The organism is Pseudomonas sp. A1230, assembly GCF_044218825.1.
In the GTDB taxonomy this organism is placed as follows: Bacteria; Pseudomonadota; Gammaproteobacteria; order Pseudomonadales; family Pseudomonadaceae; genus Aquipseudomonas; species Aquipseudomonas iridis.
In genome coordinates this window covers 1,141,644-1,365,373 of the sequence record NZ_CP162582.1, presented here as the reverse complement: position 1 = coordinate 1,365,373, position 223,730 = coordinate 1,141,644, and the positions used below count along the sequence as shown (strand labels likewise).

Here is a 223,730-nt window from a genome sequence, read left to right as displayed (position 1 = left end):
CAGGGCGTATGCCCAGCGCCTGCTCGACGATCTGGAAAAACATCCGCTGATAGTTGCAGGCAATCAGCCGTACAGGATTGACCCGCTGGGCGACATGACAGTACCGGTACACGGCGATGCCCGCGGCCTGGATTCGGTGTTGATCGAGGTGCGCAACGACTTGCTGCGCAGCCCCGAAGCGGTGTCGCGCTGGGCCGGATACCTCGCGCCGTTGCTGTAACGAAAGCATTGCTGAAGCTGTAAACGATGGACCGATATAACAACTAAAAAACGACTGATTGGCTTACAAGGAGTTGCGCTTCATGGAAATTGAAGAATTCGGCTACAAGCAAGAGTTGAAACGTAGCCTGACGCTCACCGACCTGGTGGTGTACGGGATGATCTTCATGATCCCCATCGCCCCGTTTGGCGTGTATGGCTACGTCAACGCAGAGGCACCGGGGATGGTGCCGCTGGCGTACATCATCGGCATGGTGGCCATGGTGTTTACCGCGTTGAGCTACGGCAGCATGGCCCGCGCTTTCCCGGTTGCAGGCTCGGTGTATTCCTACGCACAACGCGGCCTCAACCAACACGTCGGCTTCATCGCCGGGTGGCTGATGCTGCTTGACTACCTGCTGATCCCACCGCTGCTGTACGTGTACGCGGCGATGGCGCTCAACCACTTGTACCCGGACATTCCGAAAGTCGGCTTCATTCTGGCATTCCTTGTCAGCGCTACTTTCGTCAACTTGCGCGGTATCACGTTTACCGCACGGATGAACATTATCTTCCTGCTGGCGCAACTGGTCGTGCTGGGCATCTTCCTGTTCTATGCCTGGACCGCCCTGCACAACGGTGGCGGCAACGGCGAGCTGACGTTGGCGCCGCTGTACAACCCGCAAACCTTTAACTTCGCCCTGCTGATGCAAGCCGTGTCGATTGCCGTGCTGTCGTTCCTGGGCTTCGATGCGATTTCCACCCTCGCTGAAGAAATCAAGGGCGATCCGGGTCGCAGTGTTGGCAAAGCTGCGTTGATCACGCTGGTGGTGATGGGCACGATTTTCGTCGTGCAAACCTGGATCGCTACCGATCTGGCCGCCGGTCTGGGCTTCAAGTCCGCCGACACCGCGTTCTATGAAATCGCCGAACTCGCCGCCGGTAGCTGGCTGGCGACCCTCACGGCCGTCGCCACGGCGCTGTCCTGGGGTATCGCTGTGGCGGTCACTTCGCAATCTGCGGTGTCGCGCCTGCTGTTCGGCATGGCCCGTGACGGCAAGCTGCCAAAAATACTGGCCAGGGTTCATCCGAAACACAACACGCCGTACATGAGCATTTATCTGGTGGCGGTGCTGTCGCTATTGATCTGCTACCTGTTCATCAACTCGGTCGACACCCTGACCTCGCTGGTCAACTTCGGCGCGCTCAGCGGTTTCATGCTGCTGCACCTGACAGTGATCAACTACTACTGGCGTCGGCAAAAGTCCGGTCAGGTTGTGCGCCACCTGATCTGCCCGGTGATCGGCTTCATCATCGTTGCGGCCATCATGGTCAACATGGGTGTCGATGCGCAGAAACTCGGCCTGATCTGGATCGCTCTGGGCCTGGTGTACCTGTTCTTCCTCAACAAGTTCAGCGCCACGACCGCGTTGCCTGACCCGAGCAACGGCTGACAAGAAAAAGAGCGGCGTCTGACAACAAATCAGGCGACCGCCGATTTAACGCGTGGAAACCGACAGTGATAGTCAGGTTCGGCAAATTTGCCGAACCTTTTGATACAGGAGTACATCCATGCTGGTCTTACGCCCAGTCGAGCAGACTGACCTGACCCAGCTCCAACAATTGGCCCGTGACAGTCTGGTGGGGGTAACCTCCCTGCCGGACGACAGCGAGCGACTGCGCGAGAAAATCGCCTGCTCCTGTGCCTCGTTTGCCAGTGACGCCACGGCCCACGGCCCAGAGAACTACTTCTTCGTGCTGGAAGACCTCGACAGTCAACGTCTGGTCGGCTGCTCGGAGATTCTCGCCACCGCCGGCTTCGACGAACCCTTCTACAGCCTGCGCAACCGTCACTTCACCAGTGCCTCGCGGGAATTGAACATCGAGCACGGCGTGCCTGCGCTGTCGTTGTGTCACGACCTGAACGACCACACGCTGCTGCGCGGTTTCCATATCGACGCCGCGCTGGTGCGAACGCCATTTTCCGAATTGCTCTCGCGGGCACGATTGCTGTTCATCGCGGCTCACGCGCCACGCTTCGCCGAAGCAGTGATCACCGAAATCGTCGGCTACAGCGACGAAAACGGGCAGTCGCCGTTCTGGGACGCCCTGGGCAAGCATTTCTTTGACCTGCCTTACGTCGAAGCCGAGCGGCTGTGCGGAATGCAGAGCCGCGCGTTTCTCGCCGAATTGTTTCCGCAATACCCGATCTATGTACCGATGCTGCCGCAAGCGGCTCGGGACTGTATTGGCCGTATTCATCCGGACGGCCAGGAAGCCTTCGACATTCTTGAGCGTGAAGGCTTTGAAACCAACAGCTACATCGACCTGTTCGACGCCGGCCCGACGCTGTATGCGCGTACGACGAACATCCACTCGATCGTCCGCAGCCAGATCGCGCCTGTGCAGCAACAGCCACACATTGATGCCCGTGGCCGTTACCTGTTGAGCAATGACGCGCTGCACGGTTTCCGCGCCATCGTCGCCGAACTGGATTACCAACCCGATCAACCCCTGTCCCTCACCCCTGCGATGTGTGCGGCGCTGAACGTGACCAATGGCAGCCCGATTCGGCTGATTGCCCTGTGAACCACGCCCGGTTCTGCACCCAACGACAGTGCCCGAACAGGCGCGCAGAAGGAGTTACAGCATGATTGTCCGCCCGGTTAAAGTCAGCGACCTGCGAGCCTTGATGGCGTTGGTAGAACAGGCCGGCCCGGGGTTCACCACCCTGCCGGTCAATGAAGATCGCCTGTCCCACCGGGTGCGCTGGGCACAACGCGCGTTCGCCGAGCAGGTCGAGCGTGCCGACGCCGATTATCTGTTCGTGCTCGAAGACGATGACATGCGTGTGGTCGGTGTCAGTGCATTGGCCGGGGCGGTCGGCCTGCGTGAACCCTGGTACAACTATCGGGTCGGGTTGACCGTGAGTTCGGCGCCGAATCTGGGCATTCAACGGCAGATCCCGACATTGTTCCTCAACAACGAACTGACCGGGCAATCGGAACTGTGCTCATTGTTCCTGAGCCATGACCATCGTCACGGCAGCAACGGCCGCTTGCTGTCGCTGGGGCGCCTGTTGTTCGTTGCCGAGTTTCCGCATCTGTTTGGCGAGAAGATGATCGCCGAACTGCGGGGCAGCGCAGATGAAACGGGCTGTTCGCCGTTCTGGGACAGCCTTGGCCGACACTTCTTCCAGATGGATTTCTGCCATGCCGATCACCTGTCGGGGCTGGGCAACAAGTCGTTCATCGCCGAACTGATGCCGCGCCAACCGCTGTACACCTGCCTGCTCACCGAACAGGCGCAGGCGGCCATCGGCCAGGCGCACCCGAACACGGAGCCGGCGCTGAAAATCCTTCAGGCCGAGGGTTTCGCCCACAAGGGCTACATCGATATTTTCGACGGTGGGCCGGTGATTGAAGCGCCGATCCGCAACATCCGCACGGTACGTGACAGCCTGGAGCTGTCCTTGAGTCTTGGCAGCCCGGACGAACAGGCACCGCTGTGGCTGATCCACAACCGGCGCCTGGAAAACTGTCGTATCACCGTTGCTCGGGCGCGCCGGGTCGGCAGCAGCCTGGTCATCGACCGTCTCACGGCCAAACGCCTGCAACTGCAGCCGGGGAATTCGGTGCGGGCGGTGATGCTGCCCAACCAACAGCAGCAGGCCGCTGCGGCTTGAAGGCTTGCCAATGCCCGCAAAGCCACCGACAAACCGCTTCACTGAAGTGAATCCTTTCAGCACTGGAACCACTGTTAGCAGCAACCTCGAAAATTCGTCATGATCCTTGACCCATTCGCGTGATAGCCTTTTCATTCTTCGGCGTTGACACCTTTGCTCAAGCCGTTCCATTCCTTTGGTATTGGTGGAACTCGTATGACCAGGCTTTCTCATCAAGATTTGCGTCGTAATTTCCGTCAGCTGCTGGCCTCCGACACCTGCTACCACACGGCTTCGGTGTTCGACCCGATGTCCGCCCGGATTGCCGCTGACCTGGGTTTTGAAGTGGGGATTCTCGGTGGCTCCGTGGCCTCGTTGCAGGTGCTGGGCGCACCGGACTTTGCCCTGATCACCCTCAGCGAGTTCGCCGAACAAGCCACCCGCATCGGCCGCGTCGCCCAATTACCGGTGATTGCCGACGCCGACCACGGCTATGGCAACGCCCTCAACGTGATGCGCACCATCGTCGAACTGGAACGCGCCGGCGTCGCCGCCCTGACCATCGAAGACACCTTGCTGCCCGCGCAATTCGGGCGCAAATCCACCGACCTGATCACCGTGGCCGAAGGCGTTGGCAAAATTCGCGCGGCGCTTGAAGCCCGTGTTGATACAGAAATGGCGATCATCGCCCGCACCAATGCCGGGATCCTGCCGATTCAGGAAATAATCAGCCGCACCCGCCAGTACCAGGGCGCGGGCGCCGATGGCATCTGTATGGTCGGGGTGCAGGATTTTGATCAACTTGAACAGATCGCCGAACATCTGACCGTGCCACTGATGCTGGTCACCTACGGCAACCCGGCGCTGCGCGACGACAAGCGTCTGGCCGAACTGGGCGTGCGCGTGACCATCGACGGCCACGGCGCTTACTTTGCGGCGATCAAGGCGACTTACGACAGCTTGCGCGAACAGCGACAGATCTTTACCCAGGCTTCAGACTTGAGCGCCACCGAGCTGACGCACACCTATACCCAGCCGGAGGAATACATTCTCTGGGCCAAGGAATATATGAGCGTCAAAGAGTGATGTGCTGGCCGCACTGGCCTCTTCGCGAGCAGGCTCGCTCCCACATTTGATCCGTGTCGAACACAAATTCTGTGCTCACTACAAATCCACTGTGGGAGCGAGCCTGCTCGCGAAGGCATCTGCCGCTACACCGCTAAACCGGGGTTTTGTAAGCCTCCTCCCGCTGCGCCGCCCGCGCCTGAATCACATCCAGAATGGCACACCCTTCGCGCATCAGCAGATGCACCGCGCTGGTGACCCGCGTCAGGTCAAAGTCTGAAATACCTTTGAGGTTGAGGCTGGACAAGGTGTCCGCCAAATCGCGCACGACCACAAACCGATGCATCGCGCAGGCCGCCATGTCGCTGAGTTCTTTGTGGGTATTGATGAAGAGCACCGGAGATTCGGCGTCGTAGGTGTCGATGGGGAGGTAGCGTGGCATTACTTGGTCGGTCATAAAGTTCACTCCAGATGGGTCAGGTGCTGTATTCGACCGGCCAAGATCGTCGCGGAGGTTTTCGCGAACAGGGACTATAAGTGTGTCGATAGAGTGTCGCAACGAGAGCCTCTGTCAGACTTTTCGCTAATTTTCGTGCGTAGTTGAACCACTGTGGCGAGTGGACTAATTGGGAAATGCCCGGGACCAGCGCCGACGTGATACACCGCGCTGAATAGGATCTTGAATTCAAGTAGATCTTGCACCTTGGCGCATTAGCCACAAACAACGCGACCAGTCCCCTCTCCCCCGGGAGAGGGCTAGGGTGAGGGGCGGCCACACCGCAAATCCGCTGTGGTGCCAGCGGGGGGATTTATCTCACGCCGAGTCCCAGCAATGGCTGCTTGGGCAAACTGTCGCAATTGCAGATCACCCGGTTCCTTCCACTCGCCTTGGCCTCATACAGCGCCTGATCCGCATCACTGAGCCAACGGGTCGCATCGGGGTGCGCCGGATCGTACGCCGCCAGGCCAATACTCAAACTGACCTTCAACGCCGGATTCTGCTCATAACCCAGTGTCGCGAAACGCTCGCGCAACGCTTCCATGGCCTGGGCGGCATTGAACAGCGGCAACTCCGGGAGAATCACGCAGAACTCATCGCCGCCGTAACGCCCGGCAACGTCAGTCGCGCGCAGGTTCTGCTTGAGCATCTTGCTCAATTGTCGCAACACGATATCGCCGGCCACATGCCCGTAGGTGTCGTTGATTGCCTTGAAATGGTCGATGTCGATCAATGCAATGGCCGCGCCCTGCTTCTGCCGTATGCAACGCTGAAAGGCGATTTCCAGTTGATCCTTCCACGCACCGTGATTGAGCAGACCAGTGAGGCTGTCGGTGCGACTCAGCGCCAGCAATTCACGTTTATGCACACCCAGCGTGTAGGCCTGCCGAAAGCAGATCCAGCCCAACGCCAGCGGGTACAACAGCAGTAGCGGGAAACAGGCGTACATCTGCGCCGGCGTGGTTTGCGGGATGAACGCCGGGGCAAACACCACCAACCCTACGCCAACCCCAAGCAACTGCGCCGCAGAGCCGGCCAGCAGAAAACGCAACCCACCGATGGCGACGTTGTTCATTGCCATCATCGAGATGGTCGTGGCAGCGGGTAATGGATTGAAATGCATGGCAGCAACCCAGAAGCCGCCGAAAAAGGCGTCAATCAACAGGTTGCGATGTTCGGCATGAAAAGGCACCCGAGCGCGGCGCGCCAGCTGATAGGCCAGGTGGGGCCAGACCAGACCATTGAACAACATCAGCGCCCAGACCCATAACGGCGGATCGAGCGAGTACATCGACACAGACACACACAAAAGCCCAAGCACCAGCCCGAGGACTCTCGAGGTGTACAGCCTCCTTGCCAATGAAAGTCCCTTTCGTCCCGTATTTCCCATAAGGGCCTCGACCACGACGGAACCTGCAAAGTGCAGGACAGATGTGCTCAAAGTCTAACAGGGTAACGTTAAATAGCCATCACCGGTCAGCGGCCTGAAAGACGCATGCTTTCCATGGATTTGGGCTCCCACAGTGCAAATCTTTGGCTATACATGAAGGGAGCAAAACGGAAAAACGACTATAAGAAGGAGGCCCATGCAGACTTATCAAGTGTTGATCATCGGCAGTGGATTTGGCGGTCAGTGCGCGGCGATCAACCTGCTCAAGGCCGGGATCGACGATTTTCGCCTGCTGGAACGGCGCGATTTCTTTGGTGGCACCTGGTGCCAGAACACCTACCCCGGCGCGGCGGTGGATGTGCCCTCACCGCTTTATTCGCTGTCATTCGCGCCGTACCGCTGGTCACAGATGTTTGCCGAACAAGCGGAATTGCATCGCTATACCGAGCACGTGATCGATACGTTCGGCCTGCGTGAACGCGTGGAGCTGCAAGCCAACGTCGAACACGTCGAATGGGACGACACGGAAAAACGCTGGGACGTCCACACCACCAAGGGCACGTACCATGCGCAGTTCCTGATCAATGCGAGCGGGCCGTTGAGCCAACCGGTCATCCCGCACTTCCCTGGGCAGGATCGCTTTCAGGGCAAGACATTTCATACAAACAATTGGGATCACAGCTACGACTATCGCGGTAAACGCGTGGCCATTGTCGGCAGCGGTGCCAGCGCCGCGCAGATAATTCCCGTTATTGCCCCGCAGGTCGAGCAACTGCATGTATTCCAGCGCACGCCGCATTGGGTGCTGCCGCGCGCCGATCGAGTGTTCGGGCCGTTTCAGCGCTGGTTACTCGGTTTGAAACCGGCCTACAAACTGCTGCGCTGGCTGATTTACTGGCAGTTCGAAACCCGCGTGATCGCCTTCAAGTACTCGAAACCGGCGATTAACATGGTGCAAAAGCAAGCGCTGCGTTTTCTCAAGCGTCAGGTGCACGATCCGCTGCTCCAGCAAAAACTCACGCCGGATTTCACCATCGGCTGTAAACGAGTGCTGGTTTCCAGCACCTATTACCCGGCTCTGACCCGGCCCAATGTCACCCTGCACAGCCGCGAGCAGGGCATCTCGTCAATCGATGAAAACGGAATCAACACCCAGGACGGCGAGCACATCGATGTTGATCTGATCGTCTGGTCGACGGGTTATGACGCTACCGACGGCGTTATTTCCTACCCCGTCAGCGGAAAGAACGCCGTGCAGCTCAGAGATGTCTGGGCCGAATATCCTCGCGCCTACCTCGGCACCAGCCTGCCGGACTTTCCCAACCTGTTTATCGTCACGGGGCCCAATACCGGCATTGGCCACACTTCGGCGCTGTTCATCATCGAATCGCAGATGAACTACATCATCGACTGCATCCGCACCGTACAAACCAAAGGTCTGCGCAGCATCGAAGTGCGCCCCGAGGCAGAACGTACCTACACTGCAATGATTCACCGGGAGATGGAGCGTACGGTCTGGAAGTCCGGCGGCTGCCACAGTTGGTATCAAAGCAAGAGCGGTCATGTGACCGCGATGTTTCCCGGCTTCAGTTTCAGCTATCACCGTTTGACCCGGGCGCTGAAACCGGCCGATCACATTTTGTCCTGACTACGTATAAGGAAGACGTCGATGCTTTTGCTGTTTGTCGCCCTCGCGGTGTTCGTGGCCTGGAGCTGGTTGAGTTATCCGGCGGTCGGCCATTGGCTGTATGACCTGAACATGGCCATCGAGGCCAAGTTGTACAAACTGCACAAGATCGAAGTGCCGATCGCCGAGATGACCGTCTCGACCTGGCAGGGTGGGCCGTATGAAGCGGCCAGTGCGATCCTGATGCTGCACGGCTATAGCGGCGACAAAAACCTGTGGCTGCGCTTCTCCCGGCATTTCGTCCGCGAGTATCGGGTGATCATTCCGGATCTGGCCGGCCATGGTGAAACCGGCTTCAAGGCGGGTGGCGGCTATGACATTGCGGTTCAGGCCAAGCGCATGATCCAGTTACTCGACGTCTGCGGCGTGGAGAAAGTCCACGTGATCGGCAACTCCATGGGCGGTTACATCGCGGCCTGGCTGGCGGCAACGTATCCGGAGCGGATCGCTTCGCTGGCGTTGATCGACCCGGCCGGCGTCACCGCCCCCGAGGTCAGCGACATGGAGCGTCACCTGGCCCGTGGGCACAACCCGTTTCTGATCAACTCCCGGGAAGAATTCCAGCAGTTTTATGCGATGACCATGGCCTCACCGCCGTGGGTGCCTAAGCCCGTGCTGGATGCGATCGCCCAGCGTTATGAAAACCAGCGCGATGAACTGGAAGAGATCTTCCGCGATTTCCGCGCCAGCCCGCCGATGGAGCCGAAACTGCCGGACATCAAATGCCCGGCGCTGCTGCTGTGGGGCCGCAAGGACCGCCTGATCGATGTCAGCAGCGTGCCGATCTGGAGCAAAGGCATCGCCAATTTGCAGGTGGATGTCTGGGACCACGTCGGGCATATGCCGATGGTCGAACAGCCGGGGGACACCGCGCGGTTGTATCGGGAGTTTTTGGGCAAGCAAAAATGAACATTCTTTACGACGAACGCCTCGACGGTCGGCTGCCTGATGTCAACAAGGCCGATCTGCTCAAGGCCTTGCAACACGCCATCCCTGACCTCGACATTCTCTGGCGCGAGGAGGAACTCAAACCCTACGAATGCGATGGACTCTCCGCCTACCGCACCACCCCGATGCTGGTCGCCCTGCCCCGGCGTCTCGAGCAGGTGCAAACCCTGCTTGAACTCTGCCATAAACAAAACGTTCCGGTGGTCGCCCGCGGCGCCGGCACTGGTCTTTCCGGCGGCGCATTGCCCCTGGAAAAAGGCCTGTTGCTGGTGATGGCGCGCTTCAACACCATCCTCCACATCGACCCGGCCGCCCGCACTGCACGGGTCCAGCCAGGCGTGCGCAATCTGGCGATTTCCCAGGCCGCCGCGCCGTTCGGGCTGTATTACGCGCCGGATCCCTCGTCGCAGATCGCCTGTTCGATTGGCGGCAACGTCGCTGAAAACGCTGGTGGTGTGCATTGCCTCAAGTACGGCCTGACCGTGCACAACCTGCTGAAAATCGAAGTGCTGACGATTGAAGGCGAACGCCTGACCCTGGGCTCCGAAGCCTACGATTCGCCCGGTTTCGACTTGCTTGCGCTGTTCACCGGTTCTGAAGGCTTGCTGGGGATCATCACCGAAGTCACGGTCAAACTGCTGCCCAAACCGCAGGTCGCCAAAGTGCTGCTGGCCAGTTTCGATTCCGTGGAAAAGGCCGGACGCGCCGTGGCCGAAATCATCGCCGCGGGGATCATTCCCGGCGGTTTGGAGATGATGGATAACCTCGCCATTCGCGCCGCCGAAGACTTTATCCACGCCGGTTATCCGGTCGACGCCGAAGCCATTCTGTTGTGCGAACTCGATGGCGTCGAAGCGGATGTCCACGACGACTGCCAGCGGGTTCGCGACGTGATGACCGAGGCCGGCGCCACTGAGGTGCGTCAGGCGCGTGACGAAGCCGAACGCGTGCGTTTCTGGGCCGGGCGCAAAAACGCCTTTCCGGCCATCGGCCGCTTGTCGCCGGACTATTACTGCATGGACGGCACCATTCCGCGGCGCGAATTGCCCGGCGTCCTGCAAGGCATCGCCCGCCTCGGCGAGGAATACGGTTTGCGCGTGGCGAATGTCTTCCATGCCGGCGACGGCAACATGCATCCACTGATTCTGTTCGACGCCAACCAACCCGGTGAACTGCACCGCGCAGAAGCCCTGGGCGGCAAAATTCTGGAACTGTGCGTGCAGGTCGGCGGCAGCATCACCGGCGAACACGGGGTCGGCCGCGAAAAAATCAATCAGATGTGCGCGCAATTCAACAGCGAAGAATTGACCCTGTTTCACGCCGTCAAAACCGCGTTCGACCCGCTAGGCCTGCTCAACCCCGGCAAGAACATCCCGACGCTGCACCGCTGCGCCGAGTTTGGCGCGATGCACATTCATGCCGGGCAATTGCCATTTCCCGAACTGGAGCGCTTCTGATGGCTGACGTCGACGGCGCCAGCGCCCTGCTCGATCAGGTCAATGAAGCGCGGGCCAATGCCACGCCGCTGAAAATTCAGGGCGGCAACAGCAAGGCGTTTCTCGGCCGCGAAGTGGCCGGTGAGGTGCTCGACACTCGCGTGCATCGCGGCATCGTGCGCTATGAGCCGACCGAACTGGTGGTCAGCGTGCGCGCCGGAACGCCATTGTCCGAGTTGCTTGCGGCACTGGATGCCGCCGGGCAAATGTTACCGTGCGAGCCGCCAGCATTCGGTGAAAGCGCCACGGTCGGCGGCATGATTGCGACGGGTTTGTCCGGGCCTCGGCGGCCATGGTCTGGCTCGGTGCGCGATTTCGTTCTTGGTACACGAGTGATTACCGGTCTGGGCCAACACCTGCGTTTCGGCGGCGAAGTGATGAAAAACGTTGCCGGTTATGACCTCTCGCGGCTGATGGCCGGCAGTTACGGTTGCCTCGGCGTGCTCACCGAAGTCTCGCTGAAAGTCCTGCCCAAACCCCGGCAATGCCTGAGTATTCGCCTGGATATCGACTGCGCCAGGGCACTGGCCAATCTCGCCGAATGGGGCCAGCAACCGCTGCCGATCAGCGCTGCGTGCCACGATGGCGACAGTTTGTATCTGCGCCTTGAGGGTGGCGAGGGCTCGGTGACGGCGGCGCATCAACGCCTGGGTGGTGAACCGCTGGACTCGCTGTTCTGGCGTGATTTGAACGAGCAACGTTCGCCATTCTTTGACGAAGGCCTGCCGTTATGGCGCCTGTCGCTGCCGAACAATCTCGGCGTGCTGGATCTGCCCGGCGCGCAACTGATCGACTGGGCCGGCGCGCAACGCTGGTTGAAATCCGACAGCCAACACATTCATAGCCTTGCCCAGGAACTCGGCGGCCACGCCACCTGCTTCACCCATGGCGCCACCTCGTCACCGTTCCAGCCGTTGCCGACGACACTGCTGCGCTATCACCGGCAACTCAAGGCGCAACTCGACCCGCAAGGGCTGTTCAACACCGGCCGGATGTACGCGGAGTTTTAGCCATGCAAACAACCCTCAGCGAGCAATCCCGACAATTGCCCCGCGCCGCCGAGGCGGAAAAGATTCTCCGTAGCTGCGTGCATTGCGGCTTTTGCAACGCGACGTGTCCGACGTATCAGTTGCTCGGCGATGAGCTTGATGGCCCGCGCGGGCGCATCTATCTGATCAAGCAAGTGCTCGAAGGCGCGCCGGCGACCGCACAGACGCAACTGCATCTGGACCGCTGCCTGTCGTGCCGCAATTGCGAAACCACCTGTCCGTCCGGCGTCGACTATCACAACTTGCTCGATATCGGGCGGGCGGTGGTTGATCAGGCAGTGCCGCGTCCGGCGGCGCAACGCTTGTTGCGTGAAGGCCTGCGCGCACTGGCGCCGAATCCGCGATTGTTCAAAGGTTTGCTGCGGGTGGGCGCCACGTTTCGGCCGCTGTTGCCGCGAATGTTTGAAAGCAAACTGCCGCAGCCCATGCTGACGTCGGGGTTGCGTCCCGTCCCTCGGCATGCGCGCCGCGTCATGTTGCTGGAAGGCTGCGTGCAGCCGGGTTTGTCGCCGAACACCAATGACGCCACGGCGCGGGTGCTCGACCGACTCGGCATCAGCGTCATCCCGGTAGCCGAGGCCGGTTGCTGTGGGGCGCTGGATTATCACCTCGACGCCCAGGCCAAAGGGCTCGACCGCGCCCGGCAGAACATCGACGCCTGGTGGCCACACCTGCAAAACGGCGCCGAAGCCATCGTGCAGACCGCCAGCGGCTGCGGCGCGTTCATCAAGGATTACGGGCATCTGCTCGAGGCCGATCCGGTCTATGCCGACAAGGCACGGCGGATCAGCGAAATGACGATCGATCTGGTGCAGATTCTCGCGCAAGAACCGCTGGAGCAGATCTGCGCCGCCAGCGAACAGCGGATCGCTGTGCATTGCCCGTGCACCTTGCAGCACGCGCTGAAACTCGGCGGTGCGGTGGAAGCGGTGCTGACCCGCCTCGGCTTCAACCTGACGGCGGTGCCGGACGGCCACTTGTGCTGCGGCTCGGCGGGCACCTATTCCCTGACCCAACCGACACTGGCGCGGCAACTGCGCGACAACCGCCTCAATGCCTTGGAAAGCGGCCGCCCGCAGTTGATCGTCACCTCCAACATCGGTTGCCAGAGCCACTTGGCCAGCGCCGGACGCACGCCGGTTATGCACTGGATCGAACGGGTGGATCAGTCGTTGGCAGAATGAAGTTCGTAGGATTCTTCGTTTGCCCGCGCAGGAGAAGGCTGCGATCTTTTCTCCTATCCATTACGTGACCGTGGCAGGAATTTATTTCATGACCGTGCAGCCTTTCGTCAGCCCCGACCTGATCCGCCAACGCTTCTCCAAAGCGATGTCCGATATGTACCGCGAAGAAGTGCCGCTGTACGGCACACTGATGGAACTGGTGGAACAGACCAACCGTGACGTGCTTTCCCGTGAGCCAGGCATCGCCGGGCAGCTAGACAGCACCGGCGAAATCGAACGCCTGCACATGGAACGCCATGGCGCCATCCGCATCGGCACCGCAACGGAACTGGCCACCCTCGCCCGCTTGTTTGCGGTCATGGGCATGCAACCGGTGGGGTATTACGACCTGACGCCAGCGGGCGTGCCGGTGCATTCGACGGCGTTTCGCGCGGTGCATGAAGATGCGCTGCAAATCAGTCCGTTTCGAGTGTTCACGTCGTTGTTGCGGCTGGAGTTGATTGAAGACCCTGAGCTGCGCGCTTTCGCCGAGTCAATCCTGGCCAAACGTTCGATCTTTACCGACGCGGCGCTGCGTTTGATCGCCCAGGCTGAAACGGCTGGCGGACTCAATGAAACCGAATCGCAGGAATTCGTCCTGCAGGCATTGGAAACCTTTCGTTGGCATCACAGCGCAACCGTTACCGCTGCGCAGTATCAGACGTTGAGCGCCCAACACCGGTTGATCGCCGATGTCGTGGCGTTCAAAGGCCCACATATCAATCACCTGACCCCGCGCACGCTGGACATCGATATCGTCCAGGAACAGATGCCGGCCCATGGCATCACGCCCAAAGCGGTGATCGAAGGCCCACCTCGCCGGCAATGCCCGATCCTGCTGCGCCAGACCAGTTTCAAAGCGCTGGATGAGCCAGTCGCATTCACCGATCAGAGCGAAACCCGTGGCAGCCACAGTGCGCGTTTTGGCGAAATCGAACAACGCGGCGCCGCGCTGACACCCAAGGGTCGGGCGCTGTATGACCGATTACTGAATGCGGCTCGCGATGAGCTCGGTGATTTCCCCAACGAAGGCAATGCCTCACGCTACAACACGCTGATGACTCAACACTTTGGCGAATTTCCCGACAGCGTCGACGGCATGCGCGAACATGAGTTGGCGTACTTTCGCTACTTCGCTACGGAAAAAGGCATGGCGTCGGGTAGCCTCGGTGACGCCTCGCTAGAGGATTTGTTGCGCAATGGTTATGTGAAAGCTGAGCCGCTGGTGTACGAAGATTTCCTGCCGGTCAGTGCAGCGGGAATTTTTCAGTCGAACCTTGGGGATGCCGCCCAGGCGCATTATGGCGAGCACTCCAATAGACAGGCGTTCGAACAGGCGCTGGGGCGCTCGACCATTGATGAGTTGGGGTTGTATGCCGAGACGCAGAGGCGTTCGATTGAAGAGTGCGCGAAAGTGTTGGGGCTGAAAATAATCTAACGGCAGGTCGTCGATCGTTTGCTTTTGACTCATTGCACGGCCAATGATGGCCTTCGGCCGTACTGCGCAAGAAGTTGCGCAGTTTGCGCCAGCCCTATCCGATCAACTCGTCCGCCACCGCATACTTGACCACCACACGATTGCGATAAAGCCTTTCGCGCATCACCAATGCCCCCACCTGCCCCTTTTCCCGAACTTCCCGCCAGATCTCATTCTCCCGATATACCCGTTCCCCTTCGCGCACAAACCGATGCCCTTCCTGGAAAACGTGATACCGATACGCCCGCACCTGGTCACATAACAACTCACCTTCCAGTTGCGTCTGCCCGACATTCAACTTCAACTGAAAACACCGGTCTGTCGGGTTATGCAGCACCAGGTCAATGTAGTTATAGAAAATCGCCGCACCGGAGCCAAACGGCAGTACTCGTCCCTCATCCGGAAACGGATCGAAGCTGTGATTGGAGCGCTCAACCACCACCAACGGTGAATGTATGGCCATCCAATGAATCAGATTGCTCAATTGGCATATCCCGCCACCGACGCCGGTACGGGCCTCGCCGAAGGACAATTCCATCCCTTCAACGTAACCACGTTTACGCGTTGGGCGGCCGACGAGACGGCAGAAGGAGAAATGTTCGCCAGGCGCAATGATGACGCCGTCGATGGCAGCGACGGCGAGTTTGAGGTTGATGACTTTGTTGTGTTGCAGGGCGAGGTCGGAGTCGCCGAGTTTACGGATGAGTTTCGAGGTGTGTTTGAGGTAGCGAAATGGCAGGCGTTCGGTCGACACAACGGGTCGAGCGTAACGCTTGCTGGAGCAGTGCCAGGCGATGTGCCGGAACAGTCTTTTTTGCCACACGCGCAGCCAGTACAACGCCGGGTGGTAGAGGGAAAGTGGTTTCATCCGTGACGCAACGGCGATCGCCGCTTCTTCCTTGGATCGTGAATTGAGCGGGCATTCTAGCCTTTAACCCGAGCGCGCCAAGCAAATACAGCGGCTTTCTCTCGACTCACTTCGACACATTCTGAAGCGCTGCCAGACCTGCATATTAAGGTTCGGCTAAGGTTGCATCGCTACTATCCCGGTCCATGAGCCCCCTGTCGTCATTGAACCGTGGATGAGTCTTTCTGTTATGAGTGCGTTTAATCTGCCAACCCAACCACAGCCGAACTTCAGCCTTGTCCTGGTCAATTACAAGACCGCCGACATTACTCGGATGTGCCTGGAACTATTGCACCAGCACGCCCAGGAAAAGCGCATTCCAGTGTGGGTGGTGGACAACGATTCCGCGGATGAGAGTCTGGATTATTTGCGTTCGCTCGACTGGATCAACTTGATCGAGCGGCCTTCTCCGGGCAAAGAAGCGGGCCATATTGCCCATGGCAAGGCACTTGATCTGGCGCTGGAACAGGTTGAAACCGATTACTTGTTTTTGCTCCACACCGACACCTTCGTCTATGACAAAGAAGTGTTTGAAATGATGCTGCGCGAGTGCACAAAAAGTGCGGACATCGCCGCAGTTGGTTGTGTCGAGCAAATCAATCGGGGGATTGTCCGGGACACCTGGCGTTTAACTTCACGCTTTTGCAAGCATTATGTTCGTCAGGCAAAAGTTCGTCTGGGGATGAAATCCAAACCGCCAAGACCTTATAAGGAAACTCACCTGAAAAGTTTCTGTACGTTGTGGAACGTGCGATTGATGAAGTCTCATGGCCTGCACTTCTGCATGGATGACCGCGTACCCGGTTACACCCTGCAGGATCGAATGGTGAGCCTTGGATACGGCATCAAACTGCTGTCGCCGCGCAAGATCTTCCGTTATCTCGATCACATCCAGGCAGGAACGGTCGCCGCTGCAGGCACCTACGGGAAAAATCACCGTCGGACGAAAATGTACCAGGCGACTATCGAGCGTTTCCAGGGACAGCGAGACAAACGCGGGATACAAACATCGGTTTAACTCACGGCAATAAAAAGGGTGACTTTAAAAGTCACCCTTTTTTTTAACTGAAATTGTATACATTTGCTCCGATGGAGGTGTTCGCCCAGTGTAATGGCCTGGCAATCCATGCACCGGTAAAGAGCCCTGACACTGGGCGAACGCGAAGGATTTTAATAGAAGTTGGCGGATATGTCGCCATACTTCAATGTAAATATTATGTACAAGAAAGTTAATAGATATTTATCGATGAAACCCCACATAAACCTTTCACGAAACTTTCAGAGCCCCCACAACCAACTAATAGTATGACTACTCTAATACAAAGACTGTACAAGAGCAGTCATCCTGTAGAGCTATAACTCAATTTTCGTGCTGACTGGTCACTTTTAATACATCGGTATAAGTGACTACAACGCTCTGCCCGACTTTGAGATTTTTCAGTTTGTCCTGAATTTCAGGCCGTTCGACGTTGAGGGTTTTCGATACGCCGGCAGGGTTCTGCAGCGTCACCTGATTTGTCTTCAAATCAATTTTGGTGATTTTCAATTGCACCTGACGGTAAGCCTCGCCGCCGGGATTGCTGCTGCCCGGGGCATTGCGCAACTCGCCGGTTCGCTCGGCGGTGCCAGGCAGACCTTTATCCACATCGGTATCGAGATAGGCCGCAACGGAGCGCATGACCTCCACGGTAACCTGGTCGCCAACCTTCAGATTGGCGAGGTTTTTCGCCTTCTCCGTGAGCTGTACGTGAACCTGCTTGCCTTCGGCGCCTTCCAGCACAACCTGATGATTCTGCGCATCAACCGCTAATACTTTGGTGGTGACTTTGTCGGCTTCAACCGTTGCCGACAGCGGTATGTCGGCGGCAAACGCAGAGAGACTGGAGGCGGACAGCAGCGTTGCGAGGGCGATGGACCTGGCGAGTGCATGAAGCTTCATAAGCGTACTTTCCCTGTCGTTGAGTGGTAGCACCCGACGCCGGAATCATTTCTGGCGCGGGGTGTGTCACTGAGCATAGACGCTGGTCAGGGCTTGGCTTTGGTTTGTGGCGCGGCGGTTTCCTGTGCGGTCGATTCGCCACTGGCCGTGCCTTTAGCGCTCTCTTCACGCTGCTTCGGATCGGTAGGACGCAGAGCGTCGTTGTCGCGCTCGGTTTCCCCCGCTGGCCGGGGTTCGTCAGGATGCTGGTTTTCAGATTCAGGTTTCATCGGTGTTGTCCTCAGGCTTCAGGGTCGTCAAGTTCGCGGGCGACGTTTACGGCGGGAGAATCCTTGTGCAGGTCGTCGCTCATCTCTGGTCCTCAACAGGAAGTACCTTTTGTAGAGGTTCGACGGCCAAATGGAGTTCAACCGGATCCACGCAGGAGTCACATCAGTACCCGGTCATTTCCAGATACCCCTTGCCGCCGTGGCTGCCGCTGACACGCACCGGGCCTTCCCAATAGGGAATGCGCAGGTCCATCCATGCGTTGGGGTTGAGCGCCGAAAGGCTGATGTCGAGGTGCTTGTCTGGAATGCTGATCGTCCAGCGCACCGGCATCGCGCGGCCGGCGACCTTGGCGGTGTCTTGCGGGACAAGTTTGATCTGCTCGCTATGCAGCGTTTGCGTCTGGCCGTCAGCGCCGATCCAGGTGCCGGTCAGGTACGGCGCGCCCTCCTTCTGGCGCATGCGATAAAGCATCAGGTGTTCGCCGCTGTCCAGGTGCAAAGAGAACCAGTCCCAGCCAGTCTGGCTGGCTGTCAGCGGCTGGCTGCTCCACTCGCGGTCGAGCCAGGCAGGGCCGCTGACGGTGTAAGTCTGGCCATCGATCTGCAACGTGCCACTGGCCTGAAAAAACGGTTGGCTGTAGTAATACGACGCCTGCCCTTGTTCGGATTTCTGGCTGAACCCCTTGTCGCCCTGCAGCACCAACGGACGGCTGGAGGTGAGATGCAGTTGATAGGCAAATGATCTATCGCGCGCACTGAGTTGCAAGTCACTCAAAGGATCGACCGCCTGACTGCTGAACTGCCAATCATCGATCCACGCCTCGAACGGCGCCAAACGCACGCCGGCCTGACCAACGCCACCGCGGGCATAACGCTCGGCGGCATGATGCGCCGTTGCCGAAGTCACTGCCGCATGGCCCAGCCAGATCGTTTGACTGCCCCAACCTGCCTGCTCCGGCACCGGTTTGAGGGCGCTGCGAAACAGCGTCCATTGCACGCCGAAATCATTGCCCTGCTGATCCTTGAGATTGGCGGTGACGTACCACCACTCAATGCGAAAACCCTCATGGGCACCGTGATCCGCCGGAAAGCTGAACACCCGCCCCGGCACCACCGGCGTAAATGCCTGTGCCTGATTGCCCATCCCGGCAAAGCCCTTTTGCTCGGGCACTGACTGATCGCAGCCGCCGAGCAACAGCAGAACCATCAGCACAACGAAGTTAGTCCTCATGGGCAAACGTCCTCAGCAGATCCGCCGGTTGCGTGCGGTACAGCGAATACAACGGCCACGCCGACGCCAGCAATGTGGCCAGCAACGCCAGCCCCATCAGTTGCAAAAGCTGCCAAGGGAACACGCGCAACGGCAGACGCCAGCCAAACGCCTGTACGTTGATCACCGCGTCCAGACACCACGCCAGCGCAATCCCCAGTGGCAGCGCCAACACCAGCGTCAGCACCGCCAGCAGCCAGGTCTGGCCGAGGTTGAGCAGCATCAATTGGCGCCGTGTCACGCCCAGCGCCCACAGCGGCGCGAGTTGGCCGAGGCGGCTTTGGCTCTGGGTCAACAGGCTGATAAACAGTGCCACGCCCGCGACCGCCAGGGTCAAGGTGTTCAAAGCCGCCGTGGCGGCGAAGGTGCGTTCGAACACTTCAACCGACCAGCCCTTGAGCCGCGCCTGATCGACGATGCGGCTGTCATCGAGTTGAAAACGCGCCTGTAATGCACTCAGAAATGGCGGAATGTTTTGTGGGTCGATACGCAGATTGAAACGGTTCGGCGTCAACTGCGGCCATCCGCGCAGCAGATGGTTGCTGTTGACCAGCAAGTGCCCCTTGGGATTGCCGTAATCGGCGTAGATGCCGACCACGCGCGGCGACCACGCGCCATTCGGTGCAGGAATTGTCAGGCGATCACCGGCGCGCACCTGCAGGCGGCGGGCGAGTTGCTCGCTGAGCATCACTGCATCATCCGTCGCCAGATGCGCCCATGGATCACCGCCACTGGCATCGAGCAATGGCCAGTGCTGGCGATAATAAGGATGATCAATCACTCCGTAGACATCCGCCGGCCAGCCTTGCAAGGTGACCGCGACTTGCCAGTTGGGCAGCACCGCCGTCACCAGTGGCTGCTGTTTCAGCCAAGTGGACATCTCGCGGGCCTGGGCCGGGTTGCTCGGATTGATGTAAAGCTCGGCGCTCAGGCGTTGTTCGAGCCAGTCGTTGAAAGTCTGGCGAAAACCGGCAGTCATGCTGCCAGCGCCGATGTTGGCCGCCAGCGCCAGAAGCAACGCCATCAGCGCCAGGCTCAGTGCCGGCAATTGCTGGCGGCAGTCGGCGAGAAACCATTGCCCGAGCACCGAACGACTGCGCCCGAGCAGTTGATTCAACACGCCACTCAACAGCACCGGCAAGGCCAGCGCAGCGCCGAGCAGCAACCCCGCCATCAGCACAAACCCGCTGGCCAGGCTGTCGCCCCAAAGCAACGCCACCAGCGCAATCACGCCCAACACCAGGGCCAGCCAGCCCTGACGCCGCAACCAGCGCGTGTATTGCTCATGCCAGGCTTGCGGATCCGCCACCGCCAGCAGCGGCAAACGCGCTGCGCGAAGCAGGCTGTTGGCACCGGCCAGCAAGGCGCCGAGCAGGCTCAAACCGATCCCGCTGAACCACCACCAAGGGCTCAGACGCAACTGCCCCGCCACTTCTGCGCCGTACAACCCGCGCAGGCTGGCGGCGACATCCGGCAGCAATACACTGGCCAGCCAGTAACCGCTGATCACCCCGAACACTCCGCCGACCAGCGCCAGCACACCCAATTCGAAAATCAGGCAACCCATCAACATCCGCGCACTGACCCCGCAGGCACGCAATGTGCGCAGCAAGCCGCGCCGTTGCTCCAGCGCCAGGCCGATGGCCGCATGCACGATGAATAAGCCGACAACAAACGACAGAAAACCCAAAGCATCCAGATTGAGGTGAAAGCTCTCGGTCAGGCGCGCCAGATTGTTTTCCTCGCCGCTGCTTTTGAGCTGCAACAGGCCTTTGAGCGTGGCCGGCAACTCGCCGTGAAAATCCTTGGGCAACAGCAAACGCGAGAGTTGTCCGGGTTGTTCGAGCAGGGTTTGCGCGACGCCGATGTCGACCAATAACACGCCCGGCGCCATGTCCTTTTGCGCCAGCAACGGCGGCAACGTCTGGCCACTGACCGTTTGCGGCGTAGCGCCTTCGCGCAGGTTCAGGGCCTGCAGGGTTTCCGGGGAAATCCACGTACTGCCCGGCGGCGTGAAGAATTCGACGACACGCTCGATCGGCATCGCCTGCCCGGCCACAGCGGAATCGGCAGGCAGCGACACCGGTTCGATGCCCATCAGTTGCAGGCGTTGATTGTCGTGATCCTTGAGGCTCAAGCGTCCATTCAACAGTGGCGACACCGGCCAGCCCTGGCGCCGCAGGTCGATGAACCATTGTTGGGGGAACGTCGCACCGCTCGGTGTACTGAGGCTGGCTTGCGGTTCGCCGCCGATCAATTGGCTGGCGCGAGCGTAACTGTCGCGAGCCTGACTGTTCAGCGCCTCGACGCCAGTCAACAGGCTGGTGGCCAGCCACAACCCGGTCAGCACACTGAAAAACTGCACCGGGTGCCGTCGCCAATGGCTGAGCAGCGCACGCAGGGTTTGCCGGAAGACAATCACGTCAAACGTCCGCTGGACAGCACCACCCGCTGCGCCAACCGCGCCGCCACCCGAGGGCTGTGAGTGACCATCAGCAAGGTCGTCGGCGTGTCGTCGAGCAGTTCCAGCAACAATCGCAGCACTTCGTCACTGGTCGCTTCATCGAGGCTGCCGGTCGGTTCGTCGGCCAACAGCAGTTTCGGCTGCGAGGCCAGCGCCCGGCCCAACGCGACACGCTGCTGCTGGCCGCCCGAGAGCTGCTCGGGATAGCGTTTGAGCAAATCGCCCAGGCCCAGACGTTGCACCAGATGCGCTTGCCAACGCGGATCGTGACGCCCGGCCAGGCGTGCCTGAAACGCCAGATTGTCTTCGACGCGCAAGCTTCCGATCAGGTTGAACTGCTGGAACACCAAGCCGATTTCCGTGCGCCGCCAGTTGGCCAGTTGCGCTTCGTTCATGCTTTCGAGCCGCTGCTCGCCGCTGCGAATGCTGCCGCTGTCGACCTTGTCCAGACCGGCGATCAAGTGCAGCAAGGTGCTTTTGCCACTGCCGGATTCGCCCATCAACGCCAGACTGCTCCCGGGTTCCAGCGTCAGGTCGACGCCTTGCAGCACGGGTAACGGGCCTTGGGGGGTAAGGTAACTTTTGCAAACGTTTTGGATCTGGAGCATGCCGCCACCTGATGAGTCAGTGTGGGGCAAGAATAGCGGATGACGGTGACAGACCTGAATCCTGCGTTGAATCACACGGCCTCATCGCTGGCAAGCCAGCTCCCACAGGGTGCGAGGGTGAACGCCATAGTGTGAACACCCTCAATTACTCTGGGAGCTGGCTTGCCAGCGACGAGGCCAGTTCTGCCCATACAAAACCTACTGCCCCGCTGCCACACTCGCCGGCGCCTGCGTCGGCGTCACAATGCGGCCCAGATCAATATGTTTCCACTCCGGCTTGGCCCCCAACCGCGCATTGAAGCGATAGTTGAAGGTGAACTCATCCACCGTCGGCACCGTCAGCGGCTTGCCGTACACCGATTCGATGCCCGCCAGGTCATAACCCATCAACTGCAACAGTGTCGGGAAGATGTTGTAGTGACTGGAGCGATCCTTGTTCCCCGCCAACTGCGCCGACCAGTCGAAGGTTTTCAGATCGCGGCCCTGAATCACCACCAGCGGCACCAGGCCCTCCTCCTCCACCGGATCCCCGCCGCAATGGGTATTGAGCCCCGGGTTACCGCGTTCGTGCAGATCCTGCCCGTGATCGGAGGTATAGATCAGCAGTGCATTGTTCAGATTACCCTTGGCCAATACCCGCGCGAAAAACTCGCCGACGTTCCATAAAACCGTGTTTTTGTAGGCGTTGCGATAAAGCATCCAGTCATCCACCTGACCATTGAAACCATCGCGCTCACCGGTATCGGCGACTTCCGTGAACTGCCCGCGCGGCAGGGTCGGGCGGTAGGCCATGAAGGCATCCGGGTATTTGTCGTGCACCGGAAAATGCGCGCCGACCTTGTTGATCAGGATCAGCTCGGGCTTGTCGTCGTTGAGCAGTTCGATCAGCTTCGCGGCGGCGGCCATATCGCGGTCGCGCACGCTGGTGCGGTCGAATTGGACAAACTCGTCGATGTCCTTTTTCTCGGCCTCGTTCATCAGGTTCTGCAGGTTGCCACCGGTACGTTGGGCGTCGATGTACACCGTGCGCAGGCCGGCCTTTTTTGCGTACTGCCAGATCGACGGCAGGGTGCTGTTGATGCGCATGTAGTCGGCGCGGGTGCCACCGTAGCGCAGGGTGATGTTGGTGTCGGCGCTGCAATTGGCAATGGACGCGGCATAACCGTAATTGAAGATGTCGACGCCTGCGTGGGGCTGTTTGAGATTGCTGTGCACGCCAAATGGCGCGTTGATATCCAGATAATTGCCGGAGATGCTTTCGTCGATGATCAGCACGATGTCATGCCCCACCGCTTGCGAACTGCGCGCCAGCGTGACCGGCTCACGCGGGCCGACGGTGTTGTGCAGCGCTTCATAGGCAAACAGGTTCAGATAGGCCAACGGTGTGTACATGATCGGCAAACCCCGGGCACCCTCGCCCGCGCGCAAAAACAGCACCGCGCTGAGCAGCAGCACGCCACACAACGGCGCCGCCACGCGCAACGCGTTCGGCACCATGAGCGAATGGCGCGGCTTGAGACCGATGGCAAACAACAGCAGCAGGCCATTGAGCGCGCTACGGATGATTGCGTCCCGGTACTGGTACGCCGCTTCCTGAATGAAGCCGCCGGAATACACCAGCGAGACGAAATTGCTGTAGCTCAGGTAATCCGCGGTGACACGGGTATAGATGTCGAAAAACACCGCCGAACCAAACATCACCAATGCGAATAGATGTCGAATGAGTGTCTGACGTATATACGCCGTTAGATATAACGCCAAAGTTAGCGCCAAAAACATCGCGCCAAAAAGAAGTATAGAAAAACCCAGGCCGATAGCATTTACCCGCTCAATGTAATAAGCGGAGTAAAACAACAAATAGATAATTAAAAGCAGTTCTTTCGCATATCTGAACATGGCGATACCGGTCGTGCAAAAAAGCGGGGAGTCAAAGGTTTGTCGGGTAGAAACTGACACTAGCACCCAGCCATCAAAGCGCAAGAATTGACTGATTCTCCGGTAAAGCGTCAAAAAAACGTTGACTCAAATCTGACACACCTTCAGCGCCAGGAGCCTTGAAATGTAAGGCTTACAACCGTTTATCGCTTATTCTGAATCTGAACAAATCTGCAAAAAATCAACAAATCCAATCGCAGCAATGACTTGATGGCCAATCGCCAAAAAACCCTCAAGTGTTATACAGGTGCAACATGTCATTTTGCTGACACGCTTTTCAAACACTGCGCTATACCCCTTCTACGGTCTTCTAAAAACTTCTTCTTTTCGCTCTATCGAGGGTGCGCAGATGGACGTGAGCGTATTTGGCACGGGCTATGTTGGACTTATACAAGCTGCTGCACTTGCAGATGTCGGACATCGGGTTTTATGTGTTGACATAGACCCGAAGAAGATTAAACAACTGCAACAAGCCGTGCCGCCCATTAGCGAACCAGGGCTGTCCAGCGCACTTGAAGAAAACATCAAGGCTGCGCGCCTTCTGTTCAGCACTCAGGCCAGCGACGCGGTCGAACACGCCGAGCTGATTTTCATCGCGGTCGGCACCCCGGCTGATGAAGACGGCTCCGCGGACCTCAGCCATGTGCTCAACGTTGCCCGTCAGATCGCCGGTTTAATGGAGGCCGATCGTACCCTGATCATCAAATCCACGGTGCCGGTCGGTACCGCCGATCAAGTCCTCGCCACCGCCAACAGCGAATTGCTGCGCCGCGGCAGGACCGATTTGAACGTGCGCGTGGTCTCCAACCCCGAATTCCTCAAAGAAGGCAGCGCCCTCGCCGATTGCATGCGCCCCGACCGGATCATCGTCGGCACCCGCGATGAAGAGGCCCGCGAGCAAATGAGCGAGCTGTACGCGCCCTTCTGCCGCAACCACGAAAAACTCATGTTCATGGATAACCGCAGCGCCGAGCTGACCAAATACGCGGCCAACGCGATGCTCGCCACGCGCATCAGCTTCATGAACGAGCTGGCCAACCTCACCGAGTTGCTGGGCGCTGACATCGAATCAGTACGCAAGGGCATCGGTTCCGACCCACGCATCGGTTATCACTTTATCTATCCGGGCTGCGGCTTCGGTGGCTCGTGTTTTCCCAAGGATCTGCGCGCCCTGCTGCACACCGCCGAACACAACGGCATGCCGTTGAAACTGCTGCGCAGCGTCACTGACGTCAACGACAGTCAGCGGCACATCCTTTTCAGCAAACTGAAAGCGCAGTTCCCCCAGGGCCTGGCCGGCAAGTCCATCGCGATCTGGGGCCTGGCGTTCAAGCCCAATACCGACGACATGCGTGAAGCCCCCAGCCGTTACTTGATGGATGCGCTGTGGGCCGAAGGTGCCAGCGTGCAGGCGTACGACCCGGAAGCCATGTCCGAGTGCCGGCGCCTCTATGGCTACCGCAACGACTTGCACCTGTGCGCCACCCGCGACGACACGCTGGAGGATGCCGATGCGCTGGTGATCTGCACCGAGTGGAAAAACTTCCGCGTGGTGGATTTCGAATGGCTGGCCAGCAAGCTGCGAGCGCGGGTGGTGATTGACGGTCGCAACCTCTACAACCCGGAACATCTGGCCGCTGCAGGCCTGCATTACAGCGGCATCGGCCTGCGCCACATCGCCCCCGAAGGGCTGCGCCCATGAAAATCCTGGTCACCGGCGCGGCCGGCTTCATTGGTGCCCATTGCGTTTTGCGGCTGATGCGCGACGGACACACAGTGGTCGGTCTGGATAATTTCAACGCCTACTACGATCCGCAGCTCAAGCACGATCGCGTGCAATGGGTGCGCGAGCAGGTCGGCGATTTCCAGCTCGCTACGGTTGACCTGGCCGATGCGTCGGCCATCGAAGCGCTGTTCGTCCGGGAATGTCCGCAAGTGGTAATCCACCTCGCCGCGCAAGCCGGGGTGCGTTATTCGCTGGAGAATCCGCGGGCGTACCTGGACAGCAATCTGCAGGGTTTCCTCAACATTCTGGAGAGCTGCCGGCAGCATCCGGTCGAGCACCTGATCTACGCCTCGTCGAGCTCGGTGTATGGCGCCAATCAGACCACGCCGTATTCGGTGAAGGACGGCGTCAATCATCCGCTGTCGCTGTACGCAGCGACCAAGAAAGCCAACGAACTGATGGCCCACAGCTACAGCCACCTGTTTGGCATTCCCTGCACCGGGCTGCGCTTTTTTACCGTGTACGGGCCGTGGGGCCGGCCGGACATGTCGCCGATCCAGTTCGCCAAGGCGATCAGCGAGGGGCAACCGCTGAAGCTGTTCAACTACGGCGAGCATCAGCGCGATTTCACCTACATCGACGACATCATCGAAAGCATCGCCCGCCTCATCCCGCAACCGCCACAAGCCAACCCTGAATGGAACCGCGAACAGCCCGATCCCGCCAGCAGCATGGCGCCGTGGCGGCTGTTCAACATCGGCGGCCAGCACCCGGTGGAACTGAAAACCTACCTGGCGCTGATCGAAAAACACCTCGGTCAAAAAGCCGTGGTCGAGCTGCTGCCCTTGCAGCCGGGCGACGTCCTCAACACTTGTGCCGAAGCCAGCGATCTGGCCCAGGCCACCGGTTTTCAGCCCCGGATAGCGCTGGATGAAGGACTCGGGCGCTTCATCGCCTGGTTCCGCGACTACTACCCAACTGCCTATCGCCCACGCGCCGCACGCGGCTGACCATCAGTGGAGAACGTTATGACTGGACATGAGAAAGCGATGCCGATGCAGGAACTGCGTCGTGACAAGCGCATAGACCCCGAGCACCGCATGCGCCTCGATGCCGCAATTCATCGCCAGGGTCGCGGTTGGGTGACTGGCCGTGACGGTGGCCGGCCATGGCAGGTGTCGCGGACCAATCGGATTGTGGCTTGTCTCGGCGCCCTGGCGATTCTGTTGGTGTTTTCGCCGCTGTTGATCGGCCTGGCGCTGGCCGTCAAGTTCACCAGCCCGGGGCCGGTGATGTTCGTGCAGAAACGCACCGGTTATCGCGGGCGCAAATTCGGCATGTACAAATTCCGCACCATGGTCGCCAACGCCGAAGACCTCAAGGAATCGTTGCGCCACCTGAACAAGCACGGGGCCGACGCGATTGATTTCAAGATCGACAAGGACCCGAGAATCACCGGCATCGGCGGCTTTCTGCGCCGCACCAGCCTCGACGAACTGCCCAACCTGATCAACGTGATCAGCGGCGACATGCGTCTGGTCGGCCCCCGTCCGACCTCCTTCAATGCTTACCGCTACAAGGACAATCACCTCGCTCGCTTGAGCATCTATCCCGGAATGACCGGCCTGTGGCAGATCTCCGGACGCAGCAACATCGACTTCGACCAGCGCGTTGAGTTGGACCTCAGCTATATCGCCGAGCAGAGCCTTCTGCTTGATCTGAAGATCCTGTTGAAAACCCCCTTCAAAGTATTCAGCGGCCACGGAGCAAGCTAATGGACGGTTCAACCAATAAAAGCCTGAGCATCGCCAACCCCAGCGAATCGAACCTGACCTCGACCGTGCTGGATCTGGATCTGCGGATTCTGTTCCTGACCGCCGCCAACCCCGGCGCCGGTACCACCACCAGCGCGCTGGCACTGGCCAGTCAACTGGCGCAGATGAGCAGCGGCCAGGTGCTGCTGGTCGACGCCAGCCAATCGGCGAGCAACCTGACCCAGCAGATGAACCTGAGCAAGGAGCGCGGCCTGCGCGACCTGCTGTTCAACCCGGACAACCCGCCGCTGTTGCAGGACTGCGTGGTGCAGATTTCGAGCCTGCCATTCGACGTGCTGCCCAACGGCCGGCCGATCCGCACCATGGAACACCTGACCGCCGAGCGCCTGAGCCCGTTGCTCGATCAGTTGGGCAGCCGGTACCGCTTCGTGGTGATCGATGGCGACGCGGTGTATTCCGCCGCCGACACGCTGGTCATCAGCACTCAGGTCGATGGCGTGGTGTTCGTGGTTCGCGCTGAAGACACCCGCTGGGAAGTCGCCCAGGCCGCCGTGCAACGCCTTACCCAGGCCGGGGCGAAAGTGGTCGGCAGCGTGTTCAACCGGCGCAAGTACTACATGCCCAAGTGGCTTTACAAAAATCTGTAAGCAACCGCAAAGGATGACGCCATGAACGCCAAAATGCTTGTCTTGCTGTTGCTGCCGCTTGCGGGCTGCTCCAGCAATTCCGATACCCGCAACATGCCGGTGAATATCCTCACCGCCACCCCGGCCAACGCCCAGGCAACCGATATGCCCAAGATCGAGCAGACCCTGCGCCCGCAGGATGTGCTGGACGTGATCTTCCGCATCAGCACCAGCGGCTCGGAGGCCTACCGCGTGCAGTCGGGTGATCAGATCGGCCTGAATTTCACCGCTGCCAGCCAGCTCAACGGCAACCAACTGGTGCTGCCCGACGGCACCATCGAACTGCCGGGCGCCAACACCTCGGTGAAAATCGCCGGGCTGACCAGCGATGAGGCGCGGCAGGAAATCCAGCGGGTCTATCAGCGCAAACAACTGTTCCAGCCCAACCGCAATCAGCTGACGGTGCAGATCATCAGCCCGTTGACCAACGAACAGAACCTGAAAAATGCACTGAACCACCCGGCCACCGGCATGAGCCGCGAGATCACCGTCGGCACTGACGGCTACGCCAGTTTTCCGGAAATCGGCGCCGTGCCGCTACAAGGCATGACCATCAATCAGCTGGAAACCTTCCTTAATCAGAAGTACGCGCAACTGCCGGGCCGTATGACGGTGGACGTGCTGCTCAAGTCCACCGCCGGCAATGAGATTTACGTGCTCGGCGAAGTCGGCCAACCGGGTTCCTACCCGATCCGTCGACCCGTCTCGGTGCTTGAGGCGCTGACCCTGGCGCGCGGCACCAACGTCAAGGCGCGGCTGGACTCGGTGGTGATCATGCGCCGCAACGGCAATCAGGTGCAGGCAGTGCACTACGACGTCGAAAAAGCCTTGTCCGGCGATGCTTCGCAAATCGCTTATCTGCAACCCGACGACATGCTTTTCGTGCCGAAAACCAAACTGGCCAGCGCCGGTGAGCTGGCTCGGCAACTGGCCGACGTGGTGCTGTTCCAGGGCGTCGGGTTCAGCTTCGGCTACCGCGTCGACAACAAAGACAGCAACAACAACTGACTCTCAGGTGACCGACCATGAATCCAAAGGAAAACTACCTGCATGAGTTCTTCAGGATCTTCTTCGCCAACAAGCGTCTGGTGAAACGGGTCTTCCTGATCTTTGCAGTCATCGCCCTGCTGCTGCCATTGGTGCTCAAACAGAGCTTCGATATCACCGCGCAGGTGATCGTGCAGTCGAAAAAACTCTCCCAGGGTGACGCCACCACGTCGCTGACGGTGGACAACGCCACGTTCATTCCGCCGTCGCTGGCGGACATGGAAACCGAGAGCAACATCCTCCGGTCGCCGGCGCTGATCCGCCAGACCATCAGCGAGTTGCGCGACAAGGGCGAATACACGCCTTCGCCGGGCATCTTCAGCAAACTGGTGAGCGAGCCGTTCAAGCGCTACGTCAGTTCGCCGCTGCGCGAATACGTGATCAACCCGACGCGCAACATGCTCGGGCTGGAGACCGATCCGGTGCGTGACACCACGCTCGATGCGCTGACCCAACAGGCCATCGATAGCCTGAAGATCGAGACCCTGCCCGGCTCCAACGTGATCTCGATCATCTACAGCTTCCCGGACCCGCATCAAGGCACGACGTTTGTCAGTGCCCTGCTGCAGAACTATCTGGTCAGCCGTCAGGCGCTGCAATCGATCGACCTGCCGCAGTCTTTCTACGAATCGAAGAAGCACCTCTATCAAGTGCGCCTCGATGGTCTGGAAGGCAACCGTCAGGCCTTGCTGGAAAGTGTCGGCGCCTCGGATCCGAAGGAAGAGATTACCTTCCGCCTGAACGCGATCAACACCGAAGAGCAGGCGCTGAACCTGTATCAGGATCGCCTGTTGCAGAGCCAGCGCTGGCTCGAATACCTGAAAACCGCTATGGCCGCCGCCAGTAGCAGCAAGCTCAACGATTACACCTTCCCCTTCACCTTCACCACCACCGTCGACAACGTGGCGTTCGAGGACCGGGAGATCAAACAGATGGGCGAACAACTGACCACGCAGGTCAGCCGTTACATGAACGATCTGGCGGTCTTCCAGCCTGGCAGTGAACCGATGCTGCTGACCCGCGAGCAAATCGCCCGCACCCGTCAGCAGTTCCTCAAAGTGGTGAGCAACCGCATCCAGGAACGCACCGCCGATCTGGCCGTGGTCAAGCAGGTGATCGACCAGAAAACCGCGCGCATCACCGAGTTCAAAAACCGCATCCACGAGTTGCAGCAAACCCAGAGCAAGCTGCGGCAGATGGACACCGAGATTGATGCGATGCACGCCGCTTTTTCGACCTACGCCCAGCGCTTTGCCGAAAGCAGCACCACGCGCTCGCTCAACGACGACCTGTCCAACGCCCGCGTACTCAGCCCGCCGTTCGAACCGACCGAGGCGGCCTTCCCGAAACCGGGGCTGATTATCCCGTTCGGCCTGCTCACCGGTCTGTTGCTGGCGATCGCGCTGGTCTACGTGCGTGAGTTCTTCGATCACCGCTTCAAACACCCGGCGCAAATCAGCCACGAACTGGGCTTGCCGGTGCTGTTGGTGATCAACGACCAGAATGTACTGCCAAGCAATCCGCACAAGAGCTGGACGGTGCCAAGCTTCCTGCACTGGGTGCGCAATTGAACACCGCGCCCGCCCCGAACGCCGCCCTGCCGATCATTCATTTGCTCAGCAGCGGCGGTTTCTATGGGGCTGAACGGATGTTGCTGGATCATTGCCTGGCGACGCCGGGGCAGCATCAGGTGCTGTTCCTCGACGCCCCAGCAGAGCTGATCGCGCGGTTTCGTGAGGCCGGGGTGGACTGCCGCGGCTGTGCCGGGCTGGGGGAGTTGCTGCGGCACTTGCGGCAGCGGCAAAGCGAGCAGCCGCTGATCAACACCCACAACTTCAAAGGCCTGTTGTTTGGCTGGGTCGGCGCAACGTTGTTGCGCCTGCCGCTGGTGATCACCCAACACGGCTTCACCCCGCGTAGCCGCAAGCAAAAGTTCTACACCTGGTTGAGCCTGCAACTGTGCCGCACCGCCTCGGTAGATCGGGTGGTCTGCGTCGCGGAAAGCATCGCGCTGCTGCACCGTCAGGCCAGCGTACGGGCGGAGAAGCTGCAGGTAATTCCCAATGGTTTGCCAGCCGCGGCGGCGCTGGTGCATGACGTCGGCCGGCAGCGCTGGCTCGCGGGTTATGTCGGACGTCTGAGCAGCGAGAAAGGCCCGGATCTGTTTCTCGATGCGCTGATCCCGCTGTGTCATCAATATGCGCAACTGGATGCGGTGATGCTCGGCGACGGCCCGGAACGCGAGGTATTGCAGGCGCGAATCGATGCCGCTGGCTTGCAGCAACGGATTCGTCTGCCGGGTTACCAGATCGCCATGCAACCGTGGTGGCAGCAACTCGATGCGCTGGTGATCAGCTCGCGCACCGAGGGTACGCCGATGATTTTGCTGGAGGCGATGCAGGCCGGTGTGCCGGTGGTGGCGTTTGGCGTTGGCGGGATTCCCGATGTGCTGGAACACCGACACAACGGTTTGCTCGTCGAACCCGTCGACAGCGCGGCCCTCGCCCGTCAGCTCGACACGCTGTTGACCGAGCCGAAACTGGCGCGGCAACTGCGTGATAACGCAAAACGCACGCAACTGGATCGCTACGACCTCAAGGCTCTCGCCGAGCGCTGGTCGCAGCTGTACATCCGCACGGCACGGGAGGCACGCGCATGATTTTCCCGCTCTCGATCGTCAGTCTGCTCAGTCTGGTCTGCATTGCTTTGCTGGCCAGCCCTTATCCGTATCTGGCGCCGGGGGCAGTCCTGGGTCTGGTGGGGTTTGCCGTGTTGTATCGCAAGCCGTCCTGGGGCTTGCTCGGCATCGCCGCCCTGGTGCCGTTCGAAGGTTTTTTCAAGGACAACATGCTGTCCGGAAGCAAGCTGATCGGCGCATCACTGGCGGTGATCCTGATGCTGCAACTGGCGCTGCACCAGATTCCCTCGGAGCGCCTGCGCAGTAATATCTGGCGCTACCTGATCTGGTTCATGGTTCTGTACTTTCTGAGCCTGTTCAACACCGATGACATGGGCATGTCGCTGGGGCACCTGCGCGAACTCGGTGTCGGTCTGATCCTGTTTGTCATCACCCTGCTGATCGGCCGCGAGCTTAACCTCGACCTGTTCGCCCGATTGGTGACCCTGGCGGTCAGCACCACCTGCGCCATGGCGATGTTCTCAAGCAAATTCCAGGACCAGGGCCGCGCCGCCGGGCTGCTTGAAGACCCCAACGCGTTCGCCCTGCTGATCGCCTTCGCCATTCCGCTGGGCCTGCTGCTGGTGATCCGCAGCCCGAACCTGTGGCATCGGTTGTTCTGGGGCGGTTGCTGCCTGCTGCTGTTGGGCGGCATGACCAAAACCGAGTCGCGTTCCGGGCTGGTGGTGCTGGCGTTGAGTCTGTTGATCGGCTGCTGGCACTACCGCGCGCAACTGAAGCGGATTCGCCCACGGCATTTGGGTTTTGCCATGCTTGGCGCGGCCATCGTGATTCCGTTGGCGATCTATGCGATGCCTGCCGGTTACCTCGCGCGCATTCAATCGCTGAGCGTGCTGAGCGCGGGCGCCAAGGGCCACAACGACGAATCCCTGGGTCGCCGCGCCTCGTACATCGTGGTCGGCAGCCAGATGATCCGCGAGAACCCGCTGCTCGGCTCCGGCCCCGGGACTTTCCCGTTGCACTACGCGACCACCGGATACGCCAAGGCGTTTTCCGCCAACCGCAAGATCGGCGACCTGTACCGCCGTGCACACAACACCTACCTGGAAATCTTCAGCGAACTCGGGGTCCCTGCCGGACTGCTGTTTGTCGGCATGCTGGGCCTTGGGTTGTACAACCTGATTCGTGCGCGGGCCGCCTGGATGCTGCGCCGCGACTGGCAGCAGGCGGATCTGATGACGCATCTGGGTGTGAGTTTTCTGTCGCTGACGCTGTTTCTGATGTTCCTCAGCGCACCGAACCAGAAATACCTGTGGATCATGCTCGCCATGACGAGCGTGCTGCGCCTGAAAGCCGAACAAGCGCCATTGACGAAGGAGGCCCGCGCATGAGCCGGATCAGTATCGTCATTCCGATGTACAACGAGGCTCGGCACATTGGCCGCACGCTGCTCGCTGCGCAAAAAGCCGCGCACGCCGCCAATGTCGAGTGCGAATTGATCGTGGTCGACAACGGTTCAAGCGATCAGGGCCCGCAGATTGCCCGCCAGTTCGGCGCTCAGGTGCTGGTGATGCCGGGCCTGTTGATCGGCGCGTTGCGCAATCGCGGCACGGCGATCGCCAGCGGTGAATGGCTGGCGTTCATCGACGCAGACGTCGAGATGCCGGAAGACTGGCTCACCCCACTGCTGGACATCGAAGCCAGCGGCCAGGCCGATGTTTTTGGCCTCGATCTGCACACGCCCGCCGCCGCGCCGTGGTACGCCACCGCATGGCAGCGCCGCACGTTGCGCCCAACCAGCCACGCCAGCCATGTCGTCGATTGGCTGCCCAGTTCCAACCTGTTGATGCGCCGGCACTGGTTCGACAAGGTCGGCGGTTTCAACGAAAGCCTGCGTACCGGCGAAGACAAGGAATTCACCTTGCGCCTGCGCGAGCACGGTGCACGCCTGCTGTCGGTCAATGAGCAGGTCGCGTTGCATTGGGGCTACGAAATGAACTGGCGCGAGTGGATGGGCAAGGAGATGTGGCGTCAGGGCAGTCATCTACAACTGCTGCGTACCCATGGCTTGAGCCTGCGCCTGCTGCGCTTCCCCCTGCTGTCGATCGCGGTGTGGGTTCTGGATTTTCTGGCCATTTCGGCACTGCTCGACGGCTTCCCGCATCACGCGACACTGATGGTCGCCTTGACCCTGGTGCCCGGCCTGGTACTGAGCATTCGCCAGAGCATCAAACACCGAAACATCGGCCTGACCCTGCAATTGTGGGGCTTGCACTGGATGCGCCTGCACCTGGCCGGTGCCGCGTTCATTCTGAGTCTGTGTCATTGGAACGCCAGGAGGCCTGCCCGTGGCTGAGTTCATTTTCTGGATGTGCCTGTTATTGCCGGTCTACGCCTATCTCGGCTATCCGCTGCTGCTGACGCTGCTGGCGCCGCTGTTCCCGGCCTGTCGCCATACTCCGGCGCCGCCGCTGAACATCAGCATCGTGATCGCCGCGCACAACGAGGCGCGGCACATCGAGCACAAGTTGCGCACGCTGCTGGCTCAGGATTATCAGCCGGCAACGTTGCAGATCATCCTCGCCAGCGATGGCTCGACAGATGACACCGTGGCTTGCGCGCGCAAAGTGGTCGACCCGCGCATCACCGTGCTCGACCTGCCCCGCCAGGGCAAGGCCGCGACCCTGAATGCCGGCGCCGCGCTGAGTACCGGCGATATTCTGGTGTTCACCGATGCCGACAATCAATGGTCACGCGACACCCTCGGCCACTTGCTCGCGCCGTTGAGCGATCCGCAAGTCGGCGCCTGTGCCGGGCACATGGTGATTCCGGTCACCGGCGGGGGCCTGAGCGTCGGTGACAGCCTGTATCGGCATTACGAAGGCTGGTTGCGCCGTATGGAGAATCGCACCGGTTGCATGGTCTCCGCCGATGGCGCCCTGCTCGCCCTGCGCCGCGAGTTGTTCCAGAACGTACCAGCGGAGGTCAACGACGATTTCTTCATCAGCACCTGCGCTCCGGTGGCACGCAAACGCATCGTCTACGTGCCCGAAGCGCAAGTGATCGACCATGGCGTCGACGAGGCGGGCAAGCAATTTCGCCGGCGTCAGCGCGTTACCGTCGGCGGCTTGCAGAGCCTGGCGCAACGCAGCGAGCTGCTCAATCCGTTCAAGCATGGCCTGTATTCGATCGCCTTGATCAGCCACAAATTGATCCGCCGACTGGCGCCCGTGCTGTTGCTGCCTTTGCTGCTGAGCAACTTCTGGTTGTGGCAAGAACACGGCTTTTATCGCTTAAGCCTGATCGCGCAATTGATCGGCTACACGATCGCCATCGCCGGCCTGCTCGATTCGCAACACCGCTTGCCCAAACCCTTCCGTCTGGCGGCGTTTTTGCTGATCACTCTGGCGGGCATGAGCCTCGGCCTGTGGCAGTTCCTGCGCGGCCAGCGGTATGCCCAGTGGAATCCGGAACAGAACCGATAAAAAAGGACTGAGGCCATGGCGATCAAACAACTACTCAAACGCACCAGTGGCTGGCTCTATCTCAATTCGTCCGTGGGCCGCAATCAGCTGCACGGCGCCGGGGTGATCCTCATGCTGCATCGGGTGCTGGCCAATGACCGCGCCGCCGACCTGCCGCACCGCAACGAATTGTGTGTCGGCCCAAAAGCGTTCGAGCACCTGCTGGTGTGGCTGCGCAGGCATTTCGATTGCGTGCCGTTGATGGAGATTCTGCAGCCCAATTCGCTGCGCACCGAACGGCCGCGCGTTGCACTGACCTTCGACGACGGCTGGCGTGACAACGCGGTCAACGCCTTCCCGCTGCTGCAAAAACACCAGGTGCCGGCGAGCATTTTCCTCTCCACCGACTTCATCGGCAGCCACCAGCGCTTCTGGTGGGAAAGCCTGGGCGAAACACTGTGGGGCAGCCATGGCGACAAGGCGCGGATGCATTTGATTGAATGCCTGCGCGTCTGCGGTCATCCCTTACCGGTGCTGGTCGATGACATCGATGTCGACCGCCGAAGCCTGGCGCTGCTGCATTACCTGCAAAGCCTCAAGAGCCTTGCACCGCACGAGCTGGATCGCCTGACCGACGAATGCCCGCAGGACTCGCAACCGCAAGCGCTGGACTGGCATCAAGTGCGCGCACTCGAAGCTTCGGGGCTGGTGCGGTTCGGCCCGCACGGCGCCAGTCACGCGATCCTCACGGGTCTGGATGATGTGCGCCTGGACGAAGAAATCAAGCGCAGCCGCGATGCCCTGTACAACGGCTGCAATCGGCCATTACCGGTGTATTGCTACCCCAATGGCGACAACGATAAACGCGTGCGCCAACAGATTGCCGATCACGATTACCCGTTTGCGCTGGGCACCGGCACCGGCATTTATCGCGGTGAAGGCGACCCGCTGAACCTGCCGCGTTTCGGCGTCAGTCAACGCAGCGCGCGCAATCCGGAACTGCTGTCGTGGCGGATTTATCGCGGGGCACGGCCATGAGCCGCAACCACTATCTCAAACATTTGGCGCTGAGCATGGGCACCAAACTGGCGATGATCGCCCTGCGCCTGCTGCGCAACGTGTTGCTGGCGCGGATCCTCGGGCCCAGTGAGCGTGGTTTGTTTGCGCTACTGAGTACCTTGCCCGACCTGATCAGCGCGGCCACCAGTGGCGGGCTGAATTCGGCGGTCGGTTATCAAGCCGCCAAGCAACGGCCGATGGGCTTGCTGCTCGCTCAGGTGCTGGTGTTCGGCTGTCTGCTGGCGGGACTGCTGACCTTGCTGGTGGTGGCGCTGGTACGTGAGTTCGGTACTGAACTCGACATCACGATGCAACTCGGTCTGCTCGCCTGGCTGTTGCTGCTGGCAGTGCCGTTGACGGTGCTGAAAAGCGGCTTGCTGACCCTGCACAACGCTTCCGGCGGCGTGGTCGCGTTCAACGTCTTGCGCCTGACAGAATCGCTGGCGCCGCTGCTGCTGTTTCTTGCGCTGTTCTGGATGTGGAAAAGTGCTGCGCTGGAAGCGGCGCTGATCAGTTGGCTGGCCGGGATCAGTCTGGTGGTCCTGGCCGGTTGGGTCTGGCTCAAACGTGCGCAACCGATGCAGCTGCAATGGGACCGCGCCAGCCAGAACGAGCTGCTGCGCTTCAGCGCCCGCAGCCATCCGGACCTGTTGTTCCAGCAAGTGATTCTGCGCTCGGATTACCTGTTCATCGGCGCCCTGCTGGGCAGCACCGCGCTCGGCCATTACGCCATGGCCAGCGCCGCCGCCGAACTGCTGCTGATCGTTCCCGAGGCGGTGACGACGCCGCTGATGAAGCGCCTGCTGCAACAGGACGCAGGCATGGACAAAGTCACCCCGCTGGCCCTGCGCCTGACCGCCACGGTGATGCTGGGCGCCTGCCTGACCATGGCCGTGATCGGCGAATGGTTGATCATCACGCTGTTCGGCGTGGCGTATCAACCGGCCTATCCGGCGCTGCTGGCCTTGCTGCCGGGCCTGCTGGGTCTGTGCTACGCGAGCATTCTGCGCCTGGATCTGATTGGCAAGGATCGCCCCGGCACGGTGTCGTTGCTGATGGGCCTCGGCGCCCTGCTCAATCTGGCGCTGAACCTGGTGTTGATTCCGGCTTACGGCATCGTCGGCGCCGCAGCGGCATCGTCGATTGCCTATCTGGCGGTGACCGTGGCGATGCTGGTGCTCTATTGCCGTTTGAGCGGCGTTGCGTTCTGGCACACCCTGATCATCCTGCCCCGTGACGTGCTGCCGATGCTGCAGATCCTGCAACGGAAGGCCGCATGAAAGGCCTGGCCCTGCTGTTCGGCGTCAGCCTGTCGCTCGACGCCTTCGCCGCGTCGATGCGCTGGGGCGAGATTCGCGACGGCAGTCTGTACCTGCAAGCGGATCGCCCGGACACCGTGACAGTGCGCTGGGTGCCGGCATGGCAGGCCGAGGCCAATGAAGAACATCTGTATCTGCTCGACGGTCAGGGCAAGCTGCAGGGCGAACGGCTGATCAAAGCCAGCGAAACTCGCGGTTCGCAGACCTGGACTTTGCTGCCCGGGGCTGCAAGCAGTCGACTGGAAATTCCCGGCTATAGCTTTCGTGGTTATCGGATTGAACATGACGAAAAAACCGTGGCGCTGTTCGCCCCGGCCAAAGTGCATTTCAGCGCCGAAACGCGTAACGGCGACGAGTTGTATTTCAAAGTAGCCGCCGGCGAGCGCGCGGTGCTGGCCGGCAAGTTTCATGGCGGCGTCAGCGGTATGCAGGCACAGCGGGTGGGCGATAAGCAAACGCTGACGCTGGCACTGAAACCCTATCGCGCCTATTGGCAGTTCGATCAGGTCGCACTGCCGGTCAGCCAACAAGAACAAGTCTGGCGCTTGCGTTTGCAAGGGAGCGGCAAAGCGGCGTTCTGGCTCGACGGCACCGCCAACCTGTTTGCGCAAACTGCGCAGCAGCTCAAACCGCTACGCGAAGACGTCGGCCAGATTCACCTGGTTCTGCACGACAAAGTCCTCGGCCGAACGCCCGATCTGGGCATTGCCCTGCCTTATTTGATGCCGCCGCCGGCCAGTCATGCCGCGCTCGATGCGCTGAAACCGACGGCGGCGAGTTACTACAGCTTCGTCGACGTCACGGCGAAGAACCCGCATTTCGAAGACGCGTTCCGTCAGGTGTATCAGGAGCGTTTCGGCATCCGACAGGACATCACCCTGCTCGCCGGCAGCCAGCGTCAGGCCGATCTGCGCGCCGATGTACAAAGCAACAGCGGCCTCGATGCGTGGCTGGCCGGTACTCGGGCACTGGGTGGCAAAGGCACGCATTACATCGGTTTCGCCGATGAGCCGAACCTCAATTATTCGAGCTATGCGCAGTACCAGGCGATTTTCACCAGCATGGCCCGGCAAGTGCGCAGTGATCCGGCGAATGCCCGGGCCGGCGTGCGCATCGCCATGCCGGCCAGTTCACGGCTGGTCAACGGGCCGTTCGCCGACAACGCGGCGGACATGCGCGGCATCGATTGGGCGCGGCGTTTACTGAGTGAGTCCGCCGATCAGGTCGATGCGCTCGCGTGGCACGAATGGATGATCCGCGACCTGCTCGCCACCCGCGTCTACCGCGACAGCGTGCGCCGCGCTGCCGAACTGGTCGGCCTCGATGGCAATGGCCAGCCGCGCAAAGCCTTGCTGCTCGATCAGACCAATATGTCCAGCGGCTCCAGCCTCAGCCCCTACGATCAGGACACCCATTACGCATCGCTGTGGTGGGCATCAGTGGTGATCAACGCCTCGCAGGATGGTTTGCTGACGATGCTCAACTGGTTCCAGGCCGCCGATGAGCCGCAGTACCCCAAGGGCATGTTGCGAGTGCTCGGCGACGATCATTTCGAACTGAAACCGGTGGGGCTGGCCCAGCAATTCATCGCGCAGCATTGGCTGCAGCAAGTGCTGCAGCTGGACAACGATGGTTTTGAAGTCGATGTACTGGCGATGGCCGACGGCGAGCAGCGTGGCTTGCTTGGGGTGAACAAAGGCACGCGATTGCAGCGTGTGGAACTGAGCGGTGCCAGGTGCCCGTCGAACAAAGGCGCGTTGCGTTACTTCGGCGCCGACAACCGCAGCCGCGACGCACCGTTTCACTGCGAGGACGGTCGCGTGCGCTTCGCGTTGCCAGGACAAACCCTGTTCGCCCTGCACTGGAGCGCCTCATGACCGCCCTTTTGATGTTCTGCCGCGCGAGCCTTGAGCCGCGCGATGCGTCGTCATCAGGAGTGAACACCATGAAACTGCTGCGTAACCTCACTGAACATCTACGGCAGAAAGGACTCACTGCCACCGTAAAAAAAGCCTGGAACCATTACGTCTTTGCCCACCAGGAACTGCTGTGGATGGAGCGCGATCTGGCCAGCCCGGTACCGTCGCACAGCCTCAAACCTTATCCGCCATTGCGGGTGGTGAAGATCACGGCAGACAACGCCAGCGCCTTCGCCCGTTATTTCGGCGACCGCGTCGGCACCATGGCCGAACTGGCCAAGGAAGGGCATACCGGGCACATGCACCTGGACGATCAGGGCGATGCCGTGGCGTTCATCTGGGGCACCGTGCGGGACTATTTCGACCGGCATTACTACGGCTGCCTGTTCCCGGTGAATGCCGGCGAGTTCTTCGAGTTCGGCGGCGAACTGACCCGTGCCTACTGGGGCACCGAACTGTCAGTGGATGTGCAGTTGGCGCTATGGAAAGCCATGGCCGCGCAAGGCTGCGACAAAGTCGTCGACGTCTGCGAATTCCATAACATCCCGGCGCTCAAGCTGCACCTGCGCATGGGCTATACCGAACAGCAGCGGATCATGAATGTGTACATGCTGTTCGGCCGCTGGCGCTTCTACCGCGAGACCCGCTACAGCGGCTCGCGCCTGGCAGCGCTGCGCAAACCTTCCCGCCCACCCGTAACGGCCACGGTGAACTGAGCTTATGGTGATGCGATTCGAATGGCGCACTTCATTGTGCGCCGCCGATTTTCCGGCAGCGGCGTATGAAGCATTGCGCCTGCAGGTGACGGACCACACACCGTTCAACCACCTCGGTTGGTTGTGCGCGGCCGAGCAGACACTTGGCGAGCGTGAGCGCTTGCACATTCTGCTGGGTTGGGACGCGGACGAGTTGCGGCTGTGCCTGCCGTTGGTGGCGAGTCGCGAGCGCTACTTTGGCGTGCCGTTTCGGGTGCTGCATCATTTGGGCTATCCGTTGGCCGATCGACTGGCGCTGCTGTCATTGCTGGGCAGTGAGGACATGTGCAACGCCTTGGCGTTGATCCATCAGCGAGTGCCCCATGCGTTGCTGCAACTCAACGAACTGTCCGAACCTGCCGGTGAAGAAAGCGCCCTCACCGAATGGATGGCCCGCAGCTCCACGGATGAACGACGCCTGAGTTGTCGAGTGCCGGTGCACTTGATCAGTGAGGCCGATCATCAGGAAGTCTCCGGCGATCCACGCTATAAACTGCGGCGGGCGCGCAAGCGGATTGCGGCGTGTGGCGCCGAGGTACGGCGCATCGTTCCGGACGCGATGTCGATGGGCCCATTGCTGCACGCCATCAGCGAAGTTGAAGCGGTGAGCTGGAAAGGTGACGAAGGTGTCGGCATTTTTGCCAGTGATCGAAGTCGGCAACTGATCGAGCGCGCCTTCATCGCCCTCGCCGGCCAAGGCCTGGTGCGGCTGGTCACGCTGGAGCTGAACGGGCGTTGCATCAGCTATCGCCTCGGCCTGCTCGAACAGGGCCGGCTCTACGATTACAACCTCGCCTTCCTGCCGCAATACGCTGATCTGGGCAGTGGCCGGGTGTTGCTGGAGGAATGGATTCGCTGGGGTCTGGACGAGCATTGGCGCTGGATCGATGCCTCGCGCGTGAGCCTGGAAAACTCCAGCCATCAACTGCATGAACGCATGACCGGGCAACTGGAGCACTGGCGCTGGAGTTTCTATTCCTGGCGGCCCAGTGGCCTGACGCTGGGCCTGGCGTTGCGCCTGTGGCATCGACTCAAACCGACCGTGCAACAGTGGCGAGCCCGACGCGCGGCCAAACCCGTTGCACCCACCGTCAAACCTGTCGCGATCACCCCGGAGGGCGAACATGCCTCGCCAAGTCATAGTCAACGCTGACGATTTCGGCCTCAGCGCGAACGAGAACGCGGTGATCTTCGCGGCGTTTCAGGCCGGGATCATCAGTTCCGCCACCGCCATGGCCAACATGCCGGCGTTCGAAGCGGCCTGCGCCATGGCCCGGCATCCCGCGCTGGCGGGCCGGATCGGCTTGCACTTCAACCTGACTTACGGGCGCCCCCTGAGCCAGAGGATTGTCACGCGCCAAACGTTTTGCGACAGCCACGGCGTGTTCGACCTCAGCCTCGCGCGTCACAGCCTGCGGCTCAGTCGTGAGGATCGCGACGCGGTGCACGATGAGTTGCAGGCGCAATGGCAACGTTGTGTCGACCACGGCATGCGGCCGAGCCATATCGATTCGCACCAGCATGTGCACAACATCTGGCCAATCGGCGAGATCGTCGCCCGCTTCGCCGCGCATCAAGGTGTACCGATTCGCCTGGCGCGCAATCTGGGGCAAAACCTCAACCTGGCCAAACGCGTGTTCAAAGGTTTGCTCAATTGGCGCTTGCACAGTCTGACCGGGATCACCGCCGATTACGTCTGCACGCCGGTGGATCTGCGCAGCGACAGCGTGCCGACCGATGGCGTGCTGGAGATCGTCGCGCATCCCACACAACTCGGGGCTGATTTCGGCGATGCCTATCTCGCCCCCCAGGAGTCTCTGAGCCTTGTGCTAGAGCATCGGTTGACCGGCATTGCGCGGGTTTCCTATGCCGATCTGAACAAGGAGTTTGCACGCGGTACGGCAGCACTCGATTGAGTTACATAACTTGCAATCCTTCGAAAATGGCACTTTGAAATGAATTGAAAGGCTTGATCTATACCCATCCAAGCATCATCCACAACACCCTGGCTCCGGCCTCGGAGGGCATCATGAGCGTGATCGAAAAACTACAAGAACGCATCCGGCAAAAAGGCCTCGGGCGCACCTTCAGCACGTTGTGGAAACGTTACGTGTTCTTTCACTGGGAATTGTTGTGGATGGAGCGCGACCTGGTCAGCCCGGTGCCGCCGCACAAGCTGCGGCCCTATGAAGGCCTGCGCAAGGTCGACATCACGCCGCAGAACGCCGGGGCGTTCGCCAAGCACTTTGGTGATCGCGTGGAAACCATGGCCGAACTGGCCGCCGAAGGTCACACCGGGCACATGTACCTCGATGCGGACGGCCATGCGGTGGGCTTCATCTGGGGGAGCATTCGCGATTATCACGACCGCCACTATTACGGCTGCGTGTTCAAGGTTTTACCCGGCGAGTTCTTCGAATTCGGTGGCGAAATGATCCGCGCCTATTTCGGCAGCAGCCTGTCGGTGGACGTGCAAGTCGCCCTCTGGGAAGCCATGGCTGCGCAGGGCTGCAACAAAGTGGTCGACGTTTGCGAAACCCACAACATCCCGGCGCTGAAGCTGCACATCCGCATGGGCTACCACGAGCAGGGACGCGTCACTCACGTTTACTGCTTGTTCGGCCGCTGGAAATTCTTCCGCGAAACCCGTTATGAGGGCTCACGGCTTGACCCATTGCGCAAACCGGGGCGGCCGACCGTGAGCGCGGCGGCGGGGGCTTGATTCAGCTCTGAAATATTGTGGCGATCATGAGGCCGCCTTCGCGAGCGGGCTCGCTCCCACACTGGATGTGCGTCATGCACGCATTCAATGTGGGAGCGAGCCTGCTCGCGAAGAGGCCATTTGTCACAATGGAAAACTTCAGGCCTTGGTGGCAACCAGGGTGAAACACATCGGCAACTGCGCTTGCTGGTTCAGGTATTGGTCGTACAACTCTTCCCGATTCGAATGCGCATATTCCTTGAAGTGCGCAATGTTCAGCCCTACCCCGATGGCTCCGCTGAAGATCGCGCCGAGGTTGTGCACGAACCAGTAGGATTTCGCCGCCTGCTGTTCGACCTTGCCGACATAGACGATCGGCTCTTCCTGCACGAACGGCTCTGCGCGGAAGTACGAAGTCGCGAGGCGATACGGGTCTTCGCCGTCAGGATCGACCATTTCCAGAAACGGATGGGTTTCGTAGATCACCAGTTGTCCGCCCGGTTTCAGAACCTGCGCGACGTGGCGGAAAAATTCGCCAATGTCGGGCATCCAGTTCAGCACGCCGATAGTGATCAGCGCGACGTCGAAGCGGTTGTGCAACGTCGCCGGCAGGTGATGGATATCGCTTTCGATGAATTCAGCACTGTGCGGTGAACGCTTGTTCAGCTCACGCGCCTGTTCGAGGAACGCCGCCGATTGATCGACACCGACCACACTGCGCGCACCCAGAGCGAACAGCGACAGGCTTTCGCGGCCGTTGTTGCAGCCCAGTTGAATCACGTCTTTACCGTCGACCGCCAGCAATCCGCTCAAAGTCTCATCAAGACAGGAGAAGTCCGCCTGAGCGACTTCGCTGAGCAGCGCCTGCCAGTCAGGCGAATCCTGATGGTGACGGGCGGAATCGTTCCACGCCTGCCGATTGCTTTCGATGGCGGTTTTATTGTTTGGCACTTCCATGGCGCACTCCGGACGATGCTCGTGATTGAGCGGATCCGAGTCTAGATCAGCCCGCCAGTTGCGGTTGTTGCAAACTTGTAAGCCAACGCTGTAGGACCTGCCGCAGGGCAGCTATAGTTAATAGCCTTGGGGAAAACCGCACTCGCAGGTGCCGCCATGCAAATGTTCGAACGGCTGTTGTTGACCGGTTGTCTGCTCGCCGCCACACAGGCGCACGCGCTGGACAGCAATTTCATCTACTACGGGCCGAACCAGCCCTTCGCCCACCCCGCTCCGCCGTCGTTGTCCGCGCAGCCGCCACGGCCGTTTGATGACACCGCGCCGCAGGATTTCGTGGTCATCCCGGATCGCCACGTGTTTCGCGATTCGCAACTGCCGACCGTGGCGGATGCGACGGTGCGGGTGTTTGTCCGCACGTACGATGCCGAGCGTGGGATTTATGTGAATGATGAGGTGCTGGATCCGACGTGCCTGTTGGCTTGCCTCGCCCCACCGAATCAACACTAAACCCTGTGGGAGCCGGGCTTGCCCGCGATGACGGAGTGTCAGTCGCCATATCAGTTGACTGACAGGACGCCTTCGCGGGCAAGCCCGCTCCCACAGGGTTTTGTGGTGCCCAAAGCTCACCGGTTACCACTGGCGTTTGTCCGGTCGGGCCAGGCCTAACTTTTCAATGCGATAACGCAGCATGTCGCGGCTCAGGCCCAGCAAGCGGGCGGACTTGGTGACGTTCCAGTCGGTCTTGTCGAGCATTTTGCGCACCATGTCGCGCTCGACTTCCGGCAGGTTCATCGACTCCATGTTGCTGGCCGGACGCGGCTCGTAATGCGGCGCCGGTTCGTAATGCTGATGCTGATGCTGATGCTGCGGCGGCAACTCGTCGCACAGGCTCATACAGACATTCAACTGATGCGCGGCGATGGTGTCGTTCGGCGCCAGTAGCACGGTTTGCTCAAGCATGTTGCGCAACTCGCGCACGTTGCCCGGCCAGGTGTAACTGAGCAGCAACTCTTCGGCCTGATCACTGAAATGCAGATGCGGTTTGCCATAGCGCTTGCCATGGCTGGCGAGGAAGTGCCGGGCCAGCAGCAAGATGTCTTCGCCACGAGCGTGCAGACGCGGGACCTTGATCGAAATGATCCGCAACCGGAAGAACAGATCCCGCCGGAATTTACCCTGCTGCACCATTTGCTCAAGGTTGCAGTTGGTCGCGCTGATCACCCGCAAATTGACTTTGCGCTCCTTCACCGAACCCACACGACGAATGGTGCGATCTTCCAGCAGCTTCAAGAGCTTGGCCTGCAACAGCAGGTCCATTTCGCCGACTTCATCGAGAAACAGCGTGCCGCCGTCCGCCGCTTCCACCAGCCCGACCCGCCGATCCTTGGCGTCGGTGAACGCGCCTTTCTCGTGACCGAACAGTTCCGACTCGACCAGATTCGACGGGATCGACGCGCAGTTGAATTCAATAAACGGGCCTTTGCTGCGCGGGCCGTCGAAGTGCAATGCACGGGCCACCAATTCTTTGCCGGTGCCGGTTTCGCCTTCAACCAGTACCGGCGGCAGATCGGTGTTGGCCATGCGACGTTCGGCGTCGAGCAACTGCCCGATGGTGTTCTTCAAGTACTGCATCGGCGCTGATTCGCCGATCAACGCCTGCACTCCGGATTTCTGTGCCTCGCGGTCCTGATAGAACGATAGCGTACGCTCCATCCGCTCGGTGGCCAGGGCCTTGTCGAGCAGCAGTTTGAGTTCCGGCAACGCCACCGGTTTGGTGACGTAATGAAAGGCGCCCTCCTTCATCGCCACCACGGCATCTTCGACGTTGCCGTAGCCGGTCATCATGATCACTTTGAGATCCGGCGCGCTGATGCGCAGCTTCTGGATCAGGTCGTGTCCACTCATGCCCGGCAGCGAGTTGTCGGTCAGCACGATGTCGGGCATAAAGGTTTCAATTTGCCCCAGCGCGTCTTCAGCCGAATGGCAGACAGTCACCTCGAAGTCTTTGCGCTCCAGGTAGGTCTGAATATTGTCGGCCAACAGTTCGTCATCCTCGACCAGCAGAATGCTGTGTTCCATATTCCCCTCCCGATGCCACTTTAAAGTTGAGACTGACGCGGGTTCCCTCCTGCTCGCGGCTGGTCAAGACGACCGAACCCTGAAAGCGCTCCATGATTCTTCTGACCAATGCAAGACCGACGCCAAGTCCGCCCTGCTTGGTGGTAAAAAACGGTTTGAACACCAACAGTTGCTGTTGCGCGCTCATGCCTTTGCCAGTGTCGCTCAGGGTCATGCGCACCTGATGGGGCTGGGGCGTTTCGATTTCGACCGTTAACACCCCGCCCTTGGGCATCGCCTCCAGGGCATTGGCAAACAGGCTGTTGAGAATTTGCGTGAGCAGCACCTGCTGACTGACGATGGGCGGGCAATCTTGCGGGGCGAATCGCACGACAACCCCGTTGCGTCGAATCAGCGCCTCGAACGCGCCGAGGGTGTCTTCGACCGTCGCGAGCAAATCCACCGCTTCACCGTCGTCACTCATCGGCCGTAACGACACCAGCAACTCGCGCACCCAGCGTGACATGCGATCAACCTGGCTGATGATGTCGCCGATATTGCGCTGGGCGCCGTCGCTGGCGACTTCCTGAGCCAGTTCGGCGCTGGAGCGAATGGTCGCCAACGGGTTACGCAAACTGTGCGCCACCGCCGAGGACATTTCCCCCAGCGCGACAAAGGTTTCGTTGCTGATCAGTTGCTGCTGCTGGCTCTGCAGCAGCGTGGCGGCGCGGCGGACGATCCAGAACAGCGCGAGATAAATCGCTGCGCCGCCGAGCAGCGTCGCCACCCAGATCGAGGCGAATCCACGGTCGATCCGGTCGACCAGATCCGACGGTTCCTTGTAGATCTCGACCATGGCGACGACTTTGCTTTGGTCGGCATTGAACATCGGGATGTAGTTCTCGATGAACAGGTATTTCGGCTCGCGCGACATCCGCTGCTCAGGCTTCTCGTCGTCGATTTTGTGGTAGCTGGAGGCTACCGGGACTTTCATTTCGAACGACTCGTCCAGCTCTTCATCGTCTTCAATCCTGACGTTGATCAGCTCCGGGTTGGTTGACCAGATGATCGTGCGATCGAGTGCATAAACGGTGGCCAGCAGAACGTCGGGCAAATGTTCGACATGATCGAGAAACTCAATGCGCGCCGCAGCTTGCACCCCCGGATTGACGTCGGGGTAACTGTTGTCTTCGCGTGGGTCGAGCATTTCGCCCATGGTGCGGTTCGGATTGATTTTGGCGTGACGCATCTCGGCTGCGCCGATGGCCTGGACGAATTGCGCGGTGAGCAGCGCATCACGCTCAACGCTTTCGGTGACCACGAAACGCGTGGAGATATAGCCCAACCCCAGCGCTACGGCCGCGATGATCAGAAAACTGCCAAGCGAAAACCAGCGCAGCAAATTGAACTGCCCGCGCCAGCCTCTGCTGGCCTCTGCCGTTGCGCTCGGAGTCGATATTTTTTGTGATTCCAGTCGCTGCATGGACGTGCCCTGGAGTGCATGTATCAAATAGGTTGCGGCCGCCGGTACGTGTGAGTGTAGGTGGCAATGACCGCAACACACGGTTCAATGATGCTAATTTGCCGCTATTGCATACGGCTCACCGTTGCGCCTGAGGAACCTGGCTTTACAGGCGTTGACACACCGTCGGCGATCGGATGAACGGTGGAGTGCTGACGCTCGGTTTCGTCGTCCAGATAATCAATGATCGACTGCGCCGACAGCTCGTCCAGGCGCAGGTTAGGCATCGAAATACGCTGGTATTGTTCGAACAGTTGCAGGACTATCGGGTCTTTCTCCGCCAGCATCCGATCCGGTTCGCGGATCCAGCGATTGAGCCAGACCGGGTCACGCTGACGGGTCACGCCGAGCAGATCCGGGCCGATATTGCGCATGCCGATGCCCTCGCCATCCTGTGGGCCGAGGCTATGACAGGAAGCGCAGCGGGTGCGGAACAGTTCTTCGCCGCTGCTCGGCGGGCGGATTTGTGGCGCATCGGCGTAACTTTGTTCGACGCTGGCCTGCTTCCAGTTCTGCAAGGTGTTGGCCAGTTGATCGGCGAGAATCCACGGGTTTTCAAAAGGCGAGGCTTTCATCCAGCGCCCGGTGGTCTGGTTGCCGACGATCAGACTCAGGTTGTGATCCTTGGCACGGCCGTTGTCGACGCCGTCGATGAACAGCCCGAGTTTTTTGCGCAATTGGGTGACATCGGTGAACTCGCCGGTGAGAAACTTCCAGCCAGGCCCGACCTTGAATCGTTGAGCGTAGGCCTTGAGCACTTCGGGCGTATCGCTGAGCGGGTCGATGCTGATCGAGTAAAAGAAGATGTCCTGTCCGACCCGCTCTCCCAGCAGTTGCTGCACTTGGCGCAAACGTGCGGTTTCCAGTGGGCAGGAGTCGCTGCACGAGGTGAAGATAAAATTGATCACCACCACTTTGTCTTTGATCAGGTCATCGAAAAAATGCACCTGCTGACCGTCCTGATCGGTCAGCAGGGTATTGGGGAAATAGTCGCCACCCCATGGGGTGGCGGATTCGCTGGTCGCTGCCATTGCGTCGACGCTGGCCTGATGCGCGAGCAGCACGCGGCTGCCGAGCACGCAGGCCACCAGCACCAGCACCAGGTGCATGCCCAGCGCCCGGGAGCGCGGGATATGCACCGGTTGGCTGTCACCGTGCCGACGGTTCATGGCTTGACCACCACTTGCGGGCCGAAGCCGTCGCCAGTACGGAAGGTCGGCAGCGCGGCGGAGTTGACGTAGCGCACGCCATCCCAGCTCGGCAGTGGGGTCGGCATCAGTTGCAGTTGACCGGGTTTTTCCAGGTCCCAACGCAGCAGCATCGAGTTGTCCTCGTGTTGCGTGTTGTGACAGTGCTCCATGTACGTCCCGGCAAATTCGCGGAAGTTGATCGCCATCTCCACGCTGTCCAGCCCGTCGTTTTCCGAACCGATGCGATAGACGTCCTTGCGTGCCCATTTTTCCCATTCCGGCGGGGCTTTACCGCCCCGACTGAGGATGATCCCCTCCTCGAAATGCACGTGCACCGGATGGCTCCAGCCCTTGCCGCCAGCCTTGATGTTCCACACCTCGAGGGTGCCGAACCCGGCTATACCGGCATCGGTCGGGCCGCTGGCCAGTTTGGTCGAGGCGTTGAGTCGGCGCGGGTCCATGTGGAAGCCGAAACCGCCATCGGTCTTGACCGTCCACGGCGCCAGATCGGTGCCATCGGTACGGCCGAACGTGAAGGTGCGGTGACGGGCATTGGCCAGCAGCGCCTTGTCGGCCGCGTTGTCGCGGTGGATCTTCAGCGGGATCATCACCATGCCTTCGGCCTTGCCCGGTTTGGCCGGTTCGTAAGCTGCCGGGTCCATGGCCAGATCCTGACCAGTGAACGCCTTGACGTTGAACTGCAAGACTTTGCCCACCGCCGGATCGCCTTTGTCCCACTGCGGGCCTTTGCTGGTCTGCTTGATCACTGCCAGATATTTCTCGGAGAGCACGTCGGCCAGCGGGACCACTTCTTTGGGACCTTTGCCGTCGTCGTGCGCCTGCAGGTTGACGAAGAACAGCTTGTCGCCGGGCTTGATGCCGTTTTTGCCGAAGTTGACGATGATGTCGAAGCGCTCGGCGATGCCCTGGGTCGGCAGAATCGCGTTGTGGTTCTGTTTGTCGCCATCGGCGTCCAGATCCATCGAGCCGTCGAACGGCACGCTGTGCTCCATGATGTTGCCGTCGTTGGCGATCATGTGAAACGGCACGCGGCTATAGGAAACACCGGTGTTTTTCGGCCCTGGGTATTCGCCGCTGGTGCCCTTGATTTCGCGCACCAGCGCGAGTTTGAAGTAGCGCGACACCGAGCCGTTGAGGATGCGCAGGCGATAGCTGCGCGCACGCACGTCGAGGGCCGGTTTCCACTGCCAGTTGACCAGCATCTGATCACCGATGAAGCCGTCAGTGTTGAACGGGTTGAACCACAACTGACCTTGCTGATCCCAGGCCTTGTCGGCGAACACCAGGTTGACGTCGTAGTCGCGGTTGCCCCACGGCAAGGCGCTGCCGCTGGGCAGGCGCAGGTTGACCCCATCGTTCACCGATTCGTTGCCGCGATCGAGCGCGCTGTAGTAGTTCATCATCGCCGCGTTGCCCTTGTAGACGTTCTGCGCGGTGAAATCGAGCATGTGATCGTGGAACCAGTGGGTGCTCATGGTTTCGCGCCAGTCACCACGGATCTTGATGGTGCCGTGGTCGCAGGTCTTTTTCCCTGGTTGCAGGTCGTTGACCCACAGGGTTTCGCCCGGTGCGCAGGGGAACGCTGCGCGCGGGTCTTCAGCCTTGGTGTTGATGCTGTCGTAACCGGCGAGCTGGATCGGCCAGCGATAGTCGTAGAACTGGCCGGGAAAGAAAAACGCGTTGGCATAGCCGTCGCTTTCCGCTGGTGCATGGCCGTTGTGTTCGTGGGTGCTGATGGTGTGCAGACCAAAACCACGGTTCGCCGAAGGGTCGATCGGCAAGCCGTTGTAGTGACGCATCAGCACCGGTTGGCCGTAACGCACCATCAACAGTTTGGGCGGCAGCGTGCCGTCGAACGTCCAGACCGAGTTGTGGTTTTGCGCGGGCATGGCCGGGTGGAAACGCGGGTCGACGCCTTTGGCGGTGCCATCGGTCAGCGCTACGCCGGCGACGTTGTGATACAGGCCACCGGGGCCGAATTCGCCCACGGCGTAACCGTGCATTTGTCGACTGTCACGCAGGCCGCCGTTGAGGCGCGCACCGGTCTGCACGGTTTTGTAGGCGACTTGCGGGTAGAACTCGTTCCAGCGCTGGTGGGACCAGCCTTTGCCCGGTGGCCGGCCTTCGGCGGACGAACCGATATGGCGGTTGAGGAATACTTCGATCTGCGCCTGCCACGGATTGCGGTCGATCACGTTGGCGAACTGGCTGGGAAACGGTGTCAGCCCCGGTTGGCGCAAGAACGCGTCGAGTGCGATGCCGGGTGGCGCACTGCGCGCGATGTTGTTCGGATCCTGCGCCGGTGCCGGGCCAATCGCTGCCGGCGGAAAGCCGAGCGGCGCAGCCGGGGTGGTCGGATCGAGTTTTTCCGGGCCGAACTCTTCGAACAACACCAGTTGCTGAGTAAACGGCTGCGCACCGTAAAGCGGGCTCGGCTTGCCGTTGGTGGGGTAGTTGAAACTGGTTTGCACGGTGGGCGGCAGGATGTTTTCCGCGCGCGGCGTTTCCCGTGAACCTTTGACGCCGTCGGGCAGATCGAAGGAGTCTTCGTTGGCCTCGGGCAGGGTCAGCAGATTGTTGAGGGCGCCGGCGCGGTCTTCAGGCTCGTCATAATAAGACGAAGGGTCGGAAGGCTCGGGCTGGTTTTCGTCATCAATCGGACTCGCTCCAAGTCCACCGACATGGCCCAGGGTCAACATCAGGAAGACGCTCAACGGCGTCAGCAGGAACAGCTTGTCGGGGTAGCGCGTCGTTCTGTCCATCACCAGCCGCCTCATTCGGGAAGGGGTGATGGTGTTTTGCAACTACTGCGCCAATAAATTATTTCCAGTTGTAACAGGCATTTGGAAGCGCTGGGGTATTCCCCACTCCCCGGCGACTGGGGCTTGACACCCATTGATGGGGGAAGTTCATAAATTTTTGCGGCGTCTATAAACCTGTGCAGCCGCTGCCGAACACGGCCCGAGCCTTAGGCAGCCCCTCTACGGGAAAGTTGTCGTCAGGGGACGCGTTGAAAGGCCAGACGCACGGTGGTGCCCTCGCCTTCGCGGCTGTCGAGGGTCACACCACCGCCATAGCGCTCCATGATCCGTTTGACCAGCACCAGGCCGACGCCGAGCCCGCCCTGTTTGGTAGTGAAAAACGGCCGGAACGCCAGGCTGCGTTGTTCTTCGTTCATGTCTTTGCCCGTGTCGCTGAGCACCACGCTGACGCTGCGGTTGTCGACCGGCTCAAGGCTGATGGTCAACGTGCCGCCCTTGTCCATCGCTTCCAGAGCATTGGCCAGCAGGCTGTTGAGGATCTGCGTCAGTTGCACCGGCTGGCTGAGGACCATCGGCGTGTTCTGCGGACGAAACGCCACCTGTACCTGGTTTTTGGCAATTTGCTGCTCGAAGGCGACCAGACTTTCATGCAGGGCCGCCACCAGGTTTACCGGCTCCGGATCATCGTTGAGTGGCCGCAGGGATTGCAGCAGCTCCCTCACCCATTTCGACATGCGGTCAACCTGGCCGATGATGTCCTTGATGTTTTTCTCCGCCGGCCCGGCATCGAACTCCAGCGCCAGCTCGGCACTCGAGCGGATGGTCGCCAAGGGGTTTCGCAGACTGTGCGCCACTGCCGAGGACATCTCGCCCAGCGCAACAAATGTTTCGTTGGCAATCAGTTGCTTTTGCTGCGCCGCCAACAATATCGCCGCGCGCCGCACGATCCAGTACAAGCCCAGATAAATCAGCCCGCCGCCAAGGGCCGTGGCCAGCCAGATCAGGACCATGCCGCGCTCCATGCGCGCGATCAGGTCTTTGGGTTCCTTGTAGATCTCGACCATCGCCGTGACGTTCTTGCCTTCGGCGTCGAACAACGGGATGTAGTTCTCGATGAAGATGTATTGCGGCGGCACGACGAATTTCTGCTCGGCGCGGTCCTCTTCGACGCCGTGATAGCTGGCCGACACCGGAATCTTTTGATTGAAGGCCCGATCGAGGTCTTCGTCGGCGTGAATGCTGGTGCCGATCAGCTCGGGGTTGGTTGACCAGATCACTCGCCGGTCGAGCGAGTAGATATTGGCGAGGATCACGTCAGGCAAATGCTCGATGTGATCAAGAAACTCGCCTCGCGCATCAGCCCGCGCTTGCGGGTTGACGTCGGGAAAATCCTTGTCCTGTAGCGGATCAAGCAGCTCGCCCATGGTCCGCACATTGGGAATCGAAACATGGCGTACCTCGGCCGAAGCGATGGCCTGAATAAACTGCGCCGTGAGCAACGCATCGCGCTGCACGCTTTCCTCAATCACAAATCGTGTCGACACCGCACCGAGCGCCACGGCGACCGTACCGATCACCGCCATGCTGATCAACGAAAACCAGCGCAACAGATTGAACGGCTTCGTTCGCGGGCCTGGCCGCAGGCTGCTCTCATCGACTGGAAGTGATTTCGACTGCATGTTCATGGCGCGACTTCCCGAAACTTCCCTATAGGGTTATAGCCCACGGTTGGGTGTTTGCCCGAATGCGGGGGGCCTCAATTTCCCGATCAACCAAAAACCTTCTGTAGGAGCTGTCGAGTGAAACGAGGCTGCGATCCTTTGATCTTAACAATCAAAAGATCGCAGCCTTCGGCAGCTCCTACAGGGGTGCCCCACCGGCCCCAATGCTGGGGACTGATGCCCTATCCCCCGAATGCTGTATCGCCCGACCGCTTATTGAAAGCCCCCTCTAAACCGGGCCTTTCAAGCCCATTCGACAGACCTTGGCATGGAAGGTGTACAGGCCCTCTGCAACTGACCCACCCCCAAGGGACAGGTACTTTGATAGAGGGCTTAACTCATGCACCCTTTACTGTCCAAAACCGCGACCGTCCTGGTCGTGAGCGCCTTGGCTCAGGGCATCGCCCAGGCCGCGTTGTTTGCTGTTGACCCCGGCCCCTACACCCCGGCCAACGGTGGTTTCGCCAGCTGGTATCAGGACTCCCACGGTCGCACGCTCGATTTGTGCCTGTCCAAAGCGCTTAGCTCGCGAGTGCCCAGCGCACCTGGCGCGCCTTCGTACATGTGCTCGCTGCTGCCGACCCCCGGTGTGTTCGACGACGCGCAGCCAATCGTTTTCCCCACCAACTTCCCCGATGAAGCGTTCTGGTTCACTGGCGAAACTGCACTGGTCGATGCGGCACGCGGGATCGACCTCGGTTACGTGAGCGCCATCGAAGCCGCGTTTGCCGCCGAAGAGCCGGTCGAAGGCGATCAGGTCAGCTTCGCGCGCGTGCGCATTCGGGTCGATGTGCCGACCGCCGGCACCTACGTGATCACCCACCCCTACGGCGTCGAAGTGTTCAACATCGACACACCCGGCCGGCGCGCGATCAACATGACCCGCGACATCGGCATCGGCACCCCTCAAACCTACGACGGCGCCCTCAAGGGTGACATCGGGCCGTTCCTGCGCAGCGTCAACGGGCCGTACACCGAGACCAATCCGCTGACCGGCGCCGCCGAACAATTCATTGGCGACCCGAACCTCAGCGAGCCGGTCACCGGCAGTCCGTTCAACACCAACTACGTACGGATCGAAGGCCCTAACGGTCTGGATTTGCGCACGACCACGTTTGCGGTCTCCGGCAAGTTGTCGACCGTCGTGCGACCAACGCCAATGATCACGCAGCGCAGCACCTACTCGCGCAAGGCCGGTGAAAGCACGCCTGTGGCCCAGCAAGACGTGTTCGTCCTCGCGCCGCCTGCGCCCGGCACCGCAGCAATCACCAGCAGCACCCCAGTGCTGAACATGACCGAAGCCAACAGCACCGGCAGTTGGTACGCGCAGTCCTCGGTCAACCCGACCTTGCCGACCACGTTGCAAGTGACCGCCGACAACCATCTGGCGATCGCCAGCAGCACGCCGACCACCCTGCCGATGGTCCTGACCGATCTGGTGATTATCCAGAGCGCCCAGTACAGCCTGAGCTCCGGGCAACTGACCGTGGTGGCCTCGACCAGTGACGAAACCTCGCCCCCCGTACTCACCGCCTCCTCCGGCAGTGGCGCCGCCATCGGTGCGCTGGGCGGCGACGGCGCGGTGAAAACCCTGGCCACCGGGATCTCGCCGATACCACCGGCCAAGGTTTTGGTGACGTCGTCCAACGGCGGCAGCGATACCGAAGAAGTGGTCATAGTGCAATGAACGCTCACATGCCCAGATCCGTATCAGGAGGCATCATGAACAAGTGGCCACGCTTCGCGCTCAACGCGCTCGGGCTGACTCTCTCGCTGACCGGCAGTGCCTACGCGCAACTCGCCGCCGTCGACCCCGGCCCCTACACCTTCGCCACCGGGAAATTCCCGATGTGGTATCAGGACAACAATCAACTGTCGATGGAACTCTGTCAGTCGCGCGCCGCCAGTTCGAGGGTGCCGGCCAGCGTGCCACCGGCCTACATGTGCATTCTGCTGGCCGAGGCGGGCATCTACGACGACGCCCAGCCGATGATTTTCCCTGACAACTGGCCGCCGGAAGCATTCTGGTTCCTGGCGGAAACGACGATCCCGCAGATCGGCAACAGCGGCTATGAACTGGAAGCGTACGTTGCCGGGATAGAAGCGGCGTTTGCCTCGGAGAATCCGATTGACGGTGATCAGGCAAGCTTCGCGCGGATCCGCATTCGGGTCTCGGTGCCCAGCGCCGGTACCTACACCATCACCCACCCGTATGGCGTGGAAACGGTCAACGTCACCACACCCGGTCGACGTGCGATCAACATCACCCGTGACATCGGCATTGGTGCGCCGGGCAACTTCAGCGGTGCACTCACCGGCGCGATCGGGCCGTTCCTGCGCAGCGTCAACGGCCCTTACACCGAGGTCAACCCGGACACCGGCGCCACCGAAACCTACGTCGGCGACCCGAACCTCAATGAAGCGGTGACCGGCAGCCCGTTCAACACCAACTTCGTGCGCATCACCGGGCCGGCCGGGACCATCCAGTCCAGTGTGTTCAGCCTGTCTGGCAAGGTGCTCGACAACCGCCAGCAAACCCAGGTCGAAATCGACCGCGCCACCTATCGCCGCACCGCCGCTGGCGTGCGTGCCGAAGTATTCGCCAAGGCGGATAACAGTTCGACTCTGTGTTTTCGCGAAAGCGTTGCGCTGCTGCCCGGCCCACCGCAGACACCGTGCCAGACCGATATGCTGGGCGACAACAATGGACTGTTCTTCGGCCAACGTCTGGGCAGCGGGACTGTGCCGCCAGTCATCGTCGTGACCGCGACCAACCCGACCGGCACCACACGTCCAACCGCCGTATCGGCCAAGCTCACCGACGTGGTGAAAATACAGACCGCGCGCTACAACTGGGCCAACCAAAGCCTGCTGATCGAAGCCACTTCGACCGATGAAGTCGCAGTGCCAGACATGGTTGCCCAGGGTTACGGACGCCTGTCGAAAACCGGCACCCTGCAACGGATCACCGTCGCCGACCTGACTCAGCCACCGGCTACCGTGACGGTAAAATCCGCCGCCGGCGGCAGCGATAGCGAGGCGGTTGTTGTCGTCGGCACCGCGCCGGACACCGGTGAAAACCAGGCGCCGATCACCAACGCCGACACCGGCAGCACCACCTTCGGTGTACCGATTACCCTCAGCCTGTTGACCAACGACAGCGATCCTGACGGCGACACGCCACTGGGTATCACCGCGTTGACCCAACCCGCCGCAGGCCAAGGCACCGTCGCCCTCAGCGGTTCTGCCGCCGTGGTCTACACCCCGCCAGCCGTGGTGAACGTGCCACTGACCACAACCTTCACCTACAAAGCACAGGACGCCAAAGGCCTGGCTTCGGCCAACCCGGCAACCGTGACGATTACCGTCGCGCCAAACCGGGCACCGACCGCCGTCGCCGACAGCGTCGCAACACTGGGCGTAGCGATCCCGATCAACGTGCTGGCCAACGACACCGATCCGGAAGGCAACGTACCGCTTGCGGTCAACAGCCTGACCCAACCGGCTATCGGCCGCGGCACGGTCAACACCGACGGCACGGTGATCAACTACACCCCACCGGCCACCGTGACCACAGCCTTCACCACGACGTTCACCTACATCGCCCGGGACAGCTTCGGCGCCCTGTCGACCCCGGCGACCGTCACCGTGCAAGTGTCGCCACGACCAGCGACAGAGACCTTCGCGGTCACCGCATCGACGGTGCAGGCGCGGTCCGGCGGTCGCTTCAACTGGGACTTCACCGGCACCTCATCGGTGACCACCGGCAACACCATCACCGTGCAGGTCACCACCCCGACCGGGCTGGTAACGCTGGGCACGACCACGGTACCGGTGACCGGACGCTGGCGGCTGACGCTGGCCAACACGTTGATAGTGCCATCGGCTAACCCGACGGCGACCATCCGTTCATCCCAGGGCACCGTGCGCACGGTCTCGGTGAACACGCTCTAGCTCCGTTAATACCGGCATGCGCCCCACCCACTTTCGGGTGGGTGGGGCAAAAGCTCGGCCACATCCACACAGGACAACGCCATGAATACGCCGACCGCCGCCCTGCTTTGCCTGCTCGCCTTGTGCGCCAGTGCGGGTGTACGCGCCGACGATTTAATGGAGAACGATGACCTCGCGCCCACCAGCATCGACCTCGGCGAACTACCCCCCCCCGTGGGACAGCAAGCCCTGATCGAGCAGATCGGCCAGGCCAACGTCGCCCTGCTGCAACAGAACGGTCAGTCGCTGCTCGGGCGGATCGTGCAATCGGGCAGCAATCAGGAGGCGTACATCCTGCAACAAGGCAGCGACCTGATGGCTTTGATCACTCAGAACGGTTACGGCAATGCCGCCTCAATCACGCAAAACGGCAACCACAACCGCGCGCAGATTTCGCAAAACGGCAACAACAACGACGCCAGCATCGAGCAGGCCGGCGCGGGGCTGCAAAGCGCCGTGACCCAGTCGGGCAACGGCATGAGCGTCTCGGTCAAGCAATACCGCTAAAGCACTGCAACCCTTTGGAGATTCCATCATGTTCAAATTGACGCCCCTCACCGCCGCGATCCTGGTCATGATCAGTGCCCAGGCCATGGCCGACGACAGCCTCTCCACTCAAAACCAGTCCGGTACCGCCAACATCGCCGATGTGAAGCAGACCGGCGCCCCGTTCAGCAGCGCTACCCAGACCCAACTCGGTCAGGGCAACGACGCTGCTGCCGTGCAAGACACCGCCACCAGTGTCATCACTCAGGACGCGGCCGGTGACTACAACGCTGGTTACGCCGAGCAACTGTTCGAAAACAACAGTGTGATCACCCAGCAACAGGTCGGCGCGTTCAACACCAGCCACGCCAGCCAGTCGCTCGGCTTCGGCGCCGGCAACCAGGCGCTGCAACAGCAGCAAGGCACCGGCAACTTCTCGTTCGTCTATCAGGACTCGCAGAACGGCAGCGAAGGCAAAACCTTGCAGTTCGGCGACAGCAACGAAGCCAACATCGAACAACTCTATGAAGGCAGTGGCAACAGTTCGGTGATCACCCAATACGGCACAGCCAACTACGGCACCGCCGAGCAGGTCCTCCACAACGGCGGGCAGATCGGCATCAACCAGGCCGGCGAAAGTAACTACGTCTACGCCGACCAGCGCAACGGCACTGGCGGCAACATCACCGTCAACCAGTTGGGCAACATGAACGGCAGCGAAGTCTGGCAAGACTCGCAACTGGCCAGCCAAGCCACCATCAACCAATACGGCGACAGCAACGAAACCGTGGTCGACCAAAGCTTCGGCGAAAACAACAACGCCGCCGTCACCCAGATCGGCAACACCAACGCGATCTATGCCGACCAGTTCGAGTCAGTCAACTCGACCCTGGCGCTGTATCAAGTTGGCAACGGCAACGTGCACTTCACCTACCAGAACGGCGACAGCCACGTGCTCAATGCCACCTCCGCGGGCAACGACAACAAGGTCTACGCCAGCAACTGGAAAGGCCCGCAATCCGGCGGCCAATTCGGCAGCAACCAGCGCGCCACCGTCACCCAGGCCGGCACTGGCAACATCGCCAACTTCACCCAGGATGGCGTCGGCCAGATCATGACCACCAGCCAGACCGGCACTGGCAACAAAACCACGGTCAAACAGGCTGATTCCTACAACGAGCTGTACTTCGATCAGAACGGCAGCGACAACATCCTGATCTCCGATCAGCGCGGCACCACCAACCTGATCCAGGGCTCGTCGAACGGCACTGGCAACAGTGCAGAATTCGATCAGTCCGGGACCGGCAACCAGGCGTACACCGCGCAGCTGTATGGCAGCGACAACATGATCACGGTCAAACAGGCTGACACCATGAACGTGGCGTATGTAACGCAAGGCGGGATGGGCAACATTGCCAATGTCGATCAGAGTGGCGTAACGCAAACGGCGAATATTCAGCAGTTTGGGTCGGCTAACCAGGCGAGTGTGTTGCAGCAGTAGGGGTTGGGTGTTGATGAGCCGCGATTCTCTGGTGAAGGGGGTCGCGGTTTTTTTTGCGCTGACGTTTGAGTTGCGTCCTACGGAAAACGGAACGTTTTCAGAAATTCGGGGAGTTTTCTGACAAGTTCTGGCGGTTGGCCGTCGGAAGTGCAGGCTCTAGGATTTGCCGGGACAACTTGATCCTCATGGAGCTTGGCCTACATGCAATTCATCCAGATAGCGACGACAGCGATACCATTAACGAATAGACTTCGAGGTACCAAACCCGGAGGTTCTATGATCGACCCGCCCTTGATCGACCCACTGTGCCCGGTTGTTTCGGATCTTGATCCCGAGGAGCAGGCTGCGAGTTATGACCGTTGGTTTCGGGCCGAAGTACAAGCCTCTCTCGATGATCCGCGTCCGAGTATTCCCCATGAGCAAGTGATGGAGGAAATGAATGCCTTGATGGAATCAATGCGCAAAAGCGCTGATGCAGATTAAGTGGCGACCCAAGGCCCGGGTCGAACTCTCGAAAATCCTGAAGTACATTGGCGAGCGAAATTTTGTAGCGGCGACTGCACTTCACAAGTCCGTCGTAAAAACTACGTCTGCGCTTTGTTGGCATCCACACCTGTATCGCAAAGGCCGCTCTCCCGGCACTCGAGAGATTGTGGTAAGCCCGAACTATCTCGTCGTTTATCAAGTGGCGGAGCAAATTGAGATTGTGAGCATCTTGCATGCGCGTCAGGAGTACCCTCGACGCGACCCCGGTTAAGATCGCATCCTCGTCTCAACACAAGAAACCTTGCTTCCCGTGGAGGTACGGTTTTTTGATCGTTCCCACGCTCTGCGTGGGAATGCCTCTCGGGACGCTCCGCGTTCCAAATTGCGAATTTGACGCAGAGCCTCAGGAGCTGCATTCCCAAGTGGAGCGTGGGAACGATCTAATTAGCCATCCTTCAACTCGACGTGATCCAGCGCTTGATTCACCGCCAGCTCACCCAGCATCACGACTTGTGCGATACCGAGGGCCGTTTTTCGGTGTGAAGCAGGCAGCGAGGCGGCGAAGTTGTTGAGCATTTCAGTGGCCGAGCCGAGGGTTTCGCTGGCGTTGGCGAGCAAGGATTCGGTGTTGTACCTGGGATTGGCGAGGTACATGGGTTCCGGCTCGTTGGCGCTGGACATGATGTGGGCGGTGGGATTGAGGTAGAAATCGAGGGCACGGTCGGCGGCTTCATGGAGTTTTTTGCTGTCGACTGAGGCGTAGGGGGAAGTGGTGTAGGGGGTGGCTTCGGATTCTGGCGGGTTGGGGGTTGGTTTTTTCATGGTGAATCTCCGATCCTGAAGTGGAGCTGGCCCATTCGGTTTCCGAACGAATAGGTGGCAGCTGTACGCAGGCTGGAAACCCGGGGAACGGAGAACCCGGTTGACCCGAAGGTCTCCCGCGCACAGCCGCCATAACGGAGTGCACACAATAAAGGTGCGCAAGCATACGTCATGAAAAGCGCTAATGCGCTCGGTTCACGTCGGGGTTTCCAATCCCGGTCGCTGATTTGGCAGCGACGAACACAGGCTAGAGACCGTACGTCCGACGGACAACCTGAAAACATTGTGGGAAGCTTCCGCGAATTCGAAACACCGTTAAACATCCAGAATTGAAATACGCAAAGGCAGGAGCTGCCGCAGGCTGCGATCTTTTGATTTTTCAAAAGCAAGATCAAAAGATCGCAGCCTGCGGCAGCTCCTACAGGGATGCGTACAACCCAAAGAAATTGGTCGGCTCTGAGGCCGCCATCGCTGGCAAGCCAGCTCCCACAGAAAAACAAAAACAGAACGCACACCGCTACCGCTCCTCACCACTCAACAGGATGAGCGTTAGCTCGGCTGCAGCTTTTGATCTTGATCCACCGGCCCCGTCGGCAGGCTGAGTGGAGGGATTTATCCGGGGGGTGGAAGCGCAGCGACCGTTTGGCGGAGCCAAACACATCGAGAGGAGGTGCAGCGAAGCAAACCGGAGACGATGCGCCCGGATCGATCCCGGAACGAAGGAACCCCGAGCCCCAGCGAGCGGGACGAACGTTGGGGCAAGCGTTTTTTTGCTTACTTTTTTAGGCGTTTGTAAAAAAAGTGAGTCGCCGTAAGGGCGAAACCCTGGGTGGCCGTTACCGCAGGAATGGATATGTACTCAGTCAGAAAGAACCCCACCACCTGACAAAAAGCCTTCGCGAGCAGGCTCGCTCCCACAGTTGGAACTGGGTACATCTGCCAGAGATTGGTCGGCTATAAGGCCGCCATCGCTGGCAAGCCAGCTCCCACAGGTTTTGGGGACATTGCCCCGCCAACCTCTGCAAGAACCTGGTCGGCCCGAAGGCCGCCACGTTCACTCGGCCTCAGCCTCCGGATCAACCTTGTTCTGACTCAAATACCGATTCAAAACATCATCCTGCGAAGGCGAAGAACTATCCCCCGCCACCTGCCACAACCGCCGCTCAATCCCCTGGGCCACCATATGCCCCACCGCCGCCTCAATCGCCGACAACACACAAAGCTGCGCCGGCTCGTTAGTCGTGTAACCCACCTCGGCCTCAAGCAACTTCTTGAACTCGATAAACTTGAACACCCCGGCACTGCGCGCCACCGAATAAATCGTCTTGCTGGTCATCACATTCGACAACACCTGCCCGCTACGCACATCCACCGCGCGCAGATTCACGGTCACCTGATCCACCCGATACTCCCGGGAAATATCGATCCCCAGATACCGCGCCCCTTCCCCACCGCTACGCACGTTCGTGTCATAAGCGATGATCCCGCCCTCAAGCATCATGTTCGCCGCCTGCAACGGTGGCAGCTCACCCTGAATATTCACCGGGGTATTGGGCTTTTTCTGCGACGCGCGAATGATCTTGCGTTCAGTCAGCAGGTTCTGCAGCCCTTCACGCTCCAGCACAACAAACCAGCCACTGGCCTGCATCGCGTCCATCAACATCGACGCCGCCCCCTGAGTCACGCTGGTGGAAAACGAACTGGCAGGCGTCGGTTTGTACTGCCCGGTCTGATCACGGAAACCGTACACCACCGCCATCAAGCGACCCTTTGGCCGCGGCATCTTCAGCAAGTCATAGTAGGTTGACGCCCGTGGTGTCAGGGTCGGGGTTTCGGTGTCCTGCTCGGCCGACATCGGCTCGCGCAGACTGCACCCTTGCAATGTCGCCAACATCAGCCCTAGCGCGATTATTTTTTTCATGTCCAGCACTCCCCGGAACCGTCATCCCGTCATGGGTTGAGGCCGTTCACCTGAATTTCCGAAATTTCACCGGTCACTCGATCGGTCACTTCAATGCTCAGTGCCCCGGAGTCGTCGATGACGTTGACGATAAAAGAGTCAGTGGACAGGCTCCCCGTGTTGCCGGTGGAGATGTTGTCCAGCAACTGCCCTAGCAGTCGCGATTGCAATTGACTGGTGAAGCGCTCCAGCGCAGAAGTGCCGGCCACGCTCGAACGGCTCTTGAGGTCCGGATCGTCGTAATCGTTTTGTGCCTGGGCGTTGTTGAGCAGCCAGGTGCCGTTGAGCGGATTGCCGCCGAACGACGGATTGACCGGCGTGTAGACAAGCTCGGTGGCCTGGGCGGCGGCAACGCTGGCAAGGCCGACCAACAACCCCGAGATCCAGAATCCGCTGCGCCGTGAGAACGTTGTGGTTTTCATAATTCGTCCTTCTCAAGGTCGGTGGTGTCCTGCAACAGTGCCTCCAGCTTGCGCTGGACAACCTGGCGTCGAACCCAGTCGGCGGCCGCATAGGCCTCCTCCTTCAGTTCCACGGTGTTCGGCGGCAGGAAGCGCCGATACACCAGGCGTTGCTGATATTCCACGGTCACCAGGCTGCCCCAGCGCGCGTCGGGGCGCTCGCGCACCACCAGGTTGAAATCCATCGGGCTGGTGTCGCGCAGGCGTTCACTGAACGAGTAATAAAAGTCGTGGCCGATGTGCGAGATCGTGTCGTCGACGATGAAACCCATCAATTCGTCTTCTTCACTACCCTGGGCGCAGCACGCCACCACGGTGAGGGTCAGCGCGCACCACCATTGACGAGTCATGGCTGCAACGCCTGCGGCAGGTTCGACTGCCCCTTGGCCGGGCCACTGGTGCCGTTGAGGAAGGCTTTTTCAGCGACGAACTGCCAGTCCGAATAACGCTGCATGCCTTCGAAATCCGACCACTGCGTGGGGAAGCCCGATTGCTTCATCGGCACCTCGGTCGAAGGGCTGTTGAGACCGGTGATGCGCCCGTCAAAACCGCGTTGCAATGCCCATTCGCCCTGGCCGATCGGATCCGGATAGAGCTGACGCAGGTGATGCCTGGCTTCGGGAAAACGCTGATCGTCGAGCAGGTCAGCAAGCTCTTTCGGGTACTGCGCCAGCCCCGGCGAACTGCGGTAGTAGCTGCGCAGCGCTTGGGCGTATTGGGTGCCGACCCAGAGCAATTGCTTCTCGCGATCGCGGCGCGAAGCGGTCGACCACAATTCGCCGGCACTGGCCAGGCCCATGCCCATCACGACGATCAGAAACAGCACGCCCAGATAGGTGAATCCGCCCTGCTGCGCGTGTTTACCACTCGGAATACTGGCTGCCATCACGCGCCCTCCCGGTAGCACCGCTCTTGATGTCGGCCACGCCGCCCGCCACACCGTCCGGTGGCGCGATCAGCACCCACTGGTCTTTGCGTTCGGTGATCGGATCCAGTGGTGCGTTGCGCAGGTAACGTTGTTCGATCAACTGCTCGATGGAGTCGGGATAGCGACCGGTGTCGCCATAGAAGTGATCCAGCGCTTCGCGCATCGCCGACAGGCTCTGACGCAAGGTGGTCTCTTTCGACGCTTCAAGGCTGTTGAAGTAGCGCGGCAGCGCAATGGTCATCAGCGTGGCGATAATCGCCATCACCACCATCAGCTCCAGCAAGGTAAAACCTTTTTCGCGGCGCATGAGGTTCACCACTCGCGGTAGGCGATGCCGTTGAGGCCCTTGCCGCGAGCGTGGGAATAGACGTCGAAAACGTCCTCGCCATCGCGCGGATTTTGAGCCGAACTGTTGTAGGCACGTATGCCCCAACCCCCTTCGTCATCACGTTTGGCCGGCACCAGCGGATCGCGCGGGATACGGCGCAGAAAGTAGAACTTGGCGCCTTTGGCACTGCGCACATCGCGCACGCCTTCGACCAGTACTTTCAGGTTCGGCGGGTAGCCGCTGCTGTTCAGCGACTTCTCGATGTAACCGGCATCGAATGCGCGTTTGTAGGCGTCGATACCGTCGCGAATCTGATACAGCGCGGTGCGCAATTCCTGCTCCTTGCCACGCCGCACCAGGGTCTCGGTCAGCGGTGCGGCCATGCTCGCCAGCAAGCCAATCAGGGCCAGCGTCACCACGACTTCGATCAGGGTGAAACCGCGCTGGGAGGCGTTCATGATCAAGGCTTCTCGACGGTGACACGGGTGGTGGCCACGGCCGACTCACCGACTGCACGCGGCTGTCCGGCAGGCGACGGCATCACGTAGCTCTGCGAACGATCAGGGGCCTGAATGTGCATGCTGGTTTCGGTGCCGGTGGAGAACTCCATGTCCGACGGGCTCTGGTATGGCAGGTTGCGCACGATCCGTGGGGTGATCGATAGCACCAGTTCCGACTTGCCGACGGTGTCCTTGTTGCTGCCGAACAAACGGCCCAGCCCCGGAATATCACCCAGACCCGGAATTTTGTTGCCGGTCGCGCCGTGGTCGTTGCGCATCAGCCCCGCGAGGATCTGTGTTTCGCCGTCGTGCAGGCGCAGCGTGGTCTGCGCGTTGCGGGTGTCGACCTGCACCGGAATCGTGCCCTGGCGGGTCGGTTCCAGCGGCGTGGCGTTACTCACTTCGAGGGCAATCTTGATCGCCACTTCGTTATTCAGGTGCACGGTTGGCTGTACTTCAAGCTTGAGACCGACATCCAGATAAGTGACGCTTTCGGTGATCACCGGGCCCTGAGTCGAGGGTACCGAGGTGGCGCTGATGATCGGCACGCGCTGACCGATGTGGATACGCGCCTGCTCACGGTTGCTGACGCGGATCACCGGGCTTGCCAGGGTATTGATGTCGTTGTCCTGCGCGTTGATCTTGGCTTGCGGCGATGGCGAGATGCTGATGCGGCTGGAGTTGATGCCCTTGAGCTGATCGAGCAGGGTCACCGCCGAGCCGTCGCTGTTGACCACACCAAAAGTGTTGGGCCATTGCAGGCCAAGGTCGAGAATGCGCTGGGTGGCGACTTCCATCACCTCCACTTCGAGCACCACTTCGGGGTTGGACTGGTCTTGTGATTGCAGAAGCTTTTCGGCCATGCGCACGGCATCTTCGCTATCGCGCATGGTCAGGGTGTTGAGGCGTTCGTCGATGAACACGTCGCGGGTCTTGAGCATGGTCTTGACCATGTTTAGCGCGGTGTTGGCATCAATGCTGGTCAGGTAGAAGGTGCGCATTACCAGTTCCTGGTAATCCTTCACTTTCTGCGGCGAGTCCGGGTAGATCAGCAAGGTGTTTTCGTTGACCACTTTCTGGTGCAACTGGTTTTGCTGCAGCAGCAGCGTCACCGCGTCTTCGATGCGTACGTCACGCACGAAGATCGTGGCTTTCATGTCCGGACGCAGGTCTTTGTCGAAGATGAAATTCAGCCCCGCGACCTGCGACAGCACTTCGAAAATGGTCTTGAGGTTGGCGTCGCGAAACTCCAGGGTCACCGGCCGGTCGAGCTTGGTGCGCAGTTGCGGATAGGCAATCACGTTGCGGCTCTGCACCAGACGAATGTTGCCTTGCAGCTCCAGCGCGCCGTCGTTTTTCGGGTCGAGTTCGAGGATCTGTTTGACCTGGCGGTCGGCGCCGTAGATGTCGCCGCGACGCAGGTCACCCCGGGCCAGTTCGAGCTTCTCGTCCATGCTGCGCAGGTACTCGAGCTGACGCAGCGCATCCTGGGCGCGGCGGTTGTTCGGCTCGATGGTCAGCACGCGGCTGTAAGCCGTGCGGGCCGAGACGAAATCGCGGCGTGAGCGGTCGGTGTCGCCCGAGGTCAGCAGTGCGGTGATTGCCTTGGCTCGGCCGCTGTTGAGTAGCAGGTGCAGTTCGGTATCCCGCGGGTTCTCGCGCAAGCCTTCCTCGACCCGCGCCAGACCCGCTTCGTACTGCCCCTGATCAATCAGGTCGGCGGCTTCCTTGTTGGCCACTTGCGCGGAGCTGCACGCGGTCAGCCCCGCACACAGGCCAAGGCTCATCAGCAAACGGGATCGGTTCATTGCGTACTCCCCACAGACAAGGTCTGCGACAAATGCAAAGGCAGGTAGACCAGACTCAGTTCCAGATCGGAAATGCCGGTGATCTTCCAGGTGTCGTCGATCACATCCCCGTTGCGCACGACGTAGATTTTTTCGCCGTTCTGCAAAAACACCTGCAGGTCGCTGCGGTCATGCAGCTTGCCAACGAACTGAAACGGCACCGGTGGCAGGCTCGGGGCTTGCACCACGGGTGTAAGGTTGACGGCTGTTTCGGTGACCGTGGCCAGGGTTGGCGCGGCCTTCCACGATTTCCCGGCGAACAGATCGCCCGCTGGGGTGAGGTCTTTGATGGCCGCTGTTTTGGCCTTTGTGGTGCTGGCCGGCAAGGCGCCACGGGCGGCGGTTTTCGCTGGGGTGGCCATGGCAATATCAGTCGAATCCGCGTCGTCGCTCGGCGAGAAATATTCCGGCAACCAGGCCAGCGCGGCCGTCACGCCGAAGAACGCCACCCAACCCGTCACGCGCTTGGTATTCATCACGACCTCGACAGATAAAGGGTCATACGGATCCGGCCGTTGAGGTCGGTGTCGCCAATCTTCTTGCGTTGAAACTCGACGTCTTCCACCACCACCGCCGGCAACTGGCCGAGCAAGGCATGCAGGAAGCGGCGCAGTTGCGGGTAACTGCCGCGCACCGGCAAGAGGATCTGATAGCGCGCCAGATGGGTTTTCGGATCGATGCCGAGGGCGTACTCACCGCGCGCCAGGGTGATGTGTTCTTGCGCCGCAAGGGCGTAGATGCGGTCGATGGCCACGGTGGCCTGGGGCTGCGCCGGCAGTTTGTTGCGAAAATCATCGAGTTGGCGTTGCGGCACCACCGGCGGCGCGATGCTGCCGTCCTCGACCTTGGCCAGGTAGGCACTGGCTTCCTGCGTCTGTTGGCTGAGGTGCTGCAACGATTGCCAGCCCGGCAGCAAGCCGCCCAGTGCCCAGGCCAGTGCGATCAATACCAGCGCCAGCCCGGCCAGGCCCGGCAGGCCGAGGCCTTGCAGATACTCGTGAACGATCAGTCTAGGGATTCGCATCGCCAATCTCCCAAGTCGCCGACAGGTTGAACTGCACCGGTTGTTCCGGCGATTTGACGACGATTTCATGGCTGAGCAACGACACGTCGGACAGCTCGTCACTGGCCTCCAGGCGCTTGTGGAAATCCAGCATCGCCGGCAGATCACGCGCTTCAGCGCTGATCCGCACTTGCCCCTTGCGTGCATCCGGGGTCAGTGTCAGCAAGGCAATGTCGTCGCGCGGCATGCTTTCGAGCATCGCAAACAGACGCTCCCAAGGGCGGCGCAACTGCTGCGAGACCTTGCGCATTTCAGCGAGATTCTGCGCTTGCTCGCGGGTTTCGGCCGGAGTGAGACGGGTCTTGGCGACGCTGTCGCCGGTGAGCTGGCGCTGGGTGGTTTGCAGGTGCCCCTGCTGCTGTTCGGCTTGTGCATCGAGATGCTGTTGCACGCCCAGACACAGCAGCGCCAACAACACACCGCCGCCGAGCAGGCTCCAGCCCAACGGGCCGGAACGTGGGCGTGGCTGAAAGTCGAGATTCAGGGCGCGCATGTCAGGCCACCGCCCGGGACATGACGTACAAGCCGTCACGCACGGTCATCGAGTTGTCTTCAAGGGTGCGCAATTGCACGCCCGCCACTTGCGGCTGCGCATCAAGGCGCGCCGGTGCATGCAGATAAACGTTGAAGGCGCGTTCGCTGGTCGACGCCTGCAATTGCCGTTCGCGGCCGATCAAGGCATTGAGCGCTGCGTCGCTGTCGCTGCCACCCACCGAACGCACACCGGCCCAGCGCCCTTCCCGCGCCAGCAGCAGGACGCTGCGTTGCGGTTCGGCGACGACGAACAAAAAGTCGCCGGCCTCAAGGCTTTTGTCGAAACGATTGAACGCCGTCATCAGATACGGCTGCACCGAATGCAGGCGCAGACGGCGACCGCTGACCAAGGCCCGCAGGCGATCAAGCAAGTCTTGCGGCAAGGCGCTGGCGATGCGGTCGCACCCTGCCGGTTCGGCGGACAGCACTAACCCCCAGGTTTGCGTCGGCGCGCCGAACAGGTCTTCGAAACACAGTTGTGCGAAGCCGCGCAGTTCCTCAGGGCTGCTGATATGCGCGCTCCACGGCACCAGGCAGAACCGGCAGAAGTGGCTGGAAATCACCACGCTCAACTCGGCACCGGCGCGGGCATGTTCACCGAGCAGACGGTCAAGGGTATCCAGCGCCACCGCGTAGCTCTGGAAGCCTTCGTCGATGTAACCGACGCTGCCCAGCCACAGGGTGTCGCTGCCCCGCCGCTGCCCCAGGCCGACACCGCTGGCGCCGAGCACGGCGACAAATTGATCACGCGATAAAAGTGACACGATTGATCTCCTCCAGCGTGGTCCGACCTTGCTCCACCAGCTCCAGCGCCGATTCGCGCAACAGGCGCAAACCACGGGCACACGCCAGGGCTTTGATTTTGGTAATCGGTTGACGCTCGACGATCATCTGGCGCAGTTCGTCATCCAGGTGCAGCAGCTCGGCAATCGCCGTGCGCCCGCGGTAACCGCTGCCCCGGCAGTGACCGCAGCCTTTGCCGTGAACGAAGTGGTAGTGATCGACTTTTTGTGGATCAAGGCCCGAAGCGCGCAGTTCTTCATCGCTGGGGTTGACCGGCGTGCTGCAACTGGCGCACACCAGTCGAATCAGGCGTTGCGCGAGAATCGCGTTGAGCGCCGAAACCAGGCTGTAGGGGTCGATTTCCATTTGGGTGAAGCGACCAATCACGTCGAACACGTTGTTGGCGTGGATGGTGGTGAACACCAGGTGACCGGTGAGTGCCGATTGCACGGCAATCTGTGCGGTGTCCGGATCGCGGATCTCACCGACCATGATCTTGTCGGGGTCGTGACGCAGGATCGAGCGCAGACCACGGGCGAAGGTCAGGCCTTTTTTCTCGTTGACCGGAATCTGCAGGACGCCGGGCAACTGGTATTCGACCGGGTCTTCGATGGTGATGATCTTGTCCACACCGTGGTTGATCTCGGTGATCATCGCGTACAGCGTGGTGGTCTTGCCGCTGCCGGTGGGGCCGGTCACCAGCACCATGCCGTAGGGTTCGGCGGCGAGACGACGGAGCTGGCGCAGCGTTTCGTCTTCAAAGCCCAGCGCCTGCAATTGCACGCCGCAGACCTTGTCGGCCAGATCCTGTTTGTCGAGCACCCGCAACACCGCGTCTTCGCCAAAGATGCTCGGCATGATCGACACGCGAAAGTCGATCTGCCGGCCACTGATGCCGATCTTGAAACGGCCGTCCTGCGGTACGCGCTTCTCGCCAATATCCAGTTCGGCCATGACTTTGACCCGCGAGATCACCTGCTCGGCGAACTCGGCACCCTGAACCTTACTGATGTTGTTGAGCACGCCGTCGATGCGGTACTTGATCACCAGACCGTGGCCGGTGGTGCCGAGATGGATGTCACTGGCGTGCATTTTCAGCGCGTCGTAGAGGGTCGAGTTGACCAGTTTCACCACGCTGCTGGCGTCTTCGCTGATGCTGGTCAGGGACAGGCTTTGCAGGGTGTCGATTTCGTTGTGGGTGTCGCCCTGGGCGTTCAGCGATTCGACGGCGTGGAAGCTTTCTTCGTGACGGGCCAGATAGGCCTTGAGGTCGTCGGCGTGCACCAGATACAGCGGCGCGCCGTGCAGGCAGTCGTCGATCCAGGCCAGCCGCGCCGGGTCGAAGGGATCGGCGAACACACCGATCACTTCGTCGTTGTGGCGCAGCAGGATGAATTCACGCTTGAGGCATTGTGCGAGGGTGACCCGGTCAAATACCGGTGTCGCGGCGAACAGGCTGTCGGTGTCGAGCACCGGGTAATGCAGGGTCGCGCCGAGGCAATCAATGAACGGCATCGGCGCCAGTTCGCAGAGCACGCCGAGCGCATCCAGCACCCGTTCGCCGGAACCGGCGGCCCGCGCCCGGGCCTGGGACAGTTGTTCACTTGAAAAACTGGATGCAACGCTTTGCGCAACCTGCGGTTCGACGACAACGGACAGACGATCCATGGCTTGCTCTCCAACACCCGGGGCTTGAGGCCCTGACGGCGCGGGAGGCTATTGCGGCGAGTGCCGGAACGTCTATCGCGCCATTACTCCCCGGTGAGCATTTGATCGTCGTCCGGTGCCAGGGTCGCCAACCTGTTTCTTCGGCGATCCGCCAGCACCCAACTGCCATCGTACAACTGCAACGGGAAGCTCTCGGTCCTGCTCTGGCGTCGTTCGACGAAGCCCTCCGAAGGGCTCGCACCGGGTTTCGCTTCGCGCTGGATGCCCAGAAGGTCGCAGACAGCTCGGGCCAGTTCCGCCAATGGAAACGGTTTGAACAGGATGTGGCTGACGTCCAGTTGCCGCGCCCGCTCACAGACTTCAGCGGTCGGGTGACCCGTTATCAGCACAAAATGGCACGTCCTGTTCTGGCGGACCGCGTCGAGCACCTCAAAGCCTTCCATATCGGGCAAGCGGTAATCGAACACCAACACTTGGGGAGCGAACGTCTCGGCCAGGCCGATACCCGTCGCGCCGTCATGTGCAATCCGGACATCCAGCCCTTGCGCCGACAGATAATCCTGCAGGTTCTGTGCAAGCAGCTGTTCGTCTTCGACAACCAGTACTTTGTTAACCAAGGTCGACTCCTTGAAACCTGCAAGTCCGAAAACTGAACCCGCTGAAGTGCGCCTTACAATGGCTAACGCACAGTTCATGCCAGGCTGAGTGCCGGTAAATTTAAGTCTTCATGTCCTTGAATTTAATGACAATGCCCGCTCGTCCCGGTACCCCGTTCCCCAGAAACGGGGAAGCACCTGAATGGGCATCGAAGCCATTCCCCACTATTGGGGGGGAACCTTCAATCGTCGTCAGTTCGTTCAATCCTGTTCTGCGCCCGTAATTGCGCGAGCACCTGGCGACGAGCCTGGGCCTGTTGCTGCCGGGCGAGCTGCGCCCGAGCCGAATCAAGTCCCTGCAAATCTGGGACATCGCCCACCTCCAAGTGGTTCGCCACATAGATCAAATGCCAGCCGAATGGTGAACGTACCGCATCACTGGCGAAGATCGCGCCATCAATGATGGAAGCGCGCATCTTCATCAAGCGTAGACGCGCCGCAGCATCCGTCGCGGCATCCGCTTGCGGCTCGACCCGAACCAGCAGGTGCCGCGGCTGCAAAGTGTTGGCGCGGATCAGTTGGGCGAACATTTGCTGCGCGGCCAGCTCACGGCGGGTGTACTCGGTGAACGAGGCTTCATCGAAACCGGCATCCTGCAAGCGCCGCACGAATCGCTCGTTACCGCCGATGGCCTGGCGGGTTTGCTCGACTTGCTGCTGCACCCTTTGGTCATCGATTGTCAGGCCGCGCTTGCGCGATTCCTGCCAGAGCAGTTCCTTGTCGATCAGCGCATCGAGTGCGGCCTGACGCAGCTGTTTATAGGCCCTGGGGCTGCGAATGCTCGCCACCGCGCGGCCCTGATCCTCGAGGTATTCGGCAAAAAATCGCTCAAGACGAAACTCGGAAATCTCTTCGCCATTGACCCGCGCAGCCGCCGGACCATTACTGGCGAACGCCATCGGCAACCAGCATGTCAGCACTAATAACAGCATCTTGAGCTTCATGAGCAGAGCCTCCATTCAGGGGCTGGCGACAATCGGTTTGTAGGGTGCAACCAGATAGAAACGCTGATCGGGCAGGTCCACGGTGACCACATGTGCGCCGCTCAAGCCCAGACGTCGTCCGGGGCCGAAGCTGATGCGTGGGGTCAGGCCGGTGTCGAAGTCGTGCAGGCCTTCCAGCGCTGCCACCAGTTTCTCGCGGCTGGCGTCACGTCCGGCCTGCTTCATGCCTTCGCCGAGCAGCAGCATCGAGGCGTAAGCACCGACTTGCAGCACCGCATGCTGGGCGCCGAGGCCTTGATGCTCGCGCAGCAGCGTCAGGGCCATGCGTCCGGTCTGGGTCCAGTCGCTGGGAACGAAGGGATAGGCGAGGAACACCCGCCGTGAAAATCCTTCCGGCACTTGCAGCAGATCCCCGGCCACCTGGCTCGACGCCGCGAACAGATACGGCACCTGCCCGGCACGCTGCAAACCCGCCGCCAAATGGCTGAAGCCGCCGCCGCTGCCCAGGTAGAACACCGAGCGCGAGCCCAGCGGCAACCTGTCACCTGCCGGGTCGTAGGCCTGAATCTGGACGTTCTGCCAGCCGTTCCTGTGCAGATACTCGCCAAGCACTTTGGCTGTCTGCGCCTGCGCAGGGTCGTCGGGATAAGCGATGAGTGTCGGCCCTTGCAACACGCGCAGGCTGGCGGTCGCGTAATCGGCCAGAGCGATCAGCTGTTCACGCAAGCCCGGCAACGGCTCGAAAATTTGTGGGCTGGCCTGCACCGCTCCGAGCAACGACAACGTGCCGATCAGCGGCACGCCAGCCTGTTCCAGCCGCTGGGCCAGTTCGCTGCCCAATGCCGGGGCCATCGGCGCGATCAGAGCGAACACTTGTTCATCGTCGATCAGCCGTTCAAGCGCTTGTTCGGCACTGGCGCGATCAGCGCCAGGATCGGCGATGGTCAGGCGCAATTGCCGGCCATGAATTCCGCCAGCCTCATTGATCCGCGCCACACTGCCGTTGAGCACCGCTGCGACCGTCGCGCCCTCCTCGGCCAAGGGCCCCTGGCTGGGCAGCAAAGTGCCCAGATGCAGGGTCTCGGCATCGAGTCCGGGGTCGCGTTCATCGGCAAGGCGTTTGAGGTAGGCGGTGAGATTGCGCTGATCCTTCATCGACAGCACAAAGCGCGGCATGCTCGGGTCGAGGCGGTTGTTGCCGGGGTCGCGGCCCTGCTGAATGACTGTCGCAAGGCTTGCATCGTTGTAGGCCGGATAGTTGCGGCCGTTGACCTGTTGCTGGCCGTAAGTGCTGGTCAGCCGCGACCAACTCAACTCAGGCGGACGCACCCCGCCTTCGGGCCGGCCGAGGCCATCGGCGCCATGACAATTGGCGCACGGCAGACTGGTGGCCGGCAGCAACATATCCGCCGCGCCGACCCGCGCCATGATCGCTTCACCGCTGGCCGACAGGCCTTCACGGTACAGGCGCTTGCCGGCCGCCTCCTCCGGCGTCAGCGGCAACGCCGCCGCGCCGAGGCTGACGCTCGCGAGCAGGATCAGGGCGAGGACATGGGCGCTGTTCATGGCGCGGGCTCAGCGACCGGCCACGGGCATTGTCAGCAACTGCAGGCGCTGGGCAATGGCGGCGGCCGGAGCATCGGGGCGAATCTTGCTCCAGCGTTTGTTGGCGACATCGCCGACGATCAACTGTGTGGAATGTTGCTCAGGCGTCGGCACGATCTGGCCGATACGGCTCAGCACCAGGTCCATCTGCGCCTTGTCGCCGGTGAGAAAAAGCCAATGAGGGTCATCGCAACCCTGCTTCAAGGTGTAAGCCTTGAGCACCGCCGGCGTGTCGCGCAGCGGATCACTGGTAAGGGAAATGAAGGTAATGTCGTCGGCCTTGTCCCCGAGCAGCTCGCGGACTTCCTTGAGCTTGCGCGTGATCAAAGGGCAGGCGTCGTTGCAACTGGTGAAAATCACGTTGAGCAGCACCACGCGGTTTTGCAGTGCATCACTGTAAAAACGCAGGGTTTCGCCGTGCTGATTTTGCAGCGGCGTATCGGTAAACCAGGCTTGCGCGTCGTGGGTCCCCTTGGCGGGTGCGGCGGCAACCGCGGCTGGCGGCTCGGTTGCATGCTCCTCGTGGGCGAAAGCGACATTGCTGAACACCCAGAAACACACGGTCAGAGAGATCCAGTCGAGCATCCTCATGGCTGTTGCTCCATGGCGATAGCGGTGTGTTTGGCATGAGTGCGCTGGCCGCTGAGTTTTTCGACTTCCTTGGCCAGCACTGTCGGGTCGGTGAAGCCGTAGTAGCGCATCCAGTGACGGCTGTTGCCGTCGCCGACGAGGATCAGCGGCTGATGGTTCTTCAGGTCGCCGCTGAAACTGCCCAAACCCTTGAGGGTTTCATTGATCGATTGTGGCGAACCGGTCAGCCAGCTCCAGCCCGGGCCTTTCTGGAACGCGCGGGCGTAATCCTGCAAGCGCTTGGGGTCGTCGCGTTGCGGGTCGATGCTGATCGACACCAACTGCACTTCATTGCCAACCCGTGCGCCGAGCTGTTTCTGCACCTTGCCCATAATCGACGAGACCACCGGGCAGACTGTGGTGCAACTGGTGTAGATGAAGCTGATGACGACGATTTTGTCCTGCACCAGATCTTGCTCCAGACGCACGGTTTTGCCGTTTTGATCGAGCAGTGGCACGTTGGCGAATTTCACCTGGGCGTGTTCCTGCGTGTTGCTGGCGGGCGCGGTGTGGCCGGCGTGTTCATCCGCCGAATGCGCCTGGACTTGCTGGACGCTGACGGCCAGCAGACACAGGCTGAGCAAGCCACGGGAAGTGATGTGTTTCATGGCGATGTCCTCTTCACTGATTCTGGCCGGGGGTTACCCGAACACTGGCAAATGTTTTGTCATCGAACCCGGCACCGAGCGATGCGGCGCGCACATGCAGATACCAGGCGCCGCTGCGGTCGAGGGTCACCGGCGCTTCGTACACGCCATCGGCGACTTCCTGCGCGGCCACTTCGCGGGGGTGTGAAGTCGGCGCGAGGAAGTAGCGCAACTGCACATCCTTGACGCCGCTGCGCTGGATTTTCTGCTTGCCCTGGACGATGCGAAACCGCACCACGTAGGGGTCGTTGAGCGCTACGGCGGTCTTGTCCAGAAGGAACTCGACCTTGGGCGCGCCGACATGTTTTTCCGGCGTACCGTCTGGCTCGATCTGCGCGGTGAAGCAATGGATGATGTTCGGTTGATTGAGCAGGAATGCCACGTCGAAACGCCCCGTCGCCGGCAGTTTCACTCGCGCGCTGTACAGCCCCGGCGAGACCTCGCGCAGGCTGCGGTCGATGACCATGGCGGCACGGGCGATCTGCCCGCGATTGGGATAACCGGACATCGGCGCGTTCATGCCTTCGGCGTAGAAATAGGTGGTGTTGTCCACCGGGTTGACCACAAACACCGCGTTGTCATCGCGCGACACTGCAAGGCTTGAGGCGAGCGGCAAGTCCCCGGCCATGCGCGGCGGTTGCGGGCCGGCTTCGAAGCTTTGGCTGATCGGCTGGCGGCCCTCACCGAGCGAGGCCAGGTTGATCATGGTGACTTTTGGCGAGGCCAATCCGCGCACGTAGGCGTAGGCCTTGGTGAACACCACTTGGTAGGGTTCGGCGGACACGTCCAGGTCATGGATCGCTGCATCGGTGGAGGCATCAATCACCGTCGCGCGGTTTTCCACGGTGTTGAGCACCACACCGAAACGCCCGTCGGCGCTGAAGCCCATCGGGCCGAGGCCTTGCTGCAATTTGATCACGCGGCGCACGCTGTGGCTGGCACTGTCGACTACCGTCACCGTGCCGTCCTTGCCATCGGCCACATACACCGCGCCGGACAATGGCGAGTACGCGACCGACAGTGGGCCGGAGCCGGTCTTGATTTGCCCGACAATACTCAGGCTGGCGACATCGACCACGCTCAGGGTGCCGTCGTCGCGGTTGCTGACAAAGGCAAAACGGCTGTCCTTGCTGAAGGTTATTTCGTGGTGACCGAGGCCGGTCGCCAGATGCTTGAGCGGTTTCAGGCTTTGCGCATCGATCACGGTGACGCCGGATTCGTCGGGTTTGGCGGCATTGTTGCCGACCCACAACAGGCGCTCATCCGGTTGCAGCGCCACGCGCACCGGTTGGCTGCCGGCGCTGATCGAGTCGACGACCTTGAATTGTTCGCTGTCGATCACCGCCACTTCGCCCGCCGCTGGCATCGAGACGAATACGCGTTTGTTGTCTTTGGGCGTGACCCAATCCATCGGCGATTGCTTGAGTTCAATGCGCGCCAGGGTGCTGGTGATCCCGCCGACCGATACCGAAGGATCGACCACCGCCACACTGGCATCGCGGTTCATCACCAGCAGGAAATAGCTGTTGAGGTCCAGTAGTGGCCGCGCGCCGATGTTCGATTTGAGATACACCCCGACCCGCGCTTTGCAACTTTTGTCGCGGCCCTGGGCCTGATCAGCGGCCAGCGCCTGCGCATCGATCCACGCCCCCGGTGCAACACCGGACAACGGCTGGCCCGATGCGCTGTCGCGGATGCGGAACTGCACGTCGGCAAACTCGCCTTCACGCAACTTGCCGTCGCTGGCCAGCGGCTTGAGGTTGAACGCAATCGACACGCCGTCGCGGGCCAGGGTCTGGCCGGGTTCGATCTGCGCCAGCGCAACCTCGCCAAGCGTCAGCAAAGCGCCTGCGATGGCCAGCACACAAACACCGATGAAATTGATGATCCCGCTCATATCCTCTCCCCTGACTCTACTTGCAAAACACCGCCGTCCCCTGTGGGAGCTGGCTTGCCAGCGATGGCGGCAGTTGCTCCACCATCCAAAACCGCGTCGATCCCAATCGCTGGCAAGCCAGCTCCCACAATGAATGCGTTCATCCCGCATTCCCCCTGCATCCACCGAACCTGTGGGAGCTGGCTTGCCAGCGATGGCGGCAGTTGCTCCACCATCCAAAACCGCGTCGATCCCAATCGCTGGCAAGCCAGCTCCCACAATGAATGCGTTCATCCCGCACTCCCTCTGCATCCACCGAACCTATGGGAGCTGGCTTGCCAGCGATGGCGGCAGTTGCTCCACCATCCAAAACCGCATCGATCCCAATCGCTGGCAAGCCAGCTCCCACAATGAATGCGTTCATCCCGCATTCCCCCTGCATCCATCGAACCTGTGGGAGCTGGCTTGCCAGCGATGGCGGCAGTTGCTCCAACATCCAAAGCCGCATCGATCCCAATCGCTGGCAAGCCAGCTCCCACAATGAATGCGTTCATCCCGCATTCCCCCTGCATCCACCGAACCTGTGGGAGCTGGCTTGCCAGTGATGGCGTCAGTTGCTTCACCATCCAAAACCGCGTCGATCCCAATCGCTGGCAAGCCAGCTCCCACAATGAATGCGTTCATCCCGCATTCCCCCTGCATCCATCGAACCTGTGGGAGCTGGCTTGCCAGCGATGGCGGCAGTTGCTCCACCATCCAAAACCGCGGCGATCCCAATCGCTGGCAAGCCAGCTCCCACAATGAAAGCGTTCATCCCGCACTCCCTGGGAGCTGGCTTGCCAGCGATGGCGGCATCTACCTCACCATCCAGCTACTGCGCAGGCGGTGCCGGTTCTGGCTCGTTGGTCACCCGCAATAGTCCCCAGAGGCCCGAGGTGTTGCCGTAGGCGCCGTAGTCGCGGAACAGGTAGTCACCCGGTATCGCGTTGCTGCCCCCGGCGCTCGGGATCATCGAGCTGAAGTGCGCCGCCGGCAGAACGCTCTCACGGGCGCCGATGTACATCGACATCGGGTTGTAACCGAACCGCACCGACCCCACGCCCGGCGTCACCGTCGGATAGCCGCCGACATCACTCTTCTCGGCCAGGAACGGGTTGACCGACCACACGTGCCCATCCATCTGGAAGGTGCTGCCGCGGCTGCCACCGGTTGGCATCAGAATGTGTGTACGGAACGGTTGCCCCGGTTTGGCGTAAAGCACCGGCGTTTGCGGATCACCGCCGACCAGCGCGTTGCTGTAGGCCATGTGCGCGTTGAGCATGTCGCCATAACCGGCACCATCGGCATGTCCGAACGGTGCATCCGGGGCGAGGCCAAAGCGATACCACATCGGCTCGGTCTTGTAGTTGATGGCCATGCTCGAGTTGTCCTGCGGATCGGTCGGCACACCGAAGCCCTCGGCAGCAATGCCCTCCACCGGCCTGCCATTGGCCCAGCGAGTGTTCAACGCCTTGTGCCAGACCATCGCAAAATCGCGGTAGACGGCTTGCCCAGGCGCGGTGACCGTGGCATTGGCCTTGCGCGCATCGTCGACCCAGGTAGAGCCGATCGGCAGGATGCTCATCGCGCCGCCCAAGCCTTTTTGCGATTGCTTGATCACGTCCGCCGGCGTGATATTCAGACCACCAAACTCGATGGCCGTGGCGTTGATGTTGTCGACACTGCGGCCCAACTGCGTCACTGGTTTGCCTTCACGCTCCAGGTGCCCGGCGTAGTACTGATAAGTACGAGTCGGGTACGCGCCGCTGTTGCCGACCCGCGGTGGCACGGTCTGGATCGGGTTGGCGCCGACGTTGACGCCGTCGGATTTGGTGATGTCATAGGCCAGCAGTTGCGCATGCAGACCAACGTGGCTGGACGGCCGCATCAGGTTGTTGCTGAAGGTGGTCGAGCCGAGGCCGCTGTTGCGGTCGCGTTTGACCATGCCTTGCATCACCGCGGTCTGGGCCAGGTCGGGCATCATGCTCGGCAGACGGTTTTCCAGGGTGATGTTGATGCAGTCACCGGCGGCGGCGCGCAGCACCAGCGGTTCGACCGGGATACCGGGTTTGAGCTTGCCGGTGGTCGCGTCGAGGTCGGATTTGCGCACATACAGAATCGCGGTCGGATCATGCAACGGCCCGCTCTGGCCGCCGATGGTGATGGTTTCGCCATCCTCCGGATCGGTCACCGTGACCTGCGGAATGCTCACGGTGCGCGAGTTCAGGACCAGAGTGCCGCCCGCCGCTTTCAATGGCCCGCCAACATGCTGGCCGAGACCTTCAGGGTCGCCGATGGTCAGGCCCAGCGAGTTGCCGAGGATGTCGTTGGCGAGTGCCGCGACCACTTCATAGTTGCGCTGCACGGTCGGCCGGGTGCCGATGCCGTTCGGGTTGGCGCTGATGCGTGGGCAACTGCCGTCGAACGCCACGGTGTTACGCATCCCCGTCGGCTTGGCGTTGTTCGGCAAGGCGAACAGGTCACTGCGCTGCGCAGTGTAGTTGCGCATCACGCCCCAGATGCCGCTCCAATAGCCTTCGATCGAGGCGTCCATCGAGTACAGATAATCCCCGGTGGTGGCCGCCGAACTGGACAGCATCGACACGGGCGCAATGAAGCCCATCTGCTCGGAGATCCCGATCATCTGCGAGGCGCGCCAGCCCGAGTTGGAGCTGCTGCCGAAGCCGGAACCGCTTTGCAGCCATTTCACGCCGTGCAAGGTGACGTTGTGTTCCTCTTCGTGACCGCCGGCATGCACCCGCAGCCGCACGTTGTCGCCGGTGTAAGTGCGCAGCATCGGCGTGAACGGATCGCCAGGTTCCGCGCCGCCCTTGTTGATGTGCGGCGGGAACAGCGTGGTGCCGCCGGTTGGGCCGGTGGCGGAAGTGATCAGGTTCGGCGCCAGGTTCATCGCCGGAATCGCCCGATCAGTGCGGCTGTGCATGGCGAACGAAAGATCACCGCCGAGGCCGTCAGCCTGCATGCCGCGATTGCCGTCCGGGCCGAGTTTGTTCGGGTCGTAGACGCGCAGGGCCAGCGGCTCGTTGCGATAGTTGACGACGAACATGCCTGGGTCATCCACCGAGATTGCCTGTGGGCACGGCCGGCTCGGGCAGCCCGGGACCTGACCGCCCTGCACTTCCACTATGCCGTCGAGCAAGGTGCTGGCGTTGTTGCGCACCGGCGGGTTGATCGCGTAGCGGAAGCTGTCGGCCGTGGCCGGGAAACTTTGCGCGTTCGGCACGCCGTTCGGCCCGGCGCCCACATACACGCCGGCTTCATAGGCGTGCTGGAAGTCGCTGTATTCGAGGAAGAACTCGCGGAAGCTGTCGTTCTTGCCGTCGCCGTCGAGGTCGCCGGTGTTGATCACCGCTTGCCACGAAGTCGGCCCGCCGTCCTGACGCGCGCCGCTGTACAGGGGCTCGCCGGTTTCGGCGTGGAACCAGGTAGAACCGGCAGGTTCAGCGAGCACGGTGGCATACAGCCCGATCTGTTGGTGCGTCGATGGGCCGAGGTGGTCGTGGGTGAAGATGGTACCGAGACCGCGATCGACACCTTTGGCATTGACCACCGGGTCGACGAACCAGCGTTGCATCGCCGTGCGTGCGCCCATCCAGTCGCTGCGCCCGTACTGACCGAAGAACGGGTGCGCCTTGGCTTTCGGGCACGCCTGTGTGCCATCGCGCGGGTCGGTGCCTTCGCACTGGTTGAACTCGCGGATCGCGTGGATGCGCTCCTGCACGGCACCCGGCGAGAGCACGCCATCCTCGTAGTTCCAGCCATTGGACGAGCCGTCGGCCGAGGTCAGGTCCCATTTGGGCAGGTGAATGTGCTGGCCGATCACGTCGGTTGGCGTGCGCACCTGATAGTCGTCCATCTCATAAGTGGCCGGCACCAGGTTGGTTTGCTGGTATTGCACGCAGTCGAAGGTGTTCATGCGCATCACCAGTGGCTCTGGCGGACGCTGCTTGGTGATCACCGGCCACGCGTCTTCCCAAAGCGCCAGAATGCGCGCCTGCGGGAAGTGATAGCCAACCTTGTTGTACACCGCGTCGAACTGAATATTCGCCGCTTTGTAGATGCGCGGACGGTCGGCGGTGAAGGTCGAGGCGCCGGTGAAAGACATGCCGTCGATGCGTTCGCCGCTGTTGAATTCACCGGTGCCGGCGCTGCTGGTCAGGCGTTTGGCCCGATCATCCATGCACGGTTCGTAGTACGGCGCACCCGCCATCGGCAAGGCACCGTTGGTACGGAAAGCCTTGGCCACCACCTGGTTGCCGGGCAGCAAGGCAAAGCTTGGGTGATCTTTTTGTGCGTGGAAGGCCATCGCCGACTGCTCGACTTCGGTGCCTTCTTCCGGCAGATAAATCGGCTTGGCGCGGGTGACTTCCTTGGAGAAATCCAGCGAGGTGGTCACGGTGTTCGCCTCGCCACCGGCAGCTACGCCGTCCAGCGTATGGCGCTGCAAACCGCCATCCCAGCCGCCCGATTGCGCAGGGTCGAGGTTGGCCCACAGCGCTTTGCCGCTGGCCTTGAGTGCTTGTGCGGTGGCGGCGTCGAGCATGTCAAGCGGTGGAGTGGGTGGGCGTTGGCCGACCGAACTTTCCATGCCGCCGATCCAGAATGGGTAGCCAGGGTTTTTCAATGTGCCGTCAGCGTTGCGGTTGGCTTCGCTGCGATCCACCAGCGCCAGCGAACCGATGGCTTGGCCAGCCGCGTTGCCGCCGTGATGTTCGCCGTCGTCATCGGTTTCTTCTTCGTCATCGTCGTTGCCGGCAACCAGGGTTTCGCCGATTTTCGGCACCACCACCACTTTGCCGGGCATCGGGGCCATGGCTTTGCCGGGCAGCGGCACAATGGCCGGGATCGGCGTGCCGGCAATGATTTCACCGTCCGGCAAGGCGCGTGCACCCGCTGCCGGTTTGCCGCTGCGCAAGGCGAACGGTTCGCTGTGATAGCCGTCTTCACCTTGCTGCGAAACTTCCAGGCGAGTGCCTTCTTCGAACACGTCGTGCACGCGCCACATGGCCCACATGCCCTGGGCGAAATGCGGGTAGAAGTGGCAGTGATAGATCGCATCACCGGCTACCCGATTGCGATTGCCCGAACCGCCGTTGGCGATTTCATAGGTGTAACCGGCGCCCGGGCCGATGCCTTGGGCGTCGACGTAATCGGAGTTGTCGTCATTGGGATTGAACAGCCACTGGTGGCCATGCAGGTGGAAGATGTGCTGTTCGTGACCGTTATGGGTGTTGCGGAATTTGACGAAGTCACCGATGTAGCTGTGGTTGACGTTGGACGGTTCGGACGGATACAGCGCCATGGTTGCCTTGACGCCAATCTGATCGGCGCGCGGGATCTGCCCCGGCGCGATGTTCTCAAGCCCGGCGTTGGCCGGTACGTCGACCAGCATCGCCACGTCACCGACGGTGTGCGAGCTGAGGAAGAACTCTTCGTAGGCGCAGGACAGGCAGTCGTGCATCGGTCCCACGCCCAACCGGTTGGCGACCACTTCGGCGCCCATGCCGCCGGAGCCGTAGTTGATCATGAACGAGTCGCGGGTCGGCTCCAGCACATGCGCCATCACCGGGTCGGCCCAGTAGGCAGGAAAGGCTTGAGTCGCCGCCGTTTCGTCCTGGAACTGCGAGGCAAAATCGCGGAACGGCTCCAGTCGATTGGGGATCGCCGGATTGCGTTTGCCCATCGACTCCAGCGGATAGGTACTGGCCGGAAAGCTGCCGTCAGTGTTGCTGCCCATCACGATGGCATCGCTTTCGCTGGAGATGATTTCGTTGCCATCGACCATATTGATGATCGGTGTGCCGGCCTTGCCTTCGCGCAGCCACGGTTCGCGCTGCGGGTAGCGCGCCTGGTAATCGACGATCGGATGACCGGCCGGCGTGCGCCCCGAAGTCGCCAGACGCATTTCTTCTTCAGTCAGCGTGTTGCGGTAAGTGCGGCCGCCCTTCGGCACCACGACCACCTGGCCAAACAGGCCATTGGCAACGTTACCCGCCGCGCCCTCGCCACCGAAGGTGGCACCACGGCTGCTGACGGCAAACGCGCCTTCGCGCTCGGCATACAACGTATAGGAACGGCTGGCTCCCGGCACCACCAGGCTATTGGCGTTGCGGCCGGTGTACGAAGAAATGTCGTCGATGCTGTTCACCGCTTGCAGGCCGTTGACCTGGAACCCGACGTGGCGGTCGGCGACCTGCTCATCGACCTTGAACTGTTCGCCGGCATTGGCGTTCGGCGCGCCCTCTGCGCCTTCCTCGCCCTCGTTTTCGAAGTGCTTGTTCGGGTTGGCCTGATAGTCGAGCAGGTTCTGCAGATTGATCGTCAGGCAATCCCCGGCGGCTACGCGCAACACCAGTGGCCGTGGGCGCTTGTCGGCGCGCAACGAGACTTTGCCCGGCACTGCCGCGCCGCCGAAGGCCAGCGATACATCATGGTCATCGACCACGTCGCGGCGCAGCGCGTACATCATGCCGTTGGCGTTTTGCGCGCCGAGGCGGTTGAACATCAGCGGCTGATCGAACGCCACGACGTTGGCCACCAGGTTGCGCTCGCAGCGCACCGCCGCGCTGACCATTTCGACGCCAAGCATCGAGGCCAGCAACAGCAGCAGTTTGATGAGGGACGGAGCGGGATGAAGGCCGGCCATGATCAGAAACCTCGAAAGGGATGCTCGCAGGGAACGATTCTCGACAAAACCCTTGGAGCAATCCGCGTGCCACAAAAAAATCCGTTGTTTTTCAATGAGCTACTCAAATCATTTAAGAGCCCGGGGGATATTCCCCACCCGATTCCCCACTTTTCGCGCCTGCCGGGATTGCCCCGATAGTGGGGGAAACCGGGGACTTCCTTTACAACGGCGCGTCCACTGCCAGCCCCTGCAAGCGCCGGTACTGGCGCAAAACGCTGGGCACGTAACGCTGGGTTTCGGCGAACGGCGGGATCACCCGGCCACGGCTGAGCACCGCATCAGGCCCGGCGTTGTAAGCCGCCACGGCGAGGGTGATGTCGTTGTCGAACAGGGTCATCAGGCGCTTGAGGTATTTGGCCCCGCCCTGGATGTTGGCCTTGGGGTCGTAGACGTCGGTCACACCCATTTCCCGCGCGGTGGCCGGCATCAATTGCATGAGCCCGCCCGCGCCTTTGGGTGAGGTGGCGCCGGGGTTGTAACGCGACTCGGCGTTGATCACCGCGTGCAGCAGCGCTTCAGGTAATTGATTGACCTTGGCCGCCGCCGAGACCAGCTCCGCGTAAGGCTGATTGGCGATCATCTGCGGCTGCTGATCAAGGCTGGCCAGCGGCGCTTGCGCCTCGTGAATCACCCGTTCGTAAGTGCGTCCGGGGCGATGCACATTGGACAGAACGTAGCTGCCCTTGGCGTCCACGGAGATGAATACATCGGCTTGCGCGGCACCGCTCAGCAGTACACAACCGAGCAATCCGCCAGTGAGAAATTTCATGTCGGGCCTCCCCGGACCGACCCCGGAAAATTGGGGGAAATGCCCCAATGGCCGATCACGCTTGAGCCATACGCAAGCACTGTGCCGACTCGCGAGAGGCCCGTAATGCAAGGACTTGCGGCCATCAACCGAGTTTTTTTCGAGCCTGAGCATGGCAATTGCATAGGCCCTTCAGGCGACTCGACTGACACTCACGGGAGGTCATCATGAAGCTGCATTTTCGTCCGCGTGCCCAACGCGGTTTCACCCTGCTCGAATTGCTCGTGGTGCTGGTGGTGCTCGGCCTGTTGGCCGGGATCGTCGCGCCTAAATACTTCGCTCAACTTGGTCGCTCGGAAGTGAAAGTGGCCAAGGCGCAGATCGAAGGCCTGAGCAAGGCACTGGATCTGTATCGCCTGGAAGTCGGCCACTACCCGTCCACCGAACAAGGCTTGCAGGCCTTGGTGACTGCGCCGAGTGACGAGGCAAAATGGACGGGCCCGTACCTGCAGAAAAAACTTCCGCAGGATCCATGGGGCCGCAGCTACGCCTACCGCTACCCCGGCGAAAACAGCGAGTACGACTTGCTGTCGATGGGCAAGGACGGCCAACCCGGCGGTGAAGGCGAAAACGCCGAAGTGACCAACTGGCAGTGAGTGGAGCGCGGCCCATGCGATTTCATCTGAAAGCCGTCGGCAAGGCGGGCGTGGTCTCCTTGAGTATCGAGGCGCCGGGGCATAGCGAAGCGCGGCACATTGCCGAGGATCAGGGCTTGCGCGTGCTCAGCCTGCATGCCGAAAAACACTGGCGTTCGTTGCGCCTGCGTCAGCGCGAAACGTTCAATCTGGTGCTTTTCAGCCAGGAGTTGACCACCCTGCTCAATGCCGGCCTGCCGTTGATCGATGCGCTGGAAAGCCTCGCTGAAAAAGAAACCGCCCCCGCTGCGCGCAAAACCCTGAGTGAACTGGTACGCCTGCTGTATGAAGGCAAATCCTTCTCGCAGGCCCTAGGTCAGTTGTCAGCAGTGTTTCCACCGCTGTACGTAGCGCTGGTGCAGTCCAGCGAGAAGACCGGTGCGGTCGGCGAGGCTTTGGGCCGTTACGTCAGTTACCGCCAACGCATGGACGAGGTGCGGCAGAAGATAGTCAGCGCTTCAATCTACCCATTGCTGTTGCTGGTGGTCGGCGGTGGCGTGGTGTTGTTTTTGATGGGCTACGTGGTGCCGCGCTTCAGTCTGGTGTTCGAAGGACTGGGCTCGAACCTGCCGTGGCTGTCGCAGATTCTGATGAGCGGCGGCATGTTTCTGCACGCGCATCAACTAGAATTTTTCGGCGGGTTGGCGGCGATCGTCGTCGCCCTCGCCGTGGTGCAGAAACAACCGGCGTTTCGCCGTGGGCTGGATCGGCTGGTGGAGAAGCTGCCCGCCGTGCATCAACGGATTTTCCTGTATGAACTGGCGCGTTTTTACCGTTCGCTGGGGATTCTGCTGCAAGGCGGGATTCCGCTGGTGACCGCCATGGGCATGGTGCGCGGCTTGCTCACTGTAGCGTCACGGGCGCGGCTGGATCAGGCGTGCGAACGCGTGCGCGAGGGACAGTCGCTTTCCACCGCGCTGGAACTCAATCGCCTGGTGACGCCGGTGTCCCTGCGCCTGCTGCGCGCCGGCGAACAGTCCGGCAATCTCGGGCAAATGATGGAGCGCAGCGCCGACTTCTACGACGAAGAAATCAGCCGCTGGATCGAATGGTTCGTGAGGTTGTTCGAACCGTTATTGATGACGTTCATCGGCCTGCTGATCGGGGTGATCGTGATCCTGATGTACATCCCGATTTTCGAACTGGCTTCGAGTATTCACTGACCGCGGGAACGGGTCGGATCAATCGCAACAACGCACATCCACGTTCCCACCCCAGGCAACAAGACGGAGAACGACATGCACATTAAAAAGCTCATGCTCGCAATGGCCATCGGCGCAGTTCTGTCGGCGTCTACCGTAATGATTCCAGACAGTCTGTCGGGAATTTCCAGTGTTCAGGCGAAGGACGGAGGGAGTGGCGGCGGTGGCGGAGGCCATGGAGGAAGCGGTGGCGGCGGAAGTGGCGGCGGCCATGGCGGTGGAGGCGGAAGTGGAGGCGGCGGCCATGGCGGGAGCGGTGGTGGCGGTGGCGGAAGTGGAGGTGGTAACGGTGGTGGACATGGCGGCAGTGGAGGCGGCGGCAATGGCGGTGGCAGTGGAGGCAGCGGCCATGGCGACGGCGGTGGTCACAGTGGCAGCGGTGGTCAGGGCGCCGGACACTCAGGCAGTTCCGCATCCTCCTCGGGACGCAGCGGCACCCACTCGGAGCCAGGCGACGATCACGGTGTACACCGTGCCGGCGAAGTCGGTGACGATCGCGGCTTGCATGCAGCGGGCGAACCCGGCGACGATCGCGGCGTGCATGTCGGCGGCGAACCAGGCGATGACAAACGCACTAACTGAACCATTCTGAAAACACCGCAATCCCTGTAGGAGCTGCCGCAGGCTGCGATCTTTTGATCTGGTCTTTAAAAACAAGATCAAAAGATCGCAGCCTGCGGCAGCTCCTACAGTTGATTTGCATACTGCTTAAAGGGCGACGCTGCTCTGATTCAACCGTTCACGCAGAAACTCGACCAGCGCCTGCACCGGGCGTGAGGCCTGACGATGTTGCGGATACACCGCCGACAAAGTCAGCGGCTCTGGCCGCAGATCATCCAGCACCGGCACCAATCGTCCCTCCTCCAACGCCGCGCCAACAATAAACGTCGGCAGATAGGTAATCCCCATCCCCTGCACCGCCGCATCCCTGAGCAATTCACCGTTGTTGACGCGCATGCGCCCGGTGACATTCACCAGCAGCGGTTTGCCCTGCCCCGCGTTGAACCGCCACTGCACTGAACGCCCATGGCCATACGGCAAACAGTCATGCCCGAGCAGATCTTCCGGTTTGAGCGGCGTGCCGCGTTCGGCCAGGTACGCAGGGCTGGCGCAGTACACCCGCTCGATGCTGGCGATGCGCCGAGCGATCAGCGTCGAGTCTTCCAGCACACCGATGCGCAGCGCCAGGTCGTAACCTTCGCCGAGCAGATCCACGGGGCGGTCGCTCAAATCCACTTCCACCGTGACCTCGCGGTAGCGCTGTAAAAACACCGGCAGCAGACAACCCAGGTGCGCCACGGCAAACGACAGCGGCGCGCTCAGACGGATCGTGCCGCGAGGCTCGGCAGTCTGGCCGGCGATGCCTTGTTCGACCTGTTCGACTTCGCCGAGCAGGCGCAGCGCCGATTCGTAATAGCTCTGGCCCAGCGGCGTAACGTCGAGGCGCCGGGTCGAGCGATTGAGCAAGCGCACGCCGAGGCGTTCTTCGAGCTGCATCAGTCGGCGGCTGACAAACTGCTTGGACAGGCCCAATTGATCGGCCGCTGCGGTGAAGCTGCCGGAGTCCATGACCTGGCAAAAAATACGCATGTCTTCGAACGGGTTCATTGTCACTCTCTGGTGGACAGTTAAACGCTTTATAGCCGCTTTTTCACTTCACGGCACCCTATTAATCTGTGTTCACGGTGTTGAAACCAACCCACAAACCAACCGCGAACACAGTTGAAAAAGGAATTGAACATGATCATTAAAAAGACCCTGACCGCCACCCTCCTCGCCCTGTCCATCGGCAACGCTTTCGCCGCCGAGACCAGCGGTGTCGAGCACAACACCCAAGCCTTCCTCGACGCCCTCGCCGCGGGTGGTGGCAAACCGCTGGAGCAACTCAGTCCGAAGGACGCCCGTGCAGTGCTGACCGGCGCTCAGGCTTCGGTGAAAGTTGATTTGTCCGGTGTTGAAGTCAGCGACAAGGCGATCAAGGTCGACGGCCAGACCATCAACCTGAAAGTGGTGCGTCCGGCCAAGGTCAAAGGTGAACTGCCGGTGTTCATGTTCTTCCACGGCGGCGGCTGGGTGCTGGGCGATTACCCGACTCACCAACGCCTGATCCGTGATCTGGTGGTGGGTTCTGGCGCGGTAGCGGTGTACGTCGATTACACGCCGTCGCCAGAAGCTCAGTACCCGACCGCGATCAACCAGGCTTACGCCGCAACAAAATGGGTGGCCGAGCACGGCAAGGACATCAACGTCGACGGCAAGCGTCTGGCAGTGGCCGGCAACAGCGTCGGCGGCAACATGGCGGCGGTCGTCGCGCTGATGGCTAAAGAACAGAAAACCCCGGCCCTGCGCTTTCAATTGTTGATGTGGCCGGTGACCAACGCGCAATTCGACGACGGCTCGTACCAGCAATTTGCCGAGGGCCACTTCCTCACCAAAGGCATGATGCAGTGGTTCTGGGACAACTACACCACGAACCCGGCCGAGCGCGCGCATATCCATGCCTCGCCGCTCAACGCCAGCGCCGAACAGCTCAAAGGCCTGCCTGCCGCACTGGTGCAGACCGCCGAGTTCGACGTGCTGCGTGACGAAGGCGAAGGTTATGCGCGGCACCTCGACGCGGCCGGCGTGCCGGTGACCTCGGTGCGCTACAACGGGATGATTCATGACTTTGGTCTGCTCAATCCGCTGAGTCAGATTCCGGAAGTGAAAGCGGCCGTGCGTCAGGCAGCGGCTGAGCTCAAGACGCATCTGAACTGAGTCCAGACCCTCGCCACACCTCTGGGTGTGGCGAGTTTTTTTGTGCCCATGGGAGTGCACTTCATGAGTTTTTTCTTCGCCCACCTGTTGTCCTGGAGTGCCCTGCTGCTGGTGGCTGACGCGGTGTTGTGGCACTTCACGCCATTTACCCACCGTGCGCCACGGGTCGGGGTGCGGCTGGCGCTGTTTCTGGCGTTTAGCGCGCTGGTCATCAATGCCGGTGTCAGCCCTTTGCAGGCGCCGGTATTCGTCGATGACCGGGTGGCGCAGCTCGGTGCGACGGCGTTGGGCATTCTCTGGTGGCTGTACGCGGCGCGAGTGCTGACGGAGGTGATCGGCCTGGTGCTGATGCGCCGCATCGGTCACAGCGGTCGCCTGTTGCAGGACGTGATCGGTGCGCTGGTGTTTCTGGTCGCGACTGTCGCGGCGGCCGGTTACGTGCTGGAGCTGCCGGTCAAAGGCTTGCTCGCAACGTCCGGCGTGGTCGCCATCGTCGTCGGTCTGGCGCTGCAAAGCACCTTGGCTGATGTGTTCAGCGGGATCGTGCTCAACACCACAAAACCCTATCAAGTCGACGACTTCGTGGTGATCGATGGCGTCGAAGGCAAAGTGCTCGACATCGACTGGCGCGCCACCCACTTGCTGACCAGTGCCGGCACCATGGCCGTGGTGCCGAATTCGGTGGCGGCCAAGGCCAAGATCGTCAACCTCAGTCGCCCGGACAACATGCATGGCGTGTCGATCAGCATCAAAGTGCCCAACCACATCCGCCCGCGCCGCGTACTCGATGCCCTCGACCGCACGCTGCAAGGCAGCAGCAGCCTGCTGTTGTCGCCCGCGCCGAAAGTGGTGTTGAAAGAGGCCGGTGAGGAAATGTCCGAATACGTGGCCAGCGGTTTTATCGCCGAGCTGGGCAAGAAAAGCGAAGTGCGCAATCAACTGTTCGACCTTGCTCATCGGCATCTTGAGGCTGCCGGGATTTCCCGACACCCGGACGGCGTGATCGAGCCGACGACCCGCGCCCGCGCATTGCTCGATGAAGTGAAGATCTTCCGTTCGCTGAGTCCTGATGAACGCGACCGACTGGCAGCATCGATGGTCGCGCAGCAGTACAGCGCCGGCCAAGTCGTGCTGGGTCTGAATGAAGTGCCGGACAGTCTGTTTGTGATTGCTACCGGCGTGGTCAGCGCGACAGTGCCCGATGGCGATCGGCAAACCGAGGCCGGACGTATGGGGCCGAGCGAAGTGATGGGTGAGCAAAGCATTCTGGCGGACACGCCGTCGCAGGCGACGTTTACGGCGCTGACGTCTTCGATTATCTACCGTCTCGACAAGACCCTCACGCGCGAATGCATGGAGCAGCGCACTGAGGTCGGTCGTGCGTTGAACAAGTTGCAGGCGGTGCGGCAGCAGAACAGTCGCCTCGCGTTGATGGCTGAACCGGTGGCGGTGAGGAAAGGTGGGTTTTTGGGGTGGTTGCAGAAGCGGTGAAAGCAAAAGATCGCAGCCTGCGGCAGCTCCTGCATTGGACTGCGTTCCCCCTGTAGGAGCTGCCGCAGGCTGCGATCCTTTGATCTTACTTAGCGGTGAACTTGGTATAGCTGTTGATCAGGTTGCGATAGTTCGGCAGGCGATTCGACAGCAGATTCGCCAGACCTTCCATGTCGTTGCGCCAGTCACCCTGCAACTCGCACGCTACGGAGAACCAGTTCATCAGTTGCGCACCGGCCGCCGACATTCGCGCCCAAGCCGCTTGCTGCACGGTGGTGTTGAAGGTGCCGGAAGAGTCAGTCACCACGAACACTTCAAAACCTTCAGCAATCGCCGACAGCGTCGGGAATGCCACGCACACGTCAGTCACCACACCGGCAATGATCAATTGCTTGCGACCCGTTGCCTTGATCGCCTTGACGAAGTCTTCGTTGTCCCAGGCATTGATCTGGCCTGGACGCTGAATGAACGGCGCGTCCGGGAATTGCTCCAGCAGTTCCGGCACGATCGGGCCGTTGGGACCGGCGTCGAAACTGGTGGTGAGGATGGTCGGCAGTTTGAAGAACTTGGCGATGTCGCCCAGCGCCAGCACGTTGTTCTTGAACTCGTTCGGCGAGAAATCCTGCACCAACGAGATCAGGCCGGTCTGATGATCGACCAACAACACAACCGCATCGTCTTTGTTCAAACGTGTGTAAGGAACGCTCATGGGGAAACTCCTTGCTGGACCGATGGATGTTGCGTGAAGCGCCGACCGCGTGGCCGACGCATTTAAAAGAGATCAGAAGGCGAAACAGGAACAACCGAACGCGCCCCAGAACCCGGCAAAGTCACTGACCGGCGCATTCGACAAACGCGCTTTTTCATGGCTGTGCGAGTGCACGCCACATGGGCCGCTGCACTGGTGCACTTGCGCCTGCAACGGCGAATTCGGCCGCCAGTGGCCAGGGACTTTGACCACGGGCGACCAGTCCGGCAGCACCGGCACGCTGGCCGGCCCGAGGTCCTGGAAGTCGCCGGCGGCGTAGACAATCTTGCCGCCGACCACGGTCAGTACCGATTCGATCCACTTGATCGCTTCTTCCTCGACATGGAAGAAGTCCGCGCTCAGCGCCGCCAGATCCGCCAGTTGCCCGACCTTGATCTGGCCCTTCTTGCCCTGCTCCGAGGAGAACCAGGAGCTGCCGTGGGTGAACAATTCCAGCGCGGTGGTGCGTGGCAAACCTTCTTCGTAAAGTGCCAGCCCACCGACGGTGCGACCGCTGACCATCCAGTACAGCGAGGTCCACGGGTTGTAGCTGGAAACGCGCGTGGCATCGGTACCGGCGCCGACCGGCACACCTTCAGCGAGCATGCGCTTGATCGGAGGAGTCGCCTCGGCGGCTTGCTTGCCGTAACGGTCGACAAAGTATTCGCCCTGGAACGCCATGCGATCCTGAATCGCGATGCCGCCGCCCAGCGCTTTTACCCGTTCGATGTTCTGCGGGGTGATGGTTTCCGCATGGTCGAAGAACCACGGCAAACCGTTGAACGGAATGTCACGGTTGACCTTCTCGAACACGTCGAGCATGCGGCTGATCGATTCGTTATAAGTGGCGTGCAAACGGAATGGCCAACGCTGTTCGACGAGGTGGCGCACCACTGGCTCCAATTCCTGCTCCATGGTCTGTGGCAGGTCCGGGCGCGGCTCAAGGAAGTCTTCGAAATCCGCCGCCGAGAACACCAGCATTTCGCCGGCGCCGTTGTGCCGCAGGAAGTCGTCGCCCTGATGCAATTTCACGCTGCCGGTCCAGTTCTGGAAATCGGTCAGTTCTTCTTTCGGTTTTTGGGTGAACAGGTTGTAGGCGATACGCACGGTCAACTGATCATCCTTGGCCAGTTGTTCGATCACCTGATAATCGTCGGGGTAGTTCTGGAAACCGCCGCCGGCATCGATCGCACTGGTCAGGCCGAGGCGATTGAGTTCGCGCATGAACTGGCGGGTCGAATTGACCTGATATTCCAGCGGCAGCTTCGGCCCCTTGGCCAGCGTCGAGTAAAGGATCATCGCGTTGGGCCGTGCGACCAGCATGCCAGTCGGATTGCCGTTGGCATCGCGGACGATCTCACCGCCCGGCGGGTTCGGCGTGTCGCGGGTGTAGCCGGCCACGCGCAATGCGGCGCGGTTGAGCAGCGCGCGGTCGTACAAATGCAGAATGAACACCGGGGTGTCCGGCGCGGCCTGGTTGATTTCGTCGAGGGTCGGCATGCGTTTTTCGGCGAACTGGAATTCGTTCCAGCCCCCCACCACGCGCACCCATTGCGGGGTCGGTGTGCGGTCGGCTTGCTCCTTGAGCATGCGCAACGCATCGGCCAGCGATGGGACGCCTTCCCAGCGCAGTTCGAGGTTGTAGTTCAAACCGCCACGGATCAGGTGCAAGTGCGAGTCGTTGAGGCCGGGAATGACGCAGCGGCCGTGCAGATCGACGACTTGCGTGCCCGGACCGCGCAGGGCCATGGCCTGGGTGTCGTTGCCGACGACCACGAAGCGGCCGTCCTTGATCGCCACCGCGCTGGCCAGCGGTTTAGTGCGGTCTACGGTATGAAATTGGCCATTGAACAGAATCAGATCGGCGCTCATCGCAGTTCCTTCGACAAAAAGTGAATGGGCTTCAGCGTGACGGGTGTTCTGTGGGATCGACGTGGGCATGGGCCTGACCGGCTTCCAGCCAGGGCGCGAACAAACGGGTCACGCGGGGCATGAATACGTACACCACCGACAGCACGATGGTCAGGGTGATCAGGAACGTGGCGACCACGTAGTTGGCAAGTAAGGGATGCAGCTTGAGCAGCGGCCCCCAGATCAGTGGCACCAGCAAAGTGTGCGGCAGAATCACCAACAGCGTGATCACCGCCTGCTTCCAGCGCGGCGGCGGCGAGGCGGCATCGGCCAGCGGGGCGAACCAGAATTCGTTGATCGGGGCGACTTCGGTCTGGTCGCCATCGGCCAGCATTGGTGTGGCTTCGTCGATCAGCGCCTGGCGCTGTGGCGACTCCAGCCACAGCTGCATTGCCTGGGTCGAAGAGAACCGCAAAACGCAGGTATACGCGTCGAGTCCCGCAAGCTTGCCGCGCACAACGTCCACGCCCAGGTGCCCTTGCCGCTGCCCCGCCACACGAACGATATTGCGCAGCCAGGCTTCATAGGGCTGTTCAAACCCGGCCTTGACCCGGTGCTTGACGATCAGCGTGACGGTCTCACCGGACCCCGGTGCTGTTGAACTCAGGACTTCAGGCATGACGCAGCACTCCGGGCAGACGCGTATTGAGCGCCAGCCGTCCGGGGCCGGCGATGAATACAGTGGCAAAGAGGATTAACAGCAGCCAGCCGAACTGCCCTTCGGCCACAGTCCATTGCGGATGCACGAGCAGTAACGCCACCAGCAGCACAAATAGAATAGGCAAGCAGGCCAATCGCGCCAGCACCCCGGCGACGACCAGTAGTGGACAGAGGACTTCGGCGAAGATTGCCAGGATCAGGGTAAGGTGGGATCCAAGGTGGAAAGGGTCTTCGATCAGCTGCAGTTGCGCGGTGAAGTCGAGCAGCTTGGGCATGCCGTGCACGCAAAGCAGAAACAACCCGCCGCTGACCCGCAGGAACAGCAAACCGACGTCGCCCGACCGTTCATCGCATTGTGAAGCGTTCATGACCCGACCCTTGAAATGTCATTGGCCTGAATGATGCCGATGCCGGGCACGAGGAAATTGGATGGGTGTGCTCACTTAGTCGTTCGAGCCAAATCTCAAGTGCACTAAAGATCTCTGTGGGAGCGAGCCTGCTCGCGAAAGCGGTGCGTCAGTCGGTCAATATGCCGCTTGGCACACCGCTTTCGTGAGCAGGCTCGCTCCCACAGTTCTCACGGTCGTTTCGTCAGACCGGGGGGATATCCAGCGCTGCCGACATGAACTGGCTGATCTGCGCTCTGAGCCATCTCTCGGCCGGATCATTGTCATGCACACCGCTCCAGGCCATCGACAATTGCGCGGCATCAATCGGGAACGGCGGGTCTTCGGCGCGCAGGCCACATCCTTCAACCAGCGCACACGCGGCGTAATCCGGCACGGTGGCGATCATTTCGGTGCCGGCGAGCAAGGCGCGCAAGCCACTGAACTGCGGCACGCCAAGAACTACGCGGCGCGAGCGGCCAAGCTTGGCCAGGTCGAGGTCGATGTTGCCGCTCAAGTCGCCCGAGAACGACACCATTGCGTGCGGACGCTCGCAGTATTCGTCGAGTGTCAGCGGCCCCGGGCGATCATCGCCGCGCAGGACTTTGCAGGGAATGTCGCGCAGTTTCTTGCGTTTGGCATTGGCAGGCAGATCCGTGGTGTAGCTGACGCCGACGGAGATTTCCCCGGAGGCCAGCAATGCCGGCATCAGCAAGTAGTTGGCACGGCGCACCACCACGACAATGCCCGGCGCCTCTTGCTGCAAATGGCGCAACAGCGTTGGAAACAGACCGAACTCGGCATCGTCCGACAGGCCGATACGAAACACATCGCAACTGCTCGCCGGTTCAAACTCCTTGGCGCGACTGACGGCCCCGGAAATGACGTCCATCGCCGGTTGCAACTCCTTGAGGATCGCCAGGGCGCGGGCGGTCGGTTCCATGCCGCGACCGTTGCGCAGCAGCAACGGATCATCGAACAGGTCACGCAGACGCCCGAGCGCTGCACTCACCGCCGGTTGGCCCATGAACAGTTTCTCGGCGACGCGGGTCAGGTTCTTTTCGAACATCAGCGCTTCGAAAATCACCAACAGGTTCATGTCGACGCGACGCAGATCATTACGGTTCATCGGCTCGGTTTCCTTCTATGGCCAGCCACACGCACGTGCTACGCACTTTAGCCGATCAATGACGCTGTAAACGCCGTGCCAGCGCGAAATTAACAACGATTAACTCGTCAGCCACAGCACCGCATTCAACAATGAATGCCTCTGCGCAGCGTTGTTTTTTTGATTGAGGGAGAGCGCTGACCGTGCCTTCCCCACCGACACGGATATTGGCCATGGCTCAATTACACCCCACCGTCGCCCTCGCCCCTGCCTGCGAACCGCGCAAAAGCGGGATCGGCGGACTCAGCCCGCAACGCGAACGACGCGTCAAACAACTCATCCTCGAACGCCTCGGTGAAAGCCTGGAAGTCACCGAACTGGCCCACGCCTGTTCACTGTCACGCAGCCACTTCTCCCGGGCATTCAAGTGCAGCACCGGGCTCTCGCCGCAAGACTGGATCCGCACCCAACGCATCGCTCGCGCCAAACTGCTGATCCAGCACACCGACCTGAGCCTGACGCAAATCAGCCTGGAATGCGGTTTCTGCGATCAGGCGCATTTCTGCCACATGTTCACCCGCAGCGAAGGCATCAACCCGTTCGCCTGGCGCTGCCAGATCATGGGTGAACCCAAAAGACAACGCTCACCCTGCGCCGTGTTTTGACCGTTGCTCCTGCGTCACCCGTTGCACTGATCGCAAAACCTGAGGATTATGCCCGGACACCTCAGAATAGACGGCCTGCGCTTGCGCCCAGCGCTGTTTCGCTCTGTCCGCCGCAGCATCCCAGGAGTGAGCTGTTGAGTCTTCCCCCGAATCAGGCCCTCGGTTTCGGTCCCTATCGGATTCATCCCGGGCAACGGCTGGTGCTTGAGGGCGATCAGCCGTTGCGACTGGGTCGGCGAGCGATGGACATTCTCCTGACTCTGCTGGGCCACGCCGGCGAGGTGGTGAGCAAGCAGCAATTGATGGCCGCAGTCTGGCCGGACAGCGTCGTCGAAGACATCAACCTACGGGTGCACATGGCAGCGCTGCGCAAGGCTTTGGGCGACGGTCAGGCTGGCCAGCGCTATATCGTCACCGTGGCGCAACGTGGTTACAGTTTTGTTGCGCCGATCCTGCACGAGACTATCGAACAGCGACCGGCGGGCGATGCCGACAGTCGGCACAATCTGCCCCTGCGGCGCACGCGGATGATTGGCCGTCAGCCGCTGGTCGACCGGTTGATGACGCAGCTGCCACGCCGGCGCTGCATTACCCTGGTCGGCCCCGGCGGCATCGGTAAAACCACTGTGGCTTTGCGCGTGGCTGAACAGTTGATCGGGCATTACCGCGACGGCATTCGACTGGTGGATCTGGCGCCGCTCAACGACCCACAACTGATTTGCTCGCACTTGGCGGCCCTGCTCGAGCTGTCGCTGCTCGACGGCGATCCGCTGGCGTGTCTGGTCAATGGTTTGCGCCAGCGCCAGATGCTGCTGGTACTCGACAACTGCGAGCACCTGATCGACGCCGTTGCAGCGCTCAGTGAAAGCATTCTGCGCGGCGCGGCGCAGGTGCATATTCTTGCCACCAGTCGCGAAAGCCTGCGAGCGGAAGGCGAATTTGTGCAACGTCTGGAAACCCTCGACTACCCACCGTTGCCTGTCGAACTGGACCGGGCCCAGGCGCTGGGTTTTTCCGCGTTGCAGCTGTTTGTCGAACGGGCGACCGAGGCGCAGGAAAGCTTTGAATTGAGCGATGCCCAGTTGCCGCAAGCCATCGAGATTTGCCACCGACTGGACGGTATTCCACTGGCGCTGGAACTGGCGGCGGCACAAGTCGCCGAACTGGGGCTGGACGGCTTGCTGACGCACTTGCAGGGCCGTTTGCCACCCTTGACGGCGGGTGACCAGAGTAGCGCCGAGCGCCACCTGACGTTGCGTGCCACGCTGGACTGGAGTTTCAACCTGCTCGATCGCTGCGAGCAAACCTGCTTGCGTCGACTCGGTGTGTTTCGCGGCGGGTTTACTCTGGAGTCGGCGGCGGCCGTCATCGTCGGGCAGCAGATCGACCCCGCTGCGGTGTTCGCCTCGATCACGCAATTGGTGGCCAAATCCTTGCTCAGTGTCGAGGTGGGTGATGAAGAGGTGTTCTATCGCCTGCTCGATACGACACGCCGCTATGCCCTGGAAAAACTCGATGTCGCGGCTGAACTCGATGAGACTCGTCAGCGCCACGCCGAACGCTGCCTGGCCCTGATGCATCAGGCGCAATCGCACTGGCAAAACACCCCCACGGCGTTGTGGATCGAGCGCTATGCCCGAGGTCTGGAGGATTTGCGCGCAGCGCTGGAGTGGAGCCTGAACAGAGCCGGGCCGGATAATCTGGCCATTGAGCTGACCGCAGCCTCGGCGCCGTTGTGGCAAGAATTGTCGCTACTCAAGGAGTACGGCGATTACGTGCGGCGGGCGTTGCGCCTGCTGGATGAAATTGGCGCCCCCTGCCCGCATCTGAAAATCGCCCTGAAACTGGCCTTGGGCAGTGCCTGTTATCACACCTGGGGCGCCACCCCGGAGACTATCGGCGCTTTTGTCGACGCCCGCCAACTGGCCCACACACACGCTGATATCTCCGGCCAACTGCGCGCGATATCCGGGCATCTGGCGGTCGACCTCAGTTGTGGGCGCTACCGGATGGCGCTGGAGCAGAGCGAACAATTCGACCGCCTAGGCCCGCAGGGCGACCCGTTGCTGTCGCTCAGCACGCACCGCTTGCGGGTGCTGGCCCTGCATTACGCCGGCGACCAGCCACAGGCGCGCATTCATGCCGAGCAAGTGCTCGAACGCATGGCGCACAGCGGCCACCTCAACCGCTTTACCCACGGTTTTGGCGTGCAATACGACCAGAGTGTTGCCTCACTGACCGTGCTCGCCCGGGTGCTGTGGCTGCAAGGATTTCCCGAGCAAGCGTGGCGCACGGCGCGACAGGCATTGGACATTGCCGTGCAGATCAATCACGGCACCTCGATTTGCTACACCCTGGCACTGGCCAGTTGCCTGATCGCCCATTACAACGGTGACAAGCAGAACGCCCGGGTACTGTTGCATCTTTTGCTTGAGCAATCGCAGAAGCATTCGGTGCTGTTGTTTTATCGCTGGGCGCTGCACTACGCACAGGTGATCGACGCTGAAACGACTATGCCGGTGCCGACGGATGGCAGCGGGCTGGTGCGGGAAATCATGGTGACGCTGGATGAGCGATTTGTTGATGATGATTTGCTGACACGGGCGCTGGCCGGTGATGCGGGTTGGAGTACGGCGGAGATCTTGCGGGCTCGGGCGAATGCGTTAATGGTTGATGACTCAGGGCGTCCGAGCGGACGGCTTCGCGAGCAGGCTCGCTCCCACAATGGTTTCGTGTTAAACGCAAATTCTGCGTACCCCCCAAATCCCTGTGGGAGCGAGCCTGCTCGCGAAGAGGCCAGCTCAGTCACCGCAAATGTTCAGGAGGCAGAAGCCATCCTGCATCAAGCCCTGTCCATCGCCCGCACCCAAGGTGCCCTGGCCTGGGAATTGCGCAGCGCCACCTCGCTCGCCCAGCTCTGGCAACGTCAATCCCGTCATCGCGAAGCGCTGGATCTGCTGACGCCGATCTATCAACGTTTCACCGAAGGCTATGCCACGCCGGACCTGCGGAAAGTGCGCCAGTTACTCGACGAATTGCGCGATCCCGTACTCGCCTGACGCATGACGCACACGACTGATAAAGCGTGCATGTCGACGCTCCAGTTCAATGCCTTCACCACTGCGCTCAAGTTGCTCGCGGGCATAACGCCGGGTGGTATTGAGCATCCGGTATCTACCCGCGCCAGCGTCCTGCTCCACCGCCAACAATGACGTATGCACCAACCGTTCGATGATCGCCGCCAGCTGCGACGCAGCCAGCAGTGGGCAACTGATCACGCGCTGAGCGGCCTCTAAAGTGAAGACCCGTTTGAACACCGACAAGCGTTGCAGCACGCGCTGTTCCTGCTCGTTCAAGCGTTGATAACTCCAGTCGAGTGCGGCCTGCATGGATTGATGACGAGGCACTGCCGTGCGCCGGCCATGGTTGAGCAATTGCAGGCCGTTGGCCAACTGCGCGTGCAATCCGACCAACGCCAGTGCGCCGATCTGCGCAGCCGCCAGTTCGATCGCCAACGGCAGGCCATCGAGCTGACGACAGATCTCGCGTACGGTGGGCAGATCCTGTTCGCGCAAACTGAAATCATGCTGTCGAGCCCGGGCGCGGCTGACAAATAGCTGCACCGCCGGATAGCCCATGGCCTGCGCAACACAATCGACTGCCGAACTGTTAGGAAAAGTCAGCGGTAATAACGGTTGAACGGTTTCCAGACTGGCCTGCAAGACTTCACGACTGGTCGCGAGAATCGTCAGTTGCGGCGCGGCGTCCAGCAGCGTCTCGACCATTGCCTTGCAGACCTCGCGCCGGTGTTCGCAATTGTCCAGCACCAGCAATGCATGACGCACGCACAGCGTGGCGAAATCGCAATCGAGGGTGCGTAACAGGTGTTCCAGCAAGGGGATTTCGACATCGATCTGCGCCAGATCGACCAACCACACGCCATCACGAAAATGTTGCAGCAGTAACTCCGCCACGCGTAGCGCCACGGTGGTCTTGCCGACACCGGCAGGCCCGGTGACAGTCATCAGTCGACACAGCGGCAGACGCCGCAACATGCCGCCAACCAGAGCATCGCGGCCGGTGACCGGGGTCAGCCGCGCGGGCAAGTTGTGCTGCGGTGATTGCAGCCCTTCGAAGACTGCTTGCGGCACGCTGTCGTAATGCACCGGGGCGATAAAGCTGTACCCGCGCTGCGGCACAGTGACGATATAACGCTGACCATCCTGACCATCGCCCAACGCCCGCCGCAGTGCAGCAATGTGCACGCGTAAGTTGATCTCTTCGACCACCGATGTTGGCCAGATCCGAGCAATCAATTGCTCCTTGCTGACCACCTGCCCCGCCCGCTCGACCAGCAACTGAAGAATGTCCAGCGCGCGACCGCCCATGCGCAATTGCCGATCCCCGTCGAGGATCAGCCGCTGGCGCAAATGAAACGCGTAAGGGCCGAAACGCAGCACTGCCGCCGTGTTCACATCGTTGAAATTGTCCATGCCAACTATCTTGGCAGCCTCAGATGACGGCACAACCGCCACACAGGACGTCGCACGGACATCCGGGTGCCCTGGACGGACAGAACCGCTCTAGCTGAACTGTTCGCGGTACTGCGCAGGCGTCAGGCCGAGCTTTTCAGCGAATAGCGAACGCATGTGCCGCACGCTGCCGAAACCGCTTTTATAGGCCACGGTTTTCAGCGGCAGATCGCTGGTTTCGAGCAAATGACGTGCACAGTCGATGCGCGCACTTTGCAGAAACTCCATCGGCGTCATGTTGACGTCACGGGCGAACACCCTGGCGAAATGCCGCGCGCTCATGTTCGCCAGCCCCGCCATGCGCTCGACGGTAAACGCCTCGTCGAGGTGTTCCAGCACATAGTGCTGCACCCGGGTGACGGGGGTTTCCTGCGGAGCCACAGCAGCCATCAACGGGCTGAACTGGGCTTGACCGCCCTGGCGCTTCATCACCACCAGCAACACTTTGGCCACATCCTGAGCGATTTTCTTGCCATGATCCCGGGCGACCACGGCCAACGCCAGATCGATACCCGCAGTGACGCCGCCCGAGGTAATCAGATTGCGGTCTTCGACGTAAATCTGATCGGTCGTCACATTGGCTTTCGGGAATCCCTTGATCAGGCGTTCGGTATAGTTCCAGTGCGTGGTCACGCGATAACCGTCGAGCAATCCGGCATGGCCCAGCACGAAAGCGCCGGTGCAGATCGAGCCAAAACGCTCGGCCCGCTGCACGGCCCCGGGTAACCAGGCGAACAGCGTCGGGAATTTTTCGTTATAGGCCCCCGGGCCACCCGGCACCAGCAGCAAGTCATAGCGCTCGTCGCTTTCACCGATAAGCAGGTCAGCGTGCACGCAAACGCCATTGGAGGCGCGCAGCGGGCCGCGTTCTGTCCCAAGTGTAATCAGTTGATAGTGTGATTCTGCTTCCAGAAAACGATTGGCAACCGAAAACACTTCCATCGGGCCGGCCATATCGAGCAGCAGAAAGTCGGGGAACAACACCATTGCCACGGTTTTCATGGTTTTACATCACTGATCGAAAAAGAATAAACGCGAAAGTCAGGGTGAGCATTATGGCCAAGCGCGCTCTGAACGTTGGAAAAGAATGCGTGAACTGGCGAGCAGAACTGTCAACCTGATCGCGACAGTCTTTCAATTTTCATCTACTTATTGCTTCAAACGGTTAACAGTAAGCTTCTCCTCACTCGGACGAATTCACGTCCCGCCAGGAGATTTCATTATGCTGACTCTTCGCAAAGCCTCCGATCGTGGCCTCGCCAATCATGGCTGGTTGAAGTCGTTCCACACCTTTTCCTTTGCCAGCTATCGCGATCCGCGTGAACAGGGCTTTTCCGACCTGCTGGTAATCAACGATGACCGCGTTGCCGCCGGTAAAGGTTTCGGCCAGCATCCGCATCGCGACATGGAGATCTTCTCCTACGTGCTCGAAGGCGCACTGGAACATAAAGACACTTTGGGCACCGGTTCCGTGATCCGCCCCGGCGACGTGCAACTGATGAGCGCTGGCAGTGGCGTGGCGCACAGTGAGTTCAACCATTCGGCAACCAAACCTGTGCACTTCCTGCAAATCTGGATCGTGCCGGAAGTCAGCGGCGCCAAACCGCGCTATCAGCAGGAGCACTTCAGCACCCAGAAAAAACGCGGTCGGCTGCAATTGATCATTTCGCCTGACGGCAGCAACGGTTCGCTGAAAGTACGCCAGGATGCGCGAGTGTTTGCCGGACTATTCGATGGCAAAGAGAGCGCTACCCTGGAACTGCCCGCCAATCGTTACGCCTACGTGCATGTGGCGCGCGGCAGTGTTGAACTGAACGGCCAGCGATTGCAGGAAGGTGACGGCGTGCGGGTTCGCGAAGAACAGGCGCTGACATTGAGCAATGGCGTGGATGCCGAGGTGCTGGTGTTTGACTTGCGGCCGCACGAGTTGCCGCGGATGCCATGAGGTTGCTTGACCACCACAAAAAACGGCCTTCTCATGAAGGCCGTTTTTATGGCGATGGTGTAAGTGAGGGTAATGCCAGCGGTGACGGTGCGTGGATATCCTTGCCCGCTTGAACCGCTGCCAGTGTGGTTTGTATCGCGACATACATGTTGGCTTGGTTCGCGTAATAGGCACCTGCGACGATGGCAACGATTCCAAGCAACTGGACGACAGTGGCTGCCCAGACATTAGCCTTGACGGTAGCCCCTTGCCTCGCGGCTTCCTCAGCTCCCCGGGAAATTTTTCGCATATCCTGCGAAATCAGGTCGTAACGCTTGTCTCTTTCAACTTGAGTCTTGTCTCGTTCAAATTGAGTCTGATCTCGCGTCTTGTCCCGCTCGCTCTGAATCGCAAGGAACTCGCGAATTTCTGCGCGTACACCATCGATTCGAGCGTCCATTCTGCTTTCAATGGTCTCGATCCTCGCATTGAATTCTTCGCGGCTTACCGTGCTCATGACTTGAGTATTCCGACCTTTGCTCGATGTCTCACTGACTGGATATTGATGTAACTCACTGGCTTTCAATCCGATCCGCTTCCTTGGTTACCGATACCCGTCCCTGGTTGATCACTCACAAGCGTGATTTCTATCGCTACGAGTTGCAGCAACAATAGAGCCCATCAACCAAGCCCGCAAGCCAGCGGATTCTGCCTAAGTTGTAGGCCGTTTCGTCGAGCAACGTAGCTTCTCCAAAACACGCCAGCCACTCACCCATTCTCCAGCGCAAACCCTTCGACAATCTGCTCGATCACCGCCCGAACCCGTGCGGTGTGGCGCAAATCCGCATGGGTCACCAGCCATACTTCATACGGCTGCGGACGATTACGCTCTGGCCAGAGCCTGACCAAACCATCGTGTTCGCCCATGTACACCGGGATTTCTCCTACACCCAGACCCGCCGCAATCGAGCGGCGCACCAACAGGCTGGAACTGAGACTGGCGACGATACGCCCGCGATGCAGCGGCTCGGCAACCAGCGTCATGTCCTTGTTGCTCTGCAGATACGGCTGGTAAACCACCAGGTCATGCCCCTCGAAAGCCGCGCCCGGAACAGGAACGCCATGAGTGTCGATATAGGCCTGTGAAGCGAACAACCCCACCGGCCATCGGGCAATCCGCCGTGCGATCAGGTCCGGATTGTCAGGTCGGGTATTACGCACGGCGATGTCCGCCTCGCGCTTGGCCAGGCTGAGGATCTGCGTCGAGGCATCAAGTTGCACGCGTACGTCCGGATGCTGCTGGTGCAGACGGGCGATGGCCGGGATCAGAAAGTCGATGGCCAGCGAGTCGGTGGTGCTGACCCGCACGTTACCGGTCAGGCGATCATCCAGCCCCTGAATCTGCCGCTCCAGCTCCAGCGCCGAGTGCTCCATTTTCTCTACGTTCTTGAGCGCTGCCTCGCCGACAGCCGTCAGCGCGTAACCCTCAGAAGTACGCAAGAACAGCGTCGCGCTGAGGGACTTTTCCAGCGCCGTGATTCGCCGCCCGACGGTGGCCTGATCCACGCCCAGAACCCGCGCCGCGCCACGCAATGTCGATTCACGACAAACCGCGAGAAATACCCGTGCATCGTCCCAATTCATCCTGCCCCCTTGTGATGCAGATTTGCATCGCTGCGCAGCCAATTCGCTGCGCGAATGCAGCAAACATAGCCGATATGCTGGGCGCCATAAACCTTCTTGAGATCGCGCTCATGCGTACGTCATCCTCAGCATCGGCAATCTTCGCCGGACTCTGCGCCAGTCTGGTCAGCATCGGTCTGGCACGCTTTGCTTACACTCCGCTGATTCCCGCGCTGATTCAGGCGCAGTGGTTTTCCGCCAACGATGTGGTTTACCTCGGCGCGGCCAATCTGGTCGGCTACCTGATCGGCGCCCTGCTCGGGCGGCCAATCGCACGCTACCTCGGCAATAAAAATGCGTTACGGCTGATGATGCTGTTGGTCACCGCTGCATTTTTCGCCTGTGCGTTTCCGTTGTCGGTGAGTTGGTTTTTTGGTTGGCGGTTGCTATCGGGAATTACCGGTGGCGCGATCATGGTGTTGGTGGCAGCGACGGTGTTGCCGCATGTACCGGCAGCCCGAAAAGGACTGGCCAGCGGCGCGATCTTCCTTGGCATCGGCCTGGGGATTGCCGGCTCCGGGACGATTGTCCCGCCACTGTTGAGCCTGGGCCTTCAATCAACCTGGCTAGGGCTCGGCGCATTGTCGTTGCTGTTGACCGTGGTGAGCTGGTTCGGCTGGCCTGCTGACTTGCCGCATCCGGTTGCGACCCAAGAGCGCGCGGCGGTTAAGCCAACCCCACCGGGCGTGTATTTGCTGTTCGCGCAATACGCCTTCATGGCCGCAGGTCTGGTGCCAGCCATGGTGTTTCTGGTGGATTACGTGGCGCGCGGGCTCGGAGCCGGAGCGCACGTCGGCGCGCTGATATGGGTGATGTACGGGTTGGGCGCGATTGTCGGACCGGTGACTTATGGCTTTCTGGCGGACAAGTTGGGGGCGCGGACGAGCATTCGTGTGGTCCTGGTGGTGCAGGCGATTACGCTCGGGCTGCTGGCGACTTCCCACTCATTTGTAGCGCTGGCAGTGCTGGCGGTGATTCTCGGTTCATTCCCGCCCGGCATCGTGCCACTGGCTCTGGCCCGCTTGCACGAATTGATTCCTGAACATCATCGCCAGCAAATCGCCTGGAGCCGGGCCACCGTATCGTTTGCCACGTTCCAGGCACTGGCCGGGTTTGCCTATTCGGCGATGTTCAATGCCTCGGGTGGACATCACACGTTGTTGTTCGCGATTGCCGCAGGCGCGATTGCAGTGGCGTTGTTGCTGGAGCAGGCAATGAGGTGGCTGCCCTCTTCCATTGAATCGCGTGTTTGCACTCACTGAAGGGAATCATTGCCCTTAAACCACGCTCCCATCTACAGAACCTTTAATCACAGGAGTCGACATGACGTTACCCAATGAAATGACCCGAATCGAAATTACTCAACCCGGTGGCCCTGAAGTTCTGCAACCCAAGCGCGTGCCGTTGCCGGTGGCTGCCGAAGGCGAGGTGCTGATCCGCGTGCACGCTGCCGGCATTAACCGACCGGATGCCTTGCAGCGCGCCGGGGAGTACCCGATGAAGCCCGGGATGAACCCGATCCCAGGCCTGGAAGTGGCCGGCGAAGTCGTGGCACTCGGCGCTGGTGTCAACCAGTTTGCCCTCGGCGACCGCGTGTGTGCGCTGACTAATGGTGGCGGCTACGCCGAATATTGCTGCGTTCCGGCCGGCCAGACCCTGCCCATTCCCGACGGACTCGACTGGGTGCAGGCCGCCGCGATTCCGGAAACCTTCTTTACCGTGTGGGCCAACCTGTTCGGTCTCGGCGGCGCCAGCCGAGGGCAACGCGCGCTCATCCATGGCGGTACCAGCGGCATCGGCACCACGGCGCTGATGCTTTGTCGCGAATTCGCCATCGAAGCCTTCGCCACGGCCGGTAGCCCGGCAAAATGCGCGGCGATCAGCAAGTTCGGCGGCCAACCGATCAACTACCGCGAAGAGGATTTCGCTGCGGTGATCGCCGAGAAAACCGCTGGCCAGGGCGTGAATGTGATTCTCGACATCATGGGCGGCTCCTACTTCAACAGTAACGTCAGCGCTCTGGCGATGGATGGGCGATTGGTGATGCTGGGCTTCCTTGGTGGCGGCAAGGCAAACGACGTCGATCTGCTGGCGATCCTGGGAAAACGCGCAGTGGTCACCGGGTCGCTGTTGCGCGCGCGCACTGCGGCGGAGAAATCGGCCATTGCCGATCAGTTGCGCGAGCACGTTTGGCCGGTGCTGAGTGCCGGTCGCTGCCTGCCGATCATCGACAAGGTCTATGCACTTGAAGAGGCGGCACAGGCCCATGCGCACATGGAGGCCGGCGATCATATCGGCAAGATCGTGCTGAAGGTGAATTGAGCCGTTGCAGCATTTTGTAATTGTTGCGTACGGGCGGTGGTCGAAAATATCGCGCGCAGACCGAGGCATCTGGTAAAAAGCGTTCTTTGTCTGCGCCGTGGTGAAACGTTTAATGTTCCTGTCCTTCATGACTCGTCTGCGCCGTCGCCGCTTGGCGTTCGCCTGCATGGCCGCTTTGATTATCGGCGTGCCGACGAGTTGTGCCGTGCTGGAACATACCGAGCGCAAACTGCTGTTTCGCATCGAGCCGGGGACTGCCGGCTGGTATCGCGGTTTGCCGGGCAGCGTGCAGGAACTCGATCTGCAACCCAAGAGCTTCAAGGCCGGGGAAAACATTCATGCCTGGTGGTGGCCGGCGGAAAAAGCCAACGCCCCGGCGATCCTCTATCTGCATGGCGTGCGCTGGAACCTCACCGGGCAGTTGTTCCGCATCGAGCAATTGCGCGCGGCGGGCTACTCGGTACTGGCCATCGATTACCGCGGATTCGGCCAGAGCAAGGGGGATTTGCCGTCCGAAGGCAGCGTTTACGAAGATGCGCGGGTGGCGTGGGAGCGCTTCAAACTGCTGCAACCGGATCCGAACAAACGCCTGATCTACGGCCACTCCCTGGGTGGTGCGGTGGCGGTTGATCTGGCCGCCGAACTTGGCCAGGACGCCGCGCGCGACAAGACGCCGCTTCCGGTGCGCGGCTTGGTGATCGAATCCACCTTCACCTCCCTGGCGGATGTGGCTGCCGCCGTGGCCAACACCTCGCTGCCGGTGCGCTGGCTGCTGTCGCAGAAATTCGATTCCATCGACAAGATCGCTGACATTCACATGCCGTTGCTGGTTGTACATGGCATGGCCGATGCGTTCGTGCCGCCGCGTTTCAGCGAGCAACTGTTCAACGCTGCTCAACAACCCAAACGCTTGTTGTTGGTACCCGGCGCTACGCACAACAACAGCATGGCGCTGGGCGGGCAGAATTATCGCAAGGCGCTCGACTCCTTGATGCAGACCAAACCGTTGCCACGTGTCGCGGGGCCGGCGCCACTGCGCAGCGCGCGCGACTCCTAACGGTAACCGCGAGCCTGTAAATCGAAGAGCTGCGCGTAATGCCCGGCAGTCTCAATCAAATCATCGTGGTCGCCCTGCTCCAGAATCCGTCCCTGTTCCAGCACAATGATGTGATCAGCATTGCGCACACTGGAAAATCGGTGCGAGATCAGCAACGTCATGCGACCTTCGGTGTGCTGGCTGAAATGCTCAAACACCGCCGCCTCCGCTGCCGGATCGAGGGCCGAGGTCGGCTCGTCGAGGATCAGGATATCGGCCTCACGGCGCATGTACGCCCGCGACAAGGCGATCTTTTGCCACTGCCCACCCGACAACTCCTGACCGCCGGCAAACCAGCGGCCGAGTTGTGTGGCGTAACCGCGCTCGAGCCCCTCAATGAAGCGCGCAGCCATGCCTTCGGCAGCAGCGTCTTTCCAGCGCTGTTCATCACTGAATGCCGAAGTGTCGCCAACCCCAATGTTTTCACCGACGGTGAACTGGTAACGGATGTAATCCTGGAAGATCACCCCGATGCGCCTACGCAACGTGGTCTCCTCCCAATCCTGCAAATCGCTGCCATCGAGCAGAATGCGCCCCTGATCAGGCCGATAGAGTCGCGTCAGCAATTTGATCAGTGTGGTCTTGCCTGAGCCATTTTCACCCACCAGCGCCATGCTTTTGCCGGGTACCAGATGCAGGTCGATGCCCTCCAGTGCCGCGCGGGTAGCCCCCGGATAATGGAAGCCGACGTTTTCAAAACGCAGACCATCGCCCGGTCGCACGCCAGCGGTGAGATGACCACTATCGGCCAACACCGGCTCAGCGAGATATTCGTAAAGGTTCGACAGGTAGAGGCCGTCTTCGTACAGCCCACTGATCGCACTCAAGCTGCTGCTGACCGCGCCCTGCCCCTGCTTGAACAGCACCAGATACATGGTCATCTGGCCCAGACTGATATTGCCGTGCACGGCATCGATCACAACCCAGGCATACGCCACGTAAAACGCCGCCGTGCCGAGCAATCCAAGACCAAAGCCCCAGCCATCGCGACGCAACGTCAATTGCCGGTCTTCGGCGTACAGTCTGGCGAACGTGTCTCGGTACCGTTGTAAAAGCAACGGCGCGAGCCCGAACAGTTTGACCTCTTTGATGTACGCCTCGTGGGACAGCAAGGTTTCGATGTAACTTTGCTGGCGGCTCTCCGGCGCTCGACGGGTGAACAGCCGAAAGGCATCGCCGGAAAAGTGCGCCTCCGCAAAGAACACCGGTAGCGCGCCAATCACCAGCAAGACCAGTGCCCACGGTGAAAAATGCACCAGCAGCACACCGAAGCTGATCAACATGATCAGGTTCTGGACCAGCCCCAGTGACTTCATGACCAATGCCAGGGGCCGGGTCGAGGCTTCGCGGCGTACGCGCACCAGCTTGTCGTAGAACTCGGAGTTCTCGAACTGCACCAGTGACAGGGTCTGCGCCTTCTCCAGAATCAACGTATTGACCTTCTGCCCCAGCTGCACCCGCAACAACGACTGCTGCACCGACAGCGCCCGTTGCGTTGCGGACATCAACGCCAACACCCCGGCCTCCATCAGCACGTAACGCAATACCGGCCACAACGGCGCATCGCCCTGCTGCGCATGCAACTGCATCGCCGTCACCACCGCATCAACAATCCGTTGGCCCAGCCACGCCGCCAGCGCCGGCAACACACCGGCAACCAACGTCGCCAGCACCAGTCCCAGAAACAAACTGCGCGACGTGCCCCAAACCAGGCGCAAGGCACGCTGCGCCTGGTCGAGTAACGAAATGACGCGCGATAAAACAGGCATAGGGCATTGAGCTCGGCAAGGGATGAGAGTGCGTCATGGTACTCCAGCGCCGACGTTACAAATCTTCGAGGCAAGAAAAAGCCCGACCTGAAAAAGTCGGGCTCGATGCTGCAAGCGCTTACTCGAACGCGCCGTTGAGGACTTCATAGATGAGGCCAGTGGCGAGGGCGACCAGTATCAGATCCGTACCGGCTTGCTGCCATTGGTAACCGTCGTAGTGCGGAAGGTGGCCGAGCAGACGATTGTCGAGTTTTTTCGCAATACCCGGAGGCAGCGGTTTGCCACGCGCGAGATTTTTCTGGACTCCCGGGGGCAATGCAGGGCCGGGTTGCCAATAATCACGGTATCCACCGACCAAGCCGATGACCTGGCTGCGGTCGATGGCCGGGCCATGGCTGCGATCCCCATGGTCAGCGTTTTTGCCTTTGTTTCCTGCCCCTTGTGCACTGTGCGGGTTGCCTTTGCTATTGCCCTGCCCCTTACCGTTGCCGGGATCCGCGAGCGCGGCCATCGGGCCCGCGACCAGAACCAGCGACATCACACCTGCAATGCATCGAGTTGATCTGAACATATCCGTACTCTCAGACAATGGCGTGATTCACAGGATAGTAGATCGGGATCCCACAGTCGTTGGCAGTGCTGATTTGTCCCTAACGCTGAGCCAGTTCGTGGCGCACACATTGCTCGTAGTAGGTCTGCTTGACCGCCGCCGGCTTGAGTTTAGAGGTGCTGTTATAGGTTTGTTCGGTAATCCCCATTGCGGTCATGCGCATCCACGGCTGCTGGAATTTGCGCACCTGCAACTGCTTGCGTGCGCCATACAAAGAGATGCCTGACAGCTTGGATTGCTGCGCGCCTGCAGCGATATCCGCCCCCCAGTTACAGGCAAAACGATGGCCTTTGCTTAACTCTTTCGCTTGGAGTCCTGAAGCAAAGACAGCCAGGGAAAGCGTTGCAACGGTCATGACAATCGTCCGCATATAGCCAACCTAACCTTATGAAAAAAGGAGAGTTTGACGATGAAAATAGCACTCGGGGGCCAGCAATTTGCCCTACCACTCGTCCAGCACCCTGCACCTTTGCCTCTCTCGCACCTCCAAACCAGTACATCCCCTCGCGTGAAGGCTTAGATGATGAACAAGAAAATTGCGCTGCTATCGCTTGCCAGCCTGCTCATGATTGGTCCGATGAGCGCCTCGGCAACAGAGAAAAACACTGCTGAATCTGCCGCCCCACCGAATGCCCTGCCGGGCGTCAATCACTCGAAAAGTTCGAGCGCACATGATGATAAGGCGAACAAAAAGGGCGAGGAGTCTTCAGGAGGTAATGCCGGCGCGCAGGCGCATGAAACGGAAAAGGATGCTGCGACTTCAAGTGATTCAGAGGACATGAAGAAAGAGCCGAAACAGTAGCGTCTGTTGAATGGGCTGTTCGCGATTGCCCACCCAAGGCTCGACGATCCTTGCATCAAGCTTCACCTAAGCTTGAAGAGCAGCTGTCTGCTGTTATTAAATCCGCCTCTGATGTCATCAGAGGGGCCTATTGATGCGCCCTGCGGGCCTACGCATATAACTTAAATGCTCACCTCGAAGCCCCCTTCATCAAGGAAGACCCATTGCACGACTCTAAATATCTCGAAGACCTGCGCTCCCGATTCAATTGCGGAGAGCACATGCAATTTACTTTTTTCTGGGGGCACCAACCCGGCAAGAAAGGCGTTACCGCTTCATGCTTCAGCCAATGGTATATCGCCGAATTCATTGTTGATGGGCAACGCTACCCAACCGCCGAACACTACATGATGGCCGAGAAGGCAGTTTTGTTTGGTGATCAGGAAACTCGCGCCCAAATACTTCAGGCCCCCACCCCCAATGCAGCCAAAGCACTGGGCCGCAAGATCTCCGGATTTAACGAGCAGGATTGGCTGCAACATCGATATGAGATTGTTGTGCGCGCGAACAAAGCCAAGTTTTCGCAAAACCCGCAATTGAACAATTTCCTCAAGGACACCGGTTCTTGCATCATCGTTGAAGCGAGCCCGGTTGATAACATTTGGGGCATTGGACTCGCCCAGGATCACGCGGACGCTAATAATCCAAACCTGTGGCAGGGCTTGAATCTCTTGGGGTTTGCGTTAATGCAGGTACGCGATGGGCAATGATTCCACCCTGCCAGAACTCATCTGGAGGCGGACGAGTCAGGCAGCTCACAGGTTGCAGCTGTATTGATATTCGAAGGGGAAAAATTCCGTATCCCGAAATCGGCCAGATGAACCAGTGAAGGCGGGGGGCATGGCCTGTCCATTATTCACCTCTTAAACTTGAAATAGTGGCCCATAGCCGGTATTTGTGTGCGCCTCGAAAAGTAAGGACGCCCAACTAATGCGCTTTGAACAAATTTCCCTCGTCGCCGCTGCTCTCGCCGCTATCTCCCTTTCTGGCTGTGTGACCGCTCCAACATGGACCAACAGAGGGCCGTCGACGATCGTTACCGCCAAAGGAATGATCTCTTGCTACGAAGACGCAAACATCATCGATGGGGAGCGGATGCAAGGCACTATTTGCGCCACTCCTGAATCTGGCTTCTTCGGCGGCGGCGAACCAGAGATCTACTTTGGTCCATGGAATCGGAAATTCATGAAGGAACCGGCAAGTACAACAACGGCAGGTGTGACACGAGATTATCAAGGGAAGAAGGTGTTTCTGCAGTGTGATCCGGTTCTTGCTCCTGGCACTAAGACTGAAACCGGGCGAGCGTGCAAAGTCACCGTCAACGGCCAGCTCCTAGTCACAGCCAATGTTGAATTCAAAAAATAGAACGTTCTGTGCCGCACTCTGCGGCATATCTACCCCTCCCCTCCATCGAGTGCTCGCCAGGGCGCATCGCACCCAGGCACTGCCGGTCGTCGCACGTTGGCCCCAGCCCGAATACCGTCACCTCGCCTTACGTTGGTCACGATTCACTCCACTCGGCGAGTTGGCTTTTTTGGGAAAGTGCATCACGCGAATCGGATATCATCGGTTTTCCTAGAATTTTCGAGAAAGCAACGCTCATGCATGGAAGCCTTTTGTTGGCCGCGCTGGTTATGTCCCCTTCTCTCGCTACCGCAGCCCCCTCTTACTACGCCTACGACGAAGCCCCTACAGATGGCTTCATGTATGCCATGAGGTATCAACAGGCGAAATTGGCTTGTAGCTCGCTTCCTGACGACCTTGAAACCGACTATGCGAAGGCGATGCGATTGACCGCAGAAGCCAGCTCTGAATTTGAGAAGACCTACACGAAAGGTCTGGCAGCAAACCCGCGGTGGCGTAAACCTGCAACGGCTGAAGAACAGGAAGCAGAGTGCAATCAAGGGCAGGTGGCGCTTCGTGTGACGGTCAGACTTTCACGCCAATGGTTTCCTGGCGGTTGGTAAATTCGGCAGCGTTCGTAAAGTGCGATCGGACTTAGTCGACCTTCCGGCCCGGTAACCTGATGTCAATCACTCGGTCGGCGATGTTCCGGATCTTCTCTACTCCCAGGAAGCCAACTCAGCCACTGGCGAAGGTGGCTATTCTCTGTGGAAAACCTTTATCAGCCGGTGCCGGGACGACATCGTGTCGCCTTACCTGATCCATCGCCGGCCAGACCGTAAAAAGCAGAAGCAGACACAGACGAAAGACCACTGGACGTCGAAGAGCGATTTTTGACGCGAGCCTTCAAGGAGGCCCGGGATGCGGCGGGTTGTTACAAGGGGGGGAAGGAAGAGGAAATGCCAGGCTTCCATGAAGTGCGAGCGCTGTCACTGCACCTGTACCAGAAAGCCGGAAAGGACGGCCAGAAGATCGCCGGACACGCAAGCGAAACCATGACCAAGAACTACCAGAAGGACCACGCCGAGATCGTCTGGTCGGAGGCAATCCCTGACCTAAATATCAGTGAAATCACCGGGTAGTTTTGCGCAAGTTTTGCGCGGGTTTTGCGCAGGCACAAAAAAGCCGATCTGGTTGATCGGCTTAAGTGTCTGATTTTACTCAGGAATAATGGTCGGGACGGAGTGATTCGAACACTCGACCCCTAGCACCCCATGCAAGCGGACTGATCTGCAGCCCGCCAAACCAGAGGCTTCGCGCCGGGCGCTCGCTGCAACGATGCCTAACCGTGCGCAACCGCGTTTTACAAAGTCACTCGGAAACTCACTGAGCCTTTTTTGGCACCCTCCCGGCATTCTGCCAACAATCAATCTCCCTGCTACTCTGGTTTCGTCCACGGAGGAAACCAAAATGCCGAACTCTGATCTGCTCCCTTCCCTACTCTTCAAGATCAACGAAAACCAGCTCGCGCTCGAAGCCGCCATCATGGAGCTGTCCAATTGGGTCGAGCAGCGCGGATCGGCCGATGTGGCTGAGAATGTTCGCGGCGCGCTCTGGGCAATCGACAAGAACGAAGAGTTCATCAAGATGACGCTCGCTGTTTTGATGACGCCCGACTGACAGTTCGTCGCCTCCCCCTCGCCCGCTCCCTGCGCCTCGATTACTGTATATGCAACCAGTATAAAGCAAGGCATGCCCGTGGATCCCCTCTATATAGAAGACACCGACGACTGGCTCGGAACCCCTGAGCCGCTCGAAACCTGCCGTCACCAACTCAGAATGTACGAGAACGAATTCGAGGCGCTCACCCTTCAACTGGCGCGAGCACTCGAAAACGTCCAGGGATTGGTGCAGGAAAACGACCAGCTCAAGGCTGAATTGAAGAAAGCCAAATCCGACGTTGCCCGGCTCCACTGCCAAACAAGTGAGCAAGCTGGCCAGCTCAGTAGATTTGCCAACATCGCCCATCAGGCCGACGTCTTGTTTCAGGAAAATCAACGCCTGCTCAGGGAGCGGCGCGATAGCGAGGAAGAATGATCGCCCTTACGGGACATCCTTGAAGAAGATGTGGTTCCCGAGCCTCAAGGTCTGCTTGGCCTTCGCCGACCAGGCCGGCGCCCTGATGCTGGTGGCGTAGTAGTGCGTGGCGCCGCCGGTAGGGTCTGGCACCTTGCCGTCGATCACTTGGTCAGCAGCGATACGACATTGCGCCAGCTCGCGGAACGGGATCTGTTTCACACCGATCAGGAACTGATAGTTCGGGTCGGACTTGTTCCAGCAACTGAACTGCCATGGCTTTTGGCAGACGCCGGCGTAGCCTTCTCCCCACCACGACTTTTCCTTGCCGTCGAACACGCGATTGCGGATCGTCCAGGCCACCGCCACTTGTCCGGCCGCTCCTTCGCCGCGCGCCTCGCCCCAAATCGTGCGGGCAAGGATGTCGCGGTCTTTTTCGGTTACAGGCATCACTTTTCTCCAGGCAAAAAAATACCCGCTCGATGGCGGGTTGACTTGATCGGTTCACTCGCTTGTCAGGCTGGCAGCAGAGGCCAGTCGATCGACGCCGGATAATCCGGCTGGGCCTCGACCTTACTGAGTGCGATACGGTATTTCTTCCAAAGCTTCCATGCGGCCAAGACTTCAGCGTCCGCTTCGTCGATGTCGACGGCGTCCTGCAGCGGCTTGATGGCGTAATCCGCAATTGCCCGTAGACGGGATATCTCGATCGAAGCTTCCGCAAGCTTCTGGGCGTACAGCTCTTCCTCGCTGAACCTTGGATCAGGTGAATTGCCTTCAGTCAGCCAATGCTGATATGCCTGCCAGTCCGTATTTTCTGGATCTGCCGGAATCCAGAGGCCAGTGTCCGTGGTGACGCTGTCACCCTCCGATTGTTTGTATTTCATAGCTCCGCCGACGCCTCCCAATGACAAAAGAATGTATCCCCAGCGTTTCTGGCGCAGTGTCCCCAGATATAGGAGGAGCTCGCCTGAACGGTTCGAAATGAGTCGCCGGTGAATCCATTCGTTTGGATAGTGCCGTCGAAGTTGCCCGCGGAGAACGAACTTGGATTCCCCGCCTGATCCCAATACCGAACGCTGGGAACGGCTCGCTTCTCAACCGAAAATTTGGTTCGCCCCATTGCCCTCGTACCAGTGCCAGAGCAAGAAAACGTCATACCGTTTGACGCGTTCGGGCTGGCGACTCCTGAAATCGTTCCTGGCTTCGCATCAAAGGGATACGACTTTTCGTAATACCGCTGGCAAAGAATCAACTCTTCGCCATAGCTGCGATCTTCATAACCCGTTGCAATCGATCCCATCTCAAGCTTTGGATAAAACATATACCCACCTGAAAAGCGGATGGTCACGTTGGCTCCGGCGGTCAGCGTGACTTGAGCACCATTGGCTACTGCTGACCCGTTGATCGTCGCTGCCGTCGTACCGCTCCAAGACAGAGTGTAATCACCCCCGCTTATAAAGCTGCCTTCCACAACCTGCTCAAGGCCACCCACAGGGACAACAATCGTAAATCCGTTTTTGTTGGCCTGGCCGCCAGCAGTTTGACCCGACACCACCACCCGCCATCTGTCATACACATATTGATTGGCTGAAGTCGTTGCTTCACCGCCATATCGTCTCTGGTTGACGTTGAAAAGCGGATTGAAGATCAGGTTTCGACGCGGGCCAACCTGAAGAGCCGCACGTGCGCCCGCGACATCAGCAGCCCCGGTACCGCCCTTATTCAGCGGCAGAATGTCGTAGTTGCCAGTGGTACCGAGCGCGGCCATTTTTGGGCCGTAACTGTTCACCCACTCTCTGACCTGGTCGGCAAGGAGTTTCTGATAACCCTGAACTGGCATCACTGCGTAAGTCGCGCCGGAGGCTGTCGCCCCCAGATAAGGCGGATTGATCGAGATAACGGTATCGCTCGCGACGTTCGATAGCTCGTATTGGCGCCCGTCCGGGCCGACAAAGGCGTCACCGACCCGGGTATTAGCAGCAAAAGCAGTGCTTACACCGGTGACGACATTCGAATTTTGGATAACCGAAACCGTTCCCAATCTGTGCCAGGGCATTGAATATCTCCTAAGGAAAAACTGTCAGGCCAGCAATTTGGCGCAGAGAAATGGGCGGTGGCCTTGGTCGGTCCACGCAGTTGTAGCGAGGCTGTACATCAGGATTCGCCCGCCGGCGTAATCCACGCCAAGGGCGCAGCCGCCCCCAGAAGCATTGTTGTGGCAGTTCATTGCGAAGGGATTCAGTGAGATATATTCCCCCACCCCAAGAGCCTTGCTTATTGACCAGATGTAGCGCCGCCCAACCTGCAGCTGCTCGTCCCCGAAATAGGTCCAGTTTCCAGCGGCAAACGTAACAACCACCGCGGGCGCTCCACTGTCATAAACAAGCGTGCTATTGCCATCCCAAAGACGCAAACCATAAGACGCCGTGCCCATCGATACCCATGCTGCGACGAAGTACAGCCCGCTTAGATTCCCATCCACCACAGAGGCCTTCATCGAAAAGCCTGTCCAGTTCCCAGGGCCACCATTGAACCAGACCGATATCGGAACCTGAATCGAGCCGGTCTGGTTTGGACGAATGAAAACAAGGGGCGGATCCTGGCTGGTTACCGCCCGCGCGAAAGTGCCGGTTACGTTGGTGCTGCCCGAATACGAACCCTTGGTAAGAACGCAAAGCCTAGGCGCTTCCGAGTCGATCTGAACAAACGAGTTGTCATTGATGCTTTGAAAGCCATAGCTCATGTCGAATACCTGATTGCGTACGCCTTTGCGACAATCCTTGATTGAATCGTGGAAGCACTGGATGAAGGGTTTTTCGGGCGCACGACCACCTGCCCCACAGAAGTAGTGACATACGGGTAGGACTTTAGATTGCCGCTGCCGTCGGTCTCCGAAGATTGCACGTCCTGCGCTCTTGTTGGGATGATCATGAACACGCAGTTGGCTGGGTTGAAGCCGGCGATATTCAGCGTGTAGCTGGGCACGGTTCCACTGAAATCGATCACGCCCTGCCAGATCACCTGATAGGTGAAGCTATTGGTGTCCATAGCGAGCTGGCCGCTCTCGTTGAAAACACGAAGGCCAAATTGAGCCATTGATTACCCCAGATATCCGAGACGGACACGCAGCACATTGTTAGCGTCGTAGACCGATACGTTCAGTGAATTGATCACCAAGCGCCCTTGGCCGGGAACGATGCCGTTAATTTCGAGTGTGCCGTCTTTGTTCAGGATCCAGCCTTGCTGGCCGGCGATGTAGTTGGTCGAACTGATGTAGTTACCGATCTTGGCGTTAGTGATCGCACCGTCCATGATGAAGGCCGAATTCATAAACACCTGCCCGCCCTGCACCGCAAACGGCACCGCAATGGCGCCGCCGGCAATGGTGTTGACGATGGCGAATCGGTCGGCACTCACAAGGAACTGGCTTTGCAAGCCCGCCGGTCCGTTCTCGATACCAAGACCGACACCCGCAGCGATGTACTGCCCAGTACCAGAGTTGTACTGCATCTTCACCGACCAACTCGCCGTGACCTTTCCGTTCACGTCATTGATGATTGAGGTGTTTTGCTGGATCGCAGTCTGTTGCTCCCCGACCGTCGTACCTAGCTGGCTCATTTGCTGGGCCGTTGCCTGCTGATTGGTAACAACCACTTGCTCAAGCAGAGTAACGCTCGCCGAATTTTCGGCTAGCGCCGCCGTCAATTCGGTCTGACGGCGAGCGAATGCCTCACTTTCAGAGGCTCTGACTTTGCTTTCGGTAGCAATCGCTACTGTGCTGGTCCAGCCATTCATTAAATCCGCCAGATCACCGCTTCCATCATCCTCGCGAGATGCCGCGCGCAGGGTTTGTGTGGCCGTAGCCTGGGCGGCGACCTCGCCGTCGAGTTCGATTATCTCGGCGGTGTTCGTTGCAACCTGCTGCGCCAAGCCATTGGCTGTCTCCACCGACTGCCCGACGTCGAGCCAGTAGAGCGGGTTCGGCGGCGGCATGTTGAGCGGTACCGGTCCGGTGGCCTGATAGATCCGCTTGCCCTGCACCACCAGGTCGTATTCCTCGTAGGTCTCGTCAGGTTTGTAGCCCTCCAGCCCATCCAGCGCATCGATCTGCTCCTGCAGGCCCGGGATTTTCTCGATCTCCTCAGCGAGCTCCTGCCCTAGTTCTGTCTTAGTAATTTTCCCTGCGAGTGCAGCCAGGTAGGCCGAAACATCGTTTGATGTCTGAGCGGGCACGTACAAAAACGAGCTTTTCCCATAAGCGTTCGATGAGCGGATGAAGTAGTAGTAGTTCGTCCAGAAGCCCAGCCCCGTATGAGTGAAGGAGAGCCCCCGCCCCAGATACTCGGCATTAGCAGAGGTGGCTGTCGGCGACGTGCTGAAGAAGTACTCGTAGGTGCCTCCGTTAAGTCCGTTTTGCGAGTTGCTCGGAATCAGCACGATGCTGTCGATAGAAGACTGCACCACGCAGCTTTCCGGGATGGGTGGGCCATTGATGCTGACGGTAATCGTCACCTCGCCCGATCGCGCCATCGGTCCCACGGCAGCCACGCTCATGGTGTAGTTACCGGACGGCAAGCCATTGATTGCACACTCTGTCGATGTCGACGGCACGTTGTGCGATTGAATCGCTGTCGTACCCTGGCGCACGATCACGATGTATTCCTTCACGATGCCGCTCGGCGGCAGCCAGGACAGAACGCCCTGAATGACTTCCGCAGTGGTGTCCTGTGTCCACGTGAGATTGGTAGGGCTGCCAATGCCGCCGGAAGGCAGGTTGATAAACCCGATCGGGTTATACGGCTGCCCCACCGCATCATCAAAGATTGCCGGCTCGTATTGCTTGACCTGAACGGTGCAGCCTTCGCGATCGCCCATCGACCAATCAGAGACGATGAACTCGCCGAGAATGTTCAAAGATGGCAGGTTCACGCGCACAACTCGGCCAGGCCGGCAGTTGTAACCCGCAAAGTTCATCGGGATGCTGATAGCGCCACCAGCACGGCGCCGACGTAGCTCCATGTTCGCCAGCCGCTGGGCCTGATAGGGGTCAGTGACATAGGAGTAGGTCAGCGTTTCCGCTGCCTCGCCACCGTCTTCGACAATCCATTCGGCAACACTGACCTCGGGGTAATCGGTCTCTGTCCACGATTGGGACGGGTCGATGAACGTGCCGCGAACGGTGTTGATTGCTGAGTCGTTGGTTGGCTCGGTGCTGCCGGTGACGGTGCCGATCACCATGTCTTCGGTGATTTCGAAGTCGTACGGCCCGTAGTACGCGCCGGCCTGGAACATCCAGCGACCACCAACTCGGATCAGGTGGCCACCAGCAGCGGCCTCTAGCTTCTGCAAGACGCCAGTGCGCTGCTCGTCTGCGCCGATAACACAGCCGCTGCGGTAGCGCTGGCTGGTAGAGCCGTCCGCATTGGTGACGGCCTCGTCGCAGACGTTCGCAGCACTCGCGAAAGTTTCGAAAACGATTTCATCGTCAGGCACGCCGCACCGGGCGCGGAGGTACCACAGCAGATGCAGCGCGGTGTTTGCGCTGTAGCCCGCCGTGTTGCTACGCGGGTCGTAAATATCGTTGCGACCGCGCACGACGAAACGAGTGTCGGGGATGCCGGACGGGAATTTCTCAGCACTGTAAAACAGGGAAATGCGGACGAAGGACAGCCCGCGACCGATCTGAGAGTCCTTCCAGTCCGGGCAGTTTTCCTTGAGGAATGCATTCACCTGAGTCGGATCGACGACCAGTTCATAGGTGGCATAGGCGCCGAACGAGCCGATTTCTTCCTCGCCGAGGTAGATGTTTTCGAGGGCATCGATCGCCCCTTCGCAAAGCACGTACACCAGGTGCAGCCATTCACCCTCCCCCTGAGCGCCTGCCTGCTCCTGCGCCCACACCAGCACGCCGCCGGTAGAGACACGGCCGATGATAAAGCGCACCGGCGCCTTCGAGGACCGCACCGTCTGGGCGGAGGGTTCGTTGTCACGCAGCGGCGACTTGGTGTTGAGCTTTTCCTGTTGCTCCGCCGCGTAAAAGGCAAGCGCTGCGCCAGCAACAGCACCCCATGGGCCGCCTTGGAATGCGCCAATTACCGCGCCGATGACGACTGAAGCGAGTTTCTTAACGCCGCCGCTCATTCAATTCTCCACGCGGCCAATGGCTCGCACTCAACCCGAGCCGCACCGTCATCGGTTGCAGCCCAGTAATCTCCAGCCCAGAAAACGGCCATGCTTCGGCCGCCGGGTGCGTCGTACAGCACGACGTCGCCGCGCTGGATGAAACCCAACGGCACCCGGGCGAAGTGGACATCCCACGCCGCCTCAAGGCTGCCGTGCTGCTTCTTCAGTTGCCGCTTCGCACCGGTTTCCGTCGTGTACTTGCCGCGGTAGTTCTCCGCCGGATCGACACCACACACCGAGGCCGTGCAGTCTGCAGCGAACAGGCAGCAGTCAAATTCGCCCCATGAAAAAGGCCGCTCTTGGGCGGCCTTGATCGTTTCGTTCAGGCGGGTTGTCCAGTCTCGGTAGCGCATGGCTAGCTTCCATAGGTGAATGTCGGTGCGTCCTTCTTCGAGCCCCAGTAAATGGGCCACTCGGACATTTGGGCGATAGCGTAGAAAAACCGGTCACCCTGATGCCGCGCGCGGTGGTTTTCGTCGGTGAATCGTTCGGTGCCGGTACGGCTCCACTCGGCCATGCGATCGATGACCGGGACGGTGATGCTGTTGCCGTCCTCGCCATTGCCGGCAAAGGAGAACTTCGCCGCGTCCATGCGACCAGAGAACAGAATGTCCGCCGCGTAGTTGCCGACCTCGTCGAACACCACGAATATGACTTTTGCCATTCGCCCGCGACAGCCTCGGACGTTCGTCTCGGAGAGGATGTAGGCATCCAACCCGCTGAGCGTCAGCTCGACCGACATTGGCGAGCCGGAGTTGTCGCTCTCCTGCGACTGGCTGACCTGGCCGAAATTGCCGACCCCGAGGTAGGTGATGCCATCGACCACCAGATCACCGGTACCGGTGTGCGCGAAGACCATGCCGTCGACGAAGTCGAGCTGGACCGCGTAGACCGGCATAAAGCGGCCGGTAGCAATGATGTTCACCACATTCTGGCTGAACGGAAATGCTGATGGCATCAGAAAGCCTCCCTGAATTGATAGCTGCCGTTTGCGATAACCGGCTTGATGGACATCGCCCAGGTGTCGGTGGTCATGCGCATTTCCGAATACGGATTGAGGTACTCGACGGCGGTGCCGGCGGTTAGCGTCTTGCGGATGCGCTTGTTGACTGACACCGTCACCCTGCCCTGCGCGTTCGCCGATGCAGGATCGGTAACCTCGAACATCTCGCCCGAGATGGTGATGTAGTCGCCTTCAGCGAACACGGCGGCATTCGCCGGCGCGCCACCGATGACCATCGATCGCGCCTGAGCGTTTCCGGTGACGACCGTGAGAGCGCCGACGCTGTTGGTGCGCCGGCGGGTGAACGCCGGCAGGTTGAAGGTACCCATCATGCCGTCGAGCTTCCCGAGGAAAGACGTCAGCTGTCGCTCCTGCTCTCTGGTCAGCAATCCGAAGGTCAAGGTGCACTGCCAATAGGCGCCCGGGTAGCCGACGATCTGCTGGGCGTTCGAGAGCGTCGAGGTGAACGCCCTGCTGTTGTTGACGATGCCCCACGTCATTTCTGACGGGCGCAGCGAAGCCGGCCACGTGAGAGCCATGCAGTACTCCTTCGAAAATAAGCGGGGTTAGGTCTTGTTAAGTTGGCTCAGCGTTCCGCCAGGCCCGAGCAACTCGCCGAATGACTGACCGTAACTCGCCTTCATCCGCGCAACGTCGAGGTCGATCAGGTCGAAAATTTCCTGACCTACCTCATCGCCACACCTGAGAACAGCCATGATGCGCCCCATGATCTCGGCATTCAGATTAGCCATGGCGCGCAGTTCGCTAGGCGCGGTTCCCTCTCCGATGCCAGCGAAGACAACGGAATACGTCGCCTCGCCGATCGCTTGCACCAGTCTTTCCATATCCATGTCGGAAATTTTCACCTGTTTCTCCTTATGAGCTGCATAGCCGGCCCGTTACGCTTTAGGTCACCGAGCATCAGTTGATACGCCCTATTCGATGCGCGCGTCATTGAGTCCTCCATCCTGGCGAGCTGGTCTTGATCCGGGTTGCCGTTGACCGTCAGGTTATTCACGATTGGAGGCAGAGACGCGGGGGTCGCCTGCGTGCCGCCCTGCGCGACAGATGAGCCCGCGGCCGTCGCACCAACATACCCGCCGTCAGCATAGCCCTTGGTGTTCGCGTTCATGCGTTCGAGGAACTCCCGAGCACCTAGCTGGCTCACCGCCTCCTTGCGGACAACGAACTCGCCGCCGTGCACAACGCCCTTCGGCTCGAACTTGCCGCCGTCACCGGTATAGCCGCCGTCGGAGAAACCGAACTTCGAGCTGTATCCGGCTGCAGATGCTCCGAGACTGGAGGACGTCGCGCCTGCAGATCCGGCGGCGAGGCCGTTGCCGGCAGCAGCGCCACCGGCGGTCAGCCCGCTGAAGATCGTGCCGAAGATGCCCACCGCGGCCTGTCGCACCTGGATGCGGATCAGGTCGGCGATGATGCCGTCCGCCAGATCTTTGAACGACAACTTCCCGGTCTTCACGAACTGGATGATGCCGTCCTCCATGTTGCTGAAGGCGTTGGTGAACAGGTTGCGGGTTTGGCCGGCAACATCGCGCGCCTGCTCTGAGTAGGTCTGAAACGCCGACGAAGCACCGAGCGCCCAGTCCGATTGGGCCTTGTCCACGTCCGTGTAGTACTGCTGCTGCATGCCGAGACGGGTTTGCAGGGCCGAACGCAGGGCCTCGGTCTCCTGGTTGTACAGCTCGGTCTTGCTCGCCGACTTGTCGCCCTTGTTGTAGTCATAGGTCAGACGATCCATCTGCGACTGATACGACTGTTGGATTTGCTGCTGCTCCTGCAACCGCTGAAGAGCTTTATCCCCTAACCCTGCGCCGGCCAACTTATCGTTCAGCCCGCTTTGCGCAAGCTTGAGCTGTGAATTCAGATTCTCCTGGAATGCCAGCAGCTTCTGCGTCTGGTCAGTCGAGATCTTTTTGAGTTCGTTCTCTTTTTCCAGACCCGCGTTGCGCTTGAGTTGTGCCGTGATCAACTGCTGATTTGCTAAGAGCGACTGCTGATCCGCAGTCAGAGTTTTCTTTCCTTTGATATCAGCGAGTTCCTGCTCCCACTTGATCAGGGCTTGCTGTGCGGCCCCGAGCTTTTGAACGCCATCTCCTTGCGCCCCGATCAGCGAATTTTGCTGAAGCAATACCGCGTATTGCTGCTTGGCCTGATCGAGCGCCTTTATTCCAGCGTTTTCGGTATAGGCCTTTGCCTTCGGCTGGCTCTTGTCAAACTTGGCCTGGATGTCGGCTACTTCCTTGTCGATCGCCGCTTGCGACTTGCCGGCCTCGATACCGACTTTCCTCGCTTCGGCAATTTCCAGCGCCAACTTCTTCTCATCCGACATGTTCTTTCTGGTGATCGAGCTCCACTTGCTTTCCGCGTCGATACGCTCTTGGTTTTTACGAGTGGCCTCTCCCTCGGCCAGGGCATTTTGCTGTGTTACCCATAAACCAAGCTTCATCAGAGAAAGTCTTTTTTCCAACGCCTCTGTTGAATCATCATTCTCACCATCGGCCAGCCCGAGCATTCCATTGAGCTTGCTCAGCCCAGTGGATAAAGCGCCAGATACGCCCCCCTCCTGTCGGGTTTTCAGAATGCGCTCAATAATTTCGATCTGCTTGGCACTGTCCGGAAAAAGCTCACCCTTTAGCTGGCTGTAGGCACTGCTTATTGCTGTGCCGATGCTATTCCATCCCTTCTCAACAGCCGATAAAGACTCCTGATAGCGCTTAAGTCTTGCCTGGGCATTTTGATTGAGCGACTCACTTAGAACGTCGAGGGCTTCCTGCTTTTTCCCTTGGACGTCCAAACTGGTGATCAGCTCGTACTGTGCCGCCGTGAGAAGCCCGTACTGGGCGCTAATTTTCTCGGCAGCCTTGGTCGCATTCGAGCCCAGATCGCCTAGAGATTTAGCAACTTCAGCCGCGCTTTTGCCTGTGAATTCGCTTATCGAAGTCGCCGCCTCGGCGAGATTTCTGAATTGAACCTGGCTCAATCCACTGCTGGCGGCTAGCGCTATCACTGCCTCCTTCGCCTGAGAGAGGCTTCCCGTTAAGCTCGACGCGTCCTTTGCTATCGACGATAGGCTAGATGCCGTCTGCCCCGAGCTGGCGGAGCCCGAAAATAATGCTTTGTTGAAGGCGCTTACTTCCTTCTCTGCATCGTAATAAATGGCTGCGAACCCACCGACAGCTGCAGCGGCGACAGTAAACGGGTTTACAAGCCCGACAATATAGCCGCCAAGAGCTTTCGCAGCAGGGCCAATACCACCGAACATATCTTTAAGCTGCCCCCCCTGCTGAAGCAGAACGGTTAACGGCGCCTGGCCTGCCTGAAGGGAGACCGCGATGTCAGTGAATTGGGCAGGCACGCCCCTGAGCGCTGCGGCGGTGGCCTTGGCTGACATTCCCGTCTTGCCCAAATCACCATTGAGGTTTTTCAAGGCCGAACGCTGCGCTGATATGGCAGTGGACTGTTCCCGAATGATTGCTGAAAACTCCTTGTAGCCCGCCTCCCCAATATCGCCTCGCTTGAACGCCGAAGCCAATTCAGCTTGGCTTCTGGCAAGCTCTTGCTGCTTCCTCCGCAGAGGATCCAGCCGACCCAGGAGTTGCTCAACTTCGTCCCGGTAGTAGCCGTAAGACTTGCGGGCGCCATCAGCGCTTTTTCCTGCATCGCCTATACCAGCAGCGGCCTTTGCCATCGATCGCTGCGTGGGAATCCCGAGAGATTCAAGCTCTTCCAAAGCCTGACGAGTGTCCGCTGCCTTTTTCTCTGCGTCCCGACTATCGATCTCCAAAACGAGGCGTGACGTTTGGGTCATGACTTTCTCCAGGCATAAAAAAACCCGCCGAAGCGGGTTATTGAAATTATTGAATCAAGACTGCAAAAGCTTCGCTTTCTCGGCTTCAAACTCAGCCTCCGTCAAAACACCCTTTTCCTTTAAGGCTGCAAGTGTCTGTAACTGGCTGATACGAATATTCGGCTCGACAGCAGTAGCCGGCGCTAATTTTTCCGGTTGCTTGAAAGCTGATACCGACCAAATCAAGGCTGCCAGCCATCCAATGAAGGTCCATCCCAAGAACAGATTCAGTAAAAAGATTCCCGTTCCGTTCGGATGATCCCGTTTTGCAGCGATGAAAGTGGGGAGGAAATAAGCGATGAAGGCGATCGCTAATAGGATAAATCCAGTTATCGGGCTCGACGCGTCGGACATGGTGAATCTCCCTGTAGATGGCAGCAATCTACCACCATCCGCAGGAAGCACCAAAACCCCGCAGGTGCGGGGTCGTGGCTCAGTTGAGATCAAGCAACAATTGCATAACCACCGGGTGAGCAGCCATTTGCGCGGTAGATGCTGTAAATTTCCGACCTCCGAGCATCAAGCGCGGCGAACGAACTTCGCCCCTCGTTGATCTGGTCGAAAACCCTCATCAGCACTCGCGAATCTAGAGTGCGCGCCGAAGCCAGAATCGCCTCGCGATCATCCATGAGACAGAAGTGGCGACTCATCAGCAGGTAGATGTGCGCGACTTCCTGATTGTTGAAGAACAGGCCGTCGATGTCGGGCCGACCGATCCACTCGCCTTCCAGCGCGTAGGCTGCGACGAAGTTACACGCGTCGGCCAAGCACTCAGCCGGGATGAGCGCGGTGCGGTGCACATTGAAGCGAGAACGCAAACGGCTTTTCATAGTCTGCTTGAAGCTGCGCTGGAGCGAATGAGGGACGGGGGAGGCCTTCTGATCAATCACGCGATCAAGGACATTTTCGCCGCTGGTGCCGATCACAGCGCCGACGAGATCGCCCATGGCGCCATGGTGATCTACGTAATGTCCGTGCTTGCGAATGGAGGGTAGGACTTTGTCACACACCCATGCCTCAAAGCGAAGAGCCTCTACTTTCCTGCTCTTGATGATTAGCCGGTAAAGATTTCCTTCATCGATGAAGGCTAGGCTGCGCTTCTGGCCCGAAGAGCTGATGTCGCGTTTCGCGATACCAGCTTCTCGGCAGTGCTTGGAAATGGCGTCGGGAGCATTACGATAACCAAGTATTGAGCAAACATCAGTAGCGCAAAACCAAGGCGCCCCACCTACCTCTTGTACACGAACACTCTTCGCTTCGAAGGCGAAAGGGATGACATTGTTAGCCTCTGTGCTAATATCCGACATGACGTTTTTCCTGATAGATTGACGTTTTGCTTCATGAGCCTCAAGCGTTGGCGCGCTTGGGGCTTTTTCATGCCTGCTGTTTTTCATTCTCCACCTCTTGCTCGAGGGATTTTCGAAGCCGGAAAACGATTTCGCCGCTCAGACTTCGGCCGTTTTCCGCGGCGCGCAGTTCAAGCTTCTCCCTCATCTCACACAGCATTCGGACAGCGGTGGTGATCTTTAAAGCCTTCATAACGCCTCCTTTTTTGCGTTTTGTGAGTTTAGTGCGTTTTGTGCGTTCGTCAAACAAATTTTGCTTTTTGTGCGTTTGTAGTACGCTTCTAGAGGGGTACACGAGGAGATGAAATGTCGACCGATTTTGCATCACGCCTAATCCGGCTGCGCGGAGACAAAAACTTAACTCAGCAAGAGCTTGGGGATGCTGTAGGGATCTCTCATTCACAGATTTCCAGATATGAGGCGGGCCAGGCAATGCCTCGCAAAACAGTGCTCAGGAAGCTAGCTGTGGTGCTGGGGGTGCCGGTGGAAGAATTCCAAAAGACAGACGACGACTCTCTAATAAGTGTTGGACTAATCACCCCAGAGGGTGAGGTTGATCGGTTCGATGTTGCCAAAGAATCAATCGATCGCTTGAGAGAAATTGCAGAGTCAGAAGGAATATCTATGGATTTAGCGTTCACATCCCTGCTTGAGTGGTACATGTCGAACCAAGATGGTGAAAAAATTTCTTTTGAAGAGACAATTACCAAGATGAGAAAGCAGCTCAAGAAAAGCTGGGGAAAGGATATATAGCGGTATTGCTTGGTAGGCCACTACCAGCACTACCCATCCTCACATCGCTCCACCTCACCAGCCAAAGACACCGCGTCTAACACATACATCACCTCGTCCACTTCGTCGCGAGGAAGTGAGTACATACATGAGATCCAACACTAAACCAGCAAAAAAATTATTCAAAATCCCCACACACTACTTAGCATCTGGCTACCTTTTAACAGTACTTATTCTAGCTTTGGGAATCTCCTTGAGCTTATATCTCAACGATTGGATGTGGCTCGGTAGATTCGGTGCTTTTCTCGTTTGCCTCGCTTTGATGTTCGAAGTCACCGGGCTTCCTGAGAAATTCGTTAACAAAGCGGTAGAAATGGCTGAGGAAATCACGATTGAGACGGTTTTTCATCAGATGATGAAGCACAACTATCTATACGGAATCAGCCCCGAAACAACTGATGAACAGTTGGCCGTGATTTTCGATCGAGAACACCGGCGCCGCTTGATCCTCACAAGTGACTTGATGATTAATACCATTAAGCAAAAAATTCAAAAACACGAGTTTTTTGTAGCATCGGTAGGAACCATACTTTGGGCCTTCGCCGATCTTCTGAACAAGGTGTAATTCATGGAGTACTCAGCACCAGGCCGCACTAGAACCTCCACATGCTTAATTCAACCCGAAGGGTTACTTATTCAAGCGAAGAACAATAACTTATTGCAACTTGCAAACTTATAAGAGCAGCCATTATGACATTTAAAGACACTGGAAAATTTATTGCGCTTATTTTGAGCATAGCCTTAACAACACAACAACTTTACGACTCAGGCTACAACAAGGGAAAAAGTGAAGCTCAAACTCTGATAGATGGATACAAACTTCGTCAGGAAGAGGCCGAAAAAGCGACCAAGGTGGTAGAGCAACAGGTCTCGTCCTTGAAGCTCGAGTTGCAGCGTGCGGTTGAGTTATCTACGCCGAGAGAGCAATCAGTTCCTGACATAGCTTTCATTGAAAAAAGCCTAGACATAAATACTAAACAAGGAATTAGCATTGCACTCGAACAAGGAGAAACAAAGTCTCCTTTTGACGATGGCTTTTATGTTTCCCTGCAAAACATTACCTATACCGGATCGCCCTCTAACCATGTTGCAACTTTGGTACTAGGCCGGAAGGGCAGTGAGAGCCGTCGCGTCGAAAATGCGACCGTAGGCGACGTTACGGTTTACGAAGGTTATGAAGTGAGAGTCATGAAAACGAGCACTTTCTCGGTAGGCGTACAAGTCGAGAAAATCTAAAAAATAGCGCACAAAAAACTTAAATTTATTTTCTTTTTTTGACTGTACCGACTTAAAAGTAGCACCTGTGAGCATGGGGTACAAAAAAGCCCGGCAGGCGCCCGGGCCCTGCTTATTCACAGAAATTGAAATATCCCCCTAAAGCGCCGGAAGCCAAGCCCGCATAGCGCCAGCCACCCCAGCGAAAACCTGATAAGCGCGGATAGGCACGGCAAGATAAGCAGATCCGATGATAGTGAGAACCCCCGCAAGGATAATTGCTCCAGTTCCCCGTCCGAGGATCTTTGGCAATGTCACCTCCTCATGAAACCTGATCAGCGCAAGACAGATATCGACACGTCGATCTGTAGATGCACTGAGCGCCTTAAAGGTACGTTCGTCTTGAGCGGCTACTTGTTTAATTTCGTCAATCTGCTTCTGAAGATGCTCATAGGGGTTTTGAGTATCGACCCCCATCATTCCAGCTGTAAATTTGAATGAGTGCGATCTGCCCTCATCAGAGGGTGGAATATACATTTCAAACTCTTCTTTCTTTGCTTCAGCTGCTTTCCGCCCGCTCATGAACGCTAAAATCATTGAGGTTCCGGCGGAAATCACCACGATCGCCAAGCCGAATTCAATGAACCAGTTGTCCTTGGAGAATCCGAGTCCAATGGACATTGCGATAATAAAAATCGGGGTCAGTGCTGCGATGTAGGCCAAGTGCTTTCTTCCTTAAATTTAGTCGCGCCATTGTATGTCAAGCGCACAGACTCGCCTGTACGAATCCTCAGTAGCGCCATTCCGATCACCGATAGTAGCCTCTTGCCTTCACGCAACGGATAACCCCAGTCCTTTGCCTGCAAGCCCAAGGACTGGGAGAGCGCCAATCTCGGCGCGTTTATGACCTGGAGGTCGGTATGAGCAGCTTTGAGGGAGCCCTGATTAACCATAGGGGCGTCACGTTTGCAGTCGTTATCGTAAAGCACCACTACACGTCGTCATCTAGCGCAGCGCAGCCGGTCCGCGAATCGTTCCAGCCGCACTTTCCAGGAGTGCCCGTTGTTCTGGCGTCACAAGATTCGCGGGGAACCTTCCGGTATCACGGTCGGCAAGATCTGGCCAAACTCCTTGCAGGACTTCAGCCTTCGCAGATTCCGTGGCGCAAATACCACACGTAACTGAGACCATTTCGAACTCGGCTCCTGCAGGCGTGAACATGTTCATTTTTGCTCCTGCGGGAGGTCCCGCGCTATGGTTGATCTTCATCACCAGCCAAACACACCGCATCCAGCGCAAACATCACATCATCAATCTCATCGCGCGGCAGCGGCGACGGATGCGAATCCAACCAGTCGGATATCTCCCGCGCCGAGAGCGGCAGCGGGAACGCCCCGGCCATGCCGGCGATGTACCGGCGCCCGCGAGACACGTTCCGGTACAGGTTGAGCAGGTAGGCGGTCAGTGGGTCATTCTCGGGCTCGTCGGGGATGGCCATCTTCAGGCGCGAGTAGACCGCCCGGCGCTTTTCGCTTTCGCCGCCCCACTCTTGCTCCCACTCGAATCGGGCAAGGGCTTTCCCACCGACTCAGCTCGCTCTTCGGCGGCATTGTTGGCAGCCAGCGCGCCTTCGCGCAGCACGAAGATGAAGAACTCGATGTTGTTTTCCAGCAGTTCAGCAGCTACGGGCGGGCTGTACTTGATCGGATTGCCGTCGGCATCCAGCACGCCTTCCCAGTCCTTCACGATGAAATGACTGAGCAGCATCGCGTGGTTCTGGTGCTCGGTCATTTCGCCGGCGACCACGCCCACCTGGCCCTCTTCAAACCGCGCGTCATTGCGCTGGATCCGGCGGCGCATGCGCTCAAGGGCGACTTGATATTCAGGGTTGTCGATGCTGGCGAGCAGGATCTTGGTGTCTTTGTCGAACTTCGCCCAGCGCTCACCGGCAGTGGCCGGCTTCTTCTTGCCCAGTTGCAGAGCCATTTCAATTCCTCAACGCCACGCCAATAAAAGAGCTCCCCCGGCCGGCGTTTGAACCGAGGGAGCCAAAGGGGTTTACGGGGTTGGATCAGCAGCTTCGCGGGTGATGGTCGGGCTGAGCTTGGCGACGGTGTAGTTCAGCGTGACCTCGATCAGATCGCGCTTACCGCCATTCGGCAGCTCGCCGTCCACTTCCACGGCTGGGAAGTTGAAGGTGTACTTGTTGCCCAGCGAGTCGGTGATCGGGAACACAACTGCGATTGGCGTCCGCGTGAAAGTGTTCTTCCAGATCTCCCAAGCCCGCTTCGACCAGGCCAGCGTGATGCTGCCAGTGATGGCGGCCTCGGTAGCGATGTGCGCGCCCGGGCCCAGGCTGTCAGAGCCAAGGCAACGCTGAGTCTGGAGGCTGTTGTCGAGGTTGACGGTCATTGCCGAGACGCACGCCACGCCTTCCAGCGACTGGCCATTGACCAGAATCGTGCCGACGTTGTTGTTCGACAGGAACGGCGTGGTGGTCGGCGCATTCGGCGAAACGACAATCGCGGTGTCGCCATCGGTGTAGTCCAGGCACGCCATGTTGAACGTGGCGGTCACCTTGCCTTCGGACGGGATGTCCAGCGCAAAGGTCGAGACGTGCGCGCCCTTGAACACGCCATAGACGCCGACGTCGTTGTAGCCCTTGGCGATGCTGAAGGTATGGCGGGTATCGCCTACGCGGAGCACGTCAGCCGTCCACACGCCGTAGAAGGCGGCTTCGAGCAGTTGGTCGAACGAGCCGAACGAGAACTCGGCCGTCAGATCGCCGCCGATATCGATGCTGGTAGCCACCGATCCCTGGCTCAGGCGGGTGTCGGTGATTTCGTCGCTGACTTCGGTGTTGACGGTTGGGGTCAACGCGTTGCCCGTGAGGCGCAGCGTGTCCCAGGTGCCGACGGGGGTAACGCCGGGCGTCACCTCCGCAATGATGTGGCTTACAACTTTTGCGCCAGAGCTCATTGGAGCCTCCTATTCGCGGGCATAAAAAAACCCGCAGGCGCGGGCGTGGCGGTTGCTTTGCTGTCAGCCGGCGCGAAACCGGATATTGACGTTGATTTGGTAAAAGCCCTCGAACTCGCCGGCGACCACCTGACTGGCTTCCATGCACTCAAGGTCGCCGGACATCCAGTAGGAGAAGTGCGCTTCAAGCGCGTCGGCCAGTTCGTTGATTGCTTTGGTTCCGGTTCGCTCGCGGGCGAAGCACTGAATGCTGATTTGCCCGGGCTTGCGCGTGTGCGGCCGGTCGGCCATGCCAGCCATGAATGCCGAGGCATACTGGATATTCAGGCGGCACCAGAGGCCGGTAGCCGGCGGCGTGAACACTTCCGGCTGGTTCGGGTAATCGATCCGCGCCTGGTCAATGCCGGTGAAGGCCACCATACGGCCGGTGATGAGCGCCCTGATTTGCTCGAAGGTCATTTGTAGGCCTCGGATACGCCGATAAACGCGAGGTCATAAACCCCGCCGGGCGCCTGCGTGGAATGCCCCAGTTCCAGCATCTCGCCGTAGGGGCTGTTGGTCTGGATGTATATGACGGGAAACTGGCCTGATGCCTTGATGAGCATGCTGCCCTTGCTGATCGTTTCGCGGCCGGATGGGTCGACGTTGTCGGTCACAGTCATGTCGGGCGTGCCGATCGATACCAGGTGACTGCCTCGGAACGTGCCGCCGATGTAGCCCTTCCCCGCTGCCTGTGCTTTGACGAAGTAGTTCTCTTCGCGCTCGCGCTTGGTCAGCTTCTTGAAGGCACGGCCACCGGTGCGCGCCGCGTTGCGTGCGTCGACGTTCGCGTCGTACGCATCAGCCAGCGCCACGTTCTTCGTGCGCAGCGCCACGTTGGACTGCCACAGGTCGGGGTTGCCGACCGGCGAGCGGTTCACCACCTCCGTGAGCATCGCTGTCGCGATGACGCGCGCCATCTGGGTGATGTCCTCGCCAGCCTGATCGGCGAAGTCCGTGAGGCTGTGGCTCCACCCCGCCTTGTTCGTCATCAGACTTTCCTCAGCTGGATCTCGTAGTGGGCGCCGGCCGGGTCGGTCTGGACGTTGACCACGTCGAAATCGTTGATCTTGTGGCCGATGTCCGGAACCCCGCCAATCGTTTCGTTGGTCAGCGCGATCAGCAGTTGGTCGGTGGCGCGGATGTTCACGCCGTCGACCTGTGCGATCTTGAATGCGTCGAACACACCTCGGCCGGTGTAGGCGATGACAACGGGGTCGCCCGCCGCCTCAGTGACCGGTTCCCACGTTCCCGGCAGCGTCACGCCACCGCTGAATGGCTTCACGGCGTCCGCCAGGTCAGTGTCGAAGGCTTCGGCCAGATCCGCCTGAATCTCTTCACGTAGGCCCATGCGTCACCTGTACACGTTGAAGCTGAAGCCGCTGACACGCCATGGCGCGAGCAGCCCCAGCGCGAACTGGACCCCATCGGGCAGCGCAGTGGATTTGCTGGTGTCGATCGATGCGAACGTCTTGCTGGTGGTCACCGATCCGGCCTTCACTGTCTTGGCCTCCAGCGATCCCTCGGTCTGCTGCTGGTACAGCTTGCCCTCAGAAGCGACAACCGCCAGCTCGGCGCCGGCCTGTTTCACCTCGTCCGGAATGGCGTCCATGTCGATGCCGACCAGGTTGAGCGAGGTCAGATAGGCGTTCGCCTGCAGCACGGCGCGGGTTTTCTTGTCGTCTGGTGCCCATGAAGGCCCGAGCTCGGCGTCCACGTCCGCCACGGTGATGTAGGTAGCCATCAGGCCTCCGCTTGAATGAGTGGGGCCGAAGCCCCGGGTGTTACTGGCTGGCCTTCAACAGAGCGAGCAACTCAGGCTTCGAGTCGTTGACCTTGTAGGTCACGCCCTTGGCGTCGAGCTGTTCCTTGATCTGCACGACGGTCAGATCATCGAGAGCTGAGCCGTTGTTCTGCGGTCCAGGAGTCAGCCGCGCGACTTCTGCGCGGAGCGAATCAACTTCACCCAGCAGTTCATCGCGCTTGCTCTTCAGTGAGACGATGCCTTCGTGAATAGAGATCAATGCATCGAACAGGCGAATCGGCAGTTCGCCGGCGCCAGGATGCTCCAGTGGCGCGACACCCTCGGCCGCTTCGATCAGCAGCACGATGCCGTCGCGCTCTGCATTCAACTTGTCGATCAGCTCCTGCAGCGCTGCGCCATCAACACCGCCTTGGCCGTCGATCACCAGGACCGGCACCGGAGCTGCCTGTCGCAGTGTCACTTCAGGCACATCAACAGCCTCACCCTCGCGGTCTTCGGTGACGTTCGCGTCGACGATGCGCAAACCGTATTCCTTAGCCAGCTCTTTCACGTTTTCCCGATACTGGTGGAACGGGCCGGGCAGATACCAGATTTTGTTGCTCATGATCATGTCCTCGCGGAACCGGGCACGCAGCCCGGCTCAGCAATTAGGGGTTACTTGGAAGCGTCACCGATCAGAGCAACACCGGCGGTGTGCTTGATGCTGGTGGCGGTCTTGTCCCAGTTGGTGCCGGTCGCCAGTTCGGCGTCGGTCGGAGACTTGCCGCCGGCGGTGGTGTCCCAGGTGTAACCCTTCAGACCCAGGCCGAAGGTGTAATCGGTCTGCAGCGTGGTCTCGATGCGTTCCTTGCCGTTGCTGATGATGTCGCGGCCGTCGTGCACCATCGCTGCGCCCTGCACCAGGGACAGAACGATTTCCTTGTTCGGCGTACCGGTCTGCATCAGCGCCGGCGCGTCAGTGACCACCGAGATCTTGCCGAGGATGTCCACGACGCGGACGTTGCCCGCTTGGAACAGCTGCTCGCTGTTGGTGAGCGCCTGACCGACCAGCTTGTGGTAGGTGGTGCCCTGCATGATCTGGGTGACCAGCGACTGGCTCGCATCGCCGAACTTCGCGTGAGCGTTGTTCAGTGCAGCCTGGCTGATGCCGGCAGTTGCAGACACGTCGTTGACGGCCGCGGCCTGAGCGGTGATAGCGGCCACCAGAGCAGCGATAGCGGTGTTCAACTGATCCTTCAGCAGGATCTCAGCGAACGCGCGCGATGCAACTTCGATGCCCTGCGCGGTTGGACGCTCCAGCCAGGTCATCTGCGATGGCTCGTAGCGGATCGGGCCAAAGCCGCCAGCCACTTTCACCGAGGAGTTTTTCAGCTCGGTCAGGTCAGTGATCGGTGCGGCGCCGTTGGCCGCGTAGCGATCAACGCGACGCTGGGCGGCAGCCAGGGTCTGGAAGAAAGACTCCTGAAGGAAGTCGCCGGTGAAGCCGTCAGGCGAAAGCAGGATGGCGCCACGGCTGGCAGCGTTGAACGCCACCAGCATCTGATCCAGCGTTTCGATGGTCGCCGGCATTACGTATTCGTTGAAGACCTGCATTTGCGACAGGGACATGAGTGATTTTCCTTATTTCTGAGGGAGGTCTGGGAACCGGCTCGCGATTGCGGCCTGTCGTTCCTCTTTGGTGCCGCCGATGTTTCCTTTTGCGGCCCCGCCGCCTTTCCCAGCACCGCCGGCCCCGCCGCCCGATGCCTTGCTGCCAGCGATCAGCGGACCGAAGGCCGGATCGTTGGTGAATTCTGCTTTCAGCTCGTCCAGCGTTGCCGCCGAGAGCTTGCCGGCCGCGTCCAGCACGACAACGGTTGGTTTCCCGTCGCGCTGTTCGACGCTGAGCCGGCGTTCGATGTGTGGAAGCAATGCCTTGGCGCTGCCAGGGATGGCCAGAGTGGTCGCGATCTCGGTAGCTGTGCGGCCCACGGTCAGATCCCGGATCTGGCCTTGAAGGGTGCTGTTGGTGCTTTCGAGTTGGCCGGTCAGCTCAGCTTCGCGGCGTGCGTACTTTTCGGACCAGGACTTTTCGAGCTCTTCGACGTTGCCGGACTTGCGCAGCGCTTCTTCTCGATCCAGTCGAGCCTGCTCTTCAGCAGCCTTGCGCTTGTCGGCCTCGGCCTTCTTCTCGTCCAGGAGCTCCTGAACTTTGGATTTCAGGCCGGAAACATCTTCCGGCTGTGGCAGTCCTTCAATGCCGAGGACGAACTTGCCGTCCTTCTCGACGTACAGGGCTGCTACCGATTCATCGACGCCTTCGAGGCTGTCCAGTTGGAATTTCAAGGTCATTGCTGTCTCCCAGAGACGTGGTGCAGGCCCGGCCTGCGAGCATAAAAAAGCCCCGTCATTGACGAGGCTTGTGTAAATCGTGGGAATAAAAAAACCCCGGCGACTGCCAGGGCTTTGGGGTCAGAAATCGCGAATTCGTGTAGCCGTTTTCCAATGAATCTAGTTACAGAAGGTCGAGTTACCAACTTGAGTACAAGAGTGCCCGTCAGAACCGTAAATCGTATTTCCGATCCGCGTTGCACTAGAGCCGTCGGAGTTGTACATCGTGTTACCTATCTGCGTACTCGTTCCGCCACTGGAGTCGTACGTGCTGTTTCCGATGCGAGTGGACGTCGAACCGTCTGAACCGTAGGTTGTATTCCCTATTTGGTTATAGGAACTTCCATCAGATCCGTACACCGTATTACCGATGCTATTGTAGTTTGTGCTTGGCTGTCCGTAGATGTAGCCCTGAGCACTGGCGCTAGCAGTGACAGTTGCTATGAGCAGTGAAGCGCCGATAAGAGGCCATTTCATGGCAGAGCTCCTTAATTGATATCAAGAAGCTATCAGATGAGCTTGACGCGTACAATCAGAGCTAGACCAACAGTACCCTCTTCGCTTCTATAATCAGTAGATGCAGTTGCGCCCTCCATCCCCGAGCTCCTTATCTTATGCCTGCCCGCTCAAAAGCCAGCGGCTCTAGGTCTTTCAACTGCTGGAGGGTGAGCGTCTTGCCGTTGTCGTCGATGAACCTGTCGAGGGTTAGCTCACCTTTGCTGAACAGCGCATACCGGTTCGGCCCGAGAATGTCTCGCTGAAACGCCGCAGGCTGCCGAGCCAGCCATTCCTGATAACTGGTCTTGCTCGACACCTGCGTCACCCCGTCAGGGCCTATTGATGGCCGCGTCGAGCCTTTGATCTCGCGTGCAAACTCGTCCTTCAGCACCGGAATCAGCGTGGTGCGGCAGCCCCAGTGATACGGCGGCTTCGGTCCATCCAGCGGGATAACCGTCTGGTCGACGCTCATGCAGAAGAGCGTGGTCTTCGAGTCCAGGGTCGCCACCCTGCGCATTCCCGCGAGGATGTCGTCGTTCGCCTTCAGCGTCTCCACCCGCGCCGTACTGGCGATGTGGTTGGTCATGGTGCGCACCAGTGCTCCAGCCTGATCTTGCTGAAGCTGGTGAATGCTCGTCAGCCGTCGGCTGATCTGCTGGCTCGTCTCACCCAAGCTGGAACCAATCTGAATCTCGCCGATGATCTCGGCCGCCTTCTTCGTGCCGAACTGGTCGAGCGCGCCGCTGATGCTGATGCGCTGGATGCCCTTGCGCGCTTCGAGCTGCAGCGGATCTGCCAGCGCCGCGGCGGAGATCATCTCGGCCGATGGCACATTGAGCTGAACCACCGCACGGACAACCTTGCCCAGCATCGTCGTGTTGAACTGGGCCTCGTAGGTGGCGAACTCGCCGAGATCCAGCTGAGCGCGCCCTTTGAGGTCGTCGTAGATGCCCCGCAAGTCGCCCTGAAGCGTTTCGATCTGAGTGTTGTACCGACGCGTACCGTAAGCGCTCAGGCCGTCCGAAACACGCTGCTTGGCGGTCTTGATTGCCTTGCTGATGAACGACGCCACGCGCTTTAGGTTTCCGCCGGCATACCGCTGGACGTAAATCTGGTGCCGCGTGGCGGCATCCTCAAGAAAGCCTTCATTGCTCATCGTTCCCGCCTACCGGTGGCGCGCTGGCCAGCTCTTCGTCAATCTTCTCGTCGGTGCGATCAGCCTCAAGCACGCCGCCCTGACGCAGGTTCACCCGGACATCGGACTTCGCAATGAAGCCCTGCTGCCACAGCTGCACCTGGGCAAGGATGTCTTGCGCGGTCATGGTTTCGTCGAAGAACGACTGGTTGAGCCAGAACACGGTGCCCTTTTCGTCCGGCGCATCCATCATGAAGCGCTCGGCGTCGAGAATGGCCCGCTTCAGGGCCTCGGATACGTTGCCAGCGATGGTGCCCAACACGCTGTTGTCCGAGCTGTACCGGATTCGAACAGCCTCTGCCGTCTCGGCGCCGCTGCCCTTCTGGACGACACGGGCGCCGATCATCAGCATCTGCTCTTCCTTGTCCTTCATCAGGGTTCGGGCGAGCTGGGTTTCGGTGGCCTGCAGCATGACTGCAGAACCGGATTTGCCGAGGTTATGCCCACGCCGTGAGCCAATGTGCATACCGCTCGGGTTCAGTTTCGCGAACTCGTCGGTGTCGATGCTGGTGGTGATGAACAGCGTCGGCTGGCTACTGATGAAGCCACTCTCCTCCACCGTGGCGCTGTTGCCGTAGTGCAGGATGTTGACGTCGGCCAGGTCTTCCAGAGGCGACTTGTCGATACTGGCGTCGTTGTTCTGGGCGCCGTAGAAGCTGAACGGGATGTGATCGAATGGCTGCCCAGATTTGTCGGTAGGCTGCGTCTCCTCGACACTTGCTTCGCCTTCCTTGTAGACGCGCTGTACGTATTTCCCATCGACCAGCAACAGGACTCGGTTCTGCGTATACGTCTCGCGGGACAGATCGGTAACTTTGAACTCGGAAACGCACTCCCGCAGGTTCACGTACACCAGGCGCTTTACGCCGTCGATCACCTGCTCATCCCAGTCGATGATCGACAGAGCGTCGTAGTGGTGGATCAAGGCGCGCTTGGTGGCCAGATCAGCCATGGAGCTGACACCGCTCTCGGTGGCGACGGTCGGGAAGTCAACAAGAAAGCCGCCTCGCCCGCTGTCCAAGCACTCGCCGACCGATTCCTTCGACAACTGCTCAAGGCTGGTGCCGTCGCCGCTGGCGTTCTCCTTCAAGTACCCCACCGCAGTCGGCAGGGATAGTTCGGCCGTCTTGCGAAAAACCGCCCCCATGAGACCGGTGCGCGTGCGACCGGTGATGTTGAGGAACATCGCCCGCTTCTTGTACTGCTTGTATCGAGCCAGATTTTCCGGTGATTTGTTTTCCGGGTCTGGCATTGGCAGGTATTCGTCGTGCTTGCGCACCTCTCGCGCACCGGCTACGCAGCGTTTCACCAACTGCCAGCCAGGCAGGGCTTGTGCGTACTCTGCCCGGGGAGTGCTGAAATTCGCCATGGATGGCCTCAGAAGCTGAATGTGACAGGAATGTGCGTGACTGCTACGCGCTTGCTCTTCGCGACTGCGAAGTATCGCCATGCGTCGGCAGGGTGAGACGCCCAGTCGTGAAGCGGCCGGTCTTTCCAGCACCCCTTCTTGTCGTCCCACTCTTTGCGGTAGTTCTCGAGCGCGGTGATGCCCTCTTCGCACTTCGCCTCGTCAAAGGCGCAGTGAGCGAGGATCTCGCGCGCTTGGTCGATGCCGTCGTCCACGCCGATCTTCGGAACGACCTGAAATGTCATGCGGTAGTGCTGGCCGTCGATCTCGTAGCCTTCGCGCGCCATTTCCCGACGGGTCTTGGCATCGCTGCCGAACTCGCGGTTGTCGATGTCGTGCGGACCCCAGTGCTCGGAGTAGGTGTAACCCTTGTCCTTCAACACCTTCATGTAGTGCCGCAGGCCTTCCCCGCTGTTCTGGTAGAAGTCGATGACGTGGTACTCGTTGCCGACCTGACGCACGAACCAGATGGCCGTGGAGTCGCCGACGCCGATGTCCCAGAAGGTCATCACTGGCAGGTGGCTGTTGTCTGGCAGCGTGCCGATGCGCTGAGCGGCGTAAAGCTTGGTGAACTGCTGGGCGTAGTAGGCGCCTTCAATCGACTGCTGGAAGGCTTCGGCCGGGATCGACGGGTATTCCCGCTTCATGTCGTCGCCGAGGGTCTTTTCCTTGGCGGCGTACCAGGCGCGCTGGCCGGGGTTCGTGTCGATGCCGTGCTTTGCGAACAGTTCGTTGAAGTAGTCGGTCAGCCGCTGCGGGATGATCGCCTCGGCCGGATCGAGCCAGTAGGCCTTGTTCTTCCACCAACTGAAGAAGAAAAACTTCCAGTCCAGCTTGCCCAGCGGCGTGCCGGAGAGCAGTTGCTTCTCCGCGCTCTGCGAGTACTCGAAGAAGTAGCCTGCCCGCCCCTCCGCCGTCGATTCAATCGTGACAAAGCAATCGGTGGCGACAGCCTCGAAGGCTCCGGTGACGATCTCGCGCGCCTTGTGGGGAAACTTGGCGCAGATCTTCCCGAACTCGGAGACGTGCAGGTAACGCAGCGTGCCGCCCCGGAACGAGGTACTGACGTAGAGCGAACCGCCCTTGCTGAATACCAGCTCACCGGCAGCATCGTTGCTCGCAGGGTTCGCGGCGCGGATCTCTTTCGGCAAGTTGTCGTAGGCGTACTTGACCTTCTCCCGAAACAGACGCTTGGCGTCGTTCAGGGTGTGGGCGATCAGCGCGCACTTGGCCGACTCGAACAGAGCGGCGTCGAGCTGGATGATGCAGCACTCAGTGGTGAAGCCGAGCTGACGAGCCTTAAGGATGATGTTGCGGGTATGCATCCCGTCGAAGTATTCAATCTGCTCGTCCGTCATCCGGAAGCGAGTCTTCTTCCCCTGCTTGTCGGTGATGAAGTAGAGATTGTTCAACCGCCAACGCTTATCCCGGAGCAGCTTCAAGTGCTCGGGCTTCATGTCAGGCGTCCTTCGATAGATCGTCCATCATTTTGGACAGCTCGTCAGCGTCATTGCCGCCGGATTTGGTGTCAAGGTCGTAGGCTTGGCGCTCCAGCGAGATCAGGGTCTTCAGCGTCTCCGCCATTTCTTTCATCGTCTTGGAGCGGCCAGGTAGGTCGATGATCTTCTGATAAAGGTCGTTGCGCTTGTCCTGCCCGTTGTCATCCTCGGAGCGCATCAGCTCGCCGAGCTCTTCGAACAGGTGGCGGTTGTCGGTCAGGCCTTCCAGCTCATCCAGCAACTTGTTGGTCAGTCGCCGACCCCGCGAGATGTCGCCGCGATGAGCCATGCGGATGTTCGCAATGACCTCAGCGTTGACCTCGATGATCTCTCTTTCGGTATCCGCCTGTTTGCTGGATACCTCAGTGGATACCGTGCGTTTGGATACCAACGCATCAGCCTTGGCTTGGATCTTTGCCTTGAGGTTTCGCTCCCATCCATCCCGCTTGGCGCGCTTGTTGATTGCGCCGTGGGTGATGCCTTGGGTTGATGCGATCTCTCGGATGGAAAGCAGACCAGCCCGGTAGGCTCGTTCGATCGCCTCCCAGTCGGGTTGCTTGGTTGTCATGGGACTCTCTGATACTTGTAATAGTGGCTGGTTGCCGGTATTGGTGGGGTTCAACTCACAGCAAGGAAAGCAACATGTCCGAAAACTTCAAAAATCTACGCCGGCATTCCGGGATGAGCGAGGGCTCCGCCGAGGCAAAACGTGAGGCTGCAGTCGCAGCTGCACTTACCCTGATCCAGTCCAAGGTCTCGAACTCTCCCACCAATGGAGCCGCGCTCGATTATGAGATGAGCAGCCTGAGCAAGTATGCCGACCAGATCCAAGAGGCATTGAAAGTGACGTGATTCATCCGTGCCGCACTAACCTGCGGCACATCCTTCGTGTCGCGACACAATTTGCACTCTCGCGAACCGTGTCGCGACCTACTTGCTCTGACTGCGTTTGATCTGCGCGTCCACCTGGTCTGCGCAGGTGTCGAGCAGGTTGATGGCTTGGTTCTTCAGCTCCCACAGCTGGCCGTTGTCGGCGAGGTCTTCATCAGCTACTCGCTCGCATGGCACCAGTTCAGGGGGCTCGACTCTTACCGCCGCTGTCTTTGTTACCACCGCCGGCTTTCCCACGCAGGCCGTCAGGCAGAGGCTGAGCAGCCCAATCACGAACAGGCTTGCTGTTGCGCTTGAGTTCTTCAAAGTTCTTCTCCGCCTTTCTGGCTTTGGCCTGACTGGCCTGTAACCGCTTGTTCAGGTCTTTCTGGTAATCGGCGTTGCGCTGAGCTTCGGCGCGCAGCGTGGTGATCGTGGCCTGGCTTTCGAGGTTGGCGTCCACCGCCTTCTTCTTCTCGCTGGCTTCGAATGCCACCTCCCCGCGAAGGGCGATGACGCGCGACTGCTGAATCCCAACGAGGAGCAGGCCGACCAGGGCGATGATGATTGCAGCAGCGAAGGCCTTCATGCGGCATCCGCCTTGCGACCGAGGAAGCGGGTCACCAGCTCGCGAATGGCTGTCACTCCGAGGAACCCAATAGTCCCTCCGGCAGCAACCGACAGACTGGGCGGCCAGGTCATCCACTCGATCACGCTGGACGCAACAAGGCTCAGCGATCCACAGATCAGCGATTCGAAAAGGATCCGACGCTTACTGGTTTCCTTCGCGTCGTACATCACGCGAAGCAACGATACGGTGATGGCCATGATTGCGCCCTGCCAGAGCGGATTGCTCAACGCCAGCCAGATCTTGGCCCAGGTGTCTGGCTTATCAGGCATGGTAGGCATCCGAGTTGCCTCCCCCATGGGGAGATTGATAAATCCGGCGTCCGCTGCACTCCCAGCTCGGAGCAATGGGTGTGGGGAGCCGAAAACGAAAAAGCCCCAGCAGTTGCCGAGGCAATGGATAAGCTAGGCGTTTATGTCATCACCACTACGCCAGATAACTGCAGCGGTTCAAAACGTAGCGACTCGCCTCATCCGGGAAATCTAGATAGCTTAAATGTGGGAACGGCTGTCAAAGCCCCCCCACACACTCTCAGATCAAGCCAAGACATCCCAGGTCAGCGCAACCGCCGCACTTGGAACACTTGCCGCAACCCACAAACCTTGACCAGCAGGGAGAAACAGCGGGTATGGCAACGCAAGCTGAGAGCCGGTGTTAACAGCCGAGCCCGCGTTTGCGGAGAAAATAATTGGCTTGGATTGGTCGACAATGCTCGAAGGAGCAGAGGTGCCAGTGAAAACCCCCGCCCCGCCATTGGTCGTGCTGATGAGGCAAGTGCTAAGAATCACACCGGAGGTGTTTAGCGCAGGAGCCACAACCTGAACCACATTGCTGCCTGGATTTACTGTTAGGTAATTTTTGCCAACTTTTACTGCGTTCATATTTTTACCTTTTGAGTCAAATGATTGTTCGCGGACGATTCCGCTTTCATGTCGCTCAAAGGCGATCGCTCGAGGCTCGTGGCCTTCTCATGATTCAACGTCCCGCATCGGGAACATTTGATCTGGAGCTCGGTAAACTCACCCACGCGGGCGAGAAGTCTGTTGCATTTTCCGCATCTGCATTCTTTTAACATCTGCAAGTCCATTTGTTTTTCTGCTAGGCTCCGCCCCGCTCGCGCGAGCAGTGAGGGCCTTGGCTGGCTTGCAGGCTCTATCTGCGATCTGGCGTCCTCGTTGGGTGTTACAGCACCCTCCGGGGTCGCCCTCTCTTTTTTCCGCGCCTGAACGTAAAGCCCCGAATCTGTCGGGGCTTTTTTGTTTCTGTCGGGTATAAAAAAACCCCTGCAAATGCAGAGGCCCTGAATAGGTGCGCTCGTCTTTCCGAGCTGTCGGCCAAAGTCCTTCTCAACGTCGACGCCCCTTTGCATCGATCTCGCTGATCCAGTCTCGCGCCACCCTGCAGCATTGTGAGGTCAGGGTGCGCGGGCTGCCGGCGTTGATTCCGTACGTCGCACTATCCGGCTATCGACGTCCAGGCCTTCCCGAGGGCTGCCCTGGCTACAGGTAAATTCGAGGCATAAAAAAACCCACGCGTGGTGGGCTTTAAACTAAATTGGCTTGTTCGATATGGATAACATCTACCGAGGAGAAAACTATGCCTGACACTCGCAATTTCGAAATCAGCTACACCAAAGGCGGCGAGAGAAAGACATTTGTCCATCAGGCCGATCATTTCTATGAAAATGATGAATGGCAGATTGTCGCGCAGCGATTCAGCATTCCGATGAAAGATAAGGCTTGGGGCGACCCAACTCGACAGACTTTTAAGACAATGTGCATTGACTCCGGCTATACCGACGTGAGCTACACAGAAATCCCATAACAAAAAACCCGGCGCTTGGCCGGGTTTCGTTTGTCACTCCGCGATACGCGCAGGAATGACAGGATGTGATTAATTTCGCTCATTCGCTCACTGATGTCAACAGGCAATCACGCAGCTTGTTCAATCAACAAACCTTCGCCTCCGAGAATGTCGGCGGCGTGTGCCAGAGCCTCATTGACCAGGTCGTCGGCAGCCTTTCCGATATCCTGACGCCACCGGCGGCGAGTCGACTCCGGGGTGCCGTCGTTGTCCCAGGTGTTCATATCGTAGAATCTGTCCTTGAGCACGATCATGTCGGCGGATCGGGAGCTGTCACGCTTGACCTTCGCCTGACCGGCCGCTAGCGCCGCCTTCACCACAGCCTCACGGCGCCACTCTGGCGCATCGATCGGGATCTCGACTGGCACGGAGGTCGCCACCTTCGGCCGCGCTCCTTTCAACTGCGGGATAGCCCATGCGGTGCTGGCCTTGAACAGGAACAGCTTCGGCGCCGGCGTGTTGATCTGGGTTTGCAGTGCAGCAATGGCTTGTACCTTGCGCCCCTTGTGCGTGCTGTACTTTGCCACCAGCGCATCCCAGTGCTTTTGCTCAAGCGCGCTGTGCAGGCGGGCAGATACCCAGCAGTCCACTTGGGTGCGGTCGATGGTGTCAGCACCACGGGAGCGGACCAGTGTCGCCAGATCGCCGCCCTCCTCCTCGTCGGCAGAGTTGTACAGCTTCTGCCACGCCTGCTTACTGGTGTTGTCGATGGCCTCGGCCGCGAGGGCCGAGACAACTGCGTTCAGAACACTTGGATAGATCATGCTGCAGCCCTCTTCAGTTCGCGGGTCTTGGCTCGGTATTCGGCCTTGATGGTTTTGATTTCTTCGACGGTGTACTTGCGGGGCTCATGAGGCCCTTCCAGCCATGCCACAGTTTCGGCACCGATGCGCAGCACCAACCGGATGCGGTACTCGACCGCGTTGCCGGACAGGTTGCGGTTGCACTTCACGCACTGGCGGTGAATGTTCAACGGCTCGAAGCGCAGCTCTGGGCAGGCGCCGACGGATCGGTAGTGGCCAGCGTCCCAACGACTACCGGTCATAAGGTCGTTGTCGTTCGGCATAGAGTCGCAGCTGATGCACGGCAAATGCGCATCGCGCAGGCGGACGTATTCGTTCACCGCCGCCTGGGCTTCGCGCAGGTGATCCGCCCTGCTCTTCAGCTTGTCCTTGCGCACCTGGATATCTCGGCGGTCGCGCTGGGCGATGGCCTTGCGGGCTTTCTCGCTGTTCGCCGGCGCGTGAGCCAGCGCGCATTTCGGACTGCACACTACCTGCGTGGTGTTGAACATCGGCGCGAACTTCTCGCCGCAGGCCTTGCAGGTTTTCTGCTTCACATCCTTGAGGGCAGTACGCATCAATACCTTCCCCCCCATTTGTCCTGCTCCGTCCAACGCACGTCATGCTCAGCGCCGAAGGCATGCATCAGCTCGAACAGATCGCTGAACCACTTCTGCGACTGCTTGCGGGTCGATACGGCCATCACGACAAAGCCACCGTCGAGACCAGGCTCCGCGCGCTGCTTCTCCAGCGAGGCACTGAAAAGACACTTCCAGTCTTCACTGGTCAGCTTCTTGCCGTGCCAGATGACTTGCTCGGAAACGTCCTTGAGCATTGCCCACATTTTCCGGTTGCAAACGTCCGGGCGTTTCTCGTCCTTGATGACCACGATCTTGGGTTTGGTGAAGTCGGTTGCATGCAGGACGCCCATCAGACGGCTGATGTCGCGCTGACTGCGGATTGGGAACTCGTTCATGGCTCCTCCCGCTCGATCATGGATCGCAGGTCGCGATCGAGGTCATGCACGGGCACCCAGTCGTGGCCAATGTTCATTTGCACAGCCACAAAGTCATTGCTCGGCTGATCGCACTTCTTGCGCAGCCAGGTGTAGAGAACGTGGGTTTCGGTCATGGACTGCTTGTCATCGTCCAATTGATCGCAACGAAGGCGCAGTGCTTCGTTCTCGCCCAACAGTTCCAGCGCCATCTCCTCCACGGTCTTCTCCCCAAGGAATTCCTGCAACGCCTCGGTGTTGCGTTTCCAGTCTGCGCAGTCAGCACGGAATGACGCGGCTTCGGCCCACAGCAGCTTCTGGAGTTTTTGTTTGTCGATGGTCATGTCAGAAACCCTCCTTTCCGCGCTGAGATTCCCACTCGAACGGAACAACGATCATTCCGCCCTCGCGCAGGCGATCGACGCAGCGGTCACCCATGGCGGCTGGCAACTGGCTTGCTTCGAGGTTGGAGATGACCACCGTGGGGCGCTCCTGCTCGTACCGGCCATTGATGATTGCGAACAGGGTCGTCAGCTCGAAGTCGCTCGGCTGCTCCTTGCTCACACCGACTTCGTCCAGCACCAGCAGATCGGGATCGATCAGGCTCGACAGAATCTCGGCCTCGCTGCGTTCGCTGTGCTTGTCGTACGTGGAGCGGATCGCCTGCAGGATTGCGCCGACAGTGCGGTACACGGCCGTGCGCGACGTGTTGTGCAGCAGCTCGTTGGCCATGCCGGCGCCGAGGTGCGTTTTCCCGGTACCGGGTTTGCCGATCAGCACCATGCAGCGACCCGTTTTCAGGATCTCGTCAAAGATCTGCACGTAGTGCTGGCAGAACCGAAGGGCTTTGCGCTGTCCTTCGTTCTCGGCCTGGTAGTTGCCCAGGGTGCGAGTGGTGAAGCGTTTCGGGATCAGCGCATCGCCCAGCTTGCGAGCGAGGGACATACGCAGTTCCATCGCCTTGTTGGCTTGCTCAGCGGCTTCGGACTTCTCTCGGGCGATACGGCTGCACTCAGGGCAATTGCTTCTGAGCTCCCGGCCTAGCACGGCATACACCTTCTGCTCATAGGCGCCGTGGATTTCGCACTCGGCAGGCTGGATGCGGGTTCCCGGCGGCAGTTCCGGAGTGGTTTGAACTGGCTCAGAGCGCATAGCTGCCATCCTCCCGCTGCTTCAATCCGGAGGTGTAATCGCGATCAGCGAAGCCGGTGTGACGGGATTGCGGGAACGGGTGCACGTTGCTGGCTACTTTCACCTCGTCTTCCCAGCGCTTGCCGTTAAGCCATGTCGCCGGGTGGGGAATGAACTGCCCGCCGTCCTTCACCCATGCCTCGCAAACCACTTGCGCAGCCAGGCCTTCGGCAATTTGACCGAACAGGTCAGCAGTGACCTTGAGCTTCTTCCAGGCTTTCTCAGCTGCGGCCTTACCCTTCTTGTTCGGGTAAAGCTTCCAGAACTTCGGGAAAAGGTCGTCGCTCGGCGAAGTCGGCAATGCCGAAGGCGTTGACGCGTTGAGGGAATCAGCAGTCAGGGATCCGGAATCAGGAATCAGAGAATCAGCCGGAGCGCTGCCGATAATGGCAGAAGTACTTCCGCCAAAATCGGTAGTGATACAACCCTCTGACGCAGAAGGGATAACTGACTCCGGCTCATTACGATGCGGGTTCTGATGTTTGTCGAAGTTCTCAACTTGGATGTATCGCTTCGGTCCGACTGAGTACCGAACGATGAAGCCTTCGGAAGCAAGGAACCTCAAAAGCCCCTCGACATCCAGCCCGTCGCGGTAAGGGAAAAGCTCTCCCTTGATTCGCATAGGGCGATCTTCCAGGCGGCCAGCCTTATCAGCGAGCAGCCACAACCCTTCGAACAGGAGCGTTGCCATTGGATCAGCGACGCCAAGGATCTCGTTTTTAAACAGGGCAGGCTTGATGTTGCGAGCACGGGCCATTACGCAGCCTCCTGTGTCTTCGCGAAATCACTGATAACGCCGCCTACATCCTCAAACCATTCGCCGTGACGACGAAGGTCGGCGAATCGCTTATGGAGCTCCTGCTCAACATCGGCGGGAATTACCGCCAGCGTGGCAAGAATGGCTCCAGCACCAGTCTGCAAGGACTTGATCCGCCCCCGAACATCGTTGGTGCGTCCGATTTTGATCATGTTCGTCGTTGGATGGCGCACGATGTAGGTGCTGGTCGAGGAGTTTTTATTCTCCAAAAATGACTTATTGCATTGAATGTAAAATGGGATGAGGGTTACTTCGGCGTAGAACAGCGCGCTGCAGTGAGATCGCATGACCTCGGCGATGTATGGGTAGTTTTCAAAGAGCGGGATGATTGCCCGTAGCTTGTCCCGACCAGATTCGATTTCGTCCAACGCAGCTCGGGCCTGATCGCGGTCCATATGATCAAGATCCCCCAAGTCAATCGATCCAACTTTCTGACTGGCAAGCCCCATGAACTTAAATGCCCATTCGTAGGCCAGGGTCATGGGTGCGAGGCCCTCTTGTATTGCGTGAATTTCTTCCGCGATAACATCTTTCCGCGACACGTTTTCACCGTTGCCAAATTGTGTCGCGACACTGGCCGGGGTATTGATCGTTTGGATTGATTGGTGCATGATTTGCTCCACAAGCGTTTTAAGAGAGCCGGGTCACTACCCCGGCTTTTTTTCGTCCCGAATTTGGCAGAGGCCCTCTGGATTACCCCGAAGAGTCCCTGCCAGAGGCCCTCATTGGGGTCACCAGTTGAAGGACTGGCGCCTTCTTCCTCCCAACCTCAGAAAGCGCCCCGCTCGCGATGGCGGTTTCCATTACTTCGTTGATTGCACGGCTGAAGGTCCAGCCGTTTGCGCGCATCAATTCCTCCACTCGCTTTCGAGTCGGTGGAGGAAGCCTTTCAAGCTCTACGGTCATTTGGCCCTCCAAAGGGGCTTCAGCCCGCGATATCTTCTTGTTTGTCCTGCATGAGTTCCTCGATCACGCCATTGGCCACTGCCCACTCGATGATTTCGTAGAGGTAGGTGGCGTGCTGCATACGGGTTTTGGTCGCGGCCTTACGCAGAATCCGATCAAGCACTGGTTCAAAACGAACCTTCACCGGGATGGCGCGCTTTTGATTGGGGTCCATGTACATGCTTCGATGCTCCTGGCTGTTGAAATTGGTTATGCGGCGGATTTCTGGGACGGGAACGGACGCTGCTCTTGTGCCGACAACCTGCCGTCGTCTTCGAGGGTCACGTACACATCACGGCCTACGCGGATCGCCTTGCTGAGGGCGCCCTGCGTACAGCCGAGCAGCTGCGCGGCCTTTGTATGGCCGTGTTCTTTGGCAAATTCGGTGAGTGGGATTCGGCGCATTGCGGCGTCCTCTGCGTAGATTTCACCACAAGTATGACCGCCGGTATTGTTAACAGTCAATACCGGCGATATTGGTTAAGTAAATACCGTGGGTAATAACATCACTCCATGAAAAAAGACTCCCGACGGCTTCCGTTATCTGACTGGCAGCTGCAAGACAGCGCTCGTCTGAAATCCCTCTTCCAGGCAAAGCGCGGGGAGCTGAAGCTCACCCAAGAAAAACTCGCCGCAGAACTGGGCGATGGCGTGACGCAAGGCGCTGTGAGCCACTTTATGAATGGGCGCACAGCCTTGAGCGTTAACGCTGCTGTGGTTTTTGCGAAAGCGCTGCAGGTCCCTGTGTCGGATATCAGTCCAACACTTGCCGCTCAGATCGAGAAGATGGCGGCTTCGCTCCCAGATATGCGCCCCTCTCATCGAGAAACAGACGACATTCGCGTGCCGGCGAGGAGCTTCGATCTCCGAAATGAGCCGGCCTACACAGGCGTATTGCAGCTCACCGCACGCGGTTCGACCGGTGAAGGCGACGACAACCCTCACGTAGAGATTCGTGGCGTCATGGCGTTCAAGTCGTCTTGGCTGCGGGCGAACAACCTGAACCAGCGACACCTGGACGTCATTTACGCGAACGGCCACAGCATGGAGCCGACCATCAACGATGGAGACGTGCTGCTGGTGGATGAGTCGAAGATCGAGCCGAAGGACGGCCAGATCTTCGCGATGCAGAGCTCTACCAAAGGCACGATCGTGAAGCGCCTGGTGAAGTCAGATATCGAAGGCTGGATCATCCGTAGCGATAACTCTGACAAGGCTCGTTACGGCGACGAGATCCTGCGAGACGGCGAGATAAACGAAGTACGGATCATCGGGCGCGTCGTGTGGCGCGGCGGGATGCTTTAGGAGCTCATATGACCCTCACCAATCCTAACCAAGAACTGAAGCGCGACCTTCAAGGCACCGGCTCAGACCTCAAGTGGTCAGCGGTCGAGCTGATGCGCATTGCCGAGCGACTGAGCCTGGCCGGCAATGAGGCGGATGCCCAGGCAGTGATCAGGATCTGCGTAGTAATGCAGGCAGGGGAAGATCGGCTGGTAGGTTATGCGGATGAGGTGAAGGCGGGACAGATAAATCGAAGCAAGCCCGATTAGGCGTCGGGATGCTGTAGCGATTAATGTTTAGGCGTATCAAAAGGGATTGTGATGAAAATATTGTTCAAGGATGCCATCAGATTTTTGGTAGCCAAAACAGATAAGGCTAAATGCCCCTGCTGCGGGTCTGAAAAATGGATCGTCCCTTTCGCGGATGGTGAAGATGAGGTGGTCTTTCTTATGCCGCTCGGGGCAACCTTTGGGTCTGAGCCAGCATACAATCTGCAATTGGAGTGCGACAACTGCGGCTTCATAAGGGAGCACAGAGCAAAATTCATTGCAGACTGGATTGATAAGAATCCGAGCCAAGAAAAAAATGGATAATTATAGCGGCAGGCTTTTCGGCGAAGCTCATCTGCCCCAGACAAGGTATGTCAAGGATGACAGGGCTACACCCGATAGTCATACTGGGCCAATGAACGACATAACACGCGAAGAGCTAGCGACAACTTTATCTGCCATTGAAGAGCGGATGGATAAGCGCATCGACAGGATGGAGTACGATGCGGAAAAGCGAGTGCTTGACTACAAGAGTGAGCTTGCACTTCGCGATGAGCAGGTCCGGCGAGAGGTTGATCTGCGTCAAGAATCCTTCCGCTTTGAGCAGGCAGCAAGAGATGCGGCGCTATCAGAAAAATTTTCTGGATTTCTCGCTGCTCAAGCTGAACGAGATAAAGCTTGGGAAAAAATATCTGAAGCCAGATTCGAGCGTATCGAAAAGGATGTGAGCAGTATAAAAACGGACACCAAAAAGGTTTCCGATGATGTCAACGGTATAAAGGTCACCATGGCCAAGTACCTTGGCGCTGCAGTCGTAATTGGTGCCCTTGCATCGGCAGCGCTTGGCGCTGCCGCAAAGCACCTACTGGGATGATGCAATCTCTACAAGAAGCCCGGCCCAGCGCCGGGCTTCTTGTTTCTGGCAAGCGCCCTGCTCTGCTATGGTGGCGCCCTCGGATCGCAATGGAAGCATCGAAGAGTGGACACACTGAAGATCCTGGCGGCCGCCATGCTGTTGTCAGTTAGCACTCAGGCCGTATCAGGTGATGGGGCCAACCCTATCGCTGCCGCGATATTTCTCACAATCTCCGCGCCAACCATTTTAATTGGAGCGACCACATCCCTCACGACTGAGCCGCCTGAGATTTTCAAGTCGGCCAAGACCGACGCTCTGGCGTTCATTGGTTCGGACGGCGATATCCGTGGTGCGGAGTTTGAGCAGGCCTCCAGGTACTACCGCTCGGCCTACCCTGCACCGCTGATGTCAGACATGCAGCTCGCGCAGGCGATCGCGACTACCTTCTGAGCGCCGCGTGGCAGTCAACCTGAAAGCGCCAGCTATCCAAAGTACCTGTTGCGTGGTATCAAATAGCTACCAACGAGCTTTCATGAGGAAAATGAGATGGGGGTCTTGGGATTGGCGTTGCTAGCGCCTACCTGCTTAGTCAGCTACTTCATCAGTAGTGGAAATAACGGGGTCGCCATTGCGGCCAATATCACCTTCTACGTCAGCGCGATACTCATTTACCTGTTCCCCTCAATATGTGTTGCCTTATCTGAGTCAAGTCAGCCGCGAAAGCTTTTCCTAATCAATCTGTTCCTTGGGTGGACATTGATCGGCTGGTGCTGGGCTTACTACTTGGCCTTATCTGTTCCGAATGACCAGGACGCTGAAGAGGAGCTCCAACGCCAGCCATAACCCAGATCGAAAGATCGCAGCCCCAGCCTTTCTCGTATAGCCCGCCACTGAGCGGGTTTTTTCATGACTTTTAAAAAATACATGACCGGCGGTATTGACCACATACAATACCGGAGGTATTGTTCCCCCATCGCAGCGACACACAGCCACTGCGAAGGGCCTCAAGAGACCCGCCGCTCTTTCACAATTTGGAATCTTCGCGGATCGATCCCCGGAAACGGGCATAGCGCGAAACACAAACTTCGATCTCCATGCAGGCTCTGGAACCTGCCGGACTCCCCTAATGGGAGGACGCCAAACCATGCAAGCCAGCCGGCGAATAACACCGAACACGAAATGTGTGACGCCGGCCAGGTGGGGAAACCGAGGCGCCGAGCATGGGGCGGAATGAACTACCGAGGATTTCTCGGTGGTTCAAAAACAGATTTCACTGGCTGGCCTTGGCGACAGGGCCAGACGGGAAATCAACCGGAGGAATTCATCATGGCTATTCGTAACGACAAAGGTCAATTCGCCAGCACTCACGCGGCAATGATCGCCGACCTCGAAGGCTTCATCGCTGACTGGAAGCACTGGGCGATTCAAGCGCTGCGCAAAGGCGATCGTGCTGATGCTCTGCGCTGCAAGTCTGAAATGGATAGCTGCCGTCAAAAGCTGAACGCGCTGGCAGCATGACCGCATATTTCTGATGCCGCTCCGATCAGGCGGCATTGGAAATCAACGGAGGGCAAGACGACGTGCAATTGCAGACAGGAAACAGAAGCTCGCTTGCTTGAGCATCTGCCAGCTCAACTCCCGGAAGGTCACAAGAATTTGAGCGCTCGCCTCACCGGGTACGCGCTGATGTTCGGCGATGGGAGGATGCAGTCACGCCAAGTGATGCCGATCGATATCACCTATCAAGCCCCTACGAAAGCCGGCGTGATGAAGGACAAGAAGAAGTCGATGAGCATGCAGGCCAACTACTGCATGTTTTGCGGAGAAAAGTACGACAGGGACGAGCCGGAAGCAGCCTGAACAACCAGCGCCACGACAGCCTGTCGTTAACTGCCCGATCCTCTCTATGAGAGCGCATCGGGGTGTGATCGGAGCGTGCCCAAGTGGGCTGCAGCGCTAGGATCGCAAAGACCCGTGAAATGTCCTGAGCCGGTATAAGCGAGACGGCCAATACTACAAACGCGGCGGGAACCAAGTGGGGGTAGCGCCCCGGTGTTCCGATCATACCCCGATGCGGACGAAACTGCGGCCTATAACCGCCCACCTGCATCAAATCCCAGAATCGGTTGTTATCGAGCGCTGGCGAACTGAACACGGCCGTGGAACTCGGCGCCGGAGACGTGACCGGCAAGCAGATGCGGCGTTGAAAGCTGGGTTGAACGCTTCGGCGGCCCTAGAGAAACGCAGGTTAATAGGCGCCAGATAATGCTGGTTGCTCCTCCGAGCGGTCGTCCCGAAAGGGTCCGCTCTCGCCGGATTCGCGCCCGGCCATCTGCACCCACTCTCCCCCGACCAATCCCGAATGCACTCCCCTCCGCGCCCAACGGCAACCAGCGGAGCGGATGAGTGCATCCGAGTTTTGTTGGATCAACACCCGCCACCACGGAGGCGATCATGGCAACCAGCTATGCAGACAGTGCGCAGGCCCGAGAGTGGGACAGGCGCTACGACGACTGGGGGCGCCCGAAAGCGCCGATGGTTGAAGACTTCCATGACTATGAAGCTGCTGAGCAGCAACGCACGCACCGTCAAGCGCTGATGGCAGCTCAGGAACTCGTAGACCGTAAAGCGCGGGCAAAGCGTGTCTCGGCAGCAGTGGTCGCTTACGGTGAATTCTGGGGGTTGAAATGAGCGCTCAGCAGGTCCCAGTGACCGCCGGCCATACCGTTGCAGGCAATCACGATCTGGCCGTTGGGATGCTCGAAGGCTACATCAAAAGCATGTCCGACCCCGATTGCAGTGCAGTGGCCGTCCGGTCCTCAGCTAACACCGCTCTGATGATTTTCCGCGCGCTAAGCATTATCAGCGCGACAGAGGACGCTGATTACAGCGAACGACTGAACCATGCATACGAATTCCGAAAAGGGAGAGCCGCATGACAACGCCACCGGTAAAAACGCTGGTCGATGAACAGCTCGACGACATAGAGCGCCGCATCGCCATCCTCGGCTTCGGTCTCCCGTTCAACGAGGTGATAGGCCGCAAGCGCGAGGATCTGGTCGACAACCTCCCGCAGCGCCTGTCGGTGACCATGAAAGGCGGACGTATCGCTGTGAGGGCTCGGCCATGAAGCTGGCCTACTGGATCCTCGCCTCCGTCCTCGTTGCCGGGATGGCCGCTTACACGACAGCACGCGATTCGTCTGGTGTCTGCGAAGTGCCGCACTCAACCACCTACCGGGTTTTCCGGTGACCAGCCTTCAGCGAGCACGCCGCCTGTTGATTCGGCGCGGCTCGTTCTCCGCCATCGGCGTTTACACCTTCTTGATGCTGCTCAGCGCTCTCGCCGAACGCATCACCCAATAAGCGAAGCATTCAATCGCTGCGCACGTCGCGGCAAGGATATTCCGTGAGCGCATCTACCGAACTGGCACAAGTGCCGCCAAAAGAAACCGCATTGTCCGTGTACAGCACGGCGAACGGTCTTGACCCATGGCTGAGCCAGATCCGCACCGAAGTCGACAAATTCCTTTCGGTGCTGCCAGACCTCGCCACTGACAAGGGACGCAAGGCATTCGCTTCGATGGCACATAAGGTCGCCAAGTCCAAAACGGCGCTCGATGCTGTAGGCAAAGAGTTGTCAGCCCAACAGAAGGAAGTCCCGAAACGTATCGACGCCGAGCGCAAGCGCGTTTGGGACACCCTGGAGTTGTGGCAGAAGGAAATCCGCAAGCCATTGGATGACTGGGAGGAAGCAGAAGAGAGAAGGATTGCATCTATCAAAGACGACATCGCCAAGATTACGGCGCTCGCGGTAGATCTTGACGGCATCACCGCCGAAGACCTTTCGGAACGAATCGCCCGTATCGACGCGGTAGCGATCGCCGACAAGTGGGCAGAGTTCCAGGTTGATGCAGCACTGGCCAAAGAGTCGGCACTGAACACGCTGCGCAATGCTCTGACAGCCCGCCAAAAATACGAAGCAGATCAGGCCGAACTGGCGCAGCGTCGCGCTGACGACGAAGCCCGGGCGCAGCGTGAGCGCGACGAACAGATCCGCAAGGAAGCGGCAGAGAAGGCACAAAAGGAGGCTGACGAGACTGCCCGACGCGAGCGGGAGCAGGCTGAGCAGCGAGAGTTGCAGTTGAAACAGCAGGCCGAGGATGCCGGGCGTCGCGAGAAGCAGGCCAAGGCTGATAAAGAGGCAGCAGAACAACGCGCAGAGCAGGAAAAAAGAGATTCGGCTGCCCGTGCTGAGCAGGCTGCTGAGGATGCTCGGAAAGAAGAGCAAGCGCGCCAGAAGGCGGCAGCCGACGAGATCATTCGCCAGCAGAACCTGCGCGAAGCTGACAAGGCTCACAAGAGCCGGATCATGTGCGCCGCGAAGGAAACGATCATCTCCATGAATGTCTCCGAGGAGTTGGCGAAGGCCATCGTCCTCAAGATCGCGCGAGGCGAAGTGCCGAACGTGACGATCAACTTCTGAGGAATACCCCTGTGAGCACGCCACGCTTGGCCGCCCAGTTCGACTGGATGAAGGTCGGCGCATTCTCGCCCGAGCAGTTCAGCGGCGAGCAGCGCAAAGAGTATGAAGACGAAGCCCGCCGCATCGAACAGCAGTGGGACAACCAACCGAACTGAGGAAACTCACGATGTTCAAGAAAGCCGAACGTAAGCAAGCGAGGCTACGGCTCGCTCTTGCTGGCCCTTCTGGTTCAGGTAAAACTCTTTCCGCCCTTCTGCTGGCCACCGGCCTTGGCGGACGCATCGCAGTAATTGACACAGAGCACGACAGCGCATCGTTGTATGCCGACGATGCTGAGTTCGATGTGCTGAGTCTCGCTGCGCCTTACTCGCCGGAACGTTACATCGAGGCGATCAAGTCGGCCGAGGCTGGCGGGTATTCGGTGCTAATCATCGACAGCTACTCCCATGAATGGATCGGCGCCGGCGGATGCCTCGAAATCAACGACTTGATCGCCAAGCAGAAATACAAGGGCAACACCTGGTCGGCATGGAACGAAACAACGCCGCGCCATCGCAAGCTGGTCGACACGATCTTGACCAGCCCCCTGCACATCATCTGCACTATGCGAAGCAAGACTGAGACGGTTCAGGGTGAGGGCAAGAAGATCATAAAACTCGGCATGAAGTCCGAGCAGCGTGACGGCTCCGACTACGAGTTCACTGTCGTTCTGGATCTTGTCCATGACGGAAACGTGGCCGTCGCGACAAAAGATCGGACACGGATTTTTGATCAGCCAGAAGTAATCAGTGCCGACACTGGCCGACGGCTAATCGCGTGGCTGAACGATGGACGGAAGCAAGAAGAGCACGGCCTCGAAGCAATCAATGAGGCCATCTCAAAGATCCCTCTCTCTGAAACGATGCAGGAACTGCAGAGTATTTATTCGGCGGCATATCGCATCGCAGAGAGCATGCCTGAGCCATTGGCGCGACTCAATGCGGCTAAGGATAAGCGAAAATCTGAGCTGATGGTGGCCGCATGAGATGGGACGCCCACAAAGCCGCAGAGCCGGCCATCGCCCAAGCCCTTCACAAGTTCGCTGACGCGGGGATCTTCGCTGCCTCGAAGGCGCTGCACCGCTCCACTCGCTCACTCAACCGGATCGCCAGCGAGCACGGCATTGAGTTCACGACCTGCACCGCCAGGACGATGGAAGCTCGTCGCCAAAAAAGGGCCTCAATGGTCACTCAGATAAAGGCTTTGGCCGGCACGCGATCTCAAGCTGAGATCTGCGCGGCGCTTGGGATTACGCGGGCTGTTCTTCGTGAGCTCGCCGAGATCTACGAAATCAACATCAACAGTCGCTCGAAAGGTGCCTGATATGGAACAAGCATTCATTGAAGCCGCAAAGCGGCAAAGTGGACTGGAGGCGGCGAAAGCTGCCTTCTTTGCATCTGGAGGTACGGCGCAGCAAATCCCTACCGGGGTCGGAAAGGACAGTCCAGGCATCGCAACGGTAGTCAAAACGCCTTACGGCTACAGGAACATCGAAGCGCAGAGGGCCAAGCGAGGCCGAATGATCACTCAAGAGGAGCGAGACAAGATCGCCGGCGAGCTTATGAGCTGCAAGGCAGCCGGAATGACGCGCAACAAAGCCTGCAAGCATATGGGTATCAGCACGACACTCGCCCGGAAGATCGTCGCGGACTACTCGCTCGATTACCCGACGAAACCCTGATGCACAGATTCACCATTCGCACCCAACAACGCAAACGACAAACCTGGCTGGACTTGCCGGCCAGCGGAATTGAAGAGGTAGGCCATGGCCAAGAGCAATGCGCAATTGCAGAAGGACAAACGCGCCAAGGAGAAGGCGTTGCTCGAGCGGATAGGCGCCGAGAAGCGCTCGCTGATAGTTTCAAAAGCGCTTGATGATGCCCTGCTGATCCTCGGCGAGCGCCACGGCTTCGAGGAATGGCAGGAGACGGTGTCGACGCTCCTGATCAATCTGGCCGCCGCGACCAATGAAGAGTCCGCCCGCTTCGCCAGCATGTCGCGACCTGAAATTGTCGTATCTGAAAAGTGGTCGCGACAGCTTGAAGAGTTCGCCAAGAATGGCGTTGAAGCATAATTCACTCTAAAGTTCGATCACCTTTGTTGGTCTTAGCCATTTCCCAAAAGCGACATAGGACAAACAACTTAAGCGCGAAGATTTATTAAAGCATTTTCTCTGCCTCTTTCAAAATCTTCTCACACTGTTCATCTATTGCCTCAAAAGCCGTCAGAATATTCCAGCCATTTTGTACCGCCAAATAAACTTTAAAATATACTTCTATATCGCACTCAACATTAATAGCTTCAATTTCAGTATGCACCCTAAACACTTCTACGCCCGGCTCCAGAACATCCGGCAAATTCATAACTTCTACTTTGACGTTAAATTTAGAAAGATTGTTAAGCGCAGATTCATTTGCCATACCCATCAGTGGATTCAAGGTCCTGTGCTTGTCATGGTTAGATATTTCTCGCAACGCTTCAAGCGCTGAATACTCCCCATTTCCGGCGTTGAATGGTTGATATTTTTTTATGTATTCAACATCGGGAGCAAACACATAATCAAAATATCTCCTACCCCAATCGTCCTCTCTAGACAAAAGAGGGAACTGCACTTTAGGAGCTTCTCGGTCAGTTGGATCACGGCCAAGTTTTTTTTTGGCGAACTGCCACCAAAGGTAATCCAAAGCTGATCTGTAGTTATGAATTGCATCACCCAGCACTAGCGGCAATACAATTGAATCCACAGGCAACTGCTTAATAACTACGGAAATATATCCGCCTTCGAAATTTGGTATCTTCAGGGTTGGTATATCTAATAAATCACCATCAATATAGCCATAGAAATTATTGTATATTTCTGATAGGTGAAACCGCGCTCGCTCAATCTTCGCCCAAGAATCTTTTGTAGATAAATCCATATTCCGCTCCTTGATCCAGATCGTGCCCGACCGAACACAAATACCCCACTTCTACGAATCACGCCAGCCGGTAGTCCTAACGCAGGATGTCAACTTGGTATTAGGCGTTCGCGTAGATGATTTTCGACACACTGAAGTGCCCGGACCATCTCGACCCAATAGACGTCATCGGGACTATCCAAGTCATAGAGAACATTCCGCCTCTGCCCTAGAAGCTCTTGGCGGGAGAGTGATCCTTGTACAGTTTTCTCAGGTTTTATAGACACCAAGTAGAGCCGAACATAGATCACAAACTCTCGTTCAAGCTTGAAAACTTTCTCCATGAGACCTTTCAGATCAGGCCCCCAAATAGCCTCAGCCTCAAGCATGGTGGCCTGCAACGGATTTCGAGCTTGGTCCATTGCTGTCAGTCGTCGACGGTAGGCACGCTCATTGAATGCATAACTGGCTTGCTTTGGGTCATCTGATACAACCTCTCCCTCAAAAGGCACGCCTTCAAAAGAAAAAATCGCAGGCGATCTCGCTCTCTGAATTTCATCTCGAAGTTTGTAGAGCTCGATGAGCAATCGCCGCGCAAGGTCGTGATCGGCAGATCCTCTGAGTTGACGCCTCCACGTATGAAGCCCTTGTTGACCGAAGTAATAAGCTACCCCCACAGCGGCACCGCTAATTATTGTTCCGATGATCGAAAAAACATCTTTCGTCAGCGACCAGTCTGCGTCAGTCAACGCTAAGCAAATAGACAATCCCACGCCCCCTATTCCAGTGGCAAAACTATAGCCTCGAGGATCCCCAATGGAAATCGAATACGGATCGGTCTGCTCAGGCATCGAGGCGGCAACGCTTGCGTGGAAGCCGCTCGGCATGCGTGCGACCTGGTTCGCCGAGATCGAAGCGTTTCCCAGCGCGGTGCTCGCTCACCACTACCCGAACACGCCGAACCTCGGCGACATGACCAAACTCGGCGCCCTGGTGCTGGCCGGCAAGATCGCCGCGCCCGACGTCCTCGTCGGCGGAACACCGTGCCAAGCCTTCAGCGTGGCCGGGATGCGCGAAGGCCTCACAGACCCGCGCGGCGCCCTCACCATCAAATACGTGGAGCTCGCAGATGCAGTTGACTATGTTCGAGCAGGCCAGCGAAAGCCGCCCTGCGTCATCGTCTGGGAAAACGTCCCAGGTGTCCTCAGCGACAAAGGCAACGCCTTCGGATGCTTTCTTGGCGCGCGTGCTGGGGAAGACTGCGAACTGCAGCCTTCAGGGAAAAGGTGGCCAGACGCTGGTTGTGTGTATGGACCCAAAAGAACAATCGCGTGGCGGATCCTGGACGCCCAATATTTCGGCCTGGCCCAACGACGCCGCCGTGTGTTCGTTGTCGCAAGTGCTCGAGACGGATTCGATCCCACCGAGGTACTTTTTGAGCGAGAAGGCATGCGCCGGGATACTGCGCCGCGCCGAGGCGAGGGGCAAGACGTTACCGGATCAGCTCCTTTCGGCCCTGCGCTCCAGTGCGGATGCGGAGAAGTGTTCGGCGAAGAGCTCGGACCGTACGGCTGCATGAACTGCGAGGGTGATGAAGGCCCCGCGGTGAGCATGTTCGGGGGAATACCGGCCTTCGGTGCCGGGAACAGCTCAGGATCAGTTGAGCGATCAAGCACCCTCACCCACCACGGTGGTCGGCAGGACTTTGAAAGCGAGACATTCTTTGTCGCGCCTACGCTGGCCGGTGGTGGGCGCAAGTCCGGAGGGTATTCGCTCGACGATATTCCGATCACCGCGCCAGCACTTCGCGCTCAGTCTCAGAGTAGCCACCGCGCCGACTCAGAAGCGTTTATCGTGGCTGGCACCCTCAACGCCAACGGCAAGGCGGCCGGCAGCGCCACACAGCAAGACGCCGAGGCTGGTTTGCTGGTAGTGCATGGCACGCAGGATCCAGGCGTGAGTGACTCAACAGCCTTCGCCCTCGGTCGGAACAACGGACAGGAAAACGCAGTTCTTGCTTTCTCCTGCAAGGATCACGGTGCGGACGCTGGCGAGATTGCGCCAACACTGAGAGCCATGAACCACTCAGGCAGCCATGCCAACGGCGGTGGTCAGGTAGCGATTGTTGCTGCGGTTTCGCCAACGCTCAGATCCGGGAATATGCGCAACAACAGCAACCCGGTGACTGAGGCAGAAATGCTGGTGGGTGGTTCGAAGGTTCGGCGCCTGATTCCCCGCGAGTGCGAACGCCTTCAAGGGATGCCTGACGACTACACCCTGATCCCTTGGGACGGGTGGCGAAAGCTGGATGCCGACGAGACTCCGGAGCAGTGCATCGACGACGGCATGGATGTGCGCCAGGCGAAGAAAAGCAAAGCTTGGTACGTCCGAGACGCTGACGGCCCGCGCTATAAGGCAATCGGCAACAGCAAGGCGGTCACCGTCGTTCGCTGGATCGGCCGGCGAATCCTCAAACAACTCTGAACCCACCCTCCACCGCCCGGGCATGCCCCGGCATAGGACACAAGCATGTGCGAAGTAATGCGTTATGACTTGGACAGAGACACTGACGAAGCATGCGCAGACATGGTGCCGGCCGATAGTGGGCAGTACGTGGAGTCGACCGACTTCGACCGTGTCACCGACGAGCGTGACGCCCTGCAGAAGCGCCTGAACGCAGCGGATCAGCGGATTGATGAGCTGGAGCAAGACAAGGCGCGGCTGGACGCGCTGGATTCTAATTGCTGGGACGTCCGCTTCAACAGCAGCCCCAACGGCGATGCCGGCGACAGCAGCATCAACATCGAGGTCGTCGGCCATTGGATGGATAAGCCGTTCGAGCGCGTCATCGGCGAGAACTACAGCGAAAACCTTCGCGCTGCCATTGACCAGGCGATGGCAGCACCAGCTTATCCGCCTGCTCGCCCTGAATATCCAGAACCAGAATCCATAAAGGATGATGACTGGCATATGAACCCGTGCAATCAAGGTCACCGCGATGTAGGTGCATCAGGAGGTGTGGCGGCGTGCAACCAGTGCGGAGAGAAGATCGAAGCAGCCACGACGCAGGAAGCCTTCGAGCGCTGGAACGCGAGCCACCCGGTACCGCAGGCATGAAGCGCTTCATCCGCCGCAAGTTCGAAGCCTGGCTGATCCTGCTGGCAGCGAAGATTCTCATCGGCCGCAACGTTCAACGCGCCCCTGTCGTTTCCCGCCGTGACAACAACGACATGTGGTACATGGCCGAAAAGCTGGAAGACATCGCCGAGCGCATCAGCACCAAATACCAGTAACCCCCTCCCCCTAAAAAGTCAGCGACATTCGCCTAATTCGACGTTCCGACTTTAGCCGGAAACTTGTCAGTGTCAGCGATGGGCGGGGTACTCATAAAAGCATCCCAACTTCGATAGGCTTCGCGCTGCCTTTCGTTGGCAGCATCCCAAGCTGGGCCTGATACACAACCAGATGAAACCAGCTTCATCATTTCCATGGTGGCAGCATCAAGTTCTAAAAGAAGATGGTGCGACTCAAATCTGAAGTCGTCGATGGAAGGCATAACCTTTCTCCTGCGCGGAACTCACCGCCTTTGAGAAACAGCTGCTCCTCGAACAGTCGAGTACGATCACTTCTGATAATTCATGCGATCTGACCACCGGTCAACTTCACTCTGATTCCTCCCCGCTCAAAGTCAGCTGCTATGGCGACAGCAAGGGTACTGCATCAGCTTTAAATTCGTAGATCTAAATGCCTCGGCCTGAGCCATTGCGAGGGAGTTGCTCGGGTTTTGAAATCGGCGCGGAGCTCTTAGTCATGGCGACGAACTCTTTTGCACGTGCCAATCCCCAAGTCATGGCCTGAGTCATCGTTTCGCCCGGACGGGAATCGAAGGACTCTTCGAGCAACATAGCTCCATGTTGGCCGTATACGCCTAGGAAGAGCTGCGTTTCGCCGGTCCTTGAGGTGCGAACCTGTACGCTCAGCAATGTGCCATCTGACAATCGCTCATCTTTGTTACGAAAGTGGATCTCAGGATCAGCCCACTTCCAAAAAACGCTTCCGCGTATGTGCATTGCCTACCCTCTATTTGGATGCGCAATTATGCATCAGATGATAAGCGACACTCTATCGCTCAAAATCGACGAGAACAGTGACATTGAGCAGCGCATAGCGAATTAGCTTAGGGGGCGTCAGACACTTCGTTGGCATCCACGGCTTCGAGCCAGGCCGCGTAGGAGCACTTCTGCCTTGAAATTGCGTCATCCCAAATTTTGCCCGTCACCTCACCAGCGACGATAAGCAGCATTAGATGGTTGTTGGTTGCTTCGAGGTCGAGCAGATAGTGGTGAGCCTTGAATCGAAAATCTTCATTCGTAAGCATTTGAACACGCACGCCCAGCAGGACTGACTCGGAAATACGAGTCGATATTCCTGTGAAAGCAGTATGGCACCCCAGTCTGCTGTTAGATACGAACACCCCCTCCCCCTCAAAGTCAGCCGCTATAGCGGCAAGGACGAAGTCATGCCTGAAAAAAAACAAGCTCCAGAGTTCGAACTCAACGGCAGCCAGCCGGCACGCCCGCTCCTGCTTTGCTTCCAAGTCGGCGACTGCGACTGGGTGGCGGCTCGCGATGAAGACGAGGCGCGCCGAGTGCTGGCCGAAATGAACGGCGACGATCCATCCGACTATGCGGACTGGGATGTCGAGCTGACCAGCGAGGCGTTCCTCGACAAACAGTGGGTCGACGAGGAGCCGCCTCACCCAGAGTGCGGTTGTCTCCGTCAGTGGCTGGCAGAGGCCACCGAACCTTCCTATCTGATTGGCACGGAGGGCTGAGCCATGATCTTCGCCCCGCTCTACATGGCCTACCTCATCTACAAGGGGCCGTGGCGATGACAGAACAACACCGCATTCTGGTCGGCGACTGCATCGACATGATGCGGACCCTGCCAGACCAATCAATTCAAACGTGCATTACCAGCCCTCCCTACTTCGGGTTGCGGGATTACGGCGTCGACGGGCAGATCGGTTTGGAGCAAACCCCGGCGGAATTCATCGCGCGGCTGGTCGATGTGTTCCGCGAAGTGCGCCGAGTACTCCGCGACGACGGCACGGCTTGGGTGAACATGGGAGACAGTTACGCCGGCAGTTGGGGGGCGCATGGCCGCAATGATATGGGCGTCGGTGTGTCGACTATCAGCCAGCGCCAGGTGATGGCCTCGCAGCGAAAAGCGAAAGCCACCACCCACACGGAGTACAAACCAAAGGATTTGATGGGAATGCCTTGGCGCCTCGCCTTCGCGCTACAGAACGACGGCTGGTATCTGCGGCAGGACATCATCTGGCACAAACCGAACCCGATGCCGGAGTCGACGCGCGATCGGTGCACTAAAGCCCACGAATACATCTTCCTGCTCAGCAAGTCCCGTCGGTACCACTGCGACATGGAGGCGATACGCGAGCCGGCGATTTATGGCGCCACGCCAACCGGCGTCGGTTTCGGTCACGGGTTCGACGCAGTGACTAAGCCGCGGGCAACGGTGCCGACCGGATGGGATACCTCAATCGGCGACGGTGGACACGGAGCTTTTCACAAGGAAGGTGCGGAGCGTGCACGGCGCGATAGTTTCAAGCGAGAGGATTCGAAGCGAGAGCAGGTGATCCCGGGCCAGAACAAAGGCACGCACCGACCAGACCGAAAGGAAAGCACTTGGGACACGGCAACGAGGAACAAGCGCAGCGTGTGGACTGTGGCGACCCATAGCTTCAAGGACGCCCACTTCGCCACCTTCCCGCCCGACCTGATCCGGCCATGCGTTTTGGCCGGGGCTCCTCGCGGGGGCGTAGTGCTGGACCCTTTCGGTGGCGCCGGTACCACAGCGGTGGTCGCCATGCAGGAGGGCCGCAAGTCGATCCTCTGCGAACTCAATCCAGACTATGCCGCCATGGCTGAACGCCGGATCTCGGCTGCCTGGCTCGACGGCGCCGCGCAGATGGACGTCTTTCACGACGCCGCAACAGCCTAACCCCTCCCCCAACTCAACAGCCTGCCGGTTTACGGCGGGCGAGGAATTCCTATGTCCGAAGAAAAGAATGCATTCCGCGACGCTGCTATCGAAGCCATCACGGATATGGCTCAGCACCTGCCGCTTGATTGCGAGCTGCTGGTGGTGGCCTGCCGCCCCGGCAAGAAAGACTTTGACCTGGTGCTGCCGTCGCCCGAGTCGAACTTGAACAATGCCTTGGACGCGCTGCGCCGTAACGGTTTGAGCATCGACGGCGACAACGCCTACAAGCGCGACCTCCTGGACGCTGTGGTCGGAGCACTGGCGCTCGGCGCGCAGAACGACAACCCGCCACCGGCCAGTCATTGGGGCCAACGCTTCTGGGATATCGGCCGGGAGGAACGCGGGCTGCACGAAGAGCTGGTCGCGGCACTAAAGCTTAACCGCGAAAACCTGCGCGCCTGCCAAGCGACCATCCACCTGTGCGGCGGATTCGACCCTGCCTATGTGAACGATGCCCAGGCTGCCATGAAGGTCGCCGACGCAGTCCTGGCCAAGGTCGGCGCATAACCCATCACCAACTTCTGCCGCCACGCGCGGCATGGAGCATCCATATGTCAAATCGCAGCGCGGCCCAGGTCGCGCCCATCCTCCCGCGCTTCATTCGCGCCGGCGAGGCATACGGCTACCTCGGCATGTGCCGGGACGAATTCAACAAAACGGTGCGCCCGAACGTGCGCGAATTCCCGATCGGGAAGCAAGGCGTCGGTTTCGACCGTCTCGAGCTGGACGAGTGGGCTGACCGTTACATCGAGTCGATGGCAATTGAAAAGGCCGCCAATCAGGACAACAATCGCCCTTGCAGCGAGCGCCAGGGCAAGAAGAAAGGAGCAACGCCGTGGCCCAAAAAGCAATCACCGGCCTCCAGCAAATGCCGAACGGCATCTGGAAGATCGACAAAAAGTACAGAGGAGAACGAATTCAAGAGAGTACTGGCACTTGTAACCGCGCCGAAGCAGAGCAGTACCTGATTCACAAGCTGGAGCAATTGCGCCAGCAGAAGGTGTACGGCGTTCGGCGGGTGAGGACGTGGCGGGAAGTGGCGACTCGCTTCCTGCTGGAAGTGAAGGATCAGGCTTCCATCCACATCTCGGCCACATATATGGAGCAGCTCGACCCGTTCATTGGCGATATGCCGCTGACCCATATCGACGACGATGCCCTCGCGCCTTACATCCAATCGAAGCTAAATCCAGCGGTAGGGAAGCCAGTCACGAACCGGACCGTGAATATCGCGCTTCAGCGGGTCATCCGCGTGCTGAACCTCTGCGCTCGAAAGTGGCGTGATGAGGAACGACGGCCGCTGCTGGACGTGGTTCCGATGATTTCCCTGCTGGACGAGAAGACGAACAGCCGAAAGCCCTACCCGCTCTCATGGGAAGAACAGTCGATCCTGTTCGCCGAACTCCCGGCGCACCTTCAGACCATGGCCATGTTCAAGGTCAATACCGGGTGCCGGGAGCAGGAAGTTTGCAAGCTTCAGTGGAATTGGGAGATTGCGGTACCTGAGCTAGGAACGAGTGTGTTCCTGATACCTGCGGGATTTGGGGGTAGAAGCGCCAGGTCTGGCGTGAAGAACCGAGACGAGCGTCTGGTCGTGATGAATGACGTTGCCAAGTCAGTGATCGAGAAGCAGCGCGGCAAGCATCCGCTCTACGTGTTCCCGTTTGGCAAGCCAGATGGTGATGGGAATGAAACGACGGTTCATCGCATGAATGACTCGGCCTGGAAGAAGGCGCGGATCCGAGCGGCGAAGAAGTGGCAGGAGAAATTCTTGCGGCCGGCACATGACGGCTTTGCCAGAATCCGAATTCACGACTTGAAGCACACCTTTGGGAGAAGGCTGCGTGCGGCTGGCGTGACTGAGGAGGATCGGAAAGCGCTGCTCGGCCACAAGAACGGAAGCATCACCAGTCACTACTCGGCGGCGGAATTGGATCAGCTCATTGCGGCGGCAAATAAGGTATCAGCAACCGACTCACGCGCACCAGCGTTGACGATTCTGAAAAGGAGGGAGGCATGAAGAAAAGGCCAGGGTCACTTGAAAAGTCACTATGGCAAAAACAACAAAGCCGCTCGAAAGCGGCTAAGTCATTGAAATATATGGTCGGGACGGAGTGATTCGAACACTCGACCCCTAGCACCCCATGCTAGTGCGCTACCGGACTGCGCTACGCCCCGACTGGTTCTGCATCTCGTTCTTCACCTCGAAGAACGCTCAAGAATATATCGCAAGCATTTGAAAACTGGAAGTATTCAAACGCAGCTTTTTATTTCTTGAGTACCACCAGCACATCTTCGAGTTCGGCGATCATCTGGCGGATCATTTGCTTGTATTGGGTGGTGTCATCTTTGGCTTCATCGCCGGACAGACGCAAGCGTGCGCCGCCAATGGTGAACCCCTGATCGTAAAGGAGCGCGCGGATCTGCCGGATCATCAGCACGTCTTGTCGCTGATAATACCGGCGGTTTCCGCGGCGTTTGACGGGGTTGAGCTGAGGAAACTCCTGCTCCCAGTAGCGCAGCACGTGTGGCTTTACGGCACACAGCTCGCTGACTTCACCGATGGTGAAGTAGCGTTTGCCCGGGATGACGGGTAGTTCGTCGTTATGACTTGGTTCCAGCATAAGCCTCAACTCGGGCCTTCAACTTCTGCCCTGGACGAAAGGTGACCACACGGCGAGCCGTGATCGGGATTTCTTCCCCCGTTTTCGGGTTGCGGCCAGGCCGCTGGCGTTTGTCCCGAAGGTCGAAATTGCCGAAACCGGACAATTTGACCTGCTCGTTGTCTTCAAGAGCGTGCCTGATTTCCTCGAAAAACAGTTCCACCAATTCCTTGGCTTCCCGCTTGTTCAGGCCCAGCTCTTCATATAGACGTTCCGCCATCTCAGCTTTCGTCAAAGCCCCCATACGTCACTTCCTTAACGTGGCGTTCAACCTTTGTTCGAGCGAGGTGAGGATATTTTGCGTCGTCGAATTCACCTCATCGTCATTAAGAGTGCGCGATGGATGCTGCCAGGTCAAGCCAACTGCAAGGCTTTTTCTATCAGGATCAATACCTTTACCCTGATATACGTCAAACAGCCTGAGATCTGTGAGCCATTCGCCTGCATTTTCACGGATTACGTCCAGTACAGCCGAGGCTGCAACGTCTTTGTGCGCGATCAGTGCAAGGTCACGACGCACTTCAGGAAAGCGCGACAACTCGTGGAATTTCGGCATTTTACCGAGTGCCACTTCAGCCAGAACCAGCTCGAAAACGAAGACCGGACGGTCCAGACCCAACGCTTTGGACAATTCCGGGTGGATGGCGCCGATGAAACCGACTTCACGCCCTTCCCGCTCAATGCGCGCGGTTTGACCCGGGTGCAGCGCCGGGTGTTTGCCCGGAGCGAAAGCGAACGAATCCAGTGCACCGGCGAAGCCCAGCACTGCTTCCACGTCAGCCTTGACGTCGAAGAAGTCGATGGTGTCGCGACCTTGCGCCCAGCCTTCCGGCAGACGGCTACCGCAGACAACACCGGACAGCATCGGCTCTTGCTTCAGACCTTCGAGCTGACCGACGAAGCGCAGGCCGCTTTCGAACAGTCGCACGCGATCTTGCTGGCGGTTCAGGTTGTGCTGCAGGGCCTTGACCAGACCTGGCCACAACGAAGAACGCATGGCAGCCATGTCGTTGGAGATCGGATTCGCCAGCAACAGCGGCTCGACGCCCGGGTTGAACAGTTCGAACTGCCTTGGATCGATGAAGCTGTAGGTGATTGCTTCCTGATAACCACGTGCAACCAGCAAGCGGCGCAGTTCCGGCAGATCGCTACGCGCTTCAGCCTTGGCTTGTGGCGCCAGACGCGCTTGCGGGTAACGAACCGGCAAACGGTTGTAGCCGTACAGACGGGCCAGCTCTTCGATGAGATCAACTTCCAGGCTGATGTCGAAGCGATGGCTTGGCACTTCTACGCGCCATTGCCCTGCTCCATCAGCAGTAATGTTCAGCCCCAAGGCGCTGAGCAGACGTTCGACCTGTGCCGAATCCATTTCCATGCCGAGCATCTGGGTGATGCGCTGCGCACGCAAGGTGATCGGCGCGATCGACGGCAGATGCTGGTCGCTGACGGTCTCGATGATCGGGCCGGCTTCACCGCCAGTGATTTCCAGCAGCAGGCCAGTGGCACGCTCCATGGCTTCACGGGCCAGCTGCCAGTCGACGCCACGCTCGTAGCGATGCGACGCGTCGGTGTGCAGGCCGTATGAACGAGCCTTGCCAGCGACGGCGATCTGATCAAAGAACGCGGATTCAAGGAATACATCGCGAGTGGTCGAAGAGACACCGCTGTGTTCGCCACCCATCACACCGGCAATTGCCAGAGCACGCGTGTGGTCGGCGATCACCAGCGTATCGCTACGCAGGCTGACTTCCTGACCATCGAGCAGCACCAGCTTCTCGCCCTCTTCGGCCATGCGCACGCGGATGCCGCCATTGATCTCGGCGAGATCGAATGCGTGCAGCGGCTGGCCCAGCTCGAGCATTACGTAGTTGGTGATATCGACGGCGGCGTCGATGCTGCGCACGTCAGCGCGACGCAGACGTTCAACCATCCACAGCGGCGTTGGCTTGGACAGGTCGACGTTACGGATCACACGCCCCAGATAACGCGGGCATGCGGCCGGCGCAAGCACTTCTACCGAACGCACTTCGTCGTGCACGGCAGGAACAGCAAGCACCGCTGGACGGGTGACCGGAGCGGCATACAGCGCGCCAACTTCACGGGCCAGACCAGCCAGGGACAGGCAGTCGCCACGGTTCGGGGTCAGATCGACCTCGATGCTGGCGTCTTCCAGATCCAGATACACACGGAAATCTTCACCCACCGGGGCATCAGCCGGCAGTTCCATCAGGCCGTCGTTGCCTTCACCGACTTGCAATTCGGCTTGCGAGCACAGCATGCCGTTGGACTCGACGCCACGCAGCTTGGCCTTCTTGATCTTGAAGTCGCCCGGCAGCTCGGCACCAATCATGGCGAACGGAATCTTCAGGCCCGGGCGCACGTTTGGCGCACCGCAAACAACCTGAAAGGTTTCCGCGCCGTTGCTGACCTGGCAAACGCGCAATTTGTCGGCATCAGGGTGTTGCTCGGCGCTCAACACCTCGCCCACGACCACGCCACTGAATACGCCGGCGGCCGGCGTAACGCTATCGACCTCAAGACCGGCCATCGACAGACGAGCAACCAGCTCGTCACGATCTACCTGCGGGCTAACCCAGCCACGCAGCCATTGTTCACTGAATTTCATCCTGCTCTCCTAAGAATTCGTTACGACTAGCGAAATTGCGCGAGGAACCGCAAGTCGTTGTCGAAGAACAGACGCAAGTCGTTCACGCCGTAACGGAGCATGGCCAGACGCTCGACGCCCATGCCGAAGGCAAAGCCGGAGAACTCTTCCGGGTCGATGCCGGACATACGCAACACGTTCGGATGAACCATGCCGCAGCCCATCACTTCCAGCCAGCCAGTCTGCTTGCAGACACGGCAGCCTTTACCGCTGCACATCACGCATTCCATGTCGACTTCAGCGGATGGCTCGGTGAACGGGAAGTACGAAGGACGGAAACGTACGGCCAGCTCTTTCTCGAAAAACACCCTCAGGAATTCTTCGATGGTGCCTTTGAGATCGGCAAAATTGATGTCGCGATCGACCAGCAGGCCTTCGACCTGGTGGAACATCGGCGAGTGGGTGATATCGGAGTCGCTGCGGTACACACGGCCTGGGCAGACAATGCGGATCGGCGGCTGCTTCGATTCCATGGTGCGGACCTGTACCGGCGAGGTATGGGTGCGCAGCAACATGCTGGCGTTGAAATAGAAGGTGTCATGCATCGACCGGGCCGGGTGATGGCCTGAGATGTTGAGCGCTTCAAAGTTGTGGTAATCGTCTTCGACCTCAGGGCCTTCGGCAATGCCGTAGCCGATGCGAGTGAAGAACTGTTCAACACGTTCCAGAGTCCGGGTAACCGGATGCAGACCACCAGAGGTCTGGCCTCGGCCCGGCAGCGTCACGTCAATGGACTCGGCAGACAGCTTGGCAGCCAGTTCGGCTTCTTCAAACAGGGCCATGCGCGCATTGAGAACGCCTGTAACACGTTCCTTGGCAACGTTGATCAGGGCGCCGACTTGCGGACGCTCTTCTGCCGGCAAATTCCCCAGGGTCTTCATCACCTGAGTCAATTCACCCTTTTTGCCAAGGTATTGAACCCGGATTTGCTCCAGGGCATTGATATCTTCAGCGCTTTGCACAGCCTCTAGTGCTTGAGAGACCAGCGCATCCAGGTTTTCCATGTACAGACTCCAGATACAAAATAGGGGAAGAGCTTGAAGGCTCTTCCCCTATTTAAGACGTTTACCACCTGACCCCACGAAAGTGAGGCCGGGTGATTGTCGGGGGTACTTAAGCCAAGGTGGCTTTAGCTTTCTCGACAATCGCAGCAAACACCGCTTTTTCGTTCACTGCCAGATCAGCCAGAACCTTACGGTCGATCTCGATGGACGCTTTTTTCAGGCCAGCGATGAAACGGCTGTAGGACAGACCGTTAACACGAGCACCAGCATTGATACGAGCGATCCACAGAGCGCGGAACTGACGTTTTTTCTGACGACGGTCACGGTAGGCGTATTGGCCAGCCTTGATAACCGCTTGCTTGGCAACACGGAATACGCGCGAACGTGCACCGTAGTAGCCTTTAGCAAGTTTCAGAATTTTCTTGTGGCGCTTACGCGCCATGACGCCACGCTTTACACGAGCCATGAGTTACTTCCTCTATTCTTGACTAAAATTAACGAAGGCGCAGCATGCGCTCGACTTTTGCGACGTCCGACGGATGCAGCAAGCTGCTACCGCGCAGTTGACGCTTACGCTTGGTCGACATTTTAGTCAGGATGTGGCTCTTGAAAGCGTGCTTGTGCTTGATACCGTTAGCAGTTTTCAGAAACCGCTTAGCAGCACCACTTTTAGTTTTCATCTTTGGCATGTTCGGTACTCCGCATTCAGTTGATAAACATAATCAGAAGGCCTGCCGTGCCCTATTGATTACTTCTTCTTTTTCGGGGCGATGACCATGATCAGCTGGCGTCCTTCCATCTTAGGATGCTGTTCGACCGAACCGTACTCGAGCAAGTCACCTTCAACTCGCTTGAGGAGTTCCATCCCCAGCTCCTGGTGGGCCATCTCACGGCCGCGGAATCGCAAGGATACCTTGGCCCTGTCCCCATCACTCAGGAAACGTACCAGGTTGCGCAGTTTTACCTGGTAATCCCCTTCCTCCGTCCCTGGACGAAACTTGATTTCTTTAACCTGAATCTGCTTCTGGTTTTTCTTGGCTGCGGCAACCTGCTTCTTCTTCTCGAAGATCGATTTGCCGTAGTCCATCAGTTTGCAAACAGGGGGTACTGCATCGGCGGAAATTTCCACCAAATCCAGTTTGGCCTCTTCAGCCTTAAGAAGCGCGTCTTCAATTGACACAATCCCAAGCTGTTCACCTTCAGCCCCAATTAACCGAACCTCGCGTGCCGAGATATTCTCGTTGATCGGGGCTTTCGGTGCAGCTCGTTTATCTTGTCTCATTTCACGCTTAATAGTAATTACTCCGAATCTGGGCGACCACGCCGGGAAACCGCTTGCGCGAGAAACTCAGCGAACTGGGCGACGGGCATCGAGCCCAGGTCAGCACCTTCACGAGTACGCACAGCGACAGTCTGCATCTCGACTTCCCGATCCCCGATAACCAAGAGATAGGGAACCTTGAGCAAAGTATGCTCACGGATTTTAAAGCCGATCTTTTCATTTCTCAAGTCAGACTTGGCACGAAAACCGCTTTCGTTGAGAGTTTTTTCAACCTCGGCGGCAAAATCGGCCTGTTTGTCAGTGATGTTCATGATCACTGCCTGGGTCGGAGCCAGCCACGCAGGGAATGCACCCTCGTAGTGCTCGATCAGGATTCCGACGAATCGTTCGAAGGATCCAAGGATCGCCCGGTGCAACATTACCGGGTGCTTGCGACTGTTGTCTTCGGAGACGTATTCGGCTCCCAGACGGATAGGCAGGTTAAAATCGAGCTGCAGAGTACCACACTGCCAGACACGGCCAAGGCAATCTTTGAGCGAGAACTCGATCTTCGGACCGTAGAACGCGCCCTCACCCGGCTGCAGATCGTACGCAAGACCCGCACTGTCAAGGGCTGCGGCCAATGCGGCTTCTGCGCGATCCCACAATTCGTCGGAACCAACGCGTTTTTCCGGACGAGTGGACAGCTTCATTTCGACATCGGTGAAGCCGAAGTCGCGATAAACGTCCATGGTCAGCTTGATAAACGCAGCAGACTCGGCCTGCATCTGCTCTTCGGTGCAGAAGATGTGGGCATCGTCCTGAGTAAACGCACGCACGCGCATGATGCCGTGCAGCGCACCCGATGGCTCGTTACGGTGGCAAGCACCGAATTCGGCCAGACGCATCGGCAGTTCGCGGTAGCTTTTCAGGCCTTGATTGAACACCTGCACGTGGCACGGGCAGTTCATCGGCTTGATGGCGTAGTCACGGTTTTCCGACTGAGTGGTGAACATGTTGTCGGCGTAGTTGGCCCAATGCCCGGATTTCTCCCACAGGCTGCGGTCAACGACTTGTGGCGTCTTGATCTCAAGGTAGCCGTTGTCACGCTGCACCTTGCGCATGTACTGCTCGAGCACCTGGTACAGAGTCCAGCCGTTCGGGTGCCAGAACACCATACCCGGGGACTCTTCCTGAGTGTGGAACAGGCCCAGGCGCTTGCCGATCTTGCGGTGATCGCGCTTTTCGGCTTCTTCGATACGCTGGATGTAGGCTGCCAACTGTTTCTTGTCAGCCCAAGCAGTGCCGTAAACGCGCTGCAACTGCTCGTTTTTGGCATCGCCGCGCCAGTAAGCGCCGGACAGCTTGGTCAGTTTGAAAGACTTCAGAAAACGTGTGTTCGGCACGTGAGGGCCGCGACACATGTCGACGTACTCTTCGTGATAGTACAAACCCATGGCCTGCTCGTTCGGCATGTCTTCGACCAGGCGCAGCTTGTAGTCTTCGCCGCGAGCCTTGAACACTTCGATCACTTCAGCGCGCGGAGTGACTTTCTTGATGACGTCGTAATCTTTCTCGATCAACTGCTGCATGCGCTGCTCGATGGCAGCCATGTCGTCCGGAGTAAAAGGACGTTCGAAGGCGATGTCGTAATAGAAGCCTTCGTCAATAACCGGGCCAATGACCATTTTAGCCGTCGGATACAGCTGCTTGACCGCATGGCCTACCAGGTGGGCGCAAGAGTGGCGAATGATCTCCAGCCCCTCTTCATCCTTTGGCGTGATGATTTGCAGCGTCGAATCGCTGTCGATGATATCACTGGCGTCGACCAGTTGGCCATTGACCTTGCCGGCCACAGTGGCCTTGGCCAGACCAGCACCAATGGATGCGGCGACCTCGGCTACGGAAACCGGGTGATCGAATGAACGTTGACTGCCGTCGGGAAGAGTAATAGTTGGCATGGCGCCTCCTCTCCTAGTGGTGACCCCTACCAAAGGTCACGTGGGTTGGGATGAGCCAGTACAAGATCCGATCCAGGCCATTCAATGACGAACGCCTGCCTTACAGCGGCAGGAGCCTTGCGGCCAACCGGAAACCGAACCAGAGTGACTGGGATTCAAATCGGGATTTTCGTACGCTGCCGCTGCCGGGACTAGAGGTCATCCGGAGCCTGCAAACGCCCGAGTCGGGCATGCTAGCACAGATGAACGGTCGCCGATGTACTCTCGCCTTGCCGTGAGGCAAATCGTCCGTTTTATGCCAGAGTGCTGAACTTGATTGGCCATTCAGCCATCAGATAACAAGACATTGACCCACAAGGAGCATCCTCACATGCGTCTGAATACCCTGTTCGCGGTAGTCGCCCCTATTGTTCTGCTGCTGCCGCTGAGTGCTCACGCAGACTGGCCAAAGGGCGAACGTGATAAATACATGGCGCAATGCTCGCAGGCCGCAACGCCTCAGATCGGCGCTGCAGCGGCGAAGGCTCACTGCGCGTGCGGCGCTGATGCAATCAAGTCTTATCCCGCTAGCGACATTCAGGCTTTGATGGACAACAAGGCAACGCCTGAATTGCAACAGAAAGCACTGGGCCAGATTGCCAAATGCAAGGCCAACACCCCGGCGAAAAAGTGACAAAAAATTCATATTGAGCAGGCTGAAACCTGAGAAATGGCTCTGGTTTTGAGCTTTTCTGACCGATTTATGCAGGTTTTACAGGTTTTTTTATAGTCTTTACTTTCGACTAAAAGCCTTTAAATCCGGGGCTTTGAGCCGAAACAGGCAGCAAAGAAAACGCGACTGGTAGGCAAACAGCACGTCCGGGGGGTTACAAAGCGAACATTTCGACTATGATATCCCGGTGTGCCCAGTTGGCCTGAGCAGCACAGTACTGAAAAATATATGTTTCTTGGAGATACACCATGTCTAATCGCCAAACCGGCACCGTTAAGTGGTTCAACGATGAAAAAGGCTTCGGCTTCATCACTCCTCAAGGTGGCGGTGACGACCTGTTCGTACACTTCAAAGCTATCGAAAGCGACGGTTTCAAAAGCCTGAAAGAAGGCCAGACCGTTTCCTTCGTGGCTGAGAAAGGCCAAAAGGGTATGCAAGCTGCACAGGTTCGCCCAGAGTAATTTCTCGGCGCACTAAAAAAACCCCGTCCATGTGACGGGGTTTTTTATGCCTGAAACAAAAGCTGCCGGCTATCAGCCGCAGTTGACGCGATTAACCACGAGACTGTTGTCGGTATTCAGGTTCAAGCGATCAGAGCGGTATTCCAGAGTGATCATGTCGTCTGGCTTGAGGAAGCGGGCGTTTTGCGCACCAGCCTTTGCACGAGCCTGCTCCAACAGGGCGGGCGAAGCTTTCTTGCCAATGGCGAACTCCGCTGCCGTTGCTTCACAGCGGCTATGACCGGCTTCGGTCGCCACAGGATCCTTTGCCGACTCGCTGGAGGTTGTGCTGCAACCGGCCAACATGGCAACGGCCATTAGTGCACCCAGTGATGCGAACTTCAAAGGCATGAAGCCTCCTTGTTTTCAAATAGTTAGCTGAGATCGTGCGACCGCCGATCCGGCGTTTGGTTTCATTACAAATGCCATCACCAGGCCACACAATCGGAAAAACGCCGAGTGTGCCTGAGCGGCGCGGACCACTCATCAATCAATCGTGACTGAATATTAACGAGCTCAGTAAACGTCGATGTAGTCATATGGCGGATTCGGCCAGTTGTCCTTGAGCGCGTTGAAAATCTGCATAACCCACACCTCGTCACTGGCCGCGACATTGCCAACGTAACCCGACCCCTTGGCCCAGGTTTCCAGGCGAAACAACAAGCCATCGATGTCCTGCCCGCCCGTCACACCAGAAGAGATGTAAGCCATACCGCCCTTGGTCACTCGCAACTGCGTGTGTTCATCATCGCTGGCCGAAGCCAGCAATCGAAGCACAGCATCAAGCGTAAGGCCGTCAGGGGTATTCAAATCGATCTGCACAGCACTGTCCTTGGATTCGCCGGAAAAGACCAAGTGTCGCATAGCACTCCACTCATGCCTAAGTCGCAGTGCCAAATGCCCGACAAAATGGTTAACTCGGCACACAGACTTCCCGACTTTTCGAGCCTCATCATGACCAGTGTAAGCATCGACGCCGACATCAAAGCCAAATGGGCAGACGGACACAGCTCCTACAGCCCGGGGTCCACTGAAGAGTTGGCGCTTATTGGTATCGATCTATTGGTCAAAGAGCTGGGCACCGAAGCGGCCCAGCAATTCATCAAGCAGATTTTCGAACGGTACCCGATCGAACAGACCGAGCACGCGCTGGGGGGATAAACCCGCAGGCTGGCACCTGCGGGCGGGATATTACTTCAGGCGTTTCAGGCGTTCGGTCAGCAGATCGAAGAACCCTTGAGCGTCGCCATTTTCCACCCAGAATGCATTCTTCGGTGCCTTGAGACCGTCATACCAATCGACGACGGTCTGACCGAAAGTCGGCCCCTCACGACTATCAACCACGACGTTTACCGAGCGACCAGTGAACAGTTCTGGCTTGAGCAGATAAGCCACGACAGTAGCGTCATGCACCGGGCCACCCGGAATGCCGTAATGCTCCATATCCCCTTTGATGTACTCGTTGAGGATGTCGCCGACAATTTTGCTCGCGTTGTTGTTGAGCGCAGCAATCTGCTTCAAACGCGCATCGCTGGTAAGAATCTTGTGGGTGACGTCCAGTGGCAGATAGGTCAGCTTCACGCCACTCTTGAGTACCACTTCAGCAGCTTGCGGATCGGCAAACAGGTTGAATTCCGCCACCGGGGTAATGTTGCCACCGTTGAAGTGCGCGCCACCCATGATCACCACTTCCTTGATGCCCTGCACAATCTCGGGCTCCTGGATCAACGCCAGCGCAAGGTTGGTTTGCGGGCCAAGCATGGCGATGGTGATGCTGTGTGGCTTGGCCTGTTTGAGGGTATCGATCAGGTAATTGACCGCACTGCCATCAGCCAGACCTTTTTTCGGTTCGTGCACAGTGACACCCGACAGGCCTTCCTTGCCATGGATGTTCTCGGCGTAGATCGGCGTGCGCATCAGCGGCTTCGGCGCGCCGGCGTAGACGGGTACATCCTCGCGCCCCGCCCATTCGCGAGCCAGGCGTGCGTTACGCGAAGTCTTGTCGAGGCGCACGTTGCCGGCCACGGTGGTCAGCGCACGGATGTTCAGCTCGTCTGGCGAGGCCAGCGCGAACAGCAAGGCGACCACGTCGTCGGCACCCGGATCGGTGTCGATAATCAGGTCGATTTTTTCCGCCGCGTGAGCGCCGGTTGCAGATATCAGGGACAAAAGCAGCAGACTCCGGAGCAGTTGGTGCATTTTTTGAGCATAGCGTTGCATGGCGCATTCCTTGTGCATGTGAAATCGAAAGTTAGAACGTTACACCAGCCACCAGAACGATGTTGCAGTACGGCTGACATTCGCCTGTACGAACAATCGCCCGTGCCTGTCGGCTAAGAACCTTGAATTGCTCATGACTGAGCAGATCGCGACGACCTAGTGCACCTTCTTCATTCAACTCGTCAAGCGCAGTCAACGCAGTCGGTTGCTTGTCGAAGATTTCCTTGGCCAACGCATGGCTTTCTACCTGCATCTCGCTTAGCACGACTTTCAGGGTGCTGACAAAGTCCGGAACACCATGGGTCAGCGCCAGGTCGATCAGCTCGACACCCGGCGGCACCGGCAAGCCGGCATCACCAATCACCACCATGTCGCCATGGCCCAGAGATGCGATCAGTCGCGACAGCGCGACGTTCAGCAAAGGAGTCTTTTTCATGCGGGTTTAAAGGCCTGTACGTCGGACATGGTTGGAATGGAAGGCTGCGCGCCAGCGCGAGTAACCGAAAGAGCGGCGGCAATCTGCCCATAGCGGATCGCTTCGGCCTCAGACTTGCCAGCGGCCAGGGCAGCGGCAAAACCACCGACGAAAGTGTCCCCCGCCGCCGTGGTATCGACCGCCTTCACTTTCGGCGCCGGGAAATGCTCGAAACCTTTGCCGTTGGCGAACAACGACCCCTCAGCACCAAGGGTGATGATGACCTTTCCTGCGCCCATCGCGATCAGGTGACTTGCCGCGCTTTCTGCAGTTTCCAGCGAATCAACCGGCAGCCCGCTCAAGGCAGCGGCTTCACTTTCGTTGGGAATCAGGTAGTCGATGGCTGCGAACCAATCTGCCGGCAATGGACGGCTGGCAGGGGCAGGATTGAGGATAACGGTCTTGCCCAGCGCACGCGCACGCTTGAGCGCATGGCCCACGGTTGCATCCGGAATCTCAAGCTGGCAGATGATAACGTCAGCGGCCTGCAACACGGCATCGAAGCGGTCGATCACCGCCGGCGTCATGGCGCCGTTGGCACCGGCGACAATCACGATCGCGTTCTGACTGTTGTCATCGACCACGATCAGCGCCACGCCACTGGAGTCCTCGACAACGCTGACCGCCTGACAGTCAATCTGCTCGGCCAGCAACGCTTCGCGCAACTGCACGCCATAGTCATCGCTGCCTACACAGCCAACCATCGCCACTTGCGCACCAAGGCGCGCGGCAGCCACCGCCTGGTTGGCGCCCTTGCCACCAGAGACGGTGGCAAAGGAATGTCCGATCAGCGTTTCACCGCCACGGGGCAGCCGTGGCGCACGGGTGACCAGATCCATGTTCAGGCTGCCTATTACCACTACATTTGCTGGCATACATCACTACTCGTCAATTCGGTTTCAGCGGTACTCGGTGAACACGCCGGACAGCGGCGCAGTCGATTCGCGCAAGACAATACTCGGGGTCACGATCCGTTGATCAGTGACCAGGCCTGGGGTAGCAATCCTTCGCAGCAGTACTTCAGCCGCCATCTCGCCCAGCTGCAGGATCGACTGGCCGACGGTGGTCAGGGCCGGATACACATAGCGGCTCATCTGGATATCGTCGAAGCCGATCACCGACAGCTCGCTCGGCACTCGCACCTTGCGTTCAGCCGCCGCTCGCAGCACCCCGATGCCAATCATGTCGTTCCCGGCAAAAATCGCGCTCGGCGGGTCGCTCGCAAGCAGCGTCGTCGCTGCGTTATAACCGCCGGTGCTGGTGAAATCGCTCTCGAGCATGCGCGCTGGCGACACTTCGATGCCCGCCTCTTTCAGCGCCCGGCAAAAACCGGCCTGACGCATTTGCGCCACGCTGGTGCTCGCAGGGCCGCCAATGGTCGCGATATCGCGGTGGCCAAGCTCCAACAAATGACGGGTGGCGAGGTAAGCGCCGTACTCATGATCGATGCGCACCAGATCGGCATCCACGCCATCCAGTCCACGGTCGACAATCACCATTGGCGTCTTTACCCCGGCCAGCCCCTGCGCCAGACCACTGTCACCGCCGGCCGACGCGACGATCAAGCCGTCGACGCGCTTTTCCAGCAGGACACGCAAGTAGCTGCGCTGCTTTTGCGGGTTGTCATCGGAGTTACAGAGGATCACGCAGTAGCCATTACGCTCGCAGTAATCCTCGATGCCCCGTGCCAACTCGGCGAAGTACGGGTTGAGACTGTTGGGCACCAGCAAGCCAATGGTTGCAGTGGTTTTGGCCTTCAGCGAGCGCGCCACCGCACTCGGCACGTAATCGAGACTCTTGATGGCCGCCTCGACTTTCAACCGGACCTCCTTACTGACCGGTCGTGTATTGTTCACCACGTGAGACACGGTCGTGTAGGAAATCCCCGCGAGCGCCGCCACATCCTTGATTGTCGCCATGTTTCAAGCCCGCCGACTGGCGCGTTGGCTGCGATAGGTATCGAGCACGACCGCGATCACAATCACCGCACCGGTGATGATGCGCTTGGTCGGCTCGCTGGCACCGATCTGCGCTAGACCGGCCGCCAGTACGGAAATGATCAGGACGCCAAAGAAAGTGCTGATGACCGAACCGCGCCCACCCATCAGGCTGGTGCCGCCGATCACCACCGCGGCAATCACTTGCAGTTCCAGACCGGAGCCAGCATTCGGGTCCGCTGCTTCCAGTCGAGAAATCTGGAACAGCGCGGCAACACCGGCCAGCAGGCCCATCAGGCTGAACACTAGAATCTTGTAGGGTTTTGGATTGATCCCCGCCAGCCGCACCGCTTCCTCGTTGGTACCGATACCGATCAGGTAACGACCGAACACCGTGCGCGTCAAAACCGCCTGCGCAATAAAAATCACCAGCAAGGCAATGATAAACGACGGTGAAATACCGAAAGCAATCGGGTTCGACAACCAGGCGAACGAATCCCCAATATAAGCCGTGCGCGAGCCGGTCATCTGGTAAGCCAGACCTCGGGCCATTTCCAGCACACCGAGAGAAACGATGAACGAAGGGATCCGCCAGGCCACGGTAATCGAACCCGTGACGGTGCCCGCCAATGCCGCGACCGCCATACCGAGCAACGCCGCCGGCAACACGCTCCAACCCCAACCGAGCATGGCCACGCTGACCGTTGATGCCGCGAGCGCCAGCACCGAGCCCACCGACAGATCGATACCGCCAATGATCAACACGAAGGTCATGCCGACGGCCAGCACCATCAGGTCGGGAATCTGGTTGGCCAACGTACTGAAAGTGTTATAGGACAGAAAGTGGCTGCTCAAGACCGAGAACAGCGCAATCATCGCCAGCAGTGCACCGGCCAGCCCCAGATAGGTGCCCAGTCCGTAAAAGTTGCCACTACGCTTGCTGGCAGGAGATGCAGTTTTCATGGGAGATCCCTAGGCGCCGCTTCGTTGAGCAACGCATCACGTTTTTGGTAGCCGGCGAACGCGGCAGCAAGCAAATCATCCTGGGTCCAGCTGTCGCGCTTAAAGGTGTCGATCAGACGCCCCGCCGACAACACACCGATCCGGTCGCAGATCAGCATTAATTCACGCAGGTCACTGGATACCACCACCAGCGCTTTGCCCTGGCGCGTCAGCTCACCGAGCAAGGCATAGATGTCGAACTTGGCACCGACGTCGATGCCACGAGTCGGTTCATCGAACAGCAGCACCGAACAATCACGCTCCAGCCAGCGACCGATCACGACCTTTTGCTGGTTACCACCGGACAGTTCCGAAACCAACTGTGTCGGGCTTGAGCTGCGGATGCGCATCGCGTCGATCTGTCGTTGCGCCAGTGAGATTTCGTCGCCGTTGTTGACGAAACCGCCACTGGAAATTTCCGGCATGTTGCCCAAGGCAATGTTGGCGCTGATCGATTGGCTCAGCAGCAAGCCTTCGCCTTTGCGATCTTCGGTGATCAACGCAATGCCATTGCGCACGGCATCGACCGGCGAACGTACGCTCACCACTCGCGCTGGCGAGCCCAGTGCAATCGTGCCGCTGTCAGCGACGTCGGCCCCAAAAATCAGCCGCAGCAGTTCGGTGCGCCCTGCTCCGATCAGACCGGAAATCCCGTAGATCTCCCCGGCACGCACTTCGAACGAGACGTCGCGCACCTTGTCGGAACGAGTCAGACCTGTGACCGTCAACGCCGGGGCGCCGATGTTGCGCGGGCCCATGTCGATGTGCTCGCCCAGTTCGCGCCCGACCATCAGCGTGACCAGTTGCTCGCTGTTGTAATTGGCCATTGGCTCGACGCACACCAGGTTGCCATCACGCAGCACAGCAATGCGTTGCGCCACGCGGGCCAACTCTTCGAGGCGGTGGGATATGTAGATGATCGAGACGCCGCGCGCCTGTAGGCGAGTGATCTGCTCGAAAAGCATTTCGACTTCACGCGCCGTGAGCATCGCGGTCGGCTCGTCGAGAATCAGCACATGGCAATCGCCGATCAGGTTGCGGGCGATTTCGACCATCTGCTGATGCCCGATGCCCAATTCGCCGACCAGGGTGTCCGGATCGATCGCATCAAGCCCAACCTGCGCCATGGCTTCGATGGCTGCCTTACGCAATTGCTTGCGGCTGATCCAGCCGCCGTTGCTCGGCAGGTTGTCGAGAAACAGGTTCTCCGCCACCGACAATGTCGGCAGCAGATTGAGTTCTTGCATGACCATGCGCACGCCAAGATCTTCAGCCTGGGTACGACTGCCCGGGCGATAGTCCTTGCCCTGGAACTGCATCTGGCCAGTGGTCGGGGTAACCAGACCACCAATGATCTTCGACAGGGTGCTTTTACCGGCGCCATTCTCGCCGGTCAGCGCCAGTACTTCACCGCGCATCAGCGTCAAATCGATGCCCGTGAGCACCGGTTGCGCATAGGTCTTACCGATACCGCTGACCGAGAGGACAGCGTTCGGAGCGGAAACTGACATAAAAATCTCCATGCGCTCACCCGGTCGGGCGAGCGCCGTTGTATCGCCAGAGGACTTACTTGGTGACCAGTTCGACCGGCGTTTCAATCACGCCATTGGTACCGCTGTCGACCTTCTCGCCTTTGATGATTTTCAGCGCGGTCTCGATACCGAACACCGCTTGTTTGGCGGCATACTGATCCGCAGTCGCCAGTACACGACCGTCCTTCAACATTGGCTTGATGGCATTGATGTTGTCGTAGCCGACAACCTGCACCTTGCCTGCCTTGCCCGCAGCACGCACGGCGGAAACGGCACCGACGGCCATGCTGTCATTACCAGCCAGCAACGCTTTGACATCCGGGTACTCACTGAGAATCGACGCGGCAACCTTGTTGCCTTTATCGATCTCCCAGTCACCGGACTGCAGGGAAACCACCTTGATCTGCGCCGCCTCCATCGCATCCTTGAAGCCAGCGGTACGCTGCTGAGCGTTGGTCGTCGTGGACACGCCTTCAATGATGCCCACTTCGTCACCGGCCTTCAGCTGTTTGGCCAGATATTCGCCTACCAGACGCGCACCTTTGCGGTTGTCCGGGCCTACGAATGGCACGCTGATGTTTTTGCTTTTGACAATTTGCGGATCGAGCTGGTTATCGATGTTGATCACGGTAATACCGGCATCGACGGCTTTCTTGATCACCGGCACCATGGCCTTGGAGTCAGAAGGCGCGATGACCAGGGCATTGACCTTGGCCAGAATCATTTGCTCGACGATGCGCGTCTGGCCTGCGGTGTCGGTCTCGTCCTTGATGCCATTGGAGATCAGGTCGAAATCGGCGGAGTGTTCTTTTTGGTAGGCTTTGGCGCCATCTTCCATGGTCAGGAAGAATTCGTTGGCCAGGGATTTCATGACCAGTGCGACTTTGGGTTTTTCCGGGGATTCGGCGAACGCCGAAGAGACGGGTAATGCAGCGGCTGTGGCAGCCAGCATAGCGACAGCAAGAAGACGTCCAGCAAATGGCAGCTTCATGGGTTCACTCCGATCTTATGATTATTTTGAGCAACGTTTGCGCTGGCGTAATCTACAGCGCTTCCACCGATGGAGCTATACCTAGGGGAAGCCGCGCAAACGTTTGCGTAGATCGAACTATGCGAACCTGGCCGCGATTTGTCAACAATCGGAAATCACCATTTATCGTAGGACGAATCATTCGACTCGCCCCTTTGCTATCTATGCTGTGGTGCTGACCAGATTGCCACTGGTGGAACTCTTGGACATTTCCTTGACCAGCGCGCCCGCTACTTCCGCCATCGCGCCGCTGGTTTGCGCGATCTGCCCCTGAATGGACATGACAGCCTGCGATTTGGCCTCCGGAGTCGGATAGCTCTGAGCTTGTGCCGCGGCCAATTGCTGTTGCTGTTCCTGGAGTTGCTTCTGCAATTCCTGCATCCGCTTCAGCAGCATTTTGACTGTGATGCTCAGGTTGTCGCCGCTTTCAGCCTTGCTGTCTTCTTGCGCGGGACCACCGGTTCTGACCTGATTGCTCTCTTCTTTCTCGATGCCCAGCGCCTCGGCAGAAGCGTCCGCTTCCGCTTGACTCAATGCATTGATCGTCGCAGCGGTTTTGCCGCCGATGGTGACAGCAGCGGGATTTGATAAACCGATCGTCAGTGACATGAGAACTCCCTAAATTTTAGTTTCCCTGAACACGCATCGGCCAGCGCAAAGGTTTCTTTAGCACCTATTCCAGATACGGCAACCCGATTCGTTCGACAGAACCAGTAGTCCTTTTCGGAGAGCCGAACATGAAGGCCCGCATTGTTCGGAAACCCGGATACCCGATGCGAGGCGCTCTTTCTACAATCACAAAATACTGATGTAAATCATCAAGTTAAACATTTCTCTAACGCAAAGTACGGCTGGTACAGATCCTGCTCCCTACACCGCACCCCGGCATCCAGATCGGCTCGGGGCGCATCTAGATGAACCTGCATCAGCACCGTCTCACTACTAGAGAGAAAAATAATGAAATCTGCTTTCAAAACCTTCGTTCCGGGCGCTTTGGCCCTCCTCCTGCTCCTGCCTACTGCCCTACAGGCAAAAGAAGCCGAAACACAGACCAAACTCGCCAACGTCGTAGTACTCGCCACTGGCGGCACTATTGCCGGGGCTGGTGCCAGCGCCGCCAACAGCGCCACTTACCAGGCAGCCAAAGTCGGCGTCGAGCAACTGATTGCCGGCATTCCTGAATTGAGCAAACTGGCCAATGTGCGTGGCGAACAAGTCATGCAGATCGCCTCGGAAAGCATCACTAACGACAACTTGCTGCAATTGGGGCGTCGCGTCGCCGAGCTGGCTGACAGCAAAGATGTCGACGGCATCGTCATCACCCACGGCACCGATACGCTGGAAGAAACCGCTTACTTTCTTAACCTGGTAGAGAAGACAGACAAGCCGATTATCGTCGTCGGCTCGATGCGTCCGGGTACCGCCATGTCCGCTGATGGCATGCTCAACCTGTACAACGCCGTCGCGGTGGCCAGCAGCAAAGAAGCTCGCGGCAAAGGCGTACTGGTGACCATGAACGATGAAATCCAGTCCGGTCGTGACGTGAGCAAAACGATCAACATCAAGACCGAGGCCTTTAAAAGTGCCTGGGGCCCAATGGGCATGGTCGTTGAAGGAAAATCCTACTGGTTCCGCTTGCCAGCCAAGCGTCACACCATGGATTCCGAGTTCGACATCAAAAACATCAAGAGCCTGCCTGACGTAGAAATCGCCTATTCCTACGGCAATGTGAGCGATACCGCCTACAAGGCACTCGCCCAATCCGGCGCCAAAGCCATCATCCACGCTGGTACTGGTAACGGCTCGGTGTCCTCGCGCGTAGTCCCTTCATTGCAAGCCCTGCGCAAAGATGGCGTGCAGATCATCCGTTCGTCCCACGTCAACGCTGGCGGCTTCGTTCTGCGCAATGCCGAACAACCTGACGACAAGTACGACTGGGTCGTCGCTCACGACCTGAACCCGCAAAAAGCCCGCATCCTGGCGATGGTCGCACTGACCAAAACCAATGACAGCAAAGAGCTGCAACGGATGTTCTGGGAATACTGATTGACCTTCGCCCGATCAACTCTTGATGGGGCAATCTTCTCACCACTCGCCGGATTGGCGGGTGGTGCGTCGCCTACGACCCCGCGTGCATCTTCCCCACAAAAAATTCGACTCGCCCTACACCAAAATCGGAAAAGCGCTGTCAGAGGATTTTCTTGAATTTTAAGCAGTTGCGAAAATGCTTACAGTTAAATACTGTATGCACGTACAGCTTAATAAGGATAACCTCGTGGCCACCTCCCCTGATGCTCCTGACGCTTATGAACGCATGGGTATGCGCGTTCAAAAAATCATCAATTCCCCCACCGCACAGAAAGCCAAAGCCGCACTGATCTTCCGCCTGCCGGACGAGCCGATGGATGACTGGGAGCGCCTGCTCGAGGAAATCGACGAGAACGACAACGTCACCCTCGCCTACCGCGACGATGGCGGCGTGCAGATTTTTTGGGTTGTGCCGAAGGAAGATTGATTCAATGATTGTCCGCTGTTTTGCTTTGTTCTTGCTGTTCATCGCCATGGGCGCCCAGGCGGGCGCACCTCGCACATTTTCCGAAGCCAAGAAGGTCGCCTGGAAGTTGTACGCACCGCAGTCCACCGAGTTCTACTGCGGCTGCAAATACACCGGCAACCGGGTTGATTTGAAAGCCTGTGGTTACGTACCGCGCAAAAATGCCAAGCGCGCGTCACGTATCGAATGGGAGCACATTGTGCCCGCCTGGCAGTTTGGCCATCAGCGCCAATGCTGGCAGGAAGGCGGACGCAAGAACTGCACACGCTACGACCCGATCTACCAGAAGGCCGAAGCCGACCTGCATAACCTGGTACCGAGCATTGGCGAGGTGAATGGCGATCGCAGCAATTTCAGCTATGGCTGGCTGCCAGTGCAATCCGGTCAGTACGGCTCTTGCCTGACCCAGGTCGACTTCAAGGCCAAGAAGGTCATGCCCCGCCCTTCAATTCGCGGCATGATTGCCCGCACTTATTTCTACATGAGCAAGCAATACGGCTTGCGTCTGTCGAAACAGGATCGGCAGTTATATGAGGCGTGGGACAAGACCTACCCGGTGCAAGACTGGGAACGCCAGCGCAATCAGAGCGTGGCGTGCGTGATGGGGCGCGGCAACGAATTTGTCGGCCCGGTGAGCATGAAAGCCTGCAGCTGATGGAAGCACAAAAAAGGCCTCGAACGTTATGTTCGAGGCCTTTTTTTGTGGCTAGCCGCCAGGCTTGTTGTGGCGCCAATATCCCATCAGGTTGAGCGATTCACGAGGGATCCCGCAGTCCTTGACAAGGTATTTGCGCAAACTCATGACGGCCGCACTTTCGCCAGCGACCCAGCCGTAAAATCCTTCTTCCGACGTATTGGCAATTTCCCAAAGAATATCTTTATCAACATCGACCTCAGCGAGTTCGATGGCCTGGCTCGCTGACGAAGCATGAATGGGCAAGGTCGCCTGCCGCACCGCCTCAACCATTAACATCCCGGCGACTGTCGCATCTGCCTGCTCACGGATCAGCCATTGAACTGTAAGCCCCGGCCAGTCAGGCACTGAAAGCATGTCTTGTGCACTGTCGACTTCGAAGAAAGCTTGCGTCTGGGGCGGATAGGCAAGGGCAGCCAACTCATCAAGAATGCCCATGGCTGCCGGCAACGCCGTCGAGTCGGCAACCAGCAATACTTGCTTGAGAGCCTGCGGCGGCCGCCATTCGAACCCTCCGGCCTCCTTCGCAGAGAAACGGTTGTCAGGCGCAAGGATTTGTATCGACTCGCCCGACTGCGCTCGCAACGCCCAGCGCGAAGCAGGCCCCGTCTCACCGTGCAAGACGAAATCAATGTCGACCTCACCTTGCTCGGTACGCAGATGACGAATCGTGTAAGTACGCATCGCCGGACGGCGGCTCGCCAACATCGAACGGAAACGCGCGTACCAACCTTCCTCCTGCGCAAGATTTGCAGGAGAACCATCTGCGGCAGGGAAAAAAAGTTTGACCCGCTGATCGGGCGCCCAGGTGGCCATGCTGGCAATTTCAGGACCGGCGAACGTGATCCGCATCAAGTGCGGGCTCAACCGGGTTTTACGCTGCAGCACAGCACTGAAGAGCTTGTAGGGATTGGCGGAGGCCATGCGGAGCTCCTTCAAGAAATCGTAAGTGACTCGTATAAGACGAATCGCATCCGACACCCTTTAAGCTGCTCCGCTGAAAACAATGTTACGGCTGGATCGGATGCTCGATCACCACCGATTCGATATTCCGTTTTTTGGCCTTTGCCAATGCCGCATCGACCTGCACCTGCCGAGCTTCGGCTTCAGCCTTGGAGTTGAAAGGGCCAATCAGAATTCGCACTTTGCCGCTGCTGTCCTTGATTACCGTCGGAACAAACGCATGCTCGATCAGCCAGCCGCTCAGATCACTGACCGCCTGAGGCGTTTCGCCGCGCACCTCGAGATCCCACTGTGGAGCAGAGGCGACCGCAGGAGCAGTCGCGACCGCCGTTTTCGGCTTTTGCGCGTCTACACTCTTGCCTTCACCACATCCTGCCAATGCCAGTGCCGCGACTATCCAGACCAATTTGCGCACAACGGTTTCCTCGGAAATCTCAAAGCGGCGATCTTACCATTCATAAATACTTCGCGAGCCCCGCAAAATGGGCACGAAACAACGAGATTGATGATTGCAGCCTCTGTATAGTTACGCCCTGGGAATTAATGCCGCATCTGCGCGTCAGAAAGAGGCACCCAAACTGTGAGACTTCGCACTAATCTATACGTACCACCGACCTCTGCACTGTCTGAATCAGGTGCCCTACAAAGCAATCAAGGAGAAGACCATGCTGATACTCACCCGCAAAGTCGGTGAAAGCATAAACATTGGTGATGACATCACCATCACCATCCTGGGCGTTAGCGGCCAGCAAGTACGAATTGGCATCAACGCTCCGAAGAACGTTGCGGTGCACCGTGAAGAGATCTACCAGCGCATTCAAGCTGGCCTGACCGCTCCGGACAAACCACAAACACCCTGAGCCGCATCGCAGTCAGTAGCCAGTTCGTTTGCCCAGCACAATGACTGGCTAGAGATACACGCGCCGTATTGCCACCCGCTCCCCACTCTGTTGGGCACGGCGCCTGACACACCAATCCCCTTCCGCTTCATTTTCCGTATCCCCTGTTACCGCTCGATCTTACCGGCCATTCCAAAGGCTGGCTGTCGGACGATTCCGATAGAGCGCAGGGAATTCGCCCTCCTAAGCGAATGTCACGCCACGCGCCATGCCAGTGGCGGCAACCACCATCAGCATCAGCAACAACGCTTCGACATGGCTGATTCGCGCGTACAACTTTGCACGCCCGGTATCGAGTGCCGCACCGCGCGCTGAGGCGATGCGCCATTTGACCAACGTGATCATCGGCGCGAGCTCCATCAGCAGAATGAGCACGAACAGTGTCATCTTCAGATGGAACAGTGGCTGATGAAGGTAATAGTCAGTGCCCTTCTCATACCCGCCAAAGGCACGCATCCCGCCCGTCACCAACAGAATCAACGCAGAGATGCCCCACAGATTATCGGCGAGCAACACGCGCCTGACCTCCCCCGCGCCGGACGCCAAGCGGCTGAACGCCGCTCCACGCGTCAGCACTGCCCAAAAGCCCAAGGCAAAAGCCAGTAAATGAATAGCCGCTAGAAACCACTGAGCCAGCACAGACACACTCCTTTATAAAAGAGTTGAAAATCGGCCAGTCAGTAGTAGTTCAAAAAGTGGGGACTTGCCCGGACCACATCGCCGGTGTACAGCTGAGGAACGTGATAGAGAAGTGCTGCAAAAGCCAAATCGCAGGCAAAAAAAATCCCAAGCAGCTGATGGAAGCTTGGGATTAAAAATGCATAAACCGTGGTGGTGAACGCGGAGCGGATATTACTGATTAATCGCTTCAGCGACAATATTTTTTCGATAACCGGTCGGTTAAAAAAGCTCGTAACTCATTCAATATCCACACTATTTTTATGGAATGAGAATTTGACGCGGAGGAATGGCTGTCGTTATGCACCAGCTCTGAAGCCGTCTCATCAATGTGGAAAGAGAAGGTAATCATGAGGAAGGGAAGCGCACGTCGAGGTGAGTGCCGAATTGATGTTCTGAAGCGAGGATTTCGCAAGAGGTCTGCAAACCCCCAGACAACAAAAAAGGGCCCACCTTTCGGTGAGCCCTTCTAGACCGCCCAGCAGAGCGGATTTTGTTTGGTAGGCGCGATTGGACTCGAACCAACGACCCCCACCATGTCAAGGTGGTGCTCTAACCAACTGAGCTACGTGCCTGCTGTGAGGCGGCATTCTACGGAATTCCGGAGGGGTGTCAACACCTTTTTTTCACCTAACCCTATGAATATGCAAAATATTTAATTTTCGCTCAGCAACGGAGATTTTCAGTGGCTGGCGGAGGTTTTTCAACTCGGGTAGGATCGGCGCACTCGTAAAATATATTAAACAGAGGCTGCAGGATGGCGAACACCCTTTACCCAGAGTCTTATTACGCTGCGTCGGCCAATGCCGTACCGGCTCGTCCGGCCTTGCAGGATGATGTGGAGACGGATGTCTGTGTGATTGGTGCCGGGTATACCGGATTGTCCTCCGCCCTGTTTCTGCTGGAGAGCGGTTTTCGCGTGACCGTGCTGGAAGCAGCCAAGGTCGGTTTCGGCGCATCGGGACGCAACGGCGGCCAGATTGTTAACAGCTATAGCCGCGACATCGATGTGATCGAACGCACCGTCGGCCCGAAGCAAGCGCAGCTGCTCGGCCACATGGCCTTCGAAGGCAGCCGGATCATTCGCGAGCGCGTCGCCAAGTACAACATACAGTGCGATCTGAAGGACGGCGGCGTGTTCGCGGCGCTGTCGGCCAAGCAGATGGACCACCTGGAGTCGCAAAAGCGTCTGTGGGAACGCTTCGGCCATACGCAGCTTGAATTGCTTGATCAACGTCGTATTCGTGAGGTCGTGGCCTGCGATCAGTACGTCGGCGGCATGCTCGACATGAGTGGCGGCCACATTCACCCGCTAAACCTGGCGCTAGGCGAAGCCGCGGCAGTCGAATCGCTTGGCGGCGCTATCTATGAGCAATCGCCCGCCGTGCGTATCGAGCGCGGCGCCAATCCAGTGGTTCATACACCGCAGGGCAAGGTCAGGGCCAAATTCATCATCGTCGCCGGTAACGCCTACCTCGGCAATCTGGTGCCGGAACTGGCGGCCAAATCGATGCCGTGCGGCACTCAGGTGATCACCACTGAACCGTTGGGCGATGAACTGGCGAAAAGCCTGCTGCCACAGGATTACTGTGTCGAAGACTGCAATTACCTTCTCGACTACTACCGTCTGACGGGCGACAAGCGCCTGATTTTCGGCGGCGGCGTGGTGTATGGCGCACGGGATCCGGCAAACATCGAAGCGATCATCCGCCCGAAAATGCTCAAGGCTTTCCCGCAGCTCAAGGACGTGAAGATTGATTACGCCTGGACCGGAAACTTCCTGCTGACCCTGTCGCGCCTGCCGCAGGTTGGACGCCTGGGCGACAACATCTATTACTCGCAGGGTTGCAGTGGTCATGGTGTGACGTACACGCATCTGGCCGGCAAAGTGTTGGCCGAGGCGTTGCGTGGTCAGGCGGAGCGTTTTGATGCGTTTGCTGATCTGCCGCACTATCCGTTCCCGGGCGGGCAACTGCTGCGCACGCCGTTTGCGGCGCTGGGGGCTTGGTATTACGGGTTGCGCGACAAATACGGTTTCTGATCAAACGCCCCGCTTCATTCTTCAGAAGCAACTGTGGCGAGGGAGCACACTCTCTCGCCACAATGACATCTGCCACTCAGTATCAGAGCTGATCCCGAGCAATCCCACTGCGTATGCGCAAGATATCCGCCAGCACCGCCAACGCAATTTCCGCCGGCGTCTTGCTGCCCAGGTTAAGGCCGATCGGTGCATGTATCCGCGCCAACTCGCCCTCCCCCAGCCCGCCAATCCGACGTAAACGCTCGAAGCGTTTCTGCGAAGTCTGCAGCGAGCCCATCACGCCAATGTAGAACGCTTCGGTACGCACCGCTTCCATCATCGCCAGATCGTCGATGCGCGGGTCATGGGTCAGCGCCACGACCGCGGTATCTCGATGGCAACCGCCATCGGCAATGAACACCGACGGCAGTTGCCGACGAATCTCCACACCACTGAGCACCACACCCTCGAGCACTTCATCGCGCGGATCGCAGAGGATCACTTCGAAACCGAGGCCGACCGCAAACTCGGCGCACGCCTGCGCCACGCTGGAATATCCGGCGAGCAACAAACGCTGCGCCGCACCGATGCGGATCCGCACCCGATCAATCTCCCGCTCGATACGCGCACCCTGCTCGCGATCAGCGAACAGACTGCGCGCACCGCTGGCCAGATCGACCTCGCGAATCAATCGACGCTGACCGAGCAGCGCCGACTCCAATTCGCGCAGATGCGCCTGGACGTCGCAGTCGGCGTCAAATTTCTCTACCAGCACATCGAGAATGCCACCACAGGGCAGGCTGACCCGCGAGCGCGGATCGTCGCCTTCACCGTAACGCACGACATTGACCGCATCGAGAAACGCACCTTCGGCGACGCGCTCGAGAAAATCTTCCTCGACGCAACCGCCGGACAGCGACCCGATCCACTGCCCACCTTCATTCACCGCCAGCAGCGAACCCGGCGCACGCGGTGCCGAGCCGTAGGTAGTCAGCACGGTGCAGAGCCAGATGCGCTGCCCCGCTACCGACCACTCCAGCGCGCGGCGCACCACTTGCAGATCGAGATGCTGCATATCAGTGCGCCTTGTGCTCGATGGTCGGAGCGTCGGCTTGCAGCTTCTGCACTTCGCTCACTGCCAGTTCAGCGGATTGACCACCCCAGCCTTGGCGCAAGTAGTTCAGCAGATCGGTCAACTGCTCAGGACTGAGCTTGTCGGCAAAACCCGGCATCGGTTGCATGTGCTCGAACCCGGAGAATTTCTGTTCGCCGATACCATCCTCGATCACGCGCAGCAAGTTGCGTGGATCTTCCAGACGCAGCGTGGTGTTGCCGCGCATGGCCACCGCGATATGCGGTTTGCCTTCGCCACCGACCGCGTGACATCCGGCGCAGACGTTCAAGTAATCCTGACGGCCGCGCTGAGCGCTCGCGCTGAGCTTTTCCACTGGCACTTCGACCAGCGCTTTGGCTGCCGGCGGCTGATCACCGAGCAGGAACGTGGCCATCGCAGCCAGATCGGTATCAGTCAGGCCCTGAGTGCTGTTGTGGAATACCGGGAACATCTCGTTGAACATCGTGCCCTGCGCACTCATACCGTGCTTGAGGAACGTGCTCAGGTCCTGATGATTCCAGCCGCGAGCAGCCAGATCGGTCGCCAGTAGACTCGGCGCCAGATAACCGTTGAGGATGCCACCGGTCATGCGTTTGTCCATCTGCATAGCGCCCGGCAGGCCGCGCGGCGTATGGCATTCGCCGCAGTGGCCGAGAACGTCGACCATGTATTGGCCGCGCTTCCACGCTTCGCTTTTACCTTCGCCCGAATCCAGCTTCACATCTTTGCCGTACATCATGTTCCAGCCCATCAGGCCCAGACGCACGTTGAACGGAAAGCTCAGGCTGGTGACCGGTGCAGCACGCTCGATCGGCTCGACGGTTTTCAGATACGCATGAATCGCGTCGGAATCTTCCCGCGGCACCAGGTGATAGGAGGTGTACGGCATCGCCGGATACAGATTCGCACCGTCGCGGCGCTTGCCTTCGGTGAGCGCGGCAAAGAACTCCTCATCGCTGTACAAACCGATACCGTGCTCTTTACTCGGCGTGATGTTGGTGCCGTAGATCGTGCCGAACGGCGAGACGATCGGCAGGCCACCCGCATACGGCGCACCACCCGGTGCTGTGTGGCAGGCCACGCAGTCGGCAGCGCGGGCGAGATACTCGCCGCGCTTGACCTGACCATCAGCGTGCGCCAACAACAGCGGCGCAGTCAGCCCGACCGCCAGGGTCAGGCGGGTCAATAAAAGCTTCATGCTTAACCCTCCTTGACCAGGCCGAGATCAGTCAGCACGTTGCGGGTAGCGTTGTAGTAACGCACGTACCCGGTGCAACGACAGATGTGATGGCCGAGGCTGTCCTCGATGACTTGTTCCAGTTGGCTTTTGACGATCGGCTGGCGTTGCAGCTTTTCCACCAGCACGGTCGCAGCATTGACGAAGCCCGGAGCGCAGTAGCTGCACTGGAAGGCGAACTCGTCGACGAAACGCTGCTGGATCGGGTTCAGCTCAGTGACCTGACCGTCCTCGTCACGCTTGGCGTGGCTTTCGATGGTGCGAACTTTCTTGCCTTCGAAATAATGCGCGCCGGTGATGCAGGTGCGCACTTCTTCGCTGGTGCCGTCCGGATTGTCGACGATCACAACGCAGGCGTGGCAGATACCCTGACCACAGCCCAGGCGCGAGCCGGTGAGATTCTTGTATTCGTGCAGGTAGTCGATCATCGGCAGGTCATCAGGGATGTCCACCGGGCCGACGGATTGACCATTGAGGGTCAGTTGAAGCGGACGGTTAGCCATTGAGGGCCTCCTTGATGCGCGCAGCAGTGATTGGCAGATCGCGAACACGTTTTCCGATGGCGTGCGCCACGGCGTTACCGATGGCACCGACTACCGGGATCATCACCACTTCGGCGATGCCTTTGGACGGATCGCTTGGCGACAGCGGCGGCAGAATTTCCGCCGTCTGTTTCCACACCGCAACGTGACGCGCCATTGGCAAGCGGTAACGGTTGAAGTTCCAGTCACCCTCCCCCGGCCCACCTTCGTACAGCGGCATTTCTTCCATCAATGCGTGGCCGATGCCCATGGCGATACCGCCCTCGAGCTGGCCCTTGACCAGTTCTTCGACCAGCACACGCCCGCACTCGACCCACGAATGGTGATTGAGCACTTCGACTTCCGCCGAGCCTTTGTTGACCTTCAACTCGACCAGCGTCGCGACCGGGCTGTAGTACGTCACGGCAGCGTTGTTCAGCTGGGTCACCGGGTAGTTGATGTTCTGGCGATCCAGCAGGTGGAAACCGGCAGTGCTCATCAACGCTTGCTTGGCCTTCGGTGCGCCGTCGCCATACTTCACCGCCAGACCATCGAGTGGCAGACGCTCTTTTACGCCGTCGATGCTGTACTCAGCCTCGGCCCAGCTCCAGCGGTTGAAACCGTGAACTGTCGCCGCAGTGACCAAGCCACGCTCGTGAGCGCGTTTGGCCAACTCTTCGAAGCTCAGCGGCTGCATGCCGTTGGCGGTCAGTTTGCCATCGACCCAATGCGCGTCTTCACGTCGCACCACGTAAGGGTTGGCCTGGCCGCCATAAGGCCCCTGACGCCAGATCTCCAGCGCCGCCGGCCACAGACCGTGATTGAACAACACACGCGCTGCTTCACGGGTGGCATGACTGAAGTAGTAAGCGGAGTTGGTCGCGGACGACGCCGAGGCCAATTTGCCCACCCAGCGCGGGTTGCGCAGCAGGCTGTCCTGCTCGGCCTGGCTCATGGTGTAAGGGTTGCCGCTGGTGATCAGCTGCATTTCCTTCCATTCGGTTTCGCCAGTCTTCACTTCGTGCGCCGGGCTGCCGAGGAAATCGGCGACGACCAAAGCTTGCGACGTGGACATGCCGGTGCCGATTTCAATGCCAATGTGTCGCAAGGTAATGCGACCGTCGGCAGTGAATTCGATGCTGGCCATCGGCGCTTCGGAACCGGTGCCGAAGTCTTTCTGGCAGATGGCAAAACCCACGCCATACCAGTTATCCGGGTCTGCCGCTTCACGCTGTTTCTTGATCGCGTCGCGGTTTTTCCAGACCTCGTGTACTGAGGCCTTGTCGAGAATCTCGTGCAGTCGCAGCGCGCCGGCCGGAATCGCACCCTGGGTATTTTTCATGCCGGAACGCAGAGCGTTTTTGCGACGCAGGTCGATCGCGTCGACACCCAGGCGATTGGCGATTTCGTCGACCATCATTTCGGTCGCCGCCATGCTTTGCAGGGTGCCGTAGCCGCGCATCGAACCCGCCTCAACACCGCGCGAGTGATAGGCGGTAACTTGCAGGTCATTCTGCGGCATGTAGTAGATCGACTGCGCTGCCGTGGCACCCACTGCGGCTACCGACGGGCTGTAGTTGATCCGGCCACCACCGTCGACGCTCATTTCGGCGCGGAAAATCTTGAAGCTGTAATCGTTCTTGTCCACCGCCAATTGGTAACGGATGTCGAACGGGTGACGCTTGATACCGCTCTGGAACTGCTCGTAACGATCGTTGGCCAGACGCACAGGCACACCGGCGCCGTACAGCGCAGCGAGGGCCGCGTAGTAAACGAAGATGTTGTGGTCTTTGGAGCCGTAACCCACGGTGTAACCCGGATGCATGTTCAGGTTGGCCAGGCCAAAGCGCGAAGGCGCGATCATTTTCGCGGTATCGGTCGCCGTTTCCAGCGGGCACTGGGTCGCCACGACAAAGTGCAGGGTTTTGGTCTTCGGGTCATACCAGCCATTGCCGTTGTCCGGCTCCATGGCGGCCGGCTCGATCGACGGAGTCTTGTAGCGCTCATCGAACACCAGCCAGTTGTCCGGCGGCGTGTCGATCTCTTTCTTCATGCGATCGGCGTAGAACAGCCCGCGCTCGGTCAGGTTGCCATGCAGATTCGGCGATGCATCCCACACCGGACGGCGGTTTTTCAGCATCGGGAACAGTATCGAATCCTTGAGGCTGGCGAATTCGTCTTCATCGGCCGAGGTCGGGCCACCTACACGCACATAGCGGAAGCTGCCGTAGGGGTCGCGTTCGTAGAACGGCACTTGAGCACCGTAACGAATCGCCTTGTCATTGAATTTGAGCTGGTTCTTGGCCTGACGGAAACGCTCGAAATCGTTCCATATCAGGATTGCCACCGGGTGCCCGATGAACATCGGCACTTTGCCTTCCGGCAGCAGCGGATCCGGAGCGTGTTCCTCCGGAAAGACGATGCCGTCCTTGTCCAGGTCAGCAGCGGTAACGATGCGATCCGGTTGCAAGTCTGCACCAAGCCACGACAGGTCGTAGCCGGCATAGATGCGATCAGCCTTGATGGTTTTCAGCAGCATGGCGTGACCCTGCTGCTCAGGCCAACCCGGCATGTCCTTGGATCGGATATCGCGGGCAAACACTTTGCTACCGCAGACCTTGGACAGTGCATCGTTACGCTGACGCGCCTTACCGTTGTTGCCGAGCCACTTCTCGGACGGCACGGTGACGCTGTTTTCCATCAAGGCAGCCAGCGCCTGACTGCTGAGCGGCGTGAGCGTGACGCTCACTCCCGCTACCAGCCCGCCCTGAAGGAATGAGCGCCGGGATATTTCACGGTTGGACATGGATCATCCTCTGGGCGGTTATATGTCCGCCCTTCTGGTTATCTACTGGGAATCTCGAGTCTTGCAGAAGCTCTTTCTGGCGAAGCAAAGAGCTGTGTTGACAGTGCAAAGCTGACCGAAAGGTTAACTTTAAAGGTTTCTTGGCTCGCAGCAAACAACCAGTTACATAATTCTGACTAAAGAATCAAAAAATCAATGCGACGTGGCACCGCAGCAAACCCGTAGAGATAACTGTGCATGTCTAGGCGCTCGCGAAAGCGTTCTTGCGGCGGATGCAAATTTTGAATGTGCCGACGCCTTCGCGAGCAGGCTCGCTCCCACAGGGATTTGTATTGGGCACAGGACGGTGGAAGACAGGAAGAAAAGCGGAGGGTCAAATTTCAGACACAAAAAACCCCGGTCTTTCGACCAGGGTCTTTGCTATCGATTCCGAATCAGCCAATGGCTGCTTTCGGTGCTTCAAGGCGTTCAGTGGGCCTCGAAGCAGATATGGCGCAGCGGACGGGACTCGAACCCGCGACCCCCGGCGTGACAGGCCGGTATTCTAACCGACTGAACTACCGCTGCGTATCGCTTTGAGCTTGCGCTCAAGTAACTCGTTTTGATTGAAAGCTTCGGTGCTTTTCAATCGCGAACCAGACAATGTCTGACCCGTTAAATATGGCGCAGCGGACGGGACTCGAACCCGCGACCCCCGGCGTGACAGGCCGGTATTCTAACCGACTGAACTACCGCTGCGCGTCGGTGCAGGCACTTTCAGCCTACCCTCTTGCTTTCGCAAGTTACCCGGAAGTGGTGGGTGATGACGGGATCGAACCGCCGACATTCTGCTTGTAAGGCAGACGCTCTCCCAGCTGAGCTAATCACCCGTTTGCATCTCCGAGGCCGCGAAATTTACGCAGGTAGCGAACCTAAGTCAATAGCAGGATTGAAGTTTTTTTCAAAAACCGCTTTTAGCGACAAGTGTCGAGCAGCAAGCAAAAGCAAGAACACCTACAGCGGTCACTTCACTGTTGTGCTTTGACTGGCAGCTTGAAGCTCGAAGCTGCCCTTCACTGCTTGTAAATCATCTTCTTGGTCATGCCGCCGTCAACGACGAATTCCTGCCCGGTGACAAACCCGGCATTCCTCGACAGCAGCCACGCGACCATCGCCGCGACATCCTCAACCGTGCCCACCCTGCCCGCCGGATGCTGAGCGTGATCGGAATCGGTCAACGGCTCGGCACGGCGTGCAAACGGGTCCCGCGCATCAATCCAGCCCGGGCTGACGGCGTTGACCCGAATCTCCGGCCCGAGACTGATGGCCAACGCGTGAGTGAGGGCCAACAACCCACCCTTGCTCGCCGCATATGCCTCGGTATCAGGCTCGGACTGTCCGGCACGGGTCGACGCCAGATTGACGATCGAGCCATTGTGCGCCCGCAGATACGGCGCGCAATGCTTGGCCAGTAGCATCGGCCCGCTGAGATTCACTGCCAGCACCCGATTCCAGTAGGCCAGATCAAGGCTTTCCAGAGTGATGTTGTGGGGATCAGCCACCGCCGCGTTGCACACCAGCGCATCGAGCCGACCAAACTGCCCCAACACCTCGGCCACACCAAGCGCCACCTGACCTTCATCCGCAACGTCCATGGCGATGAACCAGGCGTGCTCGCCCAGCACCTTCGCCACTTTCGAACCGCGCGCACGATCGAGATCGGTCAGCACCACTTGCCAGCCTTCGCTGATCAGCCACGCGGCGATGCCCAGACCAATGCCGCGCGCGGCGCCCGTGACCAGCACAACGCGGCCATGGGTGCCGGCTTTCGCAGTGGACAATTCGATCACAGCGCCGCCAGACCGCGCGCCAGGTCGGCTTGCAGGTCGGCCACGTCTTCCAGACCCACTGCGACACGGATCAGGCTGTCACGAATACCCGCTGCTTCACGCTCCTGCGGCGCCAGACGGCCGTGGGAAGTGGTGCTCGGGTGGGTGATGGTGGTTTTGCTATCACCGAGGTTGGCGGTGATCGAAATCAACCGGGTGGCATCGATAAAGCGCCACGCGCCCTCTTTACCGCCCTTGACCTCAAAACTCACCACCGCACCAAAGCCCTTCTGCTGACGCTGAGCAAGCTCATGCTGTGGATGGCTCTTGAGACCGGCGTAATGGACCTTCTCGATACCGTCCTGCTGCTCCAGCCATTCGGCCAGTTGCTGGGCGTTGGCACAGTGCGCCTTCATCCGCAGGTTCAGGGTTTCCAGACCTTTGAGGAAGATCCACGCGTTGAACGGACTCAACGTTGGCCCGGCGGTACGCAGGAAACCGACGACTTCTTTCATCTGCTCGCTGCGACCGGCGACCACGCCGCCCATGCAACGGCCCTGGCCATCGATGAACTTGGTCGCCGAGTGCACGACGATGTCCGCACCGAGCTTCAGCGGCTGCTGCAACGCAGGTGTGCAGAAGCAGTTGTCGACCACCAGCATCGCGCCTTTGGCGTGCGCAATTTCCGCCAGGGCGGTGATGTCCACCAGCTCAGCCAGCGGATTGGATGGCGACTCGACGAAGAGCAGCTTGGTGTTTGGCTTGATCGCCGCATCCCACGCCGGCAGCTCTGCCAGCGGCACATAGTCGACTTCGATGCCGAAACGCTTGAAATACTTTTCGAACAGGCTGATGGTCGAACCGAACACGCTGCGCGAGACCAGCACGTGATCGCCGGCGCTGCACAGGCTCATTACCACCGCCATGATCGCGGCCATGCCGGTCGCCGTCGCGACAGCTTGCTCGGCGCTTTCCAGCGCAGCAATGCGCTCTTCGAACGCGCGCACGGTCGGGTTGGTGTAGCGCGAGTAAACGTTGCCCGGCACTTCGCCGGCAAACCGTGCTGCTGCGTCGGCGGCAGTGCGGAACACGTAGCTTGAGGTGAAGAACATCGGATCACCGTGTTCGCCTTCCGGCGTACGGTGCTGACCGGCACGTACGGCCAGGGTATCGAACGCTACGCCTTCGAGGTCGCTATCCAAACGACCGGCATCCCATTCCTGACTCATGCTGTCACTCCTTGCCTGTTCTCGATAAATAAAAAGTCTTTTGCCAGATACAAAACCGGCCCCTCAGGGCCGGTAGAAACTCAGTTGTTATACAGATCGATGATCGCACTGACCGCCTGGGTCTTGACCTTCGAGGCATCGTTGCGTGCCTGCTCGATCTTGTCCAGATAAGCCTCGTCGACGTCGCCCGTCACGTACTTGCCGTCGAACACTGCGCAATCGAAGTTTTCGATCTTGATCTTGCCGCCGCCGACTGCTTCGATCAAGTCAGGCAAGTCCTGATAGATCAGCCAGTCAGCACCGATCAGATCAGCCACGTCCTGAGTCGAACGGTTGTGGGCGATCAGTTCATGGGCGCTTGGCATGTCGATGCCGTAGACGTTCGGGAAGCGCACCGCAGGAGCAGCCGAGCAGAAGTAGACGTTTTTCGCGCCAGCTTCGCGGGCCATCTGGATGATCTGCTTGCAGGTGGTACCGCGAACGATCGAGTCGTCAACCAGCATCACGTTCTTGCCGCGGAACTCCAGCTCGATGGCGTTGAGCTTCTGGCGTACCGATTTCTTGCGGGCAGCCTGGCCCGGCATGATGAAGGTGCGGCCGATGTAACGGTTCTTGACGAAACCTTCGCGGAATTTCACGCCCAAGTGATTAGCCAGCTCCAGCGCAGCGGTGCGACTGGTGTCCGGAATCGGGATGACCACGTCGATGTCGTGTTCAGGACGCTCACGCAGGATCTTCTCGGCGAGCTTCTCGCCCATGCGCAGGCGCGCCTTGTAGACCGACACGCCGTCGATGATCGAGTCCGGACGCGCCAGATAGACGTGCTCGAAGATGCACGGTGTCAGGGACGGGCTGGTCGCGCACTGACGGGTGTGCAGCTTGCCCTCTTCAGTGATGTAGACCGCTTCGCCCGGCGCCAGGTCGCGAATCAGGGTGAAACCGAGCACGTCCAGGGAGACACTTTCCGAGGCGATCATGTACTCGACGCCTTCGTCTGTGTGACGCTGACCGAACACGATCGGGCGGATGCCGTGCGGGTCACGGAAACCGACGATGCCGTAACCGGTCACCATGGCCACTACCGCGTAACCGCCGACGCAACGGTTGTGCACGTCGGTCACGGCAGCAAACACGTCTTCTTCGGTCGGTTGCAGCTTGCCGCGCTGGGCCAGCTCGTGGGCGAACACGTTGAGCAGCACTTCCGAGTCGGAACTGGTGTTGACGTGACGCAGATCGGATTCGTAGATTTCTTTGGCCAACTGCTCAACGTTGGTCAGGTTACCGTTATGCGCCAGCGTAATGCCGTAAGGCGAGTTGACATAAAACGGCTGGGCTTCGGCCGAAGTCGAGCTGCCAGCGGTTGGATAACGGACGTGGCCGATACCCATATGGCCGACCAGGCGTTGCATGTGACGCTGATGGAACACGTCACGCACCAGGCCATTGTCCTTGCGCAAGAACAACCGGCCATCATGGCTGGTCACGATACCGGCAGCGTCCTGGCCGCGGTGCTGGAGCACGGTTAGCGCGTCATACAGCGCCTGATTGACGTTCGACTTACCGACGATACCGACGATGCCACACATGCGACGCAACCCCTACTTAATGGATCTGAACTGAACAACACTCACTGCGGCGTTTTGGCCGACGGCAAGAGCTGTTCCTTGAACGGAATTTCAGCGGGTACGCTGATTCCGCTGGCAAGCCACTGACTGCTCCACCCAAGAATCAGGTTCTTGGACCAGTCGGCGACCAATAGAAATTTTGGCACGAGCTGTGACTCTTTCCACCACCCGTCCTGCTGTACCGGCCCCAGGCTCAACAGCCCGACTGCGACGACCACCAGCAACACGCCACGCGCCGCGCCGAAGGCCATTCCCAGAAAGCGGTCGGTCCCGGACAACCCGGTGACGCGAACCAACTCGCCGATAAGATAATTGATCATTGCGCCCACGATCAGCGTGGCGACAAACATGATGGCACAGCCCGCGATCACGCGAGCCGATGGGGTTTCGATGTATCCGGCGAGGTACTCGGACAATGAACCACCGAACATCCAGGCTACGACTCCTGCGATGATCCAGGTCACCAGCGATAATGCTTCTTTGACGAAGCCGCGGCTCAAACTGATCAATGCGGAGATGGCGATGATTGCAACGATCGCCCAGTCAACCCAGGTAAATGGCACAGTGCAGCCTACAGACGGATAAGGCGGCGCATTTTAGCAGAGCGCATGGCTGTCGGTAAGCTGCGATTTTCAGTGCATTTCAATCGAATCGATAGATCCTAGCCACGCTCGGGCTGGAAGCGCACGACAAAGCCCTTGAGCTTCTGCTGACGGCTCAAAAGATCACGCAGACGATCGGCTTCGGCGCGCTCGATCAGCGGGCCGACGAACACCCGATTCTTGCCATCGGCGGAACGGATGTAAGCGTTGTAGCCCTGGCTGCGCAAAGTTTTCTGCAGACTCTCGGCGCTGGCACGACTCGACAGGCTGGCCAGTTGCACCGACCAGCTTACCGACAGACCATTGGCGTCGACACGGCTCTGAGTGGTGTCAGGCTTGGTCGTCGCTGAAGCAATCGGCTGGGCAGGCGCAGGAATCGGCTTGGACACCGGCGGCGGCGCGGCAGGCTTGGCGATCTGGGCCGGCACAACAGGTGCCGGGGCGATCGGCGCAGAAGGCGCGACTTGCTCGGCGATTTCGTCATCGCTTGGCACGGGCTCTTGCGGCAAGGTTTGCGGCTCGGGAACGGCGACCGGTTCCAACTGCACTTGCGGCACGGCAGGCGCAGCCGGGGCAGCCGGGGCAGCCGGGGCCTCGACGGTCACCTGACGCTGTTCGTCCTGACGGGAAAACAGCATCGGCAGGAAAATCACCGCCAGCGCCACCAGCACCAGGGCACCGACCATGCGCTGTTTGTACGCTTTATCCAGCAAAGCCATTTGCCGCTTCCTCCGTGGAGTGCCGGGCCAACCATTCAAGGGCCTCGGCGACACAATAAAATGATCCGAACAACAGAATCTCATCGTCGCTGGTTGCGACGGCGCACTGCCCTTCAAGTGCGGCGGCAACACTGTCGTAAGACGTGACCGACGCGCCAAGGTTCTGCAATGCCGCCTGCAATTGCGCAACAGGGCACGCACGCGGTGAATCCAGCGGCGCTACTGCCCAGTGTTCGACACTAGCATTCAACTCGCTGACAACACCATCCAGATCCTTGTCCGCCAGCAAACCAAACACCGCCAGACGCTTGCCGACCGGTGGTCGCGAGGCCAGACGGCGAGCCAGATACTCCGCCGCGTGCGGGTTATGACCAACATCGAGCAACAGATTCAGGCGCTTGCCATTCCATTCGAACGAACGGCGATCCAGACGCCCGACAACACGCGTCGCCTGCAAGGCCGCCACAATCTGCTGTGCATTCCACGGCAAACCGAGCAGCAAATACGCCTGCAACGCCAGCGCGGCGTTTTCCATCGGCAGATCAAGCAGCGGCAAATCATGCAGCTCGACGACCTGCCCCTGCGCATCGGTACCGCGCCACTGCCAGTTATGGTCAGTGATGCCGAGATCGAAATCGCGCCCACGCAAGGAGAACGGGCACGCCAGTTCGCGCGCCTTGTCGAGCAACGGTTGCGGAGGATTGAGGTCGCCGCACAGCGCAGGCTTGCCCTGACGGAAGATCCCGGCCTTCTCGAAAGCCACGGATTCGCGAGTGTCACCCAGATAATCGGCGTGATCGACACCAATGCTGGTGACCAGCGCGATATCGGCGTCCACCACGTTGACCGTATCCAGACGCCCGCCCAGACCGACTTCCAGCACCACAGCATCGAGCCCGGCCTGCTGAAACAGCCAGAACGCCGCCAGGGTGCCCATTTCGAAGTAAGTCAGGGAAGTTTCGCCGCGCCCGGCCTCGACCGCAGCGAAGGCTTCGCAAAGCTGTGCGTCAGTGGCTTCGACGCCATTGAGCTGCACCCGCTCGTTGTAACGCAGCAGGTGCGGAGAATTGTAGACACCAACGCTCAGACCCTGCGCCCGCAGCAACGAAGCCACGAAAGCGCAGGTCGAACCCTTGCCGTTGGTGCCGGTGACCGTGATCACCCGAGGCGCCGGCTGGCCCAGCCCCATGCGGGACGCTACCTGTTGCGAACGCTCCAGACCCATGTCGATGGCCGACGGATGCAACTGCTCAAGGTAGGCGAGCCACTCGCCAAGGGTGCGCTCGGTCATATGTTGGCTGGCACCGGCGGAACGACGATCGGCTCGATTGGCGCAGCAACGAATGTCGGCGTTGGCTTACCCGTCATTTGTGCCAGCAGGTTGCCCAGACGTGGACGCAGTTCCTGACGGTGGATGATCATGTCGATCGCACCGTGCTCCAGCAGGAATTCGCTGCGCTGGAAGCCTTCCGGCAGTTTCTCGCGCACGGTTTGCTCGATAACGCGCGGACCGGCGAAGCCGATCAGGGCTTTAGGTTCGCCAACGATTACGTCGCCGAGCATTGCCAGACTGGCGGAAACACCACCGTAAACCGGATCGGTCAGCACCGAGATGAACGGAATGCCTTCTTCGCGCAGACGCGCCAGCACGGCCGAGGTCTTGGCCATCTGCATCAGCGAGATCAGGGCTTCCTGCATACGCGCACCACCGGAAGCGGCGAAGCAGATCATCGGGCAGCGGTTTTCCAGTGCGTAGTTGGCAGCGCGTACGAAACGCTCGCCGACGATGGCACCCATGGAACCGCCCATGAAGCTGAATTCAAACGCCGAAACCACTACCGGCATGCCCAGCAGGGTGCCGCTGACGGAAATCAACGCGTCTTTTTCGCCGGTCTGCTTCTGCGCAGCGGTCAAGCGATCCTTGTACTTCTTGCCGTCACGGAATTTCAGACGGTCAACCGGCTCCAGATCGGCGCCCAGTTCGTTGCGACCTTCGGCATCAAGGAAGATGTCGATGCGCGCACGTGCGCCGATGCGCATGTGGTGGTTGCACTTCGGGCAAACGTCCAGGGTCTTTTCCAGCTCCGGACGATAAAGCACAGCCTCACAGGACGGGCATTTGTGCCACAGACCTTCAGGCACCGAGCTCTTCTTGACCTCCGAGCGCATGATCGAAGGGATCAGTTTGTCTACTAACCAGTTGCTCATGCTTTCTTTCTCCAGTACCGGCGGCCCGAACGCTCTGGTTCGCAGCCCCGTGTATGCCCTTGAGCTAAATTCATGTGTGGCGATGATCAAGGATGGCCGGGTCAGAAAAACTGACCTTCGTACAACCCAAAAACCCTCAGCCTCTTTTCTACCAAGCTGTGGACGGCGGCAGTGTGCCAGCCGTCACATCATGCACAGGCCTAAATGCCCCTGACGGCGCCGATGAACGCCTGAACTTTTGCGTGATCCTTGATGCCTTTGCTCGCCTCGACCCCACCGCTGACGTCGACTGCGTAGGGTTTTACCCGAGCCACGGCGCCTGCGACGTTTTCCGGGGTCAATCCACCCGCCAGAATCAGCGGCTTGCTTAAACCTTGCGGAATCAATGACCAGTCGAACGCCTCGCCGGTTCCGCCGGGCACGCCTTCGACGTAGGTATCGAGCAGTACGCCACTGGCACTTGGGTAAGCATCGACAGCCGCGGCAATGTCATCACCGGCCTTGACCCGCAGCGCCTTGATATAAGGACGATGCCAGCCTTCGCACTCTTCGGCGGTTTCGTCGCCATGGAACTGCAACAGATCCAGCGGCACGGCATCGAGGATTTCCCCCAACTCGCAACGGCTGGCATTGACGAAAAGGCCCACGGTGGTCACAAACGGCGGCATGGCCTTGATGATTTCCCGTGCTTGCTGCACCGATACTGCGCGCGGACTTTTGGCGTAAAACACGAATCCGATCGCATCAGCCCCGGCTTCGACGGCGGCCAGCGCATCTTCTATGCGGGTAATGCCGCAGATCTTGCTGCGAACGGCTGACATATCGAGAAAAACTCCGAGGCAGAATCCGGGAAAGTCCCGGATGGTAACAAAAGCGTTCGAGGGCGTCAGCCGTCAAGTTCGGAGAAACCCGTAAGGAAATGTGGACCGATAAAACGCTCAGGCAGCGGAAATTCGTCGTGGTACTCGACTTGCACCAGATACAAGCCGTAAGGATGCGCTGTCACGCCGCCAGACCGGCGCTCGCGACTTTCCAGCACTTCCTTCATCCACTCGACCGGCCGCTCGCCAGCGCCGATGGTCATCAGGACGCCGGCGATGTTGCGCACCATGTGGTGCAGGAATGCGTTGGCGCGGATGTCGAGCACGATCATCTTGCCGTGACGGGTCACGCGCAGGTGATGCATCTTCTTGATCGGCGATTTCGCCTGGCACTGGCCGGCACGAAACGCACTGAAATCGTGGGTGCCAATCAGATACTGCGCGGCTTCGGCCATTCGCTCAGCGTCCAGCGGACGGTGATTCCAGGTGATTTCTTCATTGAGATGGGCCGGGCGAATCTGATCGTTGTAGATCACATAACGATAGCGCCGGGCGATGGCCTTGAACCGCGCATGGAAATGCGCCGGCATCACCCGCGCCCAGCTGACACTGATGTCGTGAGGCAGGTTGATGTTGGCGCCCATTACCCAGGCCTTCAGCGAGCGATCGACCTGCGTGTCGAAATGCACCACTTGTCCGCAGGCATGCACACCCGCATCGGTACGCCCGGCGCACTGCAAGGAAACTGGCGCGTTGGCGACTTTCGACAAGGCTTTTTCAAGCGCTTCCTGCACCGTTGCCACTCCGGTTAACTGACGCTGCCAGCCACTGTAGCGCGAGCCTTTGTATTCAACGCCCAGCGCAACGCGGTAAAAGCCGTCGGGGGCCATTTCGGCGACCGGGTTATCTATGTTTGCCAAGGTGGGACAGCCTGCTGTTTTTGCAAAGGCGGGCATTATAAGGCCTCAAGATCAAAAGATCGCAGCCTTCGGCAGCTCCTACACAAGAATCGGCGTTTTCCTGTAGGAGCTGCCGAAGGCTGCGATCTCTTGATCCAGTGAGCCAAACAAAAACGGCAGCCTCATGGGCTGCCGTTTTTGTTTACAACTGAACTTACTACAGGCTCGAGAGCATGTCCTTGGCTTCGCCGCGCTGCTTCTCGTCACCCTCGGTCAACACTTCGTTGAGGATGTCGCGCGCGCCGTCGCTGTCGCCCATGTCGATGTAGGCCTGGGCCAGATCAAGTTTGGTGGCTGCTTCGTCGGTGCCCGCGAGGAAGTCGAAATCGTCTTCACCCAAATCGTCACCCAGCGCCGCATCGGCCTCGGTGAACGTCGGCTCGGCGATGCTCTGCGACAGGCGATCCAGCTCGGCGTTGACGTCATCCAGCTCGGCGGCAAATGCATCAGGCTCGCCCGCCGGGTTGGAGTCCATCTCGTCAGCCAGCGACAGGTCGAAATCGGCTGGCAGCTCCAGGTCATCCTGCGGCAAATCGGCGACGACCGGTGGCTCTACCGGCGACAAATCCTTCACGCCGTCATCCAGATCCAGCAGGAAGTCATCATCGGCCAACGGTGCCGGAGCAGGAGCCGGCTCTGCGCCAAGGTCCAGATCCAGGTCGAAATCCGACAGATCATCCAGATTCTCTTTGATGTCGGTCTGCTGTTGCAGCACCGATTCAAAGCTCAGTTCGTCGTCCGACGGGAACTCGTCCAGTTCGACAGGCGCTTCGGGTTCAACGATTGGCGCCGGTTCCACCTGAGTGATGTTGTCGAGATCGTCCAGACTCAGGTCGAACGCGCTGTCCAGATCGTCCGTCGCTGGCGACGGCTCAGGCGTTTCGGGCTCATCCAGCAGCAATTCCTTGACGTACTGGGCGTCCAGCTCGGCTGCAATGGCGGCGGCGGCCAAACCACCGGCAACCGCTACTGCCATGGCCGGGAAACGGCTTTTCAGCTCTTCGACCTTGGCGAAGTTGTCGCCATTGGCCACCAACTGACGCTCCTGGCCTACGAAAGCATCGCGATCGCCCTGCTGACCATAGACTTCCATAAGCTTCAGACGCAGATCACTGCGCTGCGGCTCAAGGCTGATGCCCTCTTCCAGCAACGCAGCAGCCTGATTCAGACGCCCGGCGTTGATGTGCGATTGAGCCTTTTCGAGGACATCATCGTAGCGCTCGCCTGCCGGGGCAACCAGCGGCGCAGCGATTGGCTCGGCCATGACGATTGGTGCCACAATCGGGGCGACTACTGGCGCTGGTGCCGGAGCCGGAGCCGGAGCCGGAGTGTTGAGTTTGACGCTCGCGGCCGGGGTTTCCAGACCTTCGAAGCTGCTTTCCGGCAGATCCTGCTCGGCGGAGAACTCTTGTTCCTCAGCCAGGGCGCGGGCCATGCGCACATGCTTCTCGGCTTCCTGCTGGGCTTTGCGGCGACGGGCCAGCAGCAACAGCAACAACAGCAAGACCACGGCACCGCCACCGACCAGACCCAGCAAGATCGGATTGGTCAGCAGTTCGTTAAAGGTTTTTTCGTCATCAGCGACAGGTGTGGTTTCGACCACCGGCTCGACCACTGGCTCAACTGGCGTCTCGGCCGGCGGTGCAATGGCAGACTCCGGTGTCGGAGCTGCTTCTGCCGGTGTCGCTGGCGGTGTGGCGGCCAACTCGGCAGTGATCGCAGGCACCGCTGGACTAGCGTCTGGCGCAGCGCCCGCCCCTTCGGCCTGCATCTTCGCCAATTGATTGTTCTTCAACTCGATCAGACGTTGCAGCTTGTCCAGCTGACTTTGCAGATCGGTCATGCGGCTTTTCAGTTCCTCGTTGTCACGAAGGGTCGTGTCGAGGTTTTCCTGAGTGACCGCGAGCTTGTCGCTCAGGGCCTTGGCGTCGCCCGCCGGACCTTTGCCGCGCGCCTTGGCGCTTTCAGCAGAAACCAGGCTCAGGTTGTCTTGCGCGTCAGGCGCAGCGCCCGTATTGCCGCGACCACGGTTGGTCGCATCGAGTTGCTGCTGACCGGTGCCAGGTTTGGCCACATAACGACGACCCTGACGCCAGGCTTCGTTTTGCGCTGCGACTTCAGCGATGGCCGCCGACTGTGGCAGCGCAGTGCTTTGCACCGAATCCGGAAGACGCAGGACCTGGCCGACTTTCAGGCGGTTGATGTTGCCGCCGATAAACGCATCCGGGTTCAACGCCTGAATGGCCAGCATGGTCTGCTGCACCGAACCGCCGTTACGGGCCTTCGCCGCAATTTCCCACAAGGTGTCACGCGGGGTGGTGGTGTATTGCGTCGAGTGTGTGGCGCCGGTGGTCGGTGCCGTGATGGTTTGCGACGGCGCCGGTTGCGCAGCGGCGTCAGCGGTCTGCGGCGAAAACTTCGACGGATCCAGCAGTACGCTGTAATCGCGCAACAAGCGGCCATTTGGCCACATCACCTGGACGAGGAATTTCACCATCGGTTCCGACAGTGGCTTGCTCGAGGTCACGCGCAGCACGCTTTTGCCGCTGGCGTTGAGTACGGGGGTGAACGTCAGATCATTGAGGAAGGCCTGGCGATCGACGCCGGCCTTGGCAAAGTCTTCCGGCGAGGCCAGGCTCGGCACCACTTCGGCAGCGGTGAGATCCTTGACGTCGAGCAGCTCGATTTCAGCCACCAACGGCTGGTTCAGGGTCGACTTCAGGGTCAGCTCCCCGAGCCCGAGGGCATGCGCCATACCGGAGGACAGCGCCGAGGCGGCCGCTATTGCTAACACCAGTTTGCGAACTTGAACCATAGCCTCATCCTTTGTTTGAACGTTCCTCGGCCAGCGAGAAGATGTTGAATATCGCTGCCGTAAGGCATTGCGCGCGACGACGACAGACTGCCGCGCGCGATCATTTCTTTGATGCCCCGGAAAGTCCCGGAGGGTGACACGTTATCAACTGCTTCGGCCAAGCATAGCGCCCAGCTAGAATCAGTCGACAAATTGTTGCCAAGTATCTTTTACAGCAGGTCTTTTATCAACAACTCGGCAACCTGCACAGCATTGAGTGCTGCGCCTTTGCGCACGTTATCTGACGTCAGCCACAGATTAAGTTCCGCCGGGTCATCGACACCACTGCGAACACGACCGACATAGACCACGTCCTGCCCCACCGCGTCTCCGACTGCCGTCGGGTAATCACCCGCATCGACCAGTTCAATGCCCGATGCAGCTTCCAGCGCAGCATTGACCTTTTTCAGGTCGACGGCCTGCGCTGACTGCAAGGTCACGCTAAGGCTATCGCCAAAAAACACCGGGGCTTGAACGCAACTTGCGGAAATCTTTAATAAAGGCTGCGCCAGCACCTGACGCAACTCACGCACCAGGCGTTTTTCCAGCAGCGTATGGCCCTGCGCGTCAGGCGTGCCGACCTGGGCCAGCAGGTTGAACGCCATCTGCCGATCAAAAAACTTGGGCTCCAACGGGCGCATGTTCAGCAGCTCGGCGGTCTGGCGTGCCAGCTCGGCGACGGCTTCACGACCCTGGGCGGAAACGGCCAGATTGGCGGTGACGTTGACGTATTGCAGATCGATCAGATCGAGCAACGGCGCGAGCACCACGGCAAGCGTGGTCGCCGACGGGCTAGGGCTGCTGACCTGGAACGGCGCTTTCAAACCGGCGAGCACATCAGCATTGGCTTCCGGCACCACTTGCGGCGCCTGATCGGCCGGCAAGGCGCCGGACAGGTCGATCAGCGAGCAACCGGCGGCGTGGGCGCGGGCGGCGTAGCTCAGGGTGATGGCTGGACCGGCGGCGAAGAACACCAGTTTGACCTTGCTGAAATCGAATTCGTCGACCTCACGCACGCGCACGTTCTTGTTACGGAACAGCACCGAGCTGCCGGCGGATTCGCTGCTGGCCAGCAGGTGCAGGTTGCCGATCGGGAAATTACGCTCTTCAAGAATCTGCACGAGGGTTTCGCCGACAGTACCGGTGGCGCCGATCACGGCAATATCAAGGGTCTGGGTCATGGTGCGGCCTCTGGCGAAACGGGGGGAGCGGCACTTTACCGGGTGACTGGCGCACAGGCAATTTCTGCCGGGGATTTGCAGTGTCTGTTCTGGCCTCATCGCTGGCAAGCCAGCTCCCACAGGGGGCTGTGTGGGACACAGATGTTATGTACATACCTGAAACCTGTGGGAGCTGGCTTGCCAGCGATGAGGCCAGACCTGACACTCAAGAAATATCAGGCATAAAAAAACCCGCGCCTCTCACAAGGCGCGGGTTTTTCATTGCTTCAAACGATCAACGCTCAAGCAAAATCCGCAGCATGCGACGCAGCGGTTCGGCCGCGCCCCACAGCAGTTGGTCGCCGACGGTGAAGGCGCCCAGATACTGGGTGCCCATGTTCAGCTTGCGCAGACGACCGACTGGAACATTCAGGGTGCCGGTGACCTTGGTCGGGCTCAGCTCCTGCATGCTGATCTCGCGCTGATTCGGTACCAGTTTGACCCAAGGGTTGTGCTGGCTGATCAGCCCTTCGATGTCGGCGATCGGTACGTCCTTGTTCAGCTTGATGGTCAGCGCCTGGCTGTGGCAACGCATGGCGCCGATGCGCACGCAGATGCCGTCGACCGGGATCGGGCTCTTGAAGCGACCGAGAATCTTGTTGGTCTCGGCCTGGGCCTTCCACTCTTCGCGGCTCTGGCCGTTCGGCAGTTCCTTGTCGATCCACGGGATCAGGCTGCCGGCCAACGGCACACCGAAGTTTTCGGTCGGGTAGGCTTCGCTGCGCATGGCATCGGCTACACGACGGTCGATGTCGAGGATCGCGCTGGCAGGATCGGCCAGTTGCTCGGCAACAGCGGCATGGGTCGCGCCCATTTGCTTGATCAGTTCACGCATGTTCTGCGCGCCGGCACCGGAGGCCGCCTGATACGTCATGGCGCTCATCCACTCGACCAGACCGGCCTCGAACAGACCACCCAGGCCCATCAGCATCAGGCTGACGGTGCAATTGCCGCCGATGTAGTTCTTGGTGCCCGCATCCAGCTGCTGGTCGATGACCTTGCGGTTGACCGGATCAAGAATGATGACCGCGTCATCGTTCATGCGCAGGCTGGAAGCCGCGTCGATCCAGTAACCCTGCCAGCCGGCTTCGCGCAGCTTGGGGAACACTTCGCTGGTGTAGTCGCCGCCTTGGCAGGTCAGGATCACGTCGAGGGTCTTCAGCTCTTCAATGCTGTAAGCGTCCTTGAGCGGAGCAATGTCCTTGCCCACGGACGGGCCTTGGCCACCGACATTGGAAGTGGTGAAAAACACCGGCTCGATAAGATCGAAATCCTGCTCTTCCAACATCCGCTGCATGAGCACGGAACCGACCATACCGCGCCAACCGATCAGACCTACACGTTTCATCGCAACTACACCTTCTTGAAAAGTGGGCCGCTGCTTTGTATTGAATTTCGCAGCGGGCCCGAGAGATTACAGATTCCGCAGCGCGGCGACTACTGCGTCGCCCATTTCCTGCGTACCGACTTTGGTGCAACCGGCCGAATAGATGTCGCCGGTGCGCAGGCCCTGATCCAGAACCACGCTGACGGCTTTCTCGATGGCATCGGCCGCGTCATGCAGATTGAAGCTGTAACGCAGCATCATCGACACCGACAAAATGGTCGCCAACGGGTTGGCAATGCCCTTGCCGGCAATGTCCGGCGCCGAACCGTGGCAAGGCTCGTACATGCCCTTGTTGTTGGAGTCGAGCGAAGCCGACGGCAGCATGCCGATGGAACCGGTAAGCATCGAAGCTTCGTCGGAGAGGATGTCGCCGAACAGGTTGTCGGTGACGATCACGTCGAACTGCTTCGGTGCGCGCACCAGTTGCATGGCGGCGTTGTCGACGTACATGTGGCTCAGTTCGACTTCAGGGTAATCCTTGGCGACCTGCTCGACCACTTCACGCCACAGTTGGCTGGAGGCCAGCACGTTGGCCTTGTCCACCGAGCACAGCTTCTTGCCACGCACCATAGCCATGTCGAAACCGACGCGGGCGATGCGACGGATCTCGCTTTCGCTGTATGGCAGGGTGTCGTAGGCCTGACGCTCGCCGTTTTCCAGCGTGCGGGTGCCGCGCGGCGCGCCGAAGTAGATGCCGCCGGTCAGCTCACGGACGATCAGGATGTCCAGGCCGGCAACGATTTCCGGCTTCAGGCTCGAAGCATCGGCCAATTGCGGGTACAGGATCGCCGGACGCAAATTGCCGAACAGGCCCAGTTGCGCACGGATTTTCAGCAGACCGCGCTCAGGGCGGATGTCACGCTCGATGGTGTCCCATTTCGGGCCACCGACAGCGCCCAGCAGGACGGCATCGGCAGCGCGGGCACGATCGAGGGTTTCGTCGGCCAGTGGCACGCCGTGCTTGTCGATGGCCGCGCCACCGATCACGTCATGGCTCAGCTCGAAACCCAGGCTGTACTTGTCGTTGGCCAATTCCAGCACCTTGACCGCTTCGGCCATGATTTCCGGACCAATACCGTCGCCTGGGAGAATCAGAATCTGCTTGCTCATGCTTTCCTCGTGTCTTCAGTCGGTGCGCCATCAACGGACGCGCCCGGAAAAATTCTTGTCGTTCTAAAACTGTTTTTCAGCCCAGAGTACGATCACATCTGTACTGAACGAGCCATCGGCTTCGATCTCGAAATATTCGCGTACTTCGTTGCCCATCGACTGCTGCAACTGGCGGATCGCGGCGCGCATCACTTCAGGTGTGCGCATGCGCTCGACCCAACTGCTGTATTCCAGACGCAGACGTTGGCGCGCAGTGCTACGCGTATGCAAACCCGCCTCGCTGACCTGCCGCAACCACTCGCCGGCAGAATAATCGCGCACATGGCTGGTGTCGCGCAGCACTTCGACGCTTTGCAGGTAAGTGTCGAACAACGGGCTGCCCGGCGACAACACATCGACGAACGCCGCCACACCACCCGGCTTCAGCACACGGCGTACTTCGCGCAGGGCCAAACCGAGATCGCTCCAGTGATGCGCCGAATAACGGCTGAACACAAAATCGAATTCGCCATCGGCAAACGGTAGACACTCGGCGGCCCCATTCACCGTGGCGATATTGCTCATGCCGCGATCGACGGCAGCAGCCGCCACGACGTCGAGCATCTGCTGCGACAAGTCATAGGCGACCACTTCCCTGACCAGTGGCGCCACGTGAAAACTCACATGGCCGGCGCCACACCCCAGGTCCAGCAACCGGGCGTCGCCCTGCCCTGCCAGTTCAGCTTGTAGCAGTGCGAATTCGGTACCTTGCGCGTGAACGGCGCTGCTCAGGTAAGCGGCGGCCTGTTCACCGAATTGCTTTTGTACAACCTGACTGTGCTGGGCGGTGCTGGTCATGGGGACTTTCCTTGAATCTTGTGGTGCTTGTTCCGGCCTCATCGCTGGCAAGCCAGCTCCCACAGTAATTTGCGGTGTTCACAAAACCTGTGGGAGCTGGCTTGCCAGCGATGGGGCCGGCCCTGACTACATCAATCTCGAATCAATCACGCGTCGCGGAACAACCACGGCTGGCTCACGCGATGCTTCGCTTCAAACGTCGCAATCGCTTCGTGGTCTTGCAAGGTCAGGCCGATATCGTCCAGACCGTTGAGCAGGCAATGCTTGCGGAACGCATCGATCTCAAAGCGGTAAACCTTGCCATCCGGACGCGTCACGGTTTGTGCTTGCAGGTCGACCTGCAATTGGTAGCCCGGCTCAGCTTCAACCTGCTTGAACAGCTCATCGACTTCAGCGTCGCTCAAGATGATCGGCAGCAAGCCGTTCTTGAAGCTGTTGTTGAAGAAGATGTCGGCGTAGCTCGGCGCGATGATGCTGCGAAAACCGTACTCTTCCAGCGCCCATGGCGCGTGTTCACGGCTGGAGCCGCAACCGAAGTTCTCGCGGGCCAGCAACACGCTGGCGCCTTGGTAACGCTCGGCGTTGAGCACGAAATCCTTGTTCAACGGGCGCTTGGAGTTGTCCTGATACGGTTGCCCGACATCGAGGTAACGCCATTCATCGAACAGGTTCGGGCCGAAACCGGTGCGTTTGATCGACTTCAAGAACTGCTTGGGAATGATCTGGTCGGTGTCGACATTGGCACGATCCAAAGGCGCGACAAGGCCAGTGTGCTGGGTAAAAGCTTTCATGCTGCGCTCCTTAAATCAATTCACGAACGTCGATGAAGCGACCGTTCACCGCCGCAGCCGCCGCCATCGCCGGGCTGACGAGGTGAGTGCGGCCACCGGCGCCCTGACGGCCTTCGAAGTTGCGGTTGGACGTCGAGGCGCAATGCTCGCCGGACTCCAAACGGTCCGGGTTCATCGCCAGACACATTGAGCAACCGGGTTCACGCCATTCAAAACCGGCTTCGAGGAAAATCTTGTCCAGACCTTCAGACTCGGCCTGCGCCTTCACCAGACCCGAGCCCGGCACGACGATGGCTTGCTTGATGGTCGAAGCCACTTTGCGGCCCTTGGCAATAACAGCGGCGGCGCGCAAATCTTCGATCCGCGAGTTGGTGCAGGAACCGATGAATACGCGATCGAGTTGAATGTCGGTGATCGCCTGATTGGCGGTCAAACCCATGTATTTCAGGGCGCGGACGATCGAGTCGCGCTTGACCAGATCCATCTCTTTAGCCGGGTCCGGCACGTTCTGATCAACGGCCAAGACCATTTCCGGCGAAGTGCCCCAGCTGACTTGCGGCTTGATCTGCGCGGCGTCGAGTTCGACCACGGTATCGAATTTGGCGTCGGCGTCGGACACCAGATCTTTCCAGGACTCGACGGCCATCTCCCACTCGGCGCCCTTCGGTGCGAACGGACGGCCCTTGACGTAATCGACAGTTTTTTGATCCGCCGCGACCAGCCCCACGCGGGCGCCGGCTTCGATGGACATGTTGCAGATGGTCATGCGGCCTTCAACAGACAAATCGCGAATCGCGCTGCCGGCAAACTCGATGGCATGGCCGTTACCGCCGGCGGTGCCGATCTTGCCGATCACCGCGAGGACGATGTCCTTGGCGGTCACGCCGAACGGCAATTGGCCTTCGACGGACACCAGCATGTTTTTCATTTTCTTGGCGACCAGGCACTGAGTGGCGAGCACGTGCTCGACCTCGGAAGTGCCGATACCGTGAGCCAGAGCGCCGAACGCGCCGTGGGTCGAGGTGTGCGAGTCGCCGCAGACCACGGTCATGCCCGGCAAGGTCGCGCCCTGCTCCGGGCTGATCACGTGGACGATGCCTTGGCGGACGTCGTTCATCTTGAACTCGACGATGCCGTATTCATCACAGTTGTCATCGAGGGTCTGAACCTGCAAACGCGAGACCTGGTCGGCGATGGCTTCGATGCCACCCTTGCGCTCCGGGGTCGTCGGTACGTTGTGGTCCGGGGTCGCGATGTTGGCATCGATGCGCCAAGGCTTGCGCCCGGCCAGACGCAGACCTTCAAAGGCTTGCGGCGAAGTCACTTCGTGAATGATGTGACGATCGATGTAGATCAACGCAGAGCCATCGTCGCGCTGCTTGACCAAATGCGAATCCCAGAGTTTGTCGTAGAGCGTTTTGCCGGCCATCAGACGGTTCCTCATCAGCTTGTTTCTATGCCCTGGGTATTTGAGAGATTCAATAACCCTTTGGCTTGTGAGGTCGATCCTATGGGGTTAGATTAAATAACTCAAATTCATATTTTTTATGCTTTGGATAACCAACTGGAATACAACCATGGATCTGGCCAACCTCAACGCTTTTATCGCCATCGCCGAGACCGGCAGTTTCTCCGGCGCCGGTGAGCGGCTGCACCTGACACAACCGGCTATCAGCAAGCGTATCGCCGGTCTGGAGCAGCAACTCAAGGTGCGCCTGTTTGATCGACTGGGTCGCGAAGTCGGCCTGACCGAGGCTGGCCGCGCCCTGCTGCCGCGGGCTTATCAGATTCTCAATGTGCTGGACGACACCCGTCGCGCACTGACCAACCTGACCGGCGAAGTCAGCGGCCGCCTTACATTGGCCACCAGTCATCACATTGGCCTGCACCGCTTGCCGCCGCTATTGAGGGAGTTCACCCGCTGCTACCCACAGGTCGCGCTGGATATTCAGTTTCTCGATTCGGAAGTGGCCTACGAAGAAATACTCCACGGCCGCGCGGAACTGGCGGTCATCACCCTTGCCCCCGAGCCGCACACGCTGGTCAAAGCCACCCCGGTGTGGGATGACCCGCTGGATTTCGTGGTCGCCCCGGAGCATTCATTGATCAGTAATGGCGTCGTCAGTCTGGCGGACATTGCCGGCCATCCGGCGGTTTTCCCCGGCGGCAACACATTTACGCACCATATTGTCCAACGTTTGTTCGAGGTCCAGGGGCTGACACCGAACATCGCGATGAGCACCAACTACCTGGAAACCATCAAAATGATGGTCTCCATTGGCCTGGCATGGAGCGTGCTCCCGCGCACCATGCTCGATGAACAGGTGGCAAGCATCGCATTGCCGGGCATACAGCTCAGTCGCCAGCTAGGCTATATCGTGCACACCGAACGGACGCTATCGAATGCAGCAAGAGCTTTTATGGCCTTGCTGGATGCACAAATCGATCTGCCAGGGACTCAGGGCTAACTTGTGCTAATCCTATAGAGCCGCTGTCCCTGCGCCTAAAACGCCACCACCCGCTCAAGGCCTGTCGATAATGCCGAAATCTGTTGACCGAATTCCGCCGATGCCGCGCATTCAAGCGATTGACCCGCGACATTCCGAGCAGAGCTGGGAGAGCGCGCCGCAATTGCTCGCAGCGCTGAACGGCGCGCGGCTCGGCGCCTGGTATTGGGATATCGAGCGCGGTCAGATCAGTTGGTCGCGTGGCACGCAGGCATTGTTCGGCTTCGATCCGCGCCAGCCGTTGCCGGAAGATCTCGAATACCTGGATTTGCTACCACCCGAAGACCGGGCAAAAACCGTGCGCGCCTTCCACGCGGTAATTGCCGGCGCCCCGCTGGAACAGGCGATGCATCACCGCATCCGCTGGCCCGACGGCAGCCTGCATTGGCTGGAGATCAACGGCAGCCTGCTGCCAGACAAAAACGGCCGCCCCCGAATGATTGGGGTGATTCGCGAAATCACGCACCAGCGGCAACGCGAACAAGCCCTGAGCAGTTCGGAGAAACGTTTCGCCACGCTGTTTCATCTGTGCCCGAACATGGTGCTGCTGACCCGCCAGGAAGACGGTTTGATCAGCGAAGCCAACCAGTATTTCGAAAGCCTGTTCGGATGGCCGGTGCAAAGCGCGATTGGCCGCACCACGCTGGAACTGGGCCTGTGGGTGCACCCTGAGCAGCGCGGCGAACTGGTCAAGAAGACCAAGGCCAAGGGCGAACTGATCAGCATGGAAGTGCAGTTTCGCGCCAGTAACGGGCAGATCCATGACGGCATTCTCAGTGCGCAAAAGGTCGAACTCGAAGGCCAGCCTTATCTGCTGAGCACGTTCCTCGACACCACCGAGCGCAAAGCTGCGGAACACGCCTTGAAAGACAGCCAGGAACGCCTCGACCTAGCGCTCGACTCGGCGCAGCTCGGCACCTGGGACTGGCACATTCCCAGCGGCATGCTCTATGGCTCGGCACGCGCGGCGCAATTGCACGGACTCGACCCGAAACCGTTCCATGAATCGTTCGACGAGTTTTTCGAAGGTGTGCCCGGCGAGGAGCGCGACAGCATGCGCGACGCCTATCGCAGCCTGCGCGAAGGCCCGGCGGGCAATTACCAACTGACGTATCGCGTGCAATTGCCGGACGGCAGCTCACGTTATCTGGAAAGCCGCGCCCGCCTCTATCGCGACGACAATGGCGCGCCGTTGCGCATGGCCGGCACTTTGCTCGACATCACCGATCAGGTCGAACGCGAACAACGCCTGGTGGCCTCGGAAGAGAAATTCGCCACGCTGTTCCAGGTCAGCCCCGACCCGATCTGCGTCACCCGTCAGGACAGCGGCGAGTTCATCGAAATCAACAACAGTTTCACCCAGACCTTTGGCTGGAGCGCCGCCGACGTAATCGGCCGCACCGCCGAAGACATCGGCCTGTGGGACGCATCGGCGAAAAGTCTGCAGCGCATCGAACGGGTGATCCGCGAACAGCGCCTGAGCAATGTCGCGATCATCGTCCAGCACAAGGACGGCCAGTCGTTGACCTGTGTGATTTCCAGTCGGCAGATCAGCGTTGGCGATCAACCGTGCATCGTCACCACATTGCGCGATATCACCCAGCAGCAACGTTCGGAAGCGGCACTCAAGGCCAGTGAAGAGAAGTTCGCCAAGGCGTTTCACTCCAGCCCCGACGCCATCACCATCACCGAGCGCGACACCGGGCGCTATCTGGAGGTCAACGACGGTTTCTGTCGCCTCACCGGATATCGCGCCGATGAAGTGGTGGGTAAAACCGTGTATCAGGTCGGGATCTGGGCCGAGGAGAAACAGCGTTCGGCCCTGCTCGCCGAATTGCAGATCAAGGGCCGCGTGCACCATCAGGAAATGCTCGGGCGCAACAAGCGCGGGGAAATCCTCACGGTGGAAGTCTCGGTGGAGCCGATCACCCTGAATGAAACGGCTTGCCTGCTGCTGACAGCTCGAGACGTCAGTCTGTTGAAAAACGCTGAAGCACAAATCCGCCATCTGGCTTACCACGACCCGCTGACCAACCTGCCCAACCGTGCGTTGTTGATGGATCGACTGAGCCAGCAGATCGCCCTGCTCAAACGCCACAACCTGCGCGGCGCCTTGCTGTTTCTCGATCTCGATCACTTCAAACACATCAATGACTCACTTGGCCATCCGGTCGGCGACACGGTGCTGAAGATCATCACGGCGCGGCTCGAAGCCAGTGTGCGTATGGAGGATACGGTGGCGCGCCTGGGCGGCGATGAATTCGTGGTGCTGCTCAGCGGCCTGGAGGGCACGCGCAATGAAGTCAGCTTGCAGGTACGCGAACTGGCCGACACCCTTCGTGAACTGCTCTCGGAACCGATGTTCCTCGACGGCCAGCGCCTGCAAGTCACACCGAGCATCGGCGTGGCGCTGATCCCGGATCACGGCTCTACCCCGACCGACCTGCTCAAGCGTGCCGACATTGCCTTGTACCGAGCCAAGGATTCCGGGCGCAACACCACGCAGATGTATCACAACACCATGCAGAAAGCGGCCAGCGAACGTCTGCGCATGGAGACCGACTTGCGCCTGGCGCTGTCGCGCGGCGAATTCAGGGTGCATTTCCAGCCGCAAATCGACGCGCAGAACAACCGCATCATCGGCGCCGAAGCCCTGGTGCGCTGGAACCACCCGAAACTCGGCGCACAGTCACCGACCGAGTTCATCAAGGTCCTGGAAGACAGCGGTCTGATTCTGGAAGTCGGCACATGGATACTCGATGAAGCCTGCTCGGCGTTCAAACAACTGATCGCCCTGCAACTGGTCGACCCGCTCAATTTCAGCTTGTGCGTCAACATCAGCCCGCGCCAGTTCCGCCAGAACGACTTCGTCGAGCGTATCGAACAAAGCATGGTCAGCCACGGCCTGCCGTGCTCGCTGCTGAAACTGGAGATCACCGAAGGCATCGTCATCCAGAACCTGGAGGACACCATCAGCAAGATGCGCCGCCTGAAAAAGCTCGGTGTGAGTTTCGCCATGGACGACTTTGGCACCGGTTATTCATCGCTGACTTACCTCAAGCGCTTGCCGGTGGACACATTGAAAATCGATCAGTCGTTTATCCGCGATGCGACCACTGACCCGAACGACGCGGAGATCATCCGCGCCATCGTCGCCATGGCCCGCAGCCTGAAACTCGAAGTGATCGCCGAAGGCGTGGAAACCCCGGAGCAGCTTGAGTTTTTGCAGGGCCTGGGTTGCCATTTGTACCAAGGGTATCTGCACAGTCGGCCATTGCCGCTGGAGGACTTGAAAAAGCTGCTGACATAACGCGCTCAGCTTGCACCCGGCCAACAATTGCCAGTGTTGGCGGCAACCTGTAGGGTCGCGTTTTTTGCGCCGTTTCGAGATCAATCATGCAGGATGCAACCCTCCCACGCCCGGCCCTGCTGGGCATCGACCTTGGCACCACCAACAGTCTTATCGCCGTCTGGCAGGACGGTCAGGCCCGGTTGATTCCCAACGCCCTCGGCGACGTGCTGACCCCGTCGGTGATCAGCCTCGACGAAGACGACACGATTCTGGTCGGCAAAGCTGCGCGCGCCCGACTGACCACACACCCGGAACGCAGCGCCGCGGCTTTCAAGCGCTTCATGGGCAGCGACAAGCAGATTGAACTGGGCAGTCGTCAGTTCAGCCCCGAAGAATTGTCGGCACTGGTGCTCGGCTCACTCAAGCAGGACGCCGAAGCCTTTCTCGGCCACCCGGTATCCGAAGCAGTGATTTCCGTACCGGCGTATTTCAGTGACGAGCAACGCAAACGCACGCTGTTTGCCGCCGAACTGGCTGGTTTGTCCGTGACGCGCCTGATCAACGAGCCGACCGCTGCCGCGATGGCCTATGGGCTGCACGAGCAGAAATTCGAACGCACGCTGATTTTCGATCTGGGCGGCGGCACCTTCGATGTCACGGTGCTGGAATATGCGCTGCCGCTGATTGAAGTGCATGCGTCCACCGGCGACAACTTCCTCGGCGGCGAAGATTTCACCGCCGCGCTGTTGCAGGCCTGCCTCAAGGCCTGGCAATTGACCCCGACAATGGTCGATGCACAGGGCATGGCCAGCCTGGGTGATGCGCTGGAGCAGCTCAAGTGCAAACTCGGTGAAGGCACGCAGCATTTGAGCTGGCGTCATGCCGACAAGACATTTGAATGGTCGCTGGATGAAGCCGCTGCGGTGAAGATCTGGGAACCACTGCTCGGTCGTTTGCGCGCACCGATCGAACAAGCCCTGCGCGATGCCCGGCTCAAGCCCCGTGATCTCGACAGCCTGGTATTGGTGGGCGGTGCCACGCGAATGCCGGCGGTGCAGCAGATGGTCGCCACGCTCTTCGGGCGCCTGCCTTATCGTCATCTGGATCCCGACACCCTTGTCGCGCTCGGCGCGGCGACGCAAGCGGCGTGCAAGGCGCGCGACGGTGCGGTGGAAGAGCTGATCCTGACGGACGTCTGCCCTTACACGCTGGGCATCGAGACTATGCGCGGCAAGGGTATCGAAGGCGCCTTCTCACCTATCATCGAACGCAACACCATCATTCCAACGTCTCGGGTGGAGCGCTATTACACGACGCATCCGCGGCAGGAAAAAATCCGCATTGCGGTGTATCAGGGCGAACGTCCATGGGTACGCGACAACATTCTTATCGACGCTTTCGATGTCACGCTGATGCCCACCGAGCACATGCAGCAACTGGATGTGCGTTTCAGCTACGACATCAATGGCTTGCTCGAAGTTGACGTCACGTTGCTGGAAACAGGTGCACGGTACAGTCACAGCATCGACCGCAGCCCCACCGGACTCGATGAACAGGCCCGAAAAAACAGTCATGACCGGCTCGCCGCGCTCAAGGTTCACCCGCGCGATGCATTACCCAACCGCACGCTGCTGGCACGTCTGGAGCGCGCATGGATGCAGAGCCTGGGGACGGAGCGCGAGCGCATTGCCGAATGGCTGCACAGTTTCACCACCGTACTCGGCGGCCAGCAATCGTCAGAGATCGCCAGCCACCGCGCACAGCTCAACAGCGCGCTCGATGAGTTGCGCCTCTAGCCAATGAGCCGGCGCAACGCTGCCTGCAATCCACCGGACAATGGATCCTCACGGAAACTCTCCGGTGGCACACCGTAGCGATTGGGCAGCTTCTCGCCAGGAAAACCGAACAGCACCAGCGGCAGAAACGGCAAAACCGGCGTCAGCCCCGCGAGCACCAGAAAGGTCGCGACGCCTCGGCCCATGTCGTGCAGGCGCCGCAGCATGGCACTGAGCAACAGCAGCAGCGCCACGGCCAACACAACGAAGGCCGAAGTCATTGAGCCACTGAACAATGCCAGCAGCGGCGTCAGCAATACGATACCGATCACCTGCCCGGCAAATGCCTCACGCCCCAACCGTGTGCCCAGGCGCCAGAACGCTGTGGCGGCGACCGGGCGTGTGTCGGCCTTGGCCAACAACAAGCGTTCGGACCACGACAGCAATGCGCTGAAGGCAAACCGTAAACCGAGCCCGTTCTGCGTATCGTCCTTGGCGCGTTGCAGGCGCATCAGGGTTTTCTGGCGTGGCACGCCGGCATTGCCGTAAAGCACCAGGTCCTTGAGCACGTCGAGCGCCAGGTAAAACGCGTCGATGTCGTTAACGCCTTCGTCTTCCAGAGCCTCGCGTGGTGGGCGCGCCGGCTCGCCTTTGATCAGACTGTGGCGGAAACCGTCGAACCAATCCTGGGGATTGACGATTTCGGTAATTCTGTCGAGCAGAAAGCGCCGCTGCTTGGCGTCAAACAGTCCGCAGTGATAGAGCACTGCCGTCAGGAGCATTCGTCCCAGCAGATCATCGTCAAATGCACTCAGATCGCTGCGCATGCATTCGAACAGGCGGTCGTTGCTCAACAGTCGCAGGCTGGCGAGCGCTTCCTGCACACCGCACATTTGTCGGGCCAGCAGCGCATGCACCGGGTCCGCCGTTTGCAGCAGGCCGAGCAA

At 59.3% G+C, this 223,730-nt stretch carries 235 protein-coding genes, 5 tRNA genes and 2 pseudogenes (2 of these 242 cut by a window edge); 96 read left to right on the top strand and 146 right to left on the bottom strand.

The window, feature by feature from the left end; all coding sequences use genetic code 11:
* From AB4P97_RS06425 to AB4P97_RS06405, 5 genes are all read left to right on the top strand, one after another.
* On the top strand, positions 1 to 220 hold the 3' end of the coding sequence (locus AB4P97_RS06425; protein WP_115146783.1) for an N-formylglutamate amidohydrolase. 533 nt of this gene lie to the left of the window's left edge; 220 of the gene's 753 nt are visible here — the last part of the coding sequence; its start codon lies off the left edge, out of view; the stop codon is at positions 218 to 220.
* A gap of 82 nt (positions 221 to 302) precedes the next feature.
* On the top strand, positions 303 to 1,652 hold the full coding sequence (locus tag AB4P97_RS06420) for an APC family permease (RefSeq protein WP_395602262.1): 1,350 nt from the start codon (positions 303 to 305) through the stop codon (positions 1,650 to 1,652).
* Between the two features lie 118 nt (positions 1,653 to 1,770).
* Positions 1,771 to 2,787, top strand: a complete 1,017-nt coding sequence (locus tag AB4P97_RS06415; RefSeq protein ID WP_395602261.1) for an arginine N-succinyltransferase — start codon at positions 1,771 to 1,773, stop codon at positions 2,785 to 2,787.
* Between the two features lie 61 nt (positions 2,788 to 2,848).
* Entirely contained in the window at positions 2,849 to 3,883 is a 1,035-nt protein-coding gene (gene astA / locus AB4P97_RS06410; RefSeq protein WP_042559746.1) for an arginine N-succinyltransferase, read from the top strand.
* A 195-nt stretch (positions 3,884 to 4,078) separates the two neighbouring features.
* Positions 4,079 to 4,948 carry an oxaloacetate decarboxylase gene (locus AB4P97_RS06405; RefSeq protein ID WP_042559747.1) on the top strand — a complete coding sequence of 290 codons (870 nt, stop codon included), beginning with the start codon at positions 4,079 to 4,081 and terminating at the stop codon, positions 4,946 to 4,948.
* 133 nt (positions 4,949 to 5,081) lie between these two features.
* Here the strand turns inward: AB4P97_RS06405 and AB4P97_RS06400 are convergent, their stop codons facing one another.
* Positions 5,082 to 5,384 carry a hypothetical protein gene (locus AB4P97_RS06400; protein ID WP_047300569.1) on the bottom strand — a complete coding sequence of 101 codons (303 nt, stop codon included), beginning with the start codon at positions 5,382 to 5,384 and terminating at the stop codon, positions 5,082 to 5,084.
* A 352-nt stretch (positions 5,385 to 5,736) separates the two neighbouring features.
* Positions 5,737 to 6,816: a diguanylate cyclase gene (locus tag AB4P97_RS06395; RefSeq protein WP_042559749.1), complete on the bottom strand. Its 1,080-nt coding sequence runs from the start codon at positions 6,814 to 6,816 to the stop codon at positions 5,737 to 5,739.
* Between the two features lie 196 nt (positions 6,817 to 7,012).
* Here AB4P97_RS06395 and AB4P97_RS06390 point away from each other — a divergent pair, with 196 nt between their 5' ends.
* The 6 genes from AB4P97_RS06390 to AB4P97_RS06365 all read left to right on the top strand — a co-directional run bounded on the left by AB4P97_RS06390 (position 7,013) and on the right by AB4P97_RS06365 (position 14,657).
* On the top strand, positions 7,013 to 8,464 hold the full coding sequence (locus AB4P97_RS06390; RefSeq protein ID WP_395602260.1) for a flavin-containing monooxygenase: 1,452 nt from the start codon (positions 7,013 to 7,015) through the stop codon (positions 8,462 to 8,464).
* Between the two features lie 21 nt (positions 8,465 to 8,485).
* Positions 8,486 to 9,412 (top strand): alpha/beta fold hydrolase, encoded by a 927-nt coding sequence (locus tag AB4P97_RS06385; protein ID WP_042559751.1) that lies wholly within the window; start codon positions 8,486 to 8,488, stop codon positions 9,410 to 9,412.
* Complete coding sequence (gene glcD, locus AB4P97_RS06380) at positions 9,409 to 10,908, top strand: glycolate oxidase subunit GlcD (protein ID WP_273875660.1); 1,500 nt, start codon at positions 9,409 to 9,411, stop codon at positions 10,906 to 10,908. The genes AB4P97_RS06385 and glcD overlap by 4 nt, the downstream gene beginning before the upstream one ends.
* Positions 10,908 to 11,957, top strand: coding sequence for a glycolate oxidase subunit GlcE (gene glcE, locus AB4P97_RS06375; RefSeq protein WP_395602259.1), 1,050 nt, complete (start codon positions 10,908 to 10,910; stop codon positions 11,955 to 11,957). Before glcD ends, glcE begins: the two co-directional genes overlap by 1 nt.
* 2 nt (positions 11,958 to 11,959) lie before the next feature.
* Positions 11,960 to 13,180: a glycolate oxidase subunit GlcF gene (gene glcF, locus AB4P97_RS06370; RefSeq protein WP_395602258.1), complete on the top strand. Its 1,221-nt coding sequence runs from the start codon at positions 11,960 to 11,962 to the stop codon at positions 13,178 to 13,180.
* Between the two features lie 88 nt (positions 13,181 to 13,268).
* The gene (locus AB4P97_RS06365) at positions 13,269 to 14,657 is read left to right on the top strand and encodes a VOC family protein (protein WP_395602257.1); all 1,389 of its coding nucleotides are present in this window, start codon (positions 13,269 to 13,271) and stop codon (positions 14,655 to 14,657) included.
* Positions 14,658 to 14,751: 94 nt separating this feature from the next.
* Here the strand turns inward: AB4P97_RS06365 and AB4P97_RS06360 are convergent, their stop codons facing one another.
* On the bottom strand, positions 14,752 to 15,564 hold the full coding sequence (locus AB4P97_RS06360; RefSeq protein WP_395598962.1) for a VanW family protein: 813 nt from the start codon (positions 15,562 to 15,564) through the stop codon (positions 14,752 to 14,754).
* Positions 15,565 to 15,793: 229 nt separating this feature from the next.
* Between AB4P97_RS06360 and AB4P97_RS06355 the strand changes: the two genes are divergently transcribed.
* Positions 15,794 to 16,621, top strand: a complete 828-nt coding sequence (locus AB4P97_RS06355) for a glycosyltransferase family 2 protein (protein ID WP_395602256.1) — start codon at positions 15,794 to 15,796, stop codon at positions 16,619 to 16,621.
* A 342-nt stretch (positions 16,622 to 16,963) separates the two neighbouring features.
* On the opposite strand, the gene AB4P97_RS06350 is transcribed toward AB4P97_RS06355, so the two are convergent.
* The 6 genes from AB4P97_RS06350 to AB4P97_RS06325 form a co-directional block, all read right to left on the bottom strand.
* A complete protein-coding gene (locus tag AB4P97_RS06350) occupies positions 16,964 to 17,542 on the bottom strand; it encodes a hypothetical protein (RefSeq protein WP_395602255.1) in 579 nt (192 codons plus the stop codon).
* An 86-nt stretch (positions 17,543 to 17,628) separates the two neighbouring features.
* Positions 17,629 to 17,811, bottom strand: a complete 183-nt coding sequence (locus AB4P97_RS06345) for a hypothetical protein (protein ID WP_042559760.1) — start codon at positions 17,809 to 17,811, stop codon at positions 17,629 to 17,631.
* A gap of 163 nt (positions 17,812 to 17,974) precedes the next feature.
* The gene (locus AB4P97_RS06340; RefSeq protein WP_395602254.1) at positions 17,975 to 19,042 is read right to left on the bottom strand and encodes a lipocalin-like domain-containing protein; all 1,068 of its coding nucleotides are present in this window, start codon (positions 19,040 to 19,042) and stop codon (positions 17,975 to 17,977) included.
* On the bottom strand, positions 19,032 to 21,503 hold the full coding sequence (locus AB4P97_RS06335) for an FtsX-like permease family protein (RefSeq protein WP_395602253.1): 2,472 nt from the start codon (positions 21,501 to 21,503) through the stop codon (positions 19,032 to 19,034). Before AB4P97_RS06335 ends, AB4P97_RS06340 begins: the two co-directional genes overlap by 11 nt.
* Positions 21,500 to 22,153 (bottom strand): ABC transporter ATP-binding protein, encoded by a 654-nt coding sequence (locus tag AB4P97_RS06330; RefSeq protein WP_047300559.1) that lies wholly within the window; start codon positions 22,151 to 22,153, stop codon positions 21,500 to 21,502. The genes AB4P97_RS06335 and AB4P97_RS06330 overlap by 4 nt, the downstream gene beginning before the upstream one ends.
* Before the next feature lie 198 nt (positions 22,154 to 22,351).
* On the bottom strand, positions 22,352 to 24,049 hold the full coding sequence (locus AB4P97_RS06325; protein WP_395602252.1) for a sulfatase-like hydrolase/transferase: 1,698 nt from the start codon (positions 24,047 to 24,049) through the stop codon (positions 22,352 to 22,354).
* 388 nt (positions 24,050 to 24,437) lie between these two features.
* On the opposite strand from AB4P97_RS06325, the gene AB4P97_RS06320 reads away from it, so the two are divergent.
* The 17 genes from AB4P97_RS06320 to AB4P97_RS06240 all read left to right on the top strand — a co-directional run bounded on the left by AB4P97_RS06320 (position 24,438) and on the right by AB4P97_RS06240 (position 43,198).
* Complete coding sequence (locus AB4P97_RS06320; RefSeq protein ID WP_042559765.1) at positions 24,438 to 25,790, top strand: UDP-glucose/GDP-mannose dehydrogenase family protein; 1,353 nt, start codon at positions 24,438 to 24,440, stop codon at positions 25,788 to 25,790.
* Positions 25,787 to 26,824, top strand: coding sequence for an NAD-dependent epimerase (locus AB4P97_RS06315; protein ID WP_042559766.1), 1,038 nt, complete (start codon positions 25,787 to 25,789; stop codon positions 26,822 to 26,824). Before AB4P97_RS06320 ends, AB4P97_RS06315 begins: the two co-directional genes overlap by 4 nt.
* A gap of 18 nt (positions 26,825 to 26,842) precedes the next feature.
* Positions 26,843 to 27,589: a sugar transferase gene (locus AB4P97_RS06310; protein ID WP_042559767.1), complete on the top strand. Its 747-nt coding sequence runs from the start codon at positions 26,843 to 26,845 to the stop codon at positions 27,587 to 27,589.
* Positions 27,589 to 28,236, top strand: coding sequence for a CpsD/CapB family tyrosine-protein kinase (locus AB4P97_RS06305; protein WP_042559768.1), 648 nt, complete (start codon positions 27,589 to 27,591; stop codon positions 28,234 to 28,236). The genes AB4P97_RS06310 and AB4P97_RS06305 overlap by 1 nt, the downstream gene beginning before the upstream one ends.
* Before the next feature lie 21 nt (positions 28,237 to 28,257).
* Positions 28,258 to 29,283, top strand: coding sequence for a polysaccharide biosynthesis/export family protein (locus AB4P97_RS06300; RefSeq protein ID WP_115146767.1), 1,026 nt, complete (start codon positions 28,258 to 28,260; stop codon positions 29,281 to 29,283).
* A 17-nt stretch (positions 29,284 to 29,300) separates the two neighbouring features.
* On the top strand, positions 29,301 to 30,893 hold the full coding sequence (locus AB4P97_RS06295) for a GumC family protein (RefSeq protein ID WP_395602251.1): 1,593 nt from the start codon (positions 29,301 to 29,303) through the stop codon (positions 30,891 to 30,893).
* Positions 30,890 to 31,981 carry a glycosyltransferase family 4 protein gene (locus tag AB4P97_RS06290; RefSeq protein ID WP_395602250.1) on the top strand — a complete coding sequence of 364 codons (1,092 nt, stop codon included), beginning with the start codon at positions 30,890 to 30,892 and terminating at the stop codon, positions 31,979 to 31,981. The genes AB4P97_RS06295 and AB4P97_RS06290 overlap by 4 nt, the downstream gene beginning before the upstream one ends.
* Positions 31,978 to 33,351: an O-antigen ligase family protein gene (locus AB4P97_RS06285; protein WP_395602249.1), complete on the top strand. Its 1,374-nt coding sequence runs from the start codon at positions 31,978 to 31,980 to the stop codon at positions 33,349 to 33,351. Before AB4P97_RS06290 ends, AB4P97_RS06285 begins: the two co-directional genes overlap by 4 nt.
* The gene (locus tag AB4P97_RS06280) at positions 33,348 to 34,316 is read left to right on the top strand and encodes a glycosyltransferase (RefSeq protein WP_395602248.1); all 969 of its coding nucleotides are present in this window, start codon (positions 33,348 to 33,350) and stop codon (positions 34,314 to 34,316) included. Before AB4P97_RS06285 ends, AB4P97_RS06280 begins: the two co-directional genes overlap by 4 nt.
* A complete protein-coding gene (locus tag AB4P97_RS06275; protein ID WP_395602247.1) occupies positions 34,309 to 35,445 on the top strand; it encodes a glycosyltransferase in 1,137 nt (378 codons plus the stop codon). The genes AB4P97_RS06280 and AB4P97_RS06275 overlap by 8 nt, the downstream gene beginning before the upstream one ends.
* 15 nt (positions 35,446 to 35,460) lie before the next feature.
* Positions 35,461 to 36,462: a polysaccharide deacetylase family protein gene (locus tag AB4P97_RS06270; protein WP_115146761.1), complete on the top strand. Its 1,002-nt coding sequence runs from the start codon at positions 35,461 to 35,463 to the stop codon at positions 36,460 to 36,462.
* Positions 36,459 to 37,763, top strand: a complete 1,305-nt coding sequence (locus tag AB4P97_RS06265) for a lipopolysaccharide biosynthesis protein (RefSeq protein ID WP_042559776.1) — start codon at positions 36,459 to 36,461, stop codon at positions 37,761 to 37,763. The genes AB4P97_RS06270 and AB4P97_RS06265 overlap by 4 nt, the downstream gene beginning before the upstream one ends.
* The gene (locus AB4P97_RS06260) at positions 37,760 to 39,679 is read left to right on the top strand and encodes a hypothetical protein (RefSeq protein WP_395602246.1); all 1,920 of its coding nucleotides are present in this window, start codon (positions 37,760 to 37,762) and stop codon (positions 39,677 to 39,679) included. Before AB4P97_RS06265 ends, AB4P97_RS06260 begins: the two co-directional genes overlap by 4 nt.
* Positions 39,680 to 39,747: 68 nt before the next feature.
* Entirely contained in the window at positions 39,748 to 40,437 is a 690-nt protein-coding gene (locus tag AB4P97_RS06255) for an N-acetyltransferase (RefSeq protein WP_395602911.1), read from the top strand.
* 4 nt (positions 40,438 to 40,441) lie between these two features.
* On the top strand, positions 40,442 to 41,629 hold the full coding sequence (locus tag AB4P97_RS06250) for a GNAT family N-acetyltransferase (protein ID WP_395602245.1): 1,188 nt from the start codon (positions 40,442 to 40,444) through the stop codon (positions 41,627 to 41,629).
* Positions 41,601 to 42,392 carry a ChbG/HpnK family deacetylase gene (locus tag AB4P97_RS06245; RefSeq protein WP_395602244.1) on the top strand — a complete coding sequence of 264 codons (792 nt, stop codon included), beginning with the start codon at positions 41,601 to 41,603 and terminating at the stop codon, positions 42,390 to 42,392. The genes AB4P97_RS06250 and AB4P97_RS06245 overlap by 29 nt, the downstream gene beginning before the upstream one ends.
* A gap of 113 nt (positions 42,393 to 42,505) precedes the next feature.
* Positions 42,506 to 43,198, top strand: coding sequence for a GNAT family N-acetyltransferase (locus tag AB4P97_RS06240; RefSeq protein WP_210622484.1), 693 nt, complete (start codon positions 42,506 to 42,508; stop codon positions 43,196 to 43,198).
* A gap of 138 nt (positions 43,199 to 43,336) precedes the next feature.
* On the opposite strand, the gene AB4P97_RS06235 is transcribed toward AB4P97_RS06240, so the two are convergent.
* The gene (locus AB4P97_RS06235) at positions 43,337 to 44,134 is read right to left on the bottom strand and encodes a class I SAM-dependent methyltransferase (protein ID WP_395602243.1); all 798 of its coding nucleotides are present in this window, start codon (positions 44,132 to 44,134) and stop codon (positions 43,337 to 43,339) included.
* Between the two features lie 156 nt (positions 44,135 to 44,290).
* On the opposite strand from AB4P97_RS06235, the gene AB4P97_RS06230 reads away from it, so the two are divergent.
* A complete protein-coding gene (locus tag AB4P97_RS06230; RefSeq protein WP_042559780.1) occupies positions 44,291 to 44,641 on the top strand; it encodes a hypothetical protein in 351 nt (116 codons plus the stop codon).
* A gap of 123 nt (positions 44,642 to 44,764) precedes the next feature.
* On the opposite strand, the gene AB4P97_RS06225 is transcribed toward AB4P97_RS06230, so the two are convergent.
* From AB4P97_RS06225 to AB4P97_RS06205, 5 genes are all read right to left on the bottom strand, one after another.
* Positions 44,765 to 46,213 carry a sigma-54-dependent transcriptional regulator gene (locus tag AB4P97_RS06225; RefSeq protein ID WP_395602242.1) on the bottom strand — a complete coding sequence of 483 codons (1,449 nt, stop codon included), beginning with the start codon at positions 46,211 to 46,213 and terminating at the stop codon, positions 44,765 to 44,767.
* Positions 46,182 to 47,675 (bottom strand): sensor histidine kinase, encoded by a 1,494-nt coding sequence (locus AB4P97_RS06220; protein ID WP_395602241.1) that lies wholly within the window; start codon positions 47,673 to 47,675, stop codon positions 46,182 to 46,184. The genes AB4P97_RS06225 and AB4P97_RS06220 overlap by 32 nt, the downstream gene beginning before the upstream one ends.
* 104 nt (positions 47,676 to 47,779) lie before the next feature.
* Positions 47,780 to 48,883 (bottom strand): SCO family protein, encoded by a 1,104-nt coding sequence (locus AB4P97_RS06215; protein ID WP_395602240.1) that lies wholly within the window; start codon positions 48,881 to 48,883, stop codon positions 47,780 to 47,782.
* Positions 48,880 to 51,687 carry a multicopper oxidase domain-containing protein gene (locus AB4P97_RS06210; RefSeq protein WP_395602239.1) on the bottom strand — a complete coding sequence of 936 codons (2,808 nt, stop codon included), beginning with the start codon at positions 51,685 to 51,687 and terminating at the stop codon, positions 48,880 to 48,882. The genes AB4P97_RS06215 and AB4P97_RS06210 overlap by 4 nt, the downstream gene beginning before the upstream one ends.
* Positions 51,688 to 51,923: 236 nt before the next feature.
* The gene (locus tag AB4P97_RS06205; protein ID WP_395602238.1) at positions 51,924 to 53,372 is read right to left on the bottom strand and encodes a sensor histidine kinase; all 1,449 of its coding nucleotides are present in this window, start codon (positions 53,370 to 53,372) and stop codon (positions 51,924 to 51,926) included.
* 376 nt (positions 53,373 to 53,748) lie between these two features.
* Here AB4P97_RS06205 and AB4P97_RS06200 point away from each other — a divergent pair, with 376 nt between their 5' ends.
* The 6 genes from AB4P97_RS06200 to AB4P97_RS06175 all read left to right on the top strand — a co-directional run bounded on the left by AB4P97_RS06200 (position 53,749) and on the right by AB4P97_RS06175 (position 60,145).
* Positions 53,749 to 55,095 (top strand): hypothetical protein, encoded by a 1,347-nt coding sequence (locus AB4P97_RS06200; RefSeq protein ID WP_042559786.1) that lies wholly within the window; start codon positions 53,749 to 53,751, stop codon positions 55,093 to 55,095.
* A 35-nt stretch (positions 55,096 to 55,130) separates the two neighbouring features.
* On the top strand, positions 55,131 to 57,362 hold the full coding sequence (locus AB4P97_RS06195) for an Ig-like domain-containing protein (protein WP_395602237.1): 2,232 nt from the start codon (positions 55,131 to 55,133) through the stop codon (positions 57,360 to 57,362).
* Between the two features lie 81 nt (positions 57,363 to 57,443).
* On the top strand, positions 57,444 to 57,908 hold the full coding sequence (locus tag AB4P97_RS06190; protein WP_042559788.1) for a curlin: 465 nt from the start codon (positions 57,444 to 57,446) through the stop codon (positions 57,906 to 57,908).
* 28 nt (positions 57,909 to 57,936) lie between these two features.
* Positions 57,937 to 59,388 (top strand): curlin, encoded by a 1,452-nt coding sequence (locus AB4P97_RS06185; protein ID WP_395602236.1) that lies wholly within the window; start codon positions 57,937 to 57,939, stop codon positions 59,386 to 59,388.
* Positions 59,389 to 59,664: 276 nt separating this feature from the next.
* Complete coding sequence (locus AB4P97_RS06180; protein ID WP_042559790.1) at positions 59,665 to 59,871, top strand: hypothetical protein; 207 nt, start codon at positions 59,665 to 59,667, stop codon at positions 59,869 to 59,871.
* Positions 59,861 to 60,145: a type II toxin-antitoxin system RelE/ParE family toxin gene (locus AB4P97_RS06175; RefSeq protein ID WP_047300541.1), complete on the top strand. Its 285-nt coding sequence runs from the start codon at positions 59,861 to 59,863 to the stop codon at positions 60,143 to 60,145. Before AB4P97_RS06180 ends, AB4P97_RS06175 begins: the two co-directional genes overlap by 11 nt.
* Before the next feature lie 173 nt (positions 60,146 to 60,318).
* Here the strand turns inward: AB4P97_RS06175 and AB4P97_RS06170 are convergent, their stop codons facing one another.
* Positions 60,319 to 60,696: a DUF6124 family protein gene (locus AB4P97_RS06170; protein ID WP_395602235.1), complete on the bottom strand. Its 378-nt coding sequence runs from the start codon at positions 60,694 to 60,696 to the stop codon at positions 60,319 to 60,321.
* A 329-nt stretch (positions 60,697 to 61,025) separates the two neighbouring features.
* Between AB4P97_RS06170 and AB4P97_RS06165 the strand changes: the two genes are divergently transcribed.
* Entirely contained in the window at positions 61,026 to 61,298 is a 273-nt protein-coding gene (locus AB4P97_RS06165; RefSeq protein WP_200617027.1) for a hypothetical protein, read from the top strand.
* A 452-nt stretch (positions 61,299 to 61,750) separates the two neighbouring features.
* Here AB4P97_RS06165 and AB4P97_RS06160 read toward each other — a convergent pair whose 3' ends face one another.
* The 20 genes from AB4P97_RS06160 to AB4P97_RS06065 form a co-directional block, all read right to left on the bottom strand.
* A complete protein-coding gene (locus tag AB4P97_RS06160) occupies positions 61,751 to 62,617 on the bottom strand; it encodes a CsgG/HfaB family protein (RefSeq protein WP_200617026.1) in 867 nt (288 codons plus the stop codon).
* Positions 62,618 to 62,646: 29 nt separating this feature from the next.
* Positions 62,647 to 63,078, bottom strand: a complete 432-nt coding sequence (locus AB4P97_RS06155; protein ID WP_042559794.1) for a curli assembly protein CsgF — start codon at positions 63,076 to 63,078, stop codon at positions 62,647 to 62,649.
* Positions 63,075 to 63,467, bottom strand: a complete 393-nt coding sequence (gene csgE, locus AB4P97_RS06150; RefSeq protein ID WP_042559795.1) for a curli production assembly/transport protein CsgE — start codon at positions 63,465 to 63,467, stop codon at positions 63,075 to 63,077. The genes AB4P97_RS06155 and csgE overlap by 4 nt, the downstream gene beginning before the upstream one ends.
* On the bottom strand, positions 63,464 to 64,003 hold the full coding sequence (locus AB4P97_RS06145; RefSeq protein ID WP_395602234.1) for a type II secretion system protein: 540 nt from the start codon (positions 64,001 to 64,003) through the stop codon (positions 63,464 to 63,466). The genes csgE and AB4P97_RS06145 overlap by 4 nt, the downstream gene beginning before the upstream one ends.
* Positions 63,978 to 64,352, bottom strand: a complete 375-nt coding sequence (locus AB4P97_RS06140; RefSeq protein WP_007919395.1) for a type II secretion system protein — start codon at positions 64,350 to 64,352, stop codon at positions 63,978 to 63,980. Before AB4P97_RS06140 ends, AB4P97_RS06145 begins: the two co-directional genes overlap by 26 nt.
* 5 nt (positions 64,353 to 64,357) lie before the next feature.
* Positions 64,358 to 64,831, bottom strand: a complete 474-nt coding sequence (locus AB4P97_RS06135) for a type II secretion system protein (protein ID WP_042559797.1) — start codon at positions 64,829 to 64,831, stop codon at positions 64,358 to 64,360.
* A 2-nt stretch (positions 64,832 to 64,833) separates the two neighbouring features.
* Positions 64,834 to 66,681 carry a secretin N-terminal domain-containing protein gene (locus AB4P97_RS06130; RefSeq protein ID WP_115146747.1) on the bottom strand — a complete coding sequence of 616 codons (1,848 nt, stop codon included), beginning with the start codon at positions 66,679 to 66,681 and terminating at the stop codon, positions 64,834 to 64,836.
* Entirely contained in the window at positions 66,678 to 67,196 is a 519-nt protein-coding gene (locus AB4P97_RS06125; RefSeq protein ID WP_200617023.1) for a hypothetical protein, read from the bottom strand. Before AB4P97_RS06125 ends, AB4P97_RS06130 begins: the two co-directional genes overlap by 4 nt.
* On the bottom strand, positions 67,196 to 67,744 hold the full coding sequence (locus AB4P97_RS06120) for a GspMb/PilO family protein (protein WP_042559800.1): 549 nt from the start codon (positions 67,742 to 67,744) through the stop codon (positions 67,196 to 67,198). The genes AB4P97_RS06125 and AB4P97_RS06120 overlap by 1 nt, the downstream gene beginning before the upstream one ends.
* On the bottom strand, positions 67,731 to 68,276 hold the full coding sequence (locus AB4P97_RS06115) for a PilN domain-containing protein (protein ID WP_395602233.1): 546 nt from the start codon (positions 68,274 to 68,276) through the stop codon (positions 67,731 to 67,733). Before AB4P97_RS06115 ends, AB4P97_RS06120 begins: the two co-directional genes overlap by 14 nt.
* A gap of 1 nt (position 68,277) precedes the next feature.
* Positions 68,278 to 69,081 (bottom strand): hypothetical protein, encoded by an 804-nt coding sequence (locus AB4P97_RS06110; RefSeq protein WP_115146744.1) that lies wholly within the window; start codon positions 69,079 to 69,081, stop codon positions 68,278 to 68,280.
* Positions 69,062 to 70,768: a GspE/PulE family protein gene (locus AB4P97_RS06105; protein WP_047300533.1), complete on the bottom strand. Its 1,707-nt coding sequence runs from the start codon at positions 70,766 to 70,768 to the stop codon at positions 69,062 to 69,064. Before AB4P97_RS06105 ends, AB4P97_RS06110 begins: the two co-directional genes overlap by 20 nt.
* Before the next feature lie 83 nt (positions 70,769 to 70,851).
* The gene (locus tag AB4P97_RS06100; protein WP_042559804.1) at positions 70,852 to 71,385 is read right to left on the bottom strand and encodes a response regulator; all 534 of its coding nucleotides are present in this window, start codon (positions 71,383 to 71,385) and stop codon (positions 70,852 to 70,854) included.
* A gap of 221 nt (positions 71,386 to 71,606) precedes the next feature.
* Positions 71,607 to 72,368 (bottom strand): SurA N-terminal domain-containing protein, encoded by a 762-nt coding sequence (locus AB4P97_RS06095; protein ID WP_273878152.1) that lies wholly within the window; start codon positions 72,366 to 72,368, stop codon positions 71,607 to 71,609.
* Between the two features lie 15 nt (positions 72,369 to 72,383).
* A complete protein-coding gene (locus AB4P97_RS06090) occupies positions 72,384 to 73,934 on the bottom strand; it encodes an ABC transporter substrate-binding protein (RefSeq protein WP_395602232.1) in 1,551 nt (516 codons plus the stop codon).
* A gap of 9 nt (positions 73,935 to 73,943) precedes the next feature.
* Positions 73,944 to 74,564: an SCO family protein gene (locus tag AB4P97_RS06085; RefSeq protein ID WP_042559807.1), complete on the bottom strand. Its 621-nt coding sequence runs from the start codon at positions 74,562 to 74,564 to the stop codon at positions 73,944 to 73,946.
* Positions 74,561 to 75,211, bottom strand: coding sequence for an SCO family protein (locus AB4P97_RS06080; protein WP_395602231.1), 651 nt, complete (start codon positions 75,209 to 75,211; stop codon positions 74,561 to 74,563). Before AB4P97_RS06080 ends, AB4P97_RS06085 begins: the two co-directional genes overlap by 4 nt.
* Before the next feature lie 13 nt (positions 75,212 to 75,224).
* Positions 75,225 to 77,147, bottom strand: coding sequence for a cytochrome D1 domain-containing protein (locus AB4P97_RS06075; RefSeq protein ID WP_395602230.1), 1,923 nt, complete (start codon positions 77,145 to 77,147; stop codon positions 75,225 to 75,227).
* A gap of 850 nt (positions 77,148 to 77,997) precedes the next feature.
* Positions 77,998 to 83,832, bottom strand: a complete 5,835-nt coding sequence (gene mnxG, locus AB4P97_RS06070; RefSeq protein ID WP_395602229.1) for a manganese-oxidizing multicopper oxidase MnxG — start codon at positions 83,830 to 83,832, stop codon at positions 77,998 to 78,000.
* Positions 83,833 to 84,034: 202 nt separating this feature from the next.
* Positions 84,035 to 84,643, bottom strand: a complete 609-nt coding sequence (locus tag AB4P97_RS06065; RefSeq protein WP_047300527.1) for a lytic transglycosylase domain-containing protein — start codon at positions 84,641 to 84,643, stop codon at positions 84,035 to 84,037.
* A 206-nt stretch (positions 84,644 to 84,849) separates the two neighbouring features.
* Here AB4P97_RS06065 and gspG point away from each other — a divergent pair, with 206 nt between their 5' ends.
* The 3 genes from gspG to AB4P97_RS06050 all read left to right on the top strand — a co-directional run bounded on the left by gspG (position 84,850) and on the right by AB4P97_RS06050 (position 87,101).
* Positions 84,850 to 85,278, top strand: coding sequence for a type II secretion system major pseudopilin GspG (gene gspG, locus AB4P97_RS06060; RefSeq protein ID WP_042558733.1), 429 nt, complete (start codon positions 84,850 to 84,852; stop codon positions 85,276 to 85,278).
* A 14-nt stretch (positions 85,279 to 85,292) separates the two neighbouring features.
* Positions 85,293 to 86,480, top strand: coding sequence for a type II secretion system F family protein (locus AB4P97_RS06055; RefSeq protein ID WP_395602228.1), 1,188 nt, complete (start codon positions 85,293 to 85,295; stop codon positions 86,478 to 86,480).
* A 75-nt stretch (positions 86,481 to 86,555) separates the two neighbouring features.
* Entirely contained in the window at positions 86,556 to 87,101 is a 546-nt protein-coding gene (locus AB4P97_RS06050; RefSeq protein ID WP_395602227.1) for a hypothetical protein, read from the top strand.
* Positions 87,102 to 87,227: 126 nt separating this feature from the next.
* Here the strand turns inward: AB4P97_RS06050 and AB4P97_RS06045 are convergent, their stop codons facing one another.
* Positions 87,228 to 88,127, bottom strand: coding sequence for a LysR family transcriptional regulator (locus AB4P97_RS06045; protein WP_042558730.1), 900 nt, complete (start codon positions 88,125 to 88,127; stop codon positions 87,228 to 87,230).
* A gap of 132 nt (positions 88,128 to 88,259) precedes the next feature.
* On the opposite strand from AB4P97_RS06045, the gene AB4P97_RS06040 reads away from it, so the two are divergent.
* Together AB4P97_RS06040 and AB4P97_RS06035 are read left to right on the top strand one after the other, a co-directional pair.
* Positions 88,260 to 89,276 (top strand): alpha/beta hydrolase, encoded by a 1,017-nt coding sequence (locus AB4P97_RS06040; RefSeq protein ID WP_395602226.1) that lies wholly within the window; start codon positions 88,260 to 88,262, stop codon positions 89,274 to 89,276.
* Between the two features lie 63 nt (positions 89,277 to 89,339).
* Complete coding sequence (locus AB4P97_RS06035; protein WP_395602225.1) at positions 89,340 to 90,767, top strand: mechanosensitive ion channel domain-containing protein; 1,428 nt, start codon at positions 89,340 to 89,342, stop codon at positions 90,765 to 90,767.
* Positions 90,768 to 90,852: 85 nt separating this feature from the next.
* Here AB4P97_RS06035 and ycaC read toward each other — a convergent pair whose 3' ends face one another.
* From ycaC to AB4P97_RS06005, 6 genes are all read right to left on the bottom strand, one after another.
* The gene (ycaC, locus tag AB4P97_RS06030) at positions 90,853 to 91,476 is read right to left on the bottom strand and encodes an isochorismate family cysteine hydrolase YcaC (RefSeq protein WP_042558727.1); all 624 of its coding nucleotides are present in this window, start codon (positions 91,474 to 91,476) and stop codon (positions 90,853 to 90,855) included.
* 72 nt (positions 91,477 to 91,548) lie between these two features.
* Complete coding sequence (locus AB4P97_RS06025; protein ID WP_042558726.1) at positions 91,549 to 93,387, bottom strand: amidohydrolase; 1,839 nt, start codon at positions 93,385 to 93,387, stop codon at positions 91,549 to 91,551.
* 31 nt (positions 93,388 to 93,418) lie between these two features.
* The gene (locus tag AB4P97_RS06020; RefSeq protein WP_042558725.1) at positions 93,419 to 94,045 is read right to left on the bottom strand and encodes an antibiotic biosynthesis monooxygenase; all 627 of its coding nucleotides are present in this window, start codon (positions 94,043 to 94,045) and stop codon (positions 93,419 to 93,421) included.
* Positions 94,038 to 94,454, bottom strand: coding sequence for a DoxX family protein (locus AB4P97_RS06015; protein WP_042558724.1), 417 nt, complete (start codon positions 94,452 to 94,454; stop codon positions 94,038 to 94,040). Before AB4P97_RS06015 ends, AB4P97_RS06020 begins: the two co-directional genes overlap by 8 nt.
* Positions 94,455 to 94,677: 223 nt before the next feature.
* Positions 94,678 to 95,601: a LysR family transcriptional regulator gene (locus tag AB4P97_RS06010; protein WP_042558723.1), complete on the bottom strand. Its 924-nt coding sequence runs from the start codon at positions 95,599 to 95,601 to the stop codon at positions 94,678 to 94,680.
* Positions 95,602 to 95,656: 55 nt separating this feature from the next.
* Positions 95,657 to 95,815: a hypothetical protein gene (locus AB4P97_RS06005; protein WP_155401111.1), complete on the bottom strand. Its 159-nt coding sequence runs from the start codon at positions 95,813 to 95,815 to the stop codon at positions 95,657 to 95,659.
* On the opposite strand from AB4P97_RS06005, the gene AB4P97_RS06000 reads away from it, so the two are divergent.
* Both AB4P97_RS06000 and AB4P97_RS05995 read left to right on the top strand, forming a co-directional pair.
* Positions 95,814 to 96,245: a helix-turn-helix domain-containing protein gene (locus AB4P97_RS06000; protein ID WP_042558722.1), complete on the top strand. Its 432-nt coding sequence runs from the start codon at positions 95,814 to 95,816 to the stop codon at positions 96,243 to 96,245. The genes AB4P97_RS06005 and AB4P97_RS06000 overlap by 2 nt on opposite strands.
* A gap of 134 nt (positions 96,246 to 96,379) precedes the next feature.
* On the top strand, positions 96,380 to 99,304 hold the full coding sequence (locus tag AB4P97_RS05995) for an ATP-binding protein (RefSeq protein ID WP_395602224.1): 2,925 nt from the start codon (positions 96,380 to 96,382) through the stop codon (positions 99,302 to 99,304).
* Here AB4P97_RS05995 and AB4P97_RS05990 read toward each other — a convergent pair.
* Together AB4P97_RS05990 and AB4P97_RS05985 are read right to left on the bottom strand one after the other, a co-directional pair.
* Positions 99,269 to 100,738, bottom strand: a complete 1,470-nt coding sequence (locus AB4P97_RS05990; protein WP_395602223.1) for an ATP-binding protein — start codon at positions 100,736 to 100,738, stop codon at positions 99,269 to 99,271. The genes AB4P97_RS05995 and AB4P97_RS05990 overlap by 36 nt on opposite strands.
* 90 nt (positions 100,739 to 100,828) lie before the next feature.
* Positions 100,829 to 101,779 (bottom strand): GlxA family transcriptional regulator, encoded by a 951-nt coding sequence (locus AB4P97_RS05985; RefSeq protein ID WP_042558719.1) that lies wholly within the window; start codon positions 101,777 to 101,779, stop codon positions 100,829 to 100,831.
* A gap of 220 nt (positions 101,780 to 101,999) precedes the next feature.
* On the opposite strand from AB4P97_RS05985, the gene AB4P97_RS05980 reads away from it, so the two are divergent.
* Positions 102,000 to 102,722, top strand: a complete 723-nt coding sequence (locus tag AB4P97_RS05980) for a pirin family protein (RefSeq protein ID WP_042558718.1) — start codon at positions 102,000 to 102,002, stop codon at positions 102,720 to 102,722.
* Positions 102,723 to 102,768: 46 nt separating this feature from the next.
* Here AB4P97_RS05980 and AB4P97_RS05975 read toward each other — a convergent pair whose 3' ends face one another.
* Entirely contained in the window at positions 102,769 to 103,218 is a 450-nt protein-coding gene (locus tag AB4P97_RS05975; protein ID WP_042558717.1) for a hypothetical protein, read from the bottom strand.
* A gap of 251 nt (positions 103,219 to 103,469) precedes the next feature.
* Positions 103,470 to 104,345 (bottom strand): LysR family transcriptional regulator, encoded by an 876-nt coding sequence (locus tag AB4P97_RS05970; protein WP_042558716.1) that lies wholly within the window; start codon positions 104,343 to 104,345, stop codon positions 103,470 to 103,472.
* Positions 104,346 to 104,455: 110 nt separating this feature from the next.
* Between AB4P97_RS05970 and AB4P97_RS05965 the strand changes: the two genes are divergently transcribed.
* From AB4P97_RS05965 to AB4P97_RS05955, 3 genes are all read left to right on the top strand, one after another.
* Positions 104,456 to 105,646 (top strand): YbfB/YjiJ family MFS transporter, encoded by a 1,191-nt coding sequence (locus tag AB4P97_RS05965; protein ID WP_042558715.1) that lies wholly within the window; start codon positions 104,456 to 104,458, stop codon positions 105,644 to 105,646.
* Between the two features lie 61 nt (positions 105,647 to 105,707).
* The gene (locus AB4P97_RS05960) at positions 105,708 to 106,706 is read left to right on the top strand and encodes an NAD(P)H-quinone oxidoreductase (protein WP_042558714.1); all 999 of its coding nucleotides are present in this window, start codon (positions 105,708 to 105,710) and stop codon (positions 106,704 to 106,706) included.
* 112 nt (positions 106,707 to 106,818) lie between these two features.
* Complete coding sequence (locus tag AB4P97_RS05955; RefSeq protein WP_042558713.1) at positions 106,819 to 107,763, top strand: alpha/beta hydrolase; 945 nt, start codon at positions 106,819 to 106,821, stop codon at positions 107,761 to 107,763.
* Here AB4P97_RS05955 and AB4P97_RS05950 read toward each other — a convergent pair.
* The 3 genes from AB4P97_RS05950 to AB4P97_RS05940 all read right to left on the bottom strand — a co-directional run bounded on the left by AB4P97_RS05950 (position 107,760) and on the right by AB4P97_RS05940 (position 110,551).
* A complete protein-coding gene (locus AB4P97_RS05950; protein ID WP_042558712.1) occupies positions 107,760 to 109,571 on the bottom strand; it encodes an ABC transporter ATP-binding protein in 1,812 nt (603 codons plus the stop codon). The two genes, AB4P97_RS05955 and AB4P97_RS05950, sit on opposite strands and share 4 nt — an antisense overlap.
* Positions 109,572 to 109,689: 118 nt before the next feature.
* Positions 109,690 to 110,142 carry an anti-virulence regulator CigR family protein gene (locus AB4P97_RS05945; protein ID WP_042558711.1) on the bottom strand — a complete coding sequence of 151 codons (453 nt, stop codon included), beginning with the start codon at positions 110,140 to 110,142 and terminating at the stop codon, positions 109,690 to 109,692.
* A gap of 79 nt (positions 110,143 to 110,221) precedes the next feature.
* Entirely contained in the window at positions 110,222 to 110,551 is a 330-nt protein-coding gene (locus AB4P97_RS05940) for a hypothetical protein (protein WP_042558710.1), read from the bottom strand.
* A 153-nt stretch (positions 110,552 to 110,704) separates the two neighbouring features.
* Between AB4P97_RS05940 and AB4P97_RS05935 the strand changes: the two genes are divergently transcribed.
* The 4 genes from AB4P97_RS05935 to AB4P97_RS05920 all read left to right on the top strand — a co-directional run bounded on the left by AB4P97_RS05935 (position 110,705) and on the right by AB4P97_RS05920 (position 112,989).
* Complete coding sequence (locus AB4P97_RS05935) at positions 110,705 to 110,983, top strand: hypothetical protein (protein ID WP_042558709.1); 279 nt, start codon at positions 110,705 to 110,707, stop codon at positions 110,981 to 110,983.
* Positions 110,984 to 111,243: 260 nt separating this feature from the next.
* Complete coding sequence (locus tag AB4P97_RS05930) at positions 111,244 to 111,732, top strand: NADAR family protein (protein ID WP_200892957.1); 489 nt, start codon at positions 111,244 to 111,246, stop codon at positions 111,730 to 111,732.
* 220 nt (positions 111,733 to 111,952) lie between these two features.
* The gene (locus tag AB4P97_RS05925) at positions 111,953 to 112,387 is read left to right on the top strand and encodes a hypothetical protein (protein WP_115148413.1); all 435 of its coding nucleotides are present in this window, start codon (positions 111,953 to 111,955) and stop codon (positions 112,385 to 112,387) included.
* Positions 112,388 to 112,641: 254 nt separating this feature from the next.
* Positions 112,642 to 112,989, top strand: a complete 348-nt coding sequence (locus AB4P97_RS05920) for a hypothetical protein (RefSeq protein ID WP_395602222.1) — start codon at positions 112,642 to 112,644, stop codon at positions 112,987 to 112,989.
* Positions 112,990 to 113,020: 31 nt separating this feature from the next.
* Here AB4P97_RS05920 and AB4P97_RS05915 read toward each other — a convergent pair.
* Positions 113,021 to 113,143 (bottom strand): annotated as a pseudogene (locus tag AB4P97_RS05915) (phage holin family protein); the annotation flags it as partial.
* Between the two features lie 3 nt (positions 113,144 to 113,146).
* Here AB4P97_RS05915 and AB4P97_RS05910 point away from each other — a divergent pair.
* From AB4P97_RS05910 to AB4P97_RS05900, 3 genes and pseudogenes are all read left to right on the top strand, one after another.
* Positions 113,147 to 113,508, top strand: a pseudogene (locus AB4P97_RS05910) (integrase); the annotation flags it as partial.
* Positions 113,509 to 113,836: 328 nt separating this feature from the next.
* The gene (locus AB4P97_RS05905; protein ID WP_016774031.1) at positions 113,837 to 114,046 is read left to right on the top strand and encodes a hypothetical protein; all 210 of its coding nucleotides are present in this window, start codon (positions 113,837 to 113,839) and stop codon (positions 114,044 to 114,046) included.
* A 72-nt stretch (positions 114,047 to 114,118) separates the two neighbouring features.
* Complete coding sequence (locus AB4P97_RS05900) at positions 114,119 to 114,463, top strand: hypothetical protein (protein ID WP_395602221.1); 345 nt, start codon at positions 114,119 to 114,121, stop codon at positions 114,461 to 114,463.
* A 6-nt stretch (positions 114,464 to 114,469) separates the two neighbouring features.
* Here AB4P97_RS05900 and AB4P97_RS05895 read toward each other — a convergent pair whose 3' ends face one another.
* The 14 genes from AB4P97_RS05895 to AB4P97_RS05830 all read right to left on the bottom strand — a co-directional run bounded on the left by AB4P97_RS05895 (position 114,470) and on the right by AB4P97_RS05830 (position 127,038).
* Positions 114,470 to 114,892, bottom strand: coding sequence for a cell wall hydrolase (locus AB4P97_RS05895; protein WP_395602220.1), 423 nt, complete (start codon positions 114,890 to 114,892; stop codon positions 114,470 to 114,472).
* A 65-nt stretch (positions 114,893 to 114,957) separates the two neighbouring features.
* On the bottom strand, positions 114,958 to 115,329 hold the full coding sequence (locus AB4P97_RS05890) for a tail fiber assembly protein (protein ID WP_395602219.1): 372 nt from the start codon (positions 115,327 to 115,329) through the stop codon (positions 114,958 to 114,960).
* Entirely contained in the window at positions 115,326 to 116,501 is a 1,176-nt protein-coding gene (locus tag AB4P97_RS05885; RefSeq protein ID WP_395602218.1) for a hypothetical protein, read from the bottom strand. The genes AB4P97_RS05890 and AB4P97_RS05885 overlap by 4 nt, the downstream gene beginning before the upstream one ends.
* A gap of 24 nt (positions 116,502 to 116,525) precedes the next feature.
* A complete protein-coding gene (locus AB4P97_RS05880; RefSeq protein ID WP_395602217.1) occupies positions 116,526 to 117,188 on the bottom strand; it encodes a hypothetical protein in 663 nt (220 codons plus the stop codon).
* Positions 117,185 to 117,541 (bottom strand): hypothetical protein, encoded by a 357-nt coding sequence (locus tag AB4P97_RS05875; RefSeq protein ID WP_042559956.1) that lies wholly within the window; start codon positions 117,539 to 117,541, stop codon positions 117,185 to 117,187. Before AB4P97_RS05875 ends, AB4P97_RS05880 begins: the two co-directional genes overlap by 4 nt.
* 3 nt (positions 117,542 to 117,544) lie before the next feature.
* A complete protein-coding gene (locus tag AB4P97_RS05870; protein ID WP_395602216.1) occupies positions 117,545 to 120,586 on the bottom strand; it encodes a DUF1983 domain-containing protein in 3,042 nt (1,013 codons plus the stop codon).
* Positions 120,583 to 120,981: a DUF6950 family protein gene (locus AB4P97_RS05865; protein WP_042559958.1), complete on the bottom strand. Its 399-nt coding sequence runs from the start codon at positions 120,979 to 120,981 to the stop codon at positions 120,583 to 120,585. Before AB4P97_RS05865 ends, AB4P97_RS05870 begins: the two co-directional genes overlap by 4 nt.
* 2 nt (positions 120,982 to 120,983) lie before the next feature.
* On the bottom strand, positions 120,984 to 121,586 hold the full coding sequence (locus AB4P97_RS05860) for a hypothetical protein (RefSeq protein WP_115148328.1): 603 nt from the start codon (positions 121,584 to 121,586) through the stop codon (positions 120,984 to 120,986).
* Complete coding sequence (locus tag AB4P97_RS05855) at positions 121,586 to 122,170, bottom strand: hypothetical protein (protein ID WP_395602215.1); 585 nt, start codon at positions 122,168 to 122,170, stop codon at positions 121,586 to 121,588. The genes AB4P97_RS05860 and AB4P97_RS05855 overlap by 1 nt, the downstream gene beginning before the upstream one ends.
* A 27-nt stretch (positions 122,171 to 122,197) precedes the next feature.
* Complete coding sequence (locus AB4P97_RS05850) at positions 122,198 to 122,497, bottom strand: hypothetical protein (protein WP_115148330.1); 300 nt, start codon at positions 122,495 to 122,497, stop codon at positions 122,198 to 122,200.
* Positions 122,494 to 125,460, bottom strand: coding sequence for a phage tail tape measure protein (locus AB4P97_RS05845; protein ID WP_395602214.1), 2,967 nt, complete (start codon positions 125,458 to 125,460; stop codon positions 122,494 to 122,496). The genes AB4P97_RS05850 and AB4P97_RS05845 overlap by 4 nt, the downstream gene beginning before the upstream one ends.
* Positions 125,461 to 125,514: 54 nt before the next feature.
* The gene (locus AB4P97_RS05840; RefSeq protein WP_395602213.1) at positions 125,515 to 125,853 is read right to left on the bottom strand and encodes a superinfection immunity protein; all 339 of its coding nucleotides are present in this window, start codon (positions 125,851 to 125,853) and stop codon (positions 125,515 to 125,517) included.
* An 89-nt stretch (positions 125,854 to 125,942) separates the two neighbouring features.
* The gene (locus AB4P97_RS05835; RefSeq protein WP_395602212.1) at positions 125,943 to 126,893 is read right to left on the bottom strand and encodes a Bro-N domain-containing protein; all 951 of its coding nucleotides are present in this window, start codon (positions 126,891 to 126,893) and stop codon (positions 125,943 to 125,945) included.
* Positions 126,874 to 127,038 carry an Arc family DNA-binding protein gene (locus AB4P97_RS05830; protein WP_395602211.1) on the bottom strand — a complete coding sequence of 55 codons (165 nt, stop codon included), beginning with the start codon at positions 127,036 to 127,038 and terminating at the stop codon, positions 126,874 to 126,876. Before AB4P97_RS05830 ends, AB4P97_RS05835 begins: the two co-directional genes overlap by 20 nt.
* A gap of 113 nt (positions 127,039 to 127,151) precedes the next feature.
* Between AB4P97_RS05830 and AB4P97_RS05825 the strand changes: the two genes are divergently transcribed.
* From AB4P97_RS05825 to AB4P97_RS05815, 3 genes are all read left to right on the top strand, one after another.
* Entirely contained in the window at positions 127,152 to 127,598 is a 447-nt protein-coding gene (locus tag AB4P97_RS05825) for a helix-turn-helix domain-containing protein (RefSeq protein ID WP_395602210.1), read from the top strand.
* 127 nt (positions 127,599 to 127,725) lie between these two features.
* Positions 127,726 to 128,202 (top strand): hypothetical protein, encoded by a 477-nt coding sequence (locus AB4P97_RS05820; RefSeq protein WP_395602209.1) that lies wholly within the window; start codon positions 127,726 to 127,728, stop codon positions 128,200 to 128,202.
* 125 nt (positions 128,203 to 128,327) lie between these two features.
* Complete coding sequence (locus AB4P97_RS05815; RefSeq protein WP_395602208.1) at positions 128,328 to 128,873, top strand: hypothetical protein; 546 nt, start codon at positions 128,328 to 128,330, stop codon at positions 128,871 to 128,873.
* A gap of 138 nt (positions 128,874 to 129,011) precedes the next feature.
* Here the strand turns inward: AB4P97_RS05815 and AB4P97_RS05810 are convergent, their stop codons facing one another.
* The 15 genes from AB4P97_RS05810 to AB4P97_RS05740 form a co-directional block, all read right to left on the bottom strand.
* A complete protein-coding gene (locus AB4P97_RS05810; RefSeq protein WP_395602207.1) occupies positions 129,012 to 129,575 on the bottom strand; it encodes a hypothetical protein in 564 nt (187 codons plus the stop codon).
* 529 nt (positions 129,576 to 130,104) lie between these two features.
* Entirely contained in the window at positions 130,105 to 130,350 is a 246-nt protein-coding gene (locus tag AB4P97_RS05805) for a hypothetical protein (protein WP_395602206.1), read from the bottom strand.
* A 2-nt stretch (positions 130,351 to 130,352) separates the two neighbouring features.
* Entirely contained in the window at positions 130,353 to 130,838 is a 486-nt protein-coding gene (locus tag AB4P97_RS05800) for a hypothetical protein (protein WP_395602205.1), read from the bottom strand.
* Positions 130,839 to 130,910: 72 nt separating this feature from the next.
* Entirely contained in the window at positions 130,911 to 131,831 is a 921-nt protein-coding gene (locus AB4P97_RS05795) for a phage tail tube protein (protein WP_395602204.1), read from the bottom strand.
* Between the two features lie 63 nt (positions 131,832 to 131,894).
* Positions 131,895 to 132,290, bottom strand: coding sequence for a hypothetical protein (locus tag AB4P97_RS05790; protein ID WP_395602203.1), 396 nt, complete (start codon positions 132,288 to 132,290; stop codon positions 131,895 to 131,897).
* Positions 132,287 to 132,862 (bottom strand): HK97 gp10 family phage protein, encoded by a 576-nt coding sequence (locus AB4P97_RS05785; protein ID WP_395602202.1) that lies wholly within the window; start codon positions 132,860 to 132,862, stop codon positions 132,287 to 132,289. Before AB4P97_RS05785 ends, AB4P97_RS05790 begins: the two co-directional genes overlap by 4 nt.
* A complete protein-coding gene (locus AB4P97_RS05780; RefSeq protein WP_395602201.1) occupies positions 132,862 to 133,221 on the bottom strand; it encodes a hypothetical protein in 360 nt (119 codons plus the stop codon). The genes AB4P97_RS05785 and AB4P97_RS05780 overlap by 1 nt, the downstream gene beginning before the upstream one ends.
* A 3-nt stretch (positions 133,222 to 133,224) precedes the next feature.
* Positions 133,225 to 133,614: a DnaT-like ssDNA-binding protein gene (locus tag AB4P97_RS05775; protein ID WP_395602200.1), complete on the bottom strand. Its 390-nt coding sequence runs from the start codon at positions 133,612 to 133,614 to the stop codon at positions 133,225 to 133,227.
* Positions 133,615 to 133,654: 40 nt separating this feature from the next.
* On the bottom strand, positions 133,655 to 134,239 hold the full coding sequence (locus AB4P97_RS05770; RefSeq protein ID WP_395602199.1) for a hypothetical protein: 585 nt from the start codon (positions 134,237 to 134,239) through the stop codon (positions 133,655 to 133,657).
* A 50-nt stretch (positions 134,240 to 134,289) separates the two neighbouring features.
* Complete coding sequence (locus AB4P97_RS05765; RefSeq protein WP_395602198.1) at positions 134,290 to 135,243, bottom strand: major capsid protein; 954 nt, start codon at positions 135,241 to 135,243, stop codon at positions 134,290 to 134,292.
* A 12-nt stretch (positions 135,244 to 135,255) separates the two neighbouring features.
* Positions 135,256 to 135,966: a hypothetical protein gene (locus AB4P97_RS05760; protein ID WP_395602197.1), complete on the bottom strand. Its 711-nt coding sequence runs from the start codon at positions 135,964 to 135,966 to the stop codon at positions 135,256 to 135,258.
* A 646-nt stretch (positions 135,967 to 136,612) separates the two neighbouring features.
* A complete protein-coding gene (locus AB4P97_RS05755; RefSeq protein ID WP_395602196.1) occupies positions 136,613 to 137,659 on the bottom strand; it encodes a phage head morphogenesis protein in 1,047 nt (348 codons plus the stop codon).
* Positions 137,649 to 139,067: a DUF4055 domain-containing protein gene (locus AB4P97_RS05750; RefSeq protein WP_395602195.1), complete on the bottom strand. Its 1,419-nt coding sequence runs from the start codon at positions 139,065 to 139,067 to the stop codon at positions 137,649 to 137,651. Before AB4P97_RS05750 ends, AB4P97_RS05755 begins: the two co-directional genes overlap by 11 nt.
* Positions 139,068 to 139,075: 8 nt before the next feature.
* Positions 139,076 to 140,563 carry a terminase gene (locus AB4P97_RS05745; RefSeq protein WP_395602194.1) on the bottom strand — a complete coding sequence of 496 codons (1,488 nt, stop codon included), beginning with the start codon at positions 140,561 to 140,563 and terminating at the stop codon, positions 139,076 to 139,078.
* A 1-nt stretch (position 140,564) separates the two neighbouring features.
* Positions 140,565 to 141,173: a hypothetical protein gene (locus tag AB4P97_RS05740; protein ID WP_395602193.1), complete on the bottom strand. Its 609-nt coding sequence runs from the start codon at positions 141,171 to 141,173 to the stop codon at positions 140,565 to 140,567.
* A 74-nt stretch (positions 141,174 to 141,247) separates the two neighbouring features.
* On the opposite strand from AB4P97_RS05740, the gene AB4P97_RS05735 reads away from it, so the two are divergent.
* The gene (locus AB4P97_RS05735; RefSeq protein WP_395602192.1) at positions 141,248 to 141,457 is read left to right on the top strand and encodes a hypothetical protein; all 210 of its coding nucleotides are present in this window, start codon (positions 141,248 to 141,250) and stop codon (positions 141,455 to 141,457) included.
* 78 nt (positions 141,458 to 141,535) lie between these two features.
* Here the strand turns inward: AB4P97_RS05735 and AB4P97_RS05730 are convergent, their stop codons facing one another.
* From AB4P97_RS05730 to AB4P97_RS05710, 5 genes are all read right to left on the bottom strand, one after another.
* A complete protein-coding gene (locus AB4P97_RS05730; protein WP_047297581.1) occupies positions 141,536 to 141,718 on the bottom strand; it encodes a hypothetical protein in 183 nt (60 codons plus the stop codon).
* Complete coding sequence (locus AB4P97_RS05725; RefSeq protein ID WP_395602191.1) at positions 141,678 to 142,064, bottom strand: hypothetical protein; 387 nt, start codon at positions 142,062 to 142,064, stop codon at positions 141,678 to 141,680. Before AB4P97_RS05725 ends, AB4P97_RS05730 begins: the two co-directional genes overlap by 41 nt.
* The gene (locus AB4P97_RS05720; protein WP_122597479.1) at positions 142,061 to 142,384 is read right to left on the bottom strand and encodes a phage holin, lambda family; all 324 of its coding nucleotides are present in this window, start codon (positions 142,382 to 142,384) and stop codon (positions 142,061 to 142,063) included. Before AB4P97_RS05720 ends, AB4P97_RS05725 begins: the two co-directional genes overlap by 4 nt.
* A gap of 255 nt (positions 142,385 to 142,639) precedes the next feature.
* A complete protein-coding gene (locus AB4P97_RS05715) occupies positions 142,640 to 142,984 on the bottom strand; it encodes a hypothetical protein (RefSeq protein ID WP_395602190.1) in 345 nt (114 codons plus the stop codon).
* Entirely contained in the window at positions 142,981 to 143,178 is a 198-nt protein-coding gene (locus tag AB4P97_RS05710; RefSeq protein ID WP_395602910.1) for a Com family DNA-binding transcriptional regulator, read from the bottom strand. Before AB4P97_RS05710 ends, AB4P97_RS05715 begins: the two co-directional genes overlap by 4 nt.
* A gap of 521 nt (positions 143,179 to 143,699) precedes the next feature.
* Here AB4P97_RS05710 and AB4P97_RS05705 point away from each other — a divergent pair.
* Positions 143,700 to 143,927, top strand: coding sequence for a hypothetical protein (locus tag AB4P97_RS05705; RefSeq protein ID WP_395602189.1), 228 nt, complete (start codon positions 143,700 to 143,702; stop codon positions 143,925 to 143,927).
* Positions 143,928 to 144,034: 107 nt separating this feature from the next.
* Here AB4P97_RS05705 and AB4P97_RS05700 read toward each other — a convergent pair whose 3' ends face one another.
* From AB4P97_RS05700 to AB4P97_RS05660, 9 genes are all read right to left on the bottom strand, one after another.
* Positions 144,035 to 144,730, bottom strand: a complete 696-nt coding sequence (locus AB4P97_RS05700; RefSeq protein ID WP_395602188.1) for a hypothetical protein — start codon at positions 144,728 to 144,730, stop codon at positions 144,035 to 144,037.
* Positions 144,727 to 145,326, bottom strand: a complete 600-nt coding sequence (locus AB4P97_RS05695; RefSeq protein WP_395602187.1) for a recombination protein NinG — start codon at positions 145,324 to 145,326, stop codon at positions 144,727 to 144,729. Before AB4P97_RS05695 ends, AB4P97_RS05700 begins: the two co-directional genes overlap by 4 nt.
* Positions 145,326 to 145,724, bottom strand: a complete 399-nt coding sequence (locus tag AB4P97_RS05690; RefSeq protein WP_076567235.1) for a recombination protein NinB — start codon at positions 145,722 to 145,724, stop codon at positions 145,326 to 145,328. Before AB4P97_RS05690 ends, AB4P97_RS05695 begins: the two co-directional genes overlap by 1 nt.
* A complete protein-coding gene (locus tag AB4P97_RS05685; RefSeq protein WP_395602186.1) occupies positions 145,721 to 146,086 on the bottom strand; it encodes a hypothetical protein in 366 nt (121 codons plus the stop codon). Before AB4P97_RS05685 ends, AB4P97_RS05690 begins: the two co-directional genes overlap by 4 nt.
* Position 146,087: 1 nt before the next feature.
* Positions 146,088 to 146,894 (bottom strand): ATP-binding protein, encoded by an 807-nt coding sequence (locus AB4P97_RS05680; protein WP_395602185.1) that lies wholly within the window; start codon positions 146,892 to 146,894, stop codon positions 146,088 to 146,090.
* Positions 146,884 to 147,690, bottom strand: coding sequence for a phage replication protein (locus AB4P97_RS05675; protein ID WP_395602184.1), 807 nt, complete (start codon positions 147,688 to 147,690; stop codon positions 146,884 to 146,886). Before AB4P97_RS05675 ends, AB4P97_RS05680 begins: the two co-directional genes overlap by 11 nt.
* A complete protein-coding gene (locus AB4P97_RS05670) occupies positions 147,690 to 148,361 on the bottom strand; it encodes a GIY-YIG nuclease family protein (protein WP_395602183.1) in 672 nt (223 codons plus the stop codon). The genes AB4P97_RS05675 and AB4P97_RS05670 overlap by 1 nt, the downstream gene beginning before the upstream one ends.
* A 314-nt stretch (positions 148,362 to 148,675) precedes the next feature.
* The gene (locus AB4P97_RS05665) at positions 148,676 to 148,876 is read right to left on the bottom strand and encodes a hypothetical protein (protein WP_039012569.1); all 201 of its coding nucleotides are present in this window, start codon (positions 148,874 to 148,876) and stop codon (positions 148,676 to 148,678) included.
* Positions 148,877 to 148,905: 29 nt separating this feature from the next.
* Entirely contained in the window at positions 148,906 to 149,100 is a 195-nt protein-coding gene (locus tag AB4P97_RS05660; RefSeq protein WP_395593536.1) for a Cro/CI family transcriptional regulator, read from the bottom strand.
* A 108-nt stretch (positions 149,101 to 149,208) separates the two neighbouring features.
* Here AB4P97_RS05660 and AB4P97_RS05655 point away from each other — a divergent pair, with 108 nt between their 5' ends.
* The 17 genes from AB4P97_RS05655 (at position 149,209) to AB4P97_RS05575 (ending at position 157,702) form a co-directional block, all read left to right on the top strand.
* A complete protein-coding gene (locus AB4P97_RS05655) occupies positions 149,209 to 150,000 on the top strand; it encodes a helix-turn-helix transcriptional regulator (protein ID WP_395602182.1) in 792 nt (263 codons plus the stop codon).
* A gap of 8 nt (positions 150,001 to 150,008) precedes the next feature.
* Positions 150,009 to 150,248 carry a hypothetical protein gene (locus tag AB4P97_RS05650; RefSeq protein WP_395602181.1) on the top strand — a complete coding sequence of 80 codons (240 nt, stop codon included), beginning with the start codon at positions 150,009 to 150,011 and terminating at the stop codon, positions 150,246 to 150,248.
* A gap of 51 nt (positions 150,249 to 150,299) precedes the next feature.
* On the top strand, positions 150,300 to 150,572 hold the full coding sequence (locus AB4P97_RS05645; protein ID WP_395602180.1) for a hypothetical protein: 273 nt from the start codon (positions 150,300 to 150,302) through the stop codon (positions 150,570 to 150,572).
* On the top strand, positions 150,565 to 151,122 hold the full coding sequence (locus AB4P97_RS05640; protein ID WP_395602179.1) for a hypothetical protein: 558 nt from the start codon (positions 150,565 to 150,567) through the stop codon (positions 151,120 to 151,122). The genes AB4P97_RS05645 and AB4P97_RS05640 overlap by 8 nt, the downstream gene beginning before the upstream one ends.
* A gap of 105 nt (positions 151,123 to 151,227) precedes the next feature.
* The gene (locus tag AB4P97_RS05635) at positions 151,228 to 151,554 is read left to right on the top strand and encodes a DUF2388 domain-containing protein (RefSeq protein WP_200614775.1); all 327 of its coding nucleotides are present in this window, start codon (positions 151,228 to 151,230) and stop codon (positions 151,552 to 151,554) included.
* Between the two features lie 96 nt (positions 151,555 to 151,650).
* Positions 151,651 to 151,947: a superinfection immunity protein gene (locus AB4P97_RS05630; RefSeq protein ID WP_395602178.1), complete on the top strand. Its 297-nt coding sequence runs from the start codon at positions 151,651 to 151,653 to the stop codon at positions 151,945 to 151,947.
* A 483-nt stretch (positions 151,948 to 152,430) separates the two neighbouring features.
* Complete coding sequence (locus tag AB4P97_RS05625; RefSeq protein WP_395602177.1) at positions 152,431 to 152,622, top strand: hypothetical protein; 192 nt, start codon at positions 152,431 to 152,433, stop codon at positions 152,620 to 152,622.
* Positions 152,623 to 152,715: 93 nt separating this feature from the next.
* Positions 152,716 to 152,964, top strand: a complete 249-nt coding sequence (locus AB4P97_RS05620) for a hypothetical protein (RefSeq protein WP_395602176.1) — start codon at positions 152,716 to 152,718, stop codon at positions 152,962 to 152,964.
* Positions 152,965 to 153,558: 594 nt separating this feature from the next.
* Entirely contained in the window at positions 153,559 to 153,795 is a 237-nt protein-coding gene (locus AB4P97_RS05615; protein WP_395602175.1) for a hypothetical protein, read from the top strand.
* Positions 153,792 to 154,043, top strand: coding sequence for a hypothetical protein (locus AB4P97_RS05610; RefSeq protein WP_395602174.1), 252 nt, complete (start codon positions 153,792 to 153,794; stop codon positions 154,041 to 154,043). Before AB4P97_RS05615 ends, AB4P97_RS05610 begins: the two co-directional genes overlap by 4 nt.
* Positions 154,040 to 154,234 carry a hypothetical protein gene (locus tag AB4P97_RS05605; RefSeq protein ID WP_060766136.1) on the top strand — a complete coding sequence of 65 codons (195 nt, stop codon included), beginning with the start codon at positions 154,040 to 154,042 and terminating at the stop codon, positions 154,232 to 154,234. Before AB4P97_RS05610 ends, AB4P97_RS05605 begins: the two co-directional genes overlap by 4 nt.
* A gap of 452 nt (positions 154,235 to 154,686) precedes the next feature.
* Complete coding sequence (locus AB4P97_RS05600) at positions 154,687 to 155,589, top strand: hypothetical protein (RefSeq protein ID WP_395602173.1); 903 nt, start codon at positions 154,687 to 154,689, stop codon at positions 155,587 to 155,589.
* Between the two features lie 11 nt (positions 155,590 to 155,600).
* On the top strand, positions 155,601 to 155,744 hold the full coding sequence (locus tag AB4P97_RS05595; RefSeq protein ID WP_395602172.1) for a hypothetical protein: 144 nt from the start codon (positions 155,601 to 155,603) through the stop codon (positions 155,742 to 155,744).
* An 11-nt stretch (positions 155,745 to 155,755) separates the two neighbouring features.
* Positions 155,756 to 156,613 carry an ATP-binding protein gene (locus tag AB4P97_RS05590; RefSeq protein ID WP_395602171.1) on the top strand — a complete coding sequence of 286 codons (858 nt, stop codon included), beginning with the start codon at positions 155,756 to 155,758 and terminating at the stop codon, positions 156,611 to 156,613.
* A complete protein-coding gene (locus AB4P97_RS05585) occupies positions 156,610 to 156,951 on the top strand; it encodes a hypothetical protein (RefSeq protein ID WP_395602170.1) in 342 nt (113 codons plus the stop codon). Before AB4P97_RS05590 ends, AB4P97_RS05585 begins: the two co-directional genes overlap by 4 nt.
* Before the next feature lies 1 nt (position 156,952).
* Complete coding sequence (locus tag AB4P97_RS05580) at positions 156,953 to 157,309, top strand: hypothetical protein (protein ID WP_395602169.1); 357 nt, start codon at positions 156,953 to 156,955, stop codon at positions 157,307 to 157,309.
* An 84-nt stretch (positions 157,310 to 157,393) separates the two neighbouring features.
* On the top strand, positions 157,394 to 157,702 hold the full coding sequence (locus AB4P97_RS05575) for a hypothetical protein (RefSeq protein WP_395602168.1): 309 nt from the start codon (positions 157,394 to 157,396) through the stop codon (positions 157,700 to 157,702).
* A gap of 85 nt (positions 157,703 to 157,787) precedes the next feature.
* On the opposite strand, the gene AB4P97_RS05570 is transcribed toward AB4P97_RS05575, so the two are convergent.
* Both AB4P97_RS05570 and AB4P97_RS05565 read right to left on the bottom strand, forming a co-directional pair.
* Positions 157,788 to 158,546 carry a hypothetical protein gene (locus AB4P97_RS05570; protein ID WP_395602167.1) on the bottom strand — a complete coding sequence of 253 codons (759 nt, stop codon included), beginning with the start codon at positions 158,544 to 158,546 and terminating at the stop codon, positions 157,788 to 157,790.
* Positions 158,547 to 158,635: 89 nt separating this feature from the next.
* The gene (locus AB4P97_RS05565) at positions 158,636 to 159,298 is read right to left on the bottom strand and encodes a hypothetical protein (protein ID WP_395602166.1); all 663 of its coding nucleotides are present in this window, start codon (positions 159,296 to 159,298) and stop codon (positions 158,636 to 158,638) included.
* 43 nt (positions 159,299 to 159,341) lie between these two features.
* On the opposite strand from AB4P97_RS05565, the gene AB4P97_RS05560 reads away from it, so the two are divergent.
* The 3 genes from AB4P97_RS05560 to AB4P97_RS05550 are packed head-to-tail and all read left to right on the top strand — an operon-like array spanning position 159,342 to position 161,818.
* Positions 159,342 to 161,009 (top strand): DNA cytosine methyltransferase, encoded by a 1,668-nt coding sequence (locus AB4P97_RS05560; RefSeq protein ID WP_395602165.1) that lies wholly within the window; start codon positions 159,342 to 159,344, stop codon positions 161,007 to 161,009.
* 57 nt (positions 161,010 to 161,066) lie between these two features.
* The gene (locus tag AB4P97_RS05555) at positions 161,067 to 161,642 is read left to right on the top strand and encodes a hypothetical protein (protein WP_395602164.1); all 576 of its coding nucleotides are present in this window, start codon (positions 161,067 to 161,069) and stop codon (positions 161,640 to 161,642) included.
* Positions 161,639 to 161,818, top strand: a complete 180-nt coding sequence (locus AB4P97_RS05550) for a hypothetical protein (RefSeq protein ID WP_395602163.1) — start codon at positions 161,639 to 161,641, stop codon at positions 161,816 to 161,818. The genes AB4P97_RS05555 and AB4P97_RS05550 overlap by 4 nt, the downstream gene beginning before the upstream one ends.
* Positions 161,819 to 161,850: 32 nt before the next feature.
* On the opposite strand, the gene AB4P97_RS05545 is transcribed toward AB4P97_RS05550, so the two are convergent.
* From AB4P97_RS05545 to AB4P97_RS05535, 3 genes are all read right to left on the bottom strand, one after another.
* The gene (locus AB4P97_RS05545; RefSeq protein ID WP_395602162.1) at positions 161,851 to 162,081 is read right to left on the bottom strand and encodes a hypothetical protein; all 231 of its coding nucleotides are present in this window, start codon (positions 162,079 to 162,081) and stop codon (positions 161,851 to 161,853) included.
* A gap of 184 nt (positions 162,082 to 162,265) precedes the next feature.
* The gene (locus AB4P97_RS05540) at positions 162,266 to 162,595 is read right to left on the bottom strand and encodes a hypothetical protein (protein WP_395602161.1); all 330 of its coding nucleotides are present in this window, start codon (positions 162,593 to 162,595) and stop codon (positions 162,266 to 162,268) included.
* A gap of 107 nt (positions 162,596 to 162,702) precedes the next feature.
* On the bottom strand, positions 162,703 to 162,999 hold the full coding sequence (locus AB4P97_RS05535; RefSeq protein ID WP_395602160.1) for a hypothetical protein: 297 nt from the start codon (positions 162,997 to 162,999) through the stop codon (positions 162,703 to 162,705).
* Positions 163,000 to 163,044: 45 nt separating this feature from the next.
* Here AB4P97_RS05535 and AB4P97_RS05530 point away from each other — a divergent pair, with 45 nt between their 5' ends.
* From AB4P97_RS05530 to AB4P97_RS05510, 5 genes are read left to right on the top strand one after another with little or no spacing between them, the layout of a single operon-like run.
* Positions 163,045 to 163,359, top strand: a complete 315-nt coding sequence (locus AB4P97_RS05530) for a hypothetical protein (RefSeq protein WP_395602159.1) — start codon at positions 163,045 to 163,047, stop codon at positions 163,357 to 163,359.
* Positions 163,360 to 163,415: 56 nt separating this feature from the next.
* Complete coding sequence (locus AB4P97_RS05525) at positions 163,416 to 164,549, top strand: DNA-methyltransferase (RefSeq protein ID WP_395602158.1); 1,134 nt, start codon at positions 163,416 to 163,418, stop codon at positions 164,547 to 164,549.
* 51 nt (positions 164,550 to 164,600) lie between these two features.
* Positions 164,601 to 165,098: a hypothetical protein gene (locus AB4P97_RS05520; RefSeq protein WP_395602157.1), complete on the top strand. Its 498-nt coding sequence runs from the start codon at positions 164,601 to 164,603 to the stop codon at positions 165,096 to 165,098.
* Positions 165,099 to 165,142: 44 nt separating this feature from the next.
* Positions 165,143 to 165,559 (top strand): hypothetical protein, encoded by a 417-nt coding sequence (locus AB4P97_RS05515; protein WP_395602156.1) that lies wholly within the window; start codon positions 165,143 to 165,145, stop codon positions 165,557 to 165,559.
* Positions 165,460 to 166,611 (top strand): tyrosine-type recombinase/integrase, encoded by a 1,152-nt coding sequence (locus AB4P97_RS05510; protein ID WP_249342544.1) that lies wholly within the window; start codon positions 165,460 to 165,462, stop codon positions 166,609 to 166,611. The genes AB4P97_RS05515 and AB4P97_RS05510 overlap by 100 nt, the downstream gene beginning before the upstream one ends.
* An 81-nt stretch (positions 166,612 to 166,692) precedes the next feature.
* On the opposite strand, the gene AB4P97_RS05505 is transcribed toward AB4P97_RS05510, so the two are convergent.
* From AB4P97_RS05505 to thrS, 9 genes are all read right to left on the bottom strand, one after another.
* A tRNA-Pro gene (locus AB4P97_RS05505) sits at positions 166,693 to 166,769 on the bottom strand.
* Between the two features lie 89 nt (positions 166,770 to 166,858).
* Positions 166,859 to 167,215, bottom strand: coding sequence for a MerR family transcriptional regulator (locus tag AB4P97_RS05500; RefSeq protein ID WP_003179985.1), 357 nt, complete (start codon positions 167,213 to 167,215; stop codon positions 166,859 to 166,861).
* Positions 167,196 to 167,498, bottom strand: a complete 303-nt coding sequence (ihfA, locus tag AB4P97_RS05495; protein ID WP_002553164.1) for an integration host factor subunit alpha — start codon at positions 167,496 to 167,498, stop codon at positions 167,196 to 167,198. Before ihfA ends, AB4P97_RS05500 begins: the two co-directional genes overlap by 20 nt.
* A gap of 3 nt (positions 167,499 to 167,501) precedes the next feature.
* On the bottom strand, positions 167,502 to 169,880 hold the full coding sequence (pheT, locus tag AB4P97_RS05490; RefSeq protein ID WP_395602155.1) for a phenylalanine--tRNA ligase subunit beta: 2,379 nt from the start codon (positions 169,878 to 169,880) through the stop codon (positions 167,502 to 167,504).
* Positions 169,881 to 169,906: 26 nt separating this feature from the next.
* On the bottom strand, positions 169,907 to 170,923 hold the full coding sequence (gene pheS / locus AB4P97_RS05485) for a phenylalanine--tRNA ligase subunit alpha (protein WP_042558694.1): 1,017 nt from the start codon (positions 170,921 to 170,923) through the stop codon (positions 169,907 to 169,909).
* 109 nt (positions 170,924 to 171,032) lie between these two features.
* The gene (gene rplT, locus AB4P97_RS05480) at positions 171,033 to 171,389 is read right to left on the bottom strand and encodes a 50S ribosomal protein L20 (RefSeq protein ID WP_042558693.1); all 357 of its coding nucleotides are present in this window, start codon (positions 171,387 to 171,389) and stop codon (positions 171,033 to 171,035) included.
* 28 nt (positions 171,390 to 171,417) lie between these two features.
* Positions 171,418 to 171,612 carry a 50S ribosomal protein L35 gene (rpmI, locus tag AB4P97_RS05475; protein WP_002553160.1) on the bottom strand — a complete coding sequence of 65 codons (195 nt, stop codon included), beginning with the start codon at positions 171,610 to 171,612 and terminating at the stop codon, positions 171,418 to 171,420.
* 59 nt (positions 171,613 to 171,671) lie between these two features.
* Positions 171,672 to 172,223, bottom strand: a complete 552-nt coding sequence (gene infC, locus AB4P97_RS05470) for a translation initiation factor IF-3 (protein ID WP_176469887.1) — start codon at positions 172,221 to 172,223, stop codon at positions 171,672 to 171,674.
* Positions 172,223 to 174,145, bottom strand: coding sequence for a threonine--tRNA ligase (thrS, locus tag AB4P97_RS05465; protein ID WP_042558692.1), 1,923 nt, complete (start codon positions 174,143 to 174,145; stop codon positions 172,223 to 172,225). Before thrS ends, infC begins: the two co-directional genes overlap by 1 nt.
* Positions 174,146 to 174,515: 370 nt before the next feature.
* Between thrS and AB4P97_RS05460 the strand changes: the two genes are divergently transcribed.
* Both AB4P97_RS05460 and AB4P97_RS05455 read left to right on the top strand, forming a co-directional pair.
* Positions 174,516 to 174,818, top strand: a complete 303-nt coding sequence (locus AB4P97_RS05460; protein ID WP_042558691.1) for a hypothetical protein — start codon at positions 174,516 to 174,518, stop codon at positions 174,816 to 174,818.
* A 287-nt stretch (positions 174,819 to 175,105) separates the two neighbouring features.
* A complete protein-coding gene (locus tag AB4P97_RS05455) occupies positions 175,106 to 175,318 on the top strand; it encodes a cold-shock protein (protein ID WP_003179963.1) in 213 nt (70 codons plus the stop codon).
* Between the two features lie 72 nt (positions 175,319 to 175,390).
* On the opposite strand, the gene AB4P97_RS05450 is transcribed toward AB4P97_RS05455, so the two are convergent.
* Positions 175,391 to 175,708, bottom strand: coding sequence for an I78 family peptidase inhibitor (locus AB4P97_RS05450; protein ID WP_042558690.1), 318 nt, complete (start codon positions 175,706 to 175,708; stop codon positions 175,391 to 175,393).
* Between the two features lie 165 nt (positions 175,709 to 175,873).
* Positions 175,874 to 176,179: a hypothetical protein gene (locus AB4P97_RS05445; RefSeq protein WP_395602909.1), complete on the bottom strand. Its 306-nt coding sequence runs from the start codon at positions 176,177 to 176,179 to the stop codon at positions 175,874 to 175,876.
* Between the two features lie 132 nt (positions 176,180 to 176,311).
* On the opposite strand from AB4P97_RS05445, the gene AB4P97_RS05440 reads away from it, so the two are divergent.
* Positions 176,312 to 176,518 carry a hypothetical protein gene (locus AB4P97_RS05440; RefSeq protein WP_042558689.1) on the top strand — a complete coding sequence of 69 codons (207 nt, stop codon included), beginning with the start codon at positions 176,312 to 176,314 and terminating at the stop codon, positions 176,516 to 176,518.
* A gap of 30 nt (positions 176,519 to 176,548) precedes the next feature.
* On the opposite strand, the gene AB4P97_RS05435 is transcribed toward AB4P97_RS05440, so the two are convergent.
* From AB4P97_RS05435 to AB4P97_RS05400, 8 genes are all read right to left on the bottom strand, one after another.
* Positions 176,549 to 177,577: a nucleoside hydrolase gene (locus tag AB4P97_RS05435; RefSeq protein WP_273878576.1), complete on the bottom strand. Its 1,029-nt coding sequence runs from the start codon at positions 177,575 to 177,577 to the stop codon at positions 176,549 to 176,551.
* A gap of 31 nt (positions 177,578 to 177,608) precedes the next feature.
* Positions 177,609 to 178,013, bottom strand: a complete 405-nt coding sequence (gene rbsD / locus AB4P97_RS05430) for a D-ribose pyranase (protein ID WP_042558687.1) — start codon at positions 178,011 to 178,013, stop codon at positions 177,609 to 177,611.
* The gene (rbsK, locus tag AB4P97_RS05425; RefSeq protein WP_200614693.1) at positions 178,010 to 178,927 is read right to left on the bottom strand and encodes a ribokinase; all 918 of its coding nucleotides are present in this window, start codon (positions 178,925 to 178,927) and stop codon (positions 178,010 to 178,012) included. Before rbsK ends, rbsD begins: the two co-directional genes overlap by 4 nt.
* Before the next feature lie 24 nt (positions 178,928 to 178,951).
* Complete coding sequence (locus AB4P97_RS05420) at positions 178,952 to 179,971, bottom strand: LacI family DNA-binding transcriptional regulator (protein WP_042558685.1); 1,020 nt, start codon at positions 179,969 to 179,971, stop codon at positions 178,952 to 178,954.
* Positions 179,972 to 179,974: 3 nt separating this feature from the next.
* Positions 179,975 to 180,952 (bottom strand): ABC transporter permease, encoded by a 978-nt coding sequence (locus tag AB4P97_RS05415; protein WP_042558684.1) that lies wholly within the window; start codon positions 180,950 to 180,952, stop codon positions 179,975 to 179,977.
* On the bottom strand, positions 180,949 to 182,502 hold the full coding sequence (locus AB4P97_RS05410; RefSeq protein ID WP_395602154.1) for a sugar ABC transporter ATP-binding protein: 1,554 nt from the start codon (positions 182,500 to 182,502) through the stop codon (positions 180,949 to 180,951). Before AB4P97_RS05410 ends, AB4P97_RS05415 begins: the two co-directional genes overlap by 4 nt.
* A gap of 55 nt (positions 182,503 to 182,557) precedes the next feature.
* On the bottom strand, positions 182,558 to 183,514 hold the full coding sequence (locus tag AB4P97_RS05405) for a sugar ABC transporter substrate-binding protein (RefSeq protein ID WP_042558682.1): 957 nt from the start codon (positions 183,512 to 183,514) through the stop codon (positions 182,558 to 182,560).
* 201 nt (positions 183,515 to 183,715) lie between these two features.
* The gene (locus AB4P97_RS05400) at positions 183,716 to 184,162 is read right to left on the bottom strand and encodes a hypothetical protein (RefSeq protein ID WP_042558681.1); all 447 of its coding nucleotides are present in this window, start codon (positions 184,160 to 184,162) and stop codon (positions 183,716 to 183,718) included.
* Positions 184,163 to 184,510: 348 nt separating this feature from the next.
* Between AB4P97_RS05400 and AB4P97_RS05395 the strand changes: the two genes are divergently transcribed.
* The 3 genes from AB4P97_RS05395 (at position 184,511) to AB4P97_RS05385 (ending at position 186,762) form a co-directional block, all read left to right on the top strand.
* A complete protein-coding gene (locus AB4P97_RS05395) occupies positions 184,511 to 185,599 on the top strand; it encodes an asparaginase (protein WP_042558680.1) in 1,089 nt (362 codons plus the stop codon).
* 199 nt (positions 185,600 to 185,798) lie between these two features.
* Positions 185,799 to 186,068 (top strand): DUF1654 domain-containing protein, encoded by a 270-nt coding sequence (locus AB4P97_RS05390; RefSeq protein ID WP_090282667.1) that lies wholly within the window; start codon positions 185,799 to 185,801, stop codon positions 186,066 to 186,068.
* Between the two features lie 4 nt (positions 186,069 to 186,072).
* Positions 186,073 to 186,762: an endonuclease gene (locus AB4P97_RS05385; protein WP_042558679.1), complete on the top strand. Its 690-nt coding sequence runs from the start codon at positions 186,073 to 186,075 to the stop codon at positions 186,760 to 186,762.
* 51 nt (positions 186,763 to 186,813) lie between these two features.
* Here the strand turns inward: AB4P97_RS05385 and AB4P97_RS05380 are convergent, their stop codons facing one another.
* Complete coding sequence (locus tag AB4P97_RS05380; protein ID WP_042558678.1) at positions 186,814 to 187,725, bottom strand: siderophore-interacting protein; 912 nt, start codon at positions 187,723 to 187,725, stop codon at positions 186,814 to 186,816.
* Between the two features lie 85 nt (positions 187,726 to 187,810).
* Positions 187,811 to 188,179 carry an SPOR domain-containing protein gene (locus AB4P97_RS05375; RefSeq protein ID WP_042558677.1) on the bottom strand — a complete coding sequence of 123 codons (369 nt, stop codon included), beginning with the start codon at positions 188,177 to 188,179 and terminating at the stop codon, positions 187,811 to 187,813.
* A 250-nt stretch (positions 188,180 to 188,429) separates the two neighbouring features.
* On the opposite strand from AB4P97_RS05375, the gene csrA reads away from it, so the two are divergent.
* A complete protein-coding gene (gene csrA, locus AB4P97_RS05370) occupies positions 188,430 to 188,624 on the top strand; it encodes a carbon storage regulator CsrA (RefSeq protein ID WP_003179932.1) in 195 nt (64 codons plus the stop codon).
* Positions 188,625 to 188,846: 222 nt separating this feature from the next.
* On the opposite strand, the gene AB4P97_RS05365 is transcribed toward csrA, so the two are convergent.
* Together AB4P97_RS05365 and AB4P97_RS05360 are read right to left on the bottom strand one after the other, a co-directional pair.
* The gene (locus tag AB4P97_RS05365; protein WP_042558676.1) at positions 188,847 to 189,302 is read right to left on the bottom strand and encodes a DUF2214 family protein; all 456 of its coding nucleotides are present in this window, start codon (positions 189,300 to 189,302) and stop codon (positions 188,847 to 188,849) included.
* 537 nt (positions 189,303 to 189,839) lie between these two features.
* A tRNA-Val gene (locus AB4P97_RS05360) sits at positions 189,840 to 189,916 on the bottom strand.
* A gap of 182 nt (positions 189,917 to 190,098) precedes the next feature.
* On the opposite strand from AB4P97_RS05360, the gene AB4P97_RS05355 reads away from it, so the two are divergent.
* Positions 190,099 to 191,382 (top strand): FAD-binding oxidoreductase, encoded by a 1,284-nt coding sequence (locus AB4P97_RS05355; protein WP_042558623.1) that lies wholly within the window; start codon positions 190,099 to 190,101, stop codon positions 191,380 to 191,382.
* An 82-nt stretch (positions 191,383 to 191,464) separates the two neighbouring features.
* Here the strand turns inward: AB4P97_RS05355 and AB4P97_RS05350 are convergent, their stop codons facing one another.
* The 23 genes from AB4P97_RS05350 to leuC all read right to left on the bottom strand — a co-directional run bounded on the left by AB4P97_RS05350 (position 191,465) and on the right by leuC (position 216,638).
* On the bottom strand, positions 191,465 to 192,436 hold the full coding sequence (locus tag AB4P97_RS05350; RefSeq protein ID WP_047300463.1) for an XdhC family protein: 972 nt from the start codon (positions 192,434 to 192,436) through the stop codon (positions 191,465 to 191,467).
* A 1-nt stretch (position 192,437) separates the two neighbouring features.
* Positions 192,438 to 193,673, bottom strand: a complete 1,236-nt coding sequence (locus tag AB4P97_RS05345; RefSeq protein WP_395602153.1) for a c-type cytochrome — start codon at positions 193,671 to 193,673, stop codon at positions 192,438 to 192,440.
* A 2-nt stretch (positions 193,674 to 193,675) separates the two neighbouring features.
* Entirely contained in the window at positions 193,676 to 194,215 is a 540-nt protein-coding gene (locus tag AB4P97_RS05340; protein ID WP_042558620.1) for a (2Fe-2S)-binding protein, read from the bottom strand.
* Positions 194,208 to 197,039, bottom strand: coding sequence for a xanthine dehydrogenase family protein molybdopterin-binding subunit (locus AB4P97_RS05335; protein ID WP_200614675.1), 2,832 nt, complete (start codon positions 197,037 to 197,039; stop codon positions 194,208 to 194,210). Before AB4P97_RS05335 ends, AB4P97_RS05340 begins: the two co-directional genes overlap by 8 nt.
* A 490-nt stretch (positions 197,040 to 197,529) precedes the next feature.
* Positions 197,530 to 197,606, bottom strand: a tRNA-Asp gene (locus tag AB4P97_RS05330).
* Positions 197,607 to 197,700: 94 nt separating this feature from the next.
* Positions 197,701 to 197,777, bottom strand: a tRNA-Asp gene (locus AB4P97_RS05325).
* Positions 197,778 to 197,832: 55 nt separating this feature from the next.
* A tRNA-Val gene (locus tag AB4P97_RS05320) sits at positions 197,833 to 197,908 on the bottom strand.
* A 183-nt stretch (positions 197,909 to 198,091) separates the two neighbouring features.
* Positions 198,092 to 198,868: an SDR family oxidoreductase gene (locus tag AB4P97_RS05315; RefSeq protein WP_395602152.1), complete on the bottom strand. Its 777-nt coding sequence runs from the start codon at positions 198,866 to 198,868 to the stop codon at positions 198,092 to 198,094.
* Positions 198,865 to 200,076, bottom strand: coding sequence for an O-succinylhomoserine sulfhydrylase (locus tag AB4P97_RS05310; RefSeq protein WP_042558617.1), 1,212 nt, complete (start codon positions 200,074 to 200,076; stop codon positions 198,865 to 198,867). Before AB4P97_RS05310 ends, AB4P97_RS05315 begins: the two co-directional genes overlap by 4 nt.
* A gap of 80 nt (positions 200,077 to 200,156) precedes the next feature.
* Positions 200,157 to 201,662: an amidophosphoribosyltransferase gene (purF, locus tag AB4P97_RS05305; RefSeq protein WP_042558616.1), complete on the bottom strand. Its 1,506-nt coding sequence runs from the start codon at positions 201,660 to 201,662 to the stop codon at positions 200,157 to 200,159.
* A 41-nt stretch (positions 201,663 to 201,703) separates the two neighbouring features.
* Positions 201,704 to 202,264, bottom strand: a complete 561-nt coding sequence (locus AB4P97_RS05300) for a CvpA family protein (RefSeq protein ID WP_042558615.1) — start codon at positions 202,262 to 202,264, stop codon at positions 201,704 to 201,706.
* Between the two features lie 98 nt (positions 202,265 to 202,362).
* Positions 202,363 to 203,022, bottom strand: coding sequence for an SPOR domain-containing protein (locus AB4P97_RS05295; protein WP_395602151.1), 660 nt, complete (start codon positions 203,020 to 203,022; stop codon positions 202,363 to 202,365).
* Positions 203,006 to 204,313 carry a bifunctional tetrahydrofolate synthase/dihydrofolate synthase gene (gene folC, locus AB4P97_RS05290; protein ID WP_395602150.1) on the bottom strand — a complete coding sequence of 436 codons (1,308 nt, stop codon included), beginning with the start codon at positions 204,311 to 204,313 and terminating at the stop codon, positions 203,006 to 203,008. Before folC ends, AB4P97_RS05295 begins: the two co-directional genes overlap by 17 nt.
* Positions 204,310 to 205,230: an acetyl-CoA carboxylase, carboxyltransferase subunit beta gene (gene accD, locus AB4P97_RS05285; RefSeq protein WP_042558612.1), complete on the bottom strand. Its 921-nt coding sequence runs from the start codon at positions 205,228 to 205,230 to the stop codon at positions 204,310 to 204,312. Before accD ends, folC begins: the two co-directional genes overlap by 4 nt.
* Positions 205,231 to 205,430: 200 nt before the next feature.
* Entirely contained in the window at positions 205,431 to 206,051 is a 621-nt protein-coding gene (locus tag AB4P97_RS05280) for a phosphoribosylanthranilate isomerase (protein ID WP_395602149.1), read from the bottom strand.
* A 65-nt stretch (positions 206,052 to 206,116) separates the two neighbouring features.
* Positions 206,117 to 206,941, bottom strand: a complete 825-nt coding sequence (truA, locus tag AB4P97_RS05275) for a tRNA pseudouridine(38-40) synthase TruA (RefSeq protein WP_042558610.1) — start codon at positions 206,939 to 206,941, stop codon at positions 206,117 to 206,119.
* A gap of 226 nt (positions 206,942 to 207,167) precedes the next feature.
* The gene (locus AB4P97_RS05270) at positions 207,168 to 209,825 is read right to left on the bottom strand and encodes a FimV/HubP family polar landmark protein (protein ID WP_395602148.1); all 2,658 of its coding nucleotides are present in this window, start codon (positions 209,823 to 209,825) and stop codon (positions 207,168 to 207,170) included.
* A 209-nt stretch (positions 209,826 to 210,034) separates the two neighbouring features.
* Complete coding sequence (locus tag AB4P97_RS05265) at positions 210,035 to 211,045, bottom strand: aspartate-semialdehyde dehydrogenase (protein ID WP_042558608.1); 1,011 nt, start codon at positions 211,043 to 211,045, stop codon at positions 210,035 to 210,037.
* Between the two features lie 274 nt (positions 211,046 to 211,319).
* A complete protein-coding gene (asd, locus tag AB4P97_RS05260) occupies positions 211,320 to 212,432 on the bottom strand; it encodes an aspartate-semialdehyde dehydrogenase (protein WP_042558607.1) in 1,113 nt (370 codons plus the stop codon).
* Between the two features lie 66 nt (positions 212,433 to 212,498).
* Positions 212,499 to 213,581 (bottom strand): 3-isopropylmalate dehydrogenase, encoded by a 1,083-nt coding sequence (gene leuB, locus AB4P97_RS05255; protein WP_042558606.1) that lies wholly within the window; start codon positions 213,579 to 213,581, stop codon positions 212,499 to 212,501.
* 63 nt (positions 213,582 to 213,644) lie between these two features.
* A complete protein-coding gene (locus AB4P97_RS05250; protein ID WP_395602147.1) occupies positions 213,645 to 214,418 on the bottom strand; it encodes a class I SAM-dependent methyltransferase in 774 nt (257 codons plus the stop codon).
* Between the two features lie 146 nt (positions 214,419 to 214,564).
* Entirely contained in the window at positions 214,565 to 215,209 is a 645-nt protein-coding gene (leuD, locus tag AB4P97_RS05245; RefSeq protein ID WP_042558604.1) for a 3-isopropylmalate dehydratase small subunit, read from the bottom strand.
* A 10-nt stretch (positions 215,210 to 215,219) separates the two neighbouring features.
* Positions 215,220 to 216,638, bottom strand: coding sequence for a 3-isopropylmalate dehydratase large subunit (gene leuC, locus AB4P97_RS05240; RefSeq protein ID WP_210701610.1), 1,419 nt, complete (start codon positions 216,636 to 216,638; stop codon positions 215,220 to 215,222).
* Positions 216,639 to 216,786: 148 nt separating this feature from the next.
* Here leuC and AB4P97_RS05235 point away from each other — a divergent pair, with 148 nt between their 5' ends.
* The 3 genes from AB4P97_RS05235 to AB4P97_RS05225 all read left to right on the top strand — a co-directional run bounded on the left by AB4P97_RS05235 (position 216,787) and on the right by AB4P97_RS05225 (position 222,804).
* Entirely contained in the window at positions 216,787 to 217,677 is an 891-nt protein-coding gene (locus AB4P97_RS05235) for a LysR family transcriptional regulator (protein ID WP_395602146.1), read from the top strand.
* A gap of 70 nt (positions 217,678 to 217,747) precedes the next feature.
* Positions 217,748 to 221,026 carry a PAS domain S-box protein gene (locus AB4P97_RS05230; RefSeq protein WP_395602145.1) on the top strand — a complete coding sequence of 1,093 codons (3,279 nt, stop codon included), beginning with the start codon at positions 217,748 to 217,750 and terminating at the stop codon, positions 221,024 to 221,026.
* An 86-nt stretch (positions 221,027 to 221,112) separates the two neighbouring features.
* On the top strand, positions 221,113 to 222,804 hold the full coding sequence (locus tag AB4P97_RS05225; RefSeq protein ID WP_395602144.1) for an Hsp70 family protein: 1,692 nt from the start codon (positions 221,113 to 221,115) through the stop codon (positions 222,802 to 222,804).
* On the opposite strand, the gene AB4P97_RS05220 is transcribed toward AB4P97_RS05225, so the two are convergent.
* A protein-coding gene (locus tag AB4P97_RS05220; RefSeq protein WP_395602143.1) for a DUF805 domain-containing protein crosses the window boundary here: on the bottom strand, positions 222,801 to 223,730 show its 3' portion. It continues 1,776 nt past the right edge of the window; only the last 930 of its 2,706 coding nucleotides appear in the window; its start codon lies beyond the right edge, outside the window; the stop codon is at positions 222,801 to 222,803. The genes AB4P97_RS05225 and AB4P97_RS05220 overlap by 4 nt on opposite strands.

Coding starts and splice junctions, on each gene's coding strand:
- AB4P97_RS06085 (WP_042559807.1), bottom strand. CDS start 74,564: ATGAGGATGCTCGACTGGATCTCTCTGACCGTGTGTTTCTGGGTGTTC.
- AB4P97_RS06040 (WP_395602226.1), top strand. CDS start 88,260: ATGATCATTAAAAAGACCCTGACCGCCACCCTCCTCGCCCTGTCCATC.
- AB4P97_RS05520 (WP_395602157.1), top strand. CDS start 164,601: ATGTCCGAAGAAAAGAATGCATTCCGCGACGCTGCTATCGAAGCCATC.
- AB4P97_RS05235 (WP_395602146.1), top strand. CDS start 216,787: ATGGATCTGGCCAACCTCAACGCTTTTATCGCCATCGCCGAGACCGGC.
- AB4P97_RS06345 (WP_042559760.1), bottom strand. CDS start 17,811: ATGAAACCTGAATCTGAAAACCAGCATCCTGACGAACCCCGGCCAGCG.
- AB4P97_RS06160 (WP_200617026.1), bottom strand. CDS start 62,617: ATGAAAAAAATAATCGCGCTAGGGCTGATGTTGGCGACATTGCAAGGG.
- AB4P97_RS06270 (WP_115146761.1), top strand. CDS start 35,461: ATGGCGATCAAACAACTACTCAAACGCACCAGTGGCTGGCTCTATCTC.
- AB4P97_RS06215 (WP_395602240.1), bottom strand. CDS start 48,883: ATGAACCGTCGGCACGGTGACAGCCAACCGGTGCATATCCCGCGCTCC.
- AB4P97_RS06190 (WP_042559788.1), top strand. CDS start 57,444: ATGAATACGCCGACCGCCGCCCTGCTTTGCCTGCTCGCCTTGTGCGCC.
- AB4P97_RS06090 (WP_395602232.1), bottom strand. CDS start 73,934: ATGAACAGCGCCCATGTCCTCGCCCTGATCCTGCTCGCGAGCGTCAGC.
- AB4P97_RS06395 (WP_042559749.1), bottom strand. CDS start 6,816: ATGGGAAATACGGGACGAAAGGGACTTTCATTGGCAAGGAGGCTGTAC.
- AB4P97_RS05380 (WP_042558678.1), bottom strand. CDS start 187,725: ATGGCCTCCGCCAATCCCTACAAGCTCTTCAGTGCTGTGCTGCAGCGT.
- AB4P97_RS05855 (WP_395602215.1), bottom strand. CDS start 122,170: ATGGCTCTCACGTGGCCGGCTTCGCTGCGCCCGTCAGAAATGACGTGG.
- AB4P97_RS05590 (WP_395602171.1), top strand. CDS start 155,756: ATGTTCAAGAAAGCCGAACGTAAGCAAGCGAGGCTACGGCTCGCTCTT.
- AB4P97_RS05960 (WP_042558714.1), top strand. CDS start 105,708: ATGACGTTACCCAATGAAATGACCCGAATCGAAATTACTCAACCCGGT.
- AB4P97_RS05605 (WP_060766136.1), top strand. CDS start 154,040: ATGACAACGCCACCGGTAAAAACGCTGGTCGATGAACAGCTCGACGAC.
- AB4P97_RS05570 (WP_395602167.1), bottom strand. CDS start 158,546: ATGGATTTATCTACAAAAGATTCTTGGGCGAAGATTGAGCGAGCGCGG.
- AB4P97_RS06240 (WP_210622484.1), top strand. CDS start 42,506: ATGAGCGTGATCGAAAAACTACAAGAACGCATCCGGCAAAAAGGCCTC.
- glcE (WP_395602259.1), top strand. CDS start 10,908: ATGGCTGACGTCGACGGCGCCAGCGCCCTGCTCGATCAGGTCAATGAA.
- rbsK (WP_200614693.1), bottom strand. CDS start 178,927: ATGCCAGCAAATGTAGTGGTAATAGGCAGCCTGAACATGGATCTGGTC.
- AB4P97_RS06310 (WP_042559767.1), top strand. CDS start 26,843: ATGACTGGACATGAGAAAGCGATGCCGATGCAGGAACTGCGTCGTGAC.
- AB4P97_RS05250 (WP_395602147.1), bottom strand. CDS start 214,418: ATGACCAGCACCGCCCAGCACAGTCAGGTTGTACAAAAGCAATTCGGT.
- AB4P97_RS05835 (WP_395602212.1), bottom strand. CDS start 126,893: ATGAAAAACAGCAGGCATGAAAAAGCCCCAAGCGCGCCAACGCTTGAG.
- AB4P97_RS06295 (WP_395602251.1), top strand. CDS start 29,301: ATGAATCCAAAGGAAAACTACCTGCATGAGTTCTTCAGGATCTTCTTC.
- AB4P97_RS06145 (WP_395602234.1), bottom strand. CDS start 64,003: ATGGCAGCCAGTATTCCGAGTGGTAAACACGCGCAGCAGGGCGGATTC.
- AB4P97_RS05345 (WP_395602153.1), bottom strand. CDS start 193,673: ATGAAGCTTTTATTGACCCGCCTGACCCTGGCGGTCGGGCTGACTGCG.
- AB4P97_RS05945 (WP_042558711.1), bottom strand. CDS start 110,142: ATGTTCAGATCAACTCGATGCATTGCAGGTGTGATGTCGCTGGTTCTG.
- AB4P97_RS06135 (WP_042559797.1), bottom strand. CDS start 64,831: ATGAACGCCTCCCAGCGCGGTTTCACCCTGATCGAAGTCGTGGTGACG.
- AB4P97_RS05435 (WP_273878576.1), bottom strand. CDS start 177,577: ATGCAACGCTATGCTCAAAAAATGCACCAACTGCTCCGGAGTCTGCTG.
- AB4P97_RS05310 (WP_042558617.1), bottom strand. CDS start 200,076: ATGAGTCAGGAATGGGATGCCGGTCGTTTGGATAGCGACCTCGAAGGC.
- AB4P97_RS05415 (WP_042558684.1), bottom strand. CDS start 180,952: ATGAAAACTGCATCTCCTGCCAGCAAGCGTAGTGGCAACTTTTACGGA.
- AB4P97_RS05755 (WP_395602196.1), bottom strand. CDS start 137,659: ATGAGCAATGAAGGCTTTCTTGAGGATGCCGCCACGCGGCACCAGATT.
- AB4P97_RS05585 (WP_395602170.1), top strand. CDS start 156,610: ATGAGATGGGACGCCCACAAAGCCGCAGAGCCGGCCATCGCCCAAGCC.
- AB4P97_RS05790 (WP_395602203.1), bottom strand. CDS start 132,290: ATGACCTTCGAGCAAATCAGGGCGCTCATCACCGGCCGTATGGTGGCC.
- glcF (WP_395602258.1), top strand. CDS start 11,960: ATGCAAACAACCCTCAGCGAGCAATCCCGACAATTGCCCCGCGCCGCC.
- AB4P97_RS06385 (WP_042559751.1), top strand. CDS start 8,486: ATGCTTTTGCTGTTTGTCGCCCTCGCGGTGTTCGTGGCCTGGAGCTGG.
- AB4P97_RS06195 (WP_395602237.1), top strand. CDS start 55,131: ATGAACAAGTGGCCACGCTTCGCGCTCAACGCGCTCGGGCTGACTCTC.
- csrA (WP_003179932.1), top strand. CDS start 188,430: ATGCTGATACTCACCCGCAAAGTCGGTGAAAGCATAAACATTGGTGAT.
- AB4P97_RS05615 (WP_395602175.1), top strand. CDS start 153,559: ATGGCAACCAGCTATGCAGACAGTGCGCAGGCCCGAGAGTGGGACAGG.
- AB4P97_RS06020 (WP_042558725.1), bottom strand. CDS start 94,045: ATGCCTGAAGTCCTGAGTTCAACAGCACCGGGGTCCGGTGAGACCGTC.
- AB4P97_RS06035 (WP_395602225.1), top strand. CDS start 89,340: ATGAGTTTTTTCTTCGCCCACCTGTTGTCCTGGAGTGCCCTGCTGCTG.
- AB4P97_RS06235 (WP_395602243.1), bottom strand. CDS start 44,134: ATGGAAGTGCCAAACAATAAAACCGCCATCGAAAGCAATCGGCAGGCG.
- AB4P97_RS05970 (WP_042558716.1), bottom strand. CDS start 104,345: ATGAATTGGGACGATGCACGGGTATTTCTCGCGGTTTGTCGTGAATCG.
- AB4P97_RS05645 (WP_395602180.1), top strand. CDS start 150,300: ATGAAAATATTGTTCAAGGATGCCATCAGATTTTTGGTAGCCAAAACA.
- rpmI (WP_002553160.1), bottom strand. CDS start 171,612: ATGCCAAAGATGAAAACTAAAAGTGGTGCTGCTAAGCGGTTTCTGAAA.
- truA (WP_042558610.1), bottom strand. CDS start 206,941: ATGGCCCCCGACGGCTTTTACCGCGTTGCGCTGGGCGTTGAATACAAA.
- thrS (WP_042558692.1), bottom strand. CDS start 174,145: ATGCCAACTATTACTCTTCCCGACGGCAGTCAACGTTCATTCGATCAC.
- AB4P97_RS05540 (WP_395602161.1), bottom strand. CDS start 162,595: ATGCACATACGCGGAAGCGTTTTTTGGAAGTGGGCTGATCCTGAGATC.
- AB4P97_RS06010 (WP_042558723.1), bottom strand. CDS start 95,601: ATGAACCGTAATGATCTGCGTCGCGTCGACATGAACCTGTTGGTGATT.
- AB4P97_RS06055 (WP_395602228.1), top strand. CDS start 85,293: ATGCGATTTCATCTGAAAGCCGTCGGCAAGGCGGGCGTGGTCTCCTTG.
- AB4P97_RS05830 (WP_395602211.1), bottom strand. CDS start 127,038: ATGAAGGCTTTAAAGATCACCACCGCTGTCCGAATGCTGTGTGAGATG.
- AB4P97_RS05740 (WP_395602193.1), bottom strand. CDS start 141,173: ATGACAACCAAGCAACCCGACTGGGAGGCGATCGAACGAGCCTACCGG.
- AB4P97_RS05825 (WP_395602210.1), top strand. CDS start 127,152: ATGTCGACCGATTTTGCATCACGCCTAATCCGGCTGCGCGGAGACAAA.
- glcD (WP_273875660.1), top strand. CDS start 9,409: ATGAACATTCTTTACGACGAACGCCTCGACGGTCGGCTGCCTGATGTC.
- AB4P97_RS05265 (WP_042558608.1), bottom strand. CDS start 211,045: ATGACCCAGACCCTTGATATTGCCGTGATCGGCGCCACCGGTACTGTC.
- AB4P97_RS05405 (WP_042558682.1), bottom strand. CDS start 183,514: ATGAAGCTGCCATTTGCTGGACGTCTTCTTGCTGTCGCTATGCTGGCT.
- AB4P97_RS05650 (WP_395602181.1), top strand. CDS start 150,009: ATGACCCTCACCAATCCTAACCAAGAACTGAAGCGCGACCTTCAAGGC.
- AB4P97_RS05670 (WP_395602183.1), bottom strand. CDS start 148,361: ATGCACCAATCAATCCAAACGATCAATACCCCGGCCAGTGTCGCGACA.
- AB4P97_RS05735 (WP_395602192.1), top strand. CDS start 141,248: ATGTCCGAAAACTTCAAAAATCTACGCCGGCATTCCGGGATGAGCGAG.
- AB4P97_RS05875 (WP_042559956.1), bottom strand. CDS start 117,541: ATGGCTCAATTTGGCCTTCGTGTTTTCAACGAGAGCGGCCAGCTCGCT.
- AB4P97_RS05985 (WP_042558719.1), bottom strand. CDS start 101,779: ATGAAAACCGTGGCAATGGTGTTGTTCCCCGACTTTCTGCTGCTCGAT.
- AB4P97_RS06210 (WP_395602239.1), bottom strand. CDS start 51,687: ATGGACAGAACGACGCGCTACCCCGACAAGCTGTTCCTGCTGACGCCG.
- ihfA (WP_002553164.1), bottom strand. CDS start 167,498: ATGGGGGCTTTGACGAAAGCTGAGATGGCGGAACGTCTATATGAAGAG.
- AB4P97_RS06140 (WP_007919395.1), bottom strand. CDS start 64,352: ATGCGCCGCGAAAAAGGTTTTACCTTGCTGGAGCTGATGGTGGTGATG.
- AB4P97_RS05980 (WP_042558718.1), top strand. CDS start 102,000: ATGCTGACTCTTCGCAAAGCCTCCGATCGTGGCCTCGCCAATCATGGC.
- AB4P97_RS05760 (WP_395602197.1), bottom strand. CDS start 135,966: ATGACCTTGAAATTCCAACTGGACAGCCTCGAAGGCGTCGATGAATCG.
- AB4P97_RS05355 (WP_042558623.1), top strand. CDS start 190,099: ATGGCGAACACCCTTTACCCAGAGTCTTATTACGCTGCGTCGGCCAAT.
- AB4P97_RS06200 (WP_042559786.1), top strand. CDS start 53,749: ATGCACCCTTTACTGTCCAAAACCGCGACCGTCCTGGTCGTGAGCGCC.
- AB4P97_RS06130 (WP_115146747.1), bottom strand. CDS start 66,681: ATGAACCGATCCCGTTTGCTGATGAGCCTTGGCCTGTGTGCGGGGCTG.
- AB4P97_RS06045 (WP_042558730.1), bottom strand. CDS start 88,127: ATGAACCCGTTCGAAGACATGCGTATTTTTTGCCAGGTCATGGACTCC.
- AB4P97_RS05805 (WP_395602206.1), bottom strand. CDS start 130,350: ATGGCCATCCCCGACGAGCCCGAGAATGACCCACTGACCGCCTACCTG.
- AB4P97_RS05940 (WP_042558710.1), bottom strand. CDS start 110,551: ATGCGGACGATTGTCATGACCGTTGCAACGCTTTCCCTGGCTGTCTTT.
- AB4P97_RS05685 (WP_395602186.1), bottom strand. CDS start 146,086: ATGACCATCGACAAACAAAAACTCCAGAAGCTGCTGTGGGCCGAAGCC.
- AB4P97_RS05975 (WP_042558717.1), bottom strand. CDS start 103,218: ATGAGCACGGTAAGCCGCGAAGAATTCAATGCGAGGATCGAGACCATT.
- AB4P97_RS05840 (WP_395602213.1), bottom strand. CDS start 125,853: ATGTCCGACGCGTCGAGCCCGATAACTGGATTTATCCTATTAGCGATC.
- AB4P97_RS05420 (WP_042558685.1), bottom strand. CDS start 179,971: ATGGCGACAATCAAGGATGTGGCGGCGCTCGCGGGGATTTCCTACACG.
- rbsD (WP_042558687.1), bottom strand. CDS start 178,013: ATGAAAAAGACTCCTTTGCTGAACGTCGCGCTGTCGCGACTGATCGCA.
- AB4P97_RS05385 (WP_042558679.1), top strand. CDS start 186,073: ATGATTGTCCGCTGTTTTGCTTTGTTCTTGCTGTTCATCGCCATGGGC.
- AB4P97_RS06280 (WP_395602248.1), top strand. CDS start 33,348: ATGAGCCGGATCAGTATCGTCATTCCGATGTACAACGAGGCTCGGCAC.
- AB4P97_RS06350 (WP_395602255.1), bottom strand. CDS start 17,542: ATGAAGCTTCATGCACTCGCCAGGTCCATCGCCCTCGCAACGCTGCTG.
- AB4P97_RS05905 (WP_016774031.1), top strand. CDS start 113,837: ATGCCGAACTCTGATCTGCTCCCTTCCCTACTCTTCAAGATCAACGAA.
- AB4P97_RS05340 (WP_042558620.1), bottom strand. CDS start 194,215: ATGGCTAACCGTCCGCTTCAACTGACCCTCAATGGTCAATCCGTCGGC.
- gspG (WP_042558733.1), top strand. CDS start 84,850: ATGAAGCTGCATTTTCGTCCGCGTGCCCAACGCGGTTTCACCCTGCTC.
- AB4P97_RS05510 (WP_249342544.1), top strand. CDS start 165,460: ATGCCGAACGGCATCTGGAAGATCGACAAAAAGTACAGAGGAGAACGA.
- csgE (WP_042559795.1), bottom strand. CDS start 63,467: ATGACTCGTCAATGGTGGTGCGCGCTGACCCTCACCGTGGTGGCGTGC.
- AB4P97_RS05890 (WP_395602219.1), bottom strand. CDS start 115,329: ATGAAATACAAACAATCGGAGGGTGACAGCGTCACCACGGACACTGGC.
- AB4P97_RS06000 (WP_042558722.1), top strand. CDS start 95,814: ATGGCTCAATTACACCCCACCGTCGCCCTCGCCCCTGCCTGCGAACCG.
- AB4P97_RS05885 (WP_395602218.1), bottom strand. CDS start 116,501: ATGCCCTGGCACAGATTGGGAACGGTTTCGGTTATCCAAAATTCGAAT.
- AB4P97_RS05225 (WP_395602144.1), top strand. CDS start 221,113: ATGCAGGATGCAACCCTCCCACGCCCGGCCCTGCTGGGCATCGACCTT.
- AB4P97_RS05715 (WP_395602190.1), bottom strand. CDS start 142,984: ATGAACGCAGTAAAAGTTGGCAAAAATTACCTAACAGTAAATCCAGGC.
- AB4P97_RS05900 (WP_395602221.1), top strand. CDS start 114,119: ATGCCCGTGGATCCCCTCTATATAGAAGACACCGACGACTGGCTCGGA.
- AB4P97_RS05800 (WP_395602205.1), bottom strand. CDS start 130,838: ATGGCTCTGCAACTGGGCAAGAAGAAGCCGGCCACTGCCGGTGAGCGC.
- AB4P97_RS05450 (WP_042558690.1), bottom strand. CDS start 175,708: ATGCCTTTGAAGTTCGCATCACTGGGTGCACTAATGGCCGTTGCCATG.
- AB4P97_RS05720 (WP_122597479.1), bottom strand. CDS start 142,384: ATGCCTACCATGCCTGATAAGCCAGACACCTGGGCCAAGATCTGGCTG.
- AB4P97_RS05930 (WP_200892957.1), top strand. CDS start 111,244: ATGCAATTTACTTTTTTCTGGGGGCACCAACCCGGCAAGAAAGGCGTT.
- leuC (WP_210701610.1), bottom strand. CDS start 216,638: ATGGCCGGCAAAACGCTCTACGACAAACTCTGGGATTCGCATTTGGTC.
- AB4P97_RS05675 (WP_395602184.1), bottom strand. CDS start 147,690: ATGGCCCGTGCTCGCAACATCAAGCCTGCCCTGTTTAAAAACGAGATC.
- AB4P97_RS06205 (WP_395602238.1), bottom strand. CDS start 53,372: ATGAACATGCAGTCGAAATCACTTCCAGTCGATGAGAGCAGCCTGCGG.
- AB4P97_RS06105 (WP_047300533.1), bottom strand. CDS start 70,768: ATGGATCGTCTGTCCGTTGTCGTCGAACCGCAGGTTGCGCAAAGCGTT.
- AB4P97_RS06260 (WP_395602246.1), top strand. CDS start 37,760: ATGAAAGGCCTGGCCCTGCTGTTCGGCGTCAGCCTGTCGCTCGACGCC.
- AB4P97_RS06415 (WP_395602261.1), top strand. CDS start 1,771: ATGCTGGTCTTACGCCCAGTCGAGCAGACTGACCTGACCCAGCTCCAA.
- AB4P97_RS05745 (WP_395602194.1), bottom strand. CDS start 140,563: ATGAAGCCCGAGCACTTGAAGCTGCTCCGGGATAAGCGTTGGCGGTTG.
- AB4P97_RS05545 (WP_395602162.1), bottom strand. CDS start 162,081: ATGCCTTCCATCGACGACTTCAGATTTGAGTCGCACCATCTTCTTTTA.
- AB4P97_RS05575 (WP_395602168.1), top strand. CDS start 157,394: ATGGCCAAGAGCAATGCGCAATTGCAGAAGGACAAACGCGCCAAGGAG.
- AB4P97_RS05785 (WP_395602202.1), bottom strand. CDS start 132,862: ATGACGAACAAGGCGGGGTGGAGCCACAGCCTCACGGACTTCGCCGAT.
- rplT (WP_042558693.1), bottom strand. CDS start 171,389: ATGGCTCGTGTAAAGCGTGGCGTCATGGCGCGTAAGCGCCACAAGAAA.
- AB4P97_RS05455 (WP_003179963.1), top strand. CDS start 175,106: ATGTCTAATCGCCAAACCGGCACCGTTAAGTGGTTCAACGATGAAAAA.
- AB4P97_RS05870 (WP_395602216.1), bottom strand. CDS start 120,586: ATGAGCGGCGGCGTTAAGAAACTCGCTTCAGTCGTCATCGGCGCGGTA.
- AB4P97_RS06315 (WP_042559766.1), top strand. CDS start 25,787: ATGAAAATCCTGGTCACCGGCGCGGCCGGCTTCATTGGTGCCCATTGC.
- AB4P97_RS05765 (WP_395602198.1), bottom strand. CDS start 135,243: ATGTCCCTGTCGCAAATGCAGGTCTTCAACGAATACGTAATGCCGGCG.
- AB4P97_RS06175 (WP_047300541.1), top strand. CDS start 59,861: ATGCAGATTAAGTGGCGACCCAAGGCCCGGGTCGAACTCTCGAAAATC.
- AB4P97_RS05660 (WP_395593536.1), bottom strand. CDS start 149,100: ATGCGCCGAATCCCACTCACCGAATTTGCCAAAGAACACGGCCATACA.
- AB4P97_RS06340 (WP_395602254.1), bottom strand. CDS start 19,042: ATGAGGACTAACTTCGTTGTGCTGATGGTTCTGCTGTTGCTCGGCGGC.
- AB4P97_RS05705 (WP_395602189.1), top strand. CDS start 143,700: ATGCCTGACACTCGCAATTTCGAAATCAGCTACACCAAAGGCGGCGAG.
- AB4P97_RS06025 (WP_042558726.1), bottom strand. CDS start 93,387: ATGAGCGCCGATCTGATTCTGTTCAATGGCCAATTTCATACCGTAGAC.
- AB4P97_RS05270 (WP_395602148.1), bottom strand. CDS start 209,825: ATGGTTCAAGTTCGCAAACTGGTGTTAGCAATAGCGGCCGCCTCGGCG.
- AB4P97_RS05530 (WP_395602159.1), top strand. CDS start 163,045: ATGCCTGAAAAAAAACAAGCTCCAGAGTTCGAACTCAACGGCAGCCAG.
- AB4P97_RS06155 (WP_042559794.1), bottom strand. CDS start 63,078: ATGAAAACCACAACGTTCTCACGGCGCAGCGGATTCTGGATCTCGGGG.
- AB4P97_RS06075 (WP_395602230.1), bottom strand. CDS start 77,147: ATGAGCGGGATCATCAATTTCATCGGTGTTTGTGTGCTGGCCATCGCA.
- AB4P97_RS05440 (WP_042558689.1), top strand. CDS start 176,312: ATGACCAGTGTAAGCATCGACGCCGACATCAAAGCCAAATGGGCAGAC.
- AB4P97_RS06095 (WP_273878152.1), bottom strand. CDS start 72,368: ATGAAGCTCAAGATGCTGTTATTAGTGCTGACATGCTGGTTGCCGATG.
- AB4P97_RS05335 (WP_200614675.1), bottom strand. CDS start 197,039: ATGTCCAACCGTGAAATATCCCGGCGCTCATTCCTTCAGGGCGGGCTG.
- AB4P97_RS06170 (WP_395602235.1), bottom strand. CDS start 60,696: ATGAAAAAACCAACCCCCAACCCGCCAGAATCCGAAGCCACCCCCTAC.
- AB4P97_RS06120 (WP_042559800.1), bottom strand. CDS start 67,744: ATGCGAATCCCTAGACTGATCGTTCACGAGTATCTGCAAGGCCTCGGC.
- AB4P97_RS06255 (WP_395602911.1), top strand. CDS start 39,748: ATGAAACTGCTGCGTAACCTCACTGAACATCTACGGCAGAAAGGACTC.
- AB4P97_RS05815 (WP_395602208.1), top strand. CDS start 128,328: ATGACATTTAAAGACACTGGAAAATTTATTGCGCTTATTTTGAGCATA.
- AB4P97_RS06285 (WP_395602249.1), top strand. CDS start 31,978: ATGATTTTCCCGCTCTCGATCGTCAGTCTGCTCAGTCTGGTCTGCATT.
- AB4P97_RS05880 (WP_395602217.1), bottom strand. CDS start 117,188: ATGAGCTATGGCTTTCAAAGCATCAATGACAACTCGTTTGTTCAGATC.
- AB4P97_RS05725 (WP_395602191.1), bottom strand. CDS start 142,064: ATGAAGGCCTTCGCTGCTGCAATCATCATCGCCCTGGTCGGCCTGCTC.
- pheS (WP_042558694.1), bottom strand. CDS start 170,923: ATGGAAAACCTGGATGCGCTGGTCTCTCAAGCACTAGAGGCTGTGCAA.
- AB4P97_RS05390 (WP_090282667.1), top strand. CDS start 185,799: ATGCACGTACAGCTTAATAAGGATAACCTCGTGGCCACCTCCCCTGAT.
- AB4P97_RS05600 (WP_395602173.1), top strand. CDS start 154,687: ATGGCACATAAGGTCGCCAAGTCCAAAACGGCGCTCGATGCTGTAGGC.
- AB4P97_RS05895 (WP_395602220.1), bottom strand. CDS start 114,892: ATGCCTGTAACCGAAAAAGACCGCGACATCCTTGCCCGCACGATTTGG.
- AB4P97_RS05560 (WP_395602165.1), top strand. CDS start 159,342: ATGGAAATCGAATACGGATCGGTCTGCTCAGGCATCGAGGCGGCAACG.
- AB4P97_RS05955 (WP_042558713.1), top strand. CDS start 106,819: ATGTTCCTGTCCTTCATGACTCGTCTGCGCCGTCGCCGCTTGGCGTTC.
- AB4P97_RS06265 (WP_042559776.1), top strand. CDS start 36,459: ATGAGCCGCAACCACTATCTCAAACATTTGGCGCTGAGCATGGGCACC.
- AB4P97_RS05640 (WP_395602179.1), top strand. CDS start 150,565: ATGGATAATTATAGCGGCAGGCTTTTCGGCGAAGCTCATCTGCCCCAG.
- AB4P97_RS06400 (WP_047300569.1), bottom strand. CDS start 5,384: ATGACCGACCAAGTAATGCCACGCTACCTCCCCATCGACACCTACGAC.
- AB4P97_RS06065 (WP_047300527.1), bottom strand. CDS start 84,643: ATGAAATTTCTCACTGGCGGATTGCTCGGTTGTGTACTGCTGAGCGGT.
- AB4P97_RS05610 (WP_395602174.1), top strand. CDS start 153,792: ATGAGCGCTCAGCAGGTCCCAGTGACCGCCGGCCATACCGTTGCAGGC.
- AB4P97_RS05820 (WP_395602209.1), top strand. CDS start 127,726: ATGAGATCCAACACTAAACCAGCAAAAAAATTATTCAAAATCCCCACA.
- AB4P97_RS05630 (WP_395602178.1), top strand. CDS start 151,651: ATGGGGGTCTTGGGATTGGCGTTGCTAGCGCCTACCTGCTTAGTCAGC.
- AB4P97_RS06080 (WP_395602231.1), bottom strand. CDS start 75,211: ATGAAACACATCACTTCCCGTGGCTTGCTCAGCCTGTGTCTGCTGGCC.
- AB4P97_RS05750 (WP_395602195.1), bottom strand. CDS start 139,067: ATGGCGAATTTCAGCACTCCCCGGGCAGAGTACGCACAAGCCCTGCCT.
- AB4P97_RS05625 (WP_395602177.1), top strand. CDS start 152,431: ATGGCTATTCGTAACGACAAAGGTCAATTCGCCAGCACTCACGCGGCA.
- AB4P97_RS06185 (WP_395602236.1), top strand. CDS start 57,937: ATGTTCAAATTGACGCCCCTCACCGCCGCGATCCTGGTCATGATCAGT.
- AB4P97_RS05780 (WP_395602201.1), bottom strand. CDS start 133,221: ATGGGCCTACGTGAAGAGATTCAGGCGGATCTGGCCGAAGCCTTCGAC.
- AB4P97_RS05680 (WP_395602185.1), bottom strand. CDS start 146,894: ATGCGCTCTGAGCCAGTTCAAACCACTCCGGAACTGCCGCCGGGAACC.
- AB4P97_RS05410 (WP_395602154.1), bottom strand. CDS start 182,502: ATGTCAGTTTCCGCTCCGAACGCTGTCCTCTCGGTCAGCGGTATCGGT.
- AB4P97_RS05295 (WP_395602151.1), bottom strand. CDS start 203,022: ATGGCTTTGCTGGATAAAGCGTACAAACAGCGCATGGTCGGTGCCCTG.
- AB4P97_RS06355 (WP_395602256.1), top strand. CDS start 15,794: ATGAGTGCGTTTAATCTGCCAACCCAACCACAGCCGAACTTCAGCCTT.
- AB4P97_RS05865 (WP_042559958.1), bottom strand. CDS start 120,981: ATGCGCTACCGAGACTGGACAACCCGCCTGAACGAAACGATCAAGGCC.
- AB4P97_RS06125 (WP_200617023.1), bottom strand. CDS start 67,196: ATGAATACCAAGCGCGTGACGGGTTGGGTGGCGTTCTTCGGCGTGACG.
- leuD (WP_042558604.1), bottom strand. CDS start 215,209: ATGAAAGCTTTTACCCAGCACACTGGCCTTGTCGCGCCTTTGGATCGT.
- accD (WP_042558612.1), bottom strand. CDS start 205,230: ATGAGCAACTGGTTAGTAGACAAACTGATCCCTTCGATCATGCGCTCG.
- AB4P97_RS06330 (WP_047300559.1), bottom strand. CDS start 22,153: ATGCTCCAGATCCAAAACGTTTGCAAAAGTTACCTTACCCCCCAAGGC.
- AB4P97_RS06115 (WP_395602233.1), bottom strand. CDS start 68,276: ATGCGCGCCCTGAATCTCGACTTTCAGCCACGCCCACGTTCCGGCCCG.
- AB4P97_RS05990 (WP_395602223.1), bottom strand. CDS start 100,738: ATGGACAATTTCAACGATGTGAACACGGCGGCAGTGCTGCGTTTCGGC.
- folC (WP_395602150.1), bottom strand. CDS start 204,313: ATGACCGAGCGCACCCTTGGCGAGTGGCTCGCCTACCTTGAGCAGTTG.
- AB4P97_RS05550 (WP_395602163.1), top strand. CDS start 161,639: ATGAAGCGCTTCATCCGCCGCAAGTTCGAAGCCTGGCTGATCCTGCTG.
- AB4P97_RS06405 (WP_042559747.1), top strand. CDS start 4,079: ATGACCAGGCTTTCTCATCAAGATTTGCGTCGTAATTTCCGTCAGCTG.
- pheT (WP_395602155.1), bottom strand. CDS start 169,880: ATGAAATTCAGTGAACAATGGCTGCGTGGCTGGGTTAGCCCGCAGGTA.
- mnxG (WP_395602229.1), bottom strand. CDS start 83,832: ATGGCCGGCCTTCATCCCGCTCCGTCCCTCATCAAACTGCTGCTGTTG.
- purF (WP_042558616.1), bottom strand. CDS start 201,662: ATGTGTGGCATCGTCGGTATCGTCGGTAAGTCGAACGTCAATCAGGCG.
- AB4P97_RS05770 (WP_395602199.1), bottom strand. CDS start 134,239: ATGAGCAACAAAATCTGGTATCTGCCCGGCCCGTTCCACCAGTATCGG.
- AB4P97_RS05525 (WP_395602158.1), top strand. CDS start 163,416: ATGACAGAACAACACCGCATTCTGGTCGGCGACTGCATCGACATGATG.
- AB4P97_RS05845 (WP_395602214.1), bottom strand. CDS start 125,460: ATGACCCAAACGTCACGCCTCGTTTTGGAGATCGATAGTCGGGACGCA.
- AB4P97_RS05710 (WP_395602910.1), bottom strand. CDS start 143,178: ATGTTAAAAGAATGCAGATGCGGAAAATGCAACAGACTTCTCGCCCGC.
- AB4P97_RS06320 (WP_042559765.1), top strand. CDS start 24,438: ATGGACGTGAGCGTATTTGGCACGGGCTATGTTGGACTTATACAAGCT.
- AB4P97_RS05950 (WP_042558712.1), bottom strand. CDS start 109,571: ATGCCTGTTTTATCGCGCGTCATTTCGTTACTCGACCAGGCGCAGCGT.
- AB4P97_RS06180 (WP_042559790.1), top strand. CDS start 59,665: ATGATCGACCCGCCCTTGATCGACCCACTGTGCCCGGTTGTTTCGGAT.
- AB4P97_RS06245 (WP_395602244.1), top strand. CDS start 41,601: ATGCCTCGCCAAGTCATAGTCAACGCTGACGATTTCGGCCTCAGCGCG.
- AB4P97_RS05580 (WP_395602169.1), top strand. CDS start 156,953: ATGGAACAAGCATTCATTGAAGCCGCAAAGCGGCAAAGTGGACTGGAG.
- AB4P97_RS05515 (WP_395602156.1), top strand. CDS start 165,143: ATGTCAAATCGCAGCGCGGCCCAGGTCGCGCCCATCCTCCCGCGCTTC.
- AB4P97_RS05695 (WP_395602187.1), bottom strand. CDS start 145,326: ATGCGTACTGCCCTCAAGGATGTGAAGCAGAAAACCTGCAAGGCCTGC.
- AB4P97_RS06360 (WP_395598962.1), bottom strand. CDS start 15,564: ATGAAACCACTTTCCCTCTACCACCCGGCGTTGTACTGGCTGCGCGTG.
- AB4P97_RS05700 (WP_395602188.1), bottom strand. CDS start 144,730: ATGATCTATCCAAGTGTTCTGAACGCAGTTGTCTCGGCCCTCGCGGCC.
- AB4P97_RS05350 (WP_047300463.1), bottom strand. CDS start 192,436: ATGCAGCATCTCGATCTGCAAGTGGTGCGCCGCGCGCTGGAGTGGTCG.
- AB4P97_RS06305 (WP_042559768.1), top strand. CDS start 27,589: ATGGACGGTTCAACCAATAAAAGCCTGAGCATCGCCAACCCCAGCGAA.
- AB4P97_RS05925 (WP_115148413.1), top strand. CDS start 111,953: ATGCGCTTTGAACAAATTTCCCTCGTCGCCGCTGCTCTCGCCGCTATC.
- AB4P97_RS05655 (WP_395602182.1), top strand. CDS start 149,209: ATGAAAAAAGACTCCCGACGGCTTCCGTTATCTGACTGGCAGCTGCAA.
- AB4P97_RS06365 (WP_395602257.1), top strand. CDS start 13,269: ATGACCGTGCAGCCTTTCGTCAGCCCCGACCTGATCCGCCAACGCTTC.
- AB4P97_RS05230 (WP_395602145.1), top strand. CDS start 217,748: ATGCCGAAATCTGTTGACCGAATTCCGCCGATGCCGCGCATTCAAGCG.
- AB4P97_RS06005 (WP_155401111.1), bottom strand. CDS start 95,815: ATGGCCAATATCCGTGTCGGTGGGGAAGGCACGGTCAGCGCTCTCCCT.
- AB4P97_RS06300 (WP_115146767.1), top strand. CDS start 28,258: ATGAACGCCAAAATGCTTGTCTTGCTGTTGCTGCCGCTTGCGGGCTGC.
- AB4P97_RS05555 (WP_395602164.1), top strand. CDS start 161,067: ATGCGTTATGACTTGGACAGAGACACTGACGAAGCATGCGCAGACATG.
- AB4P97_RS05395 (WP_042558680.1), top strand. CDS start 184,511: ATGAAATCTGCTTTCAAAACCTTCGTTCCGGGCGCTTTGGCCCTCCTC.
- AB4P97_RS05500 (WP_003179985.1), bottom strand. CDS start 167,215: ATGCTGGAACCAAGTCATAACGACGAACTACCCGTCATCCCGGGCAAA.
- AB4P97_RS06220 (WP_395602241.1), bottom strand. CDS start 47,675: ATGCAGCGACTGGAATCACAAAAAATATCGACTCCGAGCGCAACGGCA.
- AB4P97_RS06225 (WP_395602242.1), bottom strand. CDS start 46,213: ATGGAACACAGCATTCTGCTGGTCGAGGATGACGAACTGTTGGCCGAC.
- AB4P97_RS06325 (WP_395602252.1), bottom strand. CDS start 24,049: ATGTTCAGATATGCGAAAGAACTGCTTTTAATTATCTATTTGTTGTTT.
- AB4P97_RS05280 (WP_395602149.1), bottom strand. CDS start 206,051: ATGTCAGCCGTTCGCAGCAAGATCTGCGGCATTACCCGCATAGAAGAT.
- AB4P97_RS05665 (WP_039012569.1), bottom strand. CDS start 148,876: ATGTACATGGACCCCAATCAAAAGCGCGCCATCCCGGTGAAGGTTCGT.
- leuB (WP_042558606.1), bottom strand. CDS start 213,581: ATGAGCAAGCAGATTCTGATTCTCCCAGGCGACGGTATTGGTCCGGAA.
- AB4P97_RS05795 (WP_395602204.1), bottom strand. CDS start 131,831: ATGAGCTCTGGCGCAAAAGTTGTAAGCCACATCATTGCGGAGGTGACG.
- AB4P97_RS06390 (WP_395602260.1), top strand. CDS start 7,013: ATGCAGACTTATCAAGTGTTGATCATCGGCAGTGGATTTGGCGGTCAG.
- ycaC (WP_042558727.1), bottom strand. CDS start 91,476: ATGAGCGTTCCTTACACACGTTTGAACAAAGACGATGCGGTTGTGTTG.
- AB4P97_RS06250 (WP_395602245.1), top strand. CDS start 40,442: ATGGTGATGCGATTCGAATGGCGCACTTCATTGTGCGCCGCCGATTTT.
- AB4P97_RS05460 (WP_042558691.1), top strand. CDS start 174,516: ATGCGTCTGAATACCCTGTTCGCGGTAGTCGCCCCTATTGTTCTGCTG.
- AB4P97_RS06420 (WP_395602262.1), top strand. CDS start 303: ATGGAAATTGAAGAATTCGGCTACAAGCAAGAGTTGAAACGTAGCCTG.
- AB4P97_RS05860 (WP_115148328.1), bottom strand. CDS start 121,586: ATGCCATCAGCATTTCCGTTCAGCCAGAATGTGGTGAACATCATTGCT.
- AB4P97_RS05935 (WP_042558709.1), top strand. CDS start 110,705: ATGAACAAGAAAATTGCGCTGCTATCGCTTGCCAGCCTGCTCATGATT.
- AB4P97_RS06050 (WP_395602227.1), top strand. CDS start 86,556: ATGCACATTAAAAAGCTCATGCTCGCAATGGCCATCGGCGCAGTTCTG.
- AB4P97_RS05400 (WP_042558681.1), bottom strand. CDS start 184,162: ATGTCACTGACGATCGGTTTATCAAATCCCGCTGCTGTCACCATCGGC.
- AB4P97_RS06230 (WP_042559780.1), top strand. CDS start 44,291: ATGCAAATGTTCGAACGGCTGTTGTTGACCGGTTGTCTGCTCGCCGCC.
- AB4P97_RS05690 (WP_076567235.1), bottom strand. CDS start 145,724: ATGAACGAGTTCCCAATCCGCAGTCAGCGCGACATCAGCCGTCTGATG.
- AB4P97_RS06015 (WP_042558724.1), bottom strand. CDS start 94,454: ATGAACGCTTCACAATGCGATGAACGGTCGGGCGACGTCGGTTTGCTG.
- asd (WP_042558607.1), bottom strand. CDS start 212,432: ATGAAACGTGTAGGTCTGATCGGTTGGCGCGGTATGGTCGGTTCCGTG.
- AB4P97_RS05965 (WP_042558715.1), top strand. CDS start 104,456: ATGCGTACGTCATCCTCAGCATCGGCAATCTTCGCCGGACTCTGCGCC.
- astA (WP_042559746.1), top strand. CDS start 2,849: ATGATTGTCCGCCCGGTTAAAGTCAGCGACCTGCGAGCCTTGATGGCG.
- AB4P97_RS05775 (WP_395602200.1), bottom strand. CDS start 133,614: ATGGCTACCTACATCACCGTGGCGGACGTGGACGCCGAGCTCGGGCCT.